Origin of the sequence: Rhizobium sp. BK251 (assembly GCF_004345245.1) — a bacterium.
GTDB lineage: Bacteria > Pseudomonadota > Alphaproteobacteria > Rhizobiales > Rhizobiaceae > Rhizobium.
In genome coordinates this window covers 1-216,409 of sequence record NZ_SLUQ01000010.1, presented here as the reverse complement: position 1 = coordinate 216,409, position 216,409 = coordinate 1, and the positions used below count along the sequence as shown (strand labels likewise).

General features: G+C 61.1%; 207 protein-coding genes, 4 tRNA genes and 5 pseudogenes. 93 read left to right on the top strand and 123 right to left on the bottom strand.

What is annotated here, in order from left to right; genetic code table 11:
• Positions 1 to 87: 87 nt before the first annotated feature.
• Entirely contained in the window at positions 88 to 345 is a 258-nt protein-coding gene (locus EV286_RS32120) for a hypothetical protein (RefSeq protein ID WP_165932938.1), read from the bottom strand.
• 701 nt (positions 346 to 1,046) lie between these two features.
• Between EV286_RS32120 and EV286_RS25865 the strand changes: the two are divergent.
• Positions 1,047 to 1,345, top strand: a pseudogene (locus EV286_RS25865) (DUF736 domain-containing protein).
• A gap of 177 nt (positions 1,346 to 1,522) precedes the next feature.
• On the opposite strand, the gene EV286_RS32535 reads toward EV286_RS25865, so the two are convergent.
• Both EV286_RS32535 and EV286_RS32530 read right to left on the bottom strand, forming a co-directional pair.
• Positions 1,523 to 2,302, bottom strand: a complete 780-nt coding sequence (locus EV286_RS32535) for a DEAD/DEAH box helicase family protein (RefSeq protein ID WP_245500826.1) — start codon at positions 2,300 to 2,302, stop codon at positions 1,523 to 1,525.
• The gene (locus tag EV286_RS32530; protein WP_245500825.1) at positions 2,271 to 3,149 is read right to left on the bottom strand and encodes a hypothetical protein; all 879 of its coding nucleotides are present in this window, start codon (positions 3,147 to 3,149) and stop codon (positions 2,271 to 2,273) included. The genes EV286_RS32535 and EV286_RS32530 overlap by 32 nt, the downstream gene beginning before the upstream one ends.
• Before the next feature lie 1,204 nt (positions 3,150 to 4,353).
• Here EV286_RS32530 and EV286_RS25850 point away from each other — a divergent pair.
• Positions 4,354 to 4,710 (top strand): hypothetical protein, encoded by a 357-nt coding sequence (locus EV286_RS25850; protein WP_132960045.1) that lies wholly within the window; start codon positions 4,354 to 4,356, stop codon positions 4,708 to 4,710.
• Positions 4,711 to 4,753: 43 nt separating this feature from the next.
• On the opposite strand, the gene EV286_RS25845 is transcribed toward EV286_RS25850, so the two are convergent.
• Positions 4,754 to 5,086, bottom strand: a complete 333-nt coding sequence (locus EV286_RS25845) for a hypothetical protein (protein ID WP_132960044.1) — start codon at positions 5,084 to 5,086, stop codon at positions 4,754 to 4,756.
• 338 nt (positions 5,087 to 5,424) lie between these two features.
• Between EV286_RS25845 and EV286_RS25840 the strand changes: the two genes are divergently transcribed.
• From EV286_RS25840 to sthA, 6 genes and pseudogenes are all read left to right on the top strand, one after another.
• A complete protein-coding gene (locus tag EV286_RS25840; protein ID WP_132960043.1) occupies positions 5,425 to 8,226 on the top strand; it encodes a LysM peptidoglycan-binding domain-containing protein in 2,802 nt (933 codons plus the stop codon).
• A 278-nt stretch (positions 8,227 to 8,504) separates the two neighbouring features.
• Positions 8,505 to 10,040 carry a phospholipase D-like domain-containing protein gene (locus EV286_RS25835; protein WP_165932936.1) on the top strand — a complete coding sequence of 512 codons (1,536 nt, stop codon included), beginning with the start codon at positions 8,505 to 8,507 and terminating at the stop codon, positions 10,038 to 10,040.
• Positions 10,041 to 10,133: 93 nt separating this feature from the next.
• Positions 10,134 to 10,469: pseudogene (locus EV286_RS25830) on the top strand (transposase); the annotation flags it as partial.
• Between the two features lie 529 nt (positions 10,470 to 10,998).
• Positions 10,999 to 11,178, top strand: a pseudogene (locus EV286_RS25825) (JAB domain-containing protein); the annotation flags it as partial.
• Between the two features lie 73 nt (positions 11,179 to 11,251).
• A complete protein-coding gene (locus tag EV286_RS25820) occupies positions 11,252 to 11,842 on the top strand; it encodes a dual specificity protein phosphatase family protein (protein WP_132960040.1) in 591 nt (196 codons plus the stop codon).
• Between the two features lie 98 nt (positions 11,843 to 11,940).
• Positions 11,941 to 13,347 (top strand): Si-specific NAD(P)(+) transhydrogenase, encoded by a 1,407-nt coding sequence (gene sthA, locus EV286_RS25815; RefSeq protein ID WP_132960039.1) that lies wholly within the window; start codon positions 11,941 to 11,943, stop codon positions 13,345 to 13,347.
• An 88-nt stretch (positions 13,348 to 13,435) separates the two neighbouring features.
• Here sthA and tig read toward each other — a convergent pair whose 3' ends face one another.
• From tig to EV286_RS25795, 4 genes are all read right to left on the bottom strand, one after another.
• Positions 13,436 to 14,932, bottom strand: a complete 1,497-nt coding sequence (tig, locus tag EV286_RS25810) for a trigger factor (RefSeq protein ID WP_132960038.1) — start codon at positions 14,930 to 14,932, stop codon at positions 13,436 to 13,438.
• Between the two features lie 193 nt (positions 14,933 to 15,125).
• Positions 15,126 to 15,210 (bottom strand) — tRNA-Leu (locus EV286_RS25805).
• Between the two features lie 145 nt (positions 15,211 to 15,355).
• Complete coding sequence (locus EV286_RS25800; RefSeq protein ID WP_132960037.1) at positions 15,356 to 15,946, bottom strand: GDYXXLXY domain-containing protein; 591 nt, start codon at positions 15,944 to 15,946, stop codon at positions 15,356 to 15,358.
• On the bottom strand, positions 15,943 to 17,046 hold the full coding sequence (locus EV286_RS25795) for a DUF2157 domain-containing protein (RefSeq protein ID WP_132960036.1): 1,104 nt from the start codon (positions 17,044 to 17,046) through the stop codon (positions 15,943 to 15,945). The genes EV286_RS25800 and EV286_RS25795 overlap by 4 nt, the downstream gene beginning before the upstream one ends.
• A gap of 868 nt (positions 17,047 to 17,914) precedes the next feature.
• On the opposite strand from EV286_RS25795, the gene EV286_RS25790 reads away from it, so the two are divergent.
• The 3 genes from EV286_RS25790 (at position 17,915) to trmFO (ending at position 20,044) form a co-directional block, all read left to right on the top strand.
• Entirely contained in the window at positions 17,915 to 18,061 is a 147-nt protein-coding gene (locus EV286_RS25790) for a DUF1127 domain-containing protein (RefSeq protein ID WP_132960035.1), read from the top strand.
• 290 nt (positions 18,062 to 18,351) lie between these two features.
• Complete coding sequence (locus tag EV286_RS32890; protein WP_132960034.1) at positions 18,352 to 18,495, top strand: DUF1127 domain-containing protein; 144 nt, start codon at positions 18,352 to 18,354, stop codon at positions 18,493 to 18,495.
• Positions 18,496 to 18,616: 121 nt separating this feature from the next.
• Positions 18,617 to 20,044: a methylenetetrahydrofolate--tRNA-(uracil(54)-C(5))-methyltransferase (FADH(2)-oxidizing) TrmFO gene (trmFO, locus tag EV286_RS25780; RefSeq protein ID WP_132960033.1), complete on the top strand. Its 1,428-nt coding sequence runs from the start codon at positions 18,617 to 18,619 to the stop codon at positions 20,042 to 20,044.
• Between the two features lie 9 nt (positions 20,045 to 20,053).
• On the opposite strand, the gene EV286_RS25775 is transcribed toward trmFO, so the two are convergent.
• The 5 genes from EV286_RS25775 to yajC form a co-directional block, all read right to left on the bottom strand.
• Positions 20,054 to 20,524 carry a hypothetical protein gene (locus tag EV286_RS25775; protein WP_132960032.1) on the bottom strand — a complete coding sequence of 157 codons (471 nt, stop codon included), beginning with the start codon at positions 20,522 to 20,524 and terminating at the stop codon, positions 20,054 to 20,056.
• 73 nt (positions 20,525 to 20,597) lie between these two features.
• On the bottom strand, positions 20,598 to 21,458 hold the full coding sequence (locus EV286_RS25770; RefSeq protein WP_132960031.1) for a phytoene/squalene synthase family protein: 861 nt from the start codon (positions 21,456 to 21,458) through the stop codon (positions 20,598 to 20,600).
• 17 nt (positions 21,459 to 21,475) lie between these two features.
• Entirely contained in the window at positions 21,476 to 21,862 is a 387-nt protein-coding gene (locus EV286_RS25765) for an Mth938-like domain-containing protein (protein ID WP_132960030.1), read from the bottom strand.
• A gap of 4 nt (positions 21,863 to 21,866) precedes the next feature.
• Positions 21,867 to 24,437 carry a protein translocase subunit SecDF gene (gene secDF / locus EV286_RS25760; protein WP_132960029.1) on the bottom strand — a complete coding sequence of 857 codons (2,571 nt, stop codon included), beginning with the start codon at positions 24,435 to 24,437 and terminating at the stop codon, positions 21,867 to 21,869.
• 63 nt (positions 24,438 to 24,500) lie between these two features.
• Complete coding sequence (gene yajC / locus EV286_RS25755; protein ID WP_132960028.1) at positions 24,501 to 24,845, bottom strand: preprotein translocase subunit YajC; 345 nt, start codon at positions 24,843 to 24,845, stop codon at positions 24,501 to 24,503.
• A gap of 205 nt (positions 24,846 to 25,050) precedes the next feature.
• Here yajC and EV286_RS25750 point away from each other — a divergent pair, with 205 nt between their 5' ends.
• On the top strand, positions 25,051 to 25,923 hold the full coding sequence (locus EV286_RS25750; RefSeq protein WP_132960027.1) for an ATP-binding protein: 873 nt from the start codon (positions 25,051 to 25,053) through the stop codon (positions 25,921 to 25,923).
• 56 nt (positions 25,924 to 25,979) lie between these two features.
• Here the strand turns inward: EV286_RS25750 and EV286_RS25745 are convergent, their stop codons facing one another.
• The 13 genes from EV286_RS25745 to EV286_RS25685 form a co-directional block, all read right to left on the bottom strand.
• Positions 25,980 to 27,602 carry a LysM peptidoglycan-binding domain-containing M23 family metallopeptidase gene (locus tag EV286_RS25745; RefSeq protein WP_132960026.1) on the bottom strand — a complete coding sequence of 541 codons (1,623 nt, stop codon included), beginning with the start codon at positions 27,600 to 27,602 and terminating at the stop codon, positions 25,980 to 25,982.
• A gap of 140 nt (positions 27,603 to 27,742) precedes the next feature.
• Positions 27,743 to 28,396 (bottom strand): protein-L-isoaspartate(D-aspartate) O-methyltransferase, encoded by a 654-nt coding sequence (locus EV286_RS25740; protein WP_132960025.1) that lies wholly within the window; start codon positions 28,394 to 28,396, stop codon positions 27,743 to 27,745.
• 11 nt (positions 28,397 to 28,407) lie between these two features.
• Complete coding sequence (gene surE, locus EV286_RS25735) at positions 28,408 to 29,166, bottom strand: 5'/3'-nucleotidase SurE (protein WP_132960024.1); 759 nt, start codon at positions 29,164 to 29,166, stop codon at positions 28,408 to 28,410.
• 16 nt (positions 29,167 to 29,182) lie between these two features.
• On the bottom strand, positions 29,183 to 30,466 hold the full coding sequence (gene serS, locus EV286_RS25730) for a serine--tRNA ligase (protein ID WP_132960023.1): 1,284 nt from the start codon (positions 30,464 to 30,466) through the stop codon (positions 29,183 to 29,185).
• Positions 30,467 to 30,570: 104 nt separating this feature from the next.
• Positions 30,571 to 31,398, bottom strand: a complete 828-nt coding sequence (tatC, locus tag EV286_RS25725; RefSeq protein ID WP_132960022.1) for a twin-arginine translocase subunit TatC — start codon at positions 31,396 to 31,398, stop codon at positions 30,571 to 30,573.
• The gene (gene tatB, locus EV286_RS25720; protein ID WP_132960021.1) at positions 31,395 to 32,069 is read right to left on the bottom strand and encodes a Sec-independent protein translocase protein TatB; all 675 of its coding nucleotides are present in this window, start codon (positions 32,067 to 32,069) and stop codon (positions 31,395 to 31,397) included. Before tatB ends, tatC begins: the two co-directional genes overlap by 4 nt.
• 56 nt (positions 32,070 to 32,125) lie before the next feature.
• Positions 32,126 to 32,317: a twin-arginine translocase TatA/TatE family subunit gene (locus EV286_RS25715; protein ID WP_132960020.1), complete on the bottom strand. Its 192-nt coding sequence runs from the start codon at positions 32,315 to 32,317 to the stop codon at positions 32,126 to 32,128.
• A 211-nt stretch (positions 32,318 to 32,528) separates the two neighbouring features.
• A complete protein-coding gene (scpB, locus tag EV286_RS25710; protein WP_132960061.1) occupies positions 32,529 to 33,224 on the bottom strand; it encodes an SMC-Scp complex subunit ScpB in 696 nt (231 codons plus the stop codon).
• A gap of 38 nt (positions 33,225 to 33,262) precedes the next feature.
• Positions 33,263 to 34,108: a ScpA family protein gene (locus EV286_RS25705; RefSeq protein ID WP_132960019.1), complete on the bottom strand. Its 846-nt coding sequence runs from the start codon at positions 34,106 to 34,108 to the stop codon at positions 33,263 to 33,265.
• A gap of 28 nt (positions 34,109 to 34,136) precedes the next feature.
• A complete protein-coding gene (gene nagZ / locus EV286_RS25700; protein ID WP_132960018.1) occupies positions 34,137 to 35,150 on the bottom strand; it encodes a beta-N-acetylhexosaminidase in 1,014 nt (337 codons plus the stop codon).
• A gap of 105 nt (positions 35,151 to 35,255) precedes the next feature.
• A complete protein-coding gene (locus EV286_RS25695; protein ID WP_207909925.1) occupies positions 35,256 to 38,411 on the bottom strand; it encodes an SPOR domain-containing protein in 3,156 nt (1,051 codons plus the stop codon).
• Between the two features lie 63 nt (positions 38,412 to 38,474).
• Positions 38,475 to 40,235, bottom strand: a complete 1,761-nt coding sequence (gene argS / locus EV286_RS25690; protein WP_132960016.1) for an arginine--tRNA ligase — start codon at positions 40,233 to 40,235, stop codon at positions 38,475 to 38,477.
• Positions 40,236 to 40,292: 57 nt separating this feature from the next.
• A complete protein-coding gene (locus EV286_RS25685; RefSeq protein WP_132960015.1) occupies positions 40,293 to 41,510 on the bottom strand; it encodes a deoxyguanosinetriphosphate triphosphohydrolase in 1,218 nt (405 codons plus the stop codon).
• Between the two features lie 213 nt (positions 41,511 to 41,723).
• Here EV286_RS25685 and erpA point away from each other — a divergent pair, with 213 nt between their 5' ends.
• Positions 41,724 to 42,056: an iron-sulfur cluster insertion protein ErpA gene (erpA, locus tag EV286_RS25680; protein WP_132960014.1), complete on the top strand. Its 333-nt coding sequence runs from the start codon at positions 41,724 to 41,726 to the stop codon at positions 42,054 to 42,056.
• Positions 42,057 to 42,303: 247 nt separating this feature from the next.
• On the top strand, positions 42,304 to 43,092 hold the full coding sequence (gene xth / locus EV286_RS25675; protein WP_132960013.1) for an exodeoxyribonuclease III: 789 nt from the start codon (positions 42,304 to 42,306) through the stop codon (positions 43,090 to 43,092).
• A 30-nt stretch (positions 43,093 to 43,122) separates the two neighbouring features.
• Here xth and exoR read toward each other — a convergent pair whose 3' ends face one another.
• The 12 genes from exoR to EV286_RS25615 all read right to left on the bottom strand — a co-directional run bounded on the left by exoR (position 43,123) and on the right by EV286_RS25615 (position 59,485).
• The gene (exoR, locus tag EV286_RS25670; RefSeq protein WP_132960012.1) at positions 43,123 to 43,926 is read right to left on the bottom strand and encodes an exopolysaccharide production regulator ExoR; all 804 of its coding nucleotides are present in this window, start codon (positions 43,924 to 43,926) and stop codon (positions 43,123 to 43,125) included.
• A gap of 680 nt (positions 43,927 to 44,606) precedes the next feature.
• Positions 44,607 to 45,860 carry an OmpP1/FadL family transporter gene (locus EV286_RS25665; RefSeq protein WP_132960011.1) on the bottom strand — a complete coding sequence of 418 codons (1,254 nt, stop codon included), beginning with the start codon at positions 45,858 to 45,860 and terminating at the stop codon, positions 44,607 to 44,609.
• 404 nt (positions 45,861 to 46,264) lie between these two features.
• Positions 46,265 to 49,105, bottom strand: coding sequence for a valine--tRNA ligase (locus tag EV286_RS25660; protein WP_132960010.1), 2,841 nt, complete (start codon positions 49,103 to 49,105; stop codon positions 46,265 to 46,267).
• A gap of 116 nt (positions 49,106 to 49,221) precedes the next feature.
• Complete coding sequence (locus EV286_RS25655; protein WP_132960009.1) at positions 49,222 to 50,049, bottom strand: DUF2497 domain-containing protein; 828 nt, start codon at positions 50,047 to 50,049, stop codon at positions 49,222 to 49,224.
• Between the two features lie 244 nt (positions 50,050 to 50,293).
• A complete protein-coding gene (locus EV286_RS25650; protein WP_207909924.1) occupies positions 50,294 to 50,965 on the bottom strand; it encodes a protein-L-isoaspartate O-methyltransferase in 672 nt (223 codons plus the stop codon).
• Positions 50,966 to 51,118: 153 nt separating this feature from the next.
• The gene (locus EV286_RS25645; protein ID WP_132960008.1) at positions 51,119 to 52,774 is read right to left on the bottom strand and encodes a GMC family oxidoreductase N-terminal domain-containing protein; all 1,656 of its coding nucleotides are present in this window, start codon (positions 52,772 to 52,774) and stop codon (positions 51,119 to 51,121) included.
• 66 nt (positions 52,775 to 52,840) lie between these two features.
• On the bottom strand, positions 52,841 to 53,611 hold the full coding sequence (locus EV286_RS25640) for a 3-ketoacyl-ACP reductase (protein ID WP_132960007.1): 771 nt from the start codon (positions 53,609 to 53,611) through the stop codon (positions 52,841 to 52,843).
• Entirely contained in the window at positions 53,608 to 55,116 is a 1,509-nt protein-coding gene (locus EV286_RS25635; protein ID WP_132960006.1) for a GMC family oxidoreductase, read from the bottom strand. Before EV286_RS25635 ends, EV286_RS25640 begins: the two co-directional genes overlap by 4 nt.
• Positions 55,117 to 55,128: 12 nt before the next feature.
• Positions 55,129 to 56,241, bottom strand: a complete 1,113-nt coding sequence (locus EV286_RS25630) for an ABC transporter ATP-binding protein (RefSeq protein WP_132960005.1) — start codon at positions 56,239 to 56,241, stop codon at positions 55,129 to 55,131.
• A 3-nt stretch (positions 56,242 to 56,244) separates the two neighbouring features.
• On the bottom strand, positions 56,245 to 57,189 hold the full coding sequence (locus EV286_RS25625; RefSeq protein WP_132960004.1) for a carbohydrate ABC transporter permease: 945 nt from the start codon (positions 57,187 to 57,189) through the stop codon (positions 56,245 to 56,247).
• Positions 57,186 to 58,139, bottom strand: coding sequence for a sugar ABC transporter permease (locus tag EV286_RS25620; RefSeq protein ID WP_132960003.1), 954 nt, complete (start codon positions 58,137 to 58,139; stop codon positions 57,186 to 57,188). The genes EV286_RS25625 and EV286_RS25620 overlap by 4 nt, the downstream gene beginning before the upstream one ends.
• An 86-nt stretch (positions 58,140 to 58,225) precedes the next feature.
• Positions 58,226 to 59,485: an ABC transporter substrate-binding protein gene (locus EV286_RS25615; protein WP_132960002.1), complete on the bottom strand. Its 1,260-nt coding sequence runs from the start codon at positions 59,483 to 59,485 to the stop codon at positions 58,226 to 58,228.
• 318 nt (positions 59,486 to 59,803) lie between these two features.
• Here EV286_RS25615 and EV286_RS25610 point away from each other — a divergent pair, with 318 nt between their 5' ends.
• Complete coding sequence (locus EV286_RS25610; protein ID WP_132960001.1) at positions 59,804 to 60,868, top strand: LacI family transcriptional regulator; 1,065 nt, start codon at positions 59,804 to 59,806, stop codon at positions 60,866 to 60,868.
• Positions 60,869 to 60,941: 73 nt separating this feature from the next.
• Here EV286_RS25610 and EV286_RS25605 read toward each other — a convergent pair whose 3' ends face one another.
• The 5 genes from EV286_RS25605 to EV286_RS25585 are packed head-to-tail and all read right to left on the bottom strand — an operon-like array spanning position 60,942 to position 66,882.
• On the bottom strand, positions 60,942 to 62,450 hold the full coding sequence (locus EV286_RS25605) for an aldehyde dehydrogenase family protein (RefSeq protein WP_132960000.1): 1,509 nt from the start codon (positions 62,448 to 62,450) through the stop codon (positions 60,942 to 60,944).
• Positions 62,450 to 63,223: an enoyl-CoA hydratase/isomerase family protein gene (locus EV286_RS25600; RefSeq protein WP_132959999.1), complete on the bottom strand. Its 774-nt coding sequence runs from the start codon at positions 63,221 to 63,223 to the stop codon at positions 62,450 to 62,452. Before EV286_RS25600 ends, EV286_RS25605 begins: the two co-directional genes overlap by 1 nt.
• Positions 63,216 to 64,844 carry an acyl CoA:acetate/3-ketoacid CoA transferase gene (locus EV286_RS25595; RefSeq protein ID WP_165932935.1) on the bottom strand — a complete coding sequence of 543 codons (1,629 nt, stop codon included), beginning with the start codon at positions 64,842 to 64,844 and terminating at the stop codon, positions 63,216 to 63,218. Before EV286_RS25595 ends, EV286_RS25600 begins: the two co-directional genes overlap by 8 nt.
• Positions 64,841 to 65,842 carry a Gfo/Idh/MocA family oxidoreductase gene (locus tag EV286_RS25590; protein ID WP_132959998.1) on the bottom strand — a complete coding sequence of 334 codons (1,002 nt, stop codon included), beginning with the start codon at positions 65,840 to 65,842 and terminating at the stop codon, positions 64,841 to 64,843. The genes EV286_RS25595 and EV286_RS25590 overlap by 4 nt, the downstream gene beginning before the upstream one ends.
• A complete protein-coding gene (locus EV286_RS25585; protein ID WP_132959997.1) occupies positions 65,839 to 66,882 on the bottom strand; it encodes a LacI family DNA-binding transcriptional regulator in 1,044 nt (347 codons plus the stop codon). Before EV286_RS25585 ends, EV286_RS25590 begins: the two co-directional genes overlap by 4 nt.
• 284 nt (positions 66,883 to 67,166) lie before the next feature.
• Here EV286_RS25585 and EV286_RS25580 point away from each other — a divergent pair, with 284 nt between their 5' ends.
• Positions 67,167 to 68,321: a dihydrodipicolinate synthase family protein gene (locus tag EV286_RS25580; protein ID WP_132959996.1), complete on the top strand. Its 1,155-nt coding sequence runs from the start codon at positions 67,167 to 67,169 to the stop codon at positions 68,319 to 68,321.
• 3 nt (positions 68,322 to 68,324) lie between these two features.
• Here the strand turns inward: EV286_RS25580 and EV286_RS25575 are convergent, their stop codons facing one another.
• The gene (locus tag EV286_RS25575; RefSeq protein WP_132959995.1) at positions 68,325 to 69,347 is read right to left on the bottom strand and encodes a LacI family DNA-binding transcriptional regulator; all 1,023 of its coding nucleotides are present in this window, start codon (positions 69,345 to 69,347) and stop codon (positions 68,325 to 68,327) included.
• 100 nt (positions 69,348 to 69,447) lie between these two features.
• Between EV286_RS25575 and EV286_RS25570 the strand changes: the two genes are divergently transcribed.
• The 4 genes from EV286_RS25570 to EV286_RS25555 all read left to right on the top strand — a co-directional run bounded on the left by EV286_RS25570 (position 69,448) and on the right by EV286_RS25555 (position 74,845).
• Positions 69,448 to 70,641 (top strand): phytanoyl-CoA dioxygenase family protein, encoded by a 1,194-nt coding sequence (locus EV286_RS25570; protein ID WP_132959994.1) that lies wholly within the window; start codon positions 69,448 to 69,450, stop codon positions 70,639 to 70,641.
• 83 nt (positions 70,642 to 70,724) lie between these two features.
• The gene (locus EV286_RS25565) at positions 70,725 to 71,546 is read left to right on the top strand and encodes an SDR family oxidoreductase (RefSeq protein WP_132959993.1); all 822 of its coding nucleotides are present in this window, start codon (positions 70,725 to 70,727) and stop codon (positions 71,544 to 71,546) included.
• 153 nt (positions 71,547 to 71,699) lie between these two features.
• Positions 71,700 to 72,620 carry an SMP-30/gluconolactonase/LRE family protein gene (locus tag EV286_RS25560; RefSeq protein WP_132959992.1) on the top strand — a complete coding sequence of 307 codons (921 nt, stop codon included), beginning with the start codon at positions 71,700 to 71,702 and terminating at the stop codon, positions 72,618 to 72,620.
• 368 nt (positions 72,621 to 72,988) lie between these two features.
• On the top strand, positions 72,989 to 74,845 hold the full coding sequence (locus EV286_RS25555; protein ID WP_132959991.1) for a mechanosensitive ion channel family protein: 1,857 nt from the start codon (positions 72,989 to 72,991) through the stop codon (positions 74,843 to 74,845).
• A 93-nt stretch (positions 74,846 to 74,938) separates the two neighbouring features.
• Here the strand turns inward: EV286_RS25555 and EV286_RS25550 are convergent.
• Positions 74,939 to 75,012 (bottom strand) — tRNA-Cys (locus EV286_RS25550).
• A gap of 202 nt (positions 75,013 to 75,214) precedes the next feature.
• Entirely contained in the window at positions 75,215 to 75,478 is a 264-nt protein-coding gene (locus EV286_RS25545) for a hypothetical protein (RefSeq protein ID WP_132959990.1), read from the bottom strand.
• A 251-nt stretch (positions 75,479 to 75,729) separates the two neighbouring features.
• On the opposite strand from EV286_RS25545, the gene EV286_RS25540 reads away from it, so the two are divergent.
• Positions 75,730 to 76,419, top strand: a complete 690-nt coding sequence (locus tag EV286_RS25540; protein ID WP_132959989.1) for a hypothetical protein — start codon at positions 75,730 to 75,732, stop codon at positions 76,417 to 76,419.
• Here EV286_RS25540 and EV286_RS25535 read toward each other — a convergent pair.
• Positions 76,416 to 76,691, bottom strand: coding sequence for a hypothetical protein (locus EV286_RS25535; protein WP_245500824.1), 276 nt, complete (start codon positions 76,689 to 76,691; stop codon positions 76,416 to 76,418). The two genes, EV286_RS25540 and EV286_RS25535, sit on opposite strands and share 4 nt — an antisense overlap.
• Before the next feature lie 153 nt (positions 76,692 to 76,844).
• Between EV286_RS25535 and EV286_RS25530 the strand changes: the two genes are divergently transcribed.
• Positions 76,845 to 76,919, top strand: a tRNA-Asn gene (locus EV286_RS25530).
• Positions 76,920 to 77,583: 664 nt separating this feature from the next.
• Here the strand turns inward: EV286_RS25530 and EV286_RS32520 are convergent.
• Positions 77,584 to 77,919: a hypothetical protein gene (locus EV286_RS32520; RefSeq protein ID WP_132959987.1), complete on the bottom strand. Its 336-nt coding sequence runs from the start codon at positions 77,917 to 77,919 to the stop codon at positions 77,584 to 77,586.
• 465 nt (positions 77,920 to 78,384) lie between these two features.
• On the opposite strand from EV286_RS32520, the gene phnF reads away from it, so the two are divergent.
• The 13 genes from phnF (at position 78,385) to EV286_RS25460 (ending at position 90,373) form a co-directional block, all read left to right on the top strand.
• Positions 78,385 to 79,179, top strand: a complete 795-nt coding sequence (gene phnF, locus EV286_RS25520; RefSeq protein ID WP_132959986.1) for a phosphonate metabolism transcriptional regulator PhnF — start codon at positions 78,385 to 78,387, stop codon at positions 79,177 to 79,179.
• Complete coding sequence (locus EV286_RS25515; RefSeq protein WP_132959985.1) at positions 79,172 to 79,630, top strand: phosphonate C-P lyase system protein PhnG; 459 nt, start codon at positions 79,172 to 79,174, stop codon at positions 79,628 to 79,630. Before phnF ends, EV286_RS25515 begins: the two co-directional genes overlap by 8 nt.
• A complete protein-coding gene (gene phnH / locus EV286_RS25510; RefSeq protein ID WP_132959984.1) occupies positions 79,630 to 80,175 on the top strand; it encodes a phosphonate C-P lyase system protein PhnH in 546 nt (181 codons plus the stop codon). The genes EV286_RS25515 and phnH overlap by 1 nt, the downstream gene beginning before the upstream one ends.
• Positions 80,175 to 81,290: a carbon-phosphorus lyase complex subunit PhnI gene (locus tag EV286_RS25505; protein WP_132959983.1), complete on the top strand. Its 1,116-nt coding sequence runs from the start codon at positions 80,175 to 80,177 to the stop codon at positions 81,288 to 81,290. The genes phnH and EV286_RS25505 overlap by 1 nt, the downstream gene beginning before the upstream one ends.
• Entirely contained in the window at positions 81,287 to 82,201 is a 915-nt protein-coding gene (locus EV286_RS25500) for an alpha-D-ribose 1-methylphosphonate 5-phosphate C-P-lyase PhnJ (protein ID WP_132959982.1), read from the top strand. The genes EV286_RS25505 and EV286_RS25500 overlap by 4 nt, the downstream gene beginning before the upstream one ends.
• The gene (locus EV286_RS25495) at positions 82,198 to 83,025 is read left to right on the top strand and encodes an ATP-binding cassette domain-containing protein (RefSeq protein WP_245500823.1); all 828 of its coding nucleotides are present in this window, start codon (positions 82,198 to 82,200) and stop codon (positions 83,023 to 83,025) included. The genes EV286_RS25500 and EV286_RS25495 overlap by 4 nt, the downstream gene beginning before the upstream one ends.
• A gap of 18 nt (positions 83,026 to 83,043) precedes the next feature.
• Positions 83,044 to 83,784, top strand: a complete 741-nt coding sequence (locus tag EV286_RS25490; RefSeq protein WP_245500830.1) for an ATP-binding cassette domain-containing protein — start codon at positions 83,044 to 83,046, stop codon at positions 83,782 to 83,784.
• Positions 83,771 to 84,940, top strand: a complete 1,170-nt coding sequence (locus EV286_RS25485) for an alpha-D-ribose 1-methylphosphonate 5-triphosphate diphosphatase (RefSeq protein ID WP_132960056.1) — start codon at positions 83,771 to 83,773, stop codon at positions 84,938 to 84,940. Before EV286_RS25490 ends, EV286_RS25485 begins: the two co-directional genes overlap by 14 nt.
• A 239-nt stretch (positions 84,941 to 85,179) precedes the next feature.
• On the top strand, positions 85,180 to 85,995 hold the full coding sequence (phnC, locus tag EV286_RS25480) for a phosphonate ABC transporter ATP-binding protein (RefSeq protein WP_132959981.1): 816 nt from the start codon (positions 85,180 to 85,182) through the stop codon (positions 85,993 to 85,995).
• Positions 85,996 to 86,062: 67 nt separating this feature from the next.
• Complete coding sequence (gene phnD / locus EV286_RS25475) at positions 86,063 to 86,977, top strand: phosphonate ABC transporter substrate-binding protein (RefSeq protein ID WP_245500822.1); 915 nt, start codon at positions 86,063 to 86,065, stop codon at positions 86,975 to 86,977.
• A gap of 66 nt (positions 86,978 to 87,043) precedes the next feature.
• Positions 87,044 to 87,970, top strand: a complete 927-nt coding sequence (phnE, locus tag EV286_RS25470; protein WP_132959980.1) for a phosphonate ABC transporter, permease protein PhnE — start codon at positions 87,044 to 87,046, stop codon at positions 87,968 to 87,970.
• Complete coding sequence (gene phnE / locus EV286_RS25465) at positions 87,967 to 88,821, top strand: phosphonate ABC transporter, permease protein PhnE (RefSeq protein ID WP_132959979.1); 855 nt, start codon at positions 87,967 to 87,969, stop codon at positions 88,819 to 88,821. Before phnE (EV286_RS25470) ends, phnE (EV286_RS25465) begins: the two co-directional genes overlap by 4 nt.
• 130 nt (positions 88,822 to 88,951) lie before the next feature.
• A complete protein-coding gene (locus EV286_RS25460; protein ID WP_245500829.1) occupies positions 88,952 to 90,373 on the top strand; it encodes a deoxyribodipyrimidine photo-lyase in 1,422 nt (473 codons plus the stop codon).
• Positions 90,374 to 90,407: 34 nt separating this feature from the next.
• On the opposite strand, the gene EV286_RS25455 is transcribed toward EV286_RS25460, so the two are convergent.
• Positions 90,408 to 91,241 carry an SDR family NAD(P)-dependent oxidoreductase gene (locus EV286_RS25455; protein WP_132959977.1) on the bottom strand — a complete coding sequence of 278 codons (834 nt, stop codon included), beginning with the start codon at positions 91,239 to 91,241 and terminating at the stop codon, positions 90,408 to 90,410.
• A 253-nt stretch (positions 91,242 to 91,494) separates the two neighbouring features.
• On the opposite strand from EV286_RS25455, the gene EV286_RS25450 reads away from it, so the two are divergent.
• The 4 genes from EV286_RS25450 to EV286_RS25435 are packed head-to-tail and all read left to right on the top strand — an operon-like array spanning position 91,495 to position 94,738.
• Positions 91,495 to 92,535: a cysteine synthase A gene (locus EV286_RS25450; RefSeq protein WP_132959976.1), complete on the top strand. Its 1,041-nt coding sequence runs from the start codon at positions 91,495 to 91,497 to the stop codon at positions 92,533 to 92,535.
• A 6-nt stretch (positions 92,536 to 92,541) separates the two neighbouring features.
• The gene (locus EV286_RS25445) at positions 92,542 to 93,279 is read left to right on the top strand and encodes an alanyl-tRNA editing protein (protein ID WP_132959975.1); all 738 of its coding nucleotides are present in this window, start codon (positions 92,542 to 92,544) and stop codon (positions 93,277 to 93,279) included.
• A 20-nt stretch (positions 93,280 to 93,299) separates the two neighbouring features.
• Positions 93,300 to 94,169 carry a 3-mercaptopyruvate sulfurtransferase gene (gene sseA / locus EV286_RS25440; protein WP_132959974.1) on the top strand — a complete coding sequence of 290 codons (870 nt, stop codon included), beginning with the start codon at positions 93,300 to 93,302 and terminating at the stop codon, positions 94,167 to 94,169.
• A 5-nt stretch (positions 94,170 to 94,174) separates the two neighbouring features.
• Complete coding sequence (locus EV286_RS25435; RefSeq protein ID WP_132959973.1) at positions 94,175 to 94,738, top strand: GNAT family N-acetyltransferase; 564 nt, start codon at positions 94,175 to 94,177, stop codon at positions 94,736 to 94,738.
• Positions 94,739 to 94,751: 13 nt separating this feature from the next.
• Here EV286_RS25435 and EV286_RS32110 read toward each other — a convergent pair whose 3' ends face one another.
• On the bottom strand, positions 94,752 to 94,919 hold the full coding sequence (locus tag EV286_RS32110; RefSeq protein ID WP_207909922.1) for a hypothetical protein: 168 nt from the start codon (positions 94,917 to 94,919) through the stop codon (positions 94,752 to 94,754).
• A gap of 111 nt (positions 94,920 to 95,030) precedes the next feature.
• Here EV286_RS32110 and EV286_RS25430 point away from each other — a divergent pair, with 111 nt between their 5' ends.
• Positions 95,031 to 95,504: a DUF1203 domain-containing protein gene (locus EV286_RS25430; protein WP_132959972.1), complete on the top strand. Its 474-nt coding sequence runs from the start codon at positions 95,031 to 95,033 to the stop codon at positions 95,502 to 95,504.
• A gap of 51 nt (positions 95,505 to 95,555) precedes the next feature.
• On the opposite strand, the gene ald is transcribed toward EV286_RS25430, so the two are convergent.
• On the bottom strand, positions 95,556 to 96,674 hold the full coding sequence (gene ald / locus EV286_RS25425; RefSeq protein WP_132959971.1) for an alanine dehydrogenase: 1,119 nt from the start codon (positions 96,672 to 96,674) through the stop codon (positions 95,556 to 95,558).
• Positions 96,675 to 96,828: 154 nt separating this feature from the next.
• Here ald and EV286_RS25420 point away from each other — a divergent pair, with 154 nt between their 5' ends.
• From EV286_RS25420 to EV286_RS25405, 4 genes are all read left to right on the top strand, one after another.
• A complete protein-coding gene (locus EV286_RS25420; RefSeq protein WP_132959970.1) occupies positions 96,829 to 97,290 on the top strand; it encodes an Lrp/AsnC family transcriptional regulator in 462 nt (153 codons plus the stop codon).
• Positions 97,291 to 97,377: 87 nt separating this feature from the next.
• Positions 97,378 to 98,259, top strand: a complete 882-nt coding sequence (locus tag EV286_RS25415) for a DMT family transporter (protein ID WP_207909921.1) — start codon at positions 97,378 to 97,380, stop codon at positions 98,257 to 98,259.
• Between the two features lie 93 nt (positions 98,260 to 98,352).
• The gene (locus EV286_RS25410) at positions 98,353 to 98,688 is read left to right on the top strand and encodes a PilZ domain-containing protein (RefSeq protein WP_132959968.1); all 336 of its coding nucleotides are present in this window, start codon (positions 98,353 to 98,355) and stop codon (positions 98,686 to 98,688) included.
• Positions 98,689 to 98,829: 141 nt separating this feature from the next.
• On the top strand, positions 98,830 to 100,818 hold the full coding sequence (locus EV286_RS25405; RefSeq protein ID WP_132959967.1) for a bifunctional 2',3'-cyclic-nucleotide 2'-phosphodiesterase/3'-nucleotidase: 1,989 nt from the start codon (positions 98,830 to 98,832) through the stop codon (positions 100,816 to 100,818).
• Between the two features lie 66 nt (positions 100,819 to 100,884).
• Here the strand turns inward: EV286_RS25405 and EV286_RS25400 are convergent, their stop codons facing one another.
• Positions 100,885 to 101,859 carry a LysR family transcriptional regulator gene (locus EV286_RS25400; RefSeq protein ID WP_132959966.1) on the bottom strand — a complete coding sequence of 325 codons (975 nt, stop codon included), beginning with the start codon at positions 101,857 to 101,859 and terminating at the stop codon, positions 100,885 to 100,887.
• 134 nt (positions 101,860 to 101,993) lie between these two features.
• On the opposite strand from EV286_RS25400, the gene EV286_RS25395 reads away from it, so the two are divergent.
• On the top strand, positions 101,994 to 102,608 hold the full coding sequence (locus EV286_RS25395) for an FMN-dependent NADH-azoreductase (protein WP_132959965.1): 615 nt from the start codon (positions 101,994 to 101,996) through the stop codon (positions 102,606 to 102,608).
• Positions 102,609 to 102,656: 48 nt separating this feature from the next.
• Here the strand turns inward: EV286_RS25395 and EV286_RS25390 are convergent, their stop codons facing one another.
• Positions 102,657 to 103,247 carry a TetR/AcrR family transcriptional regulator gene (locus EV286_RS25390; RefSeq protein ID WP_132960054.1) on the bottom strand — a complete coding sequence of 197 codons (591 nt, stop codon included), beginning with the start codon at positions 103,245 to 103,247 and terminating at the stop codon, positions 102,657 to 102,659.
• Between the two features lie 104 nt (positions 103,248 to 103,351).
• On the opposite strand from EV286_RS25390, the gene EV286_RS25385 reads away from it, so the two are divergent.
• From EV286_RS25385 to EV286_RS25375, 3 genes are all read left to right on the top strand, one after another.
• Entirely contained in the window at positions 103,352 to 104,128 is a 777-nt protein-coding gene (locus EV286_RS25385; protein WP_132959964.1) for an SDR family oxidoreductase, read from the top strand.
• A 167-nt stretch (positions 104,129 to 104,295) separates the two neighbouring features.
• On the top strand, positions 104,296 to 105,393 hold the full coding sequence (locus tag EV286_RS25380) for a catalase family peroxidase (protein ID WP_132959963.1): 1,098 nt from the start codon (positions 104,296 to 104,298) through the stop codon (positions 105,391 to 105,393).
• Positions 105,390 to 105,956, top strand: a complete 567-nt coding sequence (locus EV286_RS25375) for a cytochrome b (protein ID WP_132959962.1) — start codon at positions 105,390 to 105,392, stop codon at positions 105,954 to 105,956. The genes EV286_RS25380 and EV286_RS25375 overlap by 4 nt, the downstream gene beginning before the upstream one ends.
• On the opposite strand, the gene EV286_RS25370 is transcribed toward EV286_RS25375, so the two are convergent.
• The 4 genes from EV286_RS25370 to EV286_RS25355 form a co-directional block, all read right to left on the bottom strand.
• Entirely contained in the window at positions 105,953 to 107,221 is a 1,269-nt protein-coding gene (locus tag EV286_RS25370; RefSeq protein WP_132959961.1) for a GGDEF domain-containing protein, read from the bottom strand. The two genes, EV286_RS25375 and EV286_RS25370, sit on opposite strands and share 4 nt — an antisense overlap.
• Before the next feature lie 433 nt (positions 107,222 to 107,654).
• Positions 107,655 to 107,981: an HlyU family transcriptional regulator gene (locus EV286_RS25365; RefSeq protein WP_132959960.1), complete on the bottom strand. Its 327-nt coding sequence runs from the start codon at positions 107,979 to 107,981 to the stop codon at positions 107,655 to 107,657.
• Between the two features lie 95 nt (positions 107,982 to 108,076).
• Complete coding sequence (ilvA, locus tag EV286_RS25360) at positions 108,077 to 109,327, bottom strand: threonine ammonia-lyase (protein WP_132959959.1); 1,251 nt, start codon at positions 109,325 to 109,327, stop codon at positions 108,077 to 108,079.
• Between the two features lie 98 nt (positions 109,328 to 109,425).
• A complete protein-coding gene (locus tag EV286_RS25355; protein WP_132959958.1) occupies positions 109,426 to 109,848 on the bottom strand; it encodes a DUF4174 domain-containing protein in 423 nt (140 codons plus the stop codon).
• A gap of 176 nt (positions 109,849 to 110,024) precedes the next feature.
• On the opposite strand from EV286_RS25355, the gene EV286_RS25350 reads away from it, so the two are divergent.
• From EV286_RS25350 to EV286_RS25340, 3 genes are all read left to right on the top strand, one after another.
• Positions 110,025 to 110,267: a DUF982 domain-containing protein gene (locus tag EV286_RS25350; RefSeq protein WP_132959957.1), complete on the top strand. Its 243-nt coding sequence runs from the start codon at positions 110,025 to 110,027 to the stop codon at positions 110,265 to 110,267.
• A gap of 203 nt (positions 110,268 to 110,470) precedes the next feature.
• Positions 110,471 to 111,643 carry an HlyD family secretion protein gene (locus EV286_RS25345; RefSeq protein ID WP_132959956.1) on the top strand — a complete coding sequence of 391 codons (1,173 nt, stop codon included), beginning with the start codon at positions 110,471 to 110,473 and terminating at the stop codon, positions 111,641 to 111,643.
• Position 111,644: 1 nt separating this feature from the next.
• Positions 111,645 to 113,255 carry a DHA2 family efflux MFS transporter permease subunit gene (locus tag EV286_RS25340; RefSeq protein ID WP_132959955.1) on the top strand — a complete coding sequence of 537 codons (1,611 nt, stop codon included), beginning with the start codon at positions 111,645 to 111,647 and terminating at the stop codon, positions 113,253 to 113,255.
• 60 nt (positions 113,256 to 113,315) lie between these two features.
• On the opposite strand, the gene EV286_RS25335 is transcribed toward EV286_RS25340, so the two are convergent.
• A complete protein-coding gene (locus tag EV286_RS25335; protein WP_132959954.1) occupies positions 113,316 to 113,576 on the bottom strand; it encodes a GlsB/YeaQ/YmgE family stress response membrane protein in 261 nt (86 codons plus the stop codon).
• 151 nt (positions 113,577 to 113,727) lie between these two features.
• Here EV286_RS25335 and EV286_RS25330 point away from each other — a divergent pair, with 151 nt between their 5' ends.
• Positions 113,728 to 114,219, top strand: a complete 492-nt coding sequence (locus EV286_RS25330; protein ID WP_132959953.1) for a YidB family protein — start codon at positions 113,728 to 113,730, stop codon at positions 114,217 to 114,219.
• A 203-nt stretch (positions 114,220 to 114,422) separates the two neighbouring features.
• Positions 114,423 to 114,854: a cupin domain-containing protein gene (locus EV286_RS25325; protein ID WP_132959952.1), complete on the top strand. Its 432-nt coding sequence runs from the start codon at positions 114,423 to 114,425 to the stop codon at positions 114,852 to 114,854.
• Positions 114,855 to 115,157: 303 nt separating this feature from the next.
• Here EV286_RS25325 and EV286_RS25320 read toward each other — a convergent pair whose 3' ends face one another.
• The 4 genes from EV286_RS25320 to wrbA form a co-directional block, all read right to left on the bottom strand.
• Entirely contained in the window at positions 115,158 to 115,592 is a 435-nt protein-coding gene (locus tag EV286_RS25320; protein WP_165932933.1) for a DUF4019 domain-containing protein, read from the bottom strand.
• A 17-nt stretch (positions 115,593 to 115,609) separates the two neighbouring features.
• The gene (locus EV286_RS25315) at positions 115,610 to 116,515 is read right to left on the bottom strand and encodes a TIR domain-containing protein (protein WP_132959950.1); all 906 of its coding nucleotides are present in this window, start codon (positions 116,513 to 116,515) and stop codon (positions 115,610 to 115,612) included.
• A 690-nt stretch (positions 116,516 to 117,205) separates the two neighbouring features.
• Positions 117,206 to 117,290, bottom strand: a tRNA-Leu gene (locus EV286_RS25310).
• 131 nt (positions 117,291 to 117,421) lie between these two features.
• The gene (gene wrbA / locus EV286_RS25305; protein ID WP_132959949.1) at positions 117,422 to 118,018 is read right to left on the bottom strand and encodes an NAD(P)H:quinone oxidoreductase type IV; all 597 of its coding nucleotides are present in this window, start codon (positions 118,016 to 118,018) and stop codon (positions 117,422 to 117,424) included.
• Between the two features lie 219 nt (positions 118,019 to 118,237).
• On the opposite strand from wrbA, the gene EV286_RS25300 reads away from it, so the two are divergent.
• From EV286_RS25300 to EV286_RS25285, 4 genes are all read left to right on the top strand, one after another.
• Positions 118,238 to 118,996 (top strand): competence/damage-inducible protein A, encoded by a 759-nt coding sequence (locus EV286_RS25300; protein ID WP_132959948.1) that lies wholly within the window; start codon positions 118,238 to 118,240, stop codon positions 118,994 to 118,996.
• A 92-nt stretch (positions 118,997 to 119,088) separates the two neighbouring features.
• Positions 119,089 to 119,931 carry a universal stress protein gene (locus EV286_RS25295; RefSeq protein WP_132959947.1) on the top strand — a complete coding sequence of 281 codons (843 nt, stop codon included), beginning with the start codon at positions 119,089 to 119,091 and terminating at the stop codon, positions 119,929 to 119,931.
• A 199-nt stretch (positions 119,932 to 120,130) separates the two neighbouring features.
• The gene (gene gpt, locus EV286_RS25290) at positions 120,131 to 120,628 is read left to right on the top strand and encodes a xanthine phosphoribosyltransferase (RefSeq protein WP_132959946.1); all 498 of its coding nucleotides are present in this window, start codon (positions 120,131 to 120,133) and stop codon (positions 120,626 to 120,628) included.
• A gap of 1,002 nt (positions 120,629 to 121,630) precedes the next feature.
• Positions 121,631 to 125,440: a vitamin B12-dependent ribonucleotide reductase gene (locus tag EV286_RS25285; protein WP_132959945.1), complete on the top strand. Its 3,810-nt coding sequence runs from the start codon at positions 121,631 to 121,633 to the stop codon at positions 125,438 to 125,440.
• A 164-nt stretch (positions 125,441 to 125,604) separates the two neighbouring features.
• Here EV286_RS25285 and EV286_RS25280 read toward each other — a convergent pair.
• Positions 125,605 to 125,926: pseudogene (locus tag EV286_RS25280) on the bottom strand (molybdopterin-dependent oxidoreductase); the annotation flags it as partial.
• A 619-nt stretch (positions 125,927 to 126,545) separates the two neighbouring features.
• On the opposite strand from EV286_RS25280, the gene EV286_RS25270 reads away from it, so the two are divergent.
• Positions 126,546 to 127,865 (top strand): nucleotide disphospho-sugar-binding domain-containing protein, encoded by a 1,320-nt coding sequence (locus tag EV286_RS25270; RefSeq protein WP_132959944.1) that lies wholly within the window; start codon positions 126,546 to 126,548, stop codon positions 127,863 to 127,865.
• A 212-nt stretch (positions 127,866 to 128,077) separates the two neighbouring features.
• Positions 128,078 to 129,193, top strand: coding sequence for an FAD-dependent oxidoreductase (locus EV286_RS25265; protein WP_132959943.1), 1,116 nt, complete (start codon positions 128,078 to 128,080; stop codon positions 129,191 to 129,193).
• A 239-nt stretch (positions 129,194 to 129,432) separates the two neighbouring features.
• Here the strand turns inward: EV286_RS25265 and EV286_RS25260 are convergent, their stop codons facing one another.
• Complete coding sequence (locus EV286_RS25260; RefSeq protein WP_132959942.1) at positions 129,433 to 129,819, bottom strand: hypothetical protein; 387 nt, start codon at positions 129,817 to 129,819, stop codon at positions 129,433 to 129,435.
• A gap of 209 nt (positions 129,820 to 130,028) precedes the next feature.
• On the bottom strand, positions 130,029 to 130,403 hold the full coding sequence (locus EV286_RS25255; protein ID WP_132959941.1) for a hypothetical protein: 375 nt from the start codon (positions 130,401 to 130,403) through the stop codon (positions 130,029 to 130,031).
• Positions 130,404 to 130,663: 260 nt separating this feature from the next.
• On the opposite strand from EV286_RS25255, the gene EV286_RS25250 reads away from it, so the two are divergent.
• A complete protein-coding gene (locus EV286_RS25250; RefSeq protein WP_165932932.1) occupies positions 130,664 to 131,479 on the top strand; it encodes a class I SAM-dependent methyltransferase in 816 nt (271 codons plus the stop codon).
• A gap of 117 nt (positions 131,480 to 131,596) precedes the next feature.
• Here the strand turns inward: EV286_RS25250 and EV286_RS25245 are convergent, their stop codons facing one another.
• From EV286_RS25245 to EV286_RS25230, 4 genes are all read right to left on the bottom strand, one after another.
• On the bottom strand, positions 131,597 to 133,087 hold the full coding sequence (locus EV286_RS25245) for an ATP-binding protein (protein WP_132959939.1): 1,491 nt from the start codon (positions 133,085 to 133,087) through the stop codon (positions 131,597 to 131,599).
• Positions 133,088 to 133,418: 331 nt separating this feature from the next.
• On the bottom strand, positions 133,419 to 134,333 hold the full coding sequence (locus EV286_RS25240; protein ID WP_207909920.1) for a DMT family transporter: 915 nt from the start codon (positions 134,331 to 134,333) through the stop codon (positions 133,419 to 133,421).
• Between the two features lie 364 nt (positions 134,334 to 134,697).
• Positions 134,698 to 135,633, bottom strand: a complete 936-nt coding sequence (locus tag EV286_RS25235) for a LysR substrate-binding domain-containing protein (RefSeq protein ID WP_132959937.1) — start codon at positions 135,631 to 135,633, stop codon at positions 134,698 to 134,700.
• A 168-nt stretch (positions 135,634 to 135,801) separates the two neighbouring features.
• Positions 135,802 to 136,419 (bottom strand): isochorismatase family protein, encoded by a 618-nt coding sequence (locus EV286_RS25230; RefSeq protein ID WP_132959936.1) that lies wholly within the window; start codon positions 136,417 to 136,419, stop codon positions 135,802 to 135,804.
• Between the two features lie 131 nt (positions 136,420 to 136,550).
• On the opposite strand from EV286_RS25230, the gene EV286_RS25225 reads away from it, so the two are divergent.
• The 9 genes from EV286_RS25225 to EV286_RS25185 all read left to right on the top strand — a co-directional run bounded on the left by EV286_RS25225 (position 136,551) and on the right by EV286_RS25185 (position 147,131).
• The gene (locus EV286_RS25225) at positions 136,551 to 137,477 is read left to right on the top strand and encodes a LysR substrate-binding domain-containing protein (RefSeq protein WP_245500821.1); all 927 of its coding nucleotides are present in this window, start codon (positions 136,551 to 136,553) and stop codon (positions 137,475 to 137,477) included.
• A gap of 109 nt (positions 137,478 to 137,586) precedes the next feature.
• On the top strand, positions 137,587 to 138,465 hold the full coding sequence (locus EV286_RS25220; protein ID WP_132959935.1) for a pirin-like C-terminal cupin domain-containing protein: 879 nt from the start codon (positions 137,587 to 137,589) through the stop codon (positions 138,463 to 138,465).
• Positions 138,466 to 138,673: 208 nt separating this feature from the next.
• Positions 138,674 to 139,621, top strand: coding sequence for an alpha/beta hydrolase (locus EV286_RS25215; RefSeq protein WP_132959934.1), 948 nt, complete (start codon positions 138,674 to 138,676; stop codon positions 139,619 to 139,621).
• A 40-nt stretch (positions 139,622 to 139,661) separates the two neighbouring features.
• Positions 139,662 to 141,170 carry a GMC family oxidoreductase N-terminal domain-containing protein gene (locus EV286_RS25210; protein ID WP_132959933.1) on the top strand — a complete coding sequence of 503 codons (1,509 nt, stop codon included), beginning with the start codon at positions 139,662 to 139,664 and terminating at the stop codon, positions 141,168 to 141,170.
• 240 nt (positions 141,171 to 141,410) lie between these two features.
• Positions 141,411 to 142,418, top strand: coding sequence for an AraC family transcriptional regulator (locus EV286_RS25205; protein WP_132959932.1), 1,008 nt, complete (start codon positions 141,411 to 141,413; stop codon positions 142,416 to 142,418).
• A 127-nt stretch (positions 142,419 to 142,545) separates the two neighbouring features.
• On the top strand, positions 142,546 to 143,907 hold the full coding sequence (locus EV286_RS25200) for an FAD-binding oxidoreductase (RefSeq protein WP_132959931.1): 1,362 nt from the start codon (positions 142,546 to 142,548) through the stop codon (positions 143,905 to 143,907).
• A 259-nt stretch (positions 143,908 to 144,166) separates the two neighbouring features.
• Positions 144,167 to 145,783 (top strand): serine hydrolase, encoded by a 1,617-nt coding sequence (locus tag EV286_RS25195; RefSeq protein WP_132959930.1) that lies wholly within the window; start codon positions 144,167 to 144,169, stop codon positions 145,781 to 145,783.
• A gap of 13 nt (positions 145,784 to 145,796) precedes the next feature.
• Positions 145,797 to 146,594, top strand: coding sequence for a transcriptional initiation protein Tat (locus tag EV286_RS25190; RefSeq protein ID WP_132959929.1), 798 nt, complete (start codon positions 145,797 to 145,799; stop codon positions 146,592 to 146,594).
• 276 nt (positions 146,595 to 146,870) lie between these two features.
• Entirely contained in the window at positions 146,871 to 147,131 is a 261-nt protein-coding gene (locus EV286_RS25185; RefSeq protein ID WP_132959928.1) for a DUF982 domain-containing protein, read from the top strand.
• 169 nt (positions 147,132 to 147,300) lie between these two features.
• On the opposite strand, the gene EV286_RS25180 is transcribed toward EV286_RS25185, so the two are convergent.
• Positions 147,301 to 148,107, bottom strand: coding sequence for an alpha/beta hydrolase (locus tag EV286_RS25180; RefSeq protein WP_165932931.1), 807 nt, complete (start codon positions 148,105 to 148,107; stop codon positions 147,301 to 147,303).
• Positions 148,108 to 148,631: 524 nt separating this feature from the next.
• Here EV286_RS25180 and EV286_RS25175 point away from each other — a divergent pair.
• A complete protein-coding gene (locus tag EV286_RS25175; protein WP_132959926.1) occupies positions 148,632 to 149,387 on the top strand; it encodes an NAD(P)H-binding protein in 756 nt (251 codons plus the stop codon).
• Between the two features lie 150 nt (positions 149,388 to 149,537).
• Here the strand turns inward: EV286_RS25175 and EV286_RS25170 are convergent, their stop codons facing one another.
• Together EV286_RS25170 and EV286_RS25165 are read right to left on the bottom strand one after the other, a co-directional pair.
• Positions 149,538 to 151,073, bottom strand: a complete 1,536-nt coding sequence (locus tag EV286_RS25170; protein ID WP_132959925.1) for a hypothetical protein — start codon at positions 151,071 to 151,073, stop codon at positions 149,538 to 149,540.
• 7 nt (positions 151,074 to 151,080) lie between these two features.
• A complete protein-coding gene (locus EV286_RS25165; protein WP_132959924.1) occupies positions 151,081 to 153,642 on the bottom strand; it encodes a CHAT domain-containing protein in 2,562 nt (853 codons plus the stop codon).
• Positions 153,643 to 154,051: 409 nt separating this feature from the next.
• On the opposite strand from EV286_RS25165, the gene EV286_RS25160 reads away from it, so the two are divergent.
• Positions 154,052 to 156,877 (top strand): winged helix-turn-helix domain-containing protein, encoded by a 2,826-nt coding sequence (locus tag EV286_RS25160; RefSeq protein WP_132959923.1) that lies wholly within the window; start codon positions 154,052 to 154,054, stop codon positions 156,875 to 156,877.
• Positions 156,878 to 157,075: 198 nt separating this feature from the next.
• Here EV286_RS25160 and EV286_RS25155 read toward each other — a convergent pair whose 3' ends face one another.
• The 3 genes from EV286_RS25155 to EV286_RS25145 form a co-directional block, all read right to left on the bottom strand.
• Complete coding sequence (locus tag EV286_RS25155) at positions 157,076 to 158,128, bottom strand: NAD(P)-dependent alcohol dehydrogenase (protein ID WP_132959922.1); 1,053 nt, start codon at positions 158,126 to 158,128, stop codon at positions 157,076 to 157,078.
• Between the two features lie 54 nt (positions 158,129 to 158,182).
• Positions 158,183 to 158,350 (bottom strand): heme-binding protein, encoded by a 168-nt coding sequence (locus tag EV286_RS25150; RefSeq protein WP_132959921.1) that lies wholly within the window; start codon positions 158,348 to 158,350, stop codon positions 158,183 to 158,185.
• 186 nt (positions 158,351 to 158,536) lie between these two features.
• The gene (locus tag EV286_RS25145) at positions 158,537 to 160,057 is read right to left on the bottom strand and encodes a winged helix-turn-helix domain-containing protein (protein ID WP_245500820.1); all 1,521 of its coding nucleotides are present in this window, start codon (positions 160,055 to 160,057) and stop codon (positions 158,537 to 158,539) included.
• A 293-nt stretch (positions 160,058 to 160,350) separates the two neighbouring features.
• On the opposite strand from EV286_RS25145, the gene EV286_RS25140 reads away from it, so the two are divergent.
• Complete coding sequence (locus EV286_RS25140) at positions 160,351 to 160,647, top strand: putative quinol monooxygenase (RefSeq protein ID WP_132959920.1); 297 nt, start codon at positions 160,351 to 160,353, stop codon at positions 160,645 to 160,647.
• 250 nt (positions 160,648 to 160,897) lie between these two features.
• On the top strand, positions 160,898 to 162,004 hold the full coding sequence (locus EV286_RS25135; RefSeq protein ID WP_132960051.1) for an NADH:flavin oxidoreductase/NADH oxidase: 1,107 nt from the start codon (positions 160,898 to 160,900) through the stop codon (positions 162,002 to 162,004).
• A 22-nt stretch (positions 162,005 to 162,026) separates the two neighbouring features.
• Here EV286_RS25135 and EV286_RS25130 read toward each other — a convergent pair whose 3' ends face one another.
• Entirely contained in the window at positions 162,027 to 163,556 is a 1,530-nt protein-coding gene (locus EV286_RS25130) for a cation:proton antiporter (protein ID WP_132959919.1), read from the bottom strand.
• Positions 163,557 to 163,662: 106 nt separating this feature from the next.
• On the opposite strand from EV286_RS25130, the gene EV286_RS25125 reads away from it, so the two are divergent.
• Positions 163,663 to 164,886, top strand: coding sequence for an NAD(P)/FAD-dependent oxidoreductase (locus EV286_RS25125; protein WP_132959918.1), 1,224 nt, complete (start codon positions 163,663 to 163,665; stop codon positions 164,884 to 164,886).
• A gap of 38 nt (positions 164,887 to 164,924) precedes the next feature.
• On the opposite strand, the gene EV286_RS25120 is transcribed toward EV286_RS25125, so the two are convergent.
• Positions 164,925 to 165,350: a DoxX family protein gene (locus EV286_RS25120; RefSeq protein ID WP_132959917.1), complete on the bottom strand. Its 426-nt coding sequence runs from the start codon at positions 165,348 to 165,350 to the stop codon at positions 164,925 to 164,927.
• A 12-nt stretch (positions 165,351 to 165,362) separates the two neighbouring features.
• Positions 165,363 to 165,851 (bottom strand): cupin domain-containing protein, encoded by a 489-nt coding sequence (locus EV286_RS25115; RefSeq protein ID WP_132959916.1) that lies wholly within the window; start codon positions 165,849 to 165,851, stop codon positions 165,363 to 165,365.
• Between the two features lie 69 nt (positions 165,852 to 165,920).
• Between EV286_RS25115 and EV286_RS25110 the strand changes: the two genes are divergently transcribed.
• The gene (locus tag EV286_RS25110; protein WP_132959915.1) at positions 165,921 to 166,535 is read left to right on the top strand and encodes a TetR/AcrR family transcriptional regulator; all 615 of its coding nucleotides are present in this window, start codon (positions 165,921 to 165,923) and stop codon (positions 166,533 to 166,535) included.
• Between the two features lie 258 nt (positions 166,536 to 166,793).
• On the opposite strand, the gene EV286_RS25105 is transcribed toward EV286_RS25110, so the two are convergent.
• The 3 genes from EV286_RS25105 to EV286_RS25095 form a co-directional block, all read right to left on the bottom strand.
• Complete coding sequence (locus EV286_RS25105) at positions 166,794 to 167,030, bottom strand: hypothetical protein (protein ID WP_132959914.1); 237 nt, start codon at positions 167,028 to 167,030, stop codon at positions 166,794 to 166,796.
• Between the two features lie 180 nt (positions 167,031 to 167,210).
• Positions 167,211 to 167,981: a hydratase gene (locus EV286_RS25100; protein ID WP_132959913.1), complete on the bottom strand. Its 771-nt coding sequence runs from the start codon at positions 167,979 to 167,981 to the stop codon at positions 167,211 to 167,213.
• A 298-nt stretch (positions 167,982 to 168,279) separates the two neighbouring features.
• Positions 168,280 to 168,591 carry a hypothetical protein gene (locus EV286_RS25095; protein WP_132959912.1) on the bottom strand — a complete coding sequence of 104 codons (312 nt, stop codon included), beginning with the start codon at positions 168,589 to 168,591 and terminating at the stop codon, positions 168,280 to 168,282.
• Positions 168,592 to 168,906: 315 nt separating this feature from the next.
• Here EV286_RS25095 and EV286_RS25090 point away from each other — a divergent pair, with 315 nt between their 5' ends.
• A complete protein-coding gene (locus tag EV286_RS25090; protein ID WP_132959911.1) occupies positions 168,907 to 169,701 on the top strand; it encodes an alpha/beta hydrolase in 795 nt (264 codons plus the stop codon).
• A gap of 235 nt (positions 169,702 to 169,936) precedes the next feature.
• Here EV286_RS25090 and EV286_RS25085 read toward each other — a convergent pair whose 3' ends face one another.
• The 5 genes from EV286_RS25085 to msrB form a co-directional block, all read right to left on the bottom strand.
• Entirely contained in the window at positions 169,937 to 171,736 is a 1,800-nt protein-coding gene (locus tag EV286_RS25085; RefSeq protein ID WP_132959910.1) for an NAD(P)/FAD-dependent oxidoreductase, read from the bottom strand.
• Between the two features lie 67 nt (positions 171,737 to 171,803).
• A complete protein-coding gene (locus EV286_RS25080; protein ID WP_132959909.1) occupies positions 171,804 to 172,877 on the bottom strand; it encodes a 2,3-butanediol dehydrogenase in 1,074 nt (357 codons plus the stop codon).
• A 161-nt stretch (positions 172,878 to 173,038) separates the two neighbouring features.
• Positions 173,039 to 174,919: a sigma-54-dependent Fis family transcriptional regulator gene (locus EV286_RS25075; RefSeq protein WP_132959908.1), complete on the bottom strand. Its 1,881-nt coding sequence runs from the start codon at positions 174,917 to 174,919 to the stop codon at positions 173,039 to 173,041.
• Positions 174,920 to 175,222: 303 nt separating this feature from the next.
• Entirely contained in the window at positions 175,223 to 175,732 is a 510-nt protein-coding gene (gene msrA, locus EV286_RS25070) for a peptide-methionine (S)-S-oxide reductase MsrA (RefSeq protein ID WP_132959907.1), read from the bottom strand.
• The gene (msrB, locus tag EV286_RS25065) at positions 175,729 to 176,178 is read right to left on the bottom strand and encodes a peptide-methionine (R)-S-oxide reductase MsrB (protein WP_132959906.1); all 450 of its coding nucleotides are present in this window, start codon (positions 176,176 to 176,178) and stop codon (positions 175,729 to 175,731) included. The genes msrA and msrB overlap by 4 nt, the downstream gene beginning before the upstream one ends.
• A gap of 397 nt (positions 176,179 to 176,575) precedes the next feature.
• Between msrB and EV286_RS25060 the strand changes: the two genes are divergently transcribed.
• The 3 genes from EV286_RS25060 (at position 176,576) to EV286_RS25050 (ending at position 179,946) form a co-directional block, all read left to right on the top strand.
• Positions 176,576 to 177,808: an alpha/beta hydrolase gene (locus EV286_RS25060; protein ID WP_132959905.1), complete on the top strand. Its 1,233-nt coding sequence runs from the start codon at positions 176,576 to 176,578 to the stop codon at positions 177,806 to 177,808.
• A 136-nt stretch (positions 177,809 to 177,944) separates the two neighbouring features.
• Complete coding sequence (locus tag EV286_RS25055; protein WP_132959904.1) at positions 177,945 to 178,949, top strand: formylglycine-generating enzyme family protein; 1,005 nt, start codon at positions 177,945 to 177,947, stop codon at positions 178,947 to 178,949.
• Positions 178,924 to 179,946, top strand: coding sequence for an HAD family hydrolase (locus EV286_RS25050; protein WP_132959903.1), 1,023 nt, complete (start codon positions 178,924 to 178,926; stop codon positions 179,944 to 179,946). The genes EV286_RS25055 and EV286_RS25050 overlap by 26 nt, the downstream gene beginning before the upstream one ends.
• 84 nt (positions 179,947 to 180,030) lie before the next feature.
• Here EV286_RS25050 and EV286_RS25045 read toward each other — a convergent pair whose 3' ends face one another.
• The 5 genes from EV286_RS25045 to ftsZ form a co-directional block, all read right to left on the bottom strand.
• Positions 180,031 to 181,779, bottom strand: a complete 1,749-nt coding sequence (locus EV286_RS25045; RefSeq protein WP_132959902.1) for a hypothetical protein — start codon at positions 181,777 to 181,779, stop codon at positions 180,031 to 180,033.
• 126 nt (positions 181,780 to 181,905) lie between these two features.
• The gene (locus EV286_RS25040; protein ID WP_245500819.1) at positions 181,906 to 182,250 is read right to left on the bottom strand and encodes a hypothetical protein; all 345 of its coding nucleotides are present in this window, start codon (positions 182,248 to 182,250) and stop codon (positions 181,906 to 181,908) included.
• Between the two features lie 105 nt (positions 182,251 to 182,355).
• Positions 182,356 to 182,682: a chaperone modulator CbpM gene (locus tag EV286_RS25035; protein WP_132959901.1), complete on the bottom strand. Its 327-nt coding sequence runs from the start codon at positions 182,680 to 182,682 to the stop codon at positions 182,356 to 182,358.
• A 2-nt stretch (positions 182,683 to 182,684) separates the two neighbouring features.
• Positions 182,685 to 183,599: a DnaJ C-terminal domain-containing protein gene (locus tag EV286_RS25030; protein ID WP_132959900.1), complete on the bottom strand. Its 915-nt coding sequence runs from the start codon at positions 183,597 to 183,599 to the stop codon at positions 182,685 to 182,687.
• A 155-nt stretch (positions 183,600 to 183,754) separates the two neighbouring features.
• Positions 183,755 to 184,795 (bottom strand): cell division protein FtsZ, encoded by a 1,041-nt coding sequence (gene ftsZ, locus EV286_RS25025; RefSeq protein ID WP_132959899.1) that lies wholly within the window; start codon positions 184,793 to 184,795, stop codon positions 183,755 to 183,757.
• A 205-nt stretch (positions 184,796 to 185,000) separates the two neighbouring features.
• Here ftsZ and EV286_RS25020 point away from each other — a divergent pair, with 205 nt between their 5' ends.
• The 4 genes from EV286_RS25020 to EV286_RS25005 all read left to right on the top strand — a co-directional run bounded on the left by EV286_RS25020 (position 185,001) and on the right by EV286_RS25005 (position 189,182).
• The gene (locus EV286_RS25020; protein ID WP_132960049.1) at positions 185,001 to 185,207 is read left to right on the top strand and encodes a hypothetical protein; all 207 of its coding nucleotides are present in this window, start codon (positions 185,001 to 185,003) and stop codon (positions 185,205 to 185,207) included.
• 99 nt (positions 185,208 to 185,306) lie between these two features.
• Positions 185,307 to 186,314, top strand: coding sequence for a 2-dehydropantoate 2-reductase (locus tag EV286_RS25015; protein ID WP_132959898.1), 1,008 nt, complete (start codon positions 185,307 to 185,309; stop codon positions 186,312 to 186,314).
• A gap of 175 nt (positions 186,315 to 186,489) precedes the next feature.
• The gene (locus tag EV286_RS25010; protein ID WP_132959897.1) at positions 186,490 to 187,056 is read left to right on the top strand and encodes a biliverdin-producing heme oxygenase; all 567 of its coding nucleotides are present in this window, start codon (positions 186,490 to 186,492) and stop codon (positions 187,054 to 187,056) included.
• A complete protein-coding gene (locus tag EV286_RS25005; RefSeq protein WP_207909918.1) occupies positions 187,053 to 189,182 on the top strand; it encodes a histidine kinase dimerization/phosphoacceptor domain -containing protein in 2,130 nt (709 codons plus the stop codon). Before EV286_RS25010 ends, EV286_RS25005 begins: the two co-directional genes overlap by 4 nt.
• 50 nt (positions 189,183 to 189,232) lie before the next feature.
• On the opposite strand, the gene EV286_RS25000 is transcribed toward EV286_RS25005, so the two are convergent.
• Positions 189,233 to 190,393, bottom strand: a complete 1,161-nt coding sequence (locus EV286_RS25000; RefSeq protein ID WP_245500827.1) for an extracellular solute-binding protein — start codon at positions 190,391 to 190,393, stop codon at positions 189,233 to 189,235.
• A 319-nt stretch (positions 190,394 to 190,712) separates the two neighbouring features.
• Between EV286_RS25000 and EV286_RS24995 the strand changes: the two genes are divergently transcribed.
• The 5 genes from EV286_RS24995 (at position 190,713) to EV286_RS24975 (ending at position 193,019) form a co-directional block, all read left to right on the top strand.
• Positions 190,713 to 190,940: a hypothetical protein gene (locus EV286_RS24995; RefSeq protein WP_132959894.1), complete on the top strand. Its 228-nt coding sequence runs from the start codon at positions 190,713 to 190,715 to the stop codon at positions 190,938 to 190,940.
• A gap of 17 nt (positions 190,941 to 190,957) precedes the next feature.
• Positions 190,958 to 191,914 (top strand): 4-hydroxy-tetrahydrodipicolinate synthase, encoded by a 957-nt coding sequence (gene dapA / locus EV286_RS24990; protein WP_132959893.1) that lies wholly within the window; start codon positions 190,958 to 190,960, stop codon positions 191,912 to 191,914.
• A gap of 144 nt (positions 191,915 to 192,058) precedes the next feature.
• Positions 192,059 to 192,253, top strand: coding sequence for a hypothetical protein (locus tag EV286_RS24985; protein ID WP_132959892.1), 195 nt, complete (start codon positions 192,059 to 192,061; stop codon positions 192,251 to 192,253).
• Between the two features lie 35 nt (positions 192,254 to 192,288).
• Positions 192,289 to 192,549, top strand: a complete 261-nt coding sequence (locus EV286_RS24980; RefSeq protein WP_132959891.1) for a hypothetical protein — start codon at positions 192,289 to 192,291, stop codon at positions 192,547 to 192,549.
• 155 nt (positions 192,550 to 192,704) lie between these two features.
• Positions 192,705 to 193,019: a DUF1883 domain-containing protein gene (locus EV286_RS24975; RefSeq protein WP_132959890.1), complete on the top strand. Its 315-nt coding sequence runs from the start codon at positions 192,705 to 192,707 to the stop codon at positions 193,017 to 193,019.
• Between the two features lie 33 nt (positions 193,020 to 193,052).
• Here the strand turns inward: EV286_RS24975 and EV286_RS24970 are convergent, their stop codons facing one another.
• Together EV286_RS24970 and EV286_RS24965 are read right to left on the bottom strand one after the other, a co-directional pair.
• Entirely contained in the window at positions 193,053 to 194,369 is a 1,317-nt protein-coding gene (locus EV286_RS24970) for a replication-associated recombination protein A (protein WP_132959889.1), read from the bottom strand.
• A complete protein-coding gene (locus EV286_RS24965) occupies positions 194,366 to 195,769 on the bottom strand; it encodes a DegQ family serine endoprotease (protein ID WP_132959888.1) in 1,404 nt (467 codons plus the stop codon). Before EV286_RS24965 ends, EV286_RS24970 begins: the two co-directional genes overlap by 4 nt.
• A gap of 250 nt (positions 195,770 to 196,019) precedes the next feature.
• Between EV286_RS24965 and EV286_RS24960 the strand changes: the two genes are divergently transcribed.
• From EV286_RS24960 to EV286_RS24950, 3 genes are all read left to right on the top strand, one after another.
• Positions 196,020 to 196,406 (top strand): lysozyme inhibitor LprI family protein, encoded by a 387-nt coding sequence (locus EV286_RS24960; RefSeq protein WP_245500818.1) that lies wholly within the window; start codon positions 196,020 to 196,022, stop codon positions 196,404 to 196,406.
• Positions 196,407 to 196,474: 68 nt separating this feature from the next.
• A complete protein-coding gene (locus EV286_RS24955) occupies positions 196,475 to 196,930 on the top strand; it encodes a MarR family transcriptional regulator (protein ID WP_132959887.1) in 456 nt (151 codons plus the stop codon).
• Positions 196,931 to 196,951: 21 nt separating this feature from the next.
• Positions 196,952 to 197,458 (top strand): hypothetical protein, encoded by a 507-nt coding sequence (locus tag EV286_RS24950; protein ID WP_245500817.1) that lies wholly within the window; start codon positions 196,952 to 196,954, stop codon positions 197,456 to 197,458.
• Here the strand turns inward: EV286_RS24950 and ilvD are convergent.
• A complete protein-coding gene (ilvD, locus tag EV286_RS24945; protein ID WP_132959886.1) occupies positions 197,394 to 199,229 on the bottom strand; it encodes a dihydroxy-acid dehydratase in 1,836 nt (611 codons plus the stop codon). The two genes, EV286_RS24950 and ilvD, sit on opposite strands and share 65 nt — an antisense overlap.
• A 351-nt stretch (positions 199,230 to 199,580) precedes the next feature.
• Here ilvD and msrP point away from each other — a divergent pair, with 351 nt between their 5' ends.
• Entirely contained in the window at positions 199,581 to 200,525 is a 945-nt protein-coding gene (gene msrP / locus EV286_RS24940; protein ID WP_132959885.1) for a protein-methionine-sulfoxide reductase catalytic subunit MsrP, read from the top strand.
• A complete protein-coding gene (gene msrQ / locus EV286_RS24935) occupies positions 200,525 to 201,190 on the top strand; it encodes a protein-methionine-sulfoxide reductase heme-binding subunit MsrQ (RefSeq protein ID WP_132959884.1) in 666 nt (221 codons plus the stop codon). Before msrP ends, msrQ begins: the two co-directional genes overlap by 1 nt.
• A 105-nt stretch (positions 201,191 to 201,295) precedes the next feature.
• Here msrQ and rplQ read toward each other — a convergent pair whose 3' ends face one another.
• The 28 genes and pseudogenes from rplQ to tuf form a co-directional block, all read right to left on the bottom strand.
• Positions 201,296 to 201,721 (bottom strand): 50S ribosomal protein L17, encoded by a 426-nt coding sequence (gene rplQ / locus EV286_RS24930; RefSeq protein ID WP_132959883.1) that lies wholly within the window; start codon positions 201,719 to 201,721, stop codon positions 201,296 to 201,298.
• A gap of 125 nt (positions 201,722 to 201,846) precedes the next feature.
• A complete protein-coding gene (locus EV286_RS24925) occupies positions 201,847 to 202,857 on the bottom strand; it encodes a DNA-directed RNA polymerase subunit alpha (RefSeq protein WP_132959882.1) in 1,011 nt (336 codons plus the stop codon).
• 103 nt (positions 202,858 to 202,960) lie between these two features.
• Complete coding sequence (rpsK, locus tag EV286_RS24920; protein WP_003547577.1) at positions 202,961 to 203,350, bottom strand: 30S ribosomal protein S11; 390 nt, start codon at positions 203,348 to 203,350, stop codon at positions 202,961 to 202,963.
• 130 nt (positions 203,351 to 203,480) lie between these two features.
• Positions 203,481 to 203,849 carry a 30S ribosomal protein S13 gene (gene rpsM / locus EV286_RS24915; protein WP_132959881.1) on the bottom strand — a complete coding sequence of 123 codons (369 nt, stop codon included), beginning with the start codon at positions 203,847 to 203,849 and terminating at the stop codon, positions 203,481 to 203,483.
• 221 nt (positions 203,850 to 204,070) lie between these two features.
• Complete coding sequence (locus EV286_RS24910; RefSeq protein ID WP_132959880.1) at positions 204,071 to 204,721, bottom strand: adenylate kinase; 651 nt, start codon at positions 204,719 to 204,721, stop codon at positions 204,071 to 204,073.
• Positions 204,718 to 206,058, bottom strand: coding sequence for a preprotein translocase subunit SecY (gene secY / locus EV286_RS24905; protein WP_132959879.1), 1,341 nt, complete (start codon positions 206,056 to 206,058; stop codon positions 204,718 to 204,720). The genes EV286_RS24910 and secY overlap by 4 nt, the downstream gene beginning before the upstream one ends.
• A gap of 233 nt (positions 206,059 to 206,291) precedes the next feature.
• On the bottom strand, positions 206,292 to 206,765 hold the full coding sequence (gene rplO, locus EV286_RS24900) for a 50S ribosomal protein L15 (protein WP_132959878.1): 474 nt from the start codon (positions 206,763 to 206,765) through the stop codon (positions 206,292 to 206,294).
• 16 nt (positions 206,766 to 206,781) lie between these two features.
• Positions 206,782 to 206,991 carry a 50S ribosomal protein L30 gene (rpmD, locus tag EV286_RS24895; protein ID WP_132959877.1) on the bottom strand — a complete coding sequence of 70 codons (210 nt, stop codon included), beginning with the start codon at positions 206,989 to 206,991 and terminating at the stop codon, positions 206,782 to 206,784.
• Between the two features lie 13 nt (positions 206,992 to 207,004).
• Entirely contained in the window at positions 207,005 to 207,574 is a 570-nt protein-coding gene (gene rpsE / locus EV286_RS24890) for a 30S ribosomal protein S5 (protein ID WP_132959876.1), read from the bottom strand.
• 134 nt (positions 207,575 to 207,708) lie between these two features.
• Positions 207,709 to 208,071 (bottom strand): 50S ribosomal protein L18, encoded by a 363-nt coding sequence (gene rplR, locus EV286_RS24885; protein ID WP_037063305.1) that lies wholly within the window; start codon positions 208,069 to 208,071, stop codon positions 207,709 to 207,711.
• A gap of 12 nt (positions 208,072 to 208,083) precedes the next feature.
• The gene (gene rplF / locus EV286_RS24880; protein WP_132959875.1) at positions 208,084 to 208,617 is read right to left on the bottom strand and encodes a 50S ribosomal protein L6; all 534 of its coding nucleotides are present in this window, start codon (positions 208,615 to 208,617) and stop codon (positions 208,084 to 208,086) included.
• A 42-nt stretch (positions 208,618 to 208,659) separates the two neighbouring features.
• Entirely contained in the window at positions 208,660 to 209,058 is a 399-nt protein-coding gene (gene rpsH / locus EV286_RS24875; protein WP_132959874.1) for a 30S ribosomal protein S8, read from the bottom strand.
• A 12-nt stretch (positions 209,059 to 209,070) separates the two neighbouring features.
• The gene (gene rpsN, locus EV286_RS24870) at positions 209,071 to 209,376 is read right to left on the bottom strand and encodes a 30S ribosomal protein S14 (protein WP_132959873.1); all 306 of its coding nucleotides are present in this window, start codon (positions 209,374 to 209,376) and stop codon (positions 209,071 to 209,073) included.
• Between the two features lie 32 nt (positions 209,377 to 209,408).
• On the bottom strand, positions 209,409 to 209,966 hold the full coding sequence (gene rplE, locus EV286_RS24865) for a 50S ribosomal protein L5 (protein WP_132959872.1): 558 nt from the start codon (positions 209,964 to 209,966) through the stop codon (positions 209,409 to 209,411).
• Complete coding sequence (gene rplX, locus EV286_RS24860) at positions 209,959 to 210,267, bottom strand: 50S ribosomal protein L24 (protein WP_132959871.1); 309 nt, start codon at positions 210,265 to 210,267, stop codon at positions 209,959 to 209,961. The genes rplE and rplX overlap by 8 nt, the downstream gene beginning before the upstream one ends.
• Before the next feature lie 12 nt (positions 210,268 to 210,279).
• On the bottom strand, positions 210,280 to 210,648 hold the full coding sequence (gene rplN / locus EV286_RS24855; protein WP_003573790.1) for a 50S ribosomal protein L14: 369 nt from the start codon (positions 210,646 to 210,648) through the stop codon (positions 210,280 to 210,282).
• Positions 210,649 to 210,913: 265 nt separating this feature from the next.
• On the bottom strand, positions 210,914 to 211,153 hold the full coding sequence (gene rpsQ / locus EV286_RS24850) for a 30S ribosomal protein S17 (protein ID WP_132959870.1): 240 nt from the start codon (positions 211,151 to 211,153) through the stop codon (positions 210,914 to 210,916).
• 12 nt (positions 211,154 to 211,165) lie between these two features.
• Positions 211,166 to 211,366 carry a 50S ribosomal protein L29 gene (rpmC, locus tag EV286_RS24845; protein ID WP_037151107.1) on the bottom strand — a complete coding sequence of 67 codons (201 nt, stop codon included), beginning with the start codon at positions 211,364 to 211,366 and terminating at the stop codon, positions 211,166 to 211,168.
• Between the two features lie 10 nt (positions 211,367 to 211,376).
• Complete coding sequence (gene rplP / locus EV286_RS24840; RefSeq protein ID WP_132959869.1) at positions 211,377 to 211,790, bottom strand: 50S ribosomal protein L16; 414 nt, start codon at positions 211,788 to 211,790, stop codon at positions 211,377 to 211,379.
• Positions 211,791 to 211,828: 38 nt separating this feature from the next.
• Complete coding sequence (rpsC, locus tag EV286_RS24835; RefSeq protein WP_132959868.1) at positions 211,829 to 212,563, bottom strand: 30S ribosomal protein S3; 735 nt, start codon at positions 212,561 to 212,563, stop codon at positions 211,829 to 211,831.
• On the bottom strand, positions 212,563 to 212,952 hold the full coding sequence (gene rplV, locus EV286_RS24830) for a 50S ribosomal protein L22 (protein WP_132959867.1): 390 nt from the start codon (positions 212,950 to 212,952) through the stop codon (positions 212,563 to 212,565). The genes rpsC and rplV overlap by 1 nt, the downstream gene beginning before the upstream one ends.
• A gap of 2 nt (positions 212,953 to 212,954) precedes the next feature.
• Positions 212,955 to 213,233, bottom strand: coding sequence for a 30S ribosomal protein S19 (gene rpsS / locus EV286_RS24825; RefSeq protein ID WP_085423139.1), 279 nt, complete (start codon positions 213,231 to 213,233; stop codon positions 212,955 to 212,957).
• A gap of 15 nt (positions 213,234 to 213,248) precedes the next feature.
• Positions 213,249 to 214,085 (bottom strand): 50S ribosomal protein L2, encoded by an 837-nt coding sequence (gene rplB / locus EV286_RS24820; RefSeq protein WP_132959866.1) that lies wholly within the window; start codon positions 214,083 to 214,085, stop codon positions 213,249 to 213,251.
• An 11-nt stretch (positions 214,086 to 214,096) separates the two neighbouring features.
• Positions 214,097 to 214,390, bottom strand: a complete 294-nt coding sequence (locus EV286_RS24815) for a 50S ribosomal protein L23 (protein WP_132959865.1) — start codon at positions 214,388 to 214,390, stop codon at positions 214,097 to 214,099.
• Positions 214,387 to 215,007: a 50S ribosomal protein L4 gene (gene rplD / locus EV286_RS24810; RefSeq protein WP_132959864.1), complete on the bottom strand. Its 621-nt coding sequence runs from the start codon at positions 215,005 to 215,007 to the stop codon at positions 214,387 to 214,389. The genes EV286_RS24815 and rplD overlap by 4 nt, the downstream gene beginning before the upstream one ends.
• A 13-nt stretch (positions 215,008 to 215,020) precedes the next feature.
• Positions 215,021 to 215,662 carry a 50S ribosomal protein L3 gene (gene rplC, locus EV286_RS24805; protein WP_132959863.1) on the bottom strand — a complete coding sequence of 214 codons (642 nt, stop codon included), beginning with the start codon at positions 215,660 to 215,662 and terminating at the stop codon, positions 215,021 to 215,023.
• 34 nt (positions 215,663 to 215,696) lie between these two features.
• Positions 215,697 to 216,005, bottom strand: coding sequence for a 30S ribosomal protein S10 (gene rpsJ, locus EV286_RS24800; protein ID WP_003547547.1), 309 nt, complete (start codon positions 216,003 to 216,005; stop codon positions 215,697 to 215,699).
• A 155-nt stretch (positions 216,006 to 216,160) separates the two neighbouring features.
• A pseudogene (gene tuf, locus EV286_RS24795) lies at positions 216,161 to 216,409 on the bottom strand (elongation factor Tu); the annotation flags it as partial.

The following is a 216,409-nucleotide window of genomic DNA, read 5'->3' as shown; positions in this document are numbered from 1 at the left end:
TCGTTCGCGACAATGCAGGATGCGATAAGATCGCGCTCGTCATCCATTCCTCCTCGTTTTTACACGAGGGGTCTGTTCTTCGCTTCGTTAGGGGGGCAGTTTTTCATTTCGCCCGACAGCAACGGAGGATTCGAGGCGCGGTGCTTCGACAACTGGCGAGGGCGCCGCCAGCAGTCGGTCGTTGCAGATTTCTTCGGCAAGGGCGAAAATGTAGCCTTCGGCCTGTTGCAGGTCGTATAAGACTATCTTCAGGATGCGAGAAGGGACAATTTCGGTCGCCTCGGCCTGCTGAGAAATCTGCCCGTTCTCCACCAATATGATGGCTGCTTCGGGGTAATCTTCCATCCCAGCCTCCAGCCGGTCCCAGTGCTCTGATCGGGCAATGACGATATCCAGCGACGTGTACCCAGTCGCCCCACAGCGCCAGCAGGCGTATCACCTCAACGGTCGTCGTAGCCGAATAGCTCCGCTGAGCGAGCCAACTCCTGAACCCGTCGACATGTGGCTGTAGCCACGTGATCCGGCCATCGACCCTGCGGCGATTGCCTACGCATTCGTTTTGCCATTCTGATACCCTCGATGGTTGGTCGTATCGGAGAAGTCCGACTGTCGAGTAAATCGAAGGAATCAACTTCGTTCCAGCGGCAGGCGAGCAGCAGCTTACCCGTCTTCATCACGGCGAGCAGAGCCTTACGCGGCCAGCGCTCATTGCTGTACCTCACGCTGAAGCAGTGACGGCGGGAGGGAGCGCTGGGCACCGTGTGCGGCGCTGCTCGTGCTGATGGCAGGCACCGATCGTCCTTGTCGCTCTCTGACGACACTGCTGCAAAGCCCCCGATACGGCGTCTCTTTTGGGCTGGTCTGGCGCCGGACCGGCCATGGCCTGCAACGGCTCCGCCGACCTTTCACTCACGCTGCGCCCCCAAGAACCACCCCATCGTGCAGGCACAGGGAACCCGGTGGGTGCATTCCGTCCAATCCGTCGCCTCTCGACTGCCATCGAGGCCGCATCGGGCGGCTTCGAACAACCTCAGGAGATCAAGACAATGGCCCAGATCGGCACCTTCACCCGCGACGAAACCGGCGCATACGCCGGCACCATCAAGACCCTCACCCTCAACCTCAAGGCATCCATCAAACCCTGCGACCGCGATAATGAACGCGCCCCTGACTTCCGCGTCACCGCTGTGGTGTCGAGTTCAGAGCCGGCTGGAGCCGCACCGCCCGCGAAACGGGCGCCGAGTACCTTTCGCTCAAGCTCGACGATCCGTCCTTCACCGCTCCGGTCTATACTTCCCTCGTCCAGGGCGACAAAGGAGAGCACAAGCTCATCTGGTCCCGCTGACCAGCATCACGGCGCTCCGCTCACAGCGGGGCGCCCTCATTCGATCACATAGCCCAGCGCGCGATAACCCACGCGTCGCTTTACGGCCATCCGGGCCAGCACCGGAACAGCGCTGTCGACATAATCGACGACCAGGACGTCTTTCTTACCATCATGCTGGCGATGCAGACGGCCGACCTACTGCGCCAGAGTTCCCTTCCAGGCGATCGGCATGGTCAGGAACAACGTGTCGAGCCGGGCGTCATCGAACCCTTCCCCGATATAGCGGCCTATCGCAAGTATCAGGCGCTCATCATCGCATGCGACATTCAACGCCGTGTTGGCTTGCTTGCGATCCTTCGCCGACATGCCACCGCGCAGCACCACCAGATTCTTTACAAACGGCGAGAACTTCTGCTGGAGATAATCGAGATGGTCCTTTCGCTCGGTCAAAACGATCGGCGAACGCTTGGCCTCAAGCGATTTTAGTACGTCATCGAATATAAGCTCATTTCGGCCGTGGTCCTGCGCAAGGGCCGCATAGATCGCGGGCATTGACGGGCGCTCGGCAGAGACCAGAGGCGCCGGCAACTCAAACTTCGTCGAACGGTCACGGGCACGGTGGCGAATACCACGCTCGGCAGCTTGAACTCTTGCATCAACCCGATGGCGAACGGGGCCGCATTGCATGAAGATGATCGGATGATGGCCGTCTTTTCGGGCGACCGTCGCTGATAGACCAACGACGTATCGCGCCTTGGACCTGCGAGCGACAAGTTCAAAACTTGCGGCGGACAGATGGTGGCACTCGTCGACAATCAGATGACCGTAATTGCCGACGACGTCATCGACCTCGCCATTCCGAACCAGGCTTTGGATCAGCGCAACGTCGATGATCCCTGTTGGCTTTCTTTTCCCGCCCCCGATGATGCCGATCTGCTTTGGATCAATGGACAGAAAGGAACTCAGGCGCTCCACCCATTGGGTGAGAAGCTCCCTGCGATGGACAAGAACTAACGCGTTGCGCCCCCCGATGTGCGATAAGCGCGGCTGCGACAACCGTCTTGCCAAAGGCCGTCGTCGCGGCAAGCACACCGGTGTCATGGACGACAAGAGCATCAAAGGCCCTCGACTGGGGCCGCCGCAGTTCGCCCTGGAACGCAATGCCGGCAAGTAGCGCAGCCCCATCTTCGCGATGATCCTCTAAAACGGCGGTCGAACCGTGCCTCTCGATGAGCTCGATTGCTTCATCGAAACAGCCTCGTGGTATAGCGACATGGCGTGGATGAAGTTCGGCGCATGAGATAATCCGCGGCTTGCCGAATGTCGGCAGTCGCATTGCTTGCGCGCGATAGAATTCCGGATTTTGGAACGCTGCCAGACGCACGAACTGTGCGATCGGCGCAGGCGGAAGCTCCGTCCTATCGATGTAGACCTGATCGGCGATCACGACCCTGATGCTTTGCGGGATCACAGCTTCTATTGGCCGTGGCTCGCTACGACGTGACGGCAACATTTTCCACGGCTCGTCGGCATGTTCGTCGTCAACCGGCATCCGGACGCCCAAGACCCGCCCCGCCAATTCAGCTTCGTCGGCGATCCTGAAGACTTCGTCGGCCGATAGCCTGTTCAACGACGACAGGTACGCCCACTGGTCATCGTAAGGTCTCGAGTCGCCATCGACAAAAACGCTGTTGCCATTTTCACGGGCTTTCCTTTGCAGGGGAAGCGCGATCAGATTGCCGAAGCCGCCAAGTGGCATCGTATCCTGGTTGGGAAAGAAACGGTCGTAAGACGTGAAGCCGATCTCAGGGCGGTTCTCCATCGTCTCTGTTATCAGCGCGGCACCAAGTTGTCGGGCGATCCTCGCGGGAACGGGTTCGGAGAAGAATATCCAGACATGGCCTCCGTTCCCGACCTCGACCGTTCGCGGGCTGCGGCAATTCCTTTTGCACGACAGGTAGCCAGCAAAGCTCTGGTATCATCCGCCCAGCTTTCCTTGTCGAAGTCAGCAGCAAGGAACCAGCATGTTTCGTCTTGCAGCAATGGATATACGCCGGCAACAAAGTCGCTTGAGCGGGCATCGCCGCCACGGAGGTGCTTTCGATGATATCTTCGGAATATGGGATGAAAGCCTGATGCGGGCAGTCCCCGCATTTCACCTTCGGCTTGCCGCAGATTCCTTTCACCCACTCATTAGAACAGGCCGGTGAATACCCGGAGCGTCCGTCCTTCTTGTTGTTCCACCGAACGGGAGGCCATACGATGCCGAGCAAGGCAGATGGCGAATCTCAACCGCCTATGATTATGTCGGTGAGGTCGATGCTCCAGACATGGCCTGGGAGAGGCGCGCTATTCACCAAATGGGGTTGTCCTTTCGCAGCCGACCCAACCATCCCGGCGCCAACAGCAAACACCAGTTGGACACCCGAAGCAGACCCTTGGACCTTAATCCTTCAGTCTGCTCCCACCTGGACGTAACATGCTCCGGACGATCGCACCCGGAACAGGGCGACCCCGCGCGCCGCAAAATCCGTCGATCCCGGTCAGCCATGCGACGCTCTAGAGCTTTGTCTGGCGCCAGCGGGACCGTGGGGTCATTCCACATCCGTGGCCCCGCGTAGTGCCCAGAGGCAAGCGGCATTCGCCTCGGCGAATCGTTTGCCTCGAAGGGGCGGCCAGCGCGTTTTCAAGCAGTCCAGCGCAGCGCCTGGCCCGGACATTTGTTCCCAGACAACGTTGCGGATGCAGACGTGAACTGGAGTGTCCCAGGCCATGCCGAATTCGACTGCTATTAGCTTTCCCATGGGGTCCTCCATGCCTATCCAATGAGGTGACGGGGAAAGGTTCCGCTGTGCGCGATAAGGGAAAGGAAAACCCACCGGCGTCTCAGACGACGGGCCAATGTCGCGACAGAGCCGTGAGAATTTGGTGCCTCCAAAGAAAGTCGTAGCCACCACTCAAAATTGCCTAGTGGCTATCGCAACCGCCTCTATTACAGTCGATGTACATCTGACTGGGGGGATTTCATGATCAAGACAACTATCATTGCGCTCGCACTGGCTGCCGCAACAGCTACTTCTGCTCTTGCCGCGTGCTTCGGGAGTGGCAACTTTCAAAGCTGCAACGACATGAACGGGAATAGCTATTCCGTTCAAAGATTCGGAAACTCCACGATGATGCAGGGGTACAACGCAAACACCGGTTCGTCCTGGTCGCAGAATTCGCAGCACATCGGGAATTCGACTTATACAAACGGTATGTCTGCTGACGGCGGAAGCTGGAATTTGCAGCAACACCGAATGGGAAATACAACCATCTATTCTGGCACAGACTCCGATGGAAACTTCTTCAGTGGGTCGTGCGGCGCATTCGGGTGTAATTGACGTTCGGAAGTGGGTCGAATGTGATCCGACCCACTCATCGCCCTCACCCACACTTCTTGCTGTGCATCGCAGACTCCATGGCCGTGACCTTGCCCTTAGAGACGGCGATATCGCCCTCCTTGTCCCCGCCGGCCAGGCTTGTGATCGGCACACCGATCAGGAAGACGCCGAACGCATCACCATTCGCTGCATCGTTCTGTTTTTGCGACAGCGCGTGAAGCGTCGCCTTCTCCTTTGCCAGACCGGCCGCGAGTTGCTGACAGGCATCGTTTTGATATGCGGCCATCGGTATCTCGGCCGGAACGATCGCGTCAGGACGTTTTGCGCACGCAGCAAGCGGCAGCAGCGCGAGCGCCGCTAGCAGTTTCAGTTTCATGATTTTTCCCCAGCAGAATTGCGACGTGATAAATCTACAACCGAAACGATAACGGAAGTGGCAAGTTGGCAACTTTTAAGCTTTTTCGGGAGGAACTATTATGGAGTGAGGTCTTGCGCGCTCCATTGGACTTCGCGTGGCGTTTTCGCCTCATCACGCGGAGCACATATGTCGCCACCTTGGATGGTGACCTGCTTCGATTGCAATTCTCCACAATTTGCGTGATAGTCAGTTGAGTGACACGTAATCGTCGCCAAGAAGTGGTATTTCAGCCTGCGGAAATGAGAGATGTGGAACGACGGTGAGGGAGTGCCCCAACTGTCGATCGGAGGGTTCACATGTCCAGGACACATACCGTCGCTGCTGGTGATACTTTGAGCTCAATTGCTCAGCGGTTCTACGGGGAAGCGGGACTTTTCGGCTTTATCGCCGCATCGAACGGCATCGTCAATCCAGACGAAATAATAGTCGGTCAGATATTGACGCTGCCCGAGATCGGACGCGTTCACCGCGTGGTGGTGGGCGATACGCTTTCGGAGATTGCGCAGACATTCTATGGCGACCCCGGCTTTTTCCGGATTATCGCCTCGGCCAATGCCATCCGCGACCCTGACCACATCGAGGTTGGCTGGGTCCTCTCAATTCCCGATCGATCCGATCGTCCGGATGATCCCTTCAGGGCTACTGGCATACTGCCCTATGCAATCGAGCCGTTCGGTGTTTACCAGCCGCTAATCGGCTGGCGCAGCAACCTTCAGCTGGAACGCGTCAGAAGCGGCATCGCTAACCGCTTCCAACAGGCGGTCAACCTCGCACATCTCGAGGACGAGCCAAATGGTGGGCTTCACGTTGCCTCGCCTCGCTTCGTCGACGCAACGGGAACGTCTTTCGGTCGCGAACTGGCGCTCCGCGCTCGCACCGCACCGGCAGACCCGAACATGTGGCAGTCTCTAATAACGGAGTTTGCGAGCTCGCCTGCGTCGGGAGCGTCTGCATTGCCCGCGGCGGATGCGCCCCGCGAAGTAGCGACTGCGCAGTTGTTGCAGGAATTGACCACCACAGATCCGCAGATCGTTCAGCAGTTGTTCGTACGAGATATCCAACCCTGGGAAAGAGCTCTGGCGGCTGTCCGATTGCTTGCACAGACCCACCCTTCCAAGGAGCTGTTTCTGTCGCCGATTGGAATTCTGCATCGGTTCCGTGAGTACTTTTTCGAGTTGGACACTTTTCTTGGTCCGCCGGTCGGACATGTTTGGATAAGTCCAGGCGGCACGGTCGAACTGATTGAGGTCAACACGCGGCGCTCACTTGTCGAGCGAACTGTTGAACGTTCAACCGAGATGGTCGAAAGGTCCGAGCAGTCGACGACTGTCCGCGACGAGATCGCCGATGCCGTCAAGACCGAAAATGCCAATGATATGAAACTCGGCGTAAGCACATCGTCGAGTGGCGGACTTGGGTCGATTTTCCAGGCAAGCGGCAGTGCGTCATTTAATCTGGACTCCTCCCGCAAGCAGGCACAGGAACAGACGCACAAGCGGATGCGCGAACAGACGTCAAAGCTCTCCAGCGAGGTCAAGCAGAACTTTAAGACCACCTTCCGCACTGTCACGGAAACGACAGACACGGCAAGTCGACGCTACGTGCTTCAGAACACCACGGACCGACTGGTCAGCTACGAACTCAGCCGAAAAATGCGCAAGGTCGCGATCCAGGTACAGGATCTAGGGCAACAGCTGTGTTGGCAATTATATGTCGACAATCCCGGAAACGCCTTGGACACAGGGGAATTTGTGCACGAAACAGCCGACGCTCTCGATCCCTCAATCAAGCGACCCGACAAGATTCCGTATCCCCCGGATAAGCCCGTCACCTACCCGTTCGCGATTCCGTTCCTGCAGCACAATGGCGGCGACGACGACACCGACCTGACCTACGTTCTCTCCGACGAAAACGCCAACCATGGCATCAACCGCAATGCCGGAGCGAACAGCATTATACAGTTCAAGTTCGATATAGATATTCCACCGGCACCGGAAGGATTCCAGCTGAAGAGCATCGTCAGCATCGATTTCAAGAGCGAGCAGGCTCAGTACCGCATTACCGACGCAGACTTGCAACCTAACCCCAACACATCGAACAACAAGTTCTCTATCCGTCTCACCAAGGCTAATTTTGGTGGGAAGAAAGCGATGCCTTTTGAGGCGACGATGTTGTACACGCCAACGAAGGCCGCCAAGGACGCGATCGACGCCAAGAACGCTACAGCTACGGCGGATTACAACGATCTTGTCGCCGCCGAGAAGGAGCGGCTGTTCTATCAGACCCTGCGCAAGCGCATTAAGCTCAGCAGCCAGGTCCCTTCCCGCCGCCCCGAGGACCTGCGCGAGGAAGAACGAAACATCATCTATCGCGCGATTATCTCTCGCCTCTATGGGAAAACAGCAGGATGGGAAAACGATGACTACCACGTCGCATCAGAGCTAATCCGCTATTTCTTCGACATCGACGCCATGCTCTATTTTGTTGCGCCTGACTGGTGGCGGCCAAGGGCGCAAATACGTGTCGCCATGAACGCGGCCGGTCAACTCCAATCCACATCGTTGGTCTCCGATCGACAAAAGTATCTTTTCACCGAGGAGTCTGAGCCGGCTCCCCTCGGAGCGTCACTGGGCTGGTTCTTGCAATTGGACGGAGATGCCAATCGGAACGCCTTCCTGAACTCACCATGGGTGAAGGCCGTGCTGCCAATCCGTCCAGGCCGTGAACGCGATGCAATGACTTTCCTTGGCCGCCCTGAAGTCGCGGGAACCGACGGGTTGGAAGAGGCATATCCGTTCGATGCGTCACAGGACCCGCCGGAATACCAGGGTCGCACGCTTCGTGAGGTCCTGTTAATGATCGCGGAGAAGATCGCCGATGAACACGAGCTTTCGATGACCCCGGTACCCGTTCGGCCCGGTGCACCAAACGCAGAGCTGGCGTTACCTACCGAAACCGTCTTCTCACATGGTTTTGACCCATTGGCCGGAGGTATCGCGTTTGGAAAGGAACCGTTCAAGGTATTTAGCCAATGGATCGAAATTCTGCCCACCGACCAAGTGGTGGCAACGGAGTATCGCCTTACTAACTCTAATTGAGAGCGTACTTTTGCAAACTCTGTGCAGATCGACTGGTAGAGGTCACCGCGATCGCCGGAACGCTGAGCGCGATCGAAGCTTGGGACTGGTTCTTCACAGCGAGAACCGAGTGACCGCTGGGGATCAACTGGAGGGAGAATTCGCAGGCAATGGCTGGAGAACCGTTGACACCTAGGCAGCCTCCCTCTGGACCACCGACACCGACAGTTGATCCTGTTGTTGGCCCTACCTCACCGAATCCAGCCACACAGTGGTTTATTAGCAACCCAACTCGAGGCATGGTGACCCCGCCGCGCAGCGGGACGACCGTAACTGCCTTCATTGACTATGTCGACTATTACAAGGCCATTGGGGAGACACTGGCCCGAATAGCTCCGAATGGCGTAGTCGTCGTCGCTGGTTGGGCAATCGATCTGAATACGCCGATCCCGTCAGATGGAGGAATGGTTGGAATTGGCAGTCTTTTAGCTCGCAAGGGAAAAGAGGGATGCCGGGTTCGAGTATTGCTTTCCGGGCACATCAATGGACCGAACACCGATGCAGCCAACTGGCTGAATTCGCAGAAGGGCTGTGCAGCTATTGTTGACGACCGAGTTCTGCTAGCTGGTTGTTTTCACCAGAAATCGGTGGTTGCTGAATTGTCATCCGGCACTGTCGCCTTTCTCGGCGGGATGGACTTTGGCGCGGAGCGGCTTGCCGCCCCAGATAGAGCGCCATGGCACGACGTCCAGGTCAAGCTAGAAGGGCCAGCGGCCGTTGATGTTTTCGACACTCTTGCCGATCGCTGGACGACACATCAGGCGGCCAATAGCTTTGCTCATTTCGCATTGCCTCGCTCGAACGCCAAAGCTGTACCCAGCCAGCGCGGCTGTGTCGCGCAGGTGGTCAAGACCTACGGAAATCCACGGTCGAACGTGCCACTCACCAAGCTGAGGCCGACGATTCCGTCGCTAACGGCAAGTCCCTTCTTGAGCTTTGGTTCATCGCCGAACCCATTGGCAGAGTTCGGTTTTGCTCCGCGCGGCAACTCGAGCATACATGACCTGCTTGTTAGGGCGATTCAATCGACCGAGGAATATATCTACTTAGAGGACCAGTATTTCGTGGCTTCGGCAGAAATGGCACGAGACAGGCTTCTCCTCCGTTCACTCGCAAAGACGATAAGCAAACCGAATTTCAAGCATTTGATCGTCCTTACGTGCGGCGTAGGCACTATTCAATCGGAGTTGCTGCAAACGAATAGACGGCGCCGCGCTCTTTGGGACGTCCTTGGATCCGTTCATCCCGACAAGATCTCCGTTTGGTGCTACAAGAACGGCACGGATCGCTGTTATTGGCAACACTCTAAGACCTGGATCTTTGACGATCGCTTCGCCCTCGTAGGTTCAGCTAATTTCAATCGCCGTGGCCTGAGTCATGACGGAGAACTGGGGGTGGGGTTCATGGATCTCAGCGCCGGTACAGGGAATTCCTTGCCGTTCCCACATGACTTGAGAATACGGCTTTGGATGAAACACTTATCTACGCCCAGACGACCGCTGCTCCGCGATCAACTCATAGACTTCAGCGGCGCGAGAAAGTTTTGGACCGAAGCGGAAGGTAGTTTTCTCGCGAGGCTAGACGTGGTGAACGGTGATCCTTTCCAGGCGGATCGCCTGCTAAAGGTCGATCCCGCTCCCCCCAGTGCAGGTTTCTGGGAGAAGCTCTTTGTTGGCGCCGGGCGCAAGGTCCAAGATTTATATAAATGGTCAGTCAACGAGCAGCAGAATTTCGCCAACCAATGGGATTACGTCCTAGACCCAGACGGCAGCTAGAGCGCGTCCACTGAACGCGGAATCACGTTGAGGATTCCTTTGCTGGACGAATTCTGATTCCATCGCTCCGACTGGTGATTGGTCGGAGGCAATATGATCCGAGCGTTAAGCGATGATCTTCGTAGCCGCGTCCTGGCTGCTTCACGAGACGGCATGTCGGCGCGCTCAGCGGCGGCCCGGTTTGGGATTGGCATTTCAACAACCATCGCTTGGATTGCGAGTGCGCGGGCGGGTCGGCTGACCCCGGCAAAACAGGGTCGACGCGACGGCTCGCGCCTCGATGCCCACGAGGACTTCATCGTCGGCATGATCGAAGAGGAAAAGGATTTCACACTCAATGAGATGGTTCTGCGATTGGCCGGAGAACCGGCCGTATCCATTGGCCGCAGCGCGCTTGACGTCTGGCTGAGAAAGCGCGGCTGGACTTTCAAAAACGTATGGCCCGCCCGTCCGCAAGAGGATTTTACGGTGTTCTGAACAGTTTGCGTCAACGTATACGGGGCTAAAACGCTTGACCAAAAGCATCATTATATTATCAACCGCTCTCCCATGGACTGCCCGACATGATGTAGGCGGTCATGGCACTCACTGCCGCGATCCATTCCCGCAGCGCCTTGGCGATGAATTCCGGCGCGTTGTCGGACCGAATGGCCCTCGCCCCTCACCGGGGGCCGAAGCATCTCGGCGGACAGATGATCATCAGCTTCCCGAAGCTACGGCCCGAGGCGCGTTCGCAGATGGTTTCATCACCGCTCCCAGTCAGCGCTTGTCACGATCAGAACTCTGCCATAATGATGTCTGCACCGTTCGAATATCGTGATCCTGCGTGTATTTCCCGACCTCAAAAAGATCAGGCGGAATTCATCGGGATAATCACGGGACGTCACCAACCACAGATACCAAACCCATACCCCAGCTCATCAGCATTTACACATAACATACTGATAAACAAACATTTATTTCTTTGACTGCTTTGATCCACAACCACCCCTCGGGCGACCCCACGCCATCGCGCGCCGACATCGACATGACGCAGACGATCATCTCCACCGCAAAGCCGCTGGGGATAACCGTGCACGACCATATCATCATCGGCAAGGACGGCCATGCGAGCCTGAAGGGGCTCAGGCTGATCTGATCGACGAATGCGAATGCAAAAAAGCCATCTTCCGGGCATTTAGCGGAAGCCACATATCGACGCGGAACGCCTTATGTCTCTTCTTTCGGATCGTTTTCACAAGCCGCTCAAGGCAAGGACAGTCCTGCATCTGGCAGCCGTCGTGCTTGTCGCGGTCGGTGTCTACCTTGCCTATCTCCAGCTATCGACCAATGTGCACGCGGTCGTTCCGGGGCAGCTCTACCGCTCGTCGCAGCCCTCACCCGAAAAGCTCGGCGACCTCGTCAATGAATACGGCATCAAGACGGTCATCAATCTGCGCGGCGACGACGCGGGCCATTCCTGGTATGACAACGAAGTCGAGGCAGCCAGGAAGCTCAACCTGAAACATATCGATTTCCGCATGTCGGCGGCGCGCGAACTCTCGATGGACGAAGCCAAGCAGCTGATGACCATCATGGCCACTGCAGAGAAGCCCATTCTCATCCATTGCCGTGCCGGCGCAGACAGGACGGGTCTGGCCTCCGCGATCTACGTCGCCGGAATCGCAAGGCTCGGGGAAATGGCCGCGGAGTCGCAGATATCGCTCACATACGGACATCTGTCGCTCTTCTTCATCGGCGCTTACGCCATGGACCGGACCTTCGAAAAGCTCGAACCGATGTTCGGTTTTATGAATTCCTGACGCTCATCGAAAGAGTATTTGTAACATTGACCGATTAGCGCTTAACGAGCGACATATCGCAATGCAATATGATTCCATTTTCTAACCGGGGCTAGGCAATGTTCCAGTACGATCTCGTTGTTGTAGGCAGCGGTCCAGCGGGTCGCAGGGGAGCCATCCAGGCGGCCAAGCTCGGCAAGAAGGTTCTGGTCATCGAACAAGGAAAGCGCGTCGGCGGCGTTTCTGTGCATACCGGAACAATCCCGTCGAAGACGCTGCGCGAGACCGCGCTCAACCTTTCGGGATGGCGTGAACGCGGCTTCTACGGCCGCGCCTACCGCGTCAAGGAAGAGATCAGCGCCGCCGACCTGCGCCGCCGCCTTTTGATCACCCTCGACCATGAAGTCGAAGTCCTCGAACACCAGTTCGCCCGCAACCGCGTACAGAGCATGCGGGGCAAGGCGAGCTTCGTCGACGCGACGACATTGCAGATCGTCAAGGATGACGGCGAGACCATCCAGGTTGGCGCGTCCAGTATCCTGCTTGCCGTCGGTACGAAGCCCTTCCGGCCCGACTATATACCCTTCGACGGCAAGACTATCCTCGACAGCGACGAGCTCCTCGACATGGAGGAGTTGCCGCGGTCGCTGGTCGTGATCGGCGCCGGTGTCATCGGCATCGAATATGCAACGATCTTCAGCGCCCTCGACACACAGGTCACCATCCTCGATCCGAAGTCGACGATGCTCGACTTCATCGACAAGGAGATCGTCGAGGACTTCATCTATCAGCTGCGCGACCGCAACATGAAGCTCAACCTCGGACAAAAGGCGACGGCGGTTGAGAAGGGAGCGGACGGCAGGGCCCATGTGACGCTCGACAATGGTCGCCGGATCACCTGCGACATGGTGCTCTTTGCCGCGGGCCGCATGGGAGCCACGGATACCCTCAATCTTGCGGCCGCGGGCCTCGAGGCCGACAGCCGTGGCCGCCTCAGCGTCAACCCCGAAACCTTCCAGACATCGGTGCCGCACATCTTCGCCGCCGGCGACGTCGTCGGCTTCCCGAGCCTTGCATCGACCTCGATGGAACAGGGGCGCATCGCCGCGCGCGTCGCCGTCGGGGCGATCGCCAAGGAGCCGCAGAAGTATTTCCCCTACGGCATCTATGCGGTGCCCGAGATCTCCACCTGCGGCCTCACCGAAGAAGAGGTGAAGGAGCGCGGCATTCCCTACGAATGTGGGATCGCCCGTTTTCGCGAGACCTCGCGCGGCCACATCATGGGCCTCGATACCGGCCTCCTGAAGATGATCTTCTCGCTGAAGACGCGCCGCCTGCTCGGCGTCCACATCGTTGGCGAAGGTGCGACCGAGCTCGTTCATATCGGCCAGGCTGTGCTCAACCTGAAGGGTACCGTCGAATATTTCGTCGAGAACACCTTCAACTATCCGACCCTCGCCGAAGCCTACAAGATCGCCGGCCTCGACGCTTGGAACCGCATGGGCGAGATCCAGGCCAAGCCCTGAGCGGCTGTTCCGAGCGCCAGCAATTGCATAGCAAAAAGGCCGCCCAAAAGGCGGCCTTTTCAATTCCGTCGAGCCGATGGGGCCGAGATTACTCGGCGCCTTCCTCGGAAGCCTTCTTTTTCGGTGCAGCCTTCTTCTTCGGCGCAGCAGCTTCAGCGGCTTCTTCGCCCTCAGCGGCAGCTTCGGTCTTGGCAGCAGCCTTCTTCTTCGGGGCGGCCTTCTTGGCCTCCGGCTTTTCCTCGCCGTCGGCCTCGTCGTCGGCCAGCAGCTCTTCCTTGGTCACGGTCTTGTCGGTGACGTCGATCTCGTTGAGGAGCTGATCGATGACCTTCTCTTCGAAGAGCGGAGCGCGCAGCGAAGCGGCGGCACCGGGGGTGTTGCGGAAGAAGTCAAGGATCTGCTTCTCCTGGCCCGGGAACTGACGAAGCTGCTCGTACATCGCGCGCTGCATCTCCTCCTCGCTCACTTCGACGCCGCCCTTCTCACCGATCTCGGAGAGGACGAGGCCGAGACGAACGCGGCGCTCGGCGAGCACCTGGTAGTCTTCACGGGCCTTTTCTTCGGTCGTGCCTTCGTCTTCGAAGGTCTTGCCGGACTGGGCGAGATCGGTGCTGACCTGGCGCCAGATGTTGCCGAATTCGGCCTCAACGAGCGACTTCGGCGTCTCGAACTTGTACATCTCGTCCAGCTGGTCAAGGATCTGGCGCTTGATCTTCTGGCGGGTGACGGCACCGTACTGCGCCTCGATCTGGCCGCGCACGATTTCCTTCAGGCGATCGGCGGATTCGATGCCGAGCTTGGAGGCGAGTTCGTCGTTGATCTCAATTTCGCCCGGAGCGGCAACGTCCTTGACCGTGACGTCGAAGGTCGCGTCCTTGCCGGCGAGGTTCTTGGCGGGATATTCAGCCGGGAAAGTCACGTTGATGGTCTTCTCGTCGCCGGCCTTGACGCCAACGAGCTGGTCTTCAAAGCCCGGGATGAAGCGGCCGGAGCCGAGGACGAGCTCAGCATTCTGGTCGGTGCCGCCCTCGAAGGCTTCGCCGTCGACCTTGCCGACATAATCCATGGTGATGCGGTCGCCGTTGGCGGCCTTGCCCTTCTTGGTCTCGAAGCTGCGCGCGCTTTCGGCGATCGTCAGGATCTGATCGTTGATGTCGGATTCAGCGATCTCGACGACTTCGCGCGTAACCTTGATGCCCTTGGTCGGCTTCAGCTCGATCGGCGGCAGAACTTCGTAGGAGAGCGTGAATTCGAAGTCGGCCTGGGCGGAAAGGATCTTTTCCGCTTCGTCCTTGTCCTCGGTCATGGCGACTTCGGGCTGCGTCGCGGACTTTTCGCCGCGCTCGGAAAGGATGGAGGTCGGCTGTTCGCGAACGATCTCGTTTACGAGGTCGGCCATGATCGACTTGCCGTACATCTTCTTCAGGTGGGCGACCGGTACCTTGCCGGGACGGAAGCCATTGATGCGAGCCTTGTCCTTAACGTCGGCAAGACGCTCGTTCATCCTGGCTTCCATGTCCTTGGCCGGGATTACGACCTTGATTTCGCGCTTCAGCCCTTCAGCGAGCGTTTCGATAACCTGCATCTCTTCCTACCTTCACTTCGTGGCGGCCGTGCTCAGACAGCCGTTGGTTTCAATGAGCACGACGCCGGAATTCAATTACCGTTCGTGGCTTTGCTGTAATCCATTGGACATTTTGCCAGGCAAAATGGCGCATGGTCTCCCGGGTCACCAGGGTTCAACCGTCGCGTCGGTCTCTCCCCGCCTGCAAGCAGCTTGGTGCGGGTAGAGAGACTTGAACTCCCACGCCTTGCGGCACCAGAACCTAAATCTGGCGTGTCTACCAATTTCACCATACCCGCGCACGCAAAACCGCATAGCAACGCCTGCGCATGAGGCCTTCCGGAGCGCGGCGTCTCTATATCACCCGATTCAAGCGGCGCAAAGGAAAAATGAAAGGCCTGTGACAAGCTTTTGCGGCACAGGCTTCACGGCCTATTCTCGACGTCAATAAAGCGGCTCCTCATAAACAGGCGTACCGTCCAGAAGCAGGCTCCGGATCTGTGCCGAGCCGTTTGCCGAGACCCGGGCAGCGACGGATATGCGTCCTTCCGTTCGGGCCGACTCCAACCCCTTTCCCTGCCCTTCCGGCACGTAGTAGCGCTCTATGCCATATTCGACGCGGATCGTGTCGTCGGCCGATGTCGCGTAGTTATAGAAGGGAAGGCTGCGGAGCAGGACGCTGTTCGGTTGCGGTGCGAGATCGCCAAACGACGATTCGATGATCGTCCAGTAGCCGTCCGGCTGCTTCCCGAGCCTGACCGTCAAAGTCGCTTCGCCGGGCTCTGTCGGCCTCGGCCCAGTCACGGTCGACATTGGGACGCTCGATATGTCGTAGTTGAGGATGACATAATCGCCCCGCAGGAAATCACGCGGATCGATCGGAGCGGTTTTCAGAAGCACCTCCGCGCCGTTTCTGAGGATGGCAGCGCGGCTCTCGACGACATAGCCGATAATTGCCGTTTGGGCGCCCGCGACGATAGCGGCGGCCAGGAGGTAGCGCGCACCTCGGCTCGAGATCTTGTCGAGGAGAGTCATGGCGCCACCTCCGTCCGTTCGCCGGAAAATCTTCGTTCGAGGCGGATGACGAGCCAGGCCACCAGCGCCACGAAGAGACCGGAGCCAAGGAAGAAGCCGGACGTCCCGATGATCGTGCCGACGGTGATGGAGGCGAGATAGAACGTCTCCGCGGCAAAGGCGGCATAGGCGAGGTATCGGACGGCGCCGTTGTCGCGGCCCTGCAGCACGATGGCGAGGATCGCCGCCGCAAGGGTTGCGATCCCAAGGACGATCAGCTTCCACCCGCTGTCGATCTCCCCATGGAGAAGAAGGAGGCCGATGACCCCAACCAGAAAGCTGTAGAAGGCCGGAGCCGCACCCGCGTCACGCAGTAGCCGATCGAGCGGCGGCGGACGAAGACTGACAAGCACCAGGGCGGCCATGCCGCAAATCGCAAAGGCGAGAGCCGTCACCACGTCCTCTCTCAGTGTATAGAGCCAGGTCAGCCACGCGATCATCAGCATATAGGCCAGATGGCGAGCCCGATGCGCCCCGGTAAAGCGAACGAGCAGGATCAGGATGCAGGCCATCAGCGGCGCGCTCCAGGGCAGCAGCCCCGCCCATCGCACATCATATTCCTGCAGATATACGGCAAAGGACGCCCAGGAAAGGAAACCGGACAAGGCCACCAGCGCGGCGGAACGAAAGAGAACGGCCCCTAGCACGGCGACCCCGAACCAAAGGAACATCACTGTCAGTTGATCGCCCGAAAGATGATACATCTGACCGATCAGCGAAATCGCCCCACCGAAACTCATCGTGCCCAGAAGCAGCATGGCCGTCGCGGAAGCGAACGCGCCACGAGCGGTCAGCAACGCCGCCGAGATGTAGAAGAACCAGATCAGGCCTAGAATGGCGACGACACGAATGAGCCGCGGGATCGCCTCCCAGTTCGAGGCGATGAGCAGAAGGATGGCCGCCGAGACGAGAAGTGCGGCCAGCACAAGTAGCACCCGGCCCAGGCTGAAGCTCGCCGGCCGGCTGTCATATTCCGCCAGAAGGCCTCGGGCCGCAGCCGCATCCAGCATTCCCTTTTCGACCCATAGCGCCAGATCACGCTCCAGCCTACCACGATACATTACACACATCCTTCTTTGCGGTGCGCCTTCGCGGGCCGCCTACCCCAGTTACACACCGGCTCCATCCGCTGCATCTGCACCCCGGATCGAGACAATCCTTAACCACGCGTTAGCGAATGTCATGCTAGGAATATACCCCTGAGTAAGTATGGGCGATAGCCATGCGCGCGACTCATGCCTTCCATGAACATATTGCAGTGCAAAATCCGGAATGAGCGCATTATCTAATGCCTGCAAGAAGGGACCGGCAACCGCGCGCTGCCACGGCCCCGATGACCCGACATGATGCTCGGGAATGAATTCGGAGTAGCGTACTCCTCCTCCCAACGCTACGCCGATAGGTCGACAACATCCTCCTCCCAGTTGTCGATCATTATTGTAACGCCCGCCGGATCCTCCCCCGGTGGGCGTTTGTCTTTTTGAGGGCACTCCTTAATCGATTAGTCGCCTGCGGTTCGGGGACTAGCCGATACATGTTCACGATTGTATCCGCGACGAAAGCCTACGGTCGCAAGCGGAAGTGAAGATCTCGTGCGGCCAGGCATCGGCTAACGAAAATCGCGACCGAGCCGCTCGAACCAAGGAAGCTCTGGAATGCAAGGGGCAGGCCTGCCGGGTTGGAAGCGTCACCATCCGCCCGCGGGGCTTCATCGCGCTTGTGGAGCAGGATTTGCCGCCATACGCCGTGCCCAAGGATTAATCAGAATGGGGGCTGCATTTCACCACTTGACATGCGTTTTGCGCATAGGTGGCATGAGACATTCACTCTGTTAGTTTTCGCAGCGCAGCATATATTAGGTCTCATCAGATGGAAGTCAGCGCCGAGCTAGGCCGCTGGCACACACAAACCCTAGGAAAGGGGATCGAAATGAACATTGCACGCTCTTTCAACAACTGGCGCAAGTATCGTCAGACGGTTACCGAACTCGGCCGTATGACCACCCGCGAACTGCATGACCTCGGCATCGACCGTTCGGACATCCATCGCGTCGCTCGCGAAGCCGCTGCCCGCTAATACCAAGGCGATCGCGGTCCTCCCAAGGCGCCCGCCTCACATGAAACGCTCGCAGAAATGCGGGCGTTTTTCGTTTTCCGGAACATAATCTCGGCCGTGCGTGATCGCCTGGAATCCTCCGTAAAATATCGCTCAGAATTTGGACTTCGCCTCTATTTTGAGCGTCGCACTGCACAAATGCATAGCAGTCGCCATTTATTTGCACTGCAAAATATTCGAGAGAGTACCTATATCAATGTCAACCGATGAGGCGGCGATTTTGCCCCCATACGTGACTTGAGGATAGAACCATGAACCCGATTCGCATTGCAAAGAGCTGGATGAGCTACCGCCGTACGCTCAGCGAGCTTGGCAGCCTTTCCAACCAGACCCTGTCGGACATCGGCATCAGCCGCTACGACATCCGCACCATCGCATCGCGCTCGTTCCGCTAATCGCTGATCGAGCCGATCGTTCCAAGACGGCGCCACCGGCGCCGTTTTTGATTCCGGCCCCTCGAAATGGGGCGCTTCAAATCGGTTGGAACTGCGTCGGCGGCGTGATAAGCAGCCCCACATGAAAACCGAGACCTCTCACAAACCCATTCATATCGTCGGCGGGGGCCTTGCGGGGTCCGAGGCAGCCTGGCAGATCGCCCAGGCGGGCGTGCCGGTCATCCTGCATGAAATGCGCGGCGTGCGCGGCACGGATGCACACAAGACGGACAGTCTTGCTGAACTCGTCTGCTCCAACTCCTTCCGCTCCGACGACGCGACAAGCAACGCGGTCGGCGTCATTCATGCCGAAATGCGTTTGGCGGGCTCGCTGATCATGGCATGCGCCGACAGGCACCAGGTTCCGGCCGGCGGCGCGCTTGCGGTCGACCGTGACGGCTTCTCGGCCGCAGTGACAAAAGCCGTTCAGGAACATCCGCTCGTTACTGTCGTGCGCGAGGAGATTACCGGCCTGCCGCCGAAGGAGTGGGATCTTGCGATCGTGGCGACCGGTCCGCTCACAGCCCCTTCGCTGGCGACAGCGATCCAGGCAGAGACCGGCGAGGATTCGCTTGCCTTCTTCGACGCGATTGCGCCGATCATCTATCGCGACAGCATCGACATGAACATCTGCTGGTATCAGTCGCGCTACGATAAGGTCGGCCCCGGCGGCACCGGCAAGGACTACATCAACTGCCCGATGGACGAGACGCAGTACAACGCCTTCATCGATGCGCTTGTCGGCAGCGACACGGTCGGCTTCAAGGAATGGGAAGGCACGCCGTATTTTGACGGCTGCCTGCCGATCGAGATCATGGCGGAGCGCGGACGGGAAACGCTGCGTCACGGCCCGATGAAGCCGATGGGCCTCACCAATGCGCACAACCCCACCGTAAAGCCATATGCGATCGTCCAGCTTCGCCAGGACAATGCGCTCGGCACGCTCTACAACATGGTCGGCTTCCAGACGAAGCTGAAATATGGTGCGCAGGCTGAGACATTCCGCCTGATCCCGGGCCTCGAGAACGCCGAGTTCGCCCGCCTCGGGGGACTGCACCGCAACACCTACATCAATTCACCGACGCTGCTCGATCGGTCGCTGATGCTGAAATCGCGGCCGGGGCTGCGCTTTGCCGGCCAGATCACCGGCTGCGAAGGCTATGTGGAGAGCGCGAGCGTTGGTCTTCTCGCCGGGCGCTTTGCAGCCGCAGAACGAAAGGGCGAGGTGGTCACCCTGCCCCCGGCGACGACTGCGCTTGGATCGCTCCTCAATCACATCACCGGCGGCCACCTCGTCAACGACGAGGAACCGGGCAAACGCTCGTTCCAGCCCATGAACATCAATTTCGGGCTGTTTCCCGAGCTTGAGCCGGGCTCCATCGTCAAGCCGGAAGGAGTCAAACGCTTCCGCGGCAAGGACAAGACGATCATGAAGCGCCAGTTGATCGCCCGGCGGGCGCTCGCCGATTGCGCATCCTGGCTCGGCATCCGCGAACTTGCGACTGCCTGAGTACGTCGTCTATTGCCGGAAGTCAGCCGGGGGCGTAGCAGCCTGCTCGACCTCTAGGTCGGCCTCACTGACATAATTGCCGAGAAGCCAGAGCGAGACTTCTGCCGCTTCGGCGGCCGTCGCAAATTCGAAGACGCCGTTGTGGGACGGCCCGTCGATGAATTCAATCGCAAGTCCGCGTCCCGTCGGCGTAGGGGTTACCCTTACCGTGCCCGGCTCTATGAGATGGCAGGCGAAATGGCTGCGCAGATTGCGCATGAGGCCGGCCTTGTTGTCGTGAAGTCGCACGAAGACGCCTTGTCCATCTGCGGTCGTCTGCAGCTGCCGGATCGCCTCCTTGGGAAAGGCGCGACCGAACTCAAGGATCGCAAGACCCGTGTCGTGCAGGCTGTCTTCCTTGGTTTGGGAGGCCATGCGCGTCGTCAGATATGCAAAGCCGATAACAGCGGCGAAGATCACGCCCCACACGATCAAGCTCACGCCATTTCTCCATCCAAAGCGCAGCGAACACGTGCGACCCTAATGCGCGAGACTTGCGCGAATTTGACGTGGTTCACAGCCGCTTGCGCACCGCCGAGATCGCCATTCGCAATTGCCGCTTCCACTGCGGCGTCTGCATCGGCCGGTCAAAGATCTGCGCCCCGCTCTTCTGTGCGCCGACCAGCACGCTCTCTGCCAGGCTGACCGGCAGGAAAGCAGGGAAGACCTGCTTCGAAATATCACCGGCCGCCCTCGCCTTCGCCAGGTGCTCCCGTCCCAGCCCGGCAAAGGCCTCGATCGCAGCGGAAATGCGCGGGATGTCGTCGCCCCTCATGAAGGCATCGCGATCGAGCCCCGTCGCCGCGAGAATCTCTAGCGGCAGGTAAAGCTGGCCGCGGCTACGATGCAGCGCCATCAGCAGGACCAAGCCGGCGATCGCCTGCGCCACGCCGGCATGGCCGGCGGCGGTCGCGGATCTCGCCGCATCTTCCGGGGATAGAACGAGACTCGCCAGCTGGATGAGGGCCGAAGCTGTCTCGCCGGCATAGCCCTCCAGCGAATGCCGCGTTTCCATCGGATCATCATAGAGATCGAAGATGCGGGCTTCGATCATGTTGATGAGCGTCTGGCGCGGCAGTCGGTGCTCGTCGATCGCCAGGAGCAACTCCGAAGCCAGCGGGTTGGCCTCGGTCGAACCATGGGAGTGCCCCTCCAGCAGGTCTCGCCAGTATTGCATGCGCACTTCACCCGGCAGAGGCTCGTGCACGAGATCGCGGATGCGGGCGAGCTCCGCATTGAAGGCGTAGAGGGCTGCGAGCGCCCGCCGCTTCTCCTCCGGGGCCAACAGGCACGCGAGATAACGGTCGCGATCGGTCTCTCGCAAGGTCGCGAGACATATGTCGCGATTTGCCGGTCTTGCATCACTCGTAGCCATGGATGACACGATCCCGGTCACACGGCGATCAGGGCTGCGGCCACAGCGCGGGACTCGGCCAGCATGATGTTGAAGGTTCGCACCGCCGCACCTGTGCTCATCGGGTCAGACGAGATGTTTCGGGCCTTCAGTGCGGCCTTCAGCTCTGCCGGCAAAGGACGCAGCTGCAGGCCCGTTCCGACGAGCAGAACCTCGATCTCAGCCGCTTCGTCCAGCACCCGCCTAAAATTGTCTGAGGTTAACGGCTTGGTCTCGTCCATGTCCCATCCATAGATGCCCGAGGGAAGGCACAGCAGCGAGCCGCGATGCGACATGTCGGCGAAGCGAAAGCCGCCGTTCCCGTAAGTGTCGATCGGCGCGCGCCCGGGAAAGTGCGCTGCGCGAATCTCGATGCCCTTGGCCATGAATTCAAACCACCGGTTTTCCGTGATGCATATGGCCCCCGGCCGACGTCTCGTCGGCATCATCCTCGAGATCCAGACCCTTGGGCCGAAGCCTGAAGGCGATCAATACGGGGGCGGCGATGTAAATAGACGAAAACGTGCCGACCGCCACACCGAAAAGCAAAACGAAGGCAAAGGATCGTATCACCTCGCCGCCGAAAAGGAACAGTGCGGTGATGGCCAGCAGCGTCGTCAATGAAGTGAGCAGAGTGCGCGAAAGCGTCTGGTTGATGGAAGCATCGATCAGGATCGGCAGCGGCATCCTTGGATAACGCCTCAGATTCTCGCGCATGCGGTCGTAGACCACGACCGTATCGTTGAGGGAATAGCCGATGATGGTCAGGAGCGCGGCAATGCTCGCCAGGTTGAACTCGATCCCCGTCAGAACGAATAGTCCAAGCGTGAGGATTACGTCATGCAGCGTCGCGATGATCGCGCCTATGGCAAACTGCCACTCGAAGCGGAACCAGATATAGAGCAGGATGACGCCAAGCGAGGCGGCAATGCCGAGCGTTGCGGACTTTGTAAGTTCACCCGACACCGCCGGGCCGACGACTTCCACGCGGCGAAGATCATAGTCGTCCGCCAACTCACCGCGCACCAGCGTGGTAGCCGATTGTTCGGCGTTTTCGCCGCCCTGCTGCGACTGCACGCGGATGAGCGCGCCCGAACCATCCCGGAAGCCCTGCACCTGGACCCCGCCGAGATTGAGGTCATCGAGGCGGGTGCGAATATCCGCGAGGTCGGCACTGCCGTGCTTCGCCTTGATTTCGATGATGGAGCCGCCGGTGAAATCGACACCGCGGTTGAGTCCGACGACAGCGAATGCCGCCATGGCCGCGATGGAAAGCGCCGCTGACACCGTGAACGTGTAGCGGCGGATACCCATGAAGCGAATGTTGCTGTCGTCGAATATGCCGGTGTGGACGCCTCGCGGCAGCCACCTGGGATGGCGCCATTCGAGCCACTTGGCCACGATCCAGCGCGTCAAGGTGAAAGCTGTGAAGAGCGTCGTCAGAATGCCGACGGCCAGGGTAACCGCAAAGCCACGAGCCGGGCCGGTGCCGACATAGATGAGAATGATCGCCGCAATGAAGGTGGTGACATTGGCATCGATGATCGTGGCGAGCGCCTTGGCAAAGCCGATATCGGCCGATTGCGCCATCGGACGCCCGTTTCTCGCCTCCTCGCGTATGCGCTCGTAGATCAGCACGTTCGAATCGACCGCCATGCCGAGCGTCAGCACGATACCCGCGATGCCCGGTAGCGTCAGCGAGGCGCCAAGGAGCGTGAGGACGGCAATGATCATGATGACATTCGCCGCCAGCGCCAAGTTGGCGATCAGCCCCAGGAAGCCATAGGCAGCGAGCATGAAGGCGGCGACGAGCATCGCGCCGATGGCACCTGCAGCAAGACCCGAACGGATCGAATCCGAACCGAGGCTCGGCCCGACGGTTCTTTCTTCGACGACGGTGAGTGCAGCGGGAAGAGCGCCGGCGCGCAGCAAGATCGAGAGATCCTCCGCCCCCTCCGCCGAGAAGTTGGCGGCAATCTGCCCTGCCCCACCGGTAATCGGCTCATGGATCGCAGTAATCGAGATCACCTGATCGTCGAGCACGACCGCGAAAGAGCCGCCGGCATGTTCCCGCGTGCTCGTCTCCAGCCGGGCCGCGCCAGCCGCATTCAGCGTAAAACTGACCACCGGCTCGTTCGTCTGTGGATCGAAGCCGGGCTTCGCATCGACTATGTCGGTCCCCGAGACGAAGGACTGCCTCTGAACGAGGTAGGGCGTCGGCGGGTCGTCTTGCGAATAGAGAACCTGCGAGTTCGCCGGCGCGCGATCATCGAGGGCATTCTCCACCGGCATGCTGTCGTCGATCAGCCGAAAGGAAAGACGTGCCGGCTGATTCAGCAAATACTTCAGGCGCTCCGGATCGGTCTGCCCGGGCACTTGCACGATGATCCTGTCGGCTCCCTGGCGCTCTACCCTCGGCTCGCCTTTGCCGATCTCCTCGATACGCCGGCGAACGACATCCATGGAGTGGACCAAGGCCGAGGACATGCGATCGTTGATCGCAGCGTTGGTGATCTGCAGCGTGACCTGCGTCCCGTCGTTGACGCCGAGCGTCATCTCGGCAAGCGGCCCCCCAAGCCCACCGCTGCCGCGAACCCGCGCTATCAAGGGCTGAAGTGTGGCTATCGCTGCCTGCAACTGGGCCGGGTCGGTAATGCGAACCTGGATGACCTGGCCAACGCCTCCGAGACCGGTATAGGGGATGCCCGCCTGGCGAAGCCTTGTGCGCACCTCGGCAACCGTCGCCTCGAGCTTCTCCCTCACTATATCGGCGCGATCGATCCGCAAGGTCATGTGCGTGCCGCCCTGGAGATCGAGGCCGAGGGCAAGCTTCTTGGCCGGAAGCCATCGCGGCAGCCCTGCGAGCTGCTGGTCGCTGCAAAAATTAAGCGCGGCAACGCCCATGCTGAACAGCACTGCCAACCAAATCAGCATGGTTTTCCAGCGAGAGAAATACAGCATAAAGCTCTCAAGCTATCGGAGTGCAGCTCCCGGCGGGGGCGACCGCCGGGGCTTCCTGTTTACTCAGGCTGCATCTGCCTTGACAGGTTCGCCCTTGACGCGGACTTCCGAGATGCCCGTGCGGACGACGCGAACGCGAACGCCCTCGGCGATTTCGATCTCGACTTCCTTGTCGTCGACGACCTTGGTCACCTTGCCGACGATGCCACCACCGGTGACGATCTGGTCACCGCGGCGGATGTTCTTGAGGACTTCGTCCCGCTTCTTCGCCTGCGCGCGCTGCGGCCGGATCAGCAGAAAATACCAAACGACCATCAGAGGCACAAACAGGAAAAGCATCTCCAGGCCGGAGCCAATGCCTGGAACAGATTCGGTTGCAGTCTGGGCGAACGCCTCGGTGATAAACATGGAAAACTCCTCGAATTCTTGGCCAAGCAAAAACGGCCTGTGCCTTAGCTGCCGGACTATAGTTGCGACGATGACGAATGCAACACAAACAGGCTGCTAGCGTACCGTTTTGCCTGCCTCTTAGCCTTTTCGCTACAGAAACGCCATGCTACCCCGCAACAAAATATGGGGCAGCTCTTCCCTTGAACTTACAGGAGGAAACACGGTGGCTGAACAGATCAACAATGCCATACTTTCGGAGCTCCGCCGCCTCGCAGACGCCGTGGACCGGCTGGCCGGGCCGCCGCCTGCGATCAACGACTGGGACGCGGCGGACTGCTTCGTCTGGGCGCCCGCCCGCCTCCATCTCCAGCCAGTCCCAAGGCCGAACCGGGTCGCCCTGCGGTTGATCCGCGGCGTCGACCATGTGCGCGACATCCTTCACGAGAATACGGTCCGCTTCGCCGAGGGATTTGCCGCAAACAATGTGCTTCTCTGGGGCGCGCGCGGCATGGGAAAATCATCCCTCGTCAAGGCGGTGCACGAGGATGTGCGTCGCGAGAGCGGTGTCTCGCTGAAGCTCGTCGAGGTCCACCGCGAAGACATAGCCAGCCTGCCGATGCTCCTCGACATGCTGAAGGATGTGCCGCATCGGGTCATCGTCTTCTGCGACGACCTGTCCTTCGACCACGACGATACGGCTTACAAGTCATTGAAGGCGGCGCTCGACGGCGGCATCGAGGGCAGGCCCGACAACGTCCTCTTCTATGCGACCTCGAACCGCCGCCACCTGCTTCCTCGCCACATGCTGGAGAACGAGCAGTCGACGGCGATCAATCCGTCCGAAGCCGTCGAGGAAAAGGTCTCCCTTTCCGATCGCTTCGGCCTCTGGCTCGGCTTCCACAAATGCAGCCAGGAAGACTATCTCTTGATGATCGACGGCTATGCCGATCACTTCAAACTTGGTCTCGAACGCGAAAAGCTCCATGCCGAGGCGCTGGAATGGGCCACAACACGCGGCGCCCGCTCGGGCCGTGTGGCATGGCAGTTCATCCAGGATCTTTCCGGCCGCCTGCGCATCGCGATCGACCGTTCCTGAAAGCATAGAAGCCCGGCTCTTGGCCGGGCTTCTGCATGTTCCTTGAGACGCTATACCTATTCAAGGAAAGTCATGGGGTTGACCGGGGACGCATCCTTGCGCACCTCGAAGTGAACCTGGGGCCGCTTGGCGCTGCCACTCATGCCTGAAGTCGCCAAGGTCTGGCCACGTTGAACCTTCTGGCCGCGCGAGACGCTCAGGGCATCGGCGTGACCGTAGACGGTGACGGTTCCATCGTCGTGGCGCAGGAGAACCGTGTTGCCGAGTTCCTTGAGGCCGTTGCCTGCATAGATGACGACACCGTTTTCGGCGGCCTTGATCGGGGTGCCTTCCGGCACCGAGATGTCGATGCCGTCGTTGCGATTGCCGTCGACATTGGCGCCGAAGCCCGCCACGACCGCGCCGCGAACCGGCCAGCGGTACTTGCCAATTCCGGTTGATTCCGGCGCTGCGGAGGCAACGTCCGACTTCTTCTCGACATCGGAGACACTCTGCGTGGCGACCGGCGGCTTGTAAGGCGCAGGCTGCTCTGCCGACGTCGTCTGGACTGCGGAAACGACCGGCGCTGCCTGAGCCTTGACCGATGCCTTCTCGACCGGGATCGACGCGGTCTTGAGCTGATCGGACGTCGCCCCGCGACCCGGGATCTTCAATGCCTGGCCAATGCGGATCGTACCGGCGGTCAACTGGTTGGCGGCCTTCAGATCGTCCACGCTCGTGCCCGTGGCCCGCGCGATCTTCGCAAGCGAATCGCCAGGCTTCACGATGTAGCTGCCGCCTCCGGCGCCAGGATCCTTGCCTGCGCCGGCTGCAAGCTTGCCACCCGCTGCACCGGCGTCGCCCTGGGCCTTGTCGCGGGCCGAGGCACTGCCCGGCAGAACGGCAAGGTTCTGTTCCTGAGACTTGCCCGGCTGAGGCTTGCCGCCCTTGGAAAGGTCAGCCGCCTGCGACGCAGCCTTGGCAGCATTGCCGCCGTTGAAAGTCGGAATAATGATCTGCTGGCCCGGAGCCGCCGACGCGGAATTCTTCAGGCCATTGACGCGCAGGATTTCCTTTTCCGGAACGCCGTAGCGCCGCGAGAGCGTCGCAACCGTTTCGCCCGGTCGCAGCATGACGCTCGGCGCGTTGGCGGCAGACCAACCCGACACCTTCGTCGTGCCAGTCGTCAGCGGATCAGGCGTAAGTTTTGGCGCCTTCTGCTCAACCACCTTCGGGGCTGTCGGGAAGGGCTGCGCCATTGCCACGTCGCGAGAACTGTTGGCCGGGGCGCTGGGCGCTGCTGCGCCCGGAGCGGCAAGCTCAGCCCTCTGAACGGAGACCGGAGCGGAAGCCATGCGTGCGCTGGAGGCCGCTGCCGGAGGAGCGCCGTTCGGGGCGTAGCCGCCACCGCCGGCCTGTGCCGGATATGGCTGATTATATGTCTGCTGATTTGCCGGATATCCCGACTGCATGCCATACCCACCTGAAGAAACATCTGCGAGCGGCACCGCATCCGAGTTGGGTGGAGCACCATAACCCCGCTGCGGAATGGCACCCGTAGTCATCTGATCCGAGCTCCCGAAGAGCCCGCTGAACCGCGTCGCATCCGAGCTACAGCCCGTCGCGGCACTAGCAAGAAGGGCCGCAATGAGGAGATTTCCTGCGGACTTTCCAAATCTCGGTGTAAGACTAAAACGCATGACCCGACCCACTGAAGACGCAACCATTTGTGAGTCAATTAAAGCGCGTTAGTATTACCACGCGGTTAAAGCACGGGAATCGCCACGATCTTTTTGAGAAATTGATAACCATAGCGACAGACTCCCGTCGCTTGGCCGGCCTACAGGAAAGAGGCCACTCTCGAGACGATCGGCAGGTACGGCGCCTCGAACAGCTCCTCCCGCTCGAAGCGGCTGCCGGTCTTGGTCAGGCGGACCATGCGGCAATGATCTTCTGAAATCATCAGCGGAGCGATCATCATTCCGCCCGAAACGAGCTGATCGGCGTAGAATCTCGGCATGGAATTGAAGGCGGCCGTGACCAGAATGCGATCGAAGGTGCCCTCGCCCTGCAGGCCCGCACTGCCGTCCGCTTGGCGTATGACGACATTGCGTAGACCTAGCGTATCGATACGCCGCTGCGCACCGGTGACCAGCGTCTTGTAGCGCTCGATCGTAAGGACGCGCTCGGCGCGGCGCGCCATGACCGCGGCGGTAAAGCCGCTGCCCGTCCCGACCTCGAGAACGCGCTGACCCGGTTTCAGCTTGAGGTTGTGCAGTATGCGGACCGCGAGATCGACTCCTTCCATGAAGGAACCGCATTCAATCGGAAGCGTCCGGCTCGAATAGGCATCGTCGGCGAACTGCGGCGGCGCGAAAAGATGGCGCGGCGACTGCTCTACTGCCGTCAGCAGTTCGATATCGGAAATGCCCGCAGCACGAAGCCTGAGGACAAGCGCGGCAAAACCTTCCCTTTCGACCAACCGGCCACTCAATCTGCTGCTCCCTATCCAAGCGCCCGCGCGATGCGGTCTTGCACGGAATAATCAGTCAGATCGAGTTTCAAAGGTGTTACCGAAATCCTGTTACGTTTGAGCGCAGTGATATCGGTCCCCGCGAGAAAGGCACCCGTGCGCTCGCCGAACTTCAGCCAGTAGTACGGAATGCCCCGACCGTCGGCACGTTCATCGACCTGCAGGCTGAAGGCAAGCTTGCCCTGCGCCGTGACCTCAGCGCCGTCGACCTCTTCCGGCCGGCAGTTCGGGAAGTTGAGATTGAGGAAGGTGCCATTGGGTAGTTCCACACCCATCAACCGATCGAGCAGTGCCGGGGCATGCGCCTCCGCCACCTCCCACGGGACAAGACGCGCGCCGTCCCGATGGACATAGGCCTGGCTGAGGGCAAAGGAGCGAACGCCCTGCATCGTTCCCTCGATCGCCCCGGCGATTGTCCCTGAATAGGTCACGTCGTCGGCGACATTCGAACCGGAGTTCACGCCGGAAAGCACGAGATCGGGCTTCCCGTCCATGACTTGCCGGATGCCCATGATGACGCAATCCGTTGGCGTGCCGCGAAGCGCGAAGTGCTTGTCCGAAATCTTGCGCAGCCTCAACGGCTCCGAGAGGCTCAGCGAATGGGCAAGGCCGCTCTGGTCGGTTTCCGGTGCAACGATCCAGACGTCGTCGGAAATGCTGCGCGCGATGCGTTCGAGTACGGCCAAGCCTTCGGCGTGAATGCCGTCGTCATTGGTCAGAAGAATCCGCATCGCTCTCTCCGCCGGCTCAAGCCGCCCGTTCGATCTTCTTCAGGCCGCCCATATAAGGCAACAGGACGTCCGGAATGGAAACCGAGCCATCCTCGTTCAGGTAGTTCTCCAGAATCGCGATCAGGCAGCGACCCACGGCGGTACCCGAGCCATTCAGCGTGTGGACGAACCTCGTCGACTTGTCGTCCTTGCCGCGATAGCGGGCGTTCATGCGTCGCGCCTGGAAATCGCCACAGACGGAGCAGGACGAAATCTCTCGATAAGTATCCTGCCCGGGCAGCCAGACCTCGATATCGTAAGTCTTGCGTGCGCCGAAGCCCATATCGCCCGTGCAGAGCGTCATCGTCCGGAAATGCAGCCCCAGGCGCTTCAGCACCTCCTCGGCGCAGGCCGTCATGCGCTCATGCTCCTCGATGGAGCTTGCCGCATCCGTGATCGACACGAGTTCGCACTTCCAGAACTGGTGCTGACGCAGCATTCCGCGCGTATCGCGCCCGGCCGAACCGGCTTCCGAACGGAAGGAAGGCGTCAGCGCGGTGAAGCGCAGCGGCAGCTTCTCCTGGTCGAGAATTTCCCCGGAGACGAGGTTGGTCAACGTTACTTCCGCCGTCGGGATGAGCCAGCGGCCGTCGGTGGTCTTGAAGAGATCCTCGGCAAACTTCGGCAGCTGTCCGGTGCCATACATCGCCTCGTCGCGCACCATCAGCGGCGAGCTTACTTCCGTATAGCCGTGCTCGCCGGTGTGTAGGTCCAGCATGAACTGCCCAAGCGCCCTCTCTAAGCGCGCCAGCGGGCCGGTCAGCACCGTGAAGCGGGCTCCCGAAAGCTTTGCCGCGCGGTCGAAATCCATGTAGCCGAGCGCTTCGCCGATCTCGAAATGCTCCTTCGCCGCATGGTTCCAACGCGGCTTTTCGCCGACCACCCGCTTGACGACGTTGCCCTGCTCGTCCTGGCCGACCGGTACGTCATCAAGGGGAATGTTTGGAATGCGCGAAAGCGCGTCGTTGAGCGCCGCCGTCAGCTCGCGTTCGGCCTCCTCGGCGGCCGGCAAGCCCGTCTTCATCTCCGCAACTTCGGCCTTCAGCTTCTCGGCGAGTTCGGCGTTCTTCTGCGCCATGGCAGCGCCGATCTCCTTGGACGCGGCGTTGCGGCGCGCGAGCATGTCCTGCGCCTTCTGGATTGCGGAACGGCGTTTCTCGTCGAGCTCTACGAGGCTGGCAGCCAAGGGCTCCGCGCCGCGCTTTTCAAGCGCCGCATCGAAAGCCTCGGGATTCTCACGGATCCATTTGATATCGAGCATCGTCGTTCCAGGTCGTTGCAAACAGGAAAACCGGTCAAGAGCCTGAAAGCCCCTGACCGGAAAATAAGCCTACTTTCACGGCAGTTGAAGGAACCGGGCGTCGCTCAGTCGTTGTCCTTGTTGGCAACATCCGTGGACCCGGCACTCTCCTCGAGCGCCTGCCGCGCACGCTGGCGCTCCACGAGTCGCGCCGCGTAGATGGAAATCTCGTAGAGAAGGATGGTCGGCAGCGCAAGGCCGATCTGGGACATCGGATCGGGCGGCGTCAGAACCGCCGCAACGATGAAGGCAAGGACAATCGCGAACTTGCGTTTTTCCACCAGCCACTGCGACGTCAAGAGCCCGACGCGGGCAAGCAGCGTGGTGATGACCGGAAGCTGGAAGACCAGCCCGAAAGAAAACACCAGCGTCATGATGAGGCTGAGATATTCGGAGACCTTGGGCAGCAGCGAGATCGCCACATCGCCTTCTCCCGGCGCCTGCTGCATGGTCAGGAAGAACCACATGACCATCGGCGTGAAGAAGAAATACACAAGCGACGCGCCCATCAGGAACAGGATCGGCGACGCGATCAGGAACGGCAGGAACGCCGCGCGCTCGTTCTTGTAGAGGCCGGGCGCGACGAACTTGTAGAGCTGCGCGGCAATGATCGGGAATGCGATCACGAGACCGCCGAACATGGCGACCTTTACCTGCGTGAAGAAGAACTCCTGCGGCGCCGTATAGATCAGCTGCGCCTTGTTGACGTCGAGATGCGCCCAGATGACTGCCCACTTGTAAGGGAAAACGAGGGCGTTGAAGAGATGCTTTGCAAAGACGAAGCAGACGATGAAAGCAACGAAGAATGCGCCAATCGACCAAATCAGCCGGGTGCGCAACTCCATGAGGTGCTCGATAAGCGGCTGCGGCTTATCCTCGATGTTGCCACTCATGCTTTGTCCTTCTTCGTCGCAGCGGCCTTCCTGGGCGCAGCAGTCTTGCTCGTGGCGGTTCGGCTGGCTGCGGCAGTCCGCTTCGGCTTTTCGGTGGCAGGCGCGGCTGCGACGGTGACCGTCGGTTTCTCCGCTGCTTTCGCCCGGGGCTTCCGCACCGGCTTCGGTTTTTCCTCGGCGACTGGCGTTGCCGTCGACGCGAGGGCGACCGCAGCAGGTGCAGGCGAAGTTTCAGGGGTTAGCAGCGGTGCCGGCTCCACGGTTGCGGTGGCGGCGGGCACGACCGGAGGCGTCTCGGGAAGGCTCATCGAGGGCTCCGGGGCCACGACCGCCGGCGATGCCGTTTCGGTCGCCGGCTTCGGATCCACAACGGTCGACCGTTGCAGATCGGCCTTGATCTCATTGCCCATCTGCCGAAGCGGGTTCATCGCATCCCTCAGCGTATTGACGGGATTGAGACTTTTCGCCTCGCTTATCGTGCGCTGAACATCGTCGAGTTCCGCCTCGCGCATGGCTTCGTCAAACTGCGCGCGAAACTCGCCTGCCACCTTGCGGGCCCGCGTCGTCATCTTGCCGAACGCGCGCAACATCGGTGGTAGATCCTTGGGACCGACGACCACGATCAGAACGACCGCGATGACAAGCAGCTCGGTCCAGCCAATATCGAACATGCAAAGGCTCCTGGGGCAGGACGAACCGCTTTCGCGCCGCCCGCGCCCGAACGTGTTTACTTCGGTTCGTCGGCCTTGTGATCGACAGTCTTGGCCTGCTCGGGAGCATCTTCGTCGTTGATGCCCTTCTTGAAGCTCTTGATGCCCTTGGCGACATCACCCATCAGTTCCGGGATCTTGCCACGACCAAACAACAACAGCACGATGACCAGAACGATCAACCAGTGCCACATGCTAAAAGAACCCATTAACCTGACTCCCTATTTCAGTGTCTTTCCGATGTAAGACGTTTATAGATGTTTTTCAAACACCAAATGTCTTGTGGATTGCCGCTCGATCCAACTGACCACAGAGCGCAAAAGCGACGGACACGAATTCCTCTTCACCCGCTTCGCCACTACTCGTCGGCGAATGGAGAAGCGACCCTTCCGTGACCGAATGGGCACGATGTGCCCTGCCCTATTCCTCCGCGCCCCCAGGCGCCAGAAGTCCCAATTCCTCGAGATCCAGCTGCGTAATCGGATCTTCGTCCTCGGTAAGCTCATCGCTCATCAAGGGAGAGGGTACATTGAAGTTAGCCGGTATGCGGCCCGAAAGCAGCCCTGCCCCCTTCAATTCTTCGAGACCGGGCAGGTCTCGAATTTCCTCCAGACCGAAATGGTCGAGGAAGTCCTTGGTCGTACCGAGCGTCACCGGCCGCCCGGGCGTGCGCCTGCGGCCGCGAAAGCGCACCCAGCCCGCCTCCATGAGCACGTCAAGCGTTCCCCTGGATGTCTGCACGCCGCGGATGTCCTCGATCTCGGCGCGTGTCACCGGCTGGTGATAGGCAATAATCGCGAGCACTTCCAAGGCGGCGCGCGACAGCTTCCTGACTGCGCTTTCGTCCGTGCGAATGAAGAAGGATAGATCCGAGGCGGTCCTGAAGGCCCAGCAGTCGTCCACCTGCACGAGATTGACGCCTCTCTGGGCGTATTGCTCCCTGAGATTCTGCATGACCACCCGGACGTCCACGCCACGCGGCAGCCGTTCGGCGATGAAGGGTTCCGGGACAGGCTGCGCGGAAGCGAAGACCAGCGCCTCGGCAATCCGCTCCGCCTCACGGGCGAAGAGCAGATGGGCCGCATCGTCGGCGTGGCCTTCCACCTCTTCCAGGATGCTGTGTCTGTTCTGGAGCTCCGCCACTGCGCCCCCCGTCACTCGACCGGATAAATCGGGGTATGCTTCGGACCACGGCGCAGGTAGAGAGGCTCGAAGGCGCCGTCCTGGCGAATTTCGAGTTTTCCCTCGCGCACGAGTTCCAGTGAAGCCGCGAAGGCGCTGGCAATCGCCGTGGTTCGTTCCTGAGGCGTCGTCATATACTGCAGCAGGTAATGCTCCAGCGCCGTCCAATCGCTGATATCGCCGATCATTCTCGTCAGGAGTTCGCGGGCGTCGGTCAGGGACCAGACGCGGCGGCGCTCGATCGTCACCTGCGTCACTGCCTGCCGCTGCCGCAGGGCGGCATAGGCCGTCAACAGATCATAGAGACTTGCCTCAAAGGCGGACCGCTTGCGGTCCGGAATATGCTCGGGGGCGCCGCGAGCAAAAACGTCGCGTCCAAGACGGTTGCGGTTGAGAAGCGCCGTCGCCGCGTCACGCATGGCCTCAAGGCGCTTCAGCCGGAAGGCGAGTGTCGCGGCCATTTCCTCGCCGGTCGGGCCGTCGTCCTTGCTCTGCTGCGGGATCAGCAGCTTCGATTTCAAGTAGGCGAGCCAGGCCGCCATCACGAGGTAGTCGGCAGCCAACTCGATGCGGATGCGGCGAGCGCTCTCGATGAACTGGAGATATTGCTCGGCGAGAGCGAGCACCGAGATTCGGGAAAGATCGACCTTCTGGTTGCGGGCGAGATAAAGCAGGAGGTCAAGCGGCCCTTCGAAGCCGGCAACGTCAATGACGAGGGCCGGCTCATGCGAGGCGCGCTCGGCAGAATTGTCCTGCCAGAGCCTGTCCATGGGGATGGCCGCCGACTGGGTTCTATCCGTGCCCTTGACCTTGTTCACCAATCCCACTCCCCAAGGAGGCCCGACTTCAAGCGACCGCAAAGAGCGCGTCGAACTCGGCGCGAATTGCAGCCTCCTCAGCGCCGTCACCGCGCCCGAACGCCGCCTCGACCGCTCGCGCACGAGCAAGCGACAAACCGGAAAGCGCGGGCACGTTGCGAACGACCTGCTTCATCTCGTCCATAACCCCATTGCAATGCAGCACGATATCACATCCCGCCGCAACAATATTTGCCGCTCTTTCGCCGATCGTGCCGGAAAGGGCATTCATCGAGGTGTCGTCAGAAAGAAGCAGGCCGTTGAAGCCAATATAGCCGCGAATGATGTCATCTATTACCTTACGTGAGGTCGTCGCCGGATTTTGCGAATCGATGGCCGTAAAAACCACATGGCAGGTCATCGCCATGAGCTCGTCCTTCAGTGCAACGAAGGGCGGAAAATCATGAGCTTCGAGTTCGGCAAGAGACGCACCGACCACCGGCAGCTCGTGATGGGAATCGGCAAAGCCGCGGCCGTGGCCCGGCATATGCTTCATGACGGGCAATACTCCGCCGGCCTTCAGCCCTTCAACAGCGGCCCGCCCCATCTCGGTGACGGTGACGGGATCGCCGCCATAGGCGCGATTTCCGATCACGTTGCTGCTGCCTTCGACCGGAACGTCGAGGACCGGCAGGCAATCCACGTTGATACCGAACTTCAGGAGATCGAAGGCATGCAGGCGCGACATGAGCCAGGCAGCGCGCAGACCCATATCGCGATCGCGCCGATAGAGATCGCCGAGTGCCTGGCCGGAAGGATAGGGCGACAGGATCGGCGAGCGGATACGCTGGACACGCCCTCCCTCCTGATCGATCAGAACCGGGACATCACGGCCGACGCTATCCCGCAGGGCTGCGACGAGATCGAAGATCTGCGCCGGTTCGGAAATATTGCGTCCGAAGAGAATGAAGCCCCACGGCTGTTCGCCTTGATAGAAAGCTCGCTCTTCCGGGGTGAGGATGGGGCCGCTGCAGCCCAGGATCATTGCTTTTGATTCGGTCATATCCGAATCATAGACGGCGACCGGCGAAATACGAGTGCGTCAAGCCGCCGTTCACAAAAAAACGGCGGGAAAACCTTCCCGCCGCCGGAGGATATCGTCAGATATTTACTTCGAGATCAGGCAGCTGCCGCCCGCCTGGCGGTAGCGCTGGCAAAGCTCGGCCGCCTCGTCCTTCGTTCCAGCAGGGATGCGGACGCGGTAGAAGGTGCCCTTGCCGGCGATATCGGCCTTGCGGATTTCGACGCCGCGACCGCCGATCACGCTGCCGAATTTGGACGAAAGGCTGGCATAGGTCTTCTTGGCCTCCTCTTCAGAGGGAAGCGAGGCGATCTGCATGCCGTAGCCGCCCGCAGGAGCGGCCGCGACGGGCTGTTCCTGGACCGGGTTGGCGGAGGCGACTTCCGCCGGCGCTTCTGCAGCAGTGCGGACGTTGCCCCGCTCCGTGACTGTGCCGACGACGTTTACCGGCTGGTCGACCGGCCGCGCCGTGGGCACCGGAGCCGTATCACCAACCTCGGCGGTCTTCTCGACGCTAGCAGCCGGGTTGCCGGTGCTTGGCGCGGCACTTTCGTTAGCGGCGGGTATCGGCTGGGCGGGCTCGGCCGGCTGGCTGTCAACCGGAGACGTGCGCAGGCCTGCCGAAGCGATGTTGCCGGTTGCCGGGAATGCTGCAGCCGACTGGTTTGTCGCCGTCGTCTGAACATCGGCGGGCGCCGCAGCAACCGGTGCCGGCGCGACTTCGGCTTGCGCCGGTGCAGGCGTCGCAGCTGCCACGCTCGGAGCTGGAGCCGGTGCGGGCTCGTCACGGGCCACAAGTGTCCCGTCGGGCTTGACGATCATGGTGCGAACCCGACGCGGCGCGACTGCGGGCGTCTGATCATCATCGCCCTGCTGGGCATCAGCCGTATCCTGATCGGGAAGCAGGCGCGGATCCTCGGTCTCGCCGGCTGGCGTCGGCGTCAGATCGTCGGCGGCACCATCACCGTCATCCATTGGCAGAGCCTCCGGAATGAGCGTCTTCTGGACGACGTCAACCGGCTCTTCATTGGATGAAACGAGTGCCTTCTGCTTCGGCTCCTCTGTCGTTGCACCGGCGACACGGTCGTAGACGGCCTTATCCTGGTTCGGAACGGTCTTGCCGCCGGGATTTTCCGGGGGAACCTTCACGGGATCCTTATCCGCGACAATGACACGCGGCTCGCCGGAGGACACGCCGAGCGGTGCGCCGCCGGACAGCCAGGCATAGACACCATAAGAGCCGAGGCCGAAGACAGCGATCAGGCCGGCGGCGACCGCAATGCCGCGCATGGAGCGCGCACGCCTGCGGTCGGCTGTAACACTTGCGGATTCGAGCGTCATGCGCGCAAGATTCTCCGGCCGCGGCACCGGATCGCGGTAGCTACGGCGAAAATCCTCCTCAAGTGCCTGCTCGAATTCGTCGAGATCGTCCATCGATCCCTGAGCGCCTTCGGCCTTTGCTGCCGCCGGCGCGGCAACAGCGACAGGCGCGTGGCTTGCCGAATTTGCGCGCGGCGGTAGCGGCGCATCTTCGGGTCGAGGTTCGAACAGGCTCGCCATTTCGGCGTCGATGTCGAAATCATAGTCCGGCGCGACGGCGACCGGCTCATCCAGTTCGACCGTAGGCAGAGCCGGGACATGCATGTCGGCGACTGTTTCCGGATGATCTTCCGGATCCGAAATCAGGGAAGGATCAAAGGGAAGAGCCTGCTCGTTGTCGGTCGCTGCGGTCTCCCGCCGAACGGCCACAGGCCGCTCGGGAACCACCGGGAGAGGCCCGCTCGCCCGTTGAACCGGTGCCTTGGGCGCTTCGACTGCGACTGAGGTGCCCATCGATGGTGGAATGATGGCCCGGACCGGCTCGGGCGCTGCGACAGGGCGAGGCGCAATAACCGCGACAACGACGGGAGCAGGTTGCTCGACGTACTCGACCTTGCGTTCCGGCACGACGGCCTGCTGCTCGGCCTGGCTGAAATCAAGGTCAGCAAGTTCCAACTCGATGCCGTCCAGATCCAGTTCGAAATCATGACCGGCAAAGGGATCCTCGCCTTCAGGTTCGGGCTTAGACGCTGGGCGCTGAGCACGTATCGCCTCTGCTGGCGGAGCGACCACGACCGGCTCGCTGGCCTTGCTAAATGGCGCCGGAGCAGCAACCCGCGTCTCCACCGGTGCGCTCGGCTCATCGACAGCCGCCGCATCCGCCGCGCGCGGCGGCACCGGGTAGCGTTCGATATCGGCAAGGAGCTCATCAATGTCGAAGGAGCGCGATTCCGTTTCGTCCCCATAGGCGGCGTCGGTCAGCGCCGCATCACTTGGGACGACGCCGTCCCTTGCGGAAGCCGCAAGATCAAATCCGTGCTCGACCGACTCCTGAACGACAACGCCGGCGGGAATTTCCAGCTCGGAAGCTTCGTGACGGTCATGCTCCGGCTGGAAGCCAAGGTCCAGCGGCTCGGAGAATTCAGCTTCCGGCGGCGGAGCCACTACGGGCGCAACGACCTCGGCGCGCGTTTCCTCTTCACGAGGTGGTTCCCTGCGCGCCGCATTGAAGTTGGCAAGCGGCAGCCTGATGCTGGCGGCGGCCCATTGCGGCACGCGAGCCGGCGGGGTTGGAGGAACGATCGGCTGCGTTGAGATCGAGAGTTCCAACTCATCCATCAGACTGCGAGCATCGGCGATCCGCCCGGCAGCCGCTGCAGAATCAGCAGGCAAGCCGATCTTTGCGACAGGAGCAACCATGTCCTCGGCCGGCTGAGGCGCCTCGACGGCGAAAGCCAAGTCAGAATCGTCGGCAAGTTCGGGCAGTTCCGAAGAGGATTCCTCGACGGCCCAATCCTCGACCGCAACCTCATGCGATTCGCCATCGACGGCGCCATCGAGAGCAACAGCCTCCGGCGGCAGTTCCGCCAGGCTCACCTCTTCGGGCGCGGGGACAAAGGCATCGAGTTCCTCGGTGACGACATCCGTGGCGCTAGCACCCTCGAAGGGCGGTGACGGCTCAGGGACTACCGGCTCAACGGTTCGGTCGAGAGACTGTAGCGGGCGCGGAGCATCGTAACGCTCGAACTCCCGCAGCAGCTCGTCTTCGAGATCGAAAGCCGGCTCCTGCTTCTGCGCTGGGACCGGCTGGGCAGCCGACCGCGGTTCAAAGCCGACAATGCGGGCAAGTTCTGCCAACGGATCATCATCATCGAAGAGGTCCGTATTCGTGCTTGCGCTATACGCCAGGTGTTTGTCTGCCATACCCATCCACTCGCAAATGCAACGCGTTCATTGCCAGCGCATTGTGGGGAAATGGTGACACCTCTACCGCATCTCGTCCGGAGCCGCGGTCCCTGTTATCCCGAGACCCGACTTCAACACCGAAGCGACGGCGTGCACCAGCCCAAGTCTGGCAATACTCGATTCTCGGTTCTTATCGTTAATAAATCGTAATTCCGGCTGATCTTTACCTTTGTTCCAATGTGCGTGGAAGGAACTCGCCAGGTCGTAGAGGTAAAAAGCGATGCGATGAGGCTCGTGCGACTGCGCCGCAGCTTCGACGACACGCGGGAATTCTGCAAGCTTTGCAACGAGCTGCAACTCGGCCGGATCGGCGATCGCGCCAGCGACCGCCGAAGCAAGGTCGAGATTCGATGTATCGAGGTCCGGAAATACTTCCCTAGCCTGCCGGAATACTGACATGCAGCGCGCATGAGCATACTGGACGTAGAAAACCGGGTTGTCCTTGGACTGCTCGGTCACCTTGGCAAAGTCGAAGTCGAGGGGTTCCGAGTTCTTCCTGTAAAGCATCATGAAGCGCACGGAGTCGCGGCCGACTTCGTCGACGACATCACGTAACGTCACGAAGTCGCCGGAGCGCTTCGACATCTTGACCGGCTCGCCGTCACGGAAGAGCTTCACGAGCTGGCAAAGGAGCACGGTGAGCTTCGCCTTGCCATCCGAAACGCCACGAGCCACCGCCTCTAGCCGCTTGACGTAGCCGCCGTGGTCGGCGCCGAGAACATAGATCATCTCGTCGAAGCCACGGTCGAACTTGTCCTTGAAATAGGCGACGTCGGCGGCGAAATAGGTATAGGAGCCGTCCGACTTGATAAGCGGGCGGTCCATGTCGTCCCCCACTTCCGTCGAGCGGAACAGCGTCTGCTCGCGATCCTCCCAATCCTCGGCCAACTGGCCCTTCGGCGGCGGCAACGTGCCCTTGTAGACGTAGCCCTTGAAGGTAAGGTCATTGATGGCCGTGCGGATCGGCGCGCCGTTGCCGGCATGCAGCGAGCATTCGGAGAAAAACACATCGTGCTTGACGTTGAGGGCGGTCAGATCACCTCGGATCATCGCCATCATCGCGTCGATCGCCCGCTCCTTGACGATCGGCAGCCATTGCGCCTCGTGCATCGCACGCAGCTTCGTGCCGAACTCCTCGGCAAGTGCCTGGCCGACCGGCACGAGGTAGTCCCCGGGATAGAGACCGGACGGGATTTCCCCGATCGTCTCGCCAAGCGCCTGGCGATAGCGCAGGAAGGCAGATCTTGCGAGCACGTCGATCTGCGAGCCCGCATCGTTGATGTAGTATTCCTTGGTGACCTCGTAGCCGGCAAAGCTCAGGAGGTTGGCGAGCGCATCGCCAACCACTGCACCACGGCAATGGCCGACATGCATGGGTCCGGTGGGATTGGCCGACACATACTCAACATTCACCTTCCTGTTCTGCCCGATAGCCGCGCGGCCATAATCCGTGCCCGCTGATATCACTGATGCAAGGAGGCGCTGCCAGTAGCCGACGGCAAGCCGGATATTGATGAACCCCGGCCCAGCCACGGATACCTCGGCGATATCGGCATCTTCCGTGAGCTTAGCGGTGATGATCTCGGCAAGCGCGCGCGGGTTCGTGCCAAGCGGCTTCGCCAGCACCATGGCAGCATTCGTAGCCACGTCGCCGTGGCTCGGATCGCGCGGGGGTTCCACGCCGATGCGGCCGAAATCGACCTCGGATCGCTTTTCTCTGATCAGATCAATCTGCTCAAGCGCATTCTTAATTCTGGCTTCGAAATCAGTGAAAAGGTTCATCGCATTCTTCCACGCAAGTGCTCTGCCGGAGGACGCTCCCTCCCAAGCGCCCGCTGCCTATCGCAAATCGGGGGTATGGTCAAACAGCCGCCTGTGGGCGCTTACGGCGTAAGTGTCGGTCATTCCCGCAAGATAATCGCCCACATGGCGCGCCTTTGCCGCATCGGCAAGTCCCGCGATGTGGTCGACCCAATAGTGGCTCTGCATCTCGCGCGGATCGTTCATGTAGGCACCGAACAGGTCGGTGACAATCTGGGCCGCTCCGGCACGGATTCGCATGATATCCGGATGCCGATAAATCCGCTTGAAGAGCAGCGCCTTGATCTGCCTGTCGGTCGTTGCCATCGCTTCCGAAAAGGTCGCCACGACGCGATCGGCATTGCGGACGTCCTGGGCCGACTGCGGCTTCAGGATGGCGAGCCGTTCCTGCGCCACCGAGATGACGTCCTCCACCATGCGGGTGATCTGCCGACGCATGATCTCATGCGTAAAGCGGCTCTCCTCGAGGCCCGGGTAGCGGTCGCGCACCTCGGCCATCAGTCCGGCGAGGAAGGGGATCTCCTCCAGCATCTCGAAGTCGAGGTAGCCGGACCGCAGCCCGTCGTCGATGTCATGGGTGTTGTAGGCAATATCATCGGCGATCGCCGCGACCTGCGCCTCGAGGCTCGCATAGCTTGCCAGTTCGAGATCATGCAGCTCGCTGTAGTCCAGGATCGGCTGCGGAACGGTTCCGTGCACCGGCTGCCCGTCCGCCCTGAGAAGTGGACCATTGTGCTTCACAAGACCCTCGAGCGTTTCCCATGTGAGGTTGAGGCCGTCGAATTCGGCATAGCGCCGCTCGAGTTTCGTCACGATGCGCAGAGACTGGGCATTGTGGTCGAACCCGCCATAGGGCGTCAGCGCCTCATGCAGGGCATCCTCGCCGGTATGGCCGAAGGGTGTATGGCCGAAGTCGTGGACGAGAGCCACGCCCTCGGCGAGGTCCTCATCGAGCTTCAGCGCACGTGCAAGCGCTCGCGCGATCTGAGCCACTTCTATCGTGTGGGTGAGGCGCGTGCGATAGTGGTCGCCGTCCTGCGCGATGAAGACCTGCGTCTTGTGCTTCAGCCTCCGGAAAGCGGTGGTATGGACTATTCGGTCACGGTCCCGCTGGAAATCCGAGCGCGTCGGGCTCGACGCTTCGCCGTAAAGCCTGCCACGGGTGTTCCAGGGATCTGCCGCGTAGACTGCCCTCTGGCCGTAACCGAACCCCAATGTATGCGTGTCAATCGTCATTCTCTATTCCGTCCCGGCGCCAGCCCATTGACGGCGCTGCTCTGTCTTCATACCTATGTACATGATGAAACAGCAAGCGGTGCTCTTATTGAAAGGCCGCGCCTGCCGTTTCGGCACGGGTTTGCACGATAAGGATTCTCCGTCTCGACCGTTTGAACCCTTGGTGCGGTACATCCAGTTCTCTCCGGATCTTGACCCCGGCAGGAGGAAAGCATGACAGAAGCAAATGTAACTCTTTCGGAAGCGGCCGCAAAGCGAATCGCGGCGATCGTCGGTGCGGAGGCGGGCAAGAGCGCGCTACGCGTTTCCGTCGAAGGTGGCGGTTGTTCCGGATTTTCCTACAAGTTCGACCTCGTCGAGGCGGCCCAAGACGATGACGTCGTCGTCGCCAAGGACGAAGCGACGGTCCTCATCGACAGCCTTTCCCTGATCTACATGGCAGGCTCCGAAATCGACTTTGTCGACAACCTGCTCGGGCAGTCGTTCCAGATCAAGAACCCGAACGCCGTCGCAAGCTGCGGCTGCGGGACCAGCTTTTCAATCTGAACCAATCCGCATTCTTGTGCCTTTCGTGGCCGGACGCACCTGCCTCCGGCCGTTTTCGTGCGCTCGGCGACTGCCGTCGTCGGCCATGGCCACCGCGCGAAGTTCCTCACGAGAGAGCCCGGCCAATCCAGCCAGGCGATGATCACGAATTGTCGGAAGGAAATACAGCCGGGAATGTCCCAAATTCCGATGGCCAGCCGCTGCTTGCGCGGCTAAGAAAAGACCACGAGATAGGGAGCGCCAGCGCATGAAGATCGCCACCTGGAACATCAACGGCGTCAAGGCACGCATCGACAATCTCTGCCAGTGGCTGAAGGATTCGGCGCCCGATATCGTCTGCCTGCAGGAGATCAAGACGGTCGACGAGGGTTTCCCGCGCCTCGAGATCGAGGCACTTGGATACCATGTGGAAACGCATGGCCAGAAAGGCTTCAACGGCGTCGCCATCCTCTCCCGGCAGAAGCCCGACGAGGTGACGAGGGGCCTGCCGGGCGATGCAAGCGACGAACAGGCGCGCTTCATCGAGGCCGTCTTCTCGCTGCCCAGCCGCGCGCTGCGGGTGTGCTGCCTCTACCTCCCGAACGGCAATCCGGTCGAGACGGAAAAATACACCTACAAGCTCGCATGGATGGAACGACTGAAGGCGTTTGCCGCCGACCGGCTGTTGCTCGAGGAACCGTTCATCCTTGCCGGCGACTATAACGTCATCCCCGAGCCGCACGATTGCTTCGATCCGGCGGTCTGGGCGAACGACGCTCTCTTCCTGCCTCAGACCAGGCAATCATTCCGCCGACTGGAAAATCTTGGCTTCACGGATGCGGTCAGGGCAACGACCGACGCCGTGCAGCTTTATTCCTTCTGGGACTACCAGGCGGGCGCATGGCAGAAGAACAACGGCATCCGCATCGATCACCTCATGCTGTCACCCGAGGCTGCTGATCGCATGACCGCCGCGGCAATCGAAAAGCATGTGCGGGCATGGGAAAAGCCGTCGGACCACGTGCCCGTCGTTGCCCATTTCGATTTCGCCGCGTGAAAAGCGGTCGGTCTCGGCTGGCGCGAAGCTTCAGTCGGAGCTACTGAGATTGATGTCGCGGGCGAGCGCCACGGCCCCTCGCCTGTCGTTCTCGTTGGCGATGGAAAATGCCTGCTCCTGCAGCGACTCCATCCAGCCGCAATCCTTGGGATTGCACTTGTCGAGCGCGGCCGTCATGAAGGCGAGCCCCCGTGTCGTCTGCCCTTCCTGGAACAGAATGTTGCCGAAGACTGCCATGGCACCGGGGTGACCGCCTTTGCGGGCCTGGTTGAGCCACTTCTTCGCCTGCTGGACATTCGCCGCACCGCCCTCGCCAGCCAGCATCATCTGAGCCAACTGGAACTGGGCCTCGGCAACGCCAAAGGTGGACGCCACCTGGAAATAGAGCTGGCGGGCCTGGCTGAGATCGGTCTTCACCGGGCTGCCGGGAATGCCGCGCTTATAGTAGTTCGCGAGGGCAAGAAGGGCGTTGACGAAGAAGCCGGTATCCTCCGACCCCGGCTCGACGCCCTGGCTTGCAATGTCGCTATAGATCTTGAAGGCTGCGAAATCGTCCTGCGCGACGCCATCGCCATAGGCATACATATTGGCAAGCGCCCAACGAGACCCGGTATGCCCTTTTTCGGCTGCATACTTATAGGCCTCGACTGCTTCTTCCTTCTGGCCGTTCTTGTATGCCTTGAAACCGAACTTGAAGAGATCGAAGGGACCGGATTCCTTGGTGACGCCTGCGTTGATGTCGAACGCGCGAGTAGGCCCGGCAAGCGTCGTCGCGAGAGCGAACGACATGCCCAAAAGCATGATTTTGACGGGTCTATACTCGGATCTCAGCATATCACTCGGTTTCTTTCACTCCGCACCGGCGGGCGATGCCAAGCGGCACGCAACCCATCCGGTGTATCTTCTCCCCGGCGAGCGATCCCGTGTGCGGCCCTTTCATCGGACCTCCACGTCGCGTCAAGCCGCTCCCGCCTCTTTGCGAGGCAAATCGTCTTTCGATACAGTTCCGCCGCCATCTTGCCGTAGGGGCTCCTCCGCGGGGATTTCTGCGTCATTTCAATCAGGCTTCCGTGCGCCTTTTGGTCGTTTTCCGGAGCGTAAACCGCAATTGTGACCAAACCAGCATCCAGTTTCGTGCGCTGAGTCGAAAGGCGACGCAAAATGCATGCATCATGGCCTCTGAAGTGCGCCCGAAATGCCATCAGGAGAGAATTTCCTTCGAGCAAATCCCTTGCCGGCAAAGAGGAAACGTGTGTCGCGTTTCCCTCCCACCAAGGTGCTTTCTATCCATGTATGAAAATCGACCCATAGCACCCTTAACGCACTTCCAAAGCCGGCCCGTCCTTGCCGAAGTTACCGCTGCGCCTGCTTTGTGGCGGGAAATGGACAACTATGGACGGGTATGGCTGCTGACAAACTCTTGCAACAAAGTGTTGCTGAATCGTCACAAAACTGCATTAAGCAACTCTAAATAATGCAGCGGCCGCTTCAGACAAGTAACGGCCGCCAATAATTCAGAACTTTACCTTCAACGATGTTGAAACGGCGGCAACAAGATCATCATCAAAACTATAGGAAGCATCGCCGCCGTAGACTTGACCATTATAGGTTACAGCACCGGACTCTCCGCCAGTCCAAAGCCCAAGGACACCTGCAAGGCGCAATTCGAGGTTCTCCTGCGGTGCATAGGCGACGCCGGCGGCGACGGTCCAGACATCCGTCTGGATTCCATAACCCTGGCTCGTACCGCGGTCCCACGTCAGGCTGACCGCGCCGCTCCACTGGTCGTTGAACTTGTGGCCGACACCGCCGGTCACCGTCCAGCCGTCCCTGTAAATCAGGTCAAGCGTGGTGGGGGGCGTGAGCGGCGTCACGACTGCCGGAGAAAAGGTGAGAACCTGCAACTTGCTCCATGCGGTCCACTTGACTCCACCGAAGGCGAGCCAATCCGGCGCAATACCGGTCTGCCACTTCCATTCGAGAGAATCCGGCATCGTCGCCGAACCCGACACGTCATACTTGGTAAACATCGGGCCGAGATTGGTCAGGTCGATCGTGCCGGTCAGATTGCTGAGCTCGACGACGCTGTTGTAGACGAGGCTGGTTCGAATGGCATATTCCGGGATCTCGTAGGCGACACCGGTGCGCCAGCCCCAGCCATTGTCCGAAAGCTCGAGGCGGCCGACGCCAGAGAAGGGCAGCCCGGTGCCCGTGAAGTCCTGTACCAGTCTCTCCTTGAAGCCGCCGACCTCCTGGTAGAAGCCGCCGCCGATAAGCCGCAGTTGTCCCGGGCCGGCATCGAACTTGTATGAACAGGTCAGCGCGTAGTTGTCGCTCTCGACCTTGGTCTCGATGTTCTGATTGGCTCCCGCCCAGTTCAGTCCCGGATCGTCGTGAGCACCCCAGGGCTGCGAGTAGTCCGCAAGGCAGTCGACGGCGTCTGTCACACCGACCTTGATGCCGACGCGTGGAATCCAGTAACCCGGCGTATCTTCCGCGGTGTGCGGTCTGTAGTTCAGATCGCCGCCGCCCCATGTCGGCGGGTTCGCCAGCGGATTGGTATTGGAAGTGTCCGTATCGACGACATTCTTCAGCTTGCGCTCCGGCTTCACATAGGTGGCCGAGGATTCCATTGTGACACGCGACGTGTCGAAAAGCAGATCGATATTATAACCGCCGCGTTCGAGGCCACCGGCAAAGGACGGCGCGATCGACGACGAAAAAATGATGAGCGATAGTGCGCCCCCGGAAAGCATACGAGATGCCATTTTGTCTCCCCAACGGCAATTTGCGGCTGCACTCTGGAGAGGAACGCTTTGATTGGCAACGTGCTGCCGGAACGGCTCGCTGCCGCAACCGTGCCGATAAACTACTTAGAAAATTAGGGGTAATGCGACCAACCGCCGCATTTGGAAAATTATACCTAAAATAGGCTAATCATGCGCTTGAGTTGGATTTTCGTTCCACAGCAGGCTACGGCTGTAACAATCCGACAACAGTCCTACTTTAAGCGAGTTTCGGGCCTCTCCGGCATCGAAAGCTTCAATACCGTCGTGGAAAACTCCACTTCTCACGGCCCGCCATTCCGGTGGCGCTCGAATCGACACAAATCCTTCAAAAAAAGAGGCACGCGACAATCATCGCGTGCCTCCCGTCGTTTTACAAAATTTGCTCAGCCCGCTTCGGTGACGCGTGCAAGCGCAACGGTCAGGCTCGCCTTCTGGCCTTCGAGTTCGGCGAAGCGCTCACGCTCGGCGGCCACCACGTCCGGGTTTGCGTTGGCGACAAACTTGTCGTTCGAGAGCTTCGAGGAAACGCGTGCCATCTCCGCGTCGTTCTTGGCGATGGCCTTCTCGAGCCGTGCCTTCTCGGCGCCGAGGTCGATCAGGTTACCGAGCGGCAGGCACGCCGTCGCTTCGGCAACAACGATCTGAGCAGCCCCCTTCGGTGCAGTGTCGGCAAGCGAAATGCCCTCGACGCGGGCGAGCCGCTTGATCGCCGCATCGTGGCGGTAGAGCCGTTCACGCGTGAGGCTGTTGGCGTTGACGACAACCAACGGGGCAATCGCCGCCGGTGGAACGTTCATTTCCGCACGAACCGAGCGAATGCCGGAGACAAGGTCGATCAGCCAGTTGATCTCGTCAGCGGCGGCGTTATCGGCATAGGACGGCGACGGCCATTCCGCATGGCAGACCAGGGTATCGCGTTCGACACCTTCGCCCGCCGTATGCGCCCAAAGTTCTTCTGTCATGAACGGCATGAAGGGATGGAGAAGCTTGTAGGTCTCCTCCAGAACATAGGCGGTGCAAGACTGTGCCTCGGCTTTCGCACCGGCATCGTCGCCGTTGAAGACCGGCTTCAGCAGCTCCAGGTACCAGTCGCAGAACTGGTTCCATATGAAGCGGTAAAGCACGCTCGCCGCATCGTTGAAGCGGAAGGCTTCCAAGGCTTCCGTAACGTCACGTTCCGTGCGGGAAAGTTCAGTCAGGATCCAACGGTTGATCGTAAGCTCCGCTGCCTCCGGCACAAAATGAGGATCGCTCTTGGCGCCGTTCATCTCCGCAAAGCGCGTGGCGTTCCAGAGCTTCGTGCCGAAATTGCGGTAACCGGCAATGCGCGCGGGGTCGAGCTTCACGTCTCGTCCCTGAGCAGCCATGATCGCCAGCGTGAAGCGAAGCGAGTCAGCGCCGTATTCGTCGATCAGCTCGAGCGGGTCGATGACGTTGCCCTTCGACTTCGACATCTTCTGCCCGTTCTTGTCGCGAACGAGGGCGTGAACATAGACCGTGCTGAACGGCTCGACCGCATTGCCGTCCTCGTCCTCCATGAAATGAAGGCTCATCATCATCATGCGGGCGACCCAGAAGAAGATGATGTCGAAGCCGGTGACCAGTACGTTCGTCGGATAATAGCGTGCAAGCTCGGGTGTCTTTTCCGGCCAGCCGAGCGTCGAGAACGGCCAGAGCGCAGAGGAGAACCAGGTGTCCAGCACGTCCTCGTCACGCGTCAGGATCTCGCCTGGCTTGAAATTCTCGAGCAGGTCCTCGACCAGGGCCTTCATCGGCCCTTCATGCGAAAGATAGTGCTGGATGGCTGCCTGCAGGGCTTCCTCTTCGGTCTTCTCGACGAAGACCTGCCCGTCCGGGCCATACCAGGCGGGGATCTGGTGCCCCCACCAGAGCTGGCGCGAGATGCACCACGGCTGGATGTTCTCCATCCACTCGAAATAGGTCTTTTCCCAGTTGCGCGGGACGAAATTGGTCCTGCCCTCGCGAACGGATTGGATAGCCGGCTCGGCCAGCGTCTTGGCGTCGACATACCATTGCTCGGTCAGGCGTGGCTCGATCGGCACTCCGCCGCGATCGCCATGCGGAACCGTGTGCTTGTGCGGCTCGATCTTGTCGAGGAGGCCGGCCTCCTCGAATATCCGGACGACGATCTTGCGCGCCTCGAAGCGGTCCTTGCCCTCGAGCTCGTCCCATGCACCGTGCAACGCCGCCGGATGATCGAGATCCTCGAGGAAGTCCTCGTTCTCCTTGAGCGTGACGCGCCCGTCGATCGTCAGAATGTTGATCGCGCGCAGGCCGTGCCGCCTGCCGACCTCGAAATCGTTGAAGTCATGGGCGGGCGTCATCTTGACCGCGCCGGTTCCAGCCGTCGGGTCCGGATATTCGTCGGCAACGATCGGAATGCGGCGACCGACGATCGGCAGGATGACGTGCTTGCCTACGAGGCCCTTGTAGCGCTCGTCATCCGGATGGACGGCAATGCCGCTGTCGCCGAGCATCGTTTCCGGCCGCGTCGTCGCGACGACGAGATAATCCCGCGTCTCCCATTCCGTCGGCTTGCCATGCTCGTCGAAAGCAATCGGATGCTGGTAGGTGACGCCTTCCTCCAGCGGATAGCGCAGATACCACAGGTTACCCGTGACCTCGACCTGCTCCACCTCGAGGTCGGAGATCGCTGTCAGGAGCTTCGGGTCCCAATTGACCAGTCGATTGTCCTTGTAGATCAGCCCTTCCTTGTAGAGCGTGACGAAGACCTCGCGAACGGCCTCGGAGAGCCCCTCGTCCATGGTGAAGCGCTCGCGCGACCAGTCGCAGGAAGCACCGAGACGCTTCAACTGGTTGAAGATCTGACCACCCGATTCTTCCTTCCACTCCCAGATTTTCTCGATGAAGGCCTCGCGCCCCATCGTGCGGCGATGAAGCTGCTTTTCCATGAGACGCCGCTCGACGACCATCTGGGTAGCGATGCCCGCGTGGTCCATGCCGGGCTGCCAGAGCACGTCCTTGCCGCGCATGCGTTCGAAGCGCACCAGGATATCCTGCAGCGTGTTGTTGAGCGCGTGACCCATGTGCAGCGAGCCGGTCACGTTCGGCGGCGGGATGACGATGGTGAAGGTCTCCGCCCCCGGCTTCGCATTCACGCCGGCGCGGAAGGCATCCTCCTCGTCCCACTTCTTCGCAATCTTCGGTTCGACGGCGGCGGAATCATAGGTTTTGTCGAGCATTTTCTGACCAAACTTCGATGTTTGCTGTTGCGGGTTGTAAATAGGATGGCCGGAGCCAAGTCAATAAAAAAGCCGCCCCGGAAACCGGAGCGGCCCACGGCTCGATCTGTAATGAATCAGCGGCGCGGACCGCGAGCGACCCTCTCGATTTCCTCGCGCACCAGCCGCTCGACGAGTGTCGGCAGATTGTCGTCCAGCCAATCCTGCAGCATGGGGCGCAGCATCTCCTGGGCGATTTCGTCGAGCGAGCGGCGCTCGGTACCGTCGATCGCCGCGACCAGCTCACCGAAGGAACGCGCAACTTGCTCACCTGCAGCCACCGAAAGCAAGGGCTGCTGCGCTTCCGGAGCAACATCCAGGGCGAAAGTCTCGTCTGTAACCGGTAGCATGGGCGGCTCGGCGACCATCATCGGCTGCGAGATTTCCCTTTCCTGAGCGACTTCGGCAACCGCTACAGCGGCCACCTGTTGAACGGGCGGCACGGCGACCGCTAAAACGGACTGCGCGACGGGCGTCAGCCGAGGGACTTCAACCGGGCGTGGCTCAGCTATCTGAGCGGCGATCACGGCCGGCACTTCGCGCTGGACCGGTTCTCTCTGGCTGAACTGTGCGGCATTGCGCTCGGAAGCGGCGCGAACACGGGCTGCGACATCAGCGAGCGAGAGAGTGGCAGCCGGAGCCTCCTGCGCCCTTACCGGGCCTGGCGAATTGGCTGCGATGAAACGCGGATCCTGGGGAATGCCGGCACCATCGAATTCGGTGTCAGCATAGTCGTCGTCGACCGTCAGCCTGATGTCGTCGTCGCCTTCGTCAACTGCGTAGACCGGGGAAATTGCAGGAGAAGCCGCTTTGCCCGCACCGGGCTCGTTGCTTTCGATTATCCGGCGAATTGACGCCAGAATTTCTTCCATGGACGGTTCACGCGCTACATTTGGCTGAGCCATATTCATCCCCGTTATCGCAGAAATAACGACCGGAATTCCAAAGCGGCACCCCGAATCACCGCCACCCTAGGATACTCCTCTGTTAAAAAAAATCACAGCGAGCCAACTTAATGATGCGATGCACAGGTTTGTTATCCGCCACTTTCTGCAGGATATTTTCGTGTCAGCGCCGGCGATTCTTCGCAGTATAGAAGAAAGGGCGCCAAAGGCGCCCTTAGAAATTATCGCGTTAAGCGTGAAGAAATCAGAAGGTAAATTCCTTGCTCTTCGCAAAGCCCTGTAACGGCTTGACCGAGGCGTTGAAGAAGGGATTTTCGGAGAAGGAGCCGTGTTCCCGCACGAACACTTTCGCCCGCGCCGCATTGCCGTAGCCCTGGACCGCAATCAGCCGGCCGCCATCGCGCAGTTGCTGCAGAACCGTCGCCGGCACTTCCTCGACAGCACCATTGATAAAGATGACATCATAGGGCGCCTGGGCGGCGTAGCCCTTTTCCAGCTCGCCTGCGACGACCGTGACGTTGCCGTAGCCCAGTGCGGCAAGGTTCTTCGATGCCTCGGCCGCAAGCGTCTCGTCGCACTCCAATGCAACGACCGAACCCGCCAGAAGAGAAAGCAGGGCAGCCGTGTAGCCAGTACCGCAGCCGATCTCGAGAACAACGTCGTCCTTCGAGATTTCGGCAAGCTGGAGCAGCTTGGCAAGCGGCGAAGCCTCCATGAGGTAACGCGGGGGCTTGCCCGATGCAGCCGGCGCGATCTCGATATCCGTGTCGATATAGGCAAGCAGCTTCGACTTTTCCGGCACGAAGGCTTCGCGGGGCACGGTGAGGAACGCGGTCAACACGGGATGCGACGTCACGTCCGTCGTCCTGATCTGGTTGTCGACCATCTTTATCCGCGCTGCCTCGAAATCCATCATGTCCTGTAGCCCCAATCAAACCGGGATTGCCTGTTGCCTTCGTCTCTTAATCTTGAGAGCAGCGGCTTTCAAGGCTTCGCGATTTCCAGCGACCAAGAATCGTGACCCGAGCCGATTGCCTGCCCCGCCGTTGCCGAAAGGGCACGCGACATGTCAGCGAACGTCGGCGCGCGCCCTTGGTCGCGTATCGTTGCGTTCCCAGGAAAAGATCGCCCGCGGCAGAGGCGTGCGGTCGCGGATGATGTCGGCCCCCTTCTCTCCCACCATGATCGTCGGACCGTTGGTGTTGCAGGAGGGTACCCTTGGCATGACGGAGCTGTCGCAGACGCGCAGACCCTCGAGCCCTCTTACCTTGAGTTCCAGATCGACCACAGCGCTCGCATCCGTTCCCATCTTGCAGGTGCCAACCGGATGATGGTCCGTCTTCGCATTGGCGCAGCCATAGTCGAACAGCTGCTCCTCGGTGCGGACTTCCGGTCCCGGCAGCCGCTCCGCGAGCACGAAGGGTTTCAGCGCGTCCTGCTGCATGATCTCGCGGGCAATCCGCAACCCCTCGAGCGACATCTTCACATCATGCGGGTCGCTCCAGTAGTTCGGATCGATCAGCGGTGCGGCGGCGGGATCGCTCGATGAGAGGCGCACGGTGCCCTGCGAGCGCGGATGCAAGTAGGCGGAATTCAGCGTGACGCCGGCGTTCTTCAGCCGTGCGACGCCGGCCTCGATTCCCGAGCCGAGGCCGAGATGGAACTGGATGTCGGGCGAACGCGCGTCGGGATCGGCGTACCAGAAGCCGCCGGTCTCGAAGAGCGATGAAGCGACAGGGCCGGACTTGAAGAGAACATATTGCAGCCCCGCCCAGAGCGTGCGGTGAAGCTTGGCCACATTGTCGTAGGTATGATCACCGGTGCATTCGCTGATGACGAAAAGGTCGAGATGGTCCTGCAGGTTGCCGCCAACGCCCGGCAGATCATGCTTCACGGCCACGCCAACGGATTTCAGGTGGTCCGCCGGCCCGATTCCGGACTGCAGCAACAGCTTCGGCGAGCCGATTGCACCCGAAGATACGAGGACTTCGCGATCCGCGCGGATCGTCTCCACGCCCTTGCCGGAAACGACTTCGACGCCGACGGCCCGGCGTCCTTCCATGACAATCCGGCCGACACGCGCGGCGGTGCGAACGGTCAGATTCTTGCGATCCCTGATCGGTGACAGATAGGCGAGCGAGGCGGAGGAGCGGCGGCGGTCGCGTTGCGTCAGCTGATAGAAGCCGACGCCCGCCTGCTGGCGGCCATTGAAATCATGATTGTAGGGTATCCCGAGTTCCTGTCCGGCGCGGATATAGGCGTCGCAGATCGGCAGCGACGCGGCCGGCATCGAAACGCCGAGCGGACCACCATAGGAATGGTAATCGTCCGCAAAGCGCTGGTTGTCCTCCGCGCGCTTGAAATAGGGCAGCACGCTTCGATAATCCCAGCCCTCGCAACCGTCCTCGCTTGCCCAGAGATCATAGTCCGCCGCATTACCACGAGTATAGAGCTGGGCGTTGATCGAGGAGCCGCCGCCGATGACCTTGGCCTGAGTGTAGCGCAGCACCCTGCCCTTCATGTGCTTCTGCGGCACGGTTTCCCAGCCCCAGCTTGCGACACCCTTCGTCATCTTCGCGAAGCCTGCCGGCATGTGAAAGAGCGGATTCCAGTCGCCGCCGCCTGCCTCCAGCAGAAGCACGCTGACCGTGGGATCCTCGCTCAGGCGATTGGCAAGCACGCAGCCAGCAGGCCCGGCGCCCGTGATGATGTAGTCGTAGCTCATTCAGGTGTCCTCAAGTCAAATCCTCCTCGCGCCGGCGCCCTCCTCCATCAGGGCACAGAACCAGCGCTACAGCCTGGGGATCGCCAGGCCGCCATCGGCGTCGATCACCGAGCCCGTGGCGAACGCGAAGCTTCCCGACGCAAGTGCTGCGACGATGGTGCCGATATCCGAGGCTTCGCCCCAGCGCTTCATCGGCACGAGGCCATCGGCAATCAGAGCGTCGTATTTCGCCGAAACTTTCGCGGTCATGTCCGTGCGGATGATACCCGGACGCACCTCGAAGACGCCGATGCCTGTTTCGGCAAGCCGTAGCGCCAGCCCACGGCTGAAAGCCGCGAGCCCCGCCTTACTGATGCAGTAATCCAGTCGCTCTGGAGAACTGAGCTCGGCCGAGACCGAGGTGATGTTGATCACCGAGCGCGGTGTGGCCGCCTTTTTCGCAGCAAGCATCGCGCGGACGACCGTCTGGGTGAAGAAGACCGTCCCTTTCAGATTGACGTCGATGATCGTGTCGAAATTCTCCGGTTGAAGATCGAGAAAGTCGCCGCGAACGACCGAGGCGATGCCGGCATTGTTCACGAGGCAATCGATGCTCCCGAGGCTAGACAGGACCGTATCGACCGTCGACTGGTGGCCAGCGAGATCGGAGATGTCCGCCTTCAGGTAGATCGCGCGGCCGCCAACGGCGCGCAGACCATCGAGAACGGTATCGCTCGGGTCCATGTCGCCGACCCCGGTCAGAGCAAGGTCGAAACCCGATGCGGCGAGCGCGGAGGCGATGCCGAGACCAATTCCCTTCCGTCCGCCGGTGACGATCGCTACAGGACGCGCGCTCATTGCCGCAGATCCTCCTGCGTGATGTGCTCGGCGACACGTAGCGCTTGCGCCGCGACCGTCAGGGCCGGATTGACCGCTGCCGACGTGGGCAGGAAGCTTGCATCCACGACGAAGAGGTTCGGATGATCGAAGGCGCGGCAGAAGACATCGAGCGGCGCGCTGCCCGGATCATTGCCGATCCTCACTGTCCCGCATTGATGCGACGGCGTGCGCTTGTCGAAGGGCCGCGACAGTACGATCGGGAAGCCTGCCTTCTTGAGCACGGCCTTGAGCTTCGCCACCAGATCAAGGTGAGCCTGCCAGTTCGTGCGTGTCCACTTCAGCACGATCCGCTCGCCCTCGACCATCACGCGGCTTTCGGGATGCGGCAGGTCCTCGCTCATGGCGTAGAAATCGATGGCGTGGGCAGAAACCCTGTCGAGCAGCCACTCCGGCACGCTCGGAATGTTTGCCTTCAGAATGGCGCCGGAGATGCGCCCGAGCAGCTGGATATTGCCGAGCGGCGGACCGCCATTTCCGTCGGACAGGTAGAAATCGTTGAAGCCGAAGGTCTTCTGGTAGATCGAGTCGTTCCTGTACCAGGGCGATATGGCGAGGATGGCGGACGAATTGTGATTCATGAAATTCCGGCCGACCTGGTCCGACCGGTTGGCGAGGCCACGCGGATTGGCGTCGTCGGCTGAACGCAGCAGCAGGACCGCCGACTGGACCGCGCCAGCCGAAAGAATGACAAGCTTCGGCGTAACCGACCGTTCCTCGCCATCGGCGACGTAGCGAACGGTCTCGATCTTGCCGCCCTCTTGCGCTGCCACCAGGCGAGTGACGCGCGCACCGGTCTGCAGCCGAACGTTCGGGTATTGCAGGGCATTGGCGAGCGCCACGGTCTCCGCGTCCATCTTGCCGTCGAAGCTGTTCGGATGCGCATCCCATGGCGTCTTCGCCTTGGCGAGCCACTTCTCGATATCGACTCCGAGCGGCAGTGAGAAGGGATGCATGCCACCCTTCTTCAGCTTGTTGCGCACGGCTGCGATTGCCGGCTCCTCGGGAACGGGCGGAAAGGCATAGGGCTGCGAATGCTCGGGCTCGGTCGGATCGTCTCCAAGAGCGCCGCGCACCTGGTAGAGTTGCTCTGCAGCGCTGTACCAGGGCTCCAACTCCTCGTAGGGAAATGGCCATGCCGGGGATACACCATCGCGGTGCTGCATCTCCTCGAAATCCTCGCGCCGATAACGAACCAGCACCGCACCGTAGAACTTCGAGTTGCCCCCGACATTGTAGTAGTTGCCGGGATTGAAGCCCTTGCCGTCCGTCTCGTACCAGAGCTCCTTCGGGCGGAAGTGGCCACGCTGGAAGATCGCGCGCTGATCGCGGTTCTCCGGCCGGTCCTCGATCCGCTGCCCGGCCTCCAGGATCAGGATCTCGGCACCGCGGGGCGCGAGACCTGCCGCAATCGTCGCGCCGCCGATGCCCGAGCCGATGATGACGATATCGGGTTCACGTTCCATGATGTTGCCCGATCATGCGATCCGGATCTGGCTCTGCGGATCGAAATAGACCGCCTTGTCCAGGTTGAAAGCGAGCCGCGCCGTCTGGCCGGGCGCAATGCGGGCGTCGGCGCGCAGCCGCGCGACCACTTCCTTGCCGCCGAGCTTGGTGACGGCGAAGGTGTCCGAGCCTGCCGGCTCGACGACGTCGATCAGGCAGTTCCCCTCGACCAGCGAGCGGGCGTTGCGGTCGGCACCATCGGGATCGGTGAGCGCTTCCGGTCGAATGCCGAATATGACCTGCTTGCCCGTATAGGCCGCAAGGCTGTTGGTCTGCGGTACGGGAAGATTGAGCGGCTCGCCATCCGGACGCGCCAGGGAGACATGGAAATCGTTGCCCGTGCCACCGATCGTCGCGGTCAGGAGGTTCATGGCAGGCGAGCCCATGAAGTCGGCGACGAACAGGTTGGCCGGATTGTTGTAGATCTCGGCGGGCGTCCCGAACTGCTGCACCTCGCCGTCGCGCATGACGGCGATCTTGGTGGCAAGCGTCATGGCCTCGATCTGGTCGTGCGTGACGTAGACGATGGAGGTGCCGGTCGCGGCGTGCAGGCGCTTGATCTCGATGCGCATGTCGACGCGCAACTTCGCATCCAGGTTGGAGAGCGGCTCGTCGAACAGGAACAGCTTGGGATCCCTGACGAGCGCGCGGCCCATGGCAACACGCTGGCGCTGGCCGCCCGAAAGCTGGCTCGGCTTGCGGTCGAGCAGATGTGTGATCTGCAGCACCTTGGCGACCTTGTCGATCGCCTGCTTGCGCTCGTCGGCCGGCACGCCGCGCATTTCCATGCCGAAGGAGATGTTTCCGGCGACCGTCATGTTCGGATAGAGCGCATAGCTCTGGAACACCATGGCGATGTCCCGCTTCGACGGATGCAGATCGGAGATCGTTCGCCCATCGACACGGATGTCGCCCTCGGTAATCGATTCGAGGCCGGCAATGGTGTTGAGCAAGGTCGACTTGCCGCAACCTGAGGGGCCGACGAGCACCAGGAAGCCGCCCTTTTCAAGTTCCAGATCGATGCCCTTGAGGATTTCGATGGCGCCGAAGCGCTTTCTGAGACCGGAGATTTCGAGGAAAGCCATGGGTTATCCTTTAACGGCGCCCGCCATCAGCCCGCGTACGAAGTAGCGGCCGGCGAGAACGTAGACGAGGAGCGTGGGCATGGCGGCGATCATCGCGGCCGCCATGTTGACGTTGTATTCCACAACGCCGGTCGAGGTGTTGACGACGTTGTTCAGAGCCACCGTCATCGGCATCGAGTCGCCCGTCCCGGCGTAGGCGGACGCGAACAGGAAGTCGTTCCAGATGTTGGTGAACTGGTAGATGACAGTGACGACGATGATGGGCAGCGAGTTCGGCAGCATGATCCGCCGGAAAATCTGGAAGAAGCCTGCGCCATCAACCTGCGCGGCCTTCACCAGTTCGGTCGGGAAGGCCTCATAGAAGTTCCGGAAGAACAGCGTCGTGAAGCCGAGGCCGTAGACGACGTGGACGAAGACCAGATTGACGGTCGGATTGCCGAAGCCGAAGGAGAAGCCGATCGAATTCTGCAGCGATACTCCGAACCGCCCAAGGCTGCCGAGGATGGTCGCCATCGGCAGAAGCACCGACTGGAACGGAATGAAGCAGGCAAACAGCATCAGCCCGAAGATCAGCTTGTGGCCGCGGAAGCGCCACTTGGTCAGCACATAACCGTTGAGAGCGCCGAGCAGCGTCGAGATCAGGACCGCCGGAACCACCATCTTGATGGAGTTCCAGAAATAGCCCTTGATGCCGGCGCAGGTAAGGCCAACGCAGGCCTCGCCCCAGGCCTTGTACCAGGGCTCCAGCGTCGGAGCACTCGGCAGGGCCAGCATGTTGCCGTTCTGGATCTCGTCCATGGTCTTGAAGGACGTCACGAGCATGACGAACAGCGGCATCAGGTAGACGATCGCGAAGAAGGCGAGCAGCCCGTAGATGACGACGCGGTTGAGGATTTTGGAGCCTTCGGTGCGGCGCCCGCCGCTGCCGGATGATACGATCGCGCTCATCGAGACTTCTCCCGCAGTTCGGAATAGAGATAGGGAACGATGATTGCCGAGATCGTCATGAGCATGATGATCGCGCTCGCCGAGCCAACTGCCATCTCGTTGCGCTTGAAGGTGTATTCGTACATGAAATTGGACGGGAGCCAGGCCGAACCGCCGGGGCCGCCGCTCGTCAGTGCCACGACCAGGTCGTAGGATTTGATCGCCATATGGGCGAGTACGATAAAGGCGGAAAGGAAGATCGGCCTCAGCAACGGGATGACGATGCGCCGGTAGAGCTGCACCGTGGTCGCGCCGTCGATCTGGGCGGCCTTCATGATCTCGCCGTCGATGCCGCGCAGGCCCGCCAGGAACATCGCCATGACGAAGCCGGAGGCCTGCCACACGCCCGCGATGACCACGGTATAGATGACGAAATCCTTGTTCTTGATCCAGTCGAAATGGAAGCTCGTCCAGCCCCAGTGATGCAAGGTCTGTTCGAGACCGAGGCCGGGGTCGAGAAACCACTTCCAGGCGACGCCGGTCACGATGAAGGACAGCGCCATCGGATAAAGATAGATCGGCCGCAGCACGCCCTCGCCCCGGATCTTCTGATCGAGCAGGATCGCCAGGAATAGGCCGAGCCCGAGGCAGATCGCGATATAGAGAAAGCCGAAGATCCCCATATTGGTGACCGAGGTATACCAGCTCGACGGCGGATCGCTTTCAAATGTCCATCGCCACAGCCGCTGATAGGCGCGCGGGCCCGTCAGCGCATAGGACGGAAACGTCTTGGAATTGGTGAACGATAGATAGACCGTCCAGAGGATGAAGCCGTAGACGAACACCAGCGTGATCACGAAACTCGGCGCAAGGACAATCTTCGGCAGCGCTTCCTGCAGGCGTCCGCGTATGGAGTTGCGCGTCGCGCGCTCGGACGCCAGGTTGATATCGGGGTTCGCAACAGTGCTCATGAAATTCGTCCCTCCGCGGGCCGTCATCGTTTGCCGTAAAGCCTTCCCCGCCTGCGCGGGGAAGGAGCCTAATCGCCAGGATAGGCTTACTTGGCGTCGTCGATCGCCTTGACGAGTTCTTCCACGGCCTGGTCGGATGTCTTGATCTGACCATGCACGAACTTGGAGACGACGTCCTTATAGGCATTGGCGACTGCCGGAGGAGCGCCATAGCCCTGAGCCAGCGAGCCGAACAGCGTGCCGCCTTCGTTGGCTGCCTTCAGGTCGGCGATGCCCTTCTTGCCGCAAGCATCGAAGTCGGTGTCCGGAACGTCGGTACGGGCCGGAACCGAACCCTTGACGACGTTGAACGCCGACTGGAAGCTCTTGGAGAGCGTCGCAGTAGCAAGCGCGACCTGGGCCGCCTTGCGATCGTCCGGAACGTTGAACATGCCGAACATGTCGGAGTTATAGATCACGCTGCCGTCCGTGCCCGGAAAACGGTAGCAAAGGAAATCCGTGTTCGGCGTCTTCTTCGCCGCAACGAATTCACCCTTGGCCCAATCGCCCATGACCTGAACGAGCGCATCGCCCTTGATGACCATGGCGGTCGCAAGGTTCCAGTCACGTCCCGAGAAGTTCGGGTCGACGTAGGTGACCATCTTCTGAAGGTTGTCGAAGGACTTCTTCATCGTGTCGGACTTCAGCGACTCTTCGTCGAGATCGTTGAAGGCCTTCTTGTAGAACTCGGGACCGCCGGTCGAAAGAACGATCGAGTCGAACATCGTGGCTTCCTGCCAGTTCTGACCGCCGAGCGCGAGCGGGGTGACGCCTGCCGCCTTGGCCTTGTCGAGAAGCGCGATCAGGTCGTCGAAGGTCTTCGGCTCGGTGCCGCCGATCTTGTCCATGACGTCCTTGTTGATCCACAGCCAGTTGACCGAGTGAACGTTGACCGGTGCTGCAACCCACTTGCCGTCATAGACGGAGAACTTCTGCAGAGCTGCCGGAACGGACTTGTCCCAGCCTTCCTTGACGGCTGTCTCGGTGAGGTCGCCCATGACACCTGCCTGTGCGTAATCCAGCACGGTGTAGCCAAGCATCTGCGAGGCGGTCGGATACGTGCCTGCGGCAACCATCGCCTTCAGCGCCGTCATTGCAGCATCGCCGCCGCCGCCCGCGACCGGCACGTCTTTCCAGGTAAAGCCTTCCTTGGAGAGGTCGCCCTTCAGCACGTTCAGCGCTGCAGCCTCACCGCCAGAGGTCCACCAGTGAAGCATCTCGACTTCCTTGACGTCGTCGGCATGAGCGGCACCGCAGCCGGCCGCCATCAACGCCACCGCCGCCGTCGTCATCATAAACTTGCGCATAGTCTTCCTCCCGTTTGCAAGTTGTCGCGGCGAGAGCCCTTCCCGCCGCCAGATGTGTCCAGCTCCCGGCCGAACACAAAATCACCGCGGCCTCCCAGCCGCCGGTGCTCATTTAAAACGTTATAAATCATCCCGCGTCAAGCCCCGCGGAAAGACTTCAGAAACGGCCCGCAATCCAAGGTTAACGGGGGTATTTTCGGCTATTTTTTGGGCATGCATTCTTCGCGATGCAGCATTTAAAACGTTTGCATTAGCCGATTGCCTATCGCATTTCGCGCCTATATGGTGCGCGGCTGCACATCTCTCAGGAAAGCCCCGTTGACCGATACGCAGAAGCCCGGACGCATCGAAAGTCAGGACATCGCGCAAAAGCGTGGCAAGCCGACCTTGCGCACCATCGCCGAGCTGACTGGCCTCGCCGTCACCACCATTTCGCGTGCCCTTAGCGACGCGCCGCAAATTTCCTTCGAGACTCGCCAGCGGGTCCACCAGGTTGCCCGTGACATCGGCTATCTGCCGGATCGAGCCGCCCAGCGCCTGAAGACCGGGCGCACAAATGTCATCTGCATCCTGCTCGACCCGCACGAGGAGGTGGTCGGCTTCGGGACGTCGATCATGTACGGCATTACCAAGGCCCTGCAGAATACTTCCTACCACCTGATCGTCGCGCCGAATTTCCTTGCGACCAGCAACGTGGAAGCCGTCGAGCACATCATACGCAACAATCTCGCCGATGGTCTGATCTTTTCCCGCACCGAGCCGCTCGACGGACGTGTCCGCCTGCTCCTGGAGAACGGCTTCCCGTTCGCTTCCCACGGCCGGACCGAGTTCTCCACGCCGCATCCCTTCGTGGACTACGACAATTTCGCCTTTGCCTACGAGGCGACCCGTCGCCTGATCTTCAAGCGCCGCAAGAAAGTCTCGATCATCCTGCCGCCGAAGCGCCTCACCTTCTGCCAGCACATGCTGCACGGCTTCATGACGGCCGTGCGCGAAGCCGGTATCGCCTATGAAATCCCCGAGGGTATCGACCTCGATTCGCCGGCCGACGCACTCCTTGAGCATATCGCCCGCCGCGCGGCTGATCCCGACGCGCCGGACGGGCTGATCTGTCCCGGCGAAGTCTCCGCCCTTGCAGCCATCAGCGCTCTCAGCGACGCCGGCCGGACGCTCGGCGTCGACTACGACATCGTCGCGAAGCAGACGTCGCGACTGCTGACGCAAATTCAGCCGAAGATCGACACGATCTACGAGGATCTGACCGCGGCTGGCGAGGAGCTCGGGCACATTCTCCTGCAGCGCATCGGCCAGCCCGAGGCGGGAGACCTGCATCTGCTGCAGGCGCCTCAGTTCGGCTTTCCGACGCAGGGCAATGCCGGCTGAAGCCTGAACTGTTGCTTCGCTGTGCATTGCCAATCTCCCCTCCATCTCGTGGCCTCCTCGCCCTCTCGTGCGACTAACGCGGCATCCACCAGCCGGTGCGTGCACCGATATGCATGTTCAGCGTCTTCGTCTCGGTATAGTCCTCCACGGCATGCCGCCCGAGTTCGCGTCCCAGGCCGGATTGCCGGTAGCCCCCGAAGGGAAGCTCGGAAGCGCCATCCATGAAGGTGTTCATCCAGATCGTGCCGGCACGCACCCTTCGCCCGATCGTCAGGCAGGTGTCGAAATCCTTGCTCCAAACGCCGGCCGACAGGCCGTAGTCGACGGAATTTGCGATCTGGATCGCCTCTTCCGTCTTCCCGAAGGTCAGGACCGAGAGTACCGGGCCGAAGATCTCCTCGCGCGCGACCGCCATTTCCGGCTTTACGTCGGAAAGGATCGTGGGCGCCATGAACTGGCCGAAGCCGAAATCGATCTGGCTGCCGCCGTGGGCAACCGTCGCGCCACCGCCTGCGGCGCCTGAGACATAGCCCTGGATCTTCTGGAGATGCTGCGGCGTGATGATCGCGCCCACCTGCGTCGATGGATCGAGCGGATCGCCGACCCTTACTTTCTCCGAAAGAGCCGCAATGCGGGCCGTGACATCCTTGACGATCTCACGATGGACGATCAGCCGCGACCCGGCATTGCAGCACTCGCCGGCATTGAAATAGCCGCCGAACACGGCAGCGTCCACGAAGGCATCCAGATCAGCATCCGGGAAGACGATCTGCGGATTCTTGCCGCCAAGCTCGAGCGAAACCTTCTTCAGGGTCTGCGCGGCATTCGCCATGGTCAAGCGTCCGACGCCCGTCGAGCCGGTGAAGGACACCATGTCGACATCGGGATGGCTGGTCATCGGCACGCCAGCCTCCGCTCCGGTTCCAACGATGATGTTGACGACGCCCGCGGGCACGCCAGCCTCCATCAGAATCTCGCCGAGCAGTAGGGTCGATCCGGAGGTAAGCTCCGAGGGTTTGACGACCGCCGTGCAGCCGGCGGCAAGAGCGAAGGGAAGCTTCTGGCTGACGATCAGGAAGGGGAAGTTCCAGGGCGTGATGATCGAGACGACGCCGATCGCCTCGCGCAGCACGACACCCAGCGTGCCCTCGCCAAGCGTATTGTAGCTCTCGCCGTGCAGGTCGCGTGCAAGGGCTGCCGCATAGCGCCAGATGTCGACGGCGCCGGCGATCTCGCCGCGCGTCTGGGTGATCGGCTTGCCGGCCTCGATCGCGTCGAGATAGGCGATCTCATCGGCCCGTGCCGAAATCATATCGGCCGCCTTCAGGAGGACGCCGGCCCGCTCCGCAGCGGTCATGCGCGGCCAATGGCCCGTATCGAACGCCTTGCGGGCGGCGGCGATGGCGCGATGAGCGTCGTCCTTCGTCGCCGACTTGTAGCGGCTGACGGTCACGCCATGGCTCGGCGCCACGCGCTCGATCGTGCCGGCCTCCACGCCTTCCACCCATTTTCCGTCGATCAGCATGCTGAATTCGCGGACCTTCACGTCGGCGAGCTTCTGCGGCTTCACAAGAACCGTCATTACCATTCTCCCTTGAATTGCGCGGAACGCTTCTCGCCGAAGGCCGCAACGCCCTCCCTGAGATCACCCGTCTTCGCCGCGAGGATACCTCCCAGCGCCTCTACGGCCATTCCGTTGTCTTCCCCGTTTGCGGAGGCAATCATCAGCTTGCAGATCTCTACCGCAGCCGGCCCGCGCTGTGCGATCCGTGCAGCATAGTCCCTTGCCGCGGACAGCACCGTGCCGGTCTCGACGACCGAATCGATGAGCCCGTGCCGCAAGGCCTCCTCCGCGGAAAACATCTCGCCACCGAGCGCCATGCGCCTGACGATCTGGGCACCGAAGCGCCTGACCAGCCGCTGCGTGCCGGACCAGCCGGGCACCATGCCGAGGCTGGTCTCAGGCAGGCCGATCTTCACCTGTGCCTCCGCGATGCGGATATCGGCGGCCGCTGCGAGTTCCAGCCCGCCACCAAGCGCGTGGCCGTTGATCGCTGCGATCACGGGCATCCGCATCGTCGCCAGCCGCTCGAAGACCCGGTGGCCGAAGCGGACCCAGGCATGACCGAACTCCTCCGCTCGCATGCCGCCCCAGGCCTTGATGTCGCCGCCTGCCGAAAAGGCCTTGCCTTCGCCGGTCAGGATGGCCACACGCACCACCGCATTCGCTTCGACCTCGTCGCAGGCAGATGCCAGCGACTTCAGCATGTCGAGGTCGAAGGCGTTGAGCTTCTCGGGGCGCGAGACCGTCATGATCGCGATTGCGCGCTCGATGGAAACCTTGACCTCAGCCATTGCCGACCTCCCCCCCGAGCATGCGCTTCGGCTTTGCCGCAAGCGTCAGGCCGATCGGCGCCTCGTGGAACAGTCCTGCATCCATGACCTTCAGGTCGTCCGAGACGATCAGCGGGAACTCGGACTGATCGAGGACATGCGCCTTGAGATCGACCCCCGGCGCGATCTCCGTGACCACGATACCGGCGGGTGTCAGTTTCATCACGCACCGCTCGGTGACATAGGTGATGTCCTGGCCCTGCGCGACGCCGCGCGGTCCCGAAAAGGTCACGTGCTCGACGGCGTTGACCAGCTTCTTCAGCTTGCCTTCCTTCTCGATCGCCAGCCGGCCGCCCTCGACCGAAAGCTTGGCGCCGGCATTGAACATGCCCGAGAAGACGATCTTCCTGGCGCGGGCGGTGATATCGACAAAGCCGCCGGCGCCCGCCGTCACATGCGGACGGAAAGAGAGCTTTGAGACGTTCACCGACCCGTCGCGGCCGATCTCGAGGAAGGAAAGCAGCGAGGCGTCGAAGCCGGCGCCCTGGAAATAGGTGAACTGATAGGGCGACGGCATGAACGCGTCGGCATTCGAGGCGCAGCCGAAGGCGAAATCGAGGAGCGGCACACCGCCGACGGCTCCTTGTTCGATCACCCAGGTCACCGCACCATGCAGGCCTTCCTCCATAAGTATTCGCGGCACGTTGGCCGATATCCCGAAGCCGAGGTTGACTGCGCTGCCGGACTGAAGCTCCTGCGCCACGCGGCGTGCAATGACCTTCTGGATGTTGAACTCCGGCACCCGGAAGCTATCGAGCGGACGGAAGATCTCGCCGGATATAGCCGGATCGTAGAGTGTCTGGGTCGTCTGCTTCTGCTCGGGATCGACGACCACATAGTCGACCAGCACGCCGGGCACGCGCACATCATGCGGCTTCAGCGAGCCTTCCTTTGCGATCCGCTTCACCTGCGCGATGACGATGCCGCCGTTGTTGCGCGCTGCGAGCGCCTGGTCGAGCCCGCCGAGATAGGCACCTTCGTGCTCATAGGTCAGATTGCCGCGTTCATCGGCCGTCGTCGCGCGGATGATCGCCACCTGCGGCGCGATGGCCTTGAAATAGAGCCATTCCTCGCCCTCGAATTCGATCCTCTTGACCACCGGCTCGGAGGCGGCTGCCGCATTCATGGCACAGCCTTCCCGTCGCGGATCGACGAAGGTCTCCAGACCGATCTTCGTCATGACGCCCGGCCGCTTGGCCGCGGCCTCCCGATGCATGTCGAAGAGGATGCCGGAGGGGACGTTGTAGGCGGCGACCTCGTTGTTGCCGATCATCTGCCAGATCACCGGCGGTTCGGCTGTAGACGGCCCGGATGGATAAGAGCCGCCGATGATCTTCTTCAGAAGACCCTTCTTGGCGATGTGATCGACGCCCTTGATGCCGCTCATGTCGCCTGCGGCGATCGGATGCAGGGTCGTCAAGTTTCGCGGGTGGCCCGTCTCATCGAAACGCTCGCCGATCGCCTTCAGCATCAGGTCGGGGCAGCCGAGGCCGCTCGACGACGAGACGGAGACGACGGCATCGTCGGGTATCAGGGCAGCCGCCTGCGCGGATGAAATATACTTGCTCATCGTCAGTCTCAAAGTTTCGGGTCGATCTTCACGGCCGCACCGGTCGCCGCCGCCTGAACAACGGCGAGGCCGGTCGCAAGCGACCAGACGCCGTCCTCTCCGGTCGCAGCAGGACTGCCGTTGCCGGCGATGGCGGCATGAAAGGCCGCGAGCGCGGTCTCGTAGAGGTTGGTGTGCTCAAAGGGCAGGTCAGCCTCGCCGTCTGCCGTTCGCAGCGTCAGCCGGCCAATAGGCCGCTGGGTCATGATGTTGCGACCGATGATCGAGCCCTCCGTGCCGTGGACCTCGAAGCCGGTGTCGGCGTACTTGGTGGTGAATCCATCGTGGAACTGGGCGATAATGCCGGACTTGAAGCGCAGCACGCCCATGACGCCGTCTTCCAGACCTGCCTTGCCGAGACCGCCCTGCTGAGTAAGGGCCACGGCCTCGACAGGGTCCTCGCCGAGAACGAAGCGCAGCGTGTCGGTATCATGAACGGTGATGTCGAGGATGACCCCGCCGCCCGCCTCCGGCTTGTCGAGACGCCAGCCATGAAGATGCGGCGACAGGTAGACCGAGTGAAAGACGCGAGCGGAAAGCGGCTTGCCGATGCGGCCAGAGGCGACGACATCGCGAATGGCGCGAATGCTTCCGGCATTGCGCAGGTGATGATTGGTGCCCATCACGACGCCGGCATTCTTTGCAGCCGTTACCATCGCCTTTGCGTCGTCGAGACTGAGCGCCAACGGCTTTTCGCAAAGCACGTGTTTTCCAGCCCTTACCGCCGCAAGCGTCTGGTCGCGATGCAGTTCGTTGGTCGTTGAGATATAGACGGCATCGACATTCGGATCGTTGACGAGTTCATCCACGCTGGTCACGGATTTTGCGATGCCGTTCTCAGCGGCATAGGCGTTTCCACGCCCCGCATCGGTGCTCATCACCGAAACTGCTTCGCCGCCCTTGGCGCGGATGGCGCCGATCACCCATTCCTTCGCGATCGTGCTTGCCCCGATCAGACCCCACCTTGTCATTGCGCCATCCTCCTCTCGGCCTTTCCGAATTGAGCACCACAGCTCTGTCGAACCACGAGCCGTACCGAACTGACGATGCTCTCGGCCTCCACCTTGCCCGAATTGATCTGTTTCAGGAGCAGCTGCGCCGCCCGTCTTCCCATGCCCTGCGGATCGACGGATATCGTCGTCAGCGCCGGCACCGCCGTCTTCGCCTCGATGACATCGTCAAAGCCGACGACCGCGAAGTCCAGACCGGGTTCCATGCGCCTCGACCGCAAGCCATCGCAGACGCCGAATGCAACGGCATCATTGAAGCAGACAGCCGCCGTCGGCTTTTCGGCGAGCAGCATCGCCCGCTCGATTGCCTCGACGCCGCCCGCGCGCGACGGCGCCGATCCGACCACAAGGCTTTCATCGAACGGAATGCCCAACCGCGAGAGCGCATCGCGATAACCGTGGAAGCGCTCGCTGAAGACCGCCGTGTCGGGAAAGCCACCAAGGAAAGCGATCCTGGTATGGCCAAGCCCCGCCAAGTGCTCGACACCCGCAAAGGAGCCCGCGTGATTGTCTGAGACCAGGGAGGAAACCTTGGCGCCCGGCACGTTGCGTACCACGAGCACGACGGGGATCCCCGAACCGACGAACGACTTGAAATCGGCAGCTTCCGTGCCGCGGGCCGGCGAAATGATGAGCCCCGAAATTCCGTGCTCGCGCATCGAGGCCACGACCTCGCGCTGCCGATCGATGCTTTCGCCGGTATTGGCAAGGAACTGCACGTATTCCGCAGACTGCACGACCATGTCGACACCGACCGCCAGTTCCGCAAAGAAGCTGTTGGTGAGGTCGTTGACGACCATGCCGATGATCTTCGAGGTGGACTGACGCAGGTTCGCGGCGCTGCGATTGTAGACGTAGCCAAGGTCGCGGATCGCAGCCATCACCTTGGTCCGCGTCGCCTCATTGACGAGGGGGCTCGCCTGCAGGACGAGCGAGACAGTCGACTTCGACACGCCTACAGCGTTCGCGATATCGACGACCGTCACCCTTCCCTTAGCCATGAATCCTCCTCCGGGTCTCCTCCCCGTTGGTTCTTAAATAATTGGAACGTTCCAACAAAGTCAAGCGTAAAAATTCGACAGTGATCATGAGCCTCTTCCACACGCGCAAACCAGGCTAGCGCACTTATTCATCATTTTGATTTATATCGCTTTATTCTCTTCTTATAAAACTGTACGTCCACCGGACACGGGACGCGAAGCCTAATATCCCCTTTAGATTTCCCATTGAAATTTGGAACGATCTAAATTATTCGTCGAAAAATATCTGGAGGAGATGACCATCCATGCTGAAGCTTCCGACCGACAATGGCACCGTGGAAACCTATGCCCTGACCGGCACGCCGCTGGAGCGCCCGGCCGAACCGCCCCGCTTCAGCCGCATCGCCTATGCGGCTGCCCACGTGGTCTCCGACCCGTCACGCGACCTCGACCCCTGGGGCCGGCCCGCCATCGACTGGGATACGACGATCGCCTTCCGCCATCATCTCTGGAAGCTTGGCTTCAAGATTGCCGAGGCGATGGACACATCGCAGCGCGGCATGGGACTCGACTGGGCGGGAGCACAAGAACTCATCCGCCGCGCGATCGATGCGGCCCGCGCCGTGCCCGGCGCCGATCTCGCCTGCGGCGCTGGCACCGATCACCTGGCGCCGGTCGATGCCCGCTCGCTCGATGACGTCATTCGCGCTTACGAGACTCAGGTGGAATTCGTCGAAAAGCATGGCGGCCGCGCGATCCTGATGGCGAGCCGTGCGCTCGCACGCATAGCGACCTCGGCCGATGACTACCGCCTGGTCTATGGGCGCATCCTGCGCCGGACCAAGGACAAGGTTATCCTGCACTGGCTCGGCGACATGTTCGACCCGCAGCTTGCCGGCTATTGGGGATCGGCGCGCTTCGATGAGGCGCTGAAGGCGGTCCTCTCCATCATCGAGGAGAATGCCGACAAGGTGGAGGGTATCAAGATATCGCTCCTCGACCACGGCAAGGAGATCGCGCTGCGCAACGGGCTGCCGAAGGGCGTGCTTTGCTTCACGGGCGACGACTTCAACTATGCCGATCTGATCGAAGGCGACGGAGAGCGCCACAGTCATGCCCTGCTCGGCATTTTCGATGCGGTCGCCCCTTCGGCGTCGAAGGCCCTTGCCGCCCTTGCCGCCGGCGACACGCAGACGTTCCGCGATGTGATCGCGCCGACTGTGCCGCTGTCGCGCAAGATCTTCGAGGCGCCGACGCAATACTACAAGGCCGGCGTCGTCTTCCTCGCCTGGCTGAATGGCCATCAGGCGCATTTCACGATGCCGGCCGGCATGCAGTCGGCGCGCGGCATGCTGCACTACGCCGATGTCTTCCGGCTCGCCGACAAGGCAAACGTGCTGGACAAGCCGGAGCTTGCGACGAAGCGCATGTCTGCCCTCATGCAGACCTTCGGCATCTGAGGCTCATTCCTCCGCCGGCACGTTGTATGGCGTGATGATGCCGACGGACGAGAGGTGCGCGGGCGCCGTCGACCTTGCGCCGAGCGCACGGGCCATGATGGCACGGAAGGCCGACCGCGCATCGCTCCTCAGATCATGGTGCAGCACGAAGGTGACGCGCCTTTCCCGCAGGAGCGCGCGGTTGTCCATATCAAGATCATGGGCCACGAATATGCGGAGCACCCTGCCCGCCGCTTCGAAGGCGGCGAGCACCGCCCGGTTGCCACCGCCGATCGAATAGACGGCATTGACTGCCGGGTCGCGAGCAAGTGCTGAGGCAGCAAGTCCGCCTGTGGCGGCATCGGTGCCATGCCCTTCGCTGATCTCGACAATCCCGAGATTGGGATAGCGTTCGCGGATGGTTCGCCGAAAGCCGATTTCCCGCTCCTCCTCGCCGCGAAATCGCCCGCTGGAGAGTGTCACGAGGACCTTCCCGGCTTCGCCTTGAAAATACTCGCCGATCAGATAGGCCGCAGTCTCTCCCGCGGCGCGGTTGTCCGCCCCGGCATAGGTGGTGCGCGGCGCATTCGGAAGGTCGGTCACCAGGGTGACGACAGGGATGCTTGCACGATCGGCCCGTGCCACCGCTTCGACGATTTCAGGGATATCCGGCGCCTTCAAGACGAGGCCGTGGGTCCCGCGCAGGCGGATGCGGTCGATGAGCTGGAAAAGATCGGCGGCGCGCATCACCTCGGCGAAGTGAAAGCGGCAACGGAATACGGTCGGCAGGAAGGTTGCGACTTCCGCTTCGAAGGCGGCGCGCACCGCCTCGGTGAAGCGCTGTGGCGCCTCCATGACCACATCGATCACCAGGGTGCGGCCGGTCGCGATTGCGCCGGTCTGTTGCTCGAGTTCGGTGATCGCAGCCCTCACGCGCATTTCCGTCTGGTGGCGCACGCCCGGCCTGCCATTGAGGACGCGATCGACCGTGGCGGTGCTGAGACCGGCCTGAAAGGCGATGTCCTTGACGAGGAAGGGATGCGCCACGAAATCCGCTCTGATGGTTTTTTGATGGATTCCTGATCTATAACACATCCGCCCGGCGCGTATAGTTCGGCCATAGGATCAATGTGACGGGAGGCACACAGTGAAAACCGACAACCAAACGAAATTGCGCAGCGACCGCGTCTGGCTCACTGAAGACGCTTGCGACCTCGAAGAGTTTCGCGCGCTGGCGGAGCAGACGACCAGGCTCGGCGACTACCCCCATGCAACTGCCGTTGAAAAAAACGTACTGATCTATGATGCGCGCCGGGTCATCGACACGGCATCTACGCCGGAGGGCCGCCGCGCGATCCTGGCAGAGATTTGCGAAGCATTCGGGATCGGTCCCGGCGTCGTCGTCTTCAAGCGTGCCTATATCGACCTCGGGACCATCGACGCGGCGAGTCGGATTTTCGACGGCATCATCGAGGAGCAGCATCGCACCTCGACCGGCGGCGGCGACCATTTCGCCAAACCCGGCGCCAATGACCGCATCTGGAATTCCCTCGAGAAGCACTGCCTCGCTGATCCGGCAAATTTCGCTGCCTATTACGGCAACGCGATCGTGGCGCTCGCCAGCGAAGCCTGGCTCGGCCCCGACTACCAGATGACGGCGCAGGTCAATCGCGTCAATCCGGGCGGCACTGCCCAGTCGGCTCATCGCGACTATCATCTTGGTTTCCAGACCTCGGCGGTCATCGAGCGGTTTCCGGCCCACGTCCACAGGCTTTCGCCGGTCCTGACCCTGCAGGGAGCCGTCGCCCATTGCGACATGCCGCTCGAAAGCGGTCCCACCCTCTTCCTGCCCTACAGCCAGACCTACCTGTCGGGCTATCTCGCACTCAAGCGGCAGGAATTCAGGGATTATTTCGAGAACAACCATGTGCAGCTGCCGCTTGAAAAGGGCGACGTGGTCTTCTTCAATCCGGCGCTGTTTCACGCCGCCGGCACGAACCGCTCCAAGGACATCAAGCGCGTGGCGAACCTCCTGCAAGTATCCTCGGCCTTCGGGCGAGCCATGGAGACCGTCAATCGCGAGCGCATGAGCTCCGTGCTCTTCCCGGCGCTCAAGGCGTCCGCAGAATCGGGCAAGCTTTCACCAGCCGAAATTGCCAATGCCGTCGCCGCCTGCGCGGAGGGCTATTCCTTCCCGACCAACCTCGACCGTGATCCGCCGCTCGGCGGCCTGGCGCCGAAGACGCAGGCCCAACTCATGCACGAGGCACTGAGGGAAGATTGGAGCGACGAGGCCTTCACGCGGGCACTTGCGGAACAGGCAAACAAGAAGCTCAGCTGAAGACGCATTACTTCAAGAAACCAGCCTCTCGCATCGCGAGGGGCTGTTCGCATATCAAACAGATCCACGAGGGAGGAATGGACATGACAGCAAACCACGGCAGCCTTGAAGGCAAGATCGCCATCGTAACCGGAGGCACGCAGGGGCTCGGCGCAAGCATCGCGCGGCTCTTCGCAGACCGCGGCGCCAAGGGCATCGTCATCTGCGGTCGCAACGAAGCAAAGGGCAAGGCAAAGGCGGCCGAGATCGAGGAAAAAACAGGAGCGAAGGTCGTCTATGTCAAAGCCGACCTCGCCAATGTCGAAGACGCACGGAACGTCGTTCTCACCTGCGACCAGGTCTTCGGACGCGTCGATGCGCTGGTCAATGCCGCCGCTATAACCGACCGCGGCACTATCCTCGACACCAGCCCGGAACTCTTCGACTCCATGTTCGCCATCAATGTCCGCGCGCCGTTCTTCCTTATGCAGGAGACGGTGAAGATCATGCGACGCGAGAAGATCGAGGGCACGATCGTCAACATCGGATCGATGTCGGCCAAGGCCGGCCAGCCCTTCATCGCCGCCTATTGCGCCTCGAAGGGAGCCTTGGAAACGCTCACCAAGAACACGGCCTATGCGCTGCTGCGCAACCGCATCCGGGTGAACGGGCTCAACATAGGCTGGATGGCATCGGAGGGAGAGGATCGCATCCAACGCGAATTTCACGACGCGCCAGCCGACTGGCTCGCGAAGGCGGCAGCGGCCCAGCCTTTCGGCAGGCTCGTCGACCCGCAGGAGGTCGCCCGCGCCTGCGCCTACCTGTCGTCCGACGAATCGGGGTTGATGACCGGTTCGGTGATCTGCTTCGACCAGTCGATCTGGGGCGCCTATGACGGCTCGCCGCATCCCGAGGCAGCGCTCTGATATAGCACATTGCCAGAGGCGCCGCCCCTGCCGGCGCCTCTGGCCAGCGTCCCCGATTGGCGCTACGAAGTCATTCTGCAGCGGACCGCTTGCGCATCGATGAGCGCGACTTCAGAGGCGGGGCCGAGGACAACGCCACGGGAGGGGCGCACGATGCCGCAGGAAAACCAATCCGTCTTGGAAATCCACGATCCGCGCTTTCGCCATCTGGTTGTCGGGAGCGCCGCGTTGGAGGAGCTCTATTCCGGATGCCGCTGGGCAGAGGGACCCGTTTGGTTCGCCGATGCCAACTGCCTGATCTGGAGCGATATTCCGAACCAGCGCATGATGCGCTGGGTGCCGGATGGCGGCGTCTCGGTGTTTCGCGCGGCCTCCAACTTCACCAATGGCAATACGCGCGACCGACAGGGGCGCCTCGTCTCCTGCCAGCACGGCGGCCGCCAGGTCATCCGCACCGAGATCGACGGCTCCATCACCACGCTTGCCGACAGCTACCGGGGCAAGCGGCTCAATTCGCCGAACGACGTCGTCGTGCGCTCGGACGGCACCGTCTGGTTCAGTGATCCGACCTACGGAATCCTCTCCGACTACGAAGGCTACAGGGCCGAGCCCGAGCAGGCGACGCGCAACGTCTATCGGCTCGATCCGGCGACCGACGAACTCGATGCGGTCGTCGACGACTTCGGCCAGCCAAACGGCCTCGCCTTCTCGCCTGACGAAACGAAGCTCTACATCGCCGATTCGGCAGCGAGCCACGACACCAACGCCCCGCGCCACATCCGCGTCTTCGATGTCGTCGATGGCCGACGCCTCGCCAACGGCCGCGTCTTCTGCAACCTCGACAGCGGCATTCCCGACGGCTTCAGGCTGGATACGGCGGGCAATCTCTGGACGAGCGCCGCCGATGGCGTTCATTGTTTCTCCCCGGAAGGCGCGCTTCTCGGCAAGATCAAGGTGCCGCAGACGGTCTCAAACCTGACCTTCGGCGGACCGAGACGCAATCGCCTGTTCATCACCGCGACGCGGTCGCTCTATTCGATTTACGTTACGGCAACGGGAGCGCAGACGCCGTAGCCCGCACCCGTGAGGTCCTCGGCTCAAGCCGTTGAAAGCACTTGTAGCCTCGCACGGTCACTGGACGATTTCGCAGAACATCGCCGGCAGGAGGGAGTGTGCCGTCAGGCCATGCACGGAGGGGGTCGAGGCATTGACTACATTAGAGAATCCTCAATAGATATCACTGGCAACGCCCTGACCGGCAGTTGGGAGCGCACGATGTGGGGCCGGACAGGCTGTCGGGGGACAGTCTCACCTGCGGAATGTCAATGCTCACGCACGGTCGGTCCGCGCCCTACCGGCAGTCTCACGGTTCCTTCGACATCGCCATTACTCAGGACGTCCATCACGGTTTGTCACGACACACCAAATGAGAGAGTTCGAACGTGAGCAACGAGACGGCGATTGACGTTGATGCGAACGCAGTGATGGCGGATCTCGAACGCGCTGCCGATAATTTCTCGGCAGCATTGTATGAGCGACTGGCTGCCCTTTCGCAAATTCCCAGTGAAATTTCCGCCCTGCGCTCCTCCCTGGCTGCTGCCTCCACTTCGCTCGGCCTTCTTTGTTTGCAGGTCGCCCTCATCGGCGCATTGGTATTAGGTGTGTTCTTTCTGGAGGCTCGGCTTCGCAAGCGCAAAGCCGCCGCGAGCAGCGCCTGGCGAACCTTCTTCTTCAAGGCCGTGGCCGTCGTCCTCGCCCTCGGGCTCGGATTTGTTGCCGCACGGTTCCTTGCGCCACCGGGCGTGGGCCTGCGGACCCTGCGCCTTTGGACGGTCGCGATTGTCGCCCTCTACGTCGTTCTTTCCTTGACGAAATTCATCCTGCTGGCCTCCCGGCCGCCTGAACTGCGCCACAGATCCTTCCGTATGCTGTCGTTTGTTCACGACCTGTCATTCTCGATGGCCTGGGCAATGCTGGGTGTCGCACTTGTCACCACCTCGCAGATTCTGGGAAGCGGACCGGGGATCAAGGATTTCATTCGCACAATTCTGGTGGCAATTCCGGCGTACCTCCTCTTTGCAGCGGCCGTCTGGCGGCACAGGCGAACGCTGGCGGCCGTCGTCGCCGGCCCGCAACCGAGAGGCCGGTTGCGCAGTCAAATCGCCAGGCGGTGGCCGGCGATCGTAGTCGTATTTCTGTGCATCACATTTATCAGCACTCAGGCCGCATTGACGTTTGGCGCACCGCTTCCAGGAACGGCCGTGCTCTCTACCATCCTCATGCTCCTCTTGACCCCGCATCTGGATGCGATGATCTGGAATTGGGCGCGGCGGAAGCTGGAGGCTCCCCATATTTCGATTGCTGCGGCAGCAGCGCGCCAGACGGCACGGTTCGCCCTGTTCATCATCGCCATTTCCATGCTGGGGGCTCTGTGGGCCACGCCGCTGGCGCTCGGATTGGGATTCGATCTGCGGAGCGTCGCACGCGAGGCGTTTGGATTGGCGCTGATCGCACTTGCGGCCGCGTATCTCTGGAACGCGGTCGGATCAATGACGGATCGCGCATTGCGCGTCAGGCGACAAACTACGACCGACGAAGACGGCCTGCCGGAAGCGCCACGCTCGCGGCTTGGGACCATCGTCCCGCTGCTCGGTGCGGTCGGGAAATCGAGCATCGTTGCGCTGGCTCTGCTTTCGATCCTGGTTTCCATGGGCGTGAACGTCTGGCCGCTGATTACCGGCTTGAGCGTCTTCGGGCTTGCCATCGGCTTCGGCTCGCAGACGCTCGTTAAGGACGTCGTCTCAGGCCTCTTCTTCCTGATCGACGACGCCTTCCGCTTCGGCGAATACATCGAGACGTCCGGCGCCAAGGGAACGGTGGAAAAGATCTCGATAAGGTCCGTATCGCTTCGCAATTCACGCGGTTCGATCGCCACCGTGCCCTACGGCCAGATCGGCAAGATCCAGAATTTCAGCCGCGATTGGGCGATCGAAAAATTCGCCTTCCGCGTGGCTTTTGACACCGACGTGGAACTGGTGCGGAAACTCTTCAAGAAGATCGGCCAGGACATCGCGGCGGATCCGGAGCTCTCCGCCGATCTGCTCGAGCCATTCAAGAGCCAAGGCATCGGCGACGTCGAGGATGGCACGCTGATCATCAAGGCAAAGTTCACGGCAAAGCCGGGCAAGCAGTCAATGATTCGTCGCGCAATATTGACGGCCGTGCAAAGCGCGTTCCGCGAACACGGCATCCAGGCCGTACCCAAGCCGATGACAGCCAACGCCGAACCCTCGGCCTAGGGCGATCCCGAAATCATCGCCCCGAAACTAGGCACGTCTTAGACAACATCCGAGAATGTGTCCAATGTGGTAATGCTATGTTATTGAAATTTTTGGAGGCCTCGCCCGGAATTGAACCGGGGTACAAGGATTTGCAGTCCTCTGCGTCACCACTCCGCCACGAGGCCTCACAGGCTCGGAAAATCAAGCTGTGGCGCGGATTTAGAATGATTATCGTGTTGGCGCAAGAGATTTCATCGCGATAGAGGCCGTTTTTTCACGACAATAATCAGGCTCGACGGGTCACGCCAAAATGGCCCCTCTTCGGGATGAAATCGGTCGGCCTTTTCACCAGCTGGCTGCGCGAGCAAGCCGCCAAGACCCAGATCCTCAGCAGCCGCTCGAAATCTCGAGATATTCGACGCCTACGATCGTCCCATCGGGGGCGCGGACGAAGGCCGGCGCATAGTCGGGATGGCATTCGGCAAGATCGCTGTCGGTGGTAGAGCCTGTGTACTCCGCGTAGTCGACGTCGGGCCGTGGCAGCGGCGAAATATAGTCAGTATCGTTTTCGAGTGCTGCAAAAGCCTCGGAATAGGATGCCGAGGCAAGCAGGCAGGCAATCAGGACCGTGGCATGGGGAAGCTTGCGCATGTTCGATCTCCGAATCGTAAAGCCGCACCGTTAACCAATGTGGCCAATTTTTGTTCCACAGACGCAGGCGGGTCTTGTCGAAAGTCATCGTCCGAGGCCCAGATTGGTGCCTTTTTCTACAAAGTGGCCGATGAGGACGAGATGCGCGCATCGCAGCCTTGTCGCCCCAGCCTTTTCGGGCCTATCCTTCCGTTGACAGACGGTCTCTCCAGACCTCGAACACGTAACGCCTGTGACCATGGACGGCGCAGATGTCTCTCTACGGCCCCGAAATCTCGCTTGTGAGTCTTGGCTGTTCCTGCCAGAGCGCCCGGCAGCTGGACGACAACCGTGAATACATCGAGGGCCTGCTCGGCAAAGGCGCACTTCTTGAACGGCGCGGCGGCTATTTCGATTCGCTGATCACGCCGATCGAGACGGTCATCAGCTTCGTGGAGAACGATATTCCCGCCCTCTCCTCCTTTGCGGAGCTTCAGCGCGGCAAGGGCTCCTTCTGGCCGCGTGGAGACCTCTGGTTCTATCACTACTTCAAGGATGTCGACGACAGTGCGAACGCGCCCGCCGAGCACGCCGACAGCGCCAAGGTCAGCTATCTGAGGGAGCGCTTCCTGCGTCCCACCGGCCCGACGATCTTCGCGATATCCAATACGCAGAACAACCTCGAGCAATTCTGCCATGAACGCAGTTTCGAGGATTTGTTCGTCTTCACCGGCGAGCGTCTCGGCCGGCTCCGATCCGCCCTGGATCGACGATTCGGCGTCGCCTTCATGGGACTTCTCGTCGTCGAGAATGCAACGACACGGCGTTCGGAGGCCGTTCTGCCGAAGGTCGTGAGACATGTGGCTGAAAAGGACGGCACTGAATGGAAGGGAAATTCCGGGGCATGGCAGCAAGCCTGCAGCCGGGCAATCGCCGATCTGGTCCCTGCCCGATCCTTCTAGTCCTGCCTGCGCCGCTTGCTCCACCAGACGGTGAGCCGCCGCCGCTGGCGCCGGACCGCCGGAAGGTCATGCGACAGGACCACGAATCCGAGCGGCAGCATCCAGAAGCCAAGGATGGGCAGGAAACCGAGAACGCCCCCAAAGATCAAACCGACGCCGATCGGGATTCTTACGAACCGCGAGCGGGGAAACGGAAGCCTCAGGGAACCTAGAACCAAGTGCCCGGTCGTATGATCGATGCCAAACTTCGTCGTGCTTGCAGCAGTTCCCACGTCGTCCTCTCTCGCCTTCCCATGATGCTCAGACATCCACAGGAGATGGGAACTGGGGATGATATTGCAAGCACAATGCACTTTTTTGAAAAAACCGCTTGGCAAAACAGGAAAGCATTTGTATTAGCCCACACACACCGCGCCAAGCAGTGATCCCTGGTAGCTCAGCGGTAGAGCATTCGACTGTTAATCGACAGGTCGCCGGTTCGAATCCGGCCCGGGGAGCCAGATTACGAAGTAAGTGCCTGCTGCCTTCAGATCGTTCGGTCGCAGGCACTTTCTTCCCCACTTCCCCTCCCCAATTTTGTTCTGACCCGTAAGGCCTTGTGTCGCGCTGGAACCATTTCCCCTTATTTCCGCGGAAGTGAGAGATCGAGGGGCCAGAGACTCAAAAGCTTCACACCCGCGTTTGGCGGTGCCAGCGGACGAATCGAAAAAGAAGACAAAGCGCGGTAAGTAGCCGTTACGGATATAACCAAAATCAGCTTGGCATTGGTGGGCCTTGGGATATCAAGTCGCCCAGGCCCGATACACCCCCAACGTCGGTCCTAAAGCCCCGGCGTCGTGAGCAACAAACAAGCGCCGGGGCGACTAACCAGCTCCCCGTCCGTGTGGTCGAAGGCTGCCGCCGCTTTTCATAACCTGCCCGCCCAACAAGCCTACCACAGCGCTGAAACCAACCTTCGCCATGTCCAGCAGCGTGCTGACCATTTTTTTCGGTTGCAGGCGGCATGGCCTGTCCCTGGACCAAATGAACGGTAACGCAAATCAAGGTGAACAAAAGCGCGCCGCCGGCTGCGGTCAAGAAGATCAATTTGAACGTCGGGTCGATCGGTGGCCGCCAGAGTCGCAATGTTTGCAACTTTTCTCGCTAACCCACGAGCGCTAACTGCTAAAAATTAAAGTAGATGGCCACTCCCGACCGCCGGTATGGGTAGTAGCCGGGATAACCGCCATAGTATCGAGGATACCCATAGTACCTTGGATAACCGCGGTACCCGTATTGCCGAGGGTAGCAGCCGCGGTAGTAGCGGCAGGAACGCCAAGCATACCGCCGGTCCCAGTGGCGATTCGCGTTCCAACGACCATTGTGCCGATTTTTGACCTGTTCGACGGAGCCGATTTGCGCTTGCTCGGGTTTCGGCACGAAGATTGGGGCGGCATTTAGCGGGAGCGCAAAAAATGCGGCCAAGACTGCCGATGAGAGGGCGGATAAGAGCTTTTTCATTGTGAACTCCTTCTCGCTAAATGTCATGCTGAACCATCAAGCCTGAACGGACGATGAACGCTACAGGTTCCAGAGTTCGCGGTTTTCGTGGAGTTCTACGCAGGCCGGCACGACGATTGGCGCGTCGCAGAGTCAAACGGCCGACGCTCAGGAATCTGTGGTGGTCCCCACCAGCATTCGCGCTGGTGGGTGCCGCCTCCTCCGATGTCGGGATGCCGTTGGTAGCGACAATCCCCTGTATTCAGAACTCGCCGGCCAAGATCTCGAAGGACTTGCCGCGGCGCCAACTGCAGTAGGTCGGCCAGTCCATCGAGCCGCGTTCGGAGTTGCAGCGAAAGCAACTCAAGGCCAAGTTCGAGCGTCGGTCACCTCCGCAGTCGCCCGTTAATCGCCAGACGTTCTACATAAAACTGTCACCGGACCTCGCTATAGAAAGTCATCCGAACGACTTTTGGATTCGTCCGAATGACTCTAAAGCCAGAACACGCTCAGCTTCAAAGCCGGTCAGGCCAATGGCAGCTCGTCGAAGAGCGGATCAGCCGTGACATCGCGTCCGGCGCGCTTGCGCCCGGCGACAGGTTGCCGACCGAGGCGGAGATCATGGAGCAGTTCGGCGTCGGCCGTCACAGTGTCCGGCGCGCCATCGCCGAGCTCGCTTCGGCAGGAAAAGTTCGCGCCGAACAGGGCCGCGGAACCTTCGTCGAAGAGCATTCGGTCATTACCTACAACATCGCCCGCCGCACGCGCTTCCGCAGAAACCTTCTGGAACAAGGCCGAGTCCCATCAGGCCAGCCTGTGACGGAGGTGGAGATCGCCGCGCCGCCGACGGTCGCCGCGGCGCTGGGGCTCAAGGACGAAGAGAAGGTCTACATGATCGTCCGGCGCGGCTTCGCCGACGACGTGCCGATCAGCATCGGCCATTCCTACCATCCGGTCGAGCGTTTCCCGAACATGCATCTGCGACGCCGGGCGGGCGAATCCGTGACGGACATCTATGCGGCCTTCGGCATCCCCGACTATCTGCGCCGCAGCACGACGATCCTGACACGCCGGGCCACCGCCGAAGAAGCCCGCCTGCTCGCCCAGTCGCCGCAGCAGCCGGTGCTCGTGGTGCAGAAGACGGACGTCGACCTGAAAGGCCGGCCGATCGCCTATTCCGAAACGGTCTGGGCCGGTGAACGGGTGCAATTCACGATCGAGAACGATCCGGACGAGGCAGGCCCCAAGGCAAAGATCGGCGAAAGGAGACACCATGAATGAGACGAACGAGCCCGCGGCAACGGCCGCCGGCTTCAGCCACGCCGATGCACTCGACACGCTTGCGCGGGCGGACGCCGGCGAGATCAAGGCCTTCGCGGAGGAACTGCTCGATGCCGTCGGACCTGTCGAGGTCCTCGCCAGCCGCACCGGCCTTGTCATGCTTCCCTACATGGACACGGTGCAGAACACCGCCTTCCATCTCGGCGAGGTGCTCGTTGCGGAAGCGCATATCCGCCTCTCGGATTTCGCCGTCGAGGGCTATGGCGCCGTCACCGGCAGGGATCTCGAGCACGCCATGGCGATGGCGGTGATCGATGCGAGCCTGACTGCGGATGTGCGAACCGACGAAATCGACACGTTCCTCGGCAAGCAGCAGCAGCGCCAGCGCGCGACCGACGACATGCGCCTGCGCAAGGTCGAAGCGACGCGCGTACGGATGGAGACCTTCTGATGTCCGAAGCCAAACTCATGCCGACAGCGGATGATCTCCGCTCGAACGCCACCTTCGAGGCGCTGATGTGGGCCCTGGCTCGCACCGGCATCGTACAGGCCCTGCCCTACCCGGATTTCCTTGCGCTGGCGGAAAGCCTGCTCGATCGCGAATGCAGCTTCTTCTGCCCGGATGCCACGCTCGCAACTGCCATCGCGCGGACCGGCGCCGACGCCGTTTCGTTGCCGCAGGCCGAATATGTCTTCATGCCGCTCGGCGACGCGCGATCCATCTCCATGCTCGACGCGCTGCTGTGCGGCAACCTTCTCTACCCCGACGCCTCGGCCACCATCTTTTCCAGCGCGGTTATCGGGTCGGGGACGCGGCTCAGGCTTTCGGGCCCGGGCGTGAATGGCTCGCTCGATATCGCGATCGGCGGCGTCGATCCGGCATTCTGGGCGCTGCGCGCGGCCGCCATCCGCTATCCGCTCGGCTGGGACGTCTTTCTCATGGATGGCGACCGCTTGGTCGGCCTCCCCCGCTCCACCATCGTCGAGGTTCTCTGATGGCCTATGTTGCAACGCGCGGCGGCGAACACGCGATCGAGCAGTCCGAACGCCTCTACCGCGAGGATCTTGGGCGCATCGACAAGTCCAGCGTCGAGGCGATCGGGGAGAGCCTGCCCTATCTTGTCGACCGGGTGATGGGCGAAGCCTCGCTCTATGAACCGGAGCTTGCAGCACTCGCCCTCGCCCAATCCGGCGGCGACCTCTACGAAGCCGTGCTGCTGCTGCGCGCCTATCGCACGACGCAGCCGCGTCTTGCGATCGCCGAGCCGGTCCGCCAGCAGGATCTCTTCACGGTCCGCCGCATTTCGGCGGCGTTCAAGGATATTCCCGGCGGGCAGATCCTCGGTCCGACCCTCGACTATTCGCACAGGCTGCTCAATGTCGGCATCCTGAACGGGGCGGGTTTCACGCCGGAGCCCGTTGAGACAGCCGACAGGGCCGCGCCCGCAACCCAGCCGTCGCTTACGGACTGGCAGAGGGCACAGGGCCTGATCGCCGAACAGCCGGCGGAACAGGTCGAACCCGACGAAATCCCCGACATCACCCGCGAGCCCCTGCTCTTTCCGGCGAGCCGCGCCCACAAGCTGCAAAGCCTTGCCCGCGCGGATACGGGCGGCACCCTTGCGCTCGGCTATTCCACGATGCGCGGCTATGGCAGCGCCCACCCGACCGTCAACGAATTGCGCCTCGCCGAAGCCGAGGTTCGCATCCGCCATCCCCGCGGAACGATCTTCAGCGCGGGACGCGTGCGCGTCAGCCAGACGGAAGTCATCTCGAAGGGGGGCGGAAAATCGGAGGCGCTTCAACTGGGCTTTGCCGCAACCTTCGGCTGGAACGAGGTGAAGGTGATCGCCGCCGCCTCCCTCGACCTCGCCTCGAACCAGCCAAAGCCGCATCCGGCCTCCAACGAGGAATTCGTGCTCTACCACACCGAGCCGGTCGAAAGCTCCGGCTTCTGCATTCATTTCAAGCTGCCTCACTATGTCACTTTCCAGTCCAGTCTCGATGCGTTGAGACGGGTCAGATCGGACAGGCAGGACGGCAGCGGCGAAACAGTCTCTCCCTCGGGAGCAATCGCACGCCAGGACCAACTCGAAGAGGCCGCATCGTGAAACTCGATCAGCTGACAAAACCGTGGACGGCCTTCAGCTACGGCTTCCTCGACGCATCCGCCAAGCGCGAGATGCGCCGCCGTATCCTCAAGGCCATCGCCATTCCGGGCTACCAAGTGCCCTATGCCAGCCGCGAGGTTCCAATCGCCCGCGGATGGGGAACCGGCGGCCTGCAGGTGACGCTCACTCTGATCAAGCCCAGCTCGGTCGTGAAGGTGATAGACCAGGGCGCCGACGACTCCGTCAATGCCGGCAGCATCCGCAAGTTCCTCGGCCGCGTAAGCTCCGCCCGCGAGACGCTCGACACCACGCAGGCGAGCATCATCCAGTCGCGCCACCGTATCCCCGAGGAGAAACTGCGCGAGGACCAGATCCTTGTCCTGCAGGTGCCCAACCCGGAGCCCTTGCGCTCGGTGCAGCCGGACATGTCGGAAGCCCGCATCATGCATGGCGATGCCGACTACGGCCAGCTCTGGCTCACGCTCTATGAGCAGCTTGTCCGCTCGGGCCGCATCATGCAGGGGTCGAGCTATCCGAGCCTCGTCAATAGCCGCCATGTCATGACGCCTTCTCCGATCCCTCGCTGGGACGTCCCGAAGCTCAACCAGGCGCCTCACCTGACGATCCTTTCGGCCGGCCGCGAAAAGCGCATTCACGCCGTTCCGCCCTATACGCGGGTCGAACCACTCGTCTTCGACGACGTGCCCTATCGGGTCGAAGATCATGCTGACAAAATCTGCCACCGCAGCGGCGTAAAGGGCTACTTCATGAACGAACTGCCCCAGGACGACGGCACCTCCGCCTTCGAGGTCTCCGACAGTCATTTCGGTGTCAAGCACATCCGCAAGGATGAGGGCGAGGCAATCGCCATCGGCGAAACCTATTATCGCAACGGAAGGATGGAGCCATGACCCTGGCAGGCATGCCCCCTGTCGTGGCTCGCCGCCAAGTGGCGCCTCGGCTGATGCTGGAGGACCCGATCCTGCGGATGACGGGCGTCGAGAAGAGTTTCGGTGATGTGACGGCGCTTTCCGGCGTTGATGCAACCGTCTATCCCGGCGAGGTGCTCGGTATCGTCGGTGAGTCCGGTTCGGGAAAATCCACGCTTCTGCGCATGATGAACCTCGAGGACACGCCGAACCACGGTCACTATCACCTCGCGCTTCCCGATCGCGAGGATAGCGACCTCTTCTCGCTCGACCGTTTCGAGCGGCGCATGCTGCGCGCGCGCCATATCGGCATCGTCTACCAGAATCCGCATCTCGGGCTGCTGATGAACCATACTAGCAGCGGCAATGTCGCTGAGCGGCTGCTGGTCGCCGGCGAGCGGAATTTCGCGGAGCTGCGCCGGCGCGCAAGAGCGTCTCTCGACGCCTCCGAGTTTCCTCTCGCGCGCATGGACGCGCGGCCTGCCGAACTGTCCGGCGGCATGCAGCAACGTGTCCAGCTCGCCAAGGCCATCGCTCTCGAACCGACGCTGCTTCTGCTCGATGAGCCGACCACCGGGCTGGACGTCAGCGTGCAGGCGCTGGTGCTCGACACGTTGAAACGGCTGCTGCGGGAACGGCGGATGACCATGGTCATCGTTTCGCACGACCTTGGCGTCATCCGCACCATGGCCGACCGGGTCATGGTGATGCGCGGCGGCGCGGTTGTCGAAGAAGGCCTGGCCGACCAGATCTTCCAGGACCCGCAGCATGAATACACGCAACAGCTCGTCCATGCGAAGCTCTGAGGAGGCAAGCCGGTGAACATGCACATGCCTGCCGCCTCCTCGGCGCCCGTCATTCTCTCCGTCCAGGGATTGATCAAGCATTTCGAGATGCACCACCTGAAGCGGACGCTCTTTGCCTTCGACGAGATCAGCTTCGATCTGCACCAGGGCGAATTCCTGCTGTTGAAGGGCGAGAACGGCGCGGGCAAGTCGACGCTGCTGCGCACGCTCTATCGCTCTTACCTGCCCCGCGGCGGACATGCCTTCTATCATACGCAGGAGGGGATCATCGACCTTGCAGCCGCGGCCGACGTCGACATCGCGTTGCTGCGCCGGCGCGAGATCGGTTTCGTGACGCAGTTCCTGCAACCCCGCCCGCGCGTTGCCGCGGAGGAACTTGTCGCCGAACCGCTTCGCCTTGCGGGCATGGCCCACGCGCAGTCACTCGACGAGGCAAGGCGCTGGCTTTCGGCGTTCGGCGTCAAGCCCGGCCTGTGGGCCGCCTATCCCTCCACCTTCTCGGGCGGGGAGCAGCAGAAGGTCAATCTGGCGCGTGCCCTGATCCTGCCTCAGCGCCTGCTCTTCCTCGACGAGCCGACCGCTTCGCTCGACCGCAATGCCCGCCGAGCGCTGGTCGCGCGGCTCGCCGAACTCAAGATCGCCGGCGTCGCGATGATCGGCGTCTTCCACCATCCGGATGACGTCGCCGATCTCACCGACCGCGAAATAAACCTAGAAACCAGAACAATTGCCGATGGAGCTGATGATGTGGCTGAGTGATTTCGAAATCGTGTTGCGCGACAGGGTGATCCCGCGCGGTGCGGTGCGTATCGAGAACGGGTTGATCGCCGAGGTGCGCGAGGCGCCGGTGGCCTCGCCCGATATTCAGGGCGACGGCCGGCTCCTGCTGCCCGGTTTCATCGACATGCATGGCGACATGGTCGAACGAGAGGTGGAGCCGCGGCCGAATGCACGCCTGCCGCTTGAGCTCGGTGTTCTCGAACTGGACAAGAAGCTGGCGATCAGCGGCATCACCACCGCTTACGCTGCGCTTTCCTTCAGCCCGGGCAGCACCTATGGCCACATCCGCTCCGAGGACCATACGCGTTCGATCATCGAGGCAATCACCGCCCTCAAGAGCGATCTTCTGATCGAGCACAGGATCCACACCCGCTTCGAAGTGACCTTCACCAGGGCGCTCGGCGTGGTGGAAGACCTGCTGCGTGCCGGCGCCGTCGATCTGATTTCGCTGATGGACCACACGCCGGGACAGGGGCAGTACCGCGACGTTGAAAAGGTGATCGCGAACACGGCCGCCTCCCGCAAAGTATCGCTCGAAGAGGCCACCGAGATCGTGCGCAAGCGCATGGCCGACCGCGCGGAAACGACGGCAAGCATGGAAGTGCTGCAGGACCTTGCTTCTCTCGCCCGTGATCGTGGCGTCGTCCTTGCCTCGCACGACGATGACTCGGTGGAAAAGGTGGCGATCGTGAAGGGCCTCGGGGCACGCATCAGCGAGTTCCCGGTCACTCTCGACGCGGCCATCGAAGCGCGCCGCCTTGGGCTTGCAACGGCGATGGGTGCGCCGAACGCGCTGCGCGGTCGCTCCTACACCGGCAATCTCTCCGCTCGTGATGCCCATGAACAGGGCGTCCTCGACATGCTGGCAAGCGACTACCATCCCTCGGCAATGCTGCCGGCGGTCGTGGCGCTTTCCGAGGTCGGCAATGGCGGCCTGCCGGCTGCCGTCGCGCTTGCGAGCGCAAATCCCGCCGCAGCCCTCGGGCTTCATGACCGCGGCGCCATCGAGCCGGGGCTTCGGGCCGACCTGGTGATTGCCGAACGTGGCCGCTTTGCGCGCGTCCGCAGCACTTTCTGCTTCGGCCGGCAGGTCTATTCGGACGGGATGTTTTCCGCCCTCCGGCGCGCTGCCTGATCTCCGCGTAGGCATGGACCGGCCTTGGCGCCGGTCTTCCCCTTAGCAATCATCGCCTTGCAAGAAACATCCGGAAATTCCGGATGTTTTACTTTATCAAACAACAATAAGCATTTGCCTTTATTTACGAAATACATAACAAATCTGTCACAGGCAGATGCTATATCCTCAATCATCGAGTTGATAGCTGCACTTAATTGATCGCGTCAAAGACGCCTTCAGCAAGCAGGGCTTTTCCGATGCTTGAACTTTTCTCTGTGACGAAGACTTTCGGCCAATTGCGCGCCGTCGACGATGTGAGCCTGTCGATCTATCCCGGTCAGATGGTCGGCATCATCGGCCGAAGCGGCGCTGGCAAATCCACGCTCCTGCGGCTCATTAACCGCCTGATCGAACCGTCTTCGGGCACGGTCATCTTCAACGGACGGGAAATCACAAAGCTTGCCGGTCGAGACCTGCGCCTGTGGCGCGCCTCCTGCGCCATGGTCTTCCAGCAGTTCAACCTCGTCGAGCGTATGGACGTGCTGACCAACGTGCTTATCGGGCGCATCGCCCGTCACGGTTTTCTCTCTTCAATGACCCGCCATTTCACTGACGAGGAAAGGGCGATGGCAATTCGTGCGCTTGACCGTCTCGACCTGGCTCCGCAAGCACTGCAACGCTCCGGGACGCTCTCCGGCGGCCAGCAGCAACGCGTCGCGATTGCCAAGGCATTGGTTCAGGAGCCGCAGATATTGCTCGCCGACGAGCCGATCGCCTCGCTGGACCCCGCCAATGCCACGCGCGTCATGCAGGCGCTGCGTTCGATAAACCGCGACGATGGGATAAGCGTTCTCGTCAATCTCCACACCCTCGATACCGCCCGCACCTATTGTGACCGCGTCATCGCCATGCGGGAGGGCCGTATCCGCTTCGATGGCGTGCCGGCCGAACTTACACGGGAGCGCCTGCGCGAAATCTATCTGGCAGACGGCCTTCAGGACGAGATCGACGAGGCCGTCACGTCCACCGCCTTCGAGAGACCGGAAAAACCAAGAATCCACCAGACCGTTTGAGCCATTTCAACGGGCTCGGCATCGTGCGCCCCTTGGGGCCACTTCCAAGACCACAGGAGAGTTTGGAATGAATAACGTCCTCATGATTGCGGCCGTATCGGCCACACTTGCCCTTTCGACGCAGGCCCATGCCGACAGCTGGAAGGATCAGTACAAGACGGTCCGCTTCGGCGTCCTCTCGGGAGAAAACGAAAAGGATCGCATCGCACGCTGGACACCGTTCGAGAACTACCTCGAAAAGGAACTGGGCGTCGAGGTGCAGATCTTCACGGCCGGAAATTATGATGGTGTCATCCAGGCGCTTGCCGCCGACCAGATCGAATTCGCCTTCCTCGGCTCGTCGGCCTACGCTGCCGCCTACACGGAGACGAACGGCGGCGTCGAGCCGCTACTTGCAAGCCAGGAAAACGATGGCTCGACCGGCTACTATTCGGTCATCGCCGTTCGCTGCGATTCCGGCTACAAATCCGTCGACGACCTGAAGGGCAAGGTCCTCGCATTCGCCGATCCCGACTCGACGTCCGGCTATGCAGTGCCTTTCTTCAACCTCGTCAAGCAAGGCTATGATCCGAAGTCGTTTTTCTCCGCCATCCCCTTCTCCGGCGCTCACGAGACTGGCGTCATGGGCGTCGCCAACAAGCAGTTCGACGCAGCCGCAACCTATATCAACAACGAGACGAGCGGCATTCCGCAGCGCATGGAATCGAAGGGCATGATCCCCAAGGGCGAGATATGCCGTATCTGGCAGTCGCCGGAGATCACCAACGGTCCGTTCACGGCGCGGACGAACCTGCCCGAGGATCTGATCCGCGACATGAAGGCCGCCGTGAAGGCCGTTCCCGAAAAGGCGCCCGACGTCCACAAGGAAATGACCGGCGGCGAAAACTCCACTTCGAAGGGATATGTCGATGTCGACGCCCAGCGCTATCAGTGGATCATCGAGATGCGTGAATGGCTGCGCAAGCAGCGCCGCGCCGGCTGATTTTCCTCACCGATGGTCGATTGACGAAGCGCCGCCGGGCGGCGCCTACTCCCACCAGGTTTCGAAATGACAAGCGCTCTGCAATCCGCCGCCATCCGGCGGTTCGAAGAAGACTACCGGGCGCTTCGCGACAGAGCGAGGCGCACCCAGCTGATAACAGTCTCGCTGTTTTCCGCCGCTGTGCTGTTTTCGGCCTGGGCCGGAAGCTTCTTCGACACGACCGAGGTGAGCCTTCCCTCGGGCGAACGGGTGACGATGTGGAAGTTCGCGGCGGCCTTACCGCGGCTCGGAGAGTATCTGGCAAAGACGATCCCGGTGCTCCGGGTTGAAAACCTGGGAGCCGATCTTGCCGCGTGGTTCTGGCGCTGGCCGGTCTGGATCGAGCTTCTCGGCGAGACCGTCTTGATCGCCTATGTAGCGACACTCCTCGGCGTGGTCGGGGCATTCCTCCTCAGCTTTGCCGCCGCACGCAACCTGAGCCCCAATCGATGGGTGCTGACGGTCACGCGCCGCTACCTGGAGATCATCCGCACAGTTCCCGACCTGGTGTGGGCGCTGATCTTCGTCTTCTGTTTCGGCGTCGGTCCCCTCGCAGGCGTACTTGCCATCGGGCTACACGCAACAGGATCGCTCGGCAAGCTCTATTCCGAAGCGAACGAGAACATCGACATGCGGCCGGTGGAAGGTGTCAGCGCTTCGGGCGGCAACTGGTTCCAGCAGATCCGCTACGGCGTCGTTCCGCAGGTCATTCCCAACATCATCAGCTACACGCTTCTCAGATTCGAGATCAACGTCCGCTCCTCGTCAATCATCGGCTATGTCGGCGCGGGCGGCCTCGGACAGGAGATCCGAACGGCCATGTCGCTGCAGGAATATACGGACCTGTCGGCGCTGTTCGTCATCATCCTTGCAACCGTCGGGGTCATCGACCTCCTGAGCGAGAAGCTGCGCCATCACATCATCGGCCTTGCAAGCCGGGAGCGGACACCATGAGCGAAGCCCCATCGATTGCCGAACTGCGTGCGAAGTATCCCGAAGCATTCTCGACGCCTCTGCGACTGCGGGTGTTCCGGCACGTCTTGATCCTGGCGCTGGTCGCGCCACTCGTCGCGGGGCTCTACCTGTTCGACGCTTCGCCGCTTCGCCTTCTCGACGGTCTGACGCGCTTCGGGAGCATCCTGGCCTTCATGTTTCCTCCGCACATCTGGACGACCTGGGAGGAGTGGAGCGAAATCCTCAGCGGACTTGGACAGACGCTCGTGATGGCGTTTCTCGGCACGTTGCTCGGCGCCGTCATCGCCTTTCCGCTTTCCTTCCTCGGTGCAAAGAACACCATGCGGCTGGGGTGGCTGCGGCTTTCGGCGCGGCGTGGCTTCGATACCCTGCGCGCGGTCGAGCAGATCATTCTCGCGCTGATCTTCATCCGCGCCTTCGGCCTCGGGCCGCTTGCGGGCGTACTCGCAATTGCCGTTTCCGAGATCGGGACGCTGGCAAAGCTCTTCTCCGAGGCGATCGAGAACACCTCGAAAAAGCCCGTGGACGGCGTGCTCGCATCGGGCGCAGGACCGCTGCAGGCGATCCGCTACGCCGTGCTGCCGCAATCCCTGCCGGTCATTCTGTCGATCGTGCTCTACAACTTCGAATCCAACGCCCGCTCCGGCACGATCCTTGGCATCGTCGGCGCGGGCGGCATCGGCTTCCTCCTCGCCGACCGCATCCACGCCTACCGTTGGCCGGAGGCCTGGACGATCATCTTCCTGATCGTCGCCACGATCTATTTTATCGATCTCTTTTCGGCCTGGCTGCGCGGCAGGATCATCGAGTCGTCGAAAGATCGACACTAACCGACCGGCGCCTTGCAACCGAAATCTTTCACGCGCGTTTGAACTATTCGTGCCTGTGATGCGTATCACAGGAGGGGAAGCTCGAGCGGAGAAGGATCGCGTGGGAAGCAGCAACTCGAAACCTGTCATCATGTGGTTCCGCAAGGATCTGCGCCTTCACGACAATCTCGCCTTGATGGAGGCCTGTGCCGGGCGAAGACCCGTCGTACCCGTCTATATTCGCGAATCCGCCGAGCTCGGAACCGGGCCGCTCGGAGCTGCACAGGCCTGGTGGCTGCACCATTCGCTCGCCTCGCTCAAGCAGTCGCTGCGCAAGCTTGGCACCGACCTCTTGCTGATAAGTGGCGATCCTCTTTCGGCCATTGAGTCGTTGGCGAAGGCGACAGGCGCCGACGCCGTGGTCTGGAACCGCCGCTACGATCCGCCGGGAATGGCGATAGACGCGCGCGTCAAGAGCGCGTTGAAGTCACGCGGCGTCGCGGTCAAGAGTTTTGCCGGGCAACTGCTGCATGAGCCATCGACCCTGGTCTCGGGCAGCGGCACGCCATATCGCGTCTTTGCACCCTTCTGGCGCGCGATCGAAGCGGGCGAACACGTCCTCGAGCCGCTGGATTCTCCGAATGCGATCGCCTCGGCCGCCGACCTTTGCCGATCCGAGGATCTCGGCTCCTGGAACCTGCTGTCGAAAAATCCTGATTGGGCACACGCCTTCCCCGAGGTCTGGACGCCAGGCGAGGCGGCTGCCCTGGAAAAGCTGGCAGATTTCATCGATGGCGGCCTCGACGGCTACGCGCAGGGACGTGATTTCCCGGGCAAGCCGTTTACCTCGATGCTGTCGCCGCATCTCGCTATGGGCGAGATCGCCCCTGCTCGCATCTGGCACGCGACGCGCGGGCTTGGCAGCCGTACAGGAAGCAGCGACGTCGTCCAGTTCCGCAAGGAGCTTGCCTGGCGCGACTTTTCCTATCACCTGCTCTTTCATTTCCCGAACCTGCCGCACTCAAACTGGGATGACCGCTTCGACCGCTTTGCCTGGCGCTCCGACCGATCGCTCTTCCGGCGCTGGACAACCGGAATGACCGGATACCCGATCGTCGATGCCGGCATGCGTCAGCTCTGGCAGCATGGATGGATGCACAACCGTGTTCGCATGATCACCGCCTCCTTCCTTGCCAAGGATCTGATGATCAACTGGCGGCACGGCGAGGCCTGGTTCCGGGATACGCTGGTCGATGCAGATGCGGCGAGCAACGCTGCGAACTGGCAGTGGGTCGCGGGTTCCGGGGCCGATGCCGCGCCATTCTTCCGCATCTTCAACCCGGTCTTGCAGGGTGAGAAGTTCGACCCCAATGGTGAATATGTAAGACGCTTCGTACCCGAACTCGCCAATCTCGAAGACAGATTTATCCACCGGCCGTTCGACGCACCGACGGCGGCACTACGCAAGGCCGGCGTTACGCTCGACCGCACCTATCCGCGCCCCGTCGTCGATCATGGGGTTGCTCGAGAACATGCGCTGCAGGTCTACAAGAAGATGAGGGACAACGCATGATGATGGACGGAGCGGCCTGTGCAAGCCAGCCGGCTCATTCCGCGGGATGCGGGGCCGCGCTCCGCCCCGGTGCGCCGGGCCCTCTCGAATTCCACCCCGCCGCCCAGGCCACAGCCCGGAAATAGAGCCCATAGGGCAAGAGGCGCAGGAGCTTCATCCGATAGGCAAAGCCCCTTGGGAAGGCGATCTCGAAACTCTGGGACTTCAGTCCGGCGGCGATCTCCTCGGCTGCCTTCTCGGCCGAGATCGGCGTCGGCACTGCGAAAGAACTGTTCCTTGCCGTTTCCGTGTCGACGAAGCCCGGCGATACGAGCTGGACGCGGATGCCAAGAGCTTCAAGATCGATCTTCAGGCTCTCGGCCATGTTGATGAGGGCTGCCTTTGCCGCGCCGTAAGCCGCCCCCGCCGGCTGCCCGCCATAGCCGGTCGCGGAAGAGACGATCGCGATCTGGCCATGGCCCTTAACCTTCATGTGGCGGACAGCGGGGACCAAGCAGTTGACGACGCCCGAAAGGTTGACGGCAAAGCTTTTCTCGAAGTCCTCGCGGCTAAGTTCGGCGACGTCGACCGAGATATAGGTGCCGGCATTGAGCACGGCCATGGCGAGTGTTCCATGCTCGTACTCGATCGCCGCCACGACGTGTTCCATGTCCTTGGGGTCCGTGACATCACCATCCAGCACGATGATGCTTCCCGGCAGGTCGCCTGCCTCCCCCTGAAGCTCGACGAGCTTGCGGTGGTCGCGCGCGGTCACCGCAACGTCATATCCCTCCGACGCCAGTTTCAGGGCCAACGCCCGCCCTATTCCCGAACTCGCTCCGGAAATCCAGACGATTCCATTTTCGGGACGGGCGACAAAACCTTGCATGGACGACTTCTCCTCGGCCGGGCGACACATATATGTTCGGCCGCTGCGCGCGGCAGATGCGGTACACTACCGAATAGCGCATCAATGTGGCTGCTTTCGGCCGTTTCGCTCTCTGCCGTTCAAGGAATCGTGCAATGCGACAAGACGAATTTTGTCGGCGCAACAGACGACGCAGAACAGAATTTCTTGCCAAGCCTGCCTTGTGAAGGGAAAAGACCGTTCTTAAACTAGAGTTGAACAGAAGGCAGATTCCATGAGTTTCCATCACTCCGTCCTGGATGCGATCGGCAATACCCCCCTTATCAAGCTCAGGGGCGTATCCGAGGCGACGGGTTGTACGATTCTCGGCAAGGCAGAGTTCCTCAATCCGGGCCAGTCGGTAAAAGATCGGGCGGCGCTTTTCATCATTCGCGACGCCGAGAAGAAGGGCCTACTGAGGCCTGGCGGCGTCATCGTCGAGGGCACGGCCGGCAATACCGGCATCGGCCTCACGCTGGTTGCGAAGACGCTCGGCTACCGCACCGTCATCGTTATTCCGGAAACCCAGAGCCAGGAGAAGAAGGACGCCCTGCGGCTGCTCGGGGCCGAACTCGTGGAAGTGCCTGCCGTTCCCTACAAAAACCCCAACAACTACGTGAAGATTTCCGGACGCTTGGCTGCGGAGCTCGCCAAGACCGATCCGAACGGCGCGATCTGGGCCAACCAGTTCGACAACGTCGCAAACCGTCAGGCGCACATAGAGACGACCGCGCGCGAAATCTGGGACGATACGGACGGCAAGGTCGACGGCTTCATCTGCTCCGTCGGCTCGGGCGGGACGCTTGCGGGCGTCGCGGCCGGCCTCAAGGATTTCAATCGTGACGTGAAGATCGGCATCAACGATCCGGAAGGCGCCGCGCTCTACGAATTCTACAAGCATGGCGAGCTGAAATCGTCCGGCTCCTCCATCACGGAGGGGATCGGACAGGGCCGAATCACGGCAAACCTCGAAGGCTTCACACCTGATTTCGCCTACCAGACCAGCGATGCGGAGTCCCTGCCCTACCTGTTCGACTTGGTCGAGCGCGAGGGTCTTTGCCTCGGCGGCTCGACGGCGATCAATATTGCCGGCGCTGTGCGTCTCGCCAAGGATCTCGGCCCGGGACATACGATCGTGACCATCCTGTGCGACTACGGCAACCGCTATCAGTCGAAGCTTTTCAACCCGGACTTCCTGAAGTCGAAGGGCTTGCCGATACCTCCGTGGATGACCCATTCTTCCGACATTCCGATACCTTACGAACCTGTTCAGTGACCCGATATGCCGGTGAATGCTCTCTACCGTGACGACTTCTACCTCTCGACTTGCGAGGCCGTCGTAACCGCCATCCACGATGATGGCGGCATCGAATTCGACCAGACCTGCTTCTACGCGACATCGGGCGGCCAGCCGGGCGATACGGGCTTCGTCGAGCGGGCGGATGGTTCGAAGATTGCCCTCGGCCAGACGAAGCATGGCCAGGCCAAGGACATCATCATCCATGTCCCGCTGGACGGCGAGGTCCAGCCGCACGTCGGAGAAAAGCTCGTGCTGCATGTGGACTGGCCGCGGCGCTACAGGCTGATGCGCATGCACACGGCCTGCCATCTGCTTTCAGTCGTCTGCCCGCTGCCCATTACGGGTGCAGCTGTCGGCGAGGAGGAAAGCCGCGTCGATTTCGACATGGCCGAGACGATCGACAAGGATGAGGTGACTGCACGGATGATGGAATTGGTAAATGCCAATCATCCGGTTTATCTGCAGTGGATCACCGATGAAGAGCTCCTTGCCAACCCCGATATCGTCAAATCGAAGAACGTCCGCCCGCCGCTCGGCCTCGGCCGGGTAAGCCTCGTCTGCATCGGTGAAAATTCCGCCGTTGACAGCCAGCCCTGTGGCGGCACACATGTGTCCGAGACGCAGGAAGTCGGCTCGATCTACATTTCCAAGATCGAGAAAAAGGGCAAAGAGAACAGACGTTTCCGCATACGCTTCGGAACGCCCGGCGACGAAGCCTGACGGAACAGGGAGAATTCGTGATGAGCGAAGACAAGAGCCGTTTTGTCGTGTCCGCCGATTGGGTGGAGAAGCAGCTCGGCGCGCCGGAATTCAAGATCGTGGACGCCGCCTGGTATCTGCCGGCACAGAAACGCAATGGTGCCGCCGAATATGCCGCGGGCCATATTCCAGGCGCCGTCTTCTTCGACCAGGATGCGATCGCGGATCATTCCTCCGGTCTGCCCCACACCCTGCCCTCGCCTGAGTTCTTCGCCACCGAAGTAGGAAAGCTTGGAATCAGCGACACCGATACAATCGTCGTCTATGACGGACCTGGCATCTTCACTGCGCCGCGTGTCTGGTGGATGTTCCGCATCATGGGCGCGGAAAAGGTCTACGTGCTCGATGGCGGGCTTGACGGCTGGAAAGCCGCCGGGCGACCGCTCGAAACCGACCTGCCTGAACCAAAGCCGGCTACCTTCCGCACCCGTTTCAATCGAGATCGAGTCGCCTCGTTCGAGGCGATGCGCGAGATCGTAGCGACGGGATCGAGGCAGATCGCCGATGCTCGCAGCGCCGGGCGTTTTGCAGCCACGGAACCAGAGCCGCGCGAAGGCATGCGCTCCGGCCACATGCCGGGGGCGCGAAGCCTCCCGTCGGGCAGCTTCTCGGCGAGCGGCCACTTCAAGTCGCTCTCCGAACTGCGCCAGACCATCGCGGATGCCGGGGTCGACCTCTCGAAGCCGGTGGTGACAAGCTGCGGCTCCGGCATAACGGCTGCGATCATCACGCTCGCGCTCGAGTCGCTCGATCACAAGGATAACAAGCTCTACGACGGCTCCTGGTCGGAATGGGGCGGTCGGTCGGACACGCCAGTCGAGACCGGTCCCGCAGGTCCAGGAAAAGTCTGAGCATCATGGCAGCGAAGTCTCCCTCCTCCATGAAGGTCCACATCACGCGTCTTGAGATGACGGCGCCGCCGAAGACGAGCCTGCCTGTTCCGGTGAACATCCAGACCGCGATCATGCGTGCGCCCGGCATTCCGCTTCCCTTCTACCGCTATCTCTACCGCCAGGTCGGCTCGCGCTGGCAATGGGTCGAGCGCCTGCGGATGAGCGACGAGAAGCTTGCCTCGGTACTGCACGATGAGCGCAACGATATCAGCGTTCTCTACGTGAATGGGGCACCGGCGGGCTTCTTCGAGTTTTTCCGGGAAGACGAGGAGACCATCGACCTCACCCATTTCGGCCTGATCGAGCATGCGCTGGGCCTCGGCATCGGCAAGTGGTTCCTGCTGCAGTGCCTCTATGCCGTCTGGACGCTCAATCCCACGCGGGTCACCACGACGACAAACGATCTCGATCATCCGAGGGCGTTGCAGCTCTATCAGATGTTCGGCTTTTCGCCGGTCTCCACGGGCACGGGAATCATCCGGCCGCTCAGCGACAAGGAACTGCTGGAACTGGCAAAAAAGGGATAGCGGACCGCGCGCGTTAGCGCCTGAGAGGATTGCTGATGCGTCGCGGATCGTTGCGACGTTGAAAATCAAGGAGATGCGACGCTGCGGCGCGCAATTCCTCAATCTCCCGCCGAAGAGCCTTTACCTCTTCAAGGATCTCGGCATTCTGCTTGGCAATTTCCTCGATATCAACGCCCGCCATGGCAGTCCTCCTCTTTGCCGGGGAGCTTAGCGCAGATTTCGCCATCCGCAAGAATCGGGTGGCTCTGAGCGCGTTCTAGGGCATAAAATGGCGCTTCAGAGGGAGTTCGCCATGTCCAGGATCTCATTTTCCGCAATGCCGACGATCGACGCGACGCTGCTCTGGAACGGTGGCATCGACGCCTACGGCCAACAGCCCGAAACGATGGTGTCCGACGGTCCCGGCAATCCCTGCCGGCATTGCCTGCGCAACATCGAGGAAGGGGAAGAACTGTTCGTTTTCGCTTACCGCCCGTTCCCCGAACTGCAGCCCTATGCCGAGACCGGGCCCGTCTTTCTCCACAAGCGACCCTGCGACCGCTATGCCGCGGAAGAAGTGCTGCCACCCGTCCTCAAGACGAGCCCGGATTTTATCGTCCGCGGATATGGCGCAAACGATCGGATCGTCTATGGCACCGGTGCGGTGACCCGCAGCGAGGATATCCCCGCCTATGCGGACGAGCTTCTGAGGCGCGACGGCATTGCCTATCTCCATGTCCGCTCGGCTCGCAACAATTGCTACCAGTGCCGGATCGACAAAAGATAAGGGCCAGTCGATGGCGGCGACCGGCCCTTTCTGACGATGCGTAAGGTTGCCTTACGCCACGTTCAGCACGCTTTCCGGCGCATGCATGTCATAGCCGAGCGCGTCGGCAACCGCGCGATTGGTCACGCGGCCCTTGTGGACGTTGAGGCCGTTGCGCAGGTGCTTGTCCTCGGCAATCGCCCGCAAACCACGGTCGGCAAGTGCAAGGCCATGATACAGCGTGGCATTGTTGAGCGCGTGCGCCGAGGTGACAGGCACTGCGCCCGGCATGTTGGCGACGCAATAGTGAACGACGCCATCGACCACGTAGGTAGGATCGGAATGGGTGGTGGCGTGGGAGGTCTCGAAGCAGCCGCCCTGGTCGATCGCCACGTCGACGATCACGGAACCCTTCTGCATGCCCGACAGCATTTCCCGCGTGACCAGCTTCGGCGCCGCGGCACCCGGTATCAGGACCGCGCCGATGACGAGATCGGCGGAGAAGAGCTCCTCCTCCAGAGCCTGGATGCTGGAATAGCGCGTGTGCACGCGGCCGGCAAAGAGGTCGTCGAGTTGACGCAGGCGTGGCAGCGACCTGTCGAGGATGCTGACGTCGGCACCGAGCCCGGCAGCCATGCGCGCCGCATGCAGGCCGACGACGCCGCCGCCGATGACGACGACCTTGGCCGGCAGGACGCCCGGCACGCCGCCGAGCAGGATGCCCCGGCCACCATTGGCCTTCTGTAGAGCGGTCGCTCCCGCCTGGATGGACAGGCGCCCGGCAACTTCCGACATCGGCGCAAGCAGCGGCAGACCGCCGCGCTCATCAGTCACCGTCTCGTAGGCGACGGCCGTGACACCAGAGGCGACCAGTCCCTGTGTCTGTTCCGGATCCGGCGCAAGGTGCAGGTAGGTGTAGAGGATCTGGCCCTCATGGAGCTGCGCCCACTCGCTGGGCTGCGGTTCCTTCACCTTCACGATCATGTCGCATTTTTCGAAGATTTCACTTGCGGTTGCGGCGATCTTCGCACCTGCCGCTACATAGGCCGCGTCATCCGCGCCAATGCCTGCCCCCGCCTTCGTCTCAACCCAGACCTCGTGGCCATGAGCAGCATATTCACGAACCGATGCCGGCGTCAGGCCGACCCGATATTCATGGTTCTTGATTTCCTTCGGACAACCGACACGCATTCGCGTTCCTCTCTCTATTGTTGTTCACGTGCGAACTGTTGGAATGGTGAATCCAAACACCATCGGTGCGAAATGTCCTTGCAAAGAGTAATTGCACGGAGGGCAGTTTTCGCAGATTATTCTGTTTTTCCTCCTCAATTCGAAGGTTCTTCGAATGTCTGATCTCGACGCCATCGATCGTGCGATTTTGCGGGTTCTTCAAGCCGATGCGCGGATCACCAATGCCCAGCTTGCCGAGAAGGTCGGCCTCTCACCCTCCGCCTGCTCGCGGCGCCTCGACATATTGGAAAAGAGCGGCGTCATCGGCGGCTACCATGCGCGGCTTTCGCACAAGGCGCTGGAGTACAAGATGATCGCCATCGTGCACATCTCCCTCTCCGGCCAGTTCGCGAAGACGCTGTCGGAGTTCGAGGCGGCGGTGAAGCGCTGCCCGAACGTGCTCGTCTGCTATCTGATGTCCGGTGAATACGACTACATCCTCAGGGTAGCCGCACGCGATCTGGAAGACTACGAGCGCATCCACCGCGACTGGCTTTCGGCACTGCCGCATGTGGTCAAGATCAACTCCAGCTTCGCGCTGCGCGAGATCATCGACCGCCCGAATGTGGGGCTTTGAACACAGGTCGGAAATACGGCTGCTCCAGAGGCTTTCCGACGGCAAGTTTTCGTGGCGCCCGCATGGCGGTCGTTCTATCACCGAGCCATGCAATCGAAGACTCGCGGCTATCTCTTCGCCCTGCTGGCGATCACGATCTTTTCCATCCAGGACGGCATATCGAAACATCTGGCCGGGCTCTACCCTCCCGTCTTCGTGGCAATGATCCGCTATTGGGCATTCGCGGTCTTCGCCATCCTCCTTGCCTCGCGCATGCGCGGCGGCCTGGCGGTAACGGCGCGCACCAAGAGGCCGGTGCTGCAGGCCATGCGCGGTATTTTGCTCGCTGCCCAGATCGTCGTGGCGATCACCTCGTTCACATTGGTCGGTCTTGCCCATTCACAGGCGATCTTTGCGGGAACGCCGCTGATTATCGCGCTGCTCTCGATGCCTATACTCGGCGAGCGGGTCGGCTGGCGCCGCTGGACCGCCATTTGTGTCGGGCTCTGCGGCGTGCTCATCATCCTGAAGCCCGAAAGCGGCTTCTTCGACGTCGATCTGCTGGTGCCGATCTTCGGCTGCCTGCTCTTCGCCTTCTATGTGATCAGCACGCGCCTTGTAAGCCGCGACGATTCCGCCATGACCAGCTTCTTCTACACCGGCGTCATCGGCGCCGTTGCGATTACCTTGATCGGACCCTTCTACTGGACATGGCTTTCAGCGCCTGACTGGGCCTGGATGGCGCTGCTGTGCATAACGGGAATATCGAGCCACTACTTCCTGATCCGAGCCTACGACATTCTCGACGCCGTCGTCGTGCAGCCGCTTACCTATCTGCAGCTTGTCTACGCCTCGGTCATGGGCCTACTTATCTTCGGGGAGACTCTCAATCTCAACATGATCATCGGATCGGTGATCGTGGTCGGCGCCGGGATGTTCACCGTCTGGCGCGAACATGTGGTCGCCCGGCGCAATGCCTCACGCCGCTAAAGCAGTGTCTGCATTCAATTTTAGAAAGATATGTAAAGCGATTTTCAACTGTTTTGCGGCAGACTTCCGTCGTTCTACTCAATGGAGGGCGGGATGACGCACAATCTAAAAATTGCCACTCGCAAGGCAGAAAGAAAGTCCTGCCGGCTTTTCGGCAAGGTAAAATACCTCAACAAGGCTGTCGAAGCCCGCATCGTCAATCTCTCGCTCACAGGCGTTGCCCTCGACATCGGCGGCCCGCTTCATGCCGCGACCGGCAGCCGCGTCCGCGTCGAAGCAGAAGGCCTCGGTTCCCTCGAGGGTACGATTCGCTGGCTGCATAGCGGCCGCATCGGTGTCCAGTTTGACCCGAACTCAAATGCCAGTGCGCAGGTCGCCTCTTACTTCCGTTTCTTCCATCAGGACTTGAAGCCAACTCTATCCCGCTGACACCATTTCGGGAGAAGACAAGGCGAGCATTTCGGCCGATGCGGCAACGTGAACGGCCGACACTTTTGAGCTGTACTCTTTCGCAAATGCCCCTAGTGTGAGCCGGCACGGGGGCACGTTGCGCATTTGAAGGAGTACCTCATGTCGTCTATTCTTGATCTGAATCCGATTTCGCGTCGGTCATTGCTCGGAGGGCTTGCTGCGACCTCTGCCCTGATCCTGCTCCATCCGTTTTCCGCGCGTGCGGCCGCCAATCAGGCTCATCTCCGCCTGATGGAGACGACCGACATACACGTCAACGTCTTCCCCTACGACTACTATGCCGACAAGCCGAACGACACGATGGGCCTCGCGCGCACTGCGACCATCATCGACCAGATCCGCGCCGAGGCGACCAACTCCTTGCTGATCGACAACGGCGACGTGCTGCAGGGAAATCCGATGGGCGATTACATGGCCTATCAGCACGGCATGAACGACGGGGACATCCACCCGGTCATCAAGGCGATGAACACGCTGAGCTACGAGGTCGGGACGCTCGGCAATCACGAGTTCAACTACGGGCTGGACTTCCTGTTCAAGGTGCTGGACGGCGCGAACTTCCCCATCGTCTGCGCCAACCTGACCAAGGGCAAGCTGGCGTCCGACCCGAAGCAGGATGAGCTCTTCTTCAAGCCGTACATCATCGTCCAGAAGGACATCAAGGACGGGTCCGGGCAGACAAGCCGCGTCAAGATCGGCTTCATCGGTTTCGTTCCGCCGCAGATCATGCTTTGGGACCTCAAGAATCTCGAGGGCAAGGCCCAGACGCGCGACATCGTCGAAGCGGCAAAAGCCTGGGTGCCGGCGATGAAGGAGGAAGGCGCCGATATCATCATTGCTCTTTCGCACTCCGGCATCGATGGTTCCGCCCCCTCTGAGAAGATGGAGAACTCCTCTCTCCATCTCGCGGCGGTCGATGGCATCGACGCTATCTTCACGGGTCATCAGCACCTGGTCTTCCCCGGCCCCAAGACATGGGACGGCATCGCGGGTGCCGATCCGGTAAAGGGCACGCTGCACGGCAAGCCCGCAGTGATGGCGGGCTTCTGGGGCTCGCATCTCGGTCTGATCGACCTGCTGCTCGAAAAGGATGGCAACGGCTGGCGGATGATCGACTTCACCTCCGAGGCGCGCCCGATCTATCATCGCGACGAGGCCAAGAAGATCGTCGCCGACGTCGGCGACAAGGCCGAGGTGATCGAAGCCGCCAAGGCGGAGCACGAGGCGACGCTTGCCTATGTGCGGACGCCGGTCGGAAAGACCTCCGCGCCCCTTTACTCCTACTTTGCTCTCGTCGCCGATGATCCGTCCGTCCAGATCGTTAGCCAGGCACAGACCTGGTACATCAAGCAGATGCTTGCCGATACGGAATACAAGGACCTGCCCGTGCTTTCCGCGGCGGCACCCTTCAAGGCCGGAGGCCGGGGCGGCGCCGACTACTATACCGACGTGCCGGCGGGCGACATCGCAATCAAGAACGTTGCCGACCTCTACCTCTATCCGAATACGGTGCAGGCCGTCGCCATCACGGGAGAGCAGGTGAAGAACTGGCTGGAGATGTCGGCCGGAATGTTCAATCAGGTCGAGGTCGGTGCGAAAGATGCGCTGCTGCTCAATGCCGATTTCCCGTCCTACAATTTCGACGTCATCGACGGCGTGACCTACCAGATCGACCTGTCGCAGCCGCGGAAATACGACAATGACGGCAAAGCCATCAATCCGCAGTCGAGCCGCATCCAGAACTTGCAGTTCGATGGCAAACCCATTGATCTAGCCCAGAAGTTCGTGGTCGTGTCGAACAACTATCGTGCCGGTGGCGGAGGCAAGTTCCCGGAGATTGCCGCGGACAAGGTCATCTTCCAGGCGCCAGATACGAACCGCGACGTCATCGTGCGCTATGTGCACGACCAGGGCACGATCAATCCCTCAGCGGACGCCAACTGGACGTTCAAGCCGCTGCCGGGCACGACCGTCGTGTTCGAAAGCGGCCCGAAGGCCAAGCAATTCCTTGCGGACGTGAAGAGCGTCAAGATCGAGGATGCCGGAGAAGGCACGGAAGGGTTCGCGAAGTTCAGGCTCGTCCTCTAGCACCGAACGCATGCGGCTTCGGTCAGGAGAACCGAAGCCGCTGCGGGCGCATGCCAGCCGAGGCGATCACTCTGCCGCGGCAGGCATTTCACTCCCAAAGTGATCTATGCCGATCATTGCCAGCAGATCGCTGTGGCTCGGGCAGGCAGACAACCGGCGTCTGAAGCCATCGACCAGCCATTGGCCGGCCGGTCCGGGCGGGCTGGAAGCGCGGCGCATGGAATAGATCGGATACTCACCCTGTTCATAGGATTCGAGGTTCAGAGCTACCAGCTTGCCATTCATGATGTCTTCGCCGACTAGGGACACCGGCACGCCTCCCCAGCCGAGCCCGCCCTTGATGAGCTGGTGCTTTGTTGCCATGTCGCTGACGCGCCAGGTTCTATAGGACAGAACGTTGAAATCGCGCCCCTTGGTGAGACCGGAGGCGTCGCTGACCACCATCTGCACCTCCTCGCGCACATCGGCCAAGGTCAGCGGTCGATTGATTCGCGCCAGCGGATGGTCGGGAGAGACAACGGGAATCATGAACGAGTGACCGATCTTCTCGGCCACAAGCGAATCTTCCTGACGCAGCAGGGCGCCGCCGACGCCGATATCGGCCCTTCCGCTCATGACCATGTCCATGACCATACCGAGTTCGCCGACATTGAGGTTGAGCCCGACGCCAGGGAATTCTTCACGGAACTCGCGCAGTTCCATTACGACCGCCTCGGCAGGGACCATGACGCTGATCGCCAGCGACAACTCCGCCTCGACGCCCTGCTTGATGCTCTTGACCCGCGCGCGCATGACCTCGAGGTCGGCTATCAATCGCCGGGCATCCTCCAGCACCGCCTTGCCGGCATCCGTCAGCTTCGGCTGGCGCGCGCCAGAGCGTTCGAACAGAGGCACTTCGAGCTGGGCTTCCAGATTGGCGATAGTATAGCTGATGACCGATTGCGCGCGGTTGAGGACCCGCGAAGCCGCTGAAAAGCTGCCGGTTTCGGCAACCGTGGCAAAGACCTGCAATTGATCGAGAGACGGGTTGGGAAGCGCCATTTATCTAATCCATGGATAGTCTTGATCTATATTATCATGGTTTTTTCGATAGCTGGCCAGCCCTATTTTTCTCTCGACACCGCGGTTCGCCTCCCTCCCACGAGCCGCTAAATCCCCATTCGAAAGGAAATGCCATGTCGTCCATTCTTCTTTTGACCTCGAGCCCGCGTGCCGAATCCGCATCCACCAGCATTGCGACGGAACTGGCCGAGCGCATCAAGGGCCAGAGCGCCGGAAGCGTCATCGTCCATCGTGACCTTGCCGCCAACCCCCTGCCGCATATCGATGATCTCTTCACCGCCGCCATCCGCAAGCCGGCCGAAGAGCGCACTGCGCAGGAAGCCGCAGCCGTGAAGACCTCCGACGAACTCGTCGACGAGTTGCTCGCCGCCGACACCGTCGTGATCGGCACCGGCCTCATCAACTTCAACATCTATTCCTCGCTCAAGACCTGGATCGACAACGTCGCCCGCGCCGGCCGTACCTTCAAGTACACCGAGTCCGGCCCGGTTGGTCTTGCCACCGGCAAGAAGGTCTATGTCGTCCTCGCTTCCGGCGGCGTCTATTCGCAGGGTCCGGCAGTCGCGATGAACCACGCCGTTCCCTACCTCAAGTCGGTCCTTGGCTTCCTGGGCATTGCCGACCTTGAAGTCATCTATGTCGAAGGCCTCGCCTTTGGCGCCGAAGCTGCCGAAAAGGCAATCAGTGCTGCCAAGGCTCGCGCCGAGGAGCTTGCCGTCGCCGCCTAATCCGGCGTCGATGTGATTTTGGGCGGCCGGTGTCTCACCGGCCGCTTTTCATTTGTCGGCCGACGGCTTTGCCAATTCGATGACGAAGTCGCGCGCCGTCTGAAGGATCTCGTCGGAAAGCGCCTCATCATCCGCGACGCGCGCGAGGCCGACCGCCCCCGTCATCAGGCAGAAGGCCGCCACTGATTTTCGACGGATATCCTTTTCATCCCTGCCCGGAAAAACCTGTTCCAAAAAGCTGAAATTCTCTAGCAATTGCCGTGTGGCGACCTCTCGCGGCTTGGCACCGCTTCGGGCAAAATCGGCAGTCAGTGCCGGAAACGGGCAACCCTCGCCCGGATGGTCACGATGATAGGTGCCCATATACCGCGAAACCACCTCTTCAGGTGTCAGCTCTGAGGGTTTCAGCCCGCTCGCTTCCAGCTTCTCCGCCCAGGAACCGAACGCTGATTGCATCGCTTCAGCAACAAGATCGTCTCTCGAAGCGAAGTGCTTGTAGAAGCCGCCAACGGTCAGCCCGGCCTCCTTCATCAAATCCGCGACACCCACGCCTTCCAATCCGCGCTCGCGGAGGCGCTTCGCGGCGATCTCGACGATCCGGTCGTGAGTCTTTTTCTTTTCTGCTTGCGAATGACCCATCGCAATCTCCAAAGCAATATCTTGACAATCTGGATTACATTCATAATCTTTCTGGTGAACGATCATAATCCATATCACCTCGAGAGCCAATAGGAGCTACGAAGATGCGTCTCAAGAATAAGGTTGCAATTATAACAGGCGGAAACAGCGGCATCGGCCTGGCAACGGCACGGGTCTTCACCGACGAAGGCGCGAAGGTCGCGATCACCGGCCGCAACATGAAGACGCTGATGGAGGCGGCGGAGACGCTGGGTGAAAGCACCCTGCCGCTTCAGTCGGACGTGACGGACGTCGCCGCCCTTGAAAGCGCCTTTGCGCGCGCGGCCGAGAAGCTCGGCAAATTTGACATCGTCTTCGCCAATGCCGGTATCGCTGCGCCGAGCTTCCTGGGACAGACTTCGCTCGAGCAGTTCGAGTCTATCGTCCGCACTAATTTCACTGCCGTCTTCTTTACGGTACAGGCCGCCCTGCCGTATCTCAACGATGGAGCCTCGATCATCCTCAACGGCTCGGTCCATACTGTGATGGGCGTACCGGGCTATTCCGCCTATGCGGGCACCAAGGGTGCAGTCCGCGCGATGACGCGCAATCTTGCTTCCGAGCTCGCACCACGCGGTATCCGCGTCAACCAGGTCACGCCCGGGGGAACGAGAACACCGATCTGGTCGCCGTCCGCCCCGACCGAGGATGCGATGTCGGCGCTTGAGGCACGCCTCGGCGGGTTCAGCCCCCTCGGGCGTATGAGCGAGGCAGAGGAAATCGCCAAGGCAGCGCTCTACTTCGCCTCCGACGATTCGTCCAACGTCACCGGCATCGAGATAACCGTGGACGGTGGCGCAACAAGTGCACCCTCCGGAGCAAAGATGTTCCGCGCCGCCTGAGCGGCTGCCATCACGACATCACGCGCAGGTGAAGGCGCGTGCTCGATATCGTGTCCGGGCAGGTCTTGCCCGGCACTGCCGGCCGCTCCAGCTACCGCAATTCGTCTCACCTGCCGGCGAGGCGTCCATTCCATGCCGGCGGGCTTCTTCACTTCAGGAGCATGCGGATGGCAGAGCCTTCCGAAAAACCGGCACGTAAACCCGCACAATTTTCCCCCAGATCAATTTTCCTCATCGCGCTGGCAGCCGCTGCACCATCGCTGGCTTTCGCCTACACGGCCGGCTGGCTCTATCCGCAGAAACTGACGCCGGGAATGATCATCGATGTACTCAGCCGGCGCGGTGGCGACCCGATCGGCCATCGGCGCAACCATGCCAAGGGCATATGCTTTACGGGTCATTTCGAGGCGAACGGCGCGGGTGCCGCACTGACGACCGCCCCGATGTTCGCCGCCGGAAGCTACCCCGTCACCGGACGCTTCGCGATCGCCGTCGGCAATCCGGAGGCTGCGGACTCGGCGGGCCGTGTCAGGAGCATGGCGATCCGGGTCCTGGGACCGGGCGGAGAGGAATGGCGCAGCGCCATGAACAGTTCGCCGGTCTTTGCCGTCTCCAACGCGCAAGGATTCTACGAACTGACCGCCGCCTACGACATCGACCCCGCGACCGGCAAGCCCGATCCGCAGGCCTTGCAGCGCTACATGGCGGCTCACCCCGAATCCTTGCCCTTTTTCAACTGGGCCCGCACCGCACCCTGGACAAAGACCTTCGCGGACCAGACCTATAGCAGCCTCAACGCCTTCGTCTTCGTCGATCCGGCGGGCGAGAAGCATCCGGTCCGCTGGGCCATGCAACCCACGACCGCGCAAGAACCCGTACCTCTTGAGGACATCGCCAAGCTCCCTCCGGATTTCCTGGAGCAGGACCTGAAGACGCGCCTGGCGTCCGGTCCGCTTCGCTGGCATCTCGTCGCCACCCTCGCGCAGCCCGGCGATCCCACGAACGACGCCACAAAGGTTTGGCCCGACGAGCGCCGGCACGTCGACGTCGGAGACCTCATAGTCGAAGCTGCCGAAGATGAGGCCGACGGTCCCTGTCGCGATCTCAACTACGATCCGCTGATCCTCCCCGAGGGCATCAAGCCATCGGACGATCCGCTGCTGCCGGCGCGCTCGTCGGTCTACGCTCATTCCTTCGATCTGCGCGCAGCCGAGGCACAGCACTACAGCCGCCTCCCTGAGAAAAAGGCCGAACCCACGCCATGAGCGCCCCATCCGAACATTTCAGCGGCGCGCAGCGCCTGCTGCATTGGCTGATGGCAGCCCTAGTCACGGCGATGCTCTTCATCGGCATCGGCATGGTCGCAACGCTCTCGCCACGCTATTGGACGCTTGTTTCAATTCACAGGCCGCTTGGCATTGCCATCCTCGTGCTCGTGGTCCTGCGGCTCGCGCTGCGGCTGCGTCGCGGGTCGCCGCCGCTTCCCGCCGATATTCCCTGGCCCCAGGCCATGGCGGCCAAGGCGTCTCACGTGCTTCTCTACGGGCTGATGATCCTGATGCCGCTTCTCGGATGGTCGATGCTTTCGGCAGGCGGCTATCCGATCGTCCTGTACGGCCCTTGGCGCCTGCCGCCGATCGTGCCGCACAACGACGCGCTTTACTCCCTGCTCCGCACGGCGCACCACTACGGCGCATTTCTGCTCTTTGCCGTCATCCTCGTGCACATCGCGGCGGCGCTCTTTCACGGCCTCGTCAGGCACGACGGCGTGCTTTCCAGCATGGCGCCGTGGAGCCGACGGCAGGGCCGGCCAGCGACAAGAAGCTAAACGGCCTGCACCCTGCCGGCATGGCCAAACACACAGTTGCGGCCGTTCTTCTTCGCTTCGTAGAGCCTGGAATCGGCAACGGCGAGGACCGCCGCAAAGCTTGCGCCATCATCGCCAGCCGAGGCGACGCCGATGCTGACGCTGACCATCGTTCCGTCGGGATTGTTCACGCTGGAGGCGATCGCCCAGCGCAGGCGCTCCGCCAGCAGAAGCCCGTCGTAGTGACCCGTGCCGGGGGAGACGATGACGAATTCCTCGCCGCCGAAGCGGAACAGGCGGTCGCCGCTCCGCAGCATCTGGCCGAGCCTGGCAGCGATCGCCTTCAGCACCTCGTCGCCCTGAAGATGGCCGAAACGGTCGTTCACGTCCTTGAAGTGATCGGCATCGAGGATCAGCACGGATATGGGCGCCCCCTTGCGAAGGCTCTCCCTTATCAGCTGCGGCGCCTCGAGCTCCATGCGGCTGCGATCAAAGGCGCCGGTCAGCATGTCGCGACCGGTGCGCGCCAGCAGATCGTTGTAGCGTTCGCGGAAGGTAAGATCGTCGAAGACGTCGCTGATCGACCTTTGCGACAAGGTCGCACCATGCCGGCGAATGTAGAAATGATAGATCGCAAAGAGCAGCGTGTAGATGCACACTGCGATCATCTTCGCCTTCCAGCCGCCCCAGAATACCTCCGTCGGTACGCCGACGAAGTAGCGCAGCGCCATGAAGAACCCGATCTGGTCGAATGTCAGCAGAACGAGGCCCGAGATCATGAAGCGCAGGACGAGCCAGCGCTGAATGACCCGGCCGAGCCTCTCGTAGAGCAGGATGATGCCGAGGGAATCGATATAGAGAAGCGCCGTTCCCCACACCATCAGCCAGCCCATCTCCTTCAGGAAGTTGACGTCCGCCGCCTTCCCCGGCACCGGCTCTATTGCCTCGTGAAGCTGCAGGATCCAGGCGACGCCGACTGTCAGGATGTTGCCGAGGAACAGGCCGTAGATCGGCTGTCTCACGACCGCCGCATCTTCCTCCAGGTAAAGCATCAGGATCATCATCAGCTTCCCGGCAAAGAAGATCGACGATCCCGGCGAAACGACGCCGAACGGAAGCTGCACGTAGAAGACCGCCGCGAGGTAGGTTTCCATGAAGTGCATGACGCCGAGCGCCGTCAGGAAAACACCAAGGCCGATACGATGCCTGAAATGCAGAAGCGTCACCATGATGGTGAAGTAACCGACCGCTTCAGCGGCAAATAGGATCAGATTGGCAATGGGCATCCCGACTCCCGCTCTCTGTCACGATCCTTGCTCATCCTGCCCTTTCCCGGCAACACCCCACCCGAAGCGCCCCACAAGCTTGCACCCTTTTCCGACGCCACTTTCGTTTAATCCGCAACGCAAACATGCGTCTCGACGCCGGTCAGGCGATGTGCAAGCTCCATGCCAGAATGCCTGGCGAACGCGGGGAACACGGATCAGCGTTGCGGGTCGATCTCCCCGAAAGCGCGGATGTTATGGTTACCCTTAACGCAAACATCCATCGCAATCATTTAAAATTGCGTATTCAGAACCGGCAGTTACCTCCCGGCTTTCAAGGAATTTGCCTGCTTATTGTGCAAAGGACTTCGTCGAGCCCGGGCATCGTGCCCGACGGCTCGCACATCGTAGGGACCGCGCAGGTCGCCGCGAATCAGTGGGAAGGCGCCACAGGCTAGACCTGGCGTGTCTTCTCGCCGTCGGAAAACAGGGAAGTTCCGTGCTGGTCGATGATCTGCTGAGCCTTGCGAAAGGTGCATTCGACTGCGTCGTCGGAGGAGGAAAAGATATCGGCCCGGATGAAGTTGCGCACCAGCACGTCGCCGTCGATCTGTTTTTCGATACGGCCGGCAAGGCGGAATTGCCCGCCCTCGCGCTGGGGCGTGGCGTAGATCGTGCAGCCGGCATGGACCTGCGGTTCGGCCCCGGCGGGCTCAGCCTTCTCCGAGGAGGCGCCGCCGCCCGAAAAAAGCGAAAGGAGACTTGAAAGGATCGATGCCATTTTATGCCTTCACTACCGGGATTTGCCGAGGGAATTATAGAACCACCCGACCGGGAGTCCAGCGCAAGCACGCTGCCCCCGGAACGCCGGATCCGCTAAATGATGAGGTTCGCGAGAATCTCGTTCTCGGTGATGTCCTCGAACCCCATTCCCGCGCCTTCGAAATTGCCAATAAGCTGCTTGAAATTGTCGGGGTGCTTGGTCTCGATGCCAATCAGGATCGAGCCGAAGTTTCGTGCCGACTTCTTCAGGTATTCAAAACGGGCAATATCGTCGTCGGGACCGAGGAGATTGAGAAAATCGCGCAGGGCGCCCGGACGCTGGGCAAGCCGTAGGATGAAATACTTCTTCAATCCAGCGTGGCGCATCGCCCTTTCCTTGACGTCTGGCAACCTCTCGAAATCAAAATTGCCGCCGGAGACGACGGCGACGACCCTCTTGCCCTTGATCTGCTCGCGATCCATCGCCTCGATTGCGGTCAGCGACAGCGCGCCTGCGGGCTCCAGAACCACACCTTCGACGTTCAGCATCTCGGCAATCGTCACGCAAATTGCGTTCTCGGGCATCAGCATGACCTGCTCCGGCGAAAAGGCCTTCAACACCGCGAAGTTGAGGTCGCCGATGCGCGCAACTGCGGCACCATCGACGAAATTATCGACCTTCGGGAGCGTCACCACCTCCCCCTTTTCGAGGCTTCTCCTCAGGCTCGGAGCACCGGCCGGCTCGGTGAAGACGAAGGCCTCAGGGGAGAGCAGACCACCGAGATAACCGGTCATGCCGGCGGAAAGTCCGCCGCCGCCGACCGGCATGACAACGAGGTCCGGAACGGCGCCTTCCGGCAACTGCTCCAATATCTCTGCAGCGACCGTCGCCTGCCCTTCGATAATGTCCGGATGGTCGAAGGGCGGAACCATGACGCCGTCGGTGGCTTCGACATGCTCGCGGGCGGCCTGGTAGCACTGGTCGAAGAAATCGCCATAGAGCCGAATCGTTATGAATTCCCCGCCGAATATGCGCGTCTTGTCGATCTTCTGCTGCGGTGTCGTGACCGGCATGAAGACGACCCCCTTCACTCCGAAATGGCGGCAGACGAAGGCAAAGCCCTGGGCATGATTACCCGCAGAGGCGCAGACGAATATCCTGTCGGCGCCGCCCTGCCCAATCACCTTGCGGAAGAAGTTGAAGGCGCCGCGGATCTTGTAGGACCGGACCGGGGATAGATCCTCCCGCTTCAGCCAGATCTCCGCGCCGTGGCGAGCCGAAAGATGCTCGTTGAACTGCAGAGGCGTTGGCGGGAAGAGGCCACGCATGGCCTGCGTTGCATTGTCTACGTCCTGGTTATTCACGGTGCCCAATCCATCCTGTCCGATCAGGCTTTCGCTATGACACAAGCGGCGACTTGAAACAAATCCTTCGACCATCCCGGCCTGCAACGCCTACTGCTTCACGCGCGAAGACGGTGCCCGGCTTGGCCTGCTGAAGGGTCGAGCATGGCAAGAAGCTCGTGGACGTCGATCGGCTGTCGCGAGCGAAGTCTTACGGTGCCGTCCATATCGACCAACACCACCTCGAAGTCATCACTCGAGACCTTCAACTCGTCCCGGATTTCGTCCGCATCAATATCATAGGGTTCGTCGAGGAGCTGGAACACGCCGCCACCGGCGATCTTGAGAACGGCAATGTTGCAGCGCTCCAGCACCGCGCCACATTGCTTCAGCAGTTGCTCCTGAAGGACAGGGCGCTCGTCATCCGAATCTTCGAAGACGGCGAGCACGGAGCATCGGCCCCTAAAATCGCGAAGGCTGTCAGGCGATCTCTTCGTTTCCGGGGATGCACCGATCAGTTCGCGCACGAGGGATTTCAACATGGCTCACTCCTTGAGTTTGCCGCGTCGCTTCGGTCCCCTCGAGCCGTTGGACGTCGTCCATATTAAACCTTTTGTGAGGCTTCCGGTTCCGCGCCATTCTGCCGCAGTTTGAGCCGGAACCTTTCCGCCAAGGCCCGCGTTATCAAGCGCTCTCGACAACAGCGAGGTGAGCAACAATGGTAACGACGCGTTGGACTAACCCGGTAAGTCTCGGCTTTACACAAGGCGGAATGCAGACAGTAAGTGGTCCTTTCGAGGCGCTGATCTATCTGACAGAGAAATGGCCGAACATGCGCGGCCTTCACTTCATGAGGGCGCGCAGCGCTTGCCGGGCGGCTCTCGCCGGCCGCAAAACACCCGAAGAAGCGCGCGAGATATTCATCGAAGCAGCGCGTGAGGCAGAGTTGAAGGCACAGTAAAAGACCAGCACAGAAGGCTTCCCCAGCCCCCGGTACCACTACATCCGCCCGCTCACGGACGAATGCCCGGTATATCATTTGTAAGATCACCAAATTTTTGAACGGACCTGCGGCAAACACCGCGCGACGGGGACCATAAGTCTTGCCACCCCCGCCTAGATGACCAACTACGGCCTCGTAGGTCTTAGAAGGAACATTGGGCAATGACGAACCAAAAAGTGAGCCAGCCGATCGTGCTGCATGAACCTCCAGACGGACAAGGCGAAACCGCAGAACAGCAGAACATCGAAGCAAAGGAACGCGTCACCGCGTTGCCGGTGCAGCCCGAACAGAAGCGCAAGTCGTTGCTTCGCCGCCATCCGTTGGGGTCATTGGTTGCTGCTGTTCTCGTCGCCGCAGCGCTTGGGGCGGGCTACTACACCTGGAAGATCTATTTCTACCCGTATGAGTCCACCGATGACGCGTTCGTCGATGCTCGCAGCTTTGCCGTAGCCGCGCAGGTACAGGGCTACGTGTCCGACGTCCCCGTCACCGACAACCAGCATGTGAATACGGGCGATACGATCCTGCAGATCGATCCGCGCGACTTTCAGATCGCGCTCGATCAGGCGAACGGCCAGATCGCTTCCGCCAAGGCCGCAATAAACACTGCCGACGCGCAGATCGCCGTGGCAACCGCCGCCGTGGACGAGGCTCGGGCGCAACAGAATTCCGCGTCAGCGGCTCTCGACTTTGCGCAGCAGCAATCGACGCGCGAAGACGAACTGGTCAGGTCGGGCGCCGGCAGCCAGCAGGCCCAGCAGCAGGCCGCCTCAGCACTCAAGCAGGACCAGGCAGCCCTCACCCAGGCACAGGCGAGCGTCGTCTCGGCCCTCAAGAGCGAGGCCGCGGCCGTGGCGCAGAAGGAAAGCGCGACTGCCAGCCTGACCCAGGCGCAGGCTGCCGCCGAAGAAGCCGCGCAGAACCTGAAATACACCAAGATCGTTGCCGAGCAGCCGGGCCGCGTCGTGCAGCTCACCGGCTCCAAGGGCCAATTCCTCGACGCCGGACAGGCGATCGCGATGTTCGTCCCCGACGACATCTGGGTCACCGCAAACTTCAAGGAAACGCAGCTCGACGACATGCGGCCCGGCCAGCCGGTGACGCTGACCATCGACGCCTACCCGGACCACGTCCTGCACGGCCACGTCGCTTCGGTCCAGCCCGGTTCAGGCACCGCCTTCTCCCTTCTGCCTGCGCAGAACGCTACCGGCAACTATGTGAAGGTCACCCAGCGCGTGCCCGTCAAGATTCTCGTGCACGACTGGCCGAAGGATGTTTCGATCGGCCCGGGCATGTCCGTCGACCCGACCGTTACCGTAAGACCGGTGGACTGACATGAGCGACGCGGCACTTTCCGGCAGTGGTGGGGTATCTTCCGCCGCCCTGCCCTCCAACCCCTGGCTCATAGCCCTCGTCGTCTCGCTTGCGAGCTTCATGGAGGTGCTCGACACCACGATCGCCAATGTGGCGCTGCGTTACATATCGGGTGGGCTCGCAGTGAGTTCGGACGAAGCCTCCTGGGTGGTAACCACCTATCTCGTCGCCAACGCCATCGTGCTGGTTGCTAGCAGCTTCGTCGCCAAGCGCTTCGGCCGCAAGCGCTTCTATCTCGTCTGCCTTGCGACGTTCACGGTCTCCTCAGTCTTGTGCGGGCTGGCCTGGAACCTCCAGTCGCTGCTCCTTTTCCGCATCATCCAGGGCTTTGCGGGTGGTGGCATGGTGCCGATTTCCCAGTCGATCCTCGCCGACTCCTTCCCGCCTGAAAAACGTGGCCAGGGTTTTGCGCTGTTCGCACTGGCCGTCGTCGTGGCGCCTGTCGTCGGTCCCACGCTCGGCGGCTACCTCTCGGACAATTTCTCCTGGCACTGGTGCTTTCTCATCAACGGCCCGGTCGGCCTTTTCGCCCTGGTACTGGTCTACCTCCTCATCAAGGAGCCGGACAAAGTACGCCTGGAACGAGAGGAGATGCAGCGGAAGGGCATTCGCTTCGATCTCGTCGGTTTCCTGCTGCTGGCAACCTTCCTCGGCGCGCTCGAACTGGTTCTCGACCGGGGCGAGACCCTGGACTGGTTCGGATCAAACTTCATCATATGGTCGAGCGTCGTCTGCGGTCTCGCCCTGGTTGCCGCTATCCCCTGGCTGCTAACCCGACAGAACCCGGTCATCGATATACGCCTGCTCGGATCGCGCCAGTTCAGCTGCTGCTTCCTGGTGATGATGGCAACGGGCGCGATCCTGATCTCCACGACCCAGTTCATTCCGCAGGTGCTGCAGGAGGATTTCGGATACACGGCAACGTGGGCCGGTCTTGCGCTTTCGCCGGGCGGCGTCGCGGCAATGGTCATGTCCTTCGCCGCAGGCCGGCTGACCTCCTTCGTGCAGCCGAAATACCTGATTGCCACCGGCGCGGCGATCGTCGCGCTCGCCATGTGGAATACAACGCAGCTCTATGGCGGCCTGAACTTCGCCTATTTCGTCTGGATCCGTGTGTTTATCGGCGCCGGGATACCGCTGATTTTCATCGCGATCACCTCCGCCTCCTACTATGGACTGCGCCCTGACCAGACCGACCAAGCTTCGGCGATCATAAACGCGGCACGCAACATCGGCGGTTCGATGGGCGTATCGCTCGCCTCGAACGTTCTGATCGACCGCGAACAATGGCATCAGAGCCGGCTGGTGGAGAGCATCATTCCGTCGACACCCGCCTATCATGAAACCATGCAGACGCTGATGCGCTACTTCCAGAGCGACGCGACGGTGGCCGACGCTCAGGCACAGGCATTCGCCTGGATCGGACAACAGGTCCAGATACAGGCGAGTTTCCTCGCCTATATAGACGTGTTCTTTGTCCTTGCGCTTGTGTCGGCGTCCGCAATTCCGCTTGCGCTGTTGCTCCGCAACGTCGATCTTAAAGGCGGTAAAAAGCCCGGCGGCGCGCACTGAGCCAACCGTGCGTGATCCCGCGCAAGTTGTGGTTACCGATTTTGCTTTTCCGGCGGATGCTCAATAGGAGGAGCGTCTGCCGGTAACTGCGTGATAGATCCAGAGCACCACGACAGCTCCGATAACGGCCACCACCAGGCTGTAGATATTCAATCCCGTCACGCCCGACGCGCCGAAAAAGCTGAAAATCACGCCACCGACAATCGCGCCGACGATGCCGAGCACGATATCCATGAGCATGCCCTGGCCGCTCTTGTTGACGATCTTGCTGCCCAGGAAGCCGGCGATCAGTCCAAGAATGATCCATGCGATGACAGACATTTGGTAATTCCCCCCACAAGAGTTTATATGTTTACATTCTAATTTTCGAACAAGGAGAGGATGAAATCAAGTCATCCCGCCGCTGCGGATGCCGAGGAGGGCTCAGGCATGCGGACCGGGCACACGAGAACAATCCCGAAAGGAGACCGAGATGGGAATCTTAGATGATGCCGTACCAGGAGGCAGCATATCCAAACCGTTGATGATCGCGCTCGGCGCGCTCTTGGTCGGAAAGCTTTTCGGCGGCGGCGGGGGTGCCCCAGCCGAGCAGGCATCGGGCCAGGCCGCACCGCAGGCGGGTGATGGCGGGCTGCTTGGTGGCCTTGGTGGAGCACTTGGTGGCGGACTTGGCGGCGCAGCCGGTGGCGGACTCGGCGGACTTCTCGAAACACTCACAAAGTCCGGACTTGGCGAGCAGGTGGACTCCTGGGTGCAGCCCGGAGCAAACCGATCTGTCAGCCCCGGCGATCTTGGCGGCGCGCTTGGTTCCCAGACCATAGGCGACCTTGCCCGCAAGGCCGGGATGAGCGAGCAGGAACTGCTCGCACAACTCTCCACGATCCTGCCGGGTGTCGTCGACAAGCTGACACCGGACGGGCGCGTACCCGACCAGAGCCAGCTCGCGCGACTGCTGCAGATCTGAGAGCCTGAAAAATCCACCAAGTGCAGTAGGCGCCCCGGAAGCCTGACGCGGCTTTGGGGCGCCGTGGCTGGTATCGCCTTGCAGTTGTAACCCTCAGAGCCGTGATTGTAGTCCAACCGCAATCGCGACGGCGGAAGATTGTTGTCTTCAATCTGGCATCTGCTTGCAGCAATGCCTCCTTCCGCCAACCTGGATGGGTCGACATGACAAACAACAGTGACTGGTTCGATGCGAGACCTGGAGAACATTGCCTGATCCGCGTACCGGCGGCGGATACCAACGGGGCTTATTCGATCGTCGAGATCGTCTCCGACCCTCTGGATGGTACGCCGATGCATATCCATCAAAACGAGGACGAATGCATTTTCGTGCTGGAGGGCATGGCGCGGCTGGCTTATGGCGACCTGATCATCGACGCGACAGCCGGCGAGTCGATCATGCTGAAGCGCGGCATTCCCCACGCCTGGTGCAATCCCTCCGATTCTCCGCTTCACATGATGATCGTGTGCACGCCCGGAGGCATCGAGGAAGCATTGCGGATCGTCTCAAGGGGTGGCGATATCGACCTTACGGCTCTCGGGCAACGATTTGGCGTTCGCATCATCGGTCCGGGGATTCTCGAGCCTGCACCGTGACCTCCGACTGCCCGTAACCAACACAATCATGAGATCGCTTGGTGCAGCGAACGGGAGAAAGTTCGAACCAAATATGGTTGGCGGCCCTTGAAATGTCGGCTTGGGCACACCTCCTAGCGTACACTAGCCTACGCGGCTCACTCCGCATTGACCACTTTGATGTCACAACACCGATCGCGCTGCGTTGACGCGGTCGTGTCAACATTAGCCCAACACCCTTCCGCCTGCGTTTTTGGTAGCGCTCGTTTGAAAATTCGGTCTCGGGAAGATCGGCCTGTTGTTCTGGCTCAGCTAGAGCAGCATTTACTTGGCCTCAGCCCCGAAAAAATTGGAAAGCCTGAACTTTCCGCCTTCTTCAGTTAAAACCACTCTCTCGTAGGTTTTCCCATTTTCGTATTCATTGAGAAAGGTTACTGTGTATATTTTTCCGATATATCCAGTAGGGTCGCTGGTGGTGAATTGAACATCTATAATGTTGGAGCTCTTCAACGGAGCAAAGATTTGTCGACTAAGCGCCCAGTTCGCAACAAATGCTTGCTTCTGGATTCCAACTCTTTTCTTATACCAATCACTGGTCTGATCCCAGACAGCGTCAAACTCTTTTTGTATTATGGCGGTCATAATAGTTTGCGCAACACCAACAGCTTCGTCCGCTTCAGCCGAACGAGCTGCGCTCCCCGAGTTGAAAAAAATGAGTACCACCGCAATAATCGCCAGAATTTTGCTTCCGTGCGGCATAGGTCCCCTCCGACGTGCTATTTGCATCGAGTAATTGTACTTGCTTGAGGAGGGTTTTGCGAATAGTCAATGAACGGAATTTCAAAGCAGTTCTTCCCGTTCACTACTTTGGGCGAAGGTGGTTCCGCGGGCGGCACTGCAGCACCCGTGGGAAGCTGAGCTTTAGAACTTTCCATTGCCGACGTAGGAACCTCCGTTTCAGCCCCTTCCATCCGGAGTTTTGTGCCCTGCGGACGCGCTCCATTTTGCGACGCCCACCATATTGATATGGTTGTCGCCACGAGCACAGCTAAAACAAGAAATATCGATAATTTCTTGCCGGTCCATGCTGTATGAATGCGTTTACTCTTGGCGCCTTTTTCGATGGCAGGTGACGACACGGCGGACGCGTTCTCCACGTTGCCCGATCGCAACAAAACCCTTGGCTTCGGTGCAGGATCCTCATCCGCTATTGCGCCTTTTTTCGACGTATTTTTCAGCCTTTTTATCAAAACTTCCACATCCGTATCGAACGTCCGGAACGAAACATACGCGGCGTTTCGAGCAAAAAGATCGCGCAAGTCGTCAGGTAGTTGATCTCGGTCGGGTAGTGGTGCGTCGTCGAGCAACACCGGAACTACTGGGATCCCACGGTTGAGAGCTTCGCCTATCTCAATGCGAACAAAGTCTTCGGGATTGTCCAGCCGTCGAATCCCGGTTTTGGGATCCTTGGATTCCGACCACCCAGCACCAACCAGAGCTAGAAGCACGTCGCACTTTTGTACCCACCCACGAATGACTCCCACGAAGTCAACTCCGAGCGGGATCGTATCGACATCCATGAAAACCTCGGTGGTTGGTCGGAATTTTGAGAATGCTTGATAGATCATGCGTGCTTGATATTTACTATCCTCCCGTCGATAGCTGATAAAAACTCGATTCATATCGCTTGGCCGTCTGATGAAATCGCACCCGATCGTTCAGGCGAGAATATCACGTTTGACTAATTCAAAAAAGCTGTGGTGAGGGTCGGAACTCTCAGGGCGGGTAACTGTTCAACGCCGAAGCCGCGCTTGCTATGACGCTGTCCGGAAGGACGGTTGTATAGAGGCGAAATCTATCGTTTGGGTGGCTTTCGATGCTAACTCGGCCTTCAGCGCGAGGCGAAAGCTGTCGCCGAAATCGGCCGCCGGCGGATCGCGAGGTGCGCTCTCTTGGTCAAGTGGCGGCGAAACGACCGGCTGGATTTGTACTTTGGATCAACGTTGTAATTGATCTATCGGGCTCGGCCTGCCGGTGGCGAGCGGGAAGATGTGGACGAGCATGTTCCGATCGCAACGATCGCGCAGCCTTTTGGTGGGTATAGACGATACTTTCGTTGCGATGGTTGCCTGGCTCGGTGCCTGGTTCTCAATGGCGGAATGCGCTTCCGCTACCAAAAGTGCGCAAATCTCGCCTACGCATCGCTTAGAAGGCATTTCCGAAAGGCCGCTTCCGAAGCTCGAAAAAATAGAAAGAGGCTTGGGTGCGAAGCGAGCTTCAACGATCCCTTTCCGGACAAGCCAGGATGGATACCCACTAGAATCTAGAATCTAGAAGCTAGTATTAAAAATTCTGCAAGTTATTGATTTTATTGGTGCGGACGACGGGGGTCGAACCCGTATACCCGAAGGTGAGGGATTTTAAGTCCCTTGCGTCTACCAGTTTCGCCACGTCCGCGCGGTTGCGTGCGTAAACGAGGCAGCGCAGTTGATCAAGTGCATCGGGTCTGATTTGTCGCCCGTTGCAAGTCATGTCAAAAGGCGCGGCTTTGTGGGCCGCGCCTTTCGCTTTGGATCTCGAATTTGCCCTTAGGCAGTCTTCGCCGCGATCTTTGCGACGTGCGCGCCCTGGTAGCGAGCTGCCTCCAGCTCGATTGCGGACGGCTGGCGTGCGCCGTCGGTGCCTGTGATCGTCGAGGCGCCGTAGGGCGAGCCACCCTTGATCTCATCGACGCCCGACTGGCCCTGGAAGGCATAGGGCAACCCGACCACGATCATGCCCTGGTGCATGAAGGTGGTGATGAAGCCCAAGATGGTGGACTCCTGGCCGCCGTGCTGCGTCGCCGAGGACGTGAACATCGAGCCGACCTTGCCGACGAGCTTGCCCTGTGCCCAGAGGCCGCCGGTCTGATCCCAGAAATTGCGCATCTGTGAGGCTGCCGTCCCGAAGCGCGTGCCTACGCCGACGATGATGGCGTCGTAGTCTGCAAGCTCATCCTGGGTCGCGATCGGAGCCGCCTGGTCGAGCTTGAAGTGGGAGGCCTTGGCCACGTCTTCCGGAACGAGCTCCGGAACGCGCTTGACGGTGACTTCGGCGCCAGCCGACTTTGCACCTTCGGCTGCAGCATAGGCCATCTGTTCGATGTGACCATATGCCGAGTAGTAGAGAACCAGAACTTTTGCCATGAATATCTCCGTTCGTGGACGAGCTTTATTGCGATCGCGGGGAGGTTGTAGCAGCATGACGAGGGCGGCAAAGCCCTCCCCCCGGCAACGCACTGTTCAACGCCCGTAGACGAGATTTCGCTTGCATAGTCACCGCAGAGCGCCACCGGGAAGCAGCAGTTTGCAAACCCCTCAAATAGCGCTACCTATTCGCCAGGCAAATTTTTCTCGGATATTTCCATGACCATTGATAGCATTGTCACCGCCGCCATGCTGGCCATCGGCGACGAACTCCTGTCCGGCCGGACAAAGGACAAGAATATCGGCCATCTCGCCGACATGCTGCAGCTTGCCGGCATCGACCTCAAGGAAGTTCGCATCGTGGCAGACGAGGAGGATGCGATCGTCGCCGCCTTGAACGCACTGCGCCCCGGCTACGACTATGTGTTCACCTCCGGCGGCATCGGGCCGACGCATGATGACATCACTGCCGATGCGGTGGCAAAGGCGTTCGGGGTGCCATGCGAGCACGATGCGGCCGCGATGCAGTTGCTCGGGGAGATGTATGCCCGCCGAGACATGGAGTTCACCGAGGCGCGTCAGCGCATGGCGCGCATGCCGGTCGGCGCCGCACATATCCGCAATCCGGTTTCGACCGCACCGGGCTTCATCATCGGCAACGTCTATGTGATGGCTGGCGTGCCGCAGGTCTTCCAGGCAATGCTGGACGAAGTCTTGCCGGCCCTGCGCAAGGGAGCGCCCGTGCTGTCGCTCGCCATTAGTTGCCCCTTCGGCGAAGGCGAGATCGGAGCCCCGCTCGCCGCTATCCAGAAAGCCCATCCCGAAACCAGCATCGGCTCCTATCCACGCTATGTCGGCCAGTCGTTCTCTACCGAGATCGTCGTGCGCGCGCGTTCGCAGGAGCCGCTGGAGGCTGCCGGCGCCGCAGTCGAGGCCATGATCGAGGAGATCCGCCGGGCGAAGGCCGGCCAGCGCTAAAAAGCAGAGCTTGATCAGCGTCAAGAATGAGGCAAAAGATCATCCTATCATCAGTCGACGCAAGCGGCCTTCATCTGCACAGGAGATTGTGAATGTCCTACAAGACCATCGTCGCCATCCTCGATACCGTCGGCAACGCGGCCGTCGTTGCTGATTTCGCCAGTGCCCTTGCGGGCACCCATGGCGCACATGTGATCGGACTGCACGCCGAGACGGTCTCCGCCGTGCCGCTTGTGGCGCCAATGGAGATTCCTGATCCGGTTGCCGTGCAGGCCCTTCAGGACATGGCCCATTCCGAAACCGCTGCAATCGAGAAGGCCTTCCGCGAGAAGTCGGCGCGCGAGGGCATTTCATTCGAATGGCGCAGCTTCGCGACGTCAGTCGGATATGGGTCGGGGCCGCTGATCGAGAGCGCGCGCAGCGCCGATCTCCTCATCGCCGCGCAGCCAGACCCCTCCAAGCCCGCCGATGGCCAGGTGGATGTCGACAATTTCCTTTTCGAAAGCGGTCGGCCGGTTCTCATGATTCCCTACGTCATCCGCACGCCAAAGCCCATCAAGCGCGTGCTGGTCGCCTGGAACGGATCAAAGGAGGCGGCGCGCGCCACCTTCGATGCCCTGCCTTTCCTGAAGGCGGCAGACGAGGTCGAGATATTCTCCGTCGATCCAGCCGACACGGCCTCGCAGTCTCCCATGACGGCCGGCGCCGAGATCGCCGCGACACTGGCCCGCCATGGGGTGAAGGCAACGCTCTCCACCGTGGAAGGCGCTCCCCAGCCAGCATCCATCGTTATCGAGAACCGGCTGGCCGACAACAGCATCGATCTCCTGGTGATGGGCGCCTACACGCATTCCCGCCTGTGGCAGATGCTTTTCGGTGGCGTGACGAAGACGCTTCTGAACTCGATGACGGCGCTCACGCTGCTCTCGCGCTAGGCTCACGGGCTGCGGGCTCTTGCGTTTTTGCCGCAAATCCCGCTAATTGCAGCGACCATTGATGGAGCTCCGCAGGAGGCCCGTTCGCGCAGCGCCGACTGCGCGAATTGCGCTTATGTCGCAAAGCCTTGCGTTCCCTCAGGGTGCTGGCGCTGCCAGCTTGTCTTCACCAACCCGTGCTTTCCGGAGCCAGTAAGCCATGTCCCTTCCCGACAAAGCCTTCCCCGTTTCCTGGGACCAATTCCACCGCGACGCCCGTGCGCTCGCCTGGCGCCTTGCAGGCCTCAACCAGAATTTCCGCGCAATCGTCTGCATCACCCGCGGTGGTCTCGTTCCTGCGGCAATCATTTCCCGCGAGTTGAACATAAGGCTGATCGAGACGGTCTGCATCGCCTCCTACCACGACTATGTGAACCAGGGCGAGATGAGCCTGCTGAAGGGAATCACGCCCGAGCTGACCACCGACGGCGGCGAAGGCGTGCTGGTGATCGACGACCTCACCGACACCGGCAAGACGGCCGCCGAAGTGCGCGCCATGCTGCCGAAGGCGCATTTCGCTTGCGTCTACGCCAAGCCGAAGGGCGTTCCGACGGTCGACACCTTCGTGACCGAAGTCAGCCAGGACACCTGGATCTACTTTCCCTGGGACATGGGCTTCACCTACCAGGAGCCGATCGCCAAGGGAGCGCGCGGCTGATCGCCAGCCTCTACTCTTCCTATGCGACGAGGCGCCGACGGCGCCTCATTTGTTTTGGTGGAGGTTCCTGCGTTCGGCTCCACAGCTCACCGACTGTCCGACTTCTTGCGGTTATTGAGCGGCAAACGCAACTTGATTCGTCTCCCGCTCAACAATCGTCTTTCACCCTTGCAGAGGTCCGGACGGCGTGAAGCTGAGGGCATTAGGGCAAGTTCCTGAAGAAGGCTTGAGCCGGCGCCTGCGTAGTCATCGGGACAGCCCAGCGGAACGAATCGGCACAGGAAAGCGAATTCGAGGCGATCCTCTTTATCGGAGGCTAAAAAGGCGTCGAGGCCGGAGCGGTCACAGTCGGTATCTGGCTGGAATTCGCTTTGAACCAGAAATGGTCCGACCGCGAGCGTCACCGCTCGAATCGGCAGCGGCTTTTGCCTTTATTTCGGCACCGATTCCACCACTTTGCCGCCAAACCTCAGTTTTCGGTGCACTTTTCCCCAGCACCCTTCCCCGGCGGACGGCGGAGCCGCCAACGATTTCCCGCAAGCTCTTGAATTCAAAGGCCTCCCTTCCTTTCCCCAATTTCCACAGGATTGCGCCACAATATGTTGTGGTTAAAAAACTGACAAAAACCACCCCTTGACGGAATCAGCCGTTTCAAACTTAATGGCACTCGATGTTGCGGCGGCGACTGGACCGGACATAACGAGGCCGGTTCTTCTTTAAAATCGGGCGTGGATTCAGGATCTTGCACCTATGATGGCGTGCGGTCCGGAGGGACGTTTTTGCGCGATTTTTTTCTCCACAAAAGCGGCATCCGGGACTGGCGATAATAAGCTGTTAACACTATATTTAGTGTTTGCAGCCACGATCACCACAAGATACAGGAATAACATCTGCGGATGCGACTCCTGTCAAAAGGCGGATTGAACACTGGCTGCGCGATGAAACCGCGAAGCCGGACGAGGGATTTTTGCGCCGTTTGGCGCCAGATACGAGGACCAGGATATGCGCATCGAACGTCGATTCACCAAGGCCGGGCAAAGTGCCTATGCGGATATCGAATTCCGCAAGGCGACCAGCGAGATCAAGAATCCGGATGGCTCCATCGTCTTCCGTCTTGAGAACATCGACGTGCCCGCGCAGTTCTCGCAGGTCGCAGCCGACATCCTGGCGCAGAAGTATTTCCGCAAGGCCGGCGTTCCCACACGGCTGAAGAAGGTTGAGGAAAACGACGTTCCCTCCTTCCTGTGGCGCTCCGTTGCCGACGAGGCGGCGTTGAAGAGCCTGCCGAAGGATGAGCAAGCCGGCTCCGAGACCGACGCACGCCAGGTTTTCGATCGCCTTGCCGGCACCTGGACCTACTGGGGCTGGAAGGGTGGCTATTTCTCCTCCGAGGAAGACGCCGCCGCCTTCAAGGATGAGCTTGCCTACATGCTCGCCACCCAGCGCGTCGCCCCGAACTCCCCGCAGTGGTTCAACACCGGGCTGCACTGGGCCTACGGCATCGACGGTCCTGGCCAGGGTCACTACTATGTCAACCCCTTCACCGGCAAGCTGACGAAGTCGAAGTCTGCCTATGAGCATCCGCAGCCGCATGCTTGCTTCATCCAGTCCGTGGAAGACGACCTCGTCAACGAGGGCGGCATCATGGACCTGTGGGTTCGCGAGGCGCGTCTCTTCAAATACGGCTCGGGCACCGGCTCTAACTTCTCGATGCTGCGCGGCGAAGGCGAAAAGCTCTCGGGCGGCGGGCGGTCCTCCGGCCTGATGAGCTTCCTCAAGATCGGCGACCGTGCGGCGGGGGCCATCAAGTCCGGCGGCACGACGCGCCGCGCTGCCAAGATGGTCGTCGTCGACATCGACCATCCGGATATCGAGGCCTACATCAACTGGAAGGTCAAGGAAGAGCAGAAGGTGGCGGCCCTCGTCACCGGCTCCAAGATCGTCGCCAGGCACCTGAAGGCGATCATGAAGGCCTGCGTCAATTGCGAAGGCGATGGCGAAGATTGCTTCGATCCGGCCAAGAACCCTGCCCTGAAGCGCGAGATCCGCGCTGCCAAGAAGGACCAGGTTCCGGAGAACTATGTAGGCCGAGTCATCCAGTTCGCCCGCCAGGGCTACAAGGACATGGAGTTCAAGACCTATGACACGGATTGGGACAGCGAAGCCTATCTGACCGTTTCCGGCCAGAACTCCAACAATTCCGTCTCGATCAAGGACGACTTTCTCCATGCCGTCGAGAACGATGGCGACTGGAACCTGACGGCCCGCAAGGACGGCCGGGTGATGAAGACGCTGAAGGCGCGCGACCTCTGGGAATCGATCTCCTACGCCGCCTGGGCATCGGCCGATCCGGGCCTGCACTTCAACACGACGATGAACGACTGGCACACGTCGCCCGCCGGCGGCCCGATCCGCGGCTCGAACCCGTGCTCGGAATACATGTTCCTCGACGACACGGCCTGCAACCTCGCCTCGCTGAACCTCCTGCAGTTCAAGGACAAGGCGACCAAGCGCATCAACATCGCCGATTACGAACATGCCGTGCGCCTGTGGACCGTCGTGCTTGAAGTCTCGGTGATGATGGCGCAGTTCCCATCCAGGCGGATTGCCGAACTCTCCTACGAGTACCGCACGCTCGGCCTCGGCTACGCCAATATCGGCGGCCTGCTGATGTCGTCGGGCATTCCCTATGACAGCGCCGAAGGCCGCGCCATTGCCGGATCGCTGACGGCGATCATGACCGGCATCTGCTACGCGACATCAGCTGAAATGGCGGCCGAGCTCGGACCGTTCCCGAACTTCGCGCCGAACCGCGAGAACATGCTGCGCGTCATGCGCAACCATCGCCGCGCCGCCTACGGCGAAACCTCGGGCTATGAGGCGCTGTCGGTCGACCCGGTCGCGCTAGTCCATTCGGAGAACCCGGACCAGGATCTGGCCGCCCATGCAAAGAGCGCCTGGGACAAGGCGATCGAACTCGGCGAGAAGCACGGCTATCGCAATGCGCAGGTCTCGGTCATTGCACCGACAGGCACGATCGGCCTCGTCATGGATTGCGACACGACCGGCATCGAGCCCGACTTCGCACTCGTCAAGTTCAAGAAGCTCGCCGGCGGCGGCTACTTCAAGATCATCAACCGTGCAGTTCCGGAAGCGCTGCGTACCCTCGGCTATTCGGAAAGCCAGATCGCCGAGATCGAAGCCTATGCGGTCGGCCACGGTAACCTGAACCAGGCGCCCGCCATCAATCCCGGCACGCTGAAGGCCAAGGGCTTCACGGACGAGAAGGTCGAGGCCGTCAACGCCGCGCTGAAGAGCGCCTTCGACATCAAGTTCGTGTTCAACCAGTGGACACTTGGCCTCGACTTCCTGAAGGCCACGCTGAAGGTTTCCGACGAACAGCTTGCCGACATGAGCTTCAACCTGCTCGACCATCTCGGCTTCTCGAAGAAGGACATCGAGGCTGCGAACATCCACGTCTGCGGTGCGATGACGCTGGAAGGCGCGCCGTTCCTCAAGAACGAGCACCTCGCCGTCTTCGATTGCGCCAATCCCTGCGGCAAGATCGGCAAGCGCTACCTCTCGGTGGAAAGCCATATCCGCATGATGGCGGCTGCCCAGCCCTTCATCTCGGGTGCGATCTCGAAGACGATCAACATGCCGAATGACGCAACCGTCGAGGATTGCAAGAACGCCTACATGCTGTCCTGGAAGCTCGCCCTCAAGGCGAACGCGCTTTACCGCGACGGCTCCAAGCTTTCCCAGCCGCTGAACTCCTCGCTGATCGAGGACGATGCGGACGAGGATGCGCTGGAGGAACTGCTGCAGCAGCCGGTTGCGGCGCAGGCGGTCACCATCACGGAGAAGATCGTCGAGCGGGTGATCGAACGCGTCACCCGTGAACGCGAGAAGCTGCCGAACCGCCGCCAGGGCTACACGCAGAAGGCCGTCGTCGGCGGCCACAAGGTGTATCTGCGCACCGGCGAATTCGGCGACGGCCGTCTCGGCGAGATCTTCATCGACATGCACAAGGAAGGCGCTGCCTTCCGCGCGATGATGAACAACTTCGCCATCGCCATCTCGCTCGGCCTGCAATACGGCGTGCCGCTCGAGGAATATGTCGAGGCCTTCACCTTCACCAAGTTCGAGCCGGCCGGCATCGTCCAGGGCAACGACGCGATCAAGAACGCCACGTCGATCCTCGATTACGTGTTCCGCGAACTCGCCGTCTCCTATCTCGGCCGCCACGACCTCGCCCACGTCGATACGTCGGACTTCTCCAACACCGCACTCGGCAAGGGCATCCAGGAAGGCAAGACCAACCTCGTCTCCACCGGCTGGACGCGCGGCTACAAGCCAACACTGGTCTCCAGCGGCGAGCGTCCGTCCGCCGAGCCGAAGGGAGCCTCGACCGCGGCACCCGCCCGAGCCTCCTCCGGCGGTGCGACGATCACCTCGATCGCCGGCAATACGGCACGCAAGCTCGAGCCGGCCGTTTCCGTCTCGACCTCCGAAATCCTCGCCTTCAAGCGGGACTACGAGGAGCGTGCCAAGGAACTGGCCGAGGAGATTGTGGAGGAAGTGATCGAGGAAAGCGCCCGGGAGGCAACCGCCCTCTTCTCCGACAAGGCCGAAGCCGAAGCAGCTTCCGCCAAGACGGAAGCCAAGAAGCTGGAAGCCGAACGCCGCGCCCGCTCGATCATGCAGGGCTACACCGGCAACATGTGCACCGAGTGCCAGAACTTCACGATGGTCCGAAACGGAACCTGCGAGAAGTGCGACACGTGCGGAAGCACGAGTGGGTGCTCTTGAGGAGAGGCCTGTACAAAGGGTTGCCGCATCCACGCGAGAAACCAGCCGGGAGACCATTTCTCTGGATAGTCCACTGAAACGGCCTCCCGCGAGAAGGGCGAAAGCCTGTCGAAGCAATACCGGGCGCTAAGGCGCCCGTCATTCGTAGAGGCCACGATTGTCTATCATATGCCCGCGTACCAGTCGTATCCTTGATCTTCCCAACATCCGCCGCCACCGTCTTGGATTTCGGCAAAGGTCGAGACCAAGTCAATGGACGTGATGAACTTGCTCATCTTGTATTCGAGCTGGCGTTCGACGCGGACTCTAAGGGGTGCTCCGCTTGCAACCATAGGGAGCACTCTTCATCGCGTAGGCCAGAATGGTCTGCGGATGCCGCGCGTCAATAAGATCAATGCTTCCGTAGCACGGAACCCCAGTGTCGCCGCTCTGCCAATTGTCGAAACAATGAAACACCGCGTACCGAGCCCTTGGGCGCGGCCTCGCCTGGTTGCGCAGCGACGAAAGCGGAACAAACGGGCAGTCTGCCTCCCTCCAAAAATCTCCAGGAGCCAAGGCCATGCCGGGTCCATCCCGCGCGACATCATGAGGCCCGTGAGCACCATCAGGGGCAAGAGGGCAAAGATGACCGTAAGATAGCTGAGCTTCTGAAGTGGGTTGTAGCGTCGCCCGTGACTGAATCGTAACCGGAGACGGGCGAGGACGTCATACGGCAACGCACGCAGGTCGCGGCCGTTGCGCAGGAGGTCACGCCACACATGTCCGTTTCCAGCTACCTACCGGCTTTTCAGCAAGGGCGAAGTCGCCCCGTTCGTCCTCGGCACGCGAGGGCGTGAGCGCTTCGGAAGCGAGCCAGCTTCGGATATTGCCGCAGCTATCGCCGATTGAGTCGAGAAAGACGCATCGGAGGCCGTGGAAGCATACGCTCTCAATAATCGTGCCTGCCTTCCCAGAGCCAGCCCACTGGGTATTTGCGCATAACGCCCGAAATTTCCGATGCCTTCTACAATCTTAACGGTCTCGTTCCTCGCTAAAAGCAACCCATGGCACCGAGGGTGCCTGCGATTTCCAGGTAAAATGAATTTAGCTCAGAGAGAACATTTCCATGAAAATACTCTTCGCTGCAGCGCCCTTTGGCGGCCACATCAATCCCCTGCTTGGCGTTGCCCATCAACTTTCCCAACGCGGGTACGATACCGCTTTCTATACGGGCACTGCGATGCTTCAAACCGTGCGGCAGGCGGGCATAGACGCCTTCGCGTTTCCTTCAGAGGTTGATTTCGATGCAAGCGATCTAGATCGCGCCTTTCCCGAGAGGAAACAGCGTTCGGCTGGCATCGAGCGAGTCGTTTTCGACTTTACCTCGTTCTTCATCGGTCCAATGGCGAGCCACTATCATCGCCTGCAACAAGTGCTGGAGGCGTTCGACGCGGATGCGATCGTCTACGAGCAGCTATTTTTTGGCGCGATCCCGTTTTTGTTCCAACCGCGATACGAGCGTCCAGCCCTAATCGGCTGCGGCATTACCTTCCTTACCACACCACGTCAGGATCATGCTCCCCACGGTCCTGCCCTGCCCTTTGCGACGGATGAAGCGACTCGATTGTCCTACCAGAACGAGGCACTACCCAGCGTAGCCAAGGCCCGCGAGCCGCTCCAGGACCTGTATGCTCAAGAGCTCGCAAAACTCGGCGTCAATGCGGAGAACACGAGTTTCGGCAATGTCGGAACGCTGAAAGCGGATGCCTACTGGCAGATGACAGTCCCGTCATTCGAATACCCGCAGGACGTTGTTGCAACCAACATAATCTTTACAGGCGCGATCCCGCAAGTTCCGTCGAATACGCAATTGCCGCACTGGGCTGGCGATCTCGCTCAGTTCGAACGTGTTGTTCTCGTGACGCAAGGAACGGTGGCAAACGAGGATTTCAAGGCGCTCGTTCAACCGACTTTGGATGCTCTGGCGGATGAGCCCGATACCCTGGTAATCGTCACGGCCGGCGGCCGCAACGCCGATGCAATCGACGGTGACATTCCGCGCAACGCACGCATTGCGTCTTATTTGCCATTCGATTGGCTGCTGCCTCAAATCGACCTGCTAATCACGAATGGCGGCTATGGAACGGTCACTCAGGCGCTAGCGGCCGGCGTGCCGATCATTGTTGCCGGATCGACGGAAGATAAGCCGGAGGTCGCCGCCCGCATTGCGTGGTCAGGAGTGGGCATCAACCTTCAGACAGGCTCTCCGACGCCGCAGGCTATCAGGGACGCGTATCGACGTATCTTTGCCGAAAGCACATTCCGGGACCGAGTACGGGCGCTGCAGGATGAGTTTGGCAGGATCGACGGTATGGCGAGGATCGAAAGAAGCCTTGCAACCGTCGTGGCACAAAAAGAAGAAGCGCCGGCGCAACGTACAGTCTAGCACCGCCGCCCACCTCACATCGATTTGAGGAGAGCTCCGCTGCGACAGGGGTCGTTGCGGAGCTTTATCTGCCGGCAAAGCTTCGTGTTGCATTTGAAACCGGAAAATCCCGTTTAGCGCGCGAGCTGACCGTCGGGAAGCGGCTAGGATCGTCTAAACACCCAGATGCGCGGGTTGGACTCAACCGCGAATATCTTACGCAGGAATTGTCGATGAAAATACTGATTGTCGGTGCTGGTATAGCTGGCTTGTCCACGGCGCGGGCCTTGGCGCTCAAGGGGTTGGAATGCGAAGTCATCGAGCGGCGGCAGGAGCCTCCGACGGAAGGAGCAGGTATCTTCCTTCTCGGAAACGCCTCGCGGGCGCTCGGTGACCTGGGATTGCTGGGCGAGACGAGCTCCCTCGCCTATCCGATTGCCACGCAACGGATTTTGTCCTCGTCAGGAGCCGTTCTGAACCACGTGCGCACCGACGACGTGTGGAAGAATTGCGGTCCGTGTCTGGCCCTTTCACGACAGTCACTGGTTGACGTCCTGCAGAAATCATTGGATCCGGGCGCCGTCAGGTACGGCCTGGAGGTCACCTCGATCGCCTCTCGCGCGGACAGGCGAATTGTTCGGTTTTCCGACGGTCGTGAAGAGAAATACGATTTGGTGATTGGTGCGGCGGGGGTCAACTCGCTGCTTCGAAACATGGCGTTCGGCGCCGATGAAGCTCGCGAGGTTGGCATCTCCTGTTGGCGGCTCGTCGTTCCGAACAATGGCGAGATTGTCGGCTGGACGGCGATGCTCGGCAAAGGGCGCACGCTGCTGGGCATACCGATCAGTAAAAGCGAAACGTACATCTACGCGGACTGCGGCACTGACGAGTTCAGCGACGGCTCCCTCGCCACCCTCAAGCGCCTCTTCAGCGATTTCCGCGGTCCACTTGGCGCAGTCGTCGCCGCCCTTTATCCCGAGACCCGCATCCATCGCGCCAAGTTGCAGGAAGTCCCAGCAAAGCGCTGGATCAAGGATGGCCTTATTCTTATTGGCGACGCCGGACATGCGTCCTCTCCCAGCATGGCACAGGGAGCGGGCATGGCTATCGAGGATGCGGTTGTGTTGGCGGAGATGCTGTCGCGGCCGGGACAGATTGAAGAGGCTCTCCAACGGTTTCACGACGCGCGTATCGAACGGATCGCATGGGTGCAGAAGAAGTCGCAAGACCGCGACAAGCTCAGGAACAGTTCGAGCACGCTGCGGAACGCAGTGCTGCGGCTGTTCGGTAACGCGTTGTATCGCAAGACATACGAACCGTTGACCCGTGCGCTTCTACCCTCAGAGTAATCGGCGCTGGTGATGCCCACTTCCGCCATTGACACGACATGATCCGAGCCACCAGCCGAGCTTGGCTCGGGCGCACTCGAGCATCGCCCACCGGCGACGACAGAGATGCCTTCATTAGACACTTCTGAGTATTGAGAGGGGCTACTGTCAAGGGGTGGCCCGCACCTTCCCATCAACAAAAATGGCCCTCCCCTCCCACAGCGTTGCAATCCGAGTTCTGCCCATTGCGGGCAGACCGGCTAGCGTGGAAGCCGCCATTCTCGAATGCAGTTTGGCGCATAAAAGTAGCCGCCCGTTATGAGGTAACCACCACCGTCAAGCCAGGGCAAATGGTAGCTAACCAAAGTCGCGGCGTTTCCTTCAATTTTGTCCATGAAAGAAGACGGTTGATAGTGATCGCCGGGGACCTGCCATTCTTCAACGAGCTTGTATTCGGCGTGTACACCTGCATTGATCGATCCGTTCTCCTGGAGACGCGCCAAGAGTTCACGGGATTCTGTGCGATGCCATTTCCAAATCAGCAGCCCTTCTGTGCAGACCCCGCTATAGTTAAGGCTTAGTTTGGCCAGCAGAAAAGCCACGCACATTGAAGCCATGATTAATGAGGCAGGGATTAGCTTTGCCAAGGGTGCTTGCCGCGTTCTCGTTGTAGCGTTTTCACGCTATGTAAACCGCCGCCGATTTACACGACCTCAACGGGAGAACCCCACTTTTAGCGACCGCCGAAGGCGCTATCAGCCACTGTTCTAAAATCGTGCGCAATAGGAGACGCCCGCGCTCTCTGCGTGTGCTTCTGGCAAAGTCCTCGCGGTCGAAGCGTAAGGCTTATGGCCGATTAGAAGCCAAGGGGGCGATCGGGTATCTTTTTCCGCATCCTTGTAAGATGTGTGGCGTCAGTAGCGTGAACATCAAAGCGGCTCTGAGAAAGATGAAGGCAGTTGCAGCACTGGCGGCAGGGCTGGCGATATTTTTCCTTCTTTTCTCGGCGCAGTTCGGAACTTATCACGTTGTCGACGCGGTCGCAGAGCTCGCGCAATCGGCTGACCACGCGCATGATCGCGACCGCCTCAACAGCGGCTTGCAAGCGACGCTCGACGATCTGCGTCTCAAGCAGCACGAGTCGAAAGCCGATTATCATCCCGATCCCGAGCACGATCCCGATCACGATCACGATCACGAAATGCCCTATCCCAAGCAATTCGTCGGCCATGGCTTTCCTGTCTCGCAGGGCGCGCATTTTTCAGGCCGACAGTCCGAAACCGTAAAGCATCTGCAATACGGTATCCACCGCCCGCCCAGTCCTGTGACGAGCGCCTGAGGCGCCAAGTCGCCTCTCCTCCACCTGAACCACGCTAATCGCACATGGAGGCTTGCCAATGCGCAAGCCCCCTGCAGCCGCAACTGGCGTTGGCCGCAGTGCCGCGTCAGGCGTCCTGGCGTCTCCATGTGATCAAGGACAGGACTGAGACCATGAAATCGGATCAGACGACCGATCGCCGTTACAACGGCGACACCGATACCTGCGCTCAAAATCGGACGCCCGAGAACCAGGCTGAAGCGCGCCGAACCGCAGCGCCTTCCGTTGCGGAGCAGCAGTCGTTCTGGAATGGCTGGAACGGCGGAGTCTGGAACGGCGGTCGGGGAGAGATCTCCCGGCGGCAGGCGGAAATCGTGCTGGAATGGCTGAACGCATCCGGCCGGCGCGATAACAGGATACTGGAAGTGGGATGCGGGGCCGGCTGGCTGTGCCCGCAGCTCGCCGGGTTCGGCGAGGTCGTGGGCACCGACCTGTCGGACGATGTTCTTCAGCGCGCCCAGGAGCGTTGGCCACACGTCCTGTTCGTGGCGGGCGACTTCATGTCCCTGTCATTCGAAGCGAACTCCTTCGACGTCGTCGTGACGCTGGAGGTGCTATCGCACGTATCCGACCAGGACGGCTTCATGCGCAGGATTGCCGAACTGCTGAAGCCCGACGGCCTCATGATGCTCGCGACACAGAACAAGCCCGTCTTGAGAGACCACTGCATCGTGGCTCCGCTCGGACCGGGCCAGCTTCGACACTGGGTCGATCGAAGCGAGCTTGCCGCACTCGCGGAGCCGTACTTCGTGATCGAAGAACTGTTCTCCGTGACGCCGAGCGCGCACAAGGGGGTAAGACAGCTCCTGACTTCACAAAAGGTCAATGCGCTGCTGAGCCCCATATTCGGTCATCGGTTGCGGAACGCCCTCGAAGCCCGAGACTGGGGATGGACGCTGATGTTGAAGGCGCGCAAGCGGACCGGCTAGGGAAACCGGCCCAGGCCAGATGCCATGGAGGAGGACCGTGGCATAGGTTTGCACTGCCTCCGACGAAGCGCTCGCCGTCGCCGAGAACGGATTCGTTTCGCTCGCCGGACCTGTAGCTCACGCGACAGACGGTCGGTCGGCGCCTTTGGCGGGAACGGTCCCGCCGCGTTCCGGAGGGAGGGTGAACTGGAAGACGGCACCGCGAGGTTCGTTCGGGGAGCCCCACAACTGCCCCCCGTGCGCCTCGATGATCGACCGGCAGATCGACAGGCCCATGCCGAGCCCCTCGGGCTTCGTCGTGTAGAAGGCCTCGAACACGCGCGCGGCCGCCTGCGGCTCCAGGCCCGGACCGGTATCGCGCACCACGACGCCAACCTGGCCCGAAGCATCCGTCTTGGTGCTGACCAGCACCTCCCGCGCGCCGTCGTCGAGACCGCTCATCGCCTCGACCGCATTGAGGATCAGGTTGAGCATCACCTGCTGCACCTGGACGCGGTCGCCGCCCACGGCGGGCAGGTCCGGCGCGAGTTCGGTCTGCAGCGAGACGCCGTGCTTTTGCACTGCACTCCGGGACAGAGCGATGACATCGAGGACGGCATCGGTGAGGTCGAACCGATCCTGGCGCGGGGGCGACTTCCGCACGAGAGCGCGGATGCGGTCGAGGATGTCGCGGGCCAGCCCCGCATTGTGGATGATGCGGCCGAGGGCCTTCCGGGCCCCCTCCACGTCAGGCGGGTCAGAACCGAGCCAGCGTAGCCCGGTATTGGCATTGATGAGTGCTGCTGCGAGTGGCTGGGCGACCTCATGCGCAATCGAGGCCGTCATCTCCCCCAAGGTCGTCACGCGGCTGACATGCGCCAGTTCCGTTTGCGTCTCGCGCAATGCCTCTTCCGCCCGCTTGCGCTCGGTGATGTCGTTGTTGGTCTCCAGGATTGCGACGGGACGGTCCCGTGCGTCCCGTCGCACTGACCATCGACTCATCACGGTTGCCTGCGTCCCGTTCTTCTTCGTGTGGACGAGTTCCCCTTCCCAGCGGCCAGTGCGCAGCAGCTCTACCGTGATCTCCTCGAGCGGCATGGGGAAGCTCGTCTGCAGGAGTTGGTGGGTGACCTTGCCGACGGCTTCCTCTTTTTTCAATCCGTATAGCTGCTCAGCACCGCGGTTCCAGTAGGTGATGACATCGTTCATGTCGCGCACGAAGATCGTGTCGTGAGTGAGGTCGAGAAGCCTTGCCTGCTCGCGCAGCACCCTTTCTCGCGATTGGCTTTGCACGGCCAAAAAAGCTGCAATGCCGATCGCCGCAAGGCTGAGAACGCGGTTCCATAAAGTGGCACTGGGCAATCCGCCTGGCTCCGCCACAAAATAGGCCAGCACCGTCAATACCGCGCATGCCAGCGCCACGAAAAGAATGCCACGTTTCGGAAGAAATCGGGCCGCCATGAGCACAACGCCGACGTACAACATGGCGACGACGATTTCCGCGGTGGTAACTGCATCAAGAATGAAGATGGCGGCAGTGATGGCGATGCAAATCATCGGCAGAGCCCGTTCCGGGACCGTTGCCGACAACGCCGCGCTGTCCTGAGCTTGGCTCTGCCCAGTCTGCATGTCACACCTCCCCAGGACATGCCGATGGTCCCAGTGCCGCGATCGGGTCGGAAGCTTTTATCCTTGACCAGTCTAGCAGGACGGCGCTGCGGGTTCCAGATCGATGGAGCCCAAGCGCTGGTTCGCCGCACCGCTCGTGCGTTTTGATCTACCGAGCCGACGGGCGCCGGAAGGCCGCGCCTCGCGCACGACCTGCGCGAAGCAGCCGGCGAGATCAGGCGGCTGCATACCCGCCTTCGCAGCCCATGCGCCAAGAAGGCACGGGCCGCACGCTTGACCTTCGCTGTCACGCTCGCCACCGTGATAGAAGTCGGATGAATCTCAATCCGCACTAGCCCAGCCTTCCTGCGATCGATCTGATCCTGCTGAGCGAGGCGAGTAGAAAACTCGCCGGCACCCGTGTCAGAAATACGCCGGCGATCGCCAGGAAGAAGCCAATGATCTGCATCGGCATCAATTTCTCGCTGAAAAGCACGAAAGCTTCCAATGCGGAGAGCGGTGGGACCGCCAGCAGAAGGGCGCTCATCTTCGCCGGTCCGTTGTGGCGTGAAAGCCATACGACAAGCGACACACCTGCTGCAGACAGGCCAATCACCGACCACGCGAGGAGGCCCCAAAGCGCAGGGGTTCCATCCCATAGACGGTTCCCATCCAGCATCGTCGCTGCCAAAGCCACCGGTATGCCGCCCGCATTTTGCAGCGAGGTGGAAACGCTGACAGGATCGGACGCCAAGCCGCTTCGCTGGATCGTGGTGGCAACGGCCATACCCGTGACAGCCAGGATCGCTGCCGCCAACCCTATGGCATCGATGTGACCGCCCTGCCCATTTGCCAAGTCGGGTTCGAGAACGAAGATCACGCCGAAAACAGCCATGACGAGTCCAAGCACGCCGGACCTCGGTAGCTTCTCGCCACGGGCGAAATAGACCCAAACAGCGATCCCAACCGGCTGGGCGCTGGAAAGCAATGCCATAATGCCTGCCGGCATGCCTCGCCATATCGCAGTGTAGGCAAAGCACAGATAGACACCATTCAACAGTGCGCCGGTAAAGAGGTGTGACCAGACCCGGGGTCCCGTCGGCCAGCGGTCGCGGCGCAGCAATGCAATAGCGGCCAGCAACAGAGCGCTCAGCAGCATGCGCATGACCAGGAACGGCTGTGGCGCCGCATGGGGCAAGATGCCTTTGGCGACGATAAAGCCGGTCGACCATATCAGGACAAACAGGATGGAAAGTATGGCCGACATGAAATGCTCCATTTGATCACTTGTGGATCGTTCTTCTCGCAATTGTCGGGCAAGGCTTCTCGTTCTCGGGCGGCGGGTGAGCCGGTGGCGCGGGGGCGCCTCACGCGCGCCACCAGACGCCTGCGCCTCGCCCCTGCCCTCGGCGGACTTGGCGGCGCTGCCGCGCGCACCTCATCGATGCGCTGGCCGGTCGCCTCGTCGATACCGATAGGCGCGAGCACATAATCGCTGTCGCGTTTTTTGACGCAAATTCAGCGGGTGGGGAACTAGCCTGCGTTGAAAGCAACCTTCATCCGGCTGGACGATGGCGGGTGTACGCGATGGCCCGGTCGCCTCGTCCTGTGTCAGCCGTTGCCGCTTGTCTTTACAAAGGAGCTACAGAGGTTTGCTGCTGCGGCACTATCACGTCGCAGCATGAGTGAGCCACGTGATCGATGAAGGCCCTCACTGCGGCGCCAAGACCATTGCGGTTCGGCATTAGGGCGGTCAGTGCAGTATCTGCCGCAAGCCAGTCAGGAAGAAGGAGCTTTAGCTCGCCGGTCTTGAGCTCATCTTTGGACATGTAAGCAGGAAGCGCAGCAATCCCAAGGCCTGCCTTGGTCGCGCCCTTGAGGCAGGCTATGCACGTGCTCGACAATCGCGGAGAGATCTCGACATCTTCAACCACTCCCGTCAGATGATTGGAAAGCGACCATCTGGGATGCGTGTTGTCACGGCGAACGAACAAGGTCGTATGCTCTGCCAAGTCTTGTGGGCTTTTGGGCTCCCCTCGTTCATTCAGGTACGACGGCGATGCGAAAAGATGCCACGGGATACGCACCAGAGGCTTTTGAACAAGGTTGGAGTCCGGCAAGGGGCCGGTATGGGCGCGGATGGCCAGGTCGAACCGCTCACCGATGATGTCTACAAAATCGTCCACTGCGTGTTGAACCAGCGTGACCTTCGGGTATTTGAGCATGAACGAATTGATTATGTCGGGTATGACAAATTGCGCGGTCGCAATCGCGGTGGTGAAGCGTATCGTGCCGGAGGGCTCGGTCACTCTGTCGCGCATCGCATGCTCGGCTTCATCCGCACGCTCCACCGTCTCCACGGCATGTCTGTAAAACTCCGTTCCGGCCTCTGTCAGACTAAGCTGCCGAGAGGATCGGAGCAGCAAGGTGAGGCCCAGGCGCTCCTCCAGCTGCTTGATCCGATGGCTCAGCGTTGAGGTCGGCAGCCCCAAGGCACGGCCGGCGGCAGTAAAGCCGCGCCTGTCGACGATTGTCACAAAGTAGCGAAAGTCATTCATATCAATCATGAGATCACGCCTCTATGAAGTGGGAGCCGGAACGGCCGGGTTGAGACGTCTGTGGCGGGAAAATCCGGCAACTCTGCGCACCCGAACCGCTGCAGGCCAGCACGCTCGTAACGATCTCCTAATTTAGTTAGGGCCGGCCCGCCGTAAGCCAAGTCGAACGAGAGCGGCTTACTTGCTGTAAGCGCTGGCAATCTGGCCCACGAGCGTCGCCCAGGGCATGTCGAGGGCAGCATAGACGGCACCGGCCTCGGGCCGACCGTTGTCCTTGAGGATTTCGACCATCATAGTGGCATAATCAGACAGGATGACACCCGCCTGCTGCATGCGCAGCAACCCGGCCTGACGCTTTGTTTCGCTGAAGGTGCCGGAAGCATCCACGGCGACATAAGCGTCGAGGCCCCGGGCAACAGCCGTCATGGCCGGAAACGCCGCGCAGACTTCGAGCGAGATCCCGGCAAAAATCAGCTTCTTGCGCCCAGTGGCCGCGATCGCCTTTGCCACCCGTTCGTCGTCATACGCATTCACCGACGAGCGGTCGATGATTTCGATGCCAGGCAGAGCCTCGACCAGTTCGGGAAAGGTCGGTCCCCACATGCTGTTGCGCGCAGTCGTCGTGATGACAATCGGCAGATTGAGCGCCTTGGCCGCTTTGGCGAGCGCCACGACATTGTGCTTGAGTTCACCGGTCGAATAGTCCCTGACGCCGGTCATAAGGCCAACCTGATGATCGACGAGAATGACTGCCGCGTTGTCGGCGGTAAGCGGCTCATAAGTGCGGTTGGTCATGACGAACTCCATTGGGTTGAATCGCGTCCGGCGTGGAGCAATTTGGGTCAAGCTCCTTCAGGGCCAGCTAAAATTATCCTCTGGACGAATGGCCCAAAAGTCGGCAAAACTGCAACTAATAGTCCGACAGGTTGGACGATGGCGATATGCTGGATTTGAATGACTTCTTCTATTTTGTGCAGATAGTCGATCGGGGTGGGTTCACAGCCGCCGGCCGCACCTTGCGCGTGCCCAAGTCGACACTTAGCCACCGTATTCAGGAACTCGAGAAGGAACTGGGCGTACGTTTGCTCAACCGGACGTCACGCCGGTTCGGAATGACGGATGCGGGTGAAGACTTCTATCGTCACGCGGTGGCGATGCTTCGCGAGGCGGAACTTGCCGAGACGACGATACGCCACCGGCTGACTGAGCCGACCGGCACGGTCCGGTGCACGGCCGGCGTCGCCACCATGCAATTCGCCATGTCCGACATTATCGCTGATTTCCTCGTCCGGTACCCGAAGGTCAATGTCGTCGCACACGCCACGGACCGAACTGTCGACATCGTGGGTGAGAATTTCGATCTCGCCGTCCGCGCCCATTCCGATCCGCTCCCGGATTCCAATCTGGTCCAGCGTACCCTTGCGCCCGCTCCGTGGTATTTTTTCGCTGGATCGGCTTATGTCGAGACGAACGGCGCGCCCGAGAGCCCTCAAGACTTGCAAAATCATCCCTCACTATTCATGATGAGAACCGGTGTTGCTCCGGTCTGGAGGCTTCGCCACGCGCGCCAGGCGAGAGATGAGATTGTTATGCCGCTCACTCCCAGGCTGCTCGGCGACGATATGGTTGGTCTTCAGCAGGCGGCGGTCAAAGGGCTCGGTGTGGTCGCCCTTCCTGGCTACATTGCAAGGAACGCGGTTCGGTCCGGCGCCCTCCGGCGCGTGCTGCCGGATTGGCTTGCCGGAGACTCCACGCTCACCGCACTCATCCCCTATCGGCAAGGATTGCTGCCTTCAGTGCGCGCCTTTCTCGATCATCTGGCGGCCGAATTCCCAAAGGCTGTCCTGCTCTAGCCACTCGTCCATCGTGTTGAACGCTAAGTCCAGAATATGACGGCTTTTCGTCCAGTGCCGTTGGCCGCAAAGTCGCCGTCATAGGAGACGTCAACGGAGCGGCCGAATAATGCATAACACTGCAACACTGGATAAGGCGGCTGTTCTTGCCGAAAGGCTCGGAGAGATCGTCGCCGGCATTCCAAACAACATAGGCAGCGGATTCTCTGCCAATCATTTTTCAGAAGAAATGTTCGACGGACGGATGGACCCGCTATTGATGGTCGATCACTTCGTGATGACGGCGCCGACGTTCGATCCCCACCTGCACGCAGGCATCTCCGCTGTGACTGCGATGTTCGAGGATTCGGAAGGCGCCTTCCTGAACCGCGATACGCTCGGGCACAACATCGCGCTGAAGGGTGGCGATCTTTATTGGCTGACGGCAGCAGGCGGCGCAGTCCACGAGGAAAAGCCTGAAGAAGGCGCCCGGATCCACGCCTTGCAGATCTTCGTGAATCTCCCGGCCCGCCTCAAGAAAGAACTGCCTCGCTCCCTTCACGTAGAAGCCAAGGATGTTCCGGTCCTGACAGGAGAGAAGTTCCGCGCCCGGGTCGTTCTCGGCCGCAGCGGCGAGGTCGTGGGGGCCGAGGGAACCCCGGAAGAAATGACGATGCTCGACGGCTTCGTGCAGACCGATGGGTGTTTTTCCCATCTGCTGCCAAGCGGCAGGCAAGCCTGGATTTACGCCGTGGCAGGCGCGCTGACGCTCAGAGTGGGCAACAGCCACCGCGCGTTGACCGCCGGCACCGCAACGACTGTCGCGGCCGGACCGGAGACCGAGACCGTGATCGAATCCAGCGATGGTGCGCATTTCGTGCTGCTGGCGGCAAAGCCGGTCCACGAGCATTTTGTCAAGCACGGTCCGCTGGTAATGTCGAATGCCGATGAGGTTCGACAGACACTCGCAAGCCACGCCAGCGGCCGTTTCGGCCGCATCGAGAACTGAGCTTCGCACGCACGGATATTCGCCGTGCAAGGGATGAAGGGCGAGCGCCATCGGTCGCCGCCCTCCCCGACTGAATTGCAACAGAAGCCAAGAGACGAGCTGAGGCGCCCGACAAGGCGCGAGCGCATTGCCGTGTTCGCGGGCGGACGGCTCGCATCACGATAGACGCACCGCTTCTGATCGAGCGGCCGACAGAGGAGAAACGACGATGCTGAATGTTTCAGAGATCACTAGGAGCGAAGCAAAAGTCGAGGTGATCCATATCACCGACGAGGAGCGCGCTCGCGAAAACGCTTTGCGCGAGCATTTCGCGAGCTTCTGGGCATCGGCCACGGGCGATCTGCGGACCGCCTATGACGCCTTCATCTCGGCAAGTCCGCTGACAGAAGACGTTGCCCTCGACGCCGTTGACGAAGACGGTGTGAAGGGCTGGTGGGTTCGTCCAAAGCAAGCCAGCTCTGCCCAGGCTATCCTCTACATTCATGGCGGCGGATATGTCGTCGGATCTGCGAAAGCCTATCGCGGCTTCGTCAGCCAGATCGTCGCTCGCACTCAGGTTCCAGCATTCCTACTTGACTACCCGCTGGCGCCGGAAGCGACCTTGCCGACTGGACCGAATGCAGCAGTCACCGCCTGGCGCTGGCTCGTCGCGCACGGCTTCAAGGAGATCGCGGTCGTCGGCGATTCTGCCGGTGGCGGCTTGTCCCTGATAACGCTTGCGGAGGTCAGCAAGGCGTCCCATGGCGTGACGCCGGTTGCCGGCGTCGTCTTTTCGCCCTGGGCCGATATGACCTTTTCGGCCGCCTCGATGACGGATCCGTCGATCGTGGACCCGCTGATCAGCTACGAATACCTTCAGGATTGCAGACAGAAATACCTCGGGTCCTTCAAGGCGTCCGATCCGCTGGCATCTCCGCTTTTGGGAGATCTCAAGGGATTGCCGCCGCTTTTGATCCAGGTTGGCTCGGACGAGCGTTTGCTCGACGATTCCCGGCAGTATGCCGACCGCGCAGCCCAAGCCGGCGTTCCTGTCCAGCTCGAGGTTTGGGAAGGCATGCACCACGTCTTCCAGCTCGACGTCGCACATCTTGAAAGCAGCCGAAAGGCCCTCGACCGCGCCGCCGGCTTCCTCCTCGACGCCTTCGGCCGCGGCTGAGCCCGTGTCGAAACAGCAAACCGAAAAAAGAAGAACTCCGATGTCAACCACGAACACATTCGACGTCATCATCGTCGGCGGCGGTTCCGCAGGCGCAGTACTTGCAAACCGGCTGAGCGAAGATCCCACCAGGCAGGTCCTGCTGCTGGAAGCCGGTCCCGCTTATGCTCCCTCGGAATATCCCGATGTGATCGCCAACGCCGACCGCGTGGGCGGCGACAACGCACATGATTGGGGCTATCACACGCAGGATCATCTCGGGCTCGGCCATGACGTTACCGCGCTTCGCGGCAAGGTGCTCGGCGGCGGTTCCGCTGTCAACGCTGCCGTGGCGATACGCGCAAGACGATCCGATTTCGCGCGATGGACCGCCCGCGGAGTCAAGGGTTGGACGTTCGACGACGTGCTGCCCGTCTTCAAATCCATGGAAAACACGCCGACGGGCGACGATGCCTGGCATGGCCGCTCCGGCCCATTTCCGATCCGGCAGCGGACGATGGAAGAAAATACGCCGTCGATGCGGGCCTTCGTTCTGGCGGCGGAAGCCGCAGGCCTGCCGCGGGTGAACGACTTCAATGGCGCCGAGCAGAACGGTGTCTCGCCCTATCTGCTGAACGTGGTTGACGGCCGGCGGATCAACACCGGCATGGCCTATCTCACTGACGTGGTTCGCCGTCGCCCGAATCTGACGATCAAGGGGCATGGAGAGGTGGACAACGTCGTCTTCGATGGACGGCGCGCAACCGGTGTGCGCCTCCTGAACGGCGAGACGATCACCGGCGGCCAGATCATTCTGTCGGCCGGAGCCTACGGTAGCCCGGCGATCCTGATGCGCTCGGGAATTGGCCCCTGGTCGCATCTGGCGGAGCTCGACATTCCGGTCCTCCTCGATGCCCCCGTCGGCAACCGGATGAAGGAGCATCCCTTCTACTACAACATCTATGCGCTGAAGCCCGAAGCAAATTCCATGACGCCTGCGGCGGGCGCGATCATCTGGACCAATTCCAGCGAGGCCGGTCCCGACGAACTCGATCTCCATATATCGGGCACGCACATCTTCGACCCGGCCCGAAGCCCGACAGGAGGCGCGATCGTGCTTGCCTGCTCCGTGACGCTTCCGAAATCGAAGGGAACCATTCGCCTCGCAAGCCGCGACCCTCGCGCAATGCCGCTCATCCGCTTCAACTTCTTCCAGGATCCGAGCGATCTGCGAAGGATGATGGAAGCCGTGCGGCTGTCGCGCCGGATCGGCAGGACGGCGCCGTTCAGCGATCTGGTCGCGCTTGAAATGACCCCGGGCGAGGATGTCGAAGATGACGCCGCGCTGGAGAAAGCCATAGTCGCGTCGGTCGACGGTTACTCCCATCCGACCTCGTCGGTTCCCATGGGAGGTGCCGACGATCCGAGCGCCGTCGTCGACGAGAACGGCGCGGTACGAGGCGTGGAAGGCCTGCACGTCGTGGACGCCTCCATCATGCCCGACATCGTTTCGGCGCCGACCAACGTCACGGTCATCATGATGGCCGAAGCGATCAGCCGGAGGCTATAGCGAAACCGTAGAGCCCGGCGATCCATCTTTGTATCCTGGACCGAGCGCCCTGAGGACGCTCGGTTTCGTTCCGCCCGTGCTGCCGGAAGAAGGCGTCAGCCGCCTCAGCCTCGATCAACGGTGACCTGCCCGTTGCACCTGTAACCCATCGTCCCCTCGCAGAAATCACGGGAATGCGGACGGCGCATCAAATGCGCAGTCCGCCGCTGTGGCGGCGATTCTGCGAGTGAGGCGAGCAAGATGAACCCGATGTCCCAAGCTTACTATGAGGAGATGATCCTGCGTGCCGGAATGCGCGTTCACGGCGGCAACCTGACGCAACTTCCCCATCTCGATCCCGTGAACGGCGATCAGCGCTGGGTGGCATGGGCGGGCCGGGGCATGGGCCTTTTCGTCATCAACTATCCGGGGCCTGACGTCGTGGCGTTCGACGCGGTCGCCCTTCGTGACGTGATCGTCTGCGCCGTCGTCCTCAACGAGGCGTCGACGGATTTTGAAATTGGCAGACGCGGTTTCGACGCGGAAGCCTCCGACATGACCGTGATCTTCATCCCGAGAGGCGAGCACTTTCATTTCGAGACCCGAACGGGACGTGGACTGAGGGCGGTTACGGTCCTGATCGACCCGATGATGATCATGGAGGCCCACGGCCCCGACGGTTTGGTTCCGGAATCGCTGTCGGGGATGATCCACGGCCACGAGACTGTGATGGACAAGCTTCTGCCCGGCCGCTTCGGCCTGATTGCCCTCGATATCGCGGCCCGCCGCGGCATGTTTGCGCCGATTGCGCCGCTCTACTACGAAGGCAAGGCACTCGAGCTGATGTCGGTCCTACTGGATCAGCTCTCCCGGCAAAACGTGATCCGGACCGGTCCCGGCGAATTTGATCCCGGAATGCTCGAACGCCTGAGCCGGGCGAAGAAGGTGATCGATCACGCGCCGCGGCGTGCGCTGGACATCGCCGCCCTGGAAAACGTCGCCGCCATGAACCGGACGAAGCTTCGCTCCTCCTTCAAGAAGGCCTACGGCATGACGCTGTCGTGTTACCGCACGGCACTTCTGCTGCAACAGGCCGAAAGAGCTCTCGTGGAGTCTGGTTTCAGTGTGCAGCAAGCGGCGCATCGCGCAGGTTATGCCAATGCATCAAGCTTCATCGTCGCCTTCAAACGGCATTTCGGGATCAATCCGGGAGACGTACCGCAACTCCCTCTGCGCCGATCAGGCGATGTAGCTCCAGACGGTGGCTAGGACCGAACGGGGATGACGACGACGCGGGCCGCAACAGCCTGCGGCGCTGACGATCAATGCTGCGCCTCTCGATATCGGATCGTCCTAGACTTGGCCTGTTGAAGAACAAACCAAGAGGTATCGAAGCATGACGAAGAAGTTCGACCTGTCGTCTCAGCCTGCCGCGAGCGCGCTGCAGACATTGATTCCCAGCAAAGTCGTCCTGCCTGGAGATGAGCGCTACGACGCTGCCCGCCGGGTCTGGAACCGCGCGGCGGACCACCATCCGGCAATGATCACCTATTGCGAGACCACACAGGACGTGCAGGCGGCCCTTTATGCGGCCCGCGATCGCGGTCTTCCGATATCGGTTCGTGGTGCCGGCTATGACGGCGAAGGCCGTTCGGTACGAGACAAGGGGCTGGTCGTCGACGTCTCGCGCATGAACCAGGTGGAAGTGAGCGGCGGCATCGCAACGGTTGCCGGAGGTGCGACCGCAGGTGCCGTCATTTCCGCCGCCGCGGCAAGCGACCACCTCGCGGTGACCGGATGGATGGGCGTCATCGGCATGGCGGGCCTGACGCTTTCGGGTGGCTACGGTCCCCTGATCGCAAGTCATGGCCTGGCGCTGGACAGCCTCGTCGGTGCCGAGCTGATCCTCGCAGACGGAGAGCATGTCATCGCCGACCCCCAGGAGAATCCGGACCTGCTTTGGGCGCTTCGTGGTGGTGGCGGCAATTTCGGTGTCGTCACGGCAATGAAATTTCGCCTGCATCCGAACCGAGCCGTGCTCGCGGGCATGATCCTGTTTCCGTGGTCCGATGCGGCCAGGGTCTTGCGTGACTATGCCGAGATTGCGGCTTCGGCGGGCGACGACCTGACCGTGCTGGCAGGCATGTTCTGCCTGCCGGACGGCAGCAAGACCCTGTTCCTGGCCCCGGCCTGGACCGGAGACGCGGCGCTCGGCGAAAGCCTGATGGCGAGCCTGCAGAGCCTCGGTACGCCGTTCCACGTACACATCGACACGGTAAGTTATCAGGATCTGATCCGCTCGTTCGACCATCGTGTGGTCGACGGGCGCGGATACGCCGTCAAGAACCGATGGCTGCCCGAGATGACTCAAGGGGCAATTTCCGCCATCATCGAAGCCAGCGATAGCCTGTCTTCGCCGTTCACGACCATCATCCTGCATCACTTTCGCGGCGCGGCCACGCGGGTTCCCGACGCCGACACCGCATTCGGGCTGCGGCGCGAACACTTTCTCGTGGAAATCATCGCCGCCTGGGATCCTGCCGCGGGAGACAATGGCAGCAGGCACCGATCCTGGGCGCGAAACCTATCCACGGCGCTCGCCCCGTTCGCATTGCCCGGAGGCTACCCCAGCCTGCTCGGCCTGGACGACATCGAACAGATTGGGCAAGCCTATGGCGCCAGTCTGCAGAGGCTCCAGGCGGTGAAGCGGCGCTTCGATCATCGCGGCCTCTTCTCCGCGGCCCACCTCCCGACTTGACGAGCCGCAGTGCTGATATTCGCAAAGGCCAGGTTCCGTTCCGGCGAGCGGGATCTTTGTCATGCTCGACCGGCCATCATTCCGAGCTCGGCGGTCTGAATCGTATCGTTCAATGGTCCAAACGATGCATCCAATTTTCGCGGGCTCACCGACCGCGCATCGCGGACTAGCTAATTGTGAGCACGACCTTTTCCGCTGCCTCCCACGAGCCGCTCGAAAGCGAGTGCACAAAAACCAGCTTGAGTCCAAGGAGATCAGGATGACACATTTCAAGCGGTCATTCGTCGCGGCTGTAAGCCTCGCGTTGCTCACATACTCGGTTCACGCCGAGACACCTACAGGCGCCAGCGGATACCCGGTAAGCCGTGGCGAATACCCAGTGCAGTCTCACGGCATCACCGTGGACCGCCTCATTGCAGACTTCGCGCGCAAGAACAATCTTCCGGGAATTTCGGTCGCGATCGTACAGGCGCCGTACATCCCGCTTTCGGCGGGCTACGGGCGCACCAACATCGACAACGACGAACTGGCCTCCACCAAGACGATGTGGAACATCGGCCCGATCACTCAAGGCTTCACGGCCGTGGCAATCATGCAACTGAAGGAGGCGGGCAAGCTCGCCCTCGACGATTCAATTTCCAGGTATCTGCCCGATGCTCCGCCAGCCTGGGCGGACATCACGATCCGCCAGCTGATGCAGCACGCTTCCGGCATACCGGACTACCGCAATGCCGGCTACGAAAGTGCGAAACACTACAGCCCCTCGCAGTTGCTCGATCTCGTTCGTTCCAGGCCGCTGCTGTTCAAGAGCGGTACCGACGTTCAGGTCAGCGCGACAAACTTCATCCTGCTTGGCCAGATTATCGAGCGTGCCAGCGGAGTCTCCTATCACGACTTCATCGAGCAAAATCAGATCGAGCCGCTGCACCTCGAGAGCACGATGATGGCGTCGGACTTTGCAAAGAAGGCTTTCCTTGACCGGCCGCAGCCAACGCCCGGCTTCAACCAGCATGTCAAGTTCCACTCGATGATCCCTTACATCAACCCCGTGGAACCTGCGACCGGCTACTTGTCCAATGGCAGCGGTCTTAAGGCGGTCGATCCTGCGAACTCGGAGAATCTCTATGCGTACGGCGGCCTGTGGTCGTCGGCCGAGGATATCAGCGCGTGGGACATAGCTCTTGCAGGCAGCGTCCTGGTGAAAGACGAAGGCGACCGTGACCTCATTTACAGGCCGACCCGCCTGGCGGACGGACGAATAGTTCGGGCGATGGCCGGCTGGGAATTCACCCATCACCCCGGCTTCATGGAGATTAAAGGCAACTCGCCTGGTTTCAGTTCGTACCTCAGCCGGTTCACAGCGGCGGATGAACTTGTATGTGTCACCCTTCTGACGAACAAGGAAGGTGTTGATCTCACGGATCTGGCAAGAAGCATCGCGGATGCCTACAAGTCGGGTCTCGGCCCCGATACCGATCCTGCAAAGACCGTCGCGCAAGAAAGCAAGTACAATGTTGCCGAGACGGTGGCTCGCATCAAGGCAAATCTCGCGCTTCAGAAGGTGCCGGTTTTCGCGACTTTCGATCACGGCGCGAACGCGAAGGAAGCGAACCTTTCGCTTCGCCCAACACAGGTCATCGTTTTCGGCAACCCGAAAGTCGGCTCCAAGCTCATGCAGCAGCAACAGGCGATCGGCATCGATCTGCCGCTTCGCATATTGGTCTGGCAGGATGAAAGAGAGCGTGTCTGGATCGGTTACCAGAACATGGACGACCTGGCGAAAACCTACGACATCGAGGACAAAACGACGATCGACGCGATGGCCAAGTTCATCGACGCCCTCGTCAGCACGTCCGCCAATGTCTACGCCCGTTGAGTGGAGTCAAATCATGCGATCATTGTTGGATGCAACCACCCGACGGAGTGCCCTTGTGGCGCTTGGCCAAAGCGCGCTGGTCTTGTCAGTCGCCGGCACATTAGGCGATTCAGCGCGGGCTGAACCGGCCACTGCCGAACCCCAGGGCGCGAAACAACTGTCAGAATTGCGAAGGACTCTGTCCGGCTTTAAACGACGGCGCGGCTTCCCATCCGTTCCGTTCATCCTGAACGATGAGCGGTATTGGGATCGGGAGGCCGCTGAGGTTCTTCTTTCCTACAACTATCCTCATCGGCAGATGTGGGAGAACACCGAACTTGCCGGTCAATGCGTGAACCTCATGCGAGAGGCGACTAACGGGCAGGTCTTCTCCCATGGGAACAAAGACTTTCTGGCAATATCGGCTACTCACGGATCCGCACACCTGGCGTTGTTCAATCAGCAGGCTTGGGAGAAATACGGGCTCGCCGAAAAGACGGATGGCAAGTTCGCCTCGAACAGTTTCATCATCGAGCGGCCCGGCACGTCGCCACATGACGACATTCAGGATCTGGATGGCTTCTATGGACCCAGCAACAACAATATCATCTCGCTCCAACGACGGGGCATGGTGTTTGTTGGCTGCCACGACTCCATTCACGCGATCGCGCGCGGCCTCCGTTCTTCCCCCGCGCTTTCCAGCATTCCGGCGGATGAGATAGCAGCGGATTTGACCAACAGTCTGATCCCCGATGTAATTTTGGTTCCCAGTGTCGTCGCCTTCATCGCTGAACTCCAGCGGTCGGGCTACTCCTATGCGAAAGGCACCTAGCCTCTAAGGCTCGGTCGGGCAAAGGCGCGTCGAAAGCGTCGCTTTGCCCGACCCGGCGCCCGTGCGCCGGCGTTCATGAAATGAATGACGATCTTCTCACTGTTCCGATCGGTGCCTCGACGATTGAGGCGGTTGCAAACGCGGCAATTGCCTTGGGCCGAGGCCGGTGTGGCCACCGCTTTCGCCCCGACAACTCGATCTGACCAAGGGCTGGAGAAATCTGCCTGCGAAAGCCTGTCCCGCCTGTGGACCCAATAATCAAGAAGGAGCCAGTTCATGGCGTTGAGGCAATTTGAGCAGCCTATATTTGTCAAACTCGACAGGGATGTAAGAGAGATCACCGCACTGGACGATGCCGTTGAATTCTTGACCACATGGCCCGCGGCCGAGCGCGACCTGGTGTTCGAAACTGTCGAGAGGGCCTGCCGGGATGCGCTGAGTGACCAGTTCCCGATGAGTTCTGCCGAAGAGACGTTCAGGCGGTTCGCGCGGAAGAAAGGTATCCTGTACTGCCCGACCGACGTTCCAAATCGCTAGGCAACCCGTTGTCGCCGTGCGTGACATCGCAACCGGAGAATGGGTTGTTTCAAGGCCTGTCCCGCCGTCCTAGCACCCGTATGTCGAACTGACTTCATTCGACTTCAGGCGCTGGTCCTAACGAGTCTCAAATCGCAGAATTGGCTCCTGAATGGGAGTTCCTCCAGGCCTATGCCCCGTCGCGAGCCACTCCGTCCAGGAACTCGTTGATCAGGCCCAGGACGACATCCGGCTTTTCGATATGCGGATTGTGACCGGCCTCGGCAACTGGCTTGAATATCGAACCTGGCACACTGTCGGCATACCGACGTCCATACGCGAGATCGACGATTCCGTCCGATTCTCCCCAAGCAACCAGGACGGGCTTGGTCATCCCGGCAAGCCTCTGCCTGAATGCGGGATCGAACATGAACGGGCGATCGGCGTAGGCTTTCAGGGTTTCATAGTTGCTGCGCATCATCACCATGGCTTCAGGTGTCGAAGGCGCGACGGCGAATGCCTTGTTGTGGAAAGCGAGCTTTACCCGTTCAGCCGGTTCTAGGTCCATGGGATTGACGATCACCTTGTCTTCCGAGCCAGTGTCGATGCCCACGGCGTTCATCAATACTGCCGCCGTCATCCGCGGCGAATTTCTCAGCGCCAGTTCCGCGGCAATCCACCCCCCAAAGGAGTGCCCGACAACCATAACGTCCGAGAGCTCGAGATGATCGATGAGCGAGAGGTAGGCGGCCACAAGATCCGCGACAGAAGAGAACCACTCAGGACGAAAAGCCCCATTGAAGCCGGGGTGGGTCGGTAGCACTACGCGGTTGTGATCATTCGCCAGGGCCGTCGCCACGCCGATGAGGGATGCGGGGCCGGCGCCTCCGTGGAGTAACAGGAAGGTTCTACCCCTGCCCAGATCCGTGAAGCTCAAAGGCAAGGTGCCGGCGAACAAACGTGCAGTCCTGAAGAGGTCAGACATGTCATACTCCACCTTTGTCGATATCCAAGCCATGTCAGTGACTTGACACTGTCAGGAACGTGCCGTCTCGTGATTTCGCGTGGGTGGCACTTTTGGGTCGTCGTGTTTCAGCTGAAATGGAAAAACCTGGAGCGAGACTTGCCTACGAGACGGACAATCCCGTTCACAGCATCAATTTATCGCCTCGCACATGAGCCTTCTGCCCGATCAGCTGCCCTCGCCGCTGAGAGAAACCTTTTACGAAAGTCCTTCTGATATTAACCTGCTAATCCGCAATGCGAGCACGTCCAAGCTGACGAAGGTTTATCGTCGTGCGCTGGTTCTCATGCCGCTGGAGTGACATTCGATACGTTGCCGGCAAACCAGTGTGCCTTAACTGATATTGCGTTGGCATAGTCGCCGCTTTGTATATGGGTGCCGGTCGCCGGCAACTGCAGCATAGCCTCCGGTCCGGGCCGTCCTTGGCGACCCCGGACGTCCTTGGCGACCAAAGGCGCAGCCAGATCGCAGTTCGGCACAATTGAGGGAGCAGGTCGATGAAAATCACGGTCATGGGAGCGAGCGGGCGCATCGGGACGCGACTCGTCGAGAACCTTCGGCAGGCGGGTATCGAGGTGATTACGGCCTCCCCATCTCTCGGGGGGATCAACAGTGTGACGGGCGAAGGCCTCAGGTCAGCCATAGCGGGAGCCGACGTCGTCATCGACGTCACCAACGCGGCGTCCTTTGGCGACAACTCCGCGCTGGCGTTTTTCAAGGCCTCCACCCGGAATCTGTTGGCGGCCTCTGCAGAGGCAGGCGTCAGGCACTATGTCGCCCTTTCCGTCGTGGGAACACCTCGCCTTGTTGAAAGCGACTATTTCCATGCAAAGATGGTCCAGGAAAATCTCATCCGGGCAGCGCGGCGGCCCTATACCATCCTCCATTCCACGCAATTCTTCGAGTTTATCAGCGGCGTGATCGAGATGGGCGCAGATGGCGACGGCTTCCGGCTTCCGTCGGCATCCATAAGGCCCATCGCTGCGGATAACGTCGCTGAAATGCTCGCCCAGTTGGCGATGGGAACCGCAGTGAACGATACAATTGAGATAGGCGGCCCCGAGCAATTCGGTCTCGACGAAATTGCTCGTATGCACCTCGCCGCAAACGCAGACACACGCCAGGTTATTACTGACAGCAGCGCGCGCTACTACGGCGTCGAACTGAACGACGACACCTTGCTGCCGCTCGCGGGCGCAAAGATGGGTTCGTTGCGGTACGCCGACTGGCTGAACCGCTCTGCATCTACCTAGAAATCGCTGTCTCTGCTCCCGCTTCCAAGGAGACCTATTATCGTCGTCTCAATCCGGACCCGTGATCCTGCAGGCGAACCTTGATACAAGCGCTAGTTCCGGCGACGAGTTCGCCTGTCGACAACTTAGACAAACGGGCGCGGTACGCCCTCAGAACGGCGGCGTTCGCACGAACACCAGGCGCCGCTTCCCTGGAGCGAGTGAGGCTTGGCCACAGTAGTCGTCGCCGCAATCGGTGAGGTTGACGACGCTGCCTTGCGCCTTCAGGAACACGTCGAATCCCCGGCCGCCTCGAGCGGATCGGTCGACCGTCATGACCCGACCGTCGCTGTAGGCCCGCGCGTCCTGCGTCAGCCGCGCCAGAGCGCGTTTCTCCTCGTCGGTCGACGGCGCGGGCCCCACCTCGACCGTGCCGTCGGCCACCAGCAGCGCCGGGCGCATCTCGCCGTCGCGACGGATCAGCCCCAGGATCGAGCCGTCGGACCGCTCGCCGAATAGCTTCCGCCAGTCGTCCACCTCGGCCAGCACCGCCACGACCGCGCCGTCGGCATCGAGACGCACCACCTTGCCCCCGCGCAGCGCCAGGTAGGAAGTGCCGTCGGCGCCGATTACCGGCCAGGACACGTCGTCGAGGTCGCCGACCCGTCGCAGCTCCGACGGACGGCCCTCGGGGTCGAGATCGGCGGTCCAGAGCTCGCCTCCGTCGGTGCTGCCACCTCCGAGCGAGCCGATCGAATCGAGGACCATGTCGAAGTAGGAGGCCAGCGCTCCGTAGAAGCCGTTCGCGAATTTCGTTCTGTCGTCTGCCACGTCTCCGCCTCCTACCGCACCGCTCGCATCGGCCACCAGTACACCTTGCATCCATCCGCCGGAAGCGGCGTCGCGCCGGTCTGAAACTTGATCGAGAAAGTCGCGCAGGCTAGTCACCGCCAATATGGGAATGCCGTCCAGAGCCTTGAACTCGACCGTGGCCAGCCCACGCCGGCCGCTCGGGTCCAGTCCAAACAGTGTGGCCTGGTCCGCGGTGCGGTCAACGATGGCGACCGGCATCACCAGCCCACTAAGCGCCGGAGGCAGCTGCGACAGGACCCGAACGCGCCGGTCGGCGAACAGGGCGCCATGATAGACGGGAAGCAGGAAGGCCTGTAGCGCCACCACGACCGCCAGGATCGTTACGAGCGCCCCCTGCCCGGACTGCGCACGGTTGAGCAGCCACAGTGCCGACAGCACGGCCAGGAGCACGGACGCGAAGGTCAGGCCGAGGCGCAGGCCGACCGAGCCCCCCAGCACGGCGCTCTCGAGGCCCGCGCTCGGAAGCGGATCGCGCAGCAGAAGGCCGCTGGCCCTTAGGATGCCCATGGAAACAAGGGTCATCGTCGCCACCATGATCAAGGCGATCCACTGGACCGGTGCGATGAGATGCTCCGGCAGAGACCGGGTCAGCCAGAGCGCGACCGAGCGAACGACAAGCACGACCGGCGACAGCAACAGCGCAACGATTAGCGTGATGACGAGAAACCGGACGCCGGCGAAGACGTAGATCTGGTCCACCAGCTTGAAGGCTGGGTCGGTACCGAGGGCGAAGGATCGGGCCCGGAGTGCGAGGTAGCCGCAGGCGTAGCCGACAACCGAGGCGGTCCCGAGCAGAGTACCGATGTTCTTGGCAAGTTCGAACGAGTACTCCAAGGCCCAGCTACCTCCCGATCACCTGCGGCGCGGCCCAGTAGAATGGGTGGGTCTCCCCCTCACGGATCATCTGCCGCATCGCCTCCGCCGCGGCCAGCGCCGGCGATTGCGCCCCGGCAGCAAGCGCCTCGTAGAACGCCTGCATCCAGTCGGCGCTGCTGGTGGCCCTTACCCGCCAACGGCTCATTACCACCGCGTCGGCGCCGCCCGCCAGCGGCGCCCACGACAGTCCGTAGATCTCGTTCGAGATGCGAACGTTCATCCGCGCTCCCTCGCATGAGCTGAAGACCACCAGCCGCGCCCGGCGCCAGTCGGCGGCCAGCAGCTCTGCCGCTGTCAGTGCATTGTCCTCCCGGCGTGTCAGGTCGAGGTTGGCAAGGTTCACGCTGGATTGCAATGGATCCCAGGCGTTGAAGTCGCCGTGCAACAGCACGTGCAGCGCCGGCTTGCCGCCAAGCATTGTGATCGCCTCGTCCGGGGAGAGTCTGTTGGAGGCGATTGCATCAACCTGTACCCCGGGCGTTTCGCGCAGGCGTGCGATCTCGCCGGTATCGTCCTCCGCCGTCGCGTCGTAGATCGCAGTCACCGGCGGCAGGACCAGCGGGTCGCGCCGCAAGGCCATGGCGGCAAAGGCCGCGCTCGGCGCGTAGGAGACCGCAAGCCTCTCGGCCATATGCTGCCCGGTCTGCGCATCGATCAGGGCCTCAAAGGGCAGTGTGACGAGCGGTCCCTGCGGCACGATGATGACCTCGTCGCCGACCAGGCGGTCCTCGAACGGCTTGATGAGGTAGGTGTAGAGCTGTCGCGCCGCCGTCTCGTCGAACGGCCGATCGGGACTCCGCGCCGAGTCCACCACCCGCCCCACTTTATCGATCACCGCCACCTCGGGGAGAAAGACGCTCCTGACCTCCGTTCCCCGCGAGCTGACGACCCAGACGATCACGTTGGTCGGGGTCACCCAGTAGAGCAGTACCGGTATGCCGGTCGCCCGTACCAGTCTGTCAAGATCGGCGAGTTCTCCGGTGCTGCGGTGGCTGGCCGCGAGCCGTGCGATCGCGCCTGCGAACTCGGGATCGCCCAAACGCTCGCCAAGCTGCGCGCGCACCTCGTCGAGCCGCTGCAGCGCCCGGTCCGAGCTGCCGGGCGCATCGCCCGCGATCGTCGACTCTACGAGGGTGGTCAGGATCGCGCTCTCCCGTGATTCCATCTCCACAAGGCCGGCTAGCCAATGCCGCTCGGCATCCGACAGATCCAGCGTCTCGTAGGCAGCCGCAAGCTCGCCCAGGCCGCGTGCCCGGATCGATTCGAAGGCTGCGAAGGACTTGTCGTAGCTGTGCTGCTCGAGCAGCCTCAGCGCCAGATCACGGACGAATTCGGGCCGGCTTTCGACTACGGTGTCGCGCTTACGCAGGTCGAACAGCGACGTCCGCTCCTTCTCGAGCAAGTCCACCGCACGTTCGAAGTACTCCAGCGCCGCAACCTTATTCCCTTCGATGTCGGCCTTTGAGCCCCGCAGGAAGGTCGCCCTGGCATTGTCGGCCTCGGCATCTGCGACGACACTACCAATCAGATCCGCCAGGGCCGGAATGTCTGTCAGCGTAGACGCGCCCGACACGAATTCCTCACTGACGAGCACGTCCCCGACGTCCTCGGCATCGAACACGCTGGCCTTGCCGATGTGGTCCATCGAGGCGCTCTGCTCGATGAGGGCCTGTCTGAAGACGAGGCCGCCGATTTGCTGATCAACCAGTCCCCGCAGGAAGTCCCATCCCAGCCGTTCCGCCATCTGACGCGCCCCGAGGTAGTAGCTCCGGGTCGCGTCGACCGCGCGGCGGCACGCCCCCCACCGGTCCGCGTCCCCGCCCGCGATTGTCTTGGTGTCCATCAGCGGGCGGTAGTCGCAGCTCTGAACGAACTGCTGGAGCACATCGCCGGTATCGAGCTGGGCGTAGAACCGCTCCTCGTCGGTATCCGCAAGACGGTTGGCTTCCAGTCCGTTGATCAGGGCCGCATCCAACTCGCCTCGCCCCGACTGCAGCTGCGCTGCGTAGTCCGCCAGGTCGTAGCGCTGCTTTCGACTTGGAGTCGCGCCCGCGACATCAATGGCGTGCCGAAAGGCGCTGGCAGCCGCGCCGTGATCGCGTGCGCCGTAGGCGTGGGCGCGGGCGATACCGATCCAGGCATCGAAGACCACCTCGTTGCCGCCCGGGGCGTTCTCGATCGCAGCCTGATAGGAGACAATCGCGTCCTCGAACCTCCCCTGGAGGCGCTGCACCGTCGCGAGCTCGAACATGAGCGCGCTGCGCTCTTCGGGTGGCGCTTCCCTCACTGCATTGACCAGCTGCAGCTCGAGAGCTGCAGTCAGCTCCTCGGGCAGCTTTCCTGTCCGCCGCAATTGATTGATGTAGGTCTCGCGGACGGTGCGAAACATCTCGATACCCTGCATTTCAGCTCCAGCGCCGGTTGCCTGCTCTAAAGGCGGATGCGAGGCCTGCTGGGACGAGGCCGAGGCTGGGATCAGCAATATTGCAAGCACAGAGGCGAGATAAAGCTGAACGACCGCAGTCATGGCGCCCTCCCCCGAGGTTGTCTGCTGTCAAATCGCTTGAACTGGCACCGCCGCCAAGGCCGGGCGACACCACAGCGCCCGCCAGCAACCGCGCGCGAAAATTTGCCGTGTCACCGGAGGAGCGTCACCAAGTTGAGCATACGCCCGAGGCGCAACTGCCACAACCCTGCGAAGCGCGGCGCGCTTCTATCGGCAGTTGCTCCGACGCGCACGGTGCCGGGGGCGCGTCCCGCCTAGTCGCTCCATTTTCGCGACGGCGACCGAATTGGTCTGACGAACCCGTCTTGTCGCCTTGAGCTATCGGTTCGACCAAATAGCCAGGGGCTTGTCGTACGCGAAGTCTCTCTCGCCATCTAGCCAGACCGTGCTACGATCCCATGGCGCATTCAGGACTGCCGGAAGGGAGTATATGACGTCTGCGGAGTTGAATGACGTAATCGAATTTGGCCCGTTCCGTCTCCGCACTCAAAACCGCACATTGTACTGCGGCGCGGAGGAGGTTCAGCTCGGCGGTAGGGCGACGGACGTTCTCTGCACCTTAGCCCGCAGCAAGGGTGAGTTGGTAACCAAGGAACAGCTTTTCAACGCTGCCTGGCCGGGCATCTTCGTACACGAAGCGAACCTCAAGGTGACGGTCGCTTCGCTCCGCCGCGCGCTTCGGGAATACTCACCCCTGCATGAGTATATCAGGACTGTTGTTGGTCGAGGCTATTGGCTCTGCCAGCCGAGCGCAGAAGCCGTGCGAGGCGATGCGGATATACGGGTCGTCACACATGCCCAACTTCCCGAGTTGGGCACGGTCATTGGTCGTGACGTCGAGATTTCGGAGTTGCGGGAGACAGTTGCTGTCAATCGACTGACCACCGTTGTCGGTGCTGGTGGAATCGGAAAGACGACGGTTGCCGTGGCGGCAGCTCAGCTTTTTGACGACGAGGAAGGTGGGTCGATAGCGTTTGTCGATCTGTCCCGCGTAGCAGGCGAAGAGTTCGTTGCGTCGTCTCTTGCGGCAGCGCTTGGGATCAACTCGGGGGCGAATGATCGGCTTCACGCCATAGCCTCGATTCTTGCCAAAAGGAAGACATTGCTCCTGCTCGATACGTGTGAACACGTGCTCAATGCCGTGGCACATGTCTGCGATATCGTTCTGGCTAACACTGAAGATGTTCGTATCCTGGCGACCAGCCGGGCCACGCTGCGGTCGCGCCGCGAGAAAGTGATACGGCTTTCGCCGCTCCGAGTTCCGCCGCCGGAGCACACATATACGGTCGAGCAGGTACTGCAGTACTCGGCTCCCCAGCTTCTCGTCGAGCGTGCGCGCGAAAAAGGCGGCTATCTGATGGAAGATATGGACGCCCCGGCGATCACGGAGATCTGCCGGCGGCTCGACGGCTCCCCGCTTGCGCTTGAATTGATTTCGTCCCGGCTGCCAGGTCGGAGCGCCGCAATCGTGCTTGCCGAGCTCGAAGACCGGTTCAACACTGTGATCGGGGAACGTCACAAGCGTCCCATTCGGCAGCGGACGTTGCTCGCAACTCTCGAGTGGAGCTACGCGCTGCTGACACGGGAAGAAGCAGCCGTTCTGCGCGCGATCTCAATCTTCGTAGCCTATTTCGACACGGATTCCATCGTCCGCGTTGTCGCGCATCTCAGCCGCGACCCGATCGACATTTTCGACGCCGTCGCTGGCCTCCGCGCGAAGTCGATGCTCGTTGTCGAACAGATTTCCGGTGAGCTTCGGTATCGCCTGCTGGACAGCACGCGCGCATTTGCCGCCGATTTGCTCGAGCGCTCCGGAGAGCTGCCTAAGGTATCGGAAAACCACGCGCGCCTCATGCTGGAGATTTTCTCCCGTGCGAATATCGAGCGCGCAACCCTCCCGTCTCGCAAGTGGCATACCACTTACCTTGGCCACGCCGATGATTTGCGCAAGGCTACCGATTGGGCTCTCCATCGCCACGGTGATCCATTGCTCGGAGTACAATTGGCCGCGGCCGGACTGCCATTGTGGCACGAGCTCTCCTTGAGTGAAGAGGCGCGCGAGAACTGTGAACGCGCACTGGCCGAGTTTGCCCGCATCGGCTGCAAGGACGCGGGCCTGAAATTGAAGTTGGTGGTGGGGTTGGCGGATGTCAGCAGCTATCTGTCAGCCGATCCCGGAAAGGCTATCAAAGTGTTCGAGACCGCTATCGAACTCGCCCGCGAAACGGGCGACACTGCTGCCGAGTGCCGGGCCCTGGGCGCCTTGGCCAGATATCAACTCCTGCCCGGTCGAGGAATGGTCGCACTGGAGTCGCTTGCCGATATGAAGCGGGTCGCCATTCGGTCGAACAATACGTCGGCCCTCTGGGAACACGAGCATCTCCTGGTGGAATGGGAAATTATTCGCTGTGAGTATCCTGCCGCCATTGCACGCCTTGAGAAGCTGCGCGCAGAGCTGCAAGTCCATTCTGAGGGCGGCGGCTCCCGGTTTGACCTCGATCCAAGAATTAGGACAGAAGCCATCTTGGGCGCGCTCTATTGGCTCGGCACGGGAAAACCTGGAACGGGGCTGGCGCACATCAAAGATGTTGCGCATGAAGCGCTGGAGGTCCGCCACGGATGGACACTCATCTACTGCTACACCCATGGCGTCCTCTTTGTGCTGCTTGAGTGCCAGGACTATGCAAAGGCCAGGTACTATGCCGACCAGCTAAAGAGCACGATATATCGCCACGGTATGCCTGCCTGGATTCCAGTGGCTAATTGCTACAGTGAAGCCATCGATACCCTGTCTGGCGCGCGCCAAAGCCCGGATGCCCTGCTGGCGGCTTTCGATGGTCTTCGAAGTGGATTGCCCCAGATTGGGCGTCATATCTACTACGCACATCTCATCAAGGCGCTGCTTGCAATCGGATGTGTCGAGCAGGCTTTGCGCATCCTCGAACACTTGTTCAACGTCGGCCCGCAACGCTCTGTGCTGCCCGAGCTTTTGCGCTTTCGTGCAGCAACCGAGAGAGCGCGAGGACGTGACTCCGACGCAATTGCCACCTTGCGCGAATCGCTTCGCCTCGCGGAGCAGAACGGCGCGCGTGCATGGACGCTTCGTAGTTCGTACGATCTTGCGACCGTGCTGAAGGATCATGGCCAGATGGAACAGGCACGAGAGGTCCTCGCACCTGTCTACAATCAATTCACCAATGGGTTCGATACGGGCGACCTGATGAACGCAAGCGCGCTGCTGGCCGAGATCGGTTGAGGTCCGAGAAATGTGGCTGCTGAACTTGGCAGCGTGCCTGAGCGTTCGCGGCCATAGCCTACAATGGTTCTCCTTCAACGTCGCCCCATAACCTGCCCGCAGATGGCAGCTGTCAACGCGACCCGCCGGCAACGACGGGACGCGGAGGCTCCGCCGAACCCGCAGAGCATGGATACGCACGCCGAATCCCGGCCTGGATCAGAACGTCAGCACCGATCTGCCGACGATCTCGTCTTCTCTCAGGCGATCGAGGAAAGAGTTGATCTGCTCGAACGGGAAAGTCTCGATGGTGTGGCGAATCTTGTTCTTGGCGGCCAGCGCCATGACCTCGGCAAGATCGGTGTTGTTGCCCCAGAACGATCCCTGGATCGTCTGCTCCCGGGAGACCCGCGGGAAGAGCGGAATATCGATGCGATCGCTGATGAAGCCGACATCCACGTAGTAGCCGCTGATCGCCAGCAATCCGGTCGCAAGCCCGACGGTCTCCTGAGCGCCGGCGCAGTCAACTGCCGCGTCGATATCGCCCTGCCCCGTCAGCGCCTTGAGCTCGCCGGCGATATCGCCAACGGATTTTCGCTTTATGTTGATCACGTCGTCAGCCCCGTATTCCTTTGCGAGGGCAAGCTTTTCGGGATTGCGGGCGAAGGCTACCACCCTTGCTCCGCTTCCGAGCAGCTTCGCATACTGCACCGCGTAGGTGCCAAGACCACCTATGCCGAAGACACCGATCACTCGATCCGGACCGAGGACGCCGGCGTTGCGCAGCTTCTTGATGGCGCGATAGGGTGTTAGACCCGCGTCGGTCAGCGGTGCGATCTCCTCGAACTTCAGGCGCTTGTCGACTTTGATCACATAGCGGGCTGGAACCGGTATGAATTCCGCGAATCCGCCATAGGCGCCAAATCCCGGCCAGCGTACATTGGCGCAAATTTGCGTATTGCCGACCAAGCAGTGCCGGCACGTGCCGTCACCCCACCCCGGTGCGACGACAACATGGTCGCCCTCTCTGATCGCGGACTTCGACACCAGACTACCGGCCCTGTGGACAACGCCGGTGATCTCATGGCCCGGCGTAATGGGTCGCGGAATGTCGGAATACGCGTTGAAGAAACCATCGACGAGAAGAACGTCAGAGCGGCACATTCCGCAGGCCTTGACGGCGACCAGGACTTCGTCGGCCTGAATATCGGGAACCGGCACGTCCTCCAGGACGAGTGGTTTTTTGTATTCGTGTAGACGGGCCGTTTTCATGTCGATCTCCTCTTTGATTGGTTTGACGTCCATCCGAACGACTTTGTCTTGACCTCACGCGATTGCAGCGATTGCGGCTTCTGCAACGGCGATGTACTGCACGACGGATCCCGCGCTCGCTCCCACGGCGCCGATGATCCGCCCCTCGCGGACGACGGGAATGCCTCCGCCGGCATTCAGCCCCCGCTTTGCTTCTTCAAGTCTGATCGACGTGTTGGACATTGTCCTAACTTATCTATTGCCGCTGGCGGATCGTCAGGGGCAGAATAAGGGTCGATTGGGTTTCGCCTGCAAGCGGGCACTGTTGGGGCCTGCGACGGCATGATGGTCGGCATCCCGCCGCTGTGTAAGTTAATCGTGGTAAACGACGGTGAATTCGACCTCCGTTCCGACGCCGAAAGGCGAAGGCTAGAAAAGAGGCTGAGCTGGCCTGTGGCGTGTGTCGGCGAAGGGGACCTTCCCGCTAAATGCGCGCTGAGGGAAATTTTGCATGCGAAGGAGCGCATGCTTTCCGCGAATGCGCGTGTTCTCGTCCGACTCCGCCAGTTTCAATGCTGCGTATGTCCGTGTGATACCCAGCAGCTTGAGCCGCGCAGGACCAGTTCCCCCCTGGAACGCCAGGAGAGATTTGTCGACAAGATCGACGATCGCCCCGGAGATGTCGGAAGGTCCGATGTCGTCGCCACCCGCAACCGCTGCGGCGGCATCAAGCGAAAACTCGCCCGAGAATACCGACAGCCTATGCAGCACCTTCTGGCTCTTTTCGGACAGGAGGGCGTAGCTCCAGTCCAGCATAGCTTCGACCGTCTGATGGCGCGGAACGGCGTTTCGGCTCCCGCGCCAGCACAATGACAAGCGGTCGTCGAGCAGTTCCGCCACTCTATCAAGTCCGTACGCACCGACTCGGCTTGCGACAAGCTCGATGGCAAGGGGATTGCCGTCCAGCCTGCGGCAGATGGCTGCAACGGTCGCCGCCTGCTCGTCGCCCAATGGCTGGTGGTGTCCGCCATCGGCGGCCCGTTCCATGAACAGCTCTACGGCGGGCCAGAATAGTGCCTGTTTGGCGGTAAGCCGCCCCGTATGCGGTGGAGCGCCGAGGGGCCGCAGGAGATAGACTGCCTCGCCCGGCAGCCGCAGTGCTTCCCTGCTGGTCAGTAGAAAATGGACATTCGACGAAGCCCTTAGTGCCGGCTGGACCAGTTCGGCCACCGCGTCGATGACGTGCTCACAGTTATCCAGAATCATGAGCGTTGGCGCTCCGGACAAGCGATCGGTGATGCCTGCCTGCGTGTCTTCGTCCGTCGACGGAACGCCGATCGCTGACGCCACGGCGTCGTTTATCAGGGCTCCGGCTTCCAAGGTACCAAGATCGACGAAATAGATTCTGGGGAAATCGGGCAGCCTGTGCGCCACCAGAGTAACGAGGGTAGTCTTGCCCACACCCCCCGCCCCTACGACGGTGACGAAGCGGCGCTCTCGAAGAGCCTGGGAGAGCTCGACAACGTTGTCCTCACGGCCGAGTGCCCTCTTCAGGAGGGGCGGCAACCCATACGATCCTTCGACGCGAACTGATTGCGGGGGCCCCTCCTCGCTCCACTCGACCGGCGCGACGAAGCTATATCCCCGACCGGACACGCTTGCGATGTAGCGAATGCCGTTGTCGCCACACCCGATCTCTCGCCGGAGACGCGCGATTTGAACCCGGACGTTGGAATCCTCGACGCTCAGGCCCGACCAGGCAAATTCCATAAGCTCGCGGCGGGAAAGAACGGCGCCCTGTCGTTGGACGAGCGCCACCAGCAGGTCGAAGGCGCGGCTTCCTAGAATTACCTTGCTGCCTTCGCGCACCAAGGTTCGCTCGACCGCATTGAGGCGGTATGGGCCGAAGAAGAAGACGCCGGCTACTGGCTTTTTTTCTATCATCGTCATTTTGGCAGGCCCTGATGTCCAACAGATACGAGTCCTCGCCCAACTCCGATGGAGTAAACCTTACAGGGTGTTCGGGAAAACCTGCGGTTAAATTAGGTAAATTTTTCCGGACGAGCGGCCGCCTGCAAATCCGGTGAAACTTCGTTTGCAAGGGATTTCACAGCGTTTAACGCGCTCGAAGCGTGGCGCCGCGGTACGCTCTCCCCATGATCACTTGTTGGCGTCGGCAAGCGCCTTCTGGAACCGGAATCCGGAAGCGATGCACGTCTTCGATCTCGTGGGGAGATGAGAAATTGAGCGCATCGATCAAAGTGTTTGCCGTTCTCACCGCTAAGGAAGGGCGAGCCGGGGAACTCGAAGAGTTGCTTCGCGGAATGGTCGGGCCATCACGGGCCGAAGACGGAAACATCCGGTACGACCTTTGGCGGGATGCAGAGCTGCCCACGCGGTTCATGCTGGACGAGCTCTATCTGGACGAGGCCGCAGCAGCGGCTCACAAGGCTAGCCGGCACTTCCAGCACTATCTTTCACGGATTGGCGAGCTTGCGGACCGTCTCCCCATGACCGTCCGCGCGGTTGATGTTGTGTGACGGGCGGCTTTCGCCGGCAGTTTTCACCGGAATTGACGACACTTTATTGTGCGTCGACGGCGGTGTGGGCATAATTGCTATTAAAAGTTGATGCGCAGCGTCCGATCACCTGGGGTTCCAGAAGTCCGTTGCGACGAACGAGGCGTCGGGCGCCTGCGATACGACCTGCAGGACTGCATCTGTAAACGCAGACCCGTTGAACATCATGGCCGTCGTCTGGACTCGCGATCGGCCTGGCGGAGTGAAAGGGATGGCTAGATCCGCTCTCTTCGAACCAATGCAGATACGCGGTCTTTCCCTGAACAACAGGATCGTGATCGCGCCGATGTGCCAATACTCGGCGGAAGACGGCTGCATGAACGAATGGCACCTCATCCATCTCGGCAAGCTCGCCTTGTCGGGCGCCGCCCTCCTCACCATCGAAGCGACTGCAGTCGTCCCAGAGGGACGCATAACCTATGCTGATCTCGGACTTTGGAACGACCAAACGCACCGAGCGATGAGCCTAACCCTGGAAAGCATTCGCCGCTGGTCGGACATTCCCATTGGGATACAGTTGAGTCACGCTGGACGGAAGGCCTCCACGGAAGTGCCGTGGAAAGGCGGTGGACAATTTTCGCCGGCGGACGCGCTTGGCTGGCAGACCTTTGCCCCTTCGAGCATCGCCTACAGCGCCGGCATGCCTGAGCCCCGTTCATTGGACAAGGAAGGACTGAAGCGGGTGCGCGACGCCTTCGTGTCCGCGTCAGCGCGCGCTGCAAAGATGGGCATCGATTTCGTCCAGCTCCATGCCGCCCACGGCTACCTGCTGCATCAGTTCCTGTCGCCTCTCACAAATCACCGAACCGACGAATATGGTGGCTCGTTGAAAAACCGAATGAGATTTCCGCTCGAGGTGTTCGACGCAGTCAGGTCGGCATTTCCTGCTGAAAGACCCGTGTCGGCGCGGGTCTCGGCGACGGACTGGATCGAGGGCGGTTGGGACATTGAACAGACGCTAGCCTTCGCGCACGAGTTGGAGGGGCGTGGATGCGACATCATCCACGTCTCCAGCGGCGGCTTGCACCCCGACCAGAAAATTGCGGTCGGGCCAGGCTACCAGGTTCCTTTTGCACGTGCCGTAAAGAGCGTGGTGCGCATACCGGTGGTCGCGGTGGGACTGATCACGGGATTCGACCAGGCGGAGGCCATTGTCGGGACCGGCGACGCCGACATGGTTGCACTCGCTCGAGCAATCCTGTTCGATCCGAACTGGCCTTGGCACGCGGCGGCCCACCTTGGCGGGAAAGTGCGAGTTCCCAAACAATACCGTCGATCAGCGCCAAGCCGGTTCAAGGACCTCTTCGAGGCTGAATAGCCCGGCCGCTCCCGCCTACGGTCTAGCTCTCAGCAATGCGCTTTTCTTCGTCCGAAACGACTGCGAGCTGCTTCCAGTCTAGATCTTCTTGCAGTTCCAGGTACTGGCTGGGGCCGATGAGATCGGCTTCCCGCAACTCGTCGAGGCGTTGACGCTGTGCCAATACGGCGGCGAGCGACCAGTTGCGGCTACGCTCCTTCGGCGAATAGCGGCTACTTTCGCAAATCTCACGATAGGCCAGCCGAACGGCATCGACGTCGGCGCCTTCCTCGCCTTCAAGGCGACTTAGCGCGGCCTGCGCAAGCGACTTGCGAGCCCAGTGGATTTCCTGTCGCGCCTTATCCTCCCGTCCGAGCTTCAGGATGCGGATCATGGGCGCGAGAGTGCCTCCCTGGATGACCAGTGTCGCAAGCACGACCGAAAAGGCGGTCAGTACGACGAGGTCTCTTTCCGGGAAATTCGCGGGCAACGCGAACGCCGTGGCGAGCGTGACGAGTCCACGCATTCCCGCCCAGCCGACGAGGAAGGTCTCGGCATTCTCGAAGGGGGCCAGATCGTGGCCACGACGATGGCGAAAGGCGACGATGGCGTGAAACAAGAAAGCGATCGCGAGGCGCGACGCGATGACACCCACGACGACGATGGCGGCGAACCAGAGCGCCCGCTGGAGTTCGGCAGCGGACATCGCTTCGACAATGCGGCGGGCCTGCAGTCCCATCAGCAGGAACGCTACCACATTCAACAGGAAGACAACGGTTGTCCAGACAGCGAAGGAATGCACCCGCATGCGCGGAGGGTCGTCGATTTTGGCGAGCGTGGCGATCGTCATCGCGCTGGCCACCGTGGCCAGGACCGCCGACAGGTGCAGACGCTCGGCAATCAGCCACGTCGCAAACGCGTAGACGAACTGAAGCAGCGTGCCGCCGACCGTGCTTCCGATGACGGGCATGATGCGCGAGACGACAAACCCGAAAGCGATGCCGAACAGAATTCCGCCAGGTGCCGCCAAGGTGATCCGCAGCACGGTTTCCCTCTCGAACCCGCCCGTAGCCTGGACAGTCAACGCGGCGCTAAACAGGAGAAGCGCCGTCGCGTCGTTGAACAGGCTTTCGCCTTTGAGCAGTGCGTCGACACGACGGTCGATCGGCAGGTTGGAGAGGACTGCGGTAGCCGCCGCGGCATCCGGTGGCGCAACGATGGCTCCAAGCGTGATCGCCACCGCGATCGGAAGCCCGACGGTCAGCGCGCTGATCGACACCACTACACCGGTCGTGAACAGCACCGCCACCACGGCATAGACGAAGAGCGGCAGCAGCATTCGCCGCGCAGCGCCCAGCGGAAAGTCGTATGCGGAATCGACCAGGACGGGCGCGATGAACAATGCAAGCGCAGTCGGGGGATCGATCGGAATGTCAGGAGCGCCCGGCAACATCGCCACGCCGACGCCTGCGGCAGCGAGGATGCCCGGATAGGGTAACCGCATGCGTCTCGTCACCTGCAGGAGCAAGATCGCGACGGCCAGCAAAGCGACGAGTGTTTCGAAGAACGTCATGCCCCGCATAGTAACAGTCTTTCACGCTCGTTGAAGAGGTGCCGATTCCCTAGTAGAACCCACTCGGGGCAGGTGACCGAGCGCCTTGAGACGGGGAGCGGCGACCATGGATTACGACGTGGCGATTGTGGGTGCCGGCGCTGCCGGGATTGCCGCTGCTCGCGCCCTGTCAGTTGCCGGCATCTCCGTCGTCATTCTGGAAGCGAGCGACCGCGTCGGCGGCCGGGCCTGGACGATCGAGTTGGGCGGAATGCCACTCGACATGGGCTGCGGCTGGCTTCATTCGGCCGAACGCAACCCACTCGTCGAGATGGCGCGCGAGGCCGGGTTCACCATCGAACGCGGGCCGACGGCGTGGCGAAAGCAATGGCACGATCTGGGGTTCTCACCGGAGGAACAGAAGGCGGCGGAAGCCGCGTGGGACGATTTCAACAACCGCATTCGCAACACTGTGCTGCCAAGCGACCGTGCGTCCGACGCCCTGCCCCCGAACGGCGAATGGAATGCCTTTTGCGACTCCACGAGCGGATACCTCAACGGGGCGCCACTCGATCGCCTGTCCATCAAAGACTTCCTGGCCTACGAAGCCACCGCATCCGACGCCAACTGGCGAGTGCGCGAGGGCTACGGCAATCTGATTGCTTCGATCGTTCCCGACGCCGCACTGCGACCGTCAACACCTGTGCGTCGCATCGCGCTGGCGGGAAATGGCGTGCGGCTGGATACCGATCACGGCCCGATCACCGCTCGGGCCGCGGTCATCACCGCGTCGACAACCGTGCTTGCCAGCGGAGCGATCGCGTTCGACCCCATCGCCGACGATCACCTTCATGCCGCAAGCCAGTTGCCGCTTGGCCTGGCTGACAAGTTGTTCTTCGAACTGCAAGGCGACCACGGTCTCGAGCCTGAGACGCACCTCCTTGGCGATCCGCGCAACGCCGAAACCGGCAGCTACTATATCCGGCCGCTTGGCCGGCCGTTGATCGAGGGATTCTTCGGTGGCGCAGGTGCCGTCGTCATCGAGCGTGCCGGATTGCTGGACGCGTTTGCCTTTGCGATGGATCAGTTGTCGGCCTTGCTGGGCAGCAATATTCGCCGTCACCTGCGCCCCCTGGCGGCGTCCTCGTGGTGCCGCACCGACTGGATACGCGGCTCCTACAGTCATGCGCGACCGGGACAATCCGACGCCCGCAGGATATTGGCGAGACCGGTTGATGACCGACTGTTCTTCGCAGGCGAGGCCACGCACACGTCAGACTTCTCGACGGTGCATGGCGCCTGGGAGAGCGGTGTACGGGCCGCCAAAGAGGCGGTAGCACGACTGGCTTGAAGGACGGGCGATCGGAGATGGCGCCCGCAACACGGTCTCTAGGCCACCGAGCGAACGACGGTGTGAGCGCGGTACCGCTCACTGAGGATGGCGACGACCATAAGGCCGCCGATCACCGTTACATGCTCGAAGACGAACATCATCTCGAGGAAGGCCATCTCGCCCGTCATCGTCCAAAAGGCGTGAGCGATCGGTATCGTCAGCGCCGTGAACACGCCGAGCGCGCCGGCGCCGAGCCAGACGAACCGACCCGAGATCACGAGCGCAGAGCCGCCGAGCTGGACCATGATGACGGCGACCGCCATCGGAACCGCCGGCGTTACGCCGAAACGCTCCATTTCCGCGACCGCGCCGCCAAAGTCGATCAATTTGGCAAGTCCGCTCGACCAGAAGACGAATGTGAGGATGACCCGTGCGACAATGCCGTACGCGCGCGAAGCCAGAAGATTCTCGATCAATTGCATGGCTCTGCTCCCTCAGCTGTTGGACGGAACGGGAATATTGATGCCGAAGCGGGCGGCCGTTTCGACGATCTTCGGGACGTCGGGCGGCAGCATCTCCGGAAATGCCGTTGTACCGGCCGGAAGGCGGTCGCCGATCGCAAGAAAGAACGCCTCGTGAAGGTCGCCGGGGAAGTTGATCAGCAGCATCCGGGACGGTGTATCGGCGATGCTGCGGAATGCATGCATGACGCCCGGGGAAACGTGCACGAACTCGCCCGGCCCGCAATGCCTCGCCTCGCCACCGACGGTGATCTCGTAACGGCCTTCCAATACCAGGAAAGCTTCCTGGTCGGTCTGGGTATGCGGCGGCGCACCGGCACCGGGCGCTGTCAGGACCTCGATCACGGTGAAATTTCCCTGGGTATCGGCGTGGCGGGCCCGGAAGGCGAGGATATTCCCGAGGAAATGCACGGTCAGCGGCGGCGAGGCGCTCGCTGCGGGAGACGGGGCTTGGGAGGTCATGCTTGTACCTTTCTCTGTTTGTGATATACTTATCTCTTAATGAGATTAACGTCTCATAACGAGGTGCTAATGAACAGTCAAGAGAGAAGTTTCGAACGCGTGAACCAGAAGCGAAGGACGCGAGCAGAGTTGCTGCGCGCGGCACGCGAAATCATCGAGAAGGGCGGGCATCCCTCGGTCGCTGATGTCGCCGACCACGCCGGCATATCGCGGGCGACCGCCTACAGATACTTCTCGACGCCGGACGATCTCATCCGCGAGGCCGTGCTCGACGGCGTAGCGACCATGATCAGCATTGCGCCAGCCACCTCCGGGGCGGATGCTGCGGAAGTGGAGAAACGGCTGGACAAACTCGTCTCGGACATCTTCGCAATGCTGGTCGCCAACGAGAGCGTGTTCCGGACGCTGCTTGGCAACTCGGTGACCGGACAGAACCAGAACCGCCGCGGCGGACGCCGCATCTCCTGGCTGAAGGAAGCGATTGCGCCGCTCGAAGGAAGGCTGCCATCGAAGCACTATCAGAGACTCGTGCATGCCTTGTCGCTGCTGACCGGAATCGAGGCACTGGTCGTCATGCGCGATATCTGCGAACTCGAGCCGAAGGAGAGCGAGAAAATTCTTCGCTGGGCGGCCCGGACACTGCTCGCCGGAGCCCTGCAAGATGCGGAATCCAAGGGCGAATGACCAGAAGTTGCCCCCGCTGAACCGCGGTGCGGAACTGCGGCTACGCGGGTCGGCTTTGCTCTAGGTTCCTATTTGCGGGGTGCGTGGACGCGTTCCGGGCGGAGGAGGCTCTCGAGGCCTGTAAGTCGGCATGGGCGCGGCGTTCGCCTAAGATCCGCACGGCTTCGGGCTTGCGCGGAATTGGGCCACCGCCGCCCGCAATTCCTTTACCGCCTCAACCTATTGCCCAATCGTGTCGTCGAATGCGAGAACAGGTCGCTAGACGGCTTCGTAGACCAAGTCCGGCGCAACGATCCACTCGCCATGCCTGAGCGACAGGACATCGAGCCGGCCGCGGCGATCCCTGGTTGCGACGCCGACGAAACGGTAGCGGCCGCCATGCTTGTCGACGACCGCGGCGGAAATCGCCTTGCCGCGGAGGTAACCGACAATAGGACCTTCCTCAACGACCGCAGTCAGCGAAAAATACTCGTGCGGGACATTGCGGCTCACCATCAGGCGCGCTCCTCACCTTGAAAGGTCGCGCTCGCCCGCGATCCTTTCCGCGGCCGCGGGGCCAGACTATCCGTCTCGCCCAACGGAGGCCTCGCGCGAGGTTGCCTGGTCTTCTTGATCTCGACCAAGGACGGCTTTTGCTGCGCCCGCATGGTCAGTCGTCTCGGTATTTGATGGATGTCAGTCAAAGACGCACTCGACCTGACCAAGCGGCCCGAAGTCGGCGGCGACATGCTGACCAGCCGATATCTGAAGGATCGTCGTGCACGACCCCGTTGCCACGACGTCGTTGGCTTCGAGCTGTCTGCCCTTCGCTGAAAGCGCGCTGGCGAGCCATGCGACGGCGTTCAGCGGGTTGCCCATCACGGACGCCGACGTCCCGGAAACGACGGTCTGCTTGAAGAGGAAGGTCGTGGTCTCGATGTCCGCAAGCTCGCGGATATCGAGATCGCGGGAATGGTCACCACAGATGGTTGCGACATGCAGACCGAAGTCGGCGATTGCCGCGCTGTCTCCTGCGAAAGCCTTGCGGGTCCGCCGGCCAATGATGCCGATCGCTGGGCGGCAGCCGAGAACTGCGTCGGCCGCACTGTCGAGATCGATCCGCTCGCCAGCATCGGGGAAGCGTCTCAGCATCGTAAAGACCAGCTCGGACTGGACGCCGATAGTTCCTGGGGGCAACCGGAACTCCCCGGTACCAGCCAAAAGCGCCGACGCCGGAATTTCGCAGTAGATCGGCTTTGTGAGCCGCAGTGCTCTTCGCGAGGCCTCACTCGTGCCCACGATTGCGTAGCCCTTGCGCTCGAACCCCAGCACATCCTGGGCTGTCGCCTGGATGTCATAAGCCTCCCGATCCGAGGAGATCAGATCCAGGGGAAGGTTGCAGAGCTCATCGCGCCGCCGACTCTTTGCGAGGCTGTCCGCCGTGGCATCCTTGAGTTCGAAGTACATCTTCGTGCTCCAATTGCTTGCATTCGCCTGCAGCTAAAATGGATCACTGCGCGTAGCCGTTCCATTCGCGAACGCGCGCTTAAAAATCAAAATCTCATAGTGATCGCCAATCCTCGCGGCCGCGCCCGCCGGGGTGCGCGCGTCTTCCGGGGCGCTCCGGGCGACGGATAGCAGGCCGCATCGATTGCCATCGAAAGCCTGTCTTCATAGCGCAAATCGATCCAGGCGAATTCGTTCGCCTGGATCCGGCACCGTGGCTGACGAAGCGCAGTGCACCCCGGAGCCACGGTGCTGCTGATCAATTGCCCAGCCAGCGATACTCCGCGATGGAGGCCCTGCCGGTCTTCTTGTCATAGAGACACATCAAGTTCACGTTGCGGACCTTCGTCTTGCCCCTGCCAACGGAGCCTCGCAAGAGAACCGCGACCTTTCCGGCTGCGTCGTCGAATACGATCGGAGCGGACGCTTCCGGCGTGTTCATTCCCGAAAGTCCAATGCAGGTTCCATTCACCTTGGCAAACAACGCGTTCCACGAAGCGTCACTCGAAGCCTCAGCCTGCTGGATCGTCGCAGCCAAAATCGATGCGGCAACTGCTAATCTGATCTTCATGTTTTATCCTATGTCAGAGGGAGCAAGAATCACCCTTTTCGGGGCGCCCGACACCTGAGGGGACACCGGGGCCAAAACATGGCGGGTCGAACGGCCGCTCGATCGTATCGCTCAAAGGCACTCGATTTGCCGATTGCAAATGCAATAAACCGGCGTGCACATCACCATCCAGGGCGAGCGACGGCAGCCGGAGCGAGATGGCGTTTCGGCGCAGCTTCGCGGGAACTTAAGCAACTATTTGCAACGTTAAACTCGCATCAGTGCTCATGAGACCGGATCCTAGGCACAGTATCAACCGTATAGGACGCCATGGATATGAGACACTTCAAAGCCTGCCTGGCCATAGCCGTCGCTCTCCCCCTCGCCGCGATGGCCTCACCGGCGAACGCCGCCCCACTCAAGAACATCGTACTGGTCCACGGAGCCTGGGTAGACGCCTCAGGCTGGAGGCCCGTCTACGAGATCCTCACCAAGGAAGGCTTCAAGGTAACAATGGTGCAGGAGCCTGAAACCTCGTTTGCCGACGATGTCTCGGCGACGAAGCAAATTCTCGATTTGCAGGATGGTCCGACGCTGCTGGTCGGTCACAGCTACGGCGGCTCGATCATCACCGAGGCGGGCGTTCATCCGAACGTGGCCGGTCTCGTCTACGTCGCCGCGAACGCGCCCGATGTTGGGGAAGACGAAGGCTCGCTTGCCAAATTGACACCAAGCGTTCTTGGCAAGACCGAGGGCGCCATCAAGCAGACACCCGACAATTTCACCTATCTGGATCCGGCTCTGTTTCCGAAGCTGTTTGCGCCGAACTTGCCGGCCCCGCGCGCAGAGTTCATGGCGCGCTCCCAGGTGCCGGCTGCAGTCCAAGTCTTCACCACGCCGCTGACTGCGGCCGCCTGGAAGACAAAGCCGAGCTGGGCAATCGTCGCCGCCGATGACAAGATCATCAATCCCGATCTCGAGCGCTGGTACTATGCTCGCGCCAATAGCCACACGACCGTCATCGATGGCGTCGGCCATGATGTGTTTGAAGCTCGTCCAAAACAGGTTGCAGCGGTGATCATGGACGCCGCCCGAAACGCCGAAAGCGTCGCCGCTCAAGCGAAGAAATAGGCATCGTGCGGCGGCGGTTGTCGGCCCTCAGAAGAGCCGACTCCGCCACCGCCCGGCGGACCGGCTCAATCGAAGCTGTCGCAAGGCTTCTGGGTAGCCGCAACCGACGTCCGTGCCCCAGAGCCGACGGTGCCGTGCCCAGGAGGCGGCGGCAAGTAGCCGCCACCTCCTGAAGCCGGATATGGCTTTCGTTCGCTCGGTCATCGGTTCGCTGCAAAGGCCAAGCCGTCGAAGCTCAACGGAGATGGTGAACGGACTGGAGGCCGTAAACCGGCGTTGGGATACCCTCCATCCGCGCCTTGAGCTGCAGCGACAGATATTGGGAATAGTGGCGCGACTGATGCAGGTTGCCGCCATGAAACCAGAGCGCTTCCTGCTGGGTCGGTTTCCACATGTTGCGCTGCTCGCCCTCCCAGGGACCCGGATCCTTCGGCGTATCCGAGCCGAGTCCCCAGACCTTGCCGACCTTGTCGGCTGTCGCCTGGTCTATCAGCTCCGCGACCCAGCCGTTCATGGAACCATAACCGGTTGCATAGACGATAACGTCCGCCGCAATCTCCTTGCCGTTGGAAAGCTTGACTGAATTCTCGGTGATCTCTTCCACCTGCCCGGCGGCGAGCTTGACCTTGCCGTCGATAACGAGTTGCGAGGCGCCGATGTCGATGTAGTAACCGGAACCGCGCCGCAGATACTTCATGAAAAGGCCCGAGCCATCGGCACCCCAGTCGAGTTGGAAACCGGCCTTTTCCAGTGCAGCGTAGAAGTCGGCATCCCGTTCGCGCATCTTGTCGTAAAGGGGAATTTGGAACTCGTGCAGGATCCGGTACGGCAACGAGGCAAAAATCAGGTCTGCCTTGGCCGTCGTTACACCGTTTGCGAGTGCCTGCTCCGAATAAAGCGCGCCAAGCCCGATGTCCATGAGCGTGTCGGACCTGACGATATGCGTCGTCGAACGCTGGATCATGCTAACATCGACACCCGCCTCGTATAGCGCGGCGCAGATGTCATGGGCCGAGTTGTTCGAGCCTATGACCACCACTCTCTTCCCCTTGTAGCCATCCGGGCCGGGGTGCTGGGAGGAGTGATGCTGTTCGCCCTTGAAGCGGTCGCGGCCCTTGAAATCGGGGATATTCGCCCTGCCCGACATGCCGGTCGCGAAGACGAGCTGTTTCGGCTTCAGGACAACCGCCTCACCGTCGCGATCGACAACAATGGTCCATTCCTTCGCCGCATCGTCCCACTTTGCCGACTTGGCGGTCGAGCGCGACCAATAGTTCAACTCCATGACCTTCGTGTAGAATTCCAGCCAGTCGCCGATCTTGTCCTTGGGCGAGAAGACGGGCCAGTTTTTCGGGAAGTCTATATAAGGCAGATGATCGTACCAGACCGGGTCGTGCAGGCAGAGAGACTTGTACCGCTTGCGCCATGAATCGCCGGGCCTGTCGTTCTTCTCGAGAATGATCGCCGGCACGCCGAGTTGGCGAAGCCGCGCGCCCAGGGCAATGCCGCCTTGCCCACCGCCGATGACGACGACATAGGGCTGCGTCTCGTAGCCGAGCGTGCGGGCCTCCTCCTCACGCTCCTCCTTCCAGGTCTTCGCGCCTGGGTTTTGCCCGTGCTTGGCGCCCAGAGGACGTGCAAAGCCAGCCTTCTCCTCATGCCCCTTGAGCTCGGACAGCGTTGTGAGCAGTGTCCAGATCAAGCCGTCCTTGATGCGTATCAGGCCAAAGCCTCGTCCGACCTCGGTCTCGAAGGTGATCCAACTCTCGAGCACACCATCGGCCTCCGTTGCTTCCTCGCCGGATGCAACTTGCCAGTTCGACGGCACGGCCACAGCAAGCTGCGACCGCAGCATGTCTCGCACGCCTTCGCGCCCCTCGACCGTCTTGATGTTCCAGGTAAAGGCGACGAGGTCGCGCCAATAGCATTCCTCGGCAAACAAGTTGACGGCCTCGTCGATGCGACCGGCCGCAAGGGCTGCTCCGAATGTATCGAGAAGCGCCTGAACGCGGGTTGTAGGGGTCTTTTCGAGCATGTGTTCCTCCTCCTGCTCATTGTGGAATCAGGGGACGGCTCCTCAACCGCCCCGCAAGACGTTCGGCCTATCGCGAAAGGTCGATCAGGATCTTCAGATGCTTGCCAGCAGGATCGAGCAACTGGTCGAAACCCTCTGAAACAGCTTCAGTGAGCGACACCAGCTTCGTAACGATCTTGCTCGCCGGAATCTGGCCGCTCGCGATGAGGCGGGCCACGCGCGGCCAATAGTGCGTCGGATAGGCCCAGGAGCCACGGATATCGATGTCCTTGAAGGTGACGTCGAACCATTTCAAAGGGCTTTCACCGGGATGCAGGCCTGTCTGCACGACGACGCCTTGTTTGCGCACCGCATCAACGCCGTTTTTCAGGGCATGCTCGTTGCCGACGCATTCAATGGCGACGTCGCAGCCCACGCCTCCTTCCGTTTCGCTGCGGACTACATCGCCAACCCTTTCTGATTTCGGGTTGATCGTGCGCACCTCGCCAAGTACCTCCTTCGCCAGATGCAGCCGCGTATCGTTAAGGTCGGAGATGAACAGTTGCGACGCACCGGCAGCGCGCGCCGCCATGGCCGCGAGAATGCCGATCGGCCCGGCACCGGTGACAAGAACACTGTTGCCGGCGGTCACACCACCGCGATCACAGGCATAAACCGCAACGGCGGCCGGCTCGATCAGCGCCGCCTCCCGATCGCTCAATTCGTCGGGGATGAGCTGCACATTGTAGTCGTTGAGGAGGGCGGCTTGCGCCATACCGCCGGAATGCCAGGAAAGGCCGGCAAGCGCGAGATCGGAGCTTAGATGAAAGAGGCCGCGATCCGCGTAATAGTCCCCTTGGCGCGGCATGATGAGTGGCTGGATGGACACCCGGTCGCCGGGCTTCACATGGCTGACGCCCTCGCCCACCGATCTGACGACACCACCGAATTCATGTCCGAGAATCTGCGGCCCATGCGCACCCGTGAAAGGATGCGGCTCTTTCGGAACGAAGATCGGACCGTAAGCATATTCGTGCAGGTCCGTGCCGCAAATACCGCAGAACCTGTTCTCGACAAGCACCTCACCGGGACCCGGCTGCGGCGGGTCGGCGACGTCCTCGATGCGAAGATCCTTGGCCGCGTGAAAGCGGAGAGCCTTCATTGCATTTCCTCCTATTTGCTCACAAGGGAAGAATAGCAAGTGGCATGCCAGTGCAGTCTAAGGTCGTTTAATTCTGCATTTTCAAAGAAATACAGGAATAGACCCTTGATAGGAAAAGCGAATGCAACAGGTGGCGTGCAACAGGTGTTGCAGTGGTTGCGTCAGTCGAGGCGCTTCAGACGGCGATGGATGGTCGAGCGATTGACACCAAGCTTGCGTGCGAGCGCGGAGACATTATTTCCACAGTCCCGCAGTGACTGATGCAATCCCCTTTCCTCATTGTAGGCGGCGCTGGACCCGGCTCTTGTCTCCACAAGCAGGTAGTCCGGCAAACAACTGAGATCGATGACGCCGTTGTCACAAAGCGCAGCAGCCACCCGGAGTGCGTTCGAAAGCTCCCTGAGGTTGCCCGGCCAGTGATGCGCAAGGAGCGCCGCGCGCGCCGCCTTGTCGATCCGGCAAGACTGGGCATTCTCCTGGTTGATCGAGACCATCAGGCGATCGATAAGCCAGTCCAGGTCCTGTCGTTCGCGCAACGCGGGCAATATCAGCGTCGCAGCGTTCAATCGGTAGAAGAGATCCTGCCGGAAGAGGCCTTCCGTCACGAGCTGAGCGAGATTGCGGTGCGATGCGGAGATAACCCGCAGGCGGATCGAGCGCGCCTTCAGCGCACCAACCGGCTGGACCTCGCTTTCCGACAGTACGCGCAGGAGCCGACCTTGGAGCACCAACGGCATATCGCCGATCTCATCGAGAAACAGCGTTCCGCCATTGGCTTCCTCGATCAGTCCACGTTTGCCCTTGGGGCTGGCGCCAGTGAAAGCACCAGGCGTATAGCCAAAAAGCTCGGATTCGATCAGATGCTCGGGAATGGCGGTACAATTCACGGCAACGAATTTGCCCGAACTACCACAGCTGTCGTGGATTGCCTGAGCCAAATATTCCTTGCCGCTGCCCGTTTCGCCGTGAATGAGGATTGGAATATCGCGTGCAGCGAGCTTGGCTGCGCGCTCCTGCAATTTTTCCATCGCCGCGTCGCCGAAGCTGAGTTCCCGTAAAGCGCGCGGTAGCTGCTGTTGAGTTTTGTCCGTCAGCCTGACGGTCACGGCCGGCGCGATTGCACTCGCAAACAGCACGAGGCCGCTACGTGCCCTCAGCAGACGCTCACCATTCGGTCGGCCCCTCATGAAACGTGGAAGGTCCTCGACATCGAGGTCGAAGAGCTGTGATATCGGCTGACCTATGACATCCCTCGTGGCGATGCTGCGCATGTTCATCGAGCGAGCCAGCGCACCAAAGCCGCCATGCGTCATTCCCGTGATGCGCCCGCTTCCATCGAGCGCGATCGCCGCATGAGGATCAACGTCCAGGAATTCGGGGGAGCGGGCAAGACGCAGCACCCAGTCGTTGCGCGTGCGCGTCATCAGATTGGCCAGTTCGATCCGACGCGCTGTGGAGGCAACGAGATGCAACGCAAGCTGCTGGCTGGCTTTTGCCGTGGGTGAGCGAAGCTGCGAGATGTCAAGCACGGCCGTCAGATCTCCCAGCGTGTCAAAAACCGGTGCGGCGGTGCATGTCAGCCCGATGTGGCTGGTGTCGAAGTGGTCGTCCTGATGGATGATGACAGGTTCGCCGGCGACAATGCAGGCTCCGACGGCACAGGTTCCCGCGCGGTTCTCCGACCATTCCGAACCGAGATAGAGGCCAGCCTTGCGCAACTGGTTGTCGAACGTCGGATCGCCCATGAAGTCGACGGTGACCCCACGCGCATCCGAAAGCAAAAGCACGTAGTTCTGTTCGACCACCTGATTGAACAGCGCCTCAAGACCGGATCGGCCTATGCGAATGAGTTCTTCCGCCTGCTCGCGATGCTCGCGCAGCTTCGCCTCGGGGACGATATAGGCCTCCTGCGCGATTGCTGGATCAAGCTTGTAGTCGTTGAGGCAACGTAGCCAGGAATCTACGACGGAAGCGTCGCGCGCACTTGCGTCGCCCAAGGCGACACGCTCGATCTCTCGAATGTGCGATAGTGCCGACACCATCTCCCCTCCTCCTCCAATCATGGTTGCACAATTGGGGTCCGACGGCAAATCGCACCGCTCCTTATTGCCGCCAGTACTCCATGGCACGCCTTGAAGGATTCGAGCCTGAATACTGGGCTGCTGGTCCGGAGGGAGTTGTTTCAACAGCGCCTGCCGGAGATGCGGCCGCCACAAATTGGGTGGCTCGCAGTCGTAGAAACGCAAAATGGGGCGGGATTGTCTCCCGCCCCATTCTCTTCAACTGCTTATAGTCTCAAGGCGGCGGGCGCAGATAAGATTCGCCCAGTCCGCCGGTCGTAACGCCTACTCTGCAGCCTGCCGCTTCGGCAGTTTCCAGCCGGGCCGGATGAAGTGGCAGGTATAGCCGTTCGGGATGCGTTCCAGGTAGTCCTGATGCTCCGGTTCGGCCTGCCAGAAGTCGCTCGCCGGCACCACTTCCGTCACCGCCTTGCCGGGCCAGAGGCCGGAGGCGTCGACGTCGGCGATGGTGTCTTCGGCGACACGCTTCTGCTCATCGTTCGTGTAGAAGATCGCCGAGCGATAGCTTCTGCCGATGTCGTTTCCCTGGCGGTTCTTCGTGCTCGGGTCGTGGATCTGGAAGAAGAATTCCAGCAGGTCGCGATAGCTGATCTTTTCCGGGTCGTAGGTGATCTCGATCGCCTCGGCGTGGTCGCCGTGGTTGCGGTAGGTGGCATTCGGTACCTCGCCGCCTGTATAGCCGACACGGGTGGAGATCACGCCGTTATAGCGGCGAATGAGATCCTGCATGCCCCAGAAGCAGCCACCGGCGAGAACTGCGCGTTCCGTTTTCATCGGACATCCTCCACTTGGTTGATATAGGCCCCATAGCCTTCCGCCTCCATCCTATCCTTGGGGACGAAGCGGAGCGAGGCAGAATTGATGCAATAACGCAGGCCGCCGCGGTCGATCGGGCCGTCCGGGAAGACGTGGCCCAGGTGGCTGTCGCCGTGGGCCGAGCGCACCTCTGTGCGGATCATGCCGTGCGAGGCGTCGTTCAGTTCGTTGACGTTGGCCGTTTCGATCGGCTTGGTGAAGCTCGGCCAGCCGCATCCGGAGTCATACTTGTCGGACGAGGCGAAGAGCGGTTCGCCGGAGACGATGTCGACATAGATGCCGACCTGCTTATTGTGGAGATATTCCCCGGTTCCCGGACGTTCCGTGCCGCTCTGCTGCGTCACACGGTACTGCTCGGGAGAGAGCTTCGAAATGGCATCGATATTCTTGGTGTATTTCGTCATTCCATTTCTCCTTCTCGACGGCTTGTCGTTTCGGCATGCGGAAACTCGGACCGGGTGTCCTGGCGGTACTTTGCCGGGGCAAGATCAGAATTTCGGGGCATTCGAGGAAACGGTTCGCGGTCGGTTGGGCCAGATATAGGTATTCTCATCGCGCTTTGCCACCGGGAGGCCTGAATAGAAGCCATTTGTGGCGCTCGCACCGATGAAGACACCTCCCTATACGCAATAACAGGCGCCGGTGTTACATGCCCGCTACTCCCGTCAGCAGATTTCGTGGTTCCGGGGCGCTCCCGATTTCGGCGAGCGTGACAAACCGAAGGCGGCGTGCTTACGGTAAAGTACTTATGCGCATGAGCGCCTCCCTTATGGTGGCAGTGACAGAACCGACGGAGCCTCGATGCCGAAGAAGATTGTCCTTGCCGCCCTGATGCTGCTGACGGCCTGCAGCCATCCGACAGGGGTAATGACGCCGGTTTCGCTGACGGCCACGACGCCGAAAACATCCCGCGTCGACATGCTGGTCGCGACGACCAGGCAACCCACCGGCAACCCGGCAACGCTATTCAACGGCGAGCGAAGCCCGACCCCCCACCTGACAAGCGTCGAGGTTTCCATTCCGCCGAAGCGCGAAGCGGGCACCGTCCAGTGGCCCAAGCGCCTCCCGCCGAACCCGGCGACAGACTTCGCGGTCCTCAAGGTCGACCAGCTGAAAACCGTTCCGGAGGGACGCGCCTGGTTCCGCGATCATGACCAGGACGGCCGCGCGCTGGTCTTCATCCACGGCTTCAACAATACCTACGAGGATTCGGTCTTCCGTCTTGCGCAGATCGTCCATGACAGCGGGATGAAAGCGACCCCACTGCTGTTCACCTGGCCCTCGAGGGCGAAGCTCACCGGCTACGAGTACGACAAGGAGAGCACGAATTTCTCGCGCAGCGCGCTCGAGCAGGCACTGCGTGTCCTCGCGGAAGATCCTGATGTGAAGGACATCACGATCCTCGCCCACTCCATGGGTACGTGGCTTGCCATGGAGTCACTGAGGCAGATGGGCATCCGCGACGGGCACGTGCTTTCGAAGATCCAGAACGTCATCCTTGCCTCGCCCGACATCGATATTCAGGTCTTCGCCAAGCAATACGTGGAAATGGGCGAGCCAAGGCCGAAATTCACGATCTTCGTTTCCCAGGACGATCGCGCCCTTGCCGTTTCCAGCTTCATCACGGGCAAGGTCTCCCGGCTCGGCGCCATCGATCCTTCCGCGGAGCCATACCGATCGCGCCTGGAGGAGGCCGGTATCACGGCAATCGACCTCACGAAGGTCAACACCGGCGACCGTCTCAATCACGGAAAGTTCGCCGAAAGCCCGCAGATCGTGCAGCTCATCGGCCAACGGCTGATCGATGGGCAGACGTTGACCGATTCCAATATCACGCTCGGAGACGGCGTCGCCGCGGTCGTCGGCGGTACGGCCCGTACCGTAGGCACGGTTGCGGGAGTAGCGGTCGCGGCTCCGCTTACGATCGTCGAACAGCCGATGCGGCAGCCAACAGTGAGAAACAAGGGCGGCACCGCCGCCGACGTGAGCGCAACCCTGAAGTCGGACCCGCAAGCGAAGCCCCTCACCCCGTGACGCCATCCCGGCCGCCCTATGCCCGCCGCCAGCACGCACGCGTGGGTCTGATTGTTGCTTTTCGAGTGTTTTACCGTAACGTACTTACAGCAGGATAATTCCCGCGTGATCCTCTCTCCAGCTTCCGGAGGTGGTGATGGCACTGGCAACCGACGGCGATAACGATGCGGCCCTCGCGCCTGAGGGCATGGTTTGGATTCCCGGTCGAACCTTCACAATGGGTTCCAACAGCCATTATCCGGAAGAGGCTCCGGCCCATCCGGTGACGGTGGACGGATTCTGGATCGAAGAGACACCGGTGACGAACCGAAAGTTCGCGAAATTCGTCGAAGAGACCGGCTATGTCACCTTTGCCGAGAAAGCCCCGGATCCGAAGGATTATCCCGGCGCACGACCGGAAATGCTGAGAGCGGGCTCGCTCGTCTTCCACCAGCCGAAAGGCGTCAGTGGACCGGATATCAGGCAATGGTGGACCTTCAAGTTCGGAGCGAACTGGCGCCGGCCGCTGGGCGGCCTCAGCGATCTGCGCGGCAAGCTCGACCATCCGGTCGTGCATGTCGCCCTATGCGATGTCGAGGCCTATGCCGAATGGGCGGGCCTGGATGTTCCCAGCGAGGCCGAATGGGAACTTGCCGCGCGCGGCGGTCTTGATGATACAGAATTCGCTTGGGGCGACGAGTTGATGCCGGACGGTGTTCCCATGGCCAATACCTGGCAGGGCATCTTTCCGACGCAGACGACGAAACCGAAGGGCCATGAACGAACATCGCCCGTGCGATCCTTTCCCCCGAACGGCTACGGGCTCTACGACATGATCGGCAATGTCTGGGAATGGACAACCGACTACTGGTCGACCAGGCATCCGGAGCCCGCCGCCAAATCCTGCTGCATCCCAAGGAACCCGCGTGGCGGCGGCATCGATGCTAGCTACGATCCGCGCGAACCGGAAATAAGGATACCCCGCCGGGTGCTCAAGGGCGGCTCGCACCTCTGCGCGCCGAACTACTGCCGCCGTTATCGTCCGGCGGCGCGCCATGCCGAGCCCGAGGATACCTCGACCAGCCACGTCGGCTTCCGTTGCGTGAAGAGAGCGGTCAGCCAGCCCGGGGGCGAACATGAGAAAGTGCATTCAAGGGTCTGATGCATCGACTCTATCCCAAGTCCTAACTTCCGTCATTTGCGCTGTTGCTGTCCTTCTCGCCGCGTCGGCGTTTGCACAGGAGCCTCTCGGCTCGTGGAACGACACCAGCGCGAAGTCGCGGATCATGGATTTCGTCAGGGCAACGACCGCGGAAGGCGGCGCCGGCTACGTCGCTCCCGAAGACCGGATCGCCGTCTTCGACAATGACGGCACGCTCTGGTCCGAACAGCCCTTCTACGTCCAGCTCTCCTTCATGCTCGATCGGGTCAAGGCGCTCGCCCCGCAGCATCCCGAATGGACGTCGAAGGAACCTTTCAAATCCATCCTCGAAGGGGACCTCAAGGGCGTGGCACGGGGCGGCGAAAAGGGGATCGTGGAGCTTGGCATGGAAACACATGCCGGCATGACGACGGACGAGTTCAACAGCATCGTCGCCGACTGGCTTGCGACCGCGCGCCACCCGCAGACCGGCAAGCCCTATGACCAGATGACCTTCCTTCCGATGCGCGAGCTTCTCGACTACCTGCGCGCCAACGGCTTCAAGACCTACATCGTCTCCGGCGGTGGCGTCGAATTCATGCGGCCGATGACGCAGAGGGCCTATGGAATTCCGCCCGAGCAGGTGGTGGGCAGCACGATCGTCACGGAATATGCGCTCGTTGGCGACACGCCCGTGCTGCAGCGCCTGCCGAAAATCGATTTCGTCAATGACGGTCCAGGCAAGCCCGCCGCCATCAACAAGTTCATCGGCAGGAGACCCATCTTCGCCGCAGGCAATTCGGACGGAGATTATGAGATGCTGCGCTGGGTGACCGCCGGCGATGGTCCGCACTTTGCGATGATCGTGCACCACACGGACGGCGAACGCGAATATGCCTATGACAGGGACTCCGAATTCGGAAGACTGGATAAGGCGCTAGACGAGGCTGGCGGGCGCGGCTGGCTTGTCGTCGACATCAAGGACGACTGGAAGCGGATCTACGCTTTCGAGCAGTGATGTGACGCTAGTCTGCCTTCCGCCAGCGTCAGCAAAAGACAAACGGAAGCGCAGCCTGAAGCGCGCAAGATGCCGGTCAACCGCTCACAATGCCTTCGCGAGCTTGGTCGTTCCCAGCTCTGCGCCCGCCTTCGTCAATCCGTCGGCGATCGAGGCGGCAAGGCCCGGTTCGATCCGAAGCGCCGACATCCTGCTGTGAAACCCCGGGGCGAAATCCGGATCGTGATTGCGAATGTGGAGGAGACGCTTTGCGGTCTGGTCGGAACCGAGCTCTCCGAGCGCGGCGAGTTGCACGGCACGGACGAGGAAATCGTGGCTGTTGGTCTGCTCGGCAAGCAAGGACGCCTTCGACCAGTCGCCGGATTGATAGGCATCGAGGGCAAGAACGAGCATGGCGTCCCTCGGCACCGCGTCCACGGTGCGGGCGGCGTCCCGGGCCAGGGACACGCCGGCCTGCCGATAGCCGGCCAGGAAGAGCACCATGCCGAGCTTTGCTGAAACTTCCGGATTGTTCGGATTGAGCGCCATCGCGCGGTTTCCGGTCTGGATCGCCGCGTCCGCGCGGCCGGATAGAAACTGAGCCGCCATGAGCGCCATGTGAGCACGATCCGATAGCGGGGCGATCGCGACCGCGCGTTGCGCAAGGGTTAAGGAATGCGATATCGCCGCCTCGTCCGGGGCAGCCCCCCCTGCCGCCGCAAGTACGCGCGAAAGCGTGGCGATTGCATCGTCATCGTTCGGGTCACCGGCAAGCGTGCGCCTCAAGCAATTCTCCGCCTTGGCCATGCCCTCGGCATCGCCCTCCTCGAGTTCGTATTCGGCGCGCAATACGCAGGCGTTGCCAAGAGTGCCGGTAGCGCTGTCGTGCGTCTCGATATTGTTGATGACCCCGCGCGTCATCGCAAAGCGCCGAGAGAGTATGCCGACAAGCTCGTTCGTTGCCACCGCGTCCGACATCCCGTCGCCGGAAACGCGTTCGATACCCGAATTCAGGAGGTCGCCGGACCGTCTGTCGACGACCTGCCACCAGACGCTGCGCTCCGCCCTGTCGCGGTAATATTTCATATCGATCTCGTAGGCGTTGGAGGCCATCTCACCGAATGACACGACCGCACTGCGCTCCCGCACAGGCTGCGTCGCGATCCGGAGCGTCTGGAACTGGGTGATTGCGGTGACCAGCATGTCGCGCGTGACGGCCGCATCAGCCTGCAGCGCGTCGTCAGCGGCGCTCATTGCGAGGGAAACTGTCGGGCGATCGGTCACGAGAGGCCGCATCATGTGGACTGTCGTTCCGATGATCGGCACGGCAAGAAGAGCCAGCGCGCACGCCGCAAGCAGCAGCCGGCGATGGCTCGCGGCGACAGGTACCGAAGTGACAACGGCCTGATCGCTGCCAGGCGATGTCGATGTCTCCGCCTCCGCTCGATGCCCCGGCCCCCGTGGACCTCCTTCCGCGGCAGCGTCATCACCGGGCGTAAGCAAGAAGCGGGTGACATAGCGCCCCTTCGGCAGGTCTATCAAAATTCCTGTCGGCGTGCCGAAGGCCTCGTAATACTGGCTGAGCGCATTGCGCAGTCGGCTGACCTCGATACGAACGATCGGATCGAGCGACGCATCGAAATTGCTAGCGCGTCCGAGCACATCGATGGCGATCGAGTAGGCCTTGACCCCCTCGGGATGGCCGATGAATCCCTGCTCCGCAATGTACTTGAGGATCGAGCCCGCCCGCTCCGTGGCATGAAATCTTGGATCGGAAAGCAGCCTTTCCAGCTCGAGCCTGGCGTCTGCTTCGGTAACTTCGCAAGGCCTTGTGTCGTGTCCTTCAGCGCCCATAGCCGCTCCCCACACGCATTCGTTCAAGCTCGGTCCAACATCCGCTTTATCGCCTCAAAAGACTATAGTTGCAATAGACATCGCTAACAAAACCAGCAGACGTCAATTTCAAGGGGATCGAAGAGGCTATTCTGGCACACCGGAATGGTGCTCCAGGCAGTACTGAATCACCTCGGATTCGATCTCGGCGCAGATATTTTCGTACTCAGCGATGATCAGCTCGTTGTCTGCACCAAGATCGGCGAGCAGGCGTTCCAACGTCGTCCTCGCATCATCATAGGCCTCGAACAGGCTTCCGAGGGACGGCGAGCGTGACGCAAGCAACTGCAACTGTCCGCGTAGCGCGGGCAGCTTGAGCATGAGCCTCCAAAGGCCTCGTTTCTCGGTCCCCACCGGCGCTCTTTCGCTGCAGTTGTCCACATCGATAGGAACGGTCCGGCTCACGCCGGTCGCCTGGAGGATGATAGACATCGCGGCGCTTCCCGATGAAGTACGTTACGGTAAAAAGGCAGCTAGGCAGCGGCCGCACCAGATACATGCCCGCCGTGCGGGCTGGAGGCGCAAAGTCCGCAAGCGCTATCGCTGGGAGCCGCCCTTTTCGAGGCAGTCGAAGATCAGCGACTGCACCTTGGGATCCTGCGCGCGCACAGCATCCATGACGTCCTGAAGCTTACCGCGCAGGCCGTGGATCTGGTCGAGAAGGTTCATGGCAACGTCGATTCCGCTGTCGTTCACACCCATGGCCTCGACGAGATCCACGATCAGCCTGCCGCGCGCGACATCAGACTCCGCGAACTGCGATCTCTGCTCGCCGTCGGCCGGCACGATCCAGCGCTGTTCGATCCAGAGCTGGAGTGTCGCGGTCTCGATCCTGAGGCGGTGGCAATATTCCAGTTCGTCCATAGTCAGACTCCCCATCCCTTCCTCGGATCCTGCGCCTTTCCGGCCTCCCAGCCCTCCGCGAAGGCAGCGAGCTCCGCATCCGGCGCCTCCGGTAGCATCACCTTGAGAATGACATAGGCGTCTCCGTTGCCGCCGCCCTTCTTCGGCACGCCCTTGCCTTTCAGCCGCAGGGTCTTGCCGGTGCTGGAATTGGCCGGGAGGGTGAGCGTCACCGCGCCCGTCAGCGTCGGCACAGGTATCTTGCCGCCCAGGATCGCCTCGCGCAACGAGATCGGAACCTCGATGCGGATATCGTCACCGTCGCGCACGAAGAGCGGGTGCGGGCGGACGCTGATATCGATCAGCGCGTCGCCATTGGGACCACCTGCAGCGCCGGGTTCGCCTTTGCCGCGCAGCCGCAAGGTCTGACCGTCGCTGGTGCCCGGCGGAATCTGCAGGTCGAGTGCAGCACCGTCGGGAAGTGTGATCTGACGCTTCGCGCCATTTACGGCGTCGAGCAAGTCGACCTCCATTGCATAATGTACGTCGCGGCCACGCATCGGGCCCTGCCTACGGCTACGGTTGGAGAAGAAGCTGGAGAAAATGTCATCGGCATCGCCAAAGTCGGCGAAGCCGCCGCTATTGCGATAGCGCTCATCGCTGCCACCACCGGACGCATATTCGCGATAGTAGTTGCGCTGTGGCTGCTCGGCACCCGTGGCGTCGATCTCGCCCTTGTCGAAGCGTGCGCGCTTTTCCTCATCGCCCACGACCGCATAGGCGGCCGAAACCGCTTTGAAGCGCTCTTCCGCAGCCTTGTCACCGGGATTGAGATCCGGATGAAGCTTCTTTGCTAGCTTGCGGTATGCGCTCTGAATGTCCTTTTGCGAGGCTGTACGTGCCACGCCCAGGATATCGTATGGGTCGCTGCTGCTCATCGTGTCCCCGTCTTCGCCTGATTTCGGAAAACCTATACCGCCACGGCAAAAGGACAAGCGCGGGGCCGCGGCAGCAACGAAATTTCACGAAAACAGACATCGGGGAAAGCCCGGCCGGATCTGTTTCAACCGGCCGGGAAAGGAAGGATCGAGCCCTACTGCAGCGTCCGCGTCGGCGCTGCCATTTCCTGGCCTGCCGAGGCACCCGGCTGCGGAGCAGCGGCACCCTGCAAGGCGGCGTCGAGGCCCGTTGCCACCACCGAGACGCGGAACTTGCCATCCAGGTTGCGGTCGAAGATTGCGCCGACAACGATATCGGCGTCGTCCTGCACCTCGTCGCGAATGCGGCTCGCCGCCTCGTCGACCTCGAAAAGCGTCATGTCGGAACCACCCGAAATCGAGATCAGCACGCCCCTCGCGCCTCTCATCGAAATGTCGTCGAGCAGCGGATTGGCGATTGCCGCCTCGGCGGCCAGAAGCGCCCTGCCCTCGCCGGACGACTCGCCGGTTCCCATCATCGCCCGGCCCATGCCGCGCATGACCGATTTGACGTCGGCAAAATCGAGGTTGATGAGGCCTTCCTTGACGATGAGGTCCGTAATGCAGCCGACCCCCGCGTAGAGCACACGGTCGGCAGTCATGAAGGCATCGGCAAAGGTGGTCTTGGCGTCGGCAATGCGGAAAAGGTTCTGGTTCGGGATGACGATCACCGTGTCGGCGGCCTGGCGAAGCAGCTCGATGCCTTCGTCTGCGGTACGCATGCGGCGGTTGCCTTCAAAGGTGAAAGGCTTCGTGACAACGCCGACCGTGAGGATGCCGGCATTCCGCGCCGCCTGGGCGATGACAGGTGCGGCCCCCGTGCCGGTTCCGCCGCCCATGCCGGCGGTAACGAAGCACATGTGCGAACCCGAGAGATGGTCCATGATCTCGTCGATCGACTCTTCTGCCGCCGCACGCCCGATTTCGGGCAGCGAGCCCGCGCCCAGCCCCTCGGTCACATGCGCGCCGAGCTGGATGCGCCGCGTCGCCTTCGAAGTCGCAAGCACCTGCGCATCCGTATTGGCGGCGACGAATTCGACGCCCTCCAGCTTTTCGGCGATCATGTTGTTGATGGCGTTGCCGCCTCCGCCGCCGACGCCGATCACCATGATCTTCGGCCGCATTTCAAAAATGCCGTTGTCTCTGGCGTTCGCCATCGCAATCTCCTTTGCGCAGATGTCCCGTCCCGGTCTCGGTCTGTCAGGCAAGACCGAATCACAGCTCAGACTAGCCGCGCAACAAGGCAGAGGCTTGGCGAAAGGGCAAGATGGGTTTACTTTAAAACTTTTGAGGAACATTTCTACGTCTTCGCGCATCTAGAAGAAATCGGCATCTGAAGAGAGGAGGACCGCCGACATGTCCATGACAGCAGTATCCACGTCCGTCGCTCCCGCACACGACCATGTCCTGACGGCACAGGAGGCGCTTGAACCGCTCTTCCTTGCCCTTGAGGAAGAGGTCGAGGTCAAGATGATTGCGGCTGCCGTCAAGGCCGGATGGTCGTTGGAGGATGCTGTCGAGGCAATCGACGAGCTGCGACGCAGCGAATTGGTCGGCGACGCGCATTGACGCGGTGCTTGCAGCGATCCTCCCGGAATTGTCACTCGCCTCCGTTGGGAAGATGACCTAAGTCTGTCGGACGAAGAAACGTCCGCGGAGACTGGACATATGCCCATCAGTAAAATCTGCATCTATGGCGCCGGCGCGCTGGGTGGCGCGCTCGCGGCAAAGCTGGCATCTGGTCTGGGTGCCGGTGCCACCGTCTCGGTGGTCGCCCGGGGCGACCATCTGGAGGCGATCCGGCGCCATGGCCTCAAGCTCTTCGAGGCCGACGCCGCGCAGCCGCTCGAGGTCAGGATCGCCGCCACCGACGATCCGGCAGAGCTTGGCCCGCAGGATCTGGTCATTACCGGGCTGAAGGGCCATCAGCTCAGCCCCGCGGCCGAGGGCATCGCGAAGCTCCTCAAGCAGGGAACTCGCGTCGTAATGGTCCTCAACGGGATTCCATGGTGGTATTTCCACCGCGATGCGCAAAGCCGCTATGCGGAGCGCCAGCTCGAAGAACTTGATCCGGGCGGCAGGCTCTGGCGTCTGATCGGTCCGGAGCGCGTCATCGGCTGCGTCGCTTATCAAGGCGCCGAAGTCACGAAGCCGGGCGAGGTAACGCTCTCCAACAAGGGCCGCTTCATTCTCGGCGAACCTTCGGGCGAAATCTCGCCCGACCTGGAGGCGATCGCGAGCCTCCTGTCCCGATCGGACGTAACCGTAGCAACGACACCCCTCATCCGCGACGAGATCTGGAACAAGCTGATGGGCAATGCCGCCTTCAACCCGATCAGCGCCCTTACGCGCGCGCAGATGAACGACCTGATGGCCGACCCGGCGCTCGCGAGCATGGTCGGCAAGGTCATGAACGAGGTTCGCGCGGTCGGCGAGGCACTCGGCACGCGCTTTGCGGTCAATGTGGAGCAGAGGCTCGAACAGTCACGCGCCATCGGGCCGGTGCGCACATCGATGCTGCAGGATCTTCTCAGCGGCAAGGCGCTCGAAGTTGTGCCCCTTGTCGGCATGGTCGTTTCGCTCGGCCGCCTCGCCTCCGTTCCGACCCCTGTTTCGGAGACAATCCTTGCGCTGGTTACGCAGCTAGATAAGGAGAACAGGCGCGCCGCCGCCTGATCAAGGCGGAAGGCTCGATCGACGGCGTACCGGACTTCACAAAGGCGAAGAGCCGGCTCCCGTCCGCCTCTTTCCGCGCAAGAATACTGCCTCGTACCTCGGCCAAAGCGTCAAAACCTTTCCTTCGAGACGTTTTTGCCTATGTTTAACGTGCAAGACGAGGTGGGAAAATTGCATGGAAGTTGAAGCGGCGGATACAACGCCAGCAATCGCAATGATGCGCGCCGCAACCGGCGAGGCACATCGGAGACTTGAAGATCGCCTAGCGGCAGTTGCGCAGCTTTCACATCCGGAGAGGCGGGCCGAGCTGCTTCAGCGGTACGCTGCTCTCCATATTCCGGCGCGCGCAGCGCTCGCGACGGAACTCGAGGCCGTGCCCGATCTCGACTTCCCGGACCGCTGCCGCGCCAACCTCCTCTTCCCATTTGTCGGTCGAAAGCCCCTTCCGCCGTTCCCCCGGCCGGCGTCACGCGCGGAGGCGCTTGGCCTGCTCTATGTCCTTGAAGGCTCCACGCTCGGTGGCAGATACATCATGCGAGCGCTTGCCGAACAGGGCATCGACGATCCGGATCTTGCATTTCTCGACCCCTATGGTCATGCGACGGGCGTCCGTTGGCGCGGCTTCCTGTCCGTGCTCGAACGCGAGACGGCCGGCGACGCGGACCGCATAAAGGAAGCCACGAGGGGCGCGATCCGCGGCTTTGATCATGCCGAACAGGTGTTGTGCGAGGAGGAGCCTTGAAAGCCCAGGATATCGACCTCACGGTCTGCGACCGCGAGCCAATCCACGTCCCCGGTTCGATACAGCCACATGGCATCTTGCTGGTCGTAGACCCCGCAAGCGGCCGTGTGACGCACGGCGCCGGGGAGATCGGCAAGCGACTCGGGCTCGGCGACTGGATCGGCCGGCCGCTCGGGGTCGTTCTCGGCGAGGAAGCCGCCGCCGCCATAGAGGGCGCTTCGCCCGGCGTGCTGCGCCAGGTCACCCCACCTGCAAGCTCGGAAACCTTCGACCTCGCCTATCACATGTCGGGAAAGCGGCTGCTGGTGGAGCTGGAGCCCGCCGGATCAATGGCCTTTTCCGTCGCCCTCCTGCCGCAGATCGAGTCGGCCGCGGCTGCCTTCGAACGCGCCACCGATCTGAGGGAACTCTGCGACGCGGCGGCAAGAGAGTTCAGGCGGCTGAGCGGCTATGACCGGGTCATGGTGTACCGTTTTCTGGAAAGCGATGCCGGCATGGTCGTGGCCGAGGATACTGCTCCCGGCCAGCACTCGTTCCTCAACCATCACTTTCCTGCCTCGGACATCCCCAAGCAGGCGCGCGCTCTCTATGTACGCAATCTGGTGCGGGTGATCCCTGACGTGTCCTATGAACCGGCACCGCTTCAGCCTGCCTGGACTGAAGACGAACCGCTCGACATGAGCGACTGCGGGCTGCGCAGCGTTTCTCCGGTTCATGTGCAATACCTGAAAAACATGGGCGTTGCGGCCTCTGCATCGGTCTCGATCGTCAAGGACGGCGCGCTATGGGGGCTGATTGCCTGCCACAACAGCACGCCGCGGCCGATCGCTGCGGACGTGCGAGCTGCCTGCCGCGCTCTCGCCGGCGGCCTTTCGCGCCAGATAAAGGCACGGGAAGAGACGGACGCCTATCGCGAGAGGGTGCGGCTGCGGACCTTTGAGGACCGTATCGTCGAACTTCTGCTGCGCGAGGGCTCCCTCGATGCTGCGATCTTCAACCACCTCGACGAAATCATGCAGATGCTGGATGCCGACGGTGTCGCGGTGCTGCGCGGCAGCGAGGTCGTTCGCGGAGGGAAGTCCCCGTCGGAGGCCGAGGTCCGCAAACTGGCGGCATGGGTTGCCAGAACGTCTAGCCTTCCGCTCTTCTCGACGAATTCCCTCTCTGCTCAATACCAGCTCCCCGAGGCCGAACGCCCCTTGGCCGCAGGTCTCCTCGCCATAACGCTTTCAGCAAGCGAACCGTGGCTCGTCTTGTGGTTTCGGGCGGAGGAAACCGAGGTCGTGAACTGGGCCGGCAATCCACACAAGCACGTCGTGCCGGGCGAAGGCGGCACCCTCAACCCGCGTGCCAGCTTCGAAGCCTGGACCGAAATCGTCGAAGGGAGAGCCCGACGCTGGACGATACCCGAGGTGGAGGCCGCAGGCCACCTACGCGTGGCGGTGACGAATGTGTGGCAGACGCGCCGCATCATCGACCTGAACCGGCAGCTCCTGAGCACCGTGGAGCAGAAGGAAAGCCTGCTTCAGCAGAAGGAATTCCTGATCGGCGAAATAAACCATCGCGTCCAGAACAGCCTGCAGCTGGTTTCCAGCTTCCTCAAACTGCAGGCGCGCGAATCCGACGACACATCGCTGCAGAACGCAATCGACGAAGCCTGCCGGCGCATCGCCGCGGTCTCATTGGTTCACCGCCGCCTCTATAGCTCCGACCAGCTCGAGGCGATCGACGCGGCGCGCTATGTCGATGAACTGCTTGACGACCTTGCTGCATCGTTCGGCGCGGACTGGGCAGCACATCTGGTACGCGACCTGCAGCCGATCGTGCTGCCGAACGATCGCGCGATCGGGCTAGGGCTCGTGCTCACGGAACTCGTCATCAACGCCAACAAATATGCCTATGGCGGCAAGGCGGGCCGCCTTCGTGTGACGCTCTCAGAGGATCGCAACCGATTCCGGCTCATCGTTGCCGACGAAGGCGTCGGCCGGGGCTCGGCGCGCACCGGCTTCGGCAGCAGGCTGATCAACGGGCTTGTGGGCCAGCTCGGCGGCACACTGGAGTACCAGGACAACCAGCCCGGCACGAGGGTGGTGCTCAGCGCACCGATCGAGCCGGTTTCGAGATAGCCTTCAACGGCGTGCGGACAAGACCGGGCCGCCAGCGCCAGAAGACGACCTCATTGCGGCAGGCACATTGGTGCGGCCTTAGGGATGTTGAAGGACATCGGCCCAAGTGGGGCGGGTTCCTCCGGAACACATTCGATGTCTACACCCACGATGCTCCCCCATCCATTCATAATGGTATCCCTCGCCTTCTCCTGCTGCTCCAGCGTCGGAAAGAACGGCTCGGGATTTCCACGGTCCCTTCCCGAGGGCCTGATGCCCTTCCTGAGATCGGCCGGCACCTTGTCATCGTGCAGCAAGCCCGCCAGACGGATCGGTTGGCAATTGCCCTTCAGCCAAGCAAGCTGTGTCTCGTCGGAATAAAGGTACTCCATCCAGAGCCGTGCCGCGTTCGGATGCGGCGCGAGGGCACTGATCCCCTGAACGTAGACGCCGGCAACCACGGCTGTCTGAGGGCGGATCACCTCCACCCTGATCTTGCCCGCGAGACTGTCGCGGTCACCAAGGGCAAGGTAATCCCAGCGCACCATAATAGGCGTGCGCCCGTCGACAAACGCGTCGAATCTGCCGACGACAGGAACGAAATTTCCCTTCCTGTGAAGTTCGGAAAAGAAATCCAGTCCACGCTCGGTCGCCGTCTCGGCATTGCCGCCGGAGGTCGAGAGTCCGGCAGCGAAAACGGTCAGGACGGCCTGATTGGACGAAGGATTGCCGCCGAGCGCAACCGAGTTCCGGTATTCTGGCGCCAGGAGATCGGCCCAGTCCCTGGGCATCTTCGAGACGAAATTGGCGTTGACCTCAAAGACGAGCGTTCCGTAGTAGTCGCCGTACCAATAGGCTTCGGCATCCTTTGCAGCACTCGGGATGCTATCCCAGGCGCGCACCTTGTATGGCTGCAGCAAACCCTCTCGCTTTGCCGCCGGACCGAAGGAGAGACCGACATCGATCACGTCCGGCGCAGGGGTTGTCGCGTTGTCGCGCGCAGCCCTGATTGCGTCGATCTCCTCCTCGGATGAAATTTGTGGCTTTAACTCGTTCACCCTCAAGCCATATTTGATCTTGAAGTCGTCGATGATTCCGCCATAGCCGCACCAATCCCGTGGTAGGGCGATCACGTTGAGCTCGCCTTCCACTTTCGCCGCGGCCGCAAGATCATCGATCGGTCCCGCAAATGCAATGGCGGGATATGCCAGCGTCGCGAGTCCCGACGACATCAATGCCAGGCAGCTTGCTCTCAACCCTCTCCCCATGGCCGTCCCTCCTTGGAGCGTGATCAACTGTCGAGTTTGTATTAGCATACTGCAATATTCATAAAAACGAACCGCTCCGTGCCTGCACGTTTGACTTTCATGGGGGTGTTCGCGGGAACGGTTCCCGCAGTCAGTCCGCCATCTGGCTCGCCCAGCTCTGCGCACGCGTGGCGGCCTTTATGGTTTTCCTATTTTTTCGCCAGGCGTCGCGAATGGAATTCCTATCCGCTTCGGGCGTACCCTTGGGCTCCAGTGCAGATGTTCCAATGCAGAGACGAACGACATGCGCCAGATTCTTTCCACTACGCCCGAGGCGACCGCGCTTGTCACGCGCATCGGCGGTCAGCGGCGCGAAGCTTCCATCCGCTCCGACGAGCTTAAGCCCTCTTCCCGTCCAAGACGGCTCGGCCGGAACCGCCAGATGCGCGAGCGCCGCACGGCGCACCTGCTCGTAACCTTCGGCATCGTGCTCGCCTGCGTCGAACTGTATGTGATCCTGCACGTACTCTGAGCCAAAAAACCACACCCATGAGAATCGACCTCCCCGAGGGCGGCAAGCCGCCGCCTCGTATTCATGGCGCCATTACGGCGCTTGTCACCCCCTTCAAGAACGGTGCCCTCGACCATGTCGGTTTGATGGGGCTTGTCGAATGGCAGATCCGCAATGGCATTGCGGGTCTCGTCGCCTGCGGCACGACCGGCGAGGCGCCGACGCTGACCGAGGCAGAGCAGACGCGGATCATCAGCATCTGTGTCGAGATCGCCGAGGGCAAGCTGCCCATCATCGCCGGTACCGGCACCAACTCCACTGAAACGACGATCGCGCGGACGCGCCGGGCCGCCACTCTCGGCGCCAGTGCCGCCCTTGTCGTGGTACCCTATTATTCGAAGCCGACCCAGGAAGGCATCTGCCGCCATTTCGAGGCGGTCGCCGCCAGCACCGACATTCCGCTGATCATCTACAATGTCCCCTCGCGCACGGCAGCCGATCTCTCGCCGGCCACGATCGAGAGGCTCGCGAAGATCCCGACGGTCATCGGCATCAAGGACGCCACGGGCGACATCAGCCGCATCGTCGGCCTCTCGCCGCTCCTGCGCAATAGACTGACGATGCTCTCCGGCCATGACGCGACTGCTCTCGCCTTCGCGATGGTCGGCGGCCGCGGAACGATCTCGGTCGCCTCCAACGTCGTGCCCCGACTTTTCTCAGCGATGCAGCAGGCCGCCCAGGCAGGCAACTTTGACGCCGCGCTGGCCCTGCAGCATCGCCTGCGCCCGCTCATGAGGGCGCTGGAACTGGAAACCAACCCGGTGCCGGTGAAATACGCGCTGCATCTCATGCGGGGCCTGGACCCCGAGGTACGCCTGCCCCTGGTCCCTGCGGAGGAAGCCACCAAGGCGGCGATCCGCGCCGCCGTGGAACCCTTCCTCAAGGACCCGATGAGCGGCTGCAAGGCGCGCTCGCTTGTCCGGTTCGATATATAGAAATGCGCTATCTATATGAGATTTTAATACTTTTCTCTCTGGCGCCAAATGGAATTCCTATCGAACGATGAATAGATTCTTCAGTATGCACCGAGGTCGAAGTATTCGATGCCGGTGCGGTGGCACTCTGAAAGGATCTTTGTGATGTCACGCATTTCTGATTTCGGCGCTTCAGCCGACCCGCTTCAACCCCGGCGCGGCAAGGTTGCCGCGCGGGCCGAAAGCCAAGCCCCATTCCATTCGCTCCATGCCGGTCTTGTCGCAATCGCGCCCCGGCTCGTGGGGGTCATCCTGCTCGCCGGCGCTATCCAGCTGCTGCTTGGCTGGATCCACCACTAAACGATCGAACGAATGACATCAGGGACTTGAAAATCATGGCAAACATACAGCACATCCAGCGCCTCGCCTCCGGTTCTCCGCGTCGGGCCCGCTTCACGGTTGGCCGCGACATCGGGGGCCGCTGGATCGTCCAGGACAGGCAAGGCCGCGTCGGTGGTCTCTTCGTCAATGAGGCCGCCGCCCTGCACTTCGCTGCCGCAGAATGCAATCATGATCCGGCGGAAATCTGCCGCGCACCGGACGACACCGTCCTCGATTTTGCGCCCTCTTCCGACCCTCGCTCGAATTTGCACTGAGTAGTGTCCATCGCCTTGCCCGTCTGGGGAACTCAACGACGGGCAAGGCGCGGGAAGCGTTGCGAACATCGGGCCAGCCGCGCTTCCCGAACCTTTCGTTAACCGGCCTGCCCTTATGGTAGCAGGCCTGACGTCACGAAAGCTCAAGAGACAGGATGCCAAAGCCCGCCTTCCGCTTTACCCATTATGACCTCAAGGAACAGCGCGCCGGGACCATCATCGAGGTGGCCCTGAACGCGGTCAATAACGTGCGCCTGATGACGGCGCCGAACTTCCAGCGCTTTACCGAACTGTTGGACTTCAAGTATCTCGGTGGCGTGGCGAAAAAAGCGCCGGTGAGAATCGTCATCCCCGAGAGCGGCCACTGGCACCTGATCGTCGACATGGAAGGCCATCACGGCCTTGCGGATTCCTCGGTCAAGATCGTATCGGCGCCGGCCGCCAACGCGAAGCTGCAGAAGACCTCCTGACCCCTGCCGGTCCCGGACGAACGGCGCGAGGCCTCAGCCTCCCCCGCGCTCCCTGCGCAATTTCGCCCACCAGTCCAGCCTCTTCCTGATGTCGCGCTCGAAACCGCGCTCCGGTGGATCGTAGAAGGTCCGCCGACCCATTTTCTCCGGGAAATAGTCCTGGCCGGAAAAGGCGTCCGGCTCGTCATGGTCGTAGCGATAGCCGTCGCCGTAGCCCTCGCCCTTCATCAGCTTCGTGGGAGCGTTCAGGATATGCTTCGGCGGCAGCAGCGAGCCATTCTCCTTGGCTGCCTGTGTGGCGGCCTTGAAGGCCGTGTAGACTGCATTGGATTTCGGAGCGGTCGCCAGGTAGACGCAGGCTTGCGCAAGCGCCAGCTCGCCTTCGGGTGATCCGAGATAGTCGTAAGCGTCCTTTGCCGCATTGCAGATCACCAGCGCCTGCGGATCGGCAAGGCCGATATCCTCCACCGCCATGCGAACCAGGCGGCGACCGAGATAGAGTGGATCCTCGCCGGCGTCGAACATGCGGGCAAGGTAATAGAGCGCGGCGTCCGGGTCCGAGCCGCGCACGGACTTGTGCAGCGCCGAAATCAGATTGTAGTGGCCGTCCTGGGCCTTGTCGTAGACCGGCGCACGGCGCTGCACGATGCGCACCAGCGCGTCCGCGTCGAAGACCTCATCCTTGCGGGCTGCGCGCCAGACCTCCTCGGCAAGGGTCAGCACCGCGCGTCCATCTCCATCGGCCATGCGGACAAGGCTCGCGCGTGCCTCTGCGGTCAACGGCAGCGGCTTGCTCTCGGCATTCTCCGCGCGTTGAAGCAGTTCCCCGAGACTTTCCTCGTCATGCGGTTTGAAGGTCAGCACCCTTGCACGGGAAAGAAGGGCCGCATTGAGCTCGAAGGACGGGTTCTCCGTCGTCGCGCCGACGAGGATGACTGTGCCGTCTTCCATTACCGGCAGGAAGCTATCCTGCTGGGCGCGGTTGAAGCGATGGATCTCGTCGACGAAGAGCAATGTCTGGCGGCCATCCATGCGGCGCAGCCGCGCAGTCTCGAAGACCTTCTTGAGATCGGCAACGCCGGAGAAGATCGCCGAGATCTGCTCGAAGGCAAGGCCCGCCTCGCCCGAAAGCAGCCGCGCGACGGTCGTCTTGCCAGTGCCCGGCGGCCCCCAGAAGATCATCGAGCCGAGCGAACCAGAGGCGATCATCCGGCGCAGGATGCCATCCTCGCCGGTCAGATGTGACTGGCCGGTGACATCGGCGAGAGTCTGCGGCCGCAGACGATCCGCCAGGGGCCGCCTATTGGCGACCTCCTCGGGAATCCGCGGTGCAAACAGGTCATCGCTCATCGGAAGAACTGCCGTATCCGTTGACCGTCCCGCTCGATCTCGACGCGCCACAGGCCGGGATCGTCAGCGGCGATGGAGGCGAGCTCGCCCGTCGACTTAACCTCCTGCCCGTTGATCGAGACGATGATGTCGCGCGGTTCGAAGCCGAGGCGGGCAGCGGGAGAATCGTCCTCGACTTGCGAGACGACGACGCCGGTCGAATCCGTCGGCATGCGCAATTCGTCGGCGACCAGCGGCGAAAGATTTTCGACGACGGCGCCGGTGAAGGGTGTGCGGCCGCCAATCGTGCGCTGGTCGCGCGGCTCGGTCTCCGGCGCGCGCGCGAGCGCCAGGCTGACCTGTGCCTCGTGACCGCCTTCGGCGACCGAGAGGTTCACGGATTTGCCGAGGCCGGCCGTCGTCAACCGATACAGTAGTGCATCGGGATGCTCGACGGGAATGCCGTCGACGGCGGTCACGATCTCACCCGCCTTGAGGCCAGCCTTGGCCGCCGGGCTTCCATCCATCACCTTTGCGATAAGGGCGCCTCGTGCCTTGTCGAGACCCAACGCTTCGGCGACATCAGACGTGACCGGTTCAAAAGTCGCTCCGACATAAGGACGCTCGAAGCTCTTCGCGCCAGCATCGGCCGAGGCAAGAAAGACCTTGACCAGATTGGCCGGGATCGCGAAACCGACACCGTTCGAGCCGCCACCGCGCGAGAAGATCGCCGTGTTGATGCCGATGAGCTGGCCGTCCATGTTCATCAATGCGCCGCCGGAATTGCCGGGATTGATCGCCGCGTCGGTCTGGATGAAGAAGCCGAACTCATTCTTCACGACCTGGTTGCGGGCTAGCGCCGAGACGATGCCGCTTGTCACCGTCTGGCCGACGCCGAAGGGATTGCCGATGGCGAGCACGAGATCGCCGACCTCGACTGCGTCGGAATCGCCGACCTGAAGCGTCGGGAAGGTCTCCTTGCTTTCGATCTTCAGAACAGCGAGATCGACGCGATCGTCCTTGAGCACGACCTTGCAGGGGAATTCCCGGCCGTCGGACAGGGCGATCTTGATATCGTCCGCCCCGTCGATGACGTGATTGTTGGTCACCACAGTGCCGTTCGCCTCTACGATCACGCCCGAACCGAGCGAAGACTGCTTCTCTGTGCGGTTCGGCATTCGCTGGCCGAAGAACTGCTCGAAGAAGGGGTCGCCGGCGAAAGGCGACTGGCTGCGAACGGTCTTCTCGGCATAGACGTTGACGACCGCGCCTGATGTCTGCTTGACGAGCGGCGCGAAGGAAAGCTTCATCTGTGCCTCGCTTTGCGGCACGGTCTTCTCGGCCTGCGCCCAGGCTGTGGGGGGCAGAACGAGCACCAGCGCAAAGATCGAGACGGAGAAGCGTTTCAGCAGACCCTGCATGTGATTCCTTTGAAATTTTCTTTTGTAGAGAACGTTGTAGCGCCGGACGCTAGAAAGAAAAGAGGGCGGAAGCATGGAAGATTGCCGCGGCGAAAAGAGGGTGAAAAGCCGCCGCCCAATGAACAAAAACCTCCGCAAAGGCTTTTGTTTAGTGACCTTGGCTTGTCAATTCACTCGCCACCCGTTGCTCAATGTCACCGTTAGGTGATTTTGATTTGAATGCTGTCGAACGCTTCTTCAAGGAGGGAAAATGAACATGGATTTTCGGGCATGGATCGCGCCCTGCTGTGCGAAAAAAGTCGTCGTGCTCGGCCTTGCCGCGGCTTCCCTGTTCGCTTCGAGCGTTGCCTCACCGGCAGCCAGCTTCGATTGCGATGCGCCGGCGCTCAAGCCCGATGAAAAGGCAATCTGCGATAACCGCGCGCTCAACGACGCCGACGTCAAAATGGTCACGACGTTCGAACTTCTCTCGGGGCTGCTGGCCATGGGCGCGCGCGGCACGCTGCAGGATGAACAAAGCGCGTGGCTGAAGAAGCGCCAGGCATGCGGTGCCGACGTCACCTGCCTGAAGACCTCGTATGACGAACGCCTGAAGCAGCTCGACCAGACCTACAAGAATATCAATCGGCCACTCTGACCGCAGCCCAGCCATCCGCGATGCGCACTCACATTGACAGCACACTGTCGTTATGACAGTGTGCTGTCATGATTAGCGATATTGATGCGTCGATTAGCACTCTTGCCCTGACCGTCTTCCGTGCCAATGGCGCGCTGATCGCGGCGGGCGACGCTTTGACCGAGCCCTTCGGCCTCTCGAGCGCCCGTTGGCAAGTCATGGGCGCGATCGCGCTTGCCGGCCAACCGCTGACGGTCGCGCAGATCGCCCGCAACATGGGCCTCGCGCGCCAGTCGGTGCAGCGGCTGGTCGATGAATTGCAGCGGCAGGGCAACATCGACTTCGAGGACAATCCGCAGCACAAGCGGGCGAAGCTGGTGAGGCTGACGCCAGCAGGCGCGGACGCATATGCCGGGATCATGGAGCGCTGGGGCGCGCTTTCCACGCGGCTCACCAGGCAAATGGACGCCACGCGGATCAGGGCGGCGATTGATATCCTGGAGCAGCTTTCTACCGGATTGGACGAGTTGCGTCCGCCGGACTGACCTCGCAGAAGGACGACGACGATGAAGACACTTCATCCCGTGGCCGGCGCACTCGCGCTGGCGACGACCCTGTTGTTTTGGCTTTCGACGGTATCAAGCGAACTCTTCGGCGGCCCGGAGGCCATCCGCTTCGTCAAGCTCGCCATTCCATGGGGCTTGCTGCTGCTGGTACCAGCACTCGCCTTTACGGGCTTCAGCGGCTCCCGCCTCGGTGGACGGTGGAAACATCCCGTTGTCACCGCCAAGCGCAGACGCATGCCGGTCATCGCCCTCAATGGACTACTGGTGCTCGTCCCCTGCGCCTTCGTGCTGCGGCATCTGGCGATCTATGGCGCTCTCGGCACGACCTTCTACGCCGTGCAGGCACTGGAGCTCTGCGCCGGCGCGCTGAACATCTCGCTGATCGGCCTGAATTTTCGAGATGGACTGCGGCTCAGGCGCAAAGGCCGAGCCGCAGAAACCCTCACTCCGGAAGGATGCGGACTGCACCGCGATCAGCGCTCGTCGCAAAGGCTGCGTAGGCCTTGAGCGCCGTCGTGACGTTGCGCTTGCGCTTCTCGGCAGGCTGCCAGCCCTTGTTGTCCTGCTCTGCGCGGCGCGCTGCCAGTTCGGATTCGCTCACCCGCAGGCTGATCGTACGATTCGGGATGTCGATATCGATCATATCCCCTTCCCGCACGAGGCCGATCGTTCCGCCATTGGCCGCTTCCGGCGAGACGTGACCGATGGACAGGCCGGACGTGCCGCCGGAGAAGCGGCCGTCGGTGATCAGCGCGCAGGCCTTGCCAAGGCCTTTCGACTTCAGGTAGCTCGTCGGATAAAGCATCTCCTGCATGCCGGGGCCGCCCTTGGGGCCTTCATAGCGGATGACGACGACGTCACCGGCTTTGACCTCATTGGCAAGGATCGCCTTGACCGATGCATCCTGGCTCTCGAAGACGCGGGCCGGACCGGAGAATTTCAGGATCGATTCATCGACGCCCGCCGTCTTCACGATGCAGCCGTCAAGCGCCAGATTGCCCTTCAGAACGGCAAGACCGCCATCCTTGGAGAAAGGGTGCTCGACGGAGCGGATGACGCCGTGTTCGCGATCGGTGTCCAGTTCTTCCCAGCGGGAATCCTGGCTGAAGGCGACCTGGGTCGGAACACCGCCGGGAGCCGCACGGAAAAAGTCGCGAACCGTCTCGCTGCTGGTGCGCGTGATGTCCCATCGGTCGATCGCATCGCCGAGCGTCTCGGCGTGGACGGTCGGGCAATCGCGGTTGATCAGGCCGCCTTTGTCCAACTCGCCAAGGATCGACATGATGCCGCCGGCGCGATGGACATCTTCCATGTGAACGTCGCTCTTGGCCGGCGCGACCTTCGACAGGCAGGGTACACGGCGCGAGAGCGCGTCGATGTCCGCCATCGTGAAATCGATCTCGCCTTCATGTGCCGCTGCCAGGATGTGCAGAACCGTGTTGGTCGATCCGCCCATGGCAATATCGAGCGACATGGCGTTCTCGAAGGCCCGCTTGGAAGCGACCTTGCGCGGCAGAACGCTCTCGTCTTCCTGCTCGTAGTAACGGCGGGCAATGTCGACGATCAAATGACCGGCTTCGACGAAGAGACGCTTGCGGTCCGCATGCGTGGCAAGCGTCGAGCCGTTGCCGGGCAGCGATAGGCCGAGCGCTTCCGTCAGGCAGTTCATGGAATTGGCGGTAAACATGCCGGAGCACGAACCGCAGGTCGGACAGGCCGAACGCTCGATGACCTTGACGTCCTCGTCGCTAATCTTGTCATCGGCGGCCGCAACCATGGCGTCGACGAGATCGAGGGCGACCTTCTTGCCATGCAGGACGACCTTGCCGGCTTCCATCGGGCCACCGGAAACAAAGACGCTCGGGATATTGAGGCGCAGCGAAGCCATGAGCATGCCGGGAGTGATCTTGTCGCAGTTGGAGATGCAGACCATCGCGTCGGCGCAATGGGCGTTCACCATGTATTCGACGCTGTCGGCGATCAGTTCGCGCGACGGCAGCGAATAGAGCATGCCGTCATGGCCCATGGCGATGCCGTCATCGACGGCGATCGTGTTGAACTCCTTGGCGACGCCGCCAGCCGCCTCGATCTCACGCGCGACAAGCTGCCCCAGATCCTTGAGGTGGACGTGGCCGGGCACGAACTGCGTGAAGGAATTCACCACCGCAATGATCGGCTTGCCGAAATCCGAATCCTTCATGCCCGTCGCGCGCCAAAGGCCGCGCGCACCCGCCATATTGCGGCCATGGGTGGTGGTTCTGGAACGATACGCTGGCATGATGTTTTCCTCGAGTCTGGAATTGTCTCGGATGCCGCTTCGAGGCTACGCGCCTCCGGAAAAATCCCGGCACATTCCGCTTTTTGGAATTGTCCTAATCCAATCGCCCTCCCCTGTCACTACCGATGCGACCGAAACCGGTACGCCTCAAGAGACGCGGGAGCCGGGGCCAAACAGCAAATAAACCGCCCCGAGTAGAGTAGACAACGATCTCCACTCTTTATTCCATCCGGTCTGAACACAAAAAGTTGCCTTCTTCCGAGGCTGAATTCCATCGTACAGCTGTAACAAAACACGCCTTGTCTTCGTATAGAGCGTATCATCACTGCAGTTGCAGAAAGGAATATCAGGATGACAGCCTATCATCCTCCGAAGATCGCCTCCTCGGAGATCACGCCGCGCGGCATGTACTTGCGGCGTCGCGAATTCCTCGGAGCGGCAGCCGTGGCCGCGCTTGCCCTTTCGGGCACCGATGCCATGGCCGCGCCGCTGGCGGCAGCCAAGAGCAGCTATACGGTCGATGAGCCCCTGACGCCGATCAAGGACGTCACGACCTACAATAATTTCTACGAGTTCGGCCTCGACAAGGGCGATCCCGCCGCACTCTCCGGCAAATTCAAGCCGCTGCCCTGGACCATCAAGGTCGACGGCATGGTCGGCAAGCCCGGCACCTTCGACATCGAGGCCCTCATCAAGGAATTCCCGCCCGAAGAACGGGTCTACCGCATGCGTTGCGTCGAGGCCTGGTCGATGGTGATTCCCTGGGACGGCTTCCCGCTGGCCGCCCTCCTCGACAAGGTGGAGCCGCTGGGAAGCGCTAAATACGTCGCCTTCGAGACCGTCGTCAGACCCGACCAGATGCCGGGCCAGAACGGCTTTTTCCAGTCCCTGAACTGGCCCTACGTGGAGGGACTGCGGCTTGACGAGGCACGCCATCCGCTCACGCTGCTTGCCGTCGGCCTCTACGGCGAGACCATGCCGAACCAGAACGGTGCCCCCGTTCGCCTGGTGGTGCCGTGGAAATACGGCTTCAAGGGCATCAAGTCGATCGTTCGCATCACGCTCACCGAGGATCAGCCCAAGAACACCTGGCAGCTCACCAATCCGCAGGAATACGGCTTCTATGCCAACGTCAACCCGGCCGTCGACCATCCGCGGTGGAGCCAGGCGACCGAGCGGCGCATCGGCGAAGGCGGCTTCTTCGGCGCCAACAGGCGGCCCACCCTGCCCTTCAACGGCTATGCAGACCAGGTGGCAAGTCTCTACGCCGGGATGGATCTGAGGGCGAATTTCTGATGCCGGCCATATCGCTCAGCCTGCCGAAACGCTGGCAGCCGGCTTCCGTCTGGCTGCTTTATGCGGTTGGCTTCATCCCTGCCGTCTGGCAATTCTATCTCGGCGCCACGGGAAACCTCGGCGCCGATCCGGTCAAGACCTTCGAGTTGTTCCTCGGGCTCTGGACGATACGCTTCCTGATCCTGACGCTCGCGGTCAGCCCCTTGCGCGAACTTGCGGGCTGGAACCTGATCCGTTACCGCAGGGCGCTCGGCCTCCTGACCTTTTACTACGCCCTGATGCATTTCTCGGTCTACATGATCCTCGACCAGGCGCTCTACCTGCAGGCCGTGATCGCTGATGTCGCCAAGCGGCCGTTCATCATGTTCGGCATGGCCGGGCTCGTGTTCCTGGTGCCTCTCGCCATCACTTCGAACATGTTTTCGATCCGCAGGCTCGGCAAGAACTGGGTGAGGCTGCACAAGCTGATTTATCTCGTAGCAGCACTCGGTGCGGTACATTTTTCGCTGGCGACGAAGGTGCTTTCCGTCGAGCAGTACATCTACATCGGCCTGATCACCCTCCTGCTGCTCTACCGCCTGGTTCGACCGGTCCTGCGCAACAGAAAGAGAGACCGGGCCGAACGGCGACAGCCGAACGTCAGCCCGCCACGCGTCGCGGGCTGAAATGCCTGGCGGGTTCTGCGCCTGACCACTTGCCCAGCATCACCACAAACGAAAACAGCCGGATCTTTCGATCCGGCTGTTTTCAGTCCGGCGTACCGGAATGGCTTATGCAGCTTCTGCGGCGGCGGCTTCGGCCTCGACGCGAGCCTTGTCGGCAGCGCCCTTGGCAGCGACGTCGCGATCCACGAACTCAACAACGGCCAGAGCCGCGTTGTCGCCCTGGCGGAAGCCAGCCTTCATGATACGCAGATAGCCGCCATTGCGGGTCGCGTAACGCGAAGCGATCGTGTCGAACAGCTTCGAGACGACAGCGGCATCCTTGATCTGCGAGATCGCCTGGCGGCGAGCGTGCAGGTCGCCGCGCTTGCCGAGCGTGACGAGCTTTTCGACGATCGGACGGATTTCCTTTGCCTTCGGCAGGGTCGTGACGATCTGCTCATGCGTGATGAGCGAAGCAGCCATGTTGGCGAACATCGCCTTGCGGTGGCTGGCAGTTCTGTTCAGCTTGCGGCCGGCTTTTGCGTGGCGCATTGCTATTCTCCTTTATTGCAGTGCCCTTGCCTTGCTGGCGGGCCTGCCGTTTCCTGACACATGCAGGCGACATGCCTGCTGTTTGACTGGGAAAGGCAGCCGAAAGAGCCTGCCTTCTTTGCTTCTTAGTATTGGTCTTCGTAACGCTTGGCGAGATCTTCGATGTTCTCGGGCGGCCATGCCGGCACTTCCATGCCGAGGTGCAGGCCCATGGAAGCGAGAACTTCCTTGATTTCGTTGAGCGACTTGCGACCAAAGTTCGGCGTGCGGAGCATTTCTGCTTCGGTCTTCTGGATGAGGTCGCCGATATAGACGATGTTGTCGTTCTTCAGGCAGTTTGCCGAACGAACCGACAGTTCCAGCTCGTCCACCTTCTTGAGCAGCGCCGGGTTGAAGGCAAGCTCGGTAACGGCTTCCTCTTCGGCTTCCTTCTGCGGCTCGTCGAAGTTGACGAAGACAGAAAGCTGGTCCTGAAGGATGCGCGCCGCGAAGGCAACGGCATCTTCGCCGGTGACCGAACCGTCCGTCTCGATCGTCATGGTCAGCTTGTCGTAGTCGAGAACCTGACCTTCACGGGTGTTCTCAACCTTGTAGGAGACCTTCTTGACCGGCGAATAGAGGCTGTCGACGGGGATAAGCCCGATCGGAGCGTCTTCCGCGCGGTTGCGCTCGGCCGGTACGTAGCCCTTGCCGTTATTGACGGTGAATTCCATACGGATTTCGGCACCCTCGTCGAGCGTGCAGATGACATGCTCGGGGTTGAGGATCTCGATGTCGCCTACCGTCTGGATATCACCGGCCGTCACGACGCCCGGGCCCTGCTTGCGCACGACCATGCGCTTTGCATCGTCGCCATCCATCTTGATGGCGATTTCCTTGATGTTGAGCACGATGTCCGTCACATCTTCCCGAACGCCGGGGATGGAGGAGAACTCGTGCAGCACTCCGTCGATCTGCACGGCCGTTACGGCGGCGCCGCGCAGAGAGGAGAGCAGAACGCGGCGGAGCGCGTTGCCGAGGGTCAGACCAAAGCCGCGCTCAAGCGGTTCCGCGACGAGCGTTGCCTTGGTGCGGCGGCTCGACGAAAACTCGACCTTGTTCGGCTTGATCAGTTCCTGCCAGTTTTTCTGAATCATGTTCCTGCCTTCCGTTCGTTGCCACCATCCAATCGTGGCAACCGAGCTTGAGAAGCACCGGCCGGAACGCTGTCGCGCCCGGCGGTGTTGTGATTGGCGATGATCAGACGCGGCGCTTCTTGCGCGGACGGCAGCCATTGTGCGGGATCGGCGTCACGTCGCGGATCGACGTGATCATGAAACCCGCAGCCTGGAGCGCGCGCAGAGCCGATTCACGACCCGAACCCGGACCGCAAACTTCGACCTCAAGCGACTTCATGCCATGTTCCTGAGCCTTCTTGGCGCAGTCTTCGGCAGCGATCTGGGCAGCAAACGGGGTCGACTTGCGCGAACCCTTGAAGCCCTTGGCACCAGCAGACGACCAGGCAATCGCATTGCCCTGTGCGTCGGTGATGGTGATCATCGTGTTGTTGAAGGTCGAATTGACGTGGGCCACACCCGACGAGATATTTTTGCGCTCGCGACGGCGAACGCGGACAGCTTCCTTGGCCATTACTTTCCTTTCGTTGATCTCTACACCGCCGTAATGCCAGCGGCTCCACCTTCCGGGGCAACAGGATTTAGGCAGCAGGCGACGGGGAGCACCCTATCGCCTGCTGCCTATTGCCCATTGCCTCAAAAAATCACTTCTTCTTGCCAGCAATCGCCTTTGCCGGACCCTTGCGGGTGCGGGCATTGGTGTGCGTGCGCTGACCGCGAACCGGCAGGCCGCGGCGATGACGCAGGCCGCGATAGCAGCCAAGATCCATCAGACGCTTGATGTTCATCGCGGTTTCGCGACGCAGATCGCCTTCGACCTGATAGTCACGGTCGATGGTTTCACGGATCTGAAGAACTTCAGCATCAGTCAGCTGATTGACGCGGCGATCAGCCGGAATACCGACCTTTTCGATGATCTCCTGCGCGAATTTCGGTCCAATCCCGTGAATATAGGTCAGCGCGACGACGACGCGCTTTGCAGTCGGGATGTTGACGCCAGCGATACGTGCCACGCCTATTCTCCTTGCGTTCCAGTTGCCATCCGGCAATAGGGCTTCGTTATGCCGCCACAGGGGCCGCTTGCTCAAATTCGAGTTCGCAACATGTCAAAACGACCGAACCCGGACTTCCTTGGGAAATCCGCGCCGATCGCAGGGCATTTCGCGAGTTGGCGCGGTGTTTAGCGGAATCAGCGCTTAAAAGCAACCATTCCGCCAAGTTTATTTTCAAAGCCTTACAGCTTCGAAAGAATGGTTTCGATGTCGGCTGTGACCTGATCAATATCGGCCATGCCGTCCACCGATCGCAGCTTGCCCTTGGCGTAGTAATAACCAACCAGGGGCGACGTTTCCTTGTAATAGGCCTGCAGCCTGGTGACGACCGTCTCGCGATTGTCGTCAGGGCGGCGCTTGAAGTGAGTCGAGCCGCAACGGTCGCAGACACCCTCGACCTTCGGCTTCAGATTCGTGTCATGGTAGCCGGCACCGCAATTGGCGCAGGTATATCGGCCGGAAACACGATCCGCGAGAACCGCGTCATCGACCTTGATCTCGATGACGGCGGACAGGTCGATGCCCTTCGCCTTCAGCATGGCTTCCGTTGCATCGGCCTGGACGAGCGTCCTGGGATAACCGTCGAGAATGAAGCCCCTTGCACAGTCCGGAGCATCGAGACGCTCTGAGACGATGGCATTGACGATCTCGTCGGAGACAAGCTTGCCAGCGTCCATGACTGCCTTTGCCCGCTTGCCTACCTCCGTGCCGGCCGCAACGGCTGCACGGAGCATGTCACCGGTGGAAAGCTGCGGAATGCCGTGCTTTTCCACGATCCGCTGGGCCTGGGTCCCCTTACCCGCGCCCGGCGGCCCCAAAAGTATAAGTCTCATCGCCCCCTCTTTCCTCCTCGCAACTTCGATTTCTTGATCAGGCCTTCGTACTGCTGTGCAATCAGGTGACCCTGGATCTGTGCCACCGTATCAAGAGTTACGCTAACCACGATCAAAAGCGAAGTACCACCAAGGGATAACGGCACCCCTGTGTTGGCCACGAGGATCTCCGGCAAGATGCAGACGAAGACAAGGTAGATCGCGCCAATCACCGTGATGCGGGTCAGCACGTAATCGATATATTCCGCAGTACGATCACCCGGACGGATGCCCGGAATGAAGCCACCGTGCTTCTTCAGATTGTCAGCCGTGTCCTTCGGATTGAAGACGATCGCCGTGTAGAAGAAGGCAAAGAAAGCGATGAGCGCGCCGTAGAGCAGCATATAGAGCGGCTGGCCATGGCCAAGGGCTGCGATGATCGAGGTCGCCCAGCCCGGCATTGCCGTGGTGCTCGAAAAGCCTGCCAAGGTCGCCGGCAGAAGCAGCAGCGAGGAAGCGAAGATCGCCGGAATGACGCCCGAGGTATTGAGCTTCAGCGGCAGGTGCGACGTATCGCCCTGGAACATCCGGTTGCCAACCTGACGTTTCGGATACTGGATCAGCAGGCGGCGCTGCGCACGCTCCACGAAGACGATCAGCCCGATGACACCGATCGCAACGACCACGACCGCCAGAATGAGGGCTGTGGAAAGAGCGCCGGTGCGACCGAGCTCGAGGGTGCCGGCGAGCGCCTGCGGGAGGCCGGCCGCGATGCCTGCGAAGATGATGAGCGAGATGCCGTTGCCGATGCCGCGCGACGTGATCTGTTCGCCGAGCCACATGAGGAACATGGTGCCGCCGAGAAGCGAAATGACCGTGGAGACGCGGAAGAACCAGCCCGGATCGATCACAAGGCCGTTGCCGCTCTCAAGCCCCACAGCGATGCCGTAAGCCTGCAGCGTGCCGAGCAGCACGGTACCGTAGCGGGTGTACTGGTTGATGATCTTGCGACCCTGCTCGCCTTCCTTCTTCAGGTTTTCGAGCGCCGGAACGACCGAGGTCATGAGCTGCACGATGATCGACGCGGAGATATAGGGCATGATGCCCAGCGCGAAGATCGCCATGCGCTGCACGGCGCCGCCGGAAAACATGTTGAAGAGGCCGAGAATGCCGCCGGACTGGCTGCTGAAAGCCTGGGCATAGGCGCCGGGGTTGAGCCCCGGAAGCGGAATATGGGTACCAAGCCGGTAGACGAGGAGAGCAGCGAGCGTGAACCACAGGCGCTTCTTGAGGTCCTCAGCCTTGGCAAAGGTCGAAAAATTCAGATTGGAAGCCAATTGTTCCGCTGCAGAAGCCATGCGTTTCTCCGCGCTACCAATTCCGGCGCTTGAGGATTGGCCGGACCCGGAATCAGTATTTCAATTGTTCAAGAGCCGGGCTTCGGACGGATTGCGGCGCAACCCTGTGCCTCACCCTTGGTTCGATCTGGACCGGCGCGGCACAGGGTGCGCCGAAGCAGGAATCGTGAGGCCCACATATGGGAGTAAAATCGCCCGGTGTGAAGCACCCCGGGCGACATATCATAAGATTATTATTCTGCCGCTGCGGCAGAAAGAAGCGTCACGGAACCACCGGCCTTTTCGATCTTCTCGACGGCCGGCTTGGAAGCGCCGGCAACCTCGAGCTTGATCTTCGCCTTCAGCTCGCCGTCGGCGAGAACGCGTACGCCATCCTTGGTGCGGCGGATAACGCCGGCAGCCTTGAGGGCGGCGGCGTCAACGGTCGCCTTGGCGTCGAGCTTGCCTGCGTCGATGGCGGTCTGGATGCGTGCCAGCGAGACGACGACGAAGTCAGCCTTGAAGATGTTCGTGAAGCCGCGCTTCGGCAGACGGCGGTAGATTGGCATCTGGCCGCCTTCAAAGCCGTTGATGGCGACGCCGGAACGGGACTTCTGACCCTTCACACCGCGACCACCGGTCTTGCCCGAGCCCGAACCGATACCGCGGCCGAGGCGCTTGCGGCTGTGGGTCGAACCTTCGTTGTCCTTGATTTCATTGAGTTTCATGAGCGTTACTCCGGTCTCACTTCTCGTCGACAACGCGAACGAGATGCTGGACTGCACGGATCATGCCACGAACCGAAGGCGTGTCCTCCAGCGTGCGGCGACGATGCATCTTGTTCAGTCCGAGACCGATCAGCGTCTTGCGCTGGACGTCCGGACGGCGAATCGGGCTGCCGATCTGTTCGACAGTAACCGTCTTCGCTTCAGTCTTCTTGGTAGCCTTGGCCATCAGTCAAGCTCCCTTATTCTTCAGAGGCGTTGCCGGAGGCGCTGCGACGAGCCTGAAGCGTGGCGTACTTGATGCCGCGCTGAGCTGCGATGTCCTTCGGGTGAACCTGGTGCTTCAGAGCGTCGAAGGTAGCGCGAACCATGTTGTACGGGTTCGACGAACCGGTCGACTTGGCAACGACGTCGTGGACGCCGAGCGTTTCGAAAACGGCGCGCATCGGGCCACCGGCGATGATACCGGTACCGACCTTGGCCGAGCGAAGCAGAACCTTGCCGGCGCCATGGCGGCCATGAACGTCGTGATGCAGCGTACGGCCGTCACGCAGCGGTACGAAGATCAGTTCGCGCTTGGCAGCTTCAGTCGCCTTGCGGATTGCTTCCGGCACTTCGCGTGCCTTGCCGTGACCGAAGCCAACGCGGCCCTTCTGGTCACCTACGACAACGAGAGCGGCAAAACCGAAGCGGCGGCCACCCTTAACAACCTTGGCAACGCGGTTGATCGCGACCAGCTTGTCGACGAATTCGCTATCGCGTTCCTCGCGGTTCTGGCGATCGTCGCGAGAACCTCTTCTTTCTTGTGCCATTGTCCTTTTCCTTTTTCTTTTCCGGGTGCGAACGGCAAACAAAACGAAGACCGCATCAACCTCTCCTCAAGAAGAGCGTTTGCGGCCCGGCGAAAATCCGGCCGATGCCTGAAAGGCCCGGCCGGAATTCTTACTTAGAAGGTCAGACCGCCTTCGCGGGCTGCATCTGCCAGGGCCTTGATACGGCCGTGATAGATGAAGGCGCCACGGTCGAATACGACCTCGTTGACGCCGGCCTTGGAGGCGCGTTCAGCAACGAGCTTGCCTACGAGCGCAGCCGCTGCCGTGTCAGCACCGGTCTTCAGAGAACCGCGCAGATCCTTATCGAGGGTCGAGGCAGACGCGAGCGTCTTGCCGGCAACATCATCGATAACCTGAGCGTAGATGTTCTTCGAGGAGCGATGAACCGACAGGCGCGGACGGCCGTTGGCCACCGACTTGAGTTGACGACGCACGCGGTTGGCACGACGTGCAAGTGCTTCTTTCCTGCTAGCCATTTCGCGTGATCCTTACTTCTTCTTGCCTTCTTTGCGGACGATGCGCTCGCCAGCATACTTCACGCCCTTGCCCTTATAGGGCTCCGGACCGCGGTATTCGCGGATTTCAGCGGCAACCTGGCCGACCTGCTGCTTGTTGATGCCGGTGACGACGATTTCCGTCGGCTTCGGCACAGCGATCGTGATGCCCTGCGGCGGCTCGTAAACAACGTCGTGGCTGAAGCCGAGTGCCAGCTGCAGGTTCTTGCCCTGCATGGCAGCGCGGTAACCGACGCCGTTGATTTCGAGCTTGCGCTCGTAGCCGTCCTTGACGCCCTTGAAGATGTTCTCGATCATCGTGCGGGACATGCCCCACTTTGCACGAGCATCCTTGGACTGGCTGAGCGGCGTTACCACAACCGCATTGTTTTCGAGCTTGAGGCCGATTTCGTCATTGGCGACGAAAAACAGCTCGCCCTTCGGGCCCTTGGCAGTAACCTTCTGGCCATCGACCGTAGCCGTGATCCCAGCAGGTACCTGAACGGGCTTCTTACCGATACGAGACATTTTTCAATCCTGTCTGTTCGCTATGGAGATCCCTGCCCTGTCTTAGAAGACAGAGCAAAGAACCTCGCCACCAACGTTCTGTTCGCGAGCCTGGTGATCGGCCATCACACCCTTCGGAGTCGAAAGGATGGTGATGCCGAGGCCGTTCGCGACCTGCGGAATGGACTTGACCGAGACATAAACCCGGCGGCCCGGCTTGGACACACGGCCGATCTCACGGATCACCGATGCGCCTTCATAGTACTTGAGTTCGATGTTGAGCTCGGACTTGCCGTTGCCGAAATCGACGACGGAGTAGCCACGGATGTAGCCTTCGGCCTGCAGGACATCGAGAACACGCGCACGGAGCTTGGACGCAGGCGTCGAGATCGACGACTTGCGGCGCGAAGCACCGTTGCGGATGCGGGTGAGCATATCGCCCAATGGATCAGTCATTGTCATATGAACGCTCCCTTACCAGCTCGACTTGACGATGCCCGGCACCTTGCCGAGATTGCCCAGTTCGCGCAGCGCGATACGCGACATGCGCAGCTTGCGGTAATAGGCACGCGGACGACCAGACACTTCGCAACGGTTGCGAATGCGGGTCTTCGATCCATCGCGCGGCAGAGATGCCAGCTTGATCGAGGCCTTGAACCGCTCTTCGATCGGAAGGGACTGGTTCATAATGATCGCCTTCAGCGCAGCCCGCTTTGCGGACTGGTTGGCGACCGTCTTGCGGCGGCGCTGGTTCTTTTCAACTGCGCTTGTCTTCGCCATATCAGGTTCCTTTTCTACGCTCGTCGTTACGGTTACTGACGGAACGGGAAGTCGAACTCTTTCAGAAGAGCCCGCGCTTCGTCGTCGGTCTTAGCCGTCGTGCAAACGATGATGTCCATGCCCCACATCTGATCAACCTTGTCGTAGTTGATCTCCGGGAACACAATGTGCTCCTTGATGCCCATGGCGAAGTTGCCACGGCCGTCAAAGCTCTTCGGGTTCAGGCCGCGGAAGTCGCGAACGCGCGGCAGCGCGATGTTGACCAGGCGATCCAGGAACTCGTACATGCGGGCGCCGCGCAGCGTGACCTTCGCGCCAATCGGCATGTTTTCGCGGACCTTGAAGCCAGCGATAGAGTTGCGTGCGCGGGTGATGACCGGCTTCTGGCCAGCAATCGCCGCGAGGTCAGCGGCAGCGATAGTCGGCTTCTTCGAATCCGCAGTGGCTTCGCCAACACCCATGTTGATCACGATCTTCTCGAGCTTCGGGATCATCATTTCGTTGTCGTAGGAGAACTTCTCCTGCATCGCCTTGCGAATGCGCTCGACATATTCCTTCTTGAGCCGCGGCTCATACTTTGCCTCAGCCATCGATCACTTCTCCCGAACGCTTGGCCACACGGACCTTCTTGCCATCAACGACCTTGAAACCGACGCGGGTCGGCTTGCCGTCACCGCCAACGATGGCGATGTTGGAAAGATGAACCGGGGCTTCCTTGCTGATGATGCCGGCTTCCTGGTTCTGGGTCTGGCGCTGATGGCGCTTCACGACGTTAACGCCGCGAACAACTGCGCGATCTTCCTTCGGCAGAACCTGGAGGACTTCGCCGGTGCGGCCCTTGTCCTTGCCTGCGAGCATGACGACCTTGTCGCCCTTACGAATCTTCTGCATCGATCTCGCTCCTTACAGTACTTCGGGAGCCAGCGAGATGATCTTCATGTGGTTCTTGGCGCGAAGTTCGCGCGGAACCGGTCCGAAGATACGGGTGCCGATCGGCTCTTTCTTGTTGTCGATGAGGACTGCTGCGTTCGTGTCGAAGCGGATGACGGAGCCATCCGGACGGCGGATGTCCTTGGCGGTGCGAACAACAACCGCCTTCATCACGTCGCCCTTCTTCACGCGGCCGCGCGGAATGGCTTCCTTGATCGAAACGACGATGACGTCGCCGATCGAGGCATACTTGCGCTTCGAGCCGCCCAGCACCTTGATGCACATGACACGACGCGCGCCGGAATTATCCGCGACGTCGAGGTTTGTTTGCATCTGAATCATATCAGGTCGCCTTCTTGTTTTACCGGAATGGTTGGGCTTGCGCCCCCTATCCCGGCCCATGAAAATTGTCAGCCGCCCAACTCGCCACGAAGGACCAGTAGAGACACGGCAATAGCTTGACTAGCGCGGGATCGATCGTGCCAGGGTGGTTTCCCGAACGGGACCTTCCGTGCGCTCAAAGCAAAAGAACGCCCGGCATACGAGCGTTCTGACGCTGCTTCATACAGAAATTTCGCCCAAGCGCAAGGGCCCGAGCGAAATTAACTCACTTCGCCTGGGCGGAAACGACCGTCCAGCGCTTGTCCTTGGAGATCGGTGCGCATTCCTCGATGGAAACGATGTCGCCGATCTTGTACTGGTTGTTCTCGTCGTGGGCCTTGTACTTCTTGGAACGACGAACAGTCTTCTGGAGCAGCGGGTGAGCGAAACGGCGCTCAACACGGACTACAACAGTCTTCTCGTTCTTGTCACCAACGACAACGCCCTGCAGAATGCGCTTCGGCATCTTCTTTTTCCTTTACGCCTTTGCTTCTGCCGCCTTCTGGCGGGCAATGGTTTTCACGCGGGCGATGTCCTTGCGGACTTCGTTGATGCGCGAGGACTTCTCGAGCTGGCCGGTCGCCTTCTGGAAGCGCAGGTTGAACTGCTCCTTCTTCAGGTCGGCGAGCTTGTCCTTGAGCTGATCGGCCGTGAGGCCGCGTACGTCTTCGGCTTTCATCTGCCTCTCCTTACTCTGCAATGCGCTGAACGAAGCGCGTCTTGACCGAGAGCTTGGCAGAGCCGAGGCGCAGGGCCTCGCGGGCGATCTCTTCGCTGACGCCGTCGATCTCGAACATCATACGGCCGGGCTTGACCTTGCATGCCCAGTATTCAACGGAGCCCTTACCTTTACCCATACGGACTTCGGTCGGCTTTGCGGTTACCGGAACATCCGGGAACACGCGGATCCAAACACGGCCGGCGCGCTTCATGTGACGCGTGATCGCGCGGCGGGCCGCTTCGATCTCGCGTGCATTGACGCGGTTCGGCTCCTGAGCCTTCAGGCCGAATTCGCCGAAGGCCAGGTCAGAACCGCCCTTGGCTACGCCCTTGATGCGGCCCTTGAATTGCTTGCGATACTTAGTACGCTTTGGCTGCAACATTTTCTTACTTCTCCGAGCTTATCTTTCGCCAGCGCTAATCAAGCGTTGTCGCGTTCGCGGCGACGATCGCCACGGTCGCGGTCGCGGCTTGCCGGACCCTGTGCGTCGCCTTCCATAGCGCGACGTTCGGAAGCCATCGGATCGTGCTCAAGGATTTCCCCCTTGAAGATCCAGACCTTGATGCCGCAGATACCGAATGCGGTTTCGGCTTCAGCAGTACCGTAGTCGATGTCGGCGCGCAGCGTGTGCAGCGGAACGCGACCTTCGCGGTACCATTCCGTGCGGGCGATTTCAGCGCCGCCGAGACGGCCTGCGCAGGTGATCTTGATGCCTTCGGCGCCAAGACGCATCGCGGACTGAACAGCACGCTTCATGGCGCGGCGGAAGGCCACGCGACGCTCGAGCTGCTGGGCGATCGACTGGGCGACCAGCGTCGCGTCGATTTCCGGCTTGCGCACTTCGACGATGTTGAGGTGCGTTTCCGAATTCGTCATCTCCGACAGCTTCTTGCGGAGCTTGTCGATGTCTGCGCCCTTCTTGCCGATGATCAGGCCCGGACGAGCCGAGTGGATCGTGACGCGGCACTTCTTGTGCGGACGCTCGATGACCACCTTGGAGATACCGGCCTGCTTCAGTTCGCTCATGACGAACTTGCGCATCTTCAGGTCTTCGTGCAGCAGCTGGCCGTACTCGGCATTGTCCGCAAACCAGCGGCTATCCCAGGTACGGTTGATGCCAAGACGGAAACCGATCGGATTGATTTTCTGACCCATTATGCGGCCTCCTCTTGTGCCTGCACTTCACGAACGACGATCGTCAGGTGCGCGAACGGACGCTCGATACGCGATGCGCGGCCACGGCCACGAGCGTGGAAACGCTTCATGACGATCGACTTGCCGACATAGGCTTCCGCCACGACGAGAGCGTCGACGTCGAGATCATGGTTGTTCTCGGCGTTTGCGATCGCAGATTCCAGCGTCTTCTTGACGGCGCCTGCGATGCGCTTGCGGGAGAATTCCAGCTCAGCGAGTGCGCGATCAACCTTCTTGCCGCGGATCAACGCTGCAACCAGGTTGAGCTTCTGAGGGCTGACGCGGAGCGTGCGCGCAACGGCCTGCGCCTCGTTGTCCTTCAGCCGGCGTTCGGCTTTTGCCTTGCCCATTGTTACTTCCTCTTCGCCTTCTTGTCCGCGCCGTGACCATAATAGGTGCGGGTCGGGGCGAACTCACCGAACTTGTGTCCGACCATGTCCTCATTGACGCTGACCGGAATGTGCTTGCTGCCGTTGTAGACGCCGAAGGTAAGACCTACGAACTGCGGCAGGATGGTGGAGCGGCGGCTCCACATCTTGATCACTTCTGCACGTCCGCCTTCGCGCACCTTCTCAGCCTTCTTGAGAAGATAGCCGTCAACGAACGGACCTTTCCAAACTGAACGAGCCATTGGAGACTTCCTCTCTTACTTCTTGCGCTGATGGCGCGAGCGCATGATGAACTTGTCGGTCGACTTGTTCGACCGCGTACGCTTGCCCTTGGTCGGCTTGCCCCACGGGGTAACCGGATGACGGCCACCGGAGGTGCGGCCTTCACCACCGCCGTGCGGATGGTCGACAGGGTTCATGACGACACCGCGGTTATGCGGACGCTTGCCGCGCCAAACGGTACGACCGGCCTTGCCGTCGTTGATGTTGCCGTGGTCAGGGTTCGAAACCGCGCCGATCGAGGCGAGGCAGGAACCGTGAACCAGACGCTGTTCGCCGGAGCTGAGGCGAAGGATCGCCATGCCCTGGTCGCGTCCGACGAGCTGAACGTAGCCACCAGCCGAACGGCCGATCTGACCGCCCTTGCCCGGCTTCATCTCGACGTTATGAACGATCGAGCCAACCGGAATGTACTGCAGCGGCATCGTGTTGCCCGGCTTTACGTCGACAGCCTTCTCCGAGGAGATGACCTTGTCGCCGGCGGCAAGACGCTGCGGCGCCAGGATATAGGCCTGCTCGCCATCGGCATAGTTGATCAGCGCGATGAAGGCGGTGCGGTTCGGGTCGTATTCGAGACGAACGACCGTGCCTTCGACGTCGAACTTGCGACGCTTGAAGTCGACCAGACGGTAGGTACGCTTGTGACCGCCGCCGATGAAGCGAGCCGTGATGCGGCCGAGGTTGTTACGACCGCCGCTCTTGGTCAGACCTTCCGTCAGCGCCTTGACCGGCTTGCCCTTGTGGAGGTGCGAGCGATCGACAATGACCAGCTGACGCTGGCTCGGGGTCGTCGGATTGAATGTTTTCAATGCCATTTTCTTATTCCTCAGAGACCGGTGGAGACGTCGATCGTCTGGCCTTCAGCCAGCGTCACGACAGCCTTCTTCACGTCCTTCTGCTTGCCGGCAAAACCGCGGAAACGCCTGGTCTTGCCCTTGCGGAGCAGAGTGTTGACGGCCGTAACCTTGACGCCGAAGAGCGCCTCGACGGCAGCCTTGATTTCAGGCTTCGTCGCAGTCTTGGCAACGTTGAAGACAACCTGGTTATATTCGGAAACCAGCGTCGACTTTTCGGTGATCGCCGGAGAGACGATCACATCGTAATGGCGAAGATCGGTCACTTGAAACGCTCCTCTAGAGCTTCGACGGCAGCCTTGGAAAGCACGAGCTTGCCGCGGCGCACGATGTCGTAAACGTTGATGCCCTGGATCGGCAGAACATCGATGTTCGGGATGTTCTGGGCAGCAAGCTTGAAGTTGCCATCAAGCTCGGCGCCGCCGATGAAGAGCGCGTTGGTGAGACCCAGCGTCTCGAAAACCGATGCCAGGGCCTTGGTCTTCGCTTCGGCAGCAACGAGGCTGTCGATGACGATCACGTCATCAGACTTGAGCTTTGCCGAAAGAGCATGACGCAGGCCGAGTGCACGGACCTTCTTGGGAAGATCATGCTCGTGGCTGCGAACAACCGGGCCGTGGGCCTTGCCGCCGCCGCGGAACTGCGGAGCGCGAGCCGAATGGTGACGAGCGCGGCCCGTACCCTTCTGCTTGTACATCTTGGCGCCGGTACGGTTGATTTCCGCGCGGCCCTTCGACTTGTGCGTGCCCTGCTGCTTCTTGGCGAGCTGCCAGCGGATTACGCGAGCGAGAATGTCCTCGCGCGGCTCGAGGCCGAAAATCGCATCAGAAAGGGAAACCTTCCCGGCGTCTTTTCCCTCGAGGGTCTTGACGTTCAATTCCATTGGTCTGGCTCCCTTACTTCGCGGCCGACTTGACGGCATCGCGCACGATGATCCAGGCACCCTTGGAACCGGGTACTGCGCCCTTGACCAGGATCAGACCGCGATCTTCATCGGTCGAAACCACTTCAAGGTTCTGGGTCGTTACGCGCGTCTGGCCCATGTGACCAGCCATCTTCTTGTTCTTGAAAACCTTGCCCGGATCCTGGCGCGAACCCGTCGAACCATGCGAGCGGTGCGAAACAGACACACCGTGCGTGGCGCGAAGACCGCCGAAGCCATGGCGCTTCATGGCGCCGGCAAAGCCCTTACCGATGGTCGTACCCGTCACGTCGACGAGCTGACCTGCTGCGAAGTGACCAGCCTTGAGCTCAGTGCCAACCTCAAGCAGGTTGTCTTCCGTGACACGGAATTCCTGCAGCTTGGCCTTCGGCTCGACGTTGGCGATCGCGAAGTTTCCGCGCATTGCCTTAGACGTGTTCTTGACCTTCGCCTGGCCGGCACCGAGCTGAACTGCGGTGTAGCCATTCTTTTCTACTGTGCGCTGGGCCACGACCTGGCAGCCTTCCATGCGCAATACTGTTACAGGGACATGCTCGCCGGCGTCGTTATAGACGCGGGTCATTCCCACCTTCTGTGCAATCACACCTGAACGCATCGGTTCAATCCTTCTCACTCAGCTCGAGACCAGCTCAGAGCTTGATCTCAACATCGACACCGGCAGCGAGATCGAGCTTCATCAGCGCGTCTACCGTCTGCGGGGTCGGGTCAACGATGTCGAGGAGGCGCTTGTGCGTGCGCATCTCGAACTGCTCGCGGCTCTTCTTGTCGATGTGCGGGGACCGATTGACCGTAAACTTCTCGATTCGGGTCGGAAGCGGAACGGGGCCCCGGACGCTGGCACCGGTGCGCTTAGCCGTCGATACGATCTCGCGCGTGGAGGCATCGAGAATCCGGTGATCGAACGCCTTCAGGCGGATGCGGATATTCTGGCCGTTCATTCGACTTTATCCTTGTGTCTGTTATCCGCGCATCTCTCTAAGAGACACGCATTTACCTTTGGTTACTTCAGGCGGGCCACCGGTTTCAAAGATCGAGAGGGACACCATATCTGGCGTCCCTATCCTGCTCTTCGGGCCTGCAGCCCAGCCGCCAATTACTCGACGATGGATGCGACGATGCCGGCGCCGACGGTGCGGCCGCCTTCGCGGATCGCGAAGCGCAGCTTCTCTTCCATCGCGATCGGAACGATCAGCTCGACGGCAACCGTGACGTTGTCGCCCGGCATCACCATTTCCGTGCCTTCCGGCAGCGTGACGATGCCCGTCACGTCCGTCGTGCGGAAGTAGAACTGCGGACGGTAGTTGGTGAAGAACGGCGTGTGACGGCCACCCTCTTCCTTCGT

Excerpts from the sequence above, each read along its gene's own strand:
- EV286_RS25120 (WP_132959917.1), bottom strand. The coding sequence starts at position 165,350 with ATGCAATTGATCGAGAATCTTCTGGCTTCGCGCGCGTACGGCATTGTC.
- rpsS (WP_085423139.1), bottom strand. The coding sequence starts at position 213,233 with ATGGCTCGTTCAGTTTGGAAAGGTCCGTTCGTTGACGGCTATCTTCTC.
- phnE (WP_132959980.1), top strand. The coding sequence starts at position 87,044 with ATGACAAGCGCTCTGCAATCCGCCGCCATCCGGCGGTTCGAAGAAGAC.
- phnD (WP_245500822.1), top strand. The coding sequence starts at position 86,063 with ATGAATAACGTCCTCATGATTGCGGCCGTATCGGCCACACTTGCCCTT.
- EV286_RS25650 (WP_207909924.1), bottom strand. The coding sequence starts at position 50,965 with ATGATGGATTTCGAGGCAGCGCGGATAAAGATGGTCGACAACCAGATC.
- EV286_RS25405 (WP_132959967.1), top strand. The coding sequence starts at position 98,830 with ATGTCGTCTATTCTTGATCTGAATCCGATTTCGCGTCGGTCATTGCTC.
- EV286_RS25160 (WP_132959923.1), top strand. The coding sequence starts at position 154,052 with ATGACGTCTGCGGAGTTGAATGACGTAATCGAATTTGGCCCGTTCCGT.
- EV286_RS25820 (WP_132960040.1), top strand. The coding sequence starts at position 11,252 with ATGTCTCTTCTTTCGGATCGTTTTCACAAGCCGCTCAAGGCAAGGACA.
- EV286_RS24980 (WP_132959891.1), top strand. The coding sequence starts at position 192,289 with ATGGCAAACATACAGCACATCCAGCGCCTCGCCTCCGGTTCTCCGCGT.
- EV286_RS25590 (WP_132959998.1), bottom strand. The coding sequence starts at position 65,842 with ATGACAAGGTGGGGTCTGATCGGGGCAAGCACGATCGCGAAGGAATGG.
- msrB (WP_132959906.1), bottom strand. The coding sequence starts at position 176,178 with ATGACGAAATACACCAAGAATATCGATGCCATTTCGAAGCTCTCTCCC.
- EV286_RS25330 (WP_132959953.1), top strand. The coding sequence starts at position 113,728 with ATGGGAATCTTAGATGATGCCGTACCAGGAGGCAGCATATCCAAACCG.
- EV286_RS25450 (WP_132959976.1), top strand. The coding sequence starts at position 91,495 with ATGAGTTTCCATCACTCCGTCCTGGATGCGATCGGCAATACCCCCCTT.
- EV286_RS25565 (WP_132959993.1), top strand. The coding sequence starts at position 70,725 with ATGACAGCAAACCACGGCAGCCTTGAAGGCAAGATCGCCATCGTAACC.
- rplR (WP_037063305.1), bottom strand. The coding sequence starts at position 208,071 with ATGGCTAGCAGGAAAGAAGCACTTGCACGTCGTGCCAACCGCGTGCGT.
- EV286_RS25435 (WP_132959973.1), top strand. The coding sequence starts at position 94,175 with ATGGCAGCGAAGTCTCCCTCCTCCATGAAGGTCCACATCACGCGTCTT.
- rplF (WP_132959875.1), bottom strand. The coding sequence starts at position 208,617 with ATGTCTCGTATCGGTAAGAAGCCCGTTCAGGTACCTGCTGGGATCACG.
- EV286_RS25145 (WP_245500820.1), bottom strand. The coding sequence starts at position 160,057 with ATGACGATGATAGAAAAAAAGCCAGTAGCCGGCGTCTTCTTCTTCGGC.
- EV286_RS25630 (WP_132960005.1), bottom strand. The coding sequence starts at position 56,241 with ATGGCTTTCCTCGAAATCTCCGGTCTCAGAAAGCGCTTCGGCGCCATC.
- EV286_RS24975 (WP_132959890.1), top strand. The coding sequence starts at position 192,705 with ATGCCAAAGCCCGCCTTCCGCTTTACCCATTATGACCTCAAGGAACAG.
- EV286_RS25645 (WP_132960008.1), bottom strand. The coding sequence starts at position 52,774 with ATGAGCTACGACTACATCATCACGGGCGCCGGGCCTGCTGGCTGCGTG.
- rplC (WP_132959863.1), bottom strand. The coding sequence starts at position 215,662 with ATGCGTTCAGGTGTGATTGCACAGAAGGTGGGAATGACCCGCGTCTAT.
- EV286_RS25605 (WP_132960000.1), bottom strand. The coding sequence starts at position 62,450 with ATGACGGTTCTTGTGAAGCCGCAGAAGCTCGCCGACGTGAAGGTCCGC.
- EV286_RS25625 (WP_132960004.1), bottom strand. The coding sequence starts at position 57,189 with ATGAGCGCGATCGTATCATCCGGCAGCGGCGGGCGCCGCACCGAAGGC.
- EV286_RS25370 (WP_132959961.1), bottom strand. The coding sequence starts at position 107,221 with ATGCCCATTGCCAATCTGATCCTATTTGCCGCTGAAGCGGTCGGTTAC.
- EV286_RS25040 (WP_245500819.1), bottom strand. The coding sequence starts at position 182,250 with ATGTCTATCATCCTCCAGGCGACCGGCGTGAGCCGGACCGTTCCTATC.
- EV286_RS25485 (WP_132960056.1), top strand. The coding sequence starts at position 83,771 with ATGTGGCTGAGTGATTTCGAAATCGTGTTGCGCGACAGGGTGATCCCG.
- ald (WP_132959971.1), bottom strand. The coding sequence starts at position 96,674 with ATGCGTGTCGGTTGTCCGAAGGAAATCAAGAACCATGAATATCGGGTC.
- EV286_RS25560 (WP_132959992.1), top strand. The coding sequence starts at position 71,700 with ATGCCGCAGGAAAACCAATCCGTCTTGGAAATCCACGATCCGCGCTTT.
- EV286_RS25155 (WP_132959922.1), bottom strand. The coding sequence starts at position 158,128 with ATGAAAACGGCCCGTCTACACGAATACAAAAAACCACTCGTCCTGGAG.
- EV286_RS25100 (WP_132959913.1), bottom strand. The coding sequence starts at position 167,981 with ATGTACTTCGAACTCAAGGATGCCACGGCGGACAGCCTCGCAAAGAGT.
- EV286_RS25545 (WP_132959990.1), bottom strand. The coding sequence starts at position 75,478 with ATGCGCAAGCTTCCCCATGCCACGGTCCTGATTGCCTGCCTGCTTGCC.
- EV286_RS25335 (WP_132959954.1), bottom strand. The coding sequence starts at position 113,576 with ATGTCTGTCATCGCATGGATCATTCTTGGACTGATCGCCGGCTTCCTG.
- EV286_RS25325 (WP_132959952.1), top strand. The coding sequence starts at position 114,423 with ATGACAAACAACAGTGACTGGTTCGATGCGAGACCTGGAGAACATTGC.
- sseA (WP_132959974.1), top strand. The coding sequence starts at position 93,300 with ATGAGCGAAGACAAGAGCCGTTTTGTCGTGTCCGCCGATTGGGTGGAG.
- EV286_RS25235 (WP_132959937.1), bottom strand. The coding sequence starts at position 135,633 with ATGATTGATATGAATGACTTTCGCTACTTTGTGACAATCGTCGACAGG.
- yajC (WP_132960028.1), bottom strand. The coding sequence starts at position 24,845 with ATGTTTATCACCGAGGCGTTCGCCCAGACTGCAACCGAATCTGTTCCA.
- xth (WP_132960013.1), top strand. The coding sequence starts at position 42,304 with ATGAAGATCGCCACCTGGAACATCAACGGCGTCAAGGCACGCATCGAC.
- EV286_RS25315 (WP_132959950.1), bottom strand. The coding sequence starts at position 116,515 with ATGAATCGAGTTTTTATCAGCTATCGACGGGAGGATAGTAAATATCAA.
- rpsQ (WP_132959870.1), bottom strand. The coding sequence starts at position 211,153 with ATGCCGAAGCGCATTCTGCAGGGCGTTGTCGTTGGTGACAAGAACGAG.
- EV286_RS25240 (WP_207909920.1), bottom strand. The coding sequence starts at position 134,333 with ATGTCGGCCATACTTTCCATCCTGTTTGTCCTGATATGGTCGACCGGC.
- EV286_RS25400 (WP_132959966.1), bottom strand. The coding sequence starts at position 101,859 with ATGGCGCTTCCCAACCCGTCTCTCGATCAATTGCAGGTCTTTGCCACG.
- EV286_RS25195 (WP_132959930.1), top strand. The coding sequence starts at position 144,167 with ATGACACATTTCAAGCGGTCATTCGTCGCGGCTGTAAGCCTCGCGTTG.
- EV286_RS25685 (WP_132960015.1), bottom strand. The coding sequence starts at position 41,510 with ATGACGATTGACACGCATACATTGGGGTTCGGTTACGGCCAGAGGGCA.
- EV286_RS25460 (WP_245500829.1), top strand. The coding sequence starts at position 88,952 with ATGTGGTTCCGCAAGGATCTGCGCCTTCACGACAATCTCGCCTTGATG.
- EV286_RS25395 (WP_132959965.1), top strand. The coding sequence starts at position 101,994 with ATGTCGTCCATTCTTCTTTTGACCTCGAGCCCGCGTGCCGAATCCGCA.
- rplO (WP_132959878.1), bottom strand. The coding sequence starts at position 206,765 with ATGAAACTCAATGAAATCAAGGACAACGAAGGTTCGACCCACAGCCGC.
- EV286_RS25795 (WP_132960036.1), bottom strand. The coding sequence starts at position 17,046 with ATGTATCGTGGTAGGCTGGAGCGTGATCTGGCGCTATGGGTCGAAAAG.
- EV286_RS25045 (WP_132959902.1), bottom strand. The coding sequence starts at position 181,779 with ATGGGCGCTGAAGGACACGACACAAGGCCTTGCGAAGTTACCGAAGCA.
- argS (WP_132960016.1), bottom strand. The coding sequence starts at position 40,235 with ATGAACCTTTTCACTGATTTCGAAGCCAGAATTAAGAATGCGCTTGAG.
- erpA (WP_132960014.1), top strand. The coding sequence starts at position 41,724 with ATGACAGAAGCAAATGTAACTCTTTCGGAAGCGGCCGCAAAGCGAATC.
- EV286_RS25010 (WP_132959897.1), top strand. The coding sequence starts at position 186,490 with ATGGAAGTTGAAGCGGCGGATACAACGCCAGCAATCGCAATGATGCGC.
- EV286_RS25175 (WP_132959926.1), top strand. The coding sequence starts at position 148,632 with ATGAAAATCACGGTCATGGGAGCGAGCGGGCGCATCGGGACGCGACTC.
- wrbA (WP_132959949.1), bottom strand. The coding sequence starts at position 118,018 with ATGGCAAAAGTTCTGGTTCTCTACTACTCGGCATATGGTCACATCGAA.
- EV286_RS25385 (WP_132959964.1), top strand. The coding sequence starts at position 103,352 with ATGCGTCTCAAGAATAAGGTTGCAATTATAACAGGCGGAAACAGCGGC.
- EV286_RS25320 (WP_165932933.1), bottom strand. The coding sequence starts at position 115,592 with ATGCCGCACGGAAGCAAAATTCTGGCGATTATTGCGGTGGTACTCATT.
- EV286_RS25490 (WP_245500830.1), top strand. The coding sequence starts at position 83,044 with ATGCACATGCCTGCCGCCTCCTCGGCGCCCGTCATTCTCTCCGTCCAG.
- rplE (WP_132959872.1), bottom strand. The coding sequence starts at position 209,966 with ATGGCTGAGGCAAAGTATGAGCCGCGGCTCAAGAAGGAATATGTCGAG.
- EV286_RS25540 (WP_132959989.1), top strand. The coding sequence starts at position 75,730 with ATGTCTCTCTACGGCCCCGAAATCTCGCTTGTGAGTCTTGGCTGTTCC.
- EV286_RS25695 (WP_207909925.1), bottom strand. The coding sequence starts at position 38,411 with ATGGCAGACAAACACCTGGCGTATAGCGCAAGCACGAATACGGACCTC.
- msrA (WP_132959907.1), bottom strand. The coding sequence starts at position 175,732 with ATGAAAACGGAACGCGCAGTTCTCGCCGGTGGCTGCTTCTGGGGCATG.
- EV286_RS25050 (WP_132959903.1), top strand. The coding sequence starts at position 178,924 with ATGAGAAAGTGCATTCAAGGGTCTGATGCATCGACTCTATCCCAAGTC.
- EV286_RS25615 (WP_132960002.1), bottom strand. The coding sequence starts at position 59,485 with ATGCGCAAGTTTATGATGACGACGGCGGCGGTGGCGTTGATGGCGGCC.
- EV286_RS25190 (WP_132959929.1), top strand. The coding sequence starts at position 145,797 with ATGCGATCATTGTTGGATGCAACCACCCGACGGAGTGCCCTTGTGGCG.
- EV286_RS25515 (WP_132959985.1), top strand. The coding sequence starts at position 79,172 with ATGAATGAGACGAACGAGCCCGCGGCAACGGCCGCCGGCTTCAGCCAC.
- EV286_RS24985 (WP_132959892.1), top strand. The coding sequence starts at position 192,059 with ATGTCACGCATTTCTGATTTCGGCGCTTCAGCCGACCCGCTTCAACCC.
- gpt (WP_132959946.1), top strand. The coding sequence starts at position 120,131 with ATGTCCCTTCCCGACAAAGCCTTCCCCGTTTCCTGGGACCAATTCCAC.
- EV286_RS25000 (WP_245500827.1), bottom strand. The coding sequence starts at position 190,393 with ATGTCGTCGGGACTCGCGACGCTGGCATATCCCGCCATTGCATTTGCG.
- EV286_RS25250 (WP_165932932.1), top strand. The coding sequence starts at position 130,664 with ATGAAATCGGATCAGACGACCGATCGCCGTTACAACGGCGACACCGAT.
- EV286_RS25655 (WP_132960009.1), bottom strand. The coding sequence starts at position 50,049 with ATGGCTCAGCCAAATGTAGCGCGTGAACCGTCCATGGAAGAAATTCTG.
- EV286_RS25105 (WP_132959914.1), bottom strand. The coding sequence starts at position 167,030 with ATGGTGAGCCGCAATGTCCCGCACGAGTATTTTTCGCTGACTGCGGTC.
- EV286_RS25245 (WP_132959939.1), bottom strand. The coding sequence starts at position 133,087 with ATGCAGACTGGGCAGAGCCAAGCTCAGGACAGCGCGGCGTTGTCGGCA.
- EV286_RS25035 (WP_132959901.1), bottom strand. The coding sequence starts at position 182,682 with ATGGACGAACTGGAATATTGCCACCGCCTCAGGATCGAGACCGCGACA.
- msrQ (WP_132959884.1), top strand. The coding sequence starts at position 200,525 with ATGCCGGCCATATCGCTCAGCCTGCCGAAACGCTGGCAGCCGGCTTCC.
- EV286_RS24950 (WP_245500817.1), top strand. The coding sequence starts at position 196,952 with ATGAAGACACTTCATCCCGTGGCCGGCGCACTCGCGCTGGCGACGACC.
- rpsJ (WP_003547547.1), bottom strand. The coding sequence starts at position 216,005 with ATGAACGGCCAGAATATCCGCATCCGCCTGAAGGCGTTCGATCACCGG.
- EV286_RS32530 (WP_245500825.1), bottom strand. The coding sequence starts at position 3,149 with ATGGAGAACCGCCCTGAGATCGGCTTCACGTCTTACGACCGTTTCTTT.
- EV286_RS25230 (WP_132959936.1), bottom strand. The coding sequence starts at position 136,419 with ATGACCAACCGCACTTATGAGCCGCTTACCGCCGACAACGCGGCAGTC.
- EV286_RS25270 (WP_132959944.1), top strand. The coding sequence starts at position 126,546 with ATGAAAATACTCTTCGCTGCAGCGCCCTTTGGCGGCCACATCAATCCC.
- EV286_RS25415 (WP_207909921.1), top strand. The coding sequence starts at position 97,378 with ATGCAATCGAAGACTCGCGGCTATCTCTTCGCCCTGCTGGCGATCACG.
- EV286_RS25015 (WP_132959898.1), top strand. The coding sequence starts at position 185,307 with ATGCCCATCAGTAAAATCTGCATCTATGGCGCCGGCGCGCTGGGTGGC.
- EV286_RS25600 (WP_132959999.1), bottom strand. The coding sequence starts at position 63,223 with ATGGCTGAGGTCAAGGTTTCCATCGAGCGCGCAATCGCGATCATGACG.
- EV286_RS25265 (WP_132959943.1), top strand. The coding sequence starts at position 128,078 with ATGAAAATACTGATTGTCGGTGCTGGTATAGCTGGCTTGTCCACGGCG.
- EV286_RS25345 (WP_132959956.1), top strand. The coding sequence starts at position 110,471 with ATGACGAACCAAAAAGTGAGCCAGCCGATCGTGCTGCATGAACCTCCA.
- EV286_RS25095 (WP_132959912.1), bottom strand. The coding sequence starts at position 168,591 with ATGAAGATCAGATTAGCAGTTGCCGCATCGATTTTGGCTGCGACGATC.
- EV286_RS25125 (WP_132959918.1), top strand. The coding sequence starts at position 163,663 with ATGGATTACGACGTGGCGATTGTGGGTGCCGGCGCTGCCGGGATTGCC.
- EV286_RS25130 (WP_132959919.1), bottom strand. The coding sequence starts at position 163,556 with ATGACGTTCTTCGAAACACTCGTCGCTTTGCTGGCCGTCGCGATCTTG.
- EV286_RS25255 (WP_132959941.1), bottom strand. The coding sequence starts at position 130,403 with ATGGCCGACGAATTGCTTGGGATAGGGCATTTCGTGATCGTGATCGTG.
- EV286_RS32520 (WP_132959987.1), bottom strand. The coding sequence starts at position 77,919 with ATGAAAAAGCTCTTATCCGCCCTCTCATCGGCAGTCTTGGCCGCATTT.
- EV286_RS25060 (WP_132959905.1), top strand. The coding sequence starts at position 176,576 with ATGCCGAAGAAGATTGTCCTTGCCGCCCTGATGCTGCTGACGGCCTGC.
- EV286_RS25080 (WP_132959909.1), bottom strand. The coding sequence starts at position 172,877 with ATGAAGGCTCTCCGCTTTCACGCGGCCAAGGATCTTCGCATCGAGGAC.
- EV286_RS25300 (WP_132959948.1), top strand. The coding sequence starts at position 118,238 with ATGACCATTGATAGCATTGTCACCGCCGCCATGCTGGCCATCGGCGAC.
- EV286_RS25430 (WP_132959972.1), top strand. The coding sequence starts at position 95,031 with ATGTCCAGGATCTCATTTTCCGCAATGCCGACGATCGACGCGACGCTG.
- EV286_RS25580 (WP_132959996.1), top strand. The coding sequence starts at position 67,167 with ATGCTGAAGCTTCCGACCGACAATGGCACCGTGGAAACCTATGCCCTG.
- EV286_RS25585 (WP_132959997.1), bottom strand. The coding sequence starts at position 66,882 with ATGGCTAAGGGAAGGGTGACGGTCGTCGATATCGCGAACGCTGTAGGC.
- EV286_RS25150 (WP_132959921.1), bottom strand. The coding sequence starts at position 158,350 with ATGTCCAACACGTCGATCAGACTTGAAGAAGCAAAGCGGGGGCTGAAT.
- EV286_RS25030 (WP_132959900.1), bottom strand. The coding sequence starts at position 183,599 with ATGAGCAGCAGCGACCCATACGATATCCTGGGCGTGGCACGTACAGCC.
- tatC (WP_132960022.1), bottom strand. The coding sequence starts at position 31,398 with ATGAGTGGCAACATCGAGGATAAGCCGCAGCCGCTTATCGAGCACCTC.
- EV286_RS25115 (WP_132959916.1), bottom strand. The coding sequence starts at position 165,851 with ATGACCTCCCAAGCCCCGTCTCCCGCAGCGAGCGCCTCGCCGCCGCTG.
- EV286_RS25845 (WP_132960044.1), bottom strand. The coding sequence starts at position 5,086 with ATGAAACTGAAACTGCTAGCGGCGCTCGCGCTGCTGCCGCTTGCTGCG.
- sthA (WP_132960039.1), top strand. The coding sequence starts at position 11,941 with ATGTTCCAGTACGATCTCGTTGTTGTAGGCAGCGGTCCAGCGGGTCGC.
- EV286_RS25420 (WP_132959970.1), top strand. The coding sequence starts at position 96,829 with ATGTCTGATCTCGACGCCATCGATCGTGCGATTTTGCGGGTTCTTCAA.
- EV286_RS32110 (WP_207909922.1), bottom strand. The coding sequence starts at position 94,919 with ATGGCGGGCGTTGATATCGAGGAAATTGCCAAGCAGAATGCCGAGATC.
- EV286_RS25375 (WP_132959962.1), top strand. The coding sequence starts at position 105,390 with ATGAGCGCCCCATCCGAACATTTCAGCGGCGCGCAGCGCCTGCTGCAT.
- EV286_RS25835 (WP_165932936.1), top strand. The coding sequence starts at position 8,505 with ATGGTGACCCCGCCGCGCAGCGGGACGACCGTAACTGCCTTCATTGAC.
- EV286_RS25790 (WP_132960035.1), top strand. The coding sequence starts at position 17,915 with ATGAACATTGCACGCTCTTTCAACAACTGGCGCAAGTATCGTCAGACG.
- exoR (WP_132960012.1), bottom strand. The coding sequence starts at position 43,926 with ATGCTGAGATCCGAGTATAGACCCGTCAAAATCATGCTTTTGGGCATG.
- EV286_RS25055 (WP_132959904.1), top strand. The coding sequence starts at position 177,945 with ATGGCACTGGCAACCGACGGCGATAACGATGCGGCCCTCGCGCCTGAG.
- rplX (WP_132959871.1), bottom strand. The coding sequence starts at position 210,267 with ATGCAGAAGATTCGTAAGGGCGACAAGGTCGTCATGCTCGCAGGCAAG.
- EV286_RS25660 (WP_132960010.1), bottom strand. The coding sequence starts at position 49,105 with ATGCTCGACAAAACCTATGATTCCGCCGCCGTCGAACCGAAGATTGCG.
- EV286_RS24995 (WP_132959894.1), top strand. The coding sequence starts at position 190,713 with ATGCGCCAGATTCTTTCCACTACGCCCGAGGCGACCGCGCTTGTCACG.
- nagZ (WP_132960018.1), bottom strand. The coding sequence starts at position 35,150 with ATGACCGAATCAAAAGCAATGATCCTGGGCTGCAGCGGCCCCATCCTC.
- surE (WP_132960024.1), bottom strand. The coding sequence starts at position 29,166 with ATGCGGATTCTTCTGACCAATGACGACGGCATTCACGCCGAAGGCTTG.
- EV286_RS24965 (WP_132959888.1), bottom strand. The coding sequence starts at position 195,769 with ATGCAGGGTCTGCTGAAACGCTTCTCCGTCTCGATCTTTGCGCTGGTG.
- EV286_RS25020 (WP_132960049.1), top strand. The coding sequence starts at position 185,001 with ATGACAGCAGTATCCACGTCCGTCGCTCCCGCACACGACCATGTCCTG.
- EV286_RS25340 (WP_132959955.1), top strand. The coding sequence starts at position 111,645 with ATGAGCGACGCGGCACTTTCCGGCAGTGGTGGGGTATCTTCCGCCGCC.
- EV286_RS25165 (WP_132959924.1), bottom strand. The coding sequence starts at position 153,642 with ATGACTGCGGTCGTTCAGCTTTATCTCGCCTCTGTGCTTGCAATATTG.
- msrP (WP_132959885.1), top strand. The coding sequence starts at position 199,581 with ATGACAGCCTATCATCCTCCGAAGATCGCCTCCTCGGAGATCACGCCG.
- EV286_RS25445 (WP_132959975.1), top strand. The coding sequence starts at position 92,542 with ATGCCGGTGAATGCTCTCTACCGTGACGACTTCTACCTCTCGACTTGC.
- EV286_RS25800 (WP_132960037.1), bottom strand. The coding sequence starts at position 15,946 with ATGACTCTCCTCGACAAGATCTCGAGCCGAGGTGCGCGCTACCTCCTG.
- EV286_RS25380 (WP_132959963.1), top strand. The coding sequence starts at position 104,296 with ATGGCAGAGCCTTCCGAAAAACCGGCACGTAAACCCGCACAATTTTCC.
- rplP (WP_132959869.1), bottom strand. The coding sequence starts at position 211,790 with ATGTTGCAGCCAAAGCGTACTAAGTATCGCAAGCAATTCAAGGGCCGC.
- EV286_RS24925 (WP_132959882.1), bottom strand. The coding sequence starts at position 202,857 with ATGATTCAGAAAAACTGGCAGGAACTGATCAAGCCGAACAAGGTCGAG.
- EV286_RS32890 (WP_132960034.1), top strand. The coding sequence starts at position 18,352 with ATGAACCCGATTCGCATTGCAAAGAGCTGGATGAGCTACCGCCGTACG.
- rplN (WP_003573790.1), bottom strand. The coding sequence starts at position 210,648 with ATGATTCAGATGCAAACAAACCTCGACGTCGCGGATAATTCCGGCGCG.
- EV286_RS25200 (WP_132959931.1), top strand. The coding sequence starts at position 142,546 with ATGACGAAGAAGTTCGACCTGTCGTCTCAGCCTGCCGCGAGCGCGCTG.
- rpmD (WP_132959877.1), bottom strand. The coding sequence starts at position 206,991 with ATGGCCAAGGCTACCAAGAAGACTGAAGCGAAGACGGTTACTGTCGAA.
- EV286_RS25495 (WP_245500823.1), top strand. The coding sequence starts at position 82,198 with ATGACCCTGGCAGGCATGCCCCCTGTCGTGGCTCGCCGCCAAGTGGCG.
- EV286_RS25745 (WP_132960026.1), bottom strand. The coding sequence starts at position 27,602 with ATGCGTTTTAGTCTTACACCGAGATTTGGAAAGTCCGCAGGAAATCTC.
- ilvD (WP_132959886.1), bottom strand. The coding sequence starts at position 199,229 with ATGCCAGCGTATCGTTCCAGAACCACCACCCATGGCCGCAATATGGCG.
- EV286_RS25285 (WP_132959945.1), top strand. The coding sequence starts at position 121,631 with ATGCGCATCGAACGTCGATTCACCAAGGCCGGGCAAAGTGCCTATGCG.
- EV286_RS25295 (WP_132959947.1), top strand. The coding sequence starts at position 119,089 with ATGTCCTACAAGACCATCGTCGCCATCCTCGATACCGTCGGCAACGCG.
- tig (WP_132960038.1), bottom strand. The coding sequence starts at position 14,932 with ATGCAGGTTATCGAAACGCTCGCTGAAGGGCTGAAGCGCGAAATCAAG.
- EV286_RS25620 (WP_132960003.1), bottom strand. The coding sequence starts at position 58,139 with ATGAGCACTGTTGCGAACCCCGATATCAACCTGGCGTCCGAGCGCGCG.
- rpsN (WP_132959873.1), bottom strand. The coding sequence starts at position 209,376 with ATGGCGAAGACAAGCGCAGTTGAAAAGAACCAGCGCCGCCGCAAGACG.
- EV286_RS24970 (WP_132959889.1), bottom strand. The coding sequence starts at position 194,369 with ATGAGCGATGACCTGTTTGCACCGCGGATTCCCGAGGAGGTCGCCAAT.
- rplV (WP_132959867.1), bottom strand. The coding sequence starts at position 212,952 with ATGGGCAAGGCAAAAGCCGAACGCCGGCTGAAGGACAACGAGGCGCAG.
- EV286_RS25205 (WP_132959932.1), top strand. The coding sequence starts at position 141,411 with ATGAACCCGATGTCCCAAGCTTACTATGAGGAGATGATCCTGCGTGCC.
- rpmC (WP_037151107.1), bottom strand. The coding sequence starts at position 211,366 with ATGAAAGCCGAAGACGTACGCGGCCTCACGGCCGATCAGCTCAAGGAC.
- EV286_RS25665 (WP_132960011.1), bottom strand. The coding sequence starts at position 45,860 with ATGGCATCTCGTATGCTTTCCGGGGGCGCACTATCGCTCATCATTTTT.
- trmFO (WP_132960033.1), top strand. The coding sequence starts at position 18,617 with ATGAAAACCGAGACCTCTCACAAACCCATTCATATCGTCGGCGGGGGC.
- EV286_RS25505 (WP_132959983.1), top strand. The coding sequence starts at position 80,175 with ATGGCCTATGTTGCAACGCGCGGCGGCGAACACGCGATCGAGCAGTCC.
- ftsZ (WP_132959899.1), bottom strand. The coding sequence starts at position 184,795 with ATGGCGAACGCCAGAGACAACGGCATTTTTGAAATGCGGCCGAAGATC.
- EV286_RS25365 (WP_132959960.1), bottom strand. The coding sequence starts at position 107,981 with ATGGCATCGATCCTTTCAAGTCTCCTTTCGCTTTTTTCGGGCGGCGGC.
- EV286_RS25765 (WP_132960030.1), bottom strand. The coding sequence starts at position 21,862 with ATGGCCAAGGGCATCGAGATTCGCGCAGCGCACTTTCCCGGGCGCGCG.
- EV286_RS25850 (WP_132960045.1), top strand. The coding sequence starts at position 4,354 with ATGATCAAGACAACTATCATTGCGCTCGCACTGGCTGCCGCAACAGCT.
- EV286_RS24960 (WP_245500818.1), top strand. The coding sequence starts at position 196,020 with ATGAACATGGATTTTCGGGCATGGATCGCGCCCTGCTGTGCGAAAAAA.
- EV286_RS25390 (WP_132960054.1), bottom strand. The coding sequence starts at position 103,247 with ATGGGTCATTCGCAAGCAGAAAAGAAAAAGACTCACGACCGGATCGTC.
- EV286_RS25770 (WP_132960031.1), bottom strand. The coding sequence starts at position 21,458 with ATGGCTACGAGTGATGCAAGACCGGCAAATCGCGACATATGTCTCGCG.
- EV286_RS25410 (WP_132959968.1), top strand. The coding sequence starts at position 98,353 with ATGACGCACAATCTAAAAATTGCCACTCGCAAGGCAGAAAGAAAGTCC.
- EV286_RS32120 (WP_165932938.1), bottom strand. The coding sequence starts at position 345 with ATGGAAGATTACCCCGAAGCAGCCATCATATTGGTGGAGAACGGGCAG.
- EV286_RS25640 (WP_132960007.1), bottom strand. The coding sequence starts at position 53,611 with ATGAGCGCGCGTCCTGTAGCGATCGTCACCGGCGGACGGAAGGGAATT.
- rplD (WP_132959864.1), bottom strand. The coding sequence starts at position 215,007 with ATGGAATTGAACGTCAAGACCCTCGAGGGAAAAGACGCCGGGAAGGTT.
- serS (WP_132960023.1), bottom strand. The coding sequence starts at position 30,466 with ATGCTCGATATCAAATGGATCCGTGAGAATCCCGAGGCTTTCGATGCG.
- EV286_RS24910 (WP_132959880.1), bottom strand. The coding sequence starts at position 204,721 with ATGAGACTTATACTTTTGGGGCCGCCGGGCGCGGGTAAGGGGACCCAG.
- EV286_RS25090 (WP_132959911.1), top strand. The coding sequence starts at position 168,907 with ATGAGACACTTCAAAGCCTGCCTGGCCATAGCCGTCGCTCTCCCCCTC.
- EV286_RS25350 (WP_132959957.1), top strand. The coding sequence starts at position 110,025 with ATGGTAACGACGCGTTGGACTAACCCGGTAAGTCTCGGCTTTACACAA.
- secY (WP_132959879.1), bottom strand. The coding sequence starts at position 206,058 with ATGGCTTCTGCAGCGGAACAATTGGCTTCCAATCTGAATTTTTCGACC.
- EV286_RS25840 (WP_132960043.1), top strand. The coding sequence starts at position 5,425 with ATGTCCAGGACACATACCGTCGCTGCTGGTGATACTTTGAGCTCAATT.
- rpsC (WP_132959868.1), bottom strand. The coding sequence starts at position 212,563 with ATGGGTCAGAAAATCAATCCGATCGGTTTCCGTCTTGGCATCAACCGT.
- rpsH (WP_132959874.1), bottom strand. The coding sequence starts at position 209,058 with ATGACAATGACTGATCCATTGGGCGATATGCTCACCCGCATCCGCAAC.
- EV286_RS25355 (WP_132959958.1), bottom strand. The coding sequence starts at position 109,848 with ATGTTGAAATCCCTCGTGCGCGAACTGATCGGTGCATCCCCGGAAACG.
- EV286_RS25455 (WP_132959977.1), bottom strand. The coding sequence starts at position 91,241 with ATGCAAGGTTTTGTCGCCCGTCCCGAAAATGGAATCGTCTGGATTTCC.
- phnC (WP_132959981.1), top strand. The coding sequence starts at position 85,180 with ATGCTTGAACTTTTCTCTGTGACGAAGACTTTCGGCCAATTGCGCGCC.
- rpsK (WP_003547577.1), bottom strand. The coding sequence starts at position 203,350 with ATGGCCAAGGAAGCTGTCCGCGTTCGCCGTCGCGAGCGCAAAAATATC.
- EV286_RS24955 (WP_132959887.1), top strand. The coding sequence starts at position 196,475 with ATGATTAGCGATATTGATGCGTCGATTAGCACTCTTGCCCTGACCGTC.
- EV286_RS25110 (WP_132959915.1), top strand. The coding sequence starts at position 165,921 with ATGAACAGTCAAGAGAGAAGTTTCGAACGCGTGAACCAGAAGCGAAGG.
- EV286_RS25635 (WP_132960006.1), bottom strand. The coding sequence starts at position 55,116 with ATGGAACGTGAACCCGATATCGTCATCATCGGCTCGGGCATCGGCGGC.
- EV286_RS25210 (WP_132959933.1), top strand. The coding sequence starts at position 139,662 with ATGTCAACCACGAACACATTCGACGTCATCATCGTCGGCGGCGGTTCC.
- EV286_RS25085 (WP_132959910.1), bottom strand. The coding sequence starts at position 171,736 with ATGCTCGAAAAGACCCCTACAACCCGCGTTCAGGCGCTTCTCGATACA.
- dapA (WP_132959893.1), top strand. The coding sequence starts at position 190,958 with ATGAGAATCGACCTCCCCGAGGGCGGCAAGCCGCCGCCTCGTATTCAT.
- EV286_RS25075 (WP_132959908.1), bottom strand. The coding sequence starts at position 174,919 with ATGGTGTCGGCACTATCGCACATTCGAGAGATCGAGCGTGTCGCCTTG.
- phnF (WP_132959986.1), top strand. The coding sequence starts at position 78,385 with ATGACTCTAAAGCCAGAACACGCTCAGCTTCAAAGCCGGTCAGGCCAA.
- EV286_RS25215 (WP_132959934.1), top strand. The coding sequence starts at position 138,674 with ATGCTGAATGTTTCAGAGATCACTAGGAGCGAAGCAAAAGTCGAGGTG.
- phnH (WP_132959984.1), top strand. The coding sequence starts at position 79,630 with ATGTCCGAAGCCAAACTCATGCCGACAGCGGATGATCTCCGCTCGAAC.
- tatB (WP_132960021.1), bottom strand. The coding sequence starts at position 32,069 with ATGTTCGATATTGGCTGGACCGAGCTGCTTGTCATCGCGGTCGTTCTG.
- secDF (WP_132960029.1), bottom strand. The coding sequence starts at position 24,437 with ATGCTGTATTTCTCTCGCTGGAAAACCATGCTGATTTGGTTGGCAGTG.
- phnE (WP_132959979.1), top strand. The coding sequence starts at position 87,967 with ATGAGCGAAGCCCCATCGATTGCCGAACTGCGTGCGAAGTATCCCGAA.
- rplB (WP_132959866.1), bottom strand. The coding sequence starts at position 214,085 with ATGGCATTGAAAACATTCAATCCGACGACCCCGAGCCAGCGTCAGCTG.
- rpsE (WP_132959876.1), bottom strand. The coding sequence starts at position 207,574 with ATGGCACAAGAAAGAAGAGGTTCTCGCGACGATCGCCAGAACCGCGAG.
- rplQ (WP_132959883.1), bottom strand. The coding sequence starts at position 201,721 with ATGCGCCACGCAAAAGCCGGCCGCAAGCTGAACAGAACTGCCAGCCAC.
- EV286_RS25715 (WP_132960020.1), bottom strand. The coding sequence starts at position 32,317 with ATGGGTTCTTTTAGCATGTGGCACTGGTTGATCGTTCTGGTCATCGTG.
- EV286_RS25135 (WP_132960051.1), top strand. The coding sequence starts at position 160,898 with ATGGCTAGATCCGCTCTCTTCGAACCAATGCAGATACGCGGTCTTTCC.
- EV286_RS25185 (WP_132959928.1), top strand. The coding sequence starts at position 146,871 with ATGGCGTTGAGGCAATTTGAGCAGCCTATATTTGTCAAACTCGACAGG.
- EV286_RS25220 (WP_132959935.1), top strand. The coding sequence starts at position 137,587 with ATGCATAACACTGCAACACTGGATAAGGCGGCTGTTCTTGCCGAAAGG.